Raw genomic sequence first — 182163 nt, 5'->3', positions numbered from 1 at the left:
GCAGCTTCGCCCGCTCGCCCCCAGCATCAACACCAACGGGCACGCCGGTCCAGCGTGACACGACGGAGGCGATGCGCCTTCGGTCACGGCCTCGCTGACCAAGCCGGCCCCGCGGGCCGCGCTTTCGTTTTCATCTTGCGCCTGGGCGATCTTCTCCTGCAGGTTCGGGATGACGCCGTACATCAGTTCCGACGCCCGCCCCAGATCGCCGCGCCGCTGCGCCACCTCGACGTCCGAGCGCGCCTGGTCGAGCTGTTCCTTCAGCTTCTGGACTGCGTTCACCCGGTCCTTCTCGGCGTGCCACGCCGCAGACATGGCGTTCGATTTTTCCTCGATGTCCGCCAGTTCGGCTTCCAGCTTCACCAGCCGTTCCCGACTGGCGGAGTCGTCTTCCTTGCGAATCGCCTCGCGCTCGATCTTGAGCTGGATCAGGCGGCGGTCGAGTTCGTCCAGTTCCTCGGGCTTGCTGTCGATCTGCATGCGCAGGCGGCTGGCAGCTTCGTCCACCAGGTCGATCGCCTTGTCCGGCAGGAAGCGGTCGGTGATGTAGCGGTTGGACAGCGTCGCCGCCGCCACCAGCGCGTTGTCGGTGATGCGCACGCCGTGATGGAGCTCGTACTTCTCCTTGATGCCGCGCAGGATCGAAATCGTGTCGGGCACCGAGGGCTCGCCGACATAGACCGGCTGGAAGCGCCGGGCGAGGGCCGCGTCCTTTTCGATATATTTGCGGTATTCGTCCAACGTCGTGGCGCCGATGCAGTGCAGGGTGCCGCGCGCCAGTTCCGGCTTGATCAGGTTGGAGGCATCCATCGCGCCGTCCGTGCGGCCGGCGCCGACGAGGGTGTGCATCTCGTCGATGAACAGGATGACCTGCCCCTCGGCGCTTTCGATCTCCTTCAGCACGGCTTTCAGCCGTTCCTCGAACTCGCCGCGGAACTTCGCGCCGGCCACCAGCGCCCCGAGATCAAGCGACAGCAGCTTCTTGTTCTTCAGCGCCTCGGGTACGTCGCCGTTGACGATGCGCAGGGCCAGCCCTTCGACGATCGCGGTCTTGCCCACGCCGGGCTCGCCGATCAGCACCGGGTTGTTCTTGCTGCGCCGGGCCAGGACCTGGATCGCGCGACGGATTTCCTCGTCGCGGCCGATGACCGGGTCCAGCTTGCCCTGCTGGGCGATTTCCGTTACGTCGCGGGCGTATTTCTTCAGCGCGTCGAAGCTGGCCTCGGCGTTCTCGCTGGTCACGGTGCGGCCCTTGCGGATGGCGGCCACCGCCTTGTCCAGCGCCTGCGCCGTGGCACCGCCGTCGCGCAGGGCGCGGCCGGCCGGCGTGTCCGACGCGGCGATGGCGACCAGCAGCCGGTCCTGCGCCACATATTCGTCACCGGCCTTCTGCGCCGCGGTCTGCGCGGCATCCAACAGGCGGACGAGGTCGGGCGTGGCCTGCGGCTGCCCGGCCCCGCCACCCTGTACGCGCGGCACCTTGGCCAGCGCGGCCTCGACCGCCGCCTGGACCGCCGGTGCCTGCCCACCGGCGGCACGGATCAGCGAGGACGCCGCCCCTTCCGGGTCGTCCAGCAGCGCCTTCAGCAGATGTTCCGGCGTCAGTTGCTGATGATAGTCACGCACCGCGATCGTCTGGGCGGCCTGAAGAAAGCCGCGCGACCGTTCGGTGAATTTTTCGATATTCATAATCCCATGTCCCTTTCACTCAGGCGACCTGAAGGCCGGGAAACGCCATCCCTGAAGAGGCAATGGCAGACCCGGCGACAGATCCGAGATGGGGATAATGGGACGTTATGACAAGGGCCTGCCCCCGGAGGCGTCCGGCCCGGCAGGGGCATGGCTGCCCCCCGGAACGGACAGCCCTGGTCGGCCGCCCGGTCAGTGGAACCGGGGCGAGACCTCTTTCACCGCCGCGACGGCGCAGGCTTCGTCCAGGTCGCCGCCGGGGGCGCCCGAGACTCCCAGCCCCCCGAGGACGGAGCGGTCCGCCCGGCGCAGCAGCACGCCGCCCGGCACGAACAGGACCTGCGGGATCGTGTTCAGCGCGCCGTTGGGCGGACCCGTGACCTTGGCCGCGATCAGCGCGCTGATCGTATCCTTGTCGAAGGTCATGCCGTAGGCGTAGGCGGTATAGGCCTTGCGATAGGACACCGACAGCGATTGCAGGGGCACGGTGTCCCCCTTGATGATCACCTGTTCATGCCCCGACGGGTCGACCACCGCCGCCGTCACCGACCAGCCGCGCGCGGCGCAGATCCGCACCGCCGCCGCGGCCAGCCGGTCCGCCAGGTCCCAGGACAGTTTCTGGGTGGTGATAATACCGGTTTCCCCGGCCCGGGCCGGGGAAACGGCCAGCAGGACGGCGCATGCCGCCACCGCGACCTGGCGCCGCGCCACGCGCGATCAGCCCTTCTTCCTGTCGATCGCGGGGCCGAGCAGCAGCAGGTCGGCCGGCGACAGGCGGTCCGACGCCGTGCTGGCCTGATGCCAGTACGGATAGAGCAGCGGCGGCGCGCTGGCCTCGTCCAGCCGGGCCATTTCCTCGGCCGACAGGCTGAGTTCCGCCGCCTTGAGGTTATCGGCCAGTTGCGCGTCGGTCCGCGCCCCGATCACCACCGAGGTGATCGCAGGACGATGCGCGACCCAGGCCAGCGCGACCTGGGCGGCGGACACGCCGCGTTCCGCGCCGATCGCCACCAGGACTTCGACGACATCGTAGAGCTTTTCCACGTCATAGACCGGCGGTTCGTTCCATTGCGCGAGCTGGCGCGTGCCCTCGGGTTCGGGCTTGCCGCGCCGGTGCTTGCCGGACAGCAGGCCTCCGGCCATCGGGCTCCAGACCTGCACGCCGATCCCCTGGTCGAGCGCGAGCGGCAGGAGTTCGTATTCGGCCTCGCGCGCCTGCAGCGAATAATAGATCTGCTGCGACACCGGGGCGATCAGGCGATGGCGTTCCGCCGTGCTGAGCGCCTTCATGATGTGCCAGGCGGAGAAATTGGACACGCCGGCATAGCGGATCTTGCCCGCGCGGGTCAGGGTGTCCAGCGCCTCCAGCGTTTCGTCCAGCGGGGTCTGGCCGTCCCATTCATGCAGGTAGAACAGGTCGATATGGTCGCGGCCGAGGCGGCGCAGGCTGGCTTCCGCCGCCGATATCAGGTGATAGCGGGACGAGCCGGCGTCGTTCTGTCCCTTGCCCATGGGAAAGCGCGCCTTGGTGCCCACCAGGATTTCCCCCGCCCGGCCCTTCAGCGCCTCGCCCAGGATTTCCTCGGACACGCCGGAGGAATAGACGTCGGCGGTATCGAACATGTTGATGCCGGCTTCGATGCACATGTCGATCTGCCGCTTCGCGCCGGCGACATCGGTGCTGCCCGTCTTGGCGAAGGCACCCTTGCCGCCGAACGTCATCGTGCCGAGAGTGAAGACGGATACGCGCAAGCCGGAACGGCCGAGCTGGCGATAGTGCATGGACTGTCTCCCGTCAGATTGATTGCGCGGAACTATGGGCGCCCGCACCGGGGAATGATAACCGTCGAATCCGGAAAACAGTTTCCGGAAAGGGCGAAGGAACGATGCGCGACGCGGACGAAATGCGGATTGTCGTCGAAATCGTCCGCCAGGGGGGCCTGTCGGCGGCGGCGCGCCATCTGGGGCTGGCGCCGTCGGTGGTCAGCGACCGGCTGGCCCGGCTGGAGCAGCGCCTGGGCACCCGCCTGCTGGTGCGCACCACGCGGCGCCAGACCCTGACCGAAGCCGGGCGGATCTACCTGGACGAGGCCACCGCCATCCTGGCCGCCACCGACGCCATGGAAACCCGGGTGCGCGAGACGGTGAACGCGCCCGGCGGCATGTTGCGCATCACCGCCCCCATGCCCTTCGGCCGGGTCCGGCTGGCGCCCTTCGTCGCGGGCTTCATCAGCCGCCATCCCGACATCCGCATCCATCTGACGCTGGAGGACCGGATGGTGGATATTGTCGGCGAAGGATACGACATCGCCATTCGTGCCGCGCCCGTGGTGGACACCGCCCTGACCGGCCGGCGGCTGATGGAAAGCCGGCGCGTGCTGGTGGCCAGTCCCGCCTATCTGTCGCGTCACGGCCGGCCGGAGACCCCCGCCGACCTGGCCCGCCATGCCTGCCTGGTGGCCAACATGACCGGCCAGTGCCGGGGAACCTGGCGCTTCGGCCGGGGCGAGAAGGCCCGCATTCACCGGGTGGAAGGACGGCTGGCCTCCAGCCATTCCGAACTGCCGGTGGTGTGGGCGCTGGCCGGGCTGGGCCTGGCGCAGAAATCATTATGGGAGGTCGAGGCGCATCTGCGGGCTGGGCAACTGGTGACGGTGATGGAGGACTGGGAGCCTGACCCGGCTACCTTCTATGCCATCCATACCGTCAGTACCGTGCATTCGCACAAGATCGCGCTGTTCATGGGCGAACTGTTGCAGCCGGGGAATGGGGTGGTGGGTTAAGAGCCTGTTTGGAAAGTCGCTGAAGTGTGATTCAAGCTCTGGATGTGGACGCCAGAGCAGAGAGGCCGCATGGCCAGGATTACCCGCAAGACGAAGCGTTACTTCCGTCTGATATGACGGAGGAGGAATGGGCGCGCATCGCGCCACTGATGCCCGAGCCGGGACGCACGGGGCGTCCGCGCGAGATCGAATTCCGCGAGGTGATCAACGCGGTTCGTTACCTGGTTCGATCCGGCTGCGACTGGCGAATGCTGCCGATCCATTTCGGGCATTGGCGTACGGTCTATGGTTGGTTCAGGGAATTGGCCCGGCGGTTCCTGTTCCAGACCATTCATGATGTGGAACTGATGCTTGACCGGGAGCGCTCGGGCCGTGAAGCCAGCCCTTCGGCCGGAGTGATCGACAGCCAGAGCATCAAGGCGCCGCACGCGAAAACAAGAGGTTACGACGCTGGAAAGAAGATTGTCGGGCGCAAGCGGCATATCGCCGTGGATACGGACGGACGCCTGCTGATGGTCAACCTGACGCCGGGGGACATCTCCGACAGCGCCGGAGCGCAGATGATCCTGGACGCGATCCGCAAGCGCTGGCCGTGCTGTTTCAGCGAGACGATCTTTTGAGTCACACGGTCATCCATCGCTGCGGCGTCCAGTGTCTTGGCCCGTTCAGTTTCCAGTTCTCGGATCAGTTCCAACGCCAGGAGAAGCCGACGACGCAGGCGGTCGAGTTCAGCACGAAGGAACGGCGGCAGTTCCCGCCCGTCGCCCGTGCGCAACGCGGCGACGTCGCGTTCCCAGGACCGTAACGACGGTCTACCCCGGATGCCCTGGGTAAACAGCAGCGCCTCTATTCTGTTTTCGATACGCAGCCTTTCCTGAACAAGGTGTTCGCGTTCGCGGTGTGTACGTTTGGCATCCTCCTCGTCGGGCGTCGGCACACGCACCATGCTGCATATCTGGCGATCACCATTAAGCCATGCCGCAAGAACACGCAGCATGCCTTCCGCGTCGAGACGGTCCGTCTTGGCCCGACGTGCGCGACGATTGACCAGAATGCTCGTGGGCTCAAGCACATACGCGGCGATGCCGTGCGCTGTCAGCAAACGATACAGCCAGAAGCCATCGCGGCCGGCCTCGAAACAGCATGACACCTCCGCGACATCACCCGGCTGGGTCGACGCGCGCGTTTGAAGCTCCGCGATCAATTTCAGCAGCCCTGAGGCGTCTCCACCTTCGAGGCGATGCAATCGGGATTTCGTGGCTCCCGAGATAGTCTTTACCGCGACAAGCCAGGAGGAAACGCTGAGTTCGATGGCAATGTGAATGGCGTTCTCGGATGACATGGCAGGAACTCCCTCGTCATTGGTGCTGACACGCTTGAGATTGAGCCTTTCTTGCCGGCGGTGTCTGCCCTCATAGCATCTGGAACCAGATCTCGATCGGCTTGCCCTTGGGCAGATGGCCGGTATGGGCATTCAGGATGCGGGGGAAGTTTTTTTGAATGCCTCCATGACGCCAGCGTCCTGACCCGGGTGACGTGGCCGGGCGCTGACATAGGAAAAACCAAGCCGTTTCAGTAGAGTGGACACATGACGCTCATGATAGACGACGCCGAAGCGCTCTTCGATCACGCGTTGCAGATCGACCCGGCGCCAGCGCACCACGCCATCACGCTGCCGATCCGGCCCCGCCTCGACCAGGGCCTTCAATTCGGCCTGCTGTGCCCCGCTCAGGCGGCAGGCCGGCCCTGCGTGCAGATGATCGCGCAGGCCATCCGGCCCTTCAGCATTGAAGCGGTGAACCCAGTCCCGCAGCGTCTGGCGGTCCATGCCGCCTACGCGGGCCGCATCGGTGCGGCTGGCCCCGTCACGGATCGCCGCCAGGGCCAGAAGCCGGCGCGCAGCGTTCGCCTGCCGGCTGCGCGCCGCAAGTCGCCTCAGATCAGAGGCCGAATAGTCATCCCGTAGCTTCACCGCTCTCGTCATCTGCCAGATCCTCCCAAAATCAAGAGAATCAGAGCCGGCGCCGTTCGTCACTTCACACACGAGTCAGTGGCTACGGCCTTTGGTATAACTTCTGAATGAAGCAGCGCACATGGCTAACTACCATTCGGCTGGTTTTCGGCCCGCTCGAACTGGCTGACAAACTTCACATTGTAGGCATAGAATTCGCCTTCCGGCGTAATGACCATCTCTGTAATATTGGTACGATGAAAGGTATCGTCGTTCTCTTGATCATTTATTTTTAAGCTAGCAGGCTGTCGGGTTGGGGTACCTGGCTCTGGCGATCTGCGGTAAGCTTTCAGGATGAGCAGCTTCATTCCGTTTGATCGATCGCAGCCGTATCTTCTGCCGCCGGATCTGAAGTCATGGCTGCCGTCGGACGATGTGGCGCATTTCATCGTGGCGGCGGTAGAGCGGGTGCCGTTGAGGGCATTTTCCGTTCCTGTGCGGACTGGCGGCAAGGCGCAGTATCATCCGCGCCTGATGCTGGCGCTGCTGATTTACGCCTATGCGAACGGCGTGTTCTCATCGCGTCGGATCGAACGGGCGACATATCGTGATATCGGTATGCGCTTTGTGGCGGCGAACCTGCATCCTGACCATGACACGATCGCGACGTTCCGGCGCGGCAACCGCACGGCGATCGAGGCAGCGTTCATGCATGTACTCCTGCTGGCACGCGAGACGGGACTGGTGCGGCTTGGCACGGTGTCGATCGACGGCACGAAGATCGATGCCAATGCCTCGAAATACCGTTCCATTCGTTATGATCGCGCGAAAGAGCTGCGCGAGAAACTGGCCACCGATATCTCCACCCTGATGGAACGGGCAGAGGCGGCGGATACAACCGATGTGGATCATCAGGCGTTGCCGGAGGAACTGGCCCGGCGGGAGGCTCTGAAGGCAAAGCTGGATGAAGCCTGTGCGCGACTGGAGGCGGAAGCCCGCGAGCAGGCCAAGACCGCCCGACCAGAATATGAGCGCAAGAAGGCAGCTTTTGATGCGAAGCGGGGACGGCGCGGTCGGGCGCCGAAAGAACCGGACGATGAACCGCCACCAGACCGGCAGATCAACCTGACCGATCCGGACAGACAAGCTGATGCGCCGCTCCGACGCGCATGAATACCGGCAAGCCTACAATGCCCAGGCCGTGGTTTGTGCCCGAGGGCGCCAGTTGATCTTGGAAAATGGCGTCGTTCGACGACGGCGGACGCGCCCAGCTTCGCCGCCACCATCCTGGGTATGGAGGAGAGGATCGGCCTGCCACGAACCGTCCTCGCCGACACGGGTTTCGCCAGCGGCAAAGCCGTCGAAACGTTGCAGGCCAGCGGCGTGGACCCGCTGGTCGCCATCGGACGCCCTGTGAATCGGCGCCCTTATGACTTCCGGCCAGAACCGCCACCCAGGGAGCCGCGCCGGATCACCGAGCCCTGGCGCCTGGAAATGAAGGCCAGGCTGCAACAGAACCCGGCAAAAGCCCTTTACGCCTTACGCAAGCAGACCGTCGAACCGGTCTTCGGTATCATCAAGAGCGCCATGGGCTTCACCCGTTTCCATCTCCGTGGCCTCCCCAACGTCGCAACAGAATGGACGCTCGTCGCCCTCGCATATAATTGCCGTAGGATCACGCGACTGACGGCCGCATAAACGCCGTCGTCGCCATCACTCATCACTACGGCAGCGCCCAATCCGACAGCCTGCTAGAGCATTCAGAATGCTGGAAAAGTCCTGGTCGGCGTGTATTGTTTCACTTCGTGTACGCTCGCGGCGCGGCGATAAAAAAGATCGCGCGGGGGGTGCTTGTCTTCACCCTTTCGCGACGATCGAGTGGCATGTTCAAGACGTTCACGTGGATACTGTCCTGTCCCATCTGGGCGCTTCAGCTTTTTACCGGCGCGAAATCATTCCGTGACAATCCGCTGATCGGCAGCCGGGCGCTGAATGAACGGGGGCTGCATGTCCTGCGCCAGGCCATGGCGCATCGGGCCACCGCCTGGCGGCGGCGGCGGCTGGGGCGCGGCGTTCCCGCTCCTCTGGCGGCCGCGTTCGCGCGGGATGGTTTCGTCGTCGTCCCGGATTTCCTGCCGGCCGAAGCATTCAGCCAGCTTCTTGATGACGTCACGCGCTATCGCGGGCCGGCGCGCGAGACCATACAGGGCGACACGGTCACCCGCCGCATCGCGCTCGATCCCAGGGTGCTGGCCGGGATGCCCGGCATGCGGCGCCTGCTGGACAGGCGGCTGCTGGGCAAGCTGACACGGCTGGCCGGTGGCCGCGATTGCGAACCGCTTTATTATATCCAGACCATTCTTCCGCATGCCGTCACGGGCGACCCCGACCCGCAGCTTCAGCTTCATGCCGATACCTTCCATCCGACGGTCAAGGCGTGGTTCACCCTGACCGACGTCGCGGAAGACAGCAGCCCGTTCATCTATGTCCCTGGTTCGCACATCATCACCCCAGCGCGCCGGGCCTGGGAAAAACGAATGAGCATCGAGGCATCCGGATCGGAAAACCGTCTGACCGGCCGGGGATCTTTCCGTGTCGATGAAGACACCATTTCCGCCATGGGCTACCCGCCGCCGCGCTCCTTTCCGCTGCCGGCGAATACGCTGATCGTCGCGGATACGGGTGGCTTTCATGCGCGCGGGGCCGCCCGGGACGCCGGTATGCGGGTCGAGGTCTGGGCGTACGAACGCGGGAATCCGTTTTGTGCCCCGCCGGTCGATCTGTGGCGCATTCCGGCCCTGGGCCGGTGGCGCGTGCCTGTGATGTGGGCTTTTGGCGACTGGCTGGAGGAAAGCGGCCTGGGGCGGCAGGTCTGGCGCAGGCGCGGCACTGTCGGCGCGTTCGACCGCGACGTTGCCGGTCATGCGGCGGCCAAGGTTCGGCAGGACATGTCGGGGTGGCCTGGGCGGGTCAGCGCTGGTTTGGTGCGGAAGGGTCTTCTTTTTCTGAAGAAAAAGAAGCAAAAAGACTTTTGATCTGTTTCGGGACATCGTACGCGCCCGGCACAATGCCCCTGAACAGATCAAAAGTTTTTTGGTTCTTTTTTTCAAAAAAGAACTTAAAAACTGGCCTTCAGATCCGCAACATACGTCCGCATCGGAAACGGATGATATTCGTAATACCGGGCATTGTTGATATTATCGATGCCGGCATCGAACGTCAGCGGTCCCGTGACGTGCCAGTGAACATGCACGTCCGCAACAAGGAATTTATCGAACGCGCCGAAGACGTGGCCGACACGGTCGGTATTGTCCAGCGTGGAATACATCCGGCCCTGGTAGCGAAGCGCCGCCGACAGATCGAGGCGCTTCGTCGCGTGCCACGTGGCCTGTACCGTGTCGCGCCAGTCCGGCACATAGGGCACATGCTTGCCGGCGGCGGTGGTGCCGGTCGAACTCTGGAAGCCGGGGTCGGAGAGAATGCGGGAATCGACATAGGTCAAGCTGTTTGACAGGTCGAAGCCCTTGATCAGAAGGTCGCGCCGTTCCGCCACGAATTCCACGCCGCGATTGCGCACCTCGGTCACGTTCTGGAACGTCGTCGTATAGATGTTGTTCAGCAACGTGCTTTGCGAGATCAGTGCGTTGTGCGTGTTTTCCTGGAACAGCGACAGGCGCAGGCTGCCGCTGTGCGTGCGGCGTTCGATCATGGCCTCGCTGGAGAACACCTGTTCGGGCCGCAGGGTGGCGTTGGGGACGGCATATGTTCCGCCGGTCGAGACGATCTGGTACAGCTCGGACACCGTCGGGTAGCGCCAGGCCTCGCCGAAGGACAGTTTGGCGGTCCAGTCCGGGTTGATCCGCCACGCCAGCGTCGCCTTGGGCGAAAAATTGGTCGAATGTTCCGGCGGCTGGCTGGCGGCGACGGCGCCGGCCTGGTTGAAGCCGTTGGAGGCCCGCCAGAATTCCAGCCTTCCGCCGACCGTCAGCGTAAAGCCCGGCGCGAACTTCCATGCCTCCTGCGCCCAGAGGGCATAGGTCGTCGTCGTTCCACGCCCGCTGGAATGGAGCGTGCCGTTTCCTGCCGCGGGCGAGGACGCCCAGTTGCCGGTGTTGTAGGTCGGGTTTTCCAGGTCGTACTGGTCCCGATGGCCGCCGAAGCTGAGTTCATGCGCGCCGCCGACGCCGCTGGGGCGCCAGATTCCCTTGACGTCCGCCGTCATCCAGCCGGACCCGTCCATGCGCGCGATATAGCCGTTCGGCGTGAAGTTCGTGCCGCCCAGCACGCCGGCCGGATTGCGCTGGATGTCCTTCAGGTAGTCATAGTCCGTGAAGATGGCTTCCCCGTCCCAATGGCCCTGCGTCCTGGTCTTCAGCGAGACCGCGTTCATCAGGTGCTGTTCGTCATACGTGTAGGTGTCGTTGGCGAAGCCCGCGACACCGCCGAAGGTGGCGGCACCGGCGGCATTGGTCAGGTAGGATTGCGACCGGGCGCGGGTCTGGTTGTCCCAGTATCCGACCGTATAGTTCAGGCGCAGCCATGGCGTGAAATCATAGGCAAGGCGCAGCGTCACGTTATCGGTCGTGCTGTGCTGCAGCCCGCCCGCTCCCATGACGTTTGCGACCGACCCCGTCTTGCTCAGCGCCGCGATCCCGCCCGTCGTGCCGGCCGGCATGCCGGAACTGGTGACGAAGAACAGCGGCTGGCCCAGGCTTTCCTCCCGGTTGGCGCTGAACAGCCAGGACAGGCGGCCGATCCGGTCGCCGATCGTCACCGCACTGTTCGCGGTGCCGTAGTTCCCCCTGGTCCGGTAGGCATCATAGGTCTGCACGCTGCCGGTCTGCTTGACCGTGGCCGTGAAACGGTCGGGCATCCGCGTGGTGACCAGCACGACGCCGCCCATGGAATTGCCGGGATATTCCGCCGCGAACGGGCCGTAGAGCATGTCGATCCGTTCGATCTGCTCGGGTGTCACCATGCCCCAGCGCGGCGCGCCGTTCGTGTTGTTGTTGGAAATCAGGGCCGAGATCGGGGCATCGTCGACATAGACCAGGCTGCGGGCACTGGAATTGACGCCCCAGGTCCGGGTTTCGAGCGTGGCCTGCGTGTCGCCGTTGTTGCGTTTGCGCAGCAGCAGGCTGGGCAGGTATTTCAGCGCGTCTTCGGTATCGACGATGTTGACGGTCGCCTCGATCGTCCGCCGGTCGATGCCCGCGCTGGTCTGCGGCAGCGCGAAGCGCCTGGCGTCCGGCGCCGTGGCCTGCCGGGTCACGACCAGCGTCTCGGCCTTGGGCGCGGGCGCGGGCGGCGCGGCGGCGTGCGTTCGCGGATCGATCTTCTGTGCCGGCGCGACCGGTGTCCTGCTGGAGGTGCGGTTGGAGGGGAGGGGCGTGGCCGCCGATTGGGCGGGTACGGCCGCGCCATGCATGGAAAGCACGAAAACGGCTAGCGCTACGCGGCGCGGACCGGCCCTGTGCGTTGGGCGCGCGGGCCGTGGATGACCTGACATGATGTCTGTCCTGGGCTGACCTGGAAAAAGCCGGCAGGGGGGCGGTCATCGGGCCTCGTGGATTGTCCGCACGGCGCCCTGGTCGTCATCCAGGGGCATGCGGGAAATCCATGGGGGAATCGGGGCGGCCTGCCGGCGTCGGAGCGGCGTCATCCGCGCGGATGGTTCATCCGGGCGGGACGCCGTTCAGGCCGTGGCAGGCGGTGCGCGCGAGGGGGGAAGAAGACGGCTGCCGGATGCCGGGGGCGCCCGGGGTTGCGCGGGCCGGCACTGGGGCCGCATCCACCCCGTGGGCGGAAGCGGTAGAAAGGCCAGGCCGGTGAGGATGATGGCCGGAATATGCAGCAGCGGGCAGAGCGGGCACGACCCGTCATGATGGTGCCGGGGCGCATGTGACGGAAGGGGCGCCGCCTGCGTCATACCCGCCTGCATCATGCCCGGCATGGCCATGTGCATGGCCGGCATGGCGCAGGTGCCGGCGCAGTCTTCGGGGGCGATGTCGATGCCGGTCAGCCGCTCGATCGTGGCGCGCGGCGCCTCGTCGGGCCGTGCCTGGTTCTGGACCAGCAACTGGCCCAGAAAACCCAGCAGCGTGAACGCGACGATCAGCCACGCGCCCAGGGCAGGGTGTGTCCCAGGGCGTATCGCGGGTCGTTTCGCAGGATGCAGGACGCGGGCCATGGTGGCAGCGGGGTGCCTTGTTCTCGACTCTCGCGTTGGTAAATGCCGAGGACTGGATTGTCAAAATTTTGATCGTCTATGCGGCGTCCTCCGCCATGTCGCGCAGCAGGCGGCCCAGATCGGTCTTGCGGATCGCGCCCGCGACGTCGCGCAGTTGCGCGGCGTCGATGAAGCCCATGCGGAAGGCGACCTCGGCGGGCGATCCGACCAGCATGCCCTGGCGGGACTGGATGGTCTGCACGAACATCCCGGCCTGCATCAGCGCGTCGGGTACCCCGGCATCCAGCCAGGCGCAGCCCCGGCCCAGCTTTTCCACCTGCAGCGAGCCTTCTTCCAGATAGATCCGGTTCAGGTCCGTGATCTCCAGCTCGCCCCGGGCCGAGGGGCGGATCGCGCGGGCGAAGGCGCTGACGCGGGAGTCGTAGAAATACAGCCCCGTCACCGCCCAGCGCGACGTCGGCTGGGCGGGCTTTTCCACCAGGTCCCGGGCGCGGCCGTCGGCGTCGAAGCTCACCACGCCATAGCGTTCGGGGTCCTGCACCTGGTAGGCGAACACCGTGGCGCCGACATCGCGCCGCGCCGCCGCCTGCAGCAGCACGCTCAGATGGTCGGCGAAGATCAGGTTGTCGCCCAGCGCCAGCGCGCAGGCCGCGCCCTGCAGCCAGTCCTCCGCGATCAGGAAGGCCTGGGCGATGCCGTCCGGCGAAGGCTGGACGCGATAGGTGAAGCGCACCCCATACTGCGTCCCGTCGCCCAGCAGGCGGCGGAACTGCGGCAGGTCGTCGGGCGTCGAGATGATCATGATGTCCCGGATGCCCGCCAGCATCAGCGTCGAAAGCGGGTAGTAGATCATCGGCTTGTCATAGACCGGCAGCAACTGCTTGCTGGTCGCCAGCGTCATCGGGTGCAGCCGCGTGCCCGACCCGCCGGCCAGCAGGATGCCCTTCATCGCGGGCGGGGCGGCGGTGCCGGATAGGGCGGTTCGGGATACAGGCGCGTTCATCGACTTCCACATGCTGCGTTCCGTTGCTGCTGGCTCGCGCCGTCGCGGGGGGACCCATGCGGGGCGGTGTGATTGATGGCCCTGCCGCGTTCGCGCATACTGATGATGGAAATAGGGATTTTTATGTGCTCGCCGATCATCTGACCCAGGACCTGGCGTCCGTCCTCGACCGTCCCGACCTGCGCGTGATCGCGGGGGAGCGGCGTATCGGCCTGGACCCGGCGCTGCCATTGCCGTTTCGCGTCGGCGCCGACGGCATGATCGTGCTGGGCGCGCCGTGCCTGGCCATGCCGGCGGCGGCGCCGGTCCTGCTGCGGCACGCGCTGGAACTGGTCCGGCTGCTGGAGGTCGCGCCCGGCGAACCGGTCCTGGCCGGGTTGTGCGCCGCGCGTACCGCCGCGCTGTTCGCCGGGCTGGACGGTCCCGCCGCCGGGCGCAGCCGCCCCGCCTGGCATGCCGACATGGCGGCGGATGTGCCGCCCGAACCGGCCCGGCTGGCGGATGTGTGGTCCACCCTGTCCCCGTTGCAGCCGCCCGTCACGCCCCCGGCGGACGGGGCTGTCGGGTTCGGCGGCCTGCGCGCGCGCCTGACCCTGCTGTGGTCCCTGCTGGGTCCGGCCGAATCCCTGATGGCCGAGGGCGGCGATGCCCGCCTGGCGATCGATCCGGCGACCGGGCTCAACCATTACGGCTGTTCGCACCGGCCCCGGCCGTGGGCGGTCACGTTCGCGTCCTCGACCGCCTCGTCGCTGTCCGAACGCGGCTTCGCCGGGGCCGAGGCCGCGCGCCTGCGCCTGATCCGGGGCGAACTGTCCGGTGACGGCGCCCGGGTGCGGGCCGAGATGGTCGAGGACGTGCGCCGGCAGATCGCGTGCCATTACCGGATGACGGACGCGGAATGCGTCGTCCTGGCGCCCTCGGGCACCGATTGCGAATTGCAGGCCCTGGCCATGGCGACGCTGGGTTCCGCTGGGCATCCCGTCAGCAACATCCTTCTGGCCCCCGAGGAAACCGGGAGTGGCGTACCGCTAGCGGCAAAAGGTTGCCATTTCGCCAACGACACCGCCCTGGGGGCGCAGGTGACGAAAGGCCAGCGGATCGCGGGCTTTCCCGACGACACGCAATTGCTGTCCGTTCCCCTGCGCCTGCCGGACGGCGCGCTGCGCGCGCCCGCCGACATCGACCGGGCCTGCGACGACCTGGCACGGCGGGCGCGGGCGGCGGGTCGGCATGTGCTGATGCACCGGCTGGACCTGTCCAAGACCGGGCTGCTGGCCCCGGGGCTGGAGATGCTGGACGGGCTGGCGGAGGATGGTTCGTCGCCGGATGTGCCCCCGCCGGATGTGCCCTTGCCCGATGTGGTCGTCGATGCCTGCCAGGCGCGGCTGGACCCGGCGCGGGTGCGGGCCTATCTGGACCGGGGCTGGATGGTGATGATCACCGGGTCCAAATTCTTCACCGGCCCGCCCTTCTGCGGCGCGCTGCTGCTGCCGGCCGGCGTGGCGGCGCGGCTGGACCATGGCAGCCTGCCCGTGGGGCTGGCGGATTACAGCCATCGCGGGGCGTGGCCGCCCTGCGCGGCCGCCGGCATCCTGCTGCCGGGCGAGAATCTGGGCCTGGTGCTGCGCTGGTATGCGGCGCTGGCGGAAATGACCGCGCTGCAGGACATTCCGCGGGCCGTGGTGCGCGACCGGCTGGACCGGTTCCTCGACGCGCTGGAAGGCGCCATCGACGCCGATCCCGACCTGTGCCGCCTGGTGGTGCCGGCACCGGCACGGCCGCCATTGGCCGATGCCTGGGACGACCGCACGACCATTATGTCCTTCTTCGTGCGCGATCCGCACGCGGCGAAGGGAGTGGAATCCTTCGTCCCGCTGGGGCTGGATGCGGCGCGCGCGCTCTATCGCTGGCTGAATACCGACCTGTCGCGCCTTCTGCCCGGCCCGGCGCTGGATGGTGGGGCGGATGGGGGGCTGGGGGGCCTGCTGTGCCATGTGGGCCAGCCGGTGCCGCTGCCGCACCCCGCGCGCGCGGACGGGCCGGCCGGGGCGCTGCGCCTGTCGGCCGGCGCGCGGCTGATCTCGGGCGAGCCGTCGCATGGTGGGCTGGTGCCCGATCGGCGCATGGATTGCGAAATCCGCGATGGATTGCGGGTCCTGGCCAAGATCGGACTGATCCTGCGGCACTGGGCGGTGCTGGCGGCGGCCGACCCGGTACAGACCTACGCTCCACTTCCGGCTATGGATACAGGGGTGTCTCGGTCCCGTCCCTGACACGTTGCCCCCTGACCCTGACCGGATCGGCGTACATGAACCAGAATCACGGCCATTTCCTCGACACTCCGAAGCTGCAGGACGGCGTCACCCGCTTCTGGATGATCCGCCACGCACTGGTCGAGGAAAATGCCCGCATGAAGCTCTACGGCGCGCTGGACGTGCCGCTATGCCCCGAAAGCCTGATCGCCCAGCGGGGCATGTACCAGGCCCTGGCCGCCCGGCTGCCGCGGAACGCACTGTGGTTCACCTCGCCGCTCAGCCGCACCCAGCACACCGCGCGCGCGATCCAGGAGGCCGGATACGGCCCGGCGGACTGGACGGTGGAACCCGGCTTCACCGAGCAGTCGATGGGCGACTGGCACGGGCTGCGCCATCATGAACTGCCCGACCAGTTGACGCTTGCGCCGCATCTGTTCTGGTCGGTGGCCGCCACCGAATGCCCGCCCGGGGGCGAAAGCATGCTTGCGGTCTGCGCCCGCGTGGGCGAAACCATGGATCGCATGGTCCGTGCCCATCCGGGCCGGGACATGGTCGTCGTCAGCCATGGCGGCGCGATCCGGGCGGGGCTGGCCCATGCGCTGCGCGTGCATGCGGAGACAGCCCTGCATTTCTCGATCCAGAACCTGTCCCTGACGATCGTCGAGCGCTTCCCCGAGGCATGGCGCATCGTCGCCGTCAACGAACTGCCGGGGATCTGACGCCCGCTTTTTATGGAGTAAAGCGACCATGAACCGACCCGCCCGACATACCCTGCGGGGCACGGCACTGCTGAACGACCCGGCCTTCAACCGGGGAACCGCCTTTACGGCCGCGGAACGGCAGACCTACGGGCTGGAAGGCCTGCTGCCGCCGCAGATCGAAACGCTGGAACGGCAGGCCGAGCGGGCTCTGCGTCACCTGGACGCCAAGCCGACGGATCTGGAACGCTATATCTACCTCGCGGCCCTGGTCGACCGGAACGAGACCCTGTTCTACAAGGTGCTGATGTCCGACCCGGCGCGCTTCGTGCCGATCGTCTACGCCCCCACGCTGGGCGAGGCCTGCAAGGCATTCAGCCACATCTATCGCCGCCCCCGGGGCATGTATATCAGCCTGGAGATGAAGGGCCGCATCGCGGACATCCTGCGCAACTGGCCGGTGTCCGACGTGCGCTTCATCTGCGTCACCACCGGCGGGCGCATCCTGGGCCTGGGCGATATCGGCGCCAACGGCATGGGCATTCCCATCGGCAAGCTGCAGCTCTACACCGCCTGTGGCGCCGTGCCGCCGCAGGTCACGCTGCCGATCCAGCTGGATATCGGCACCACCAACGCGGCGCTGCGGGCCGATCCGCTCTATCTGGGCCTGCGGCACGAACCCCCGCCGCAGGCCGAACTCGACGCCTTCGTCGAGGAATTCGTGACGGCGGTGCAGGAGGTCTTTCCCGCCTGCTGCATCCATTTCGAGGACTGGAAGGGCACGGACGCGATCCGCTACCTGGAGCGCTACCGGGAGCGGGTGCTGTGCTACAACGACGACATCCAGGGCACGGCGTCGGTGACGCTGGCCGGGCTGGTCACGGCGCTGCGGATCAAGGGCGAAAAACTGTCCGACCAGACGGTGCTGTTCCTGGGTGCCGGGTCGTCCGCGCTGGGCACGTCGGACCTTCTGGTCAAGGCGATGCAGGCCGAAGGCCTGTCGCAGGCCGACGCCCGCGCCCGCATCACCATGATGGACGTCAAGGGGCTGGTCGAACCCTCGCGCACCGACCTGTCCGAGGAACAGCGGCGTTACGCCCATGCGGCGGAGCCCACGCGCGACCTGATGGCCACCATCCGCCGCGTGCGGCCCAGCGTGCTGATCGGCGTGTCCACCGTGGGCGGCGCCTTCACGCAGCCGGTCGTCGAACTGATGGCCGCGATCAATGCGCGGCCGATCATCTTTCCGCTGTCGATCCCGCATTCGGAATGCTCGGCCGAACAGGCCTATGCCTGGTCCGACGGCCGGGCGCTGTACGCGGCCGGGGTCCAGTTCCCGCAGGTCATGCGCGACGACCATGTCTTCCGCCCCGGGCAGGCCAATAATTTCTACATCTTCCCCGGGCTGGGGCTGGCGGTCTATGCGACGCGTCCGCGCCTGATCCCCGACGCGCTGATCATCGAGGCCGCACACGCCCTGGCCGACCAGGTCGACGTGACGGCGCAGGCGCGCGGCATGCTGTATCCGCCGCAGAACCAGATTCTCGAGGTCCAGGTCACGTCGGCCTGCCGCCTTGCGGAATATCTCTTCGATGCCGGGCTGGCCACCGTGCCGCGTCCGGACGATATCCGGTCTTGGATCGAGGGCATGACCTACAGCCCGACCTACGCGCCGGACGCCTGAGGGGGGAGGAAGGTCGGGCTCTGCCCGAACCCGCAAGGGGTCGCGGACCCCTTGACCCCTGTTCGTTTCAGGCCTGGCGGTTTTCCAGCAGGCTGCGCCGGATGTGGCGGCCGCGTTCGATCCGGTCCACGATGAACGCCTCGTCGCCCCATCGGATCGCCCGGGCCATGGCCTGGGCGTCCTCCATGAAGCGGGCCAGCATTTCCAGCAGCGCCTCGCGGTTGTTCAGGAAGATGTCGCGCCACATCACCGGGTCGGACGCGGCGATGCGGGTAAAGTCGCGAAAGCCCGACGCCGCGAAATCCAGGACCTCGGACCGCGTTTCGTCGGCCAGGTCGTCGGCGGTGCCGCAGATGGTGAAGGCCAGCAGGTGCGGCAGGTGGCTGACGATGGCGCAGACCCGGTCGTGATGGGCCGGGTCAATGATCCGAGTGCGCGCGCCCATGCGGTGCCACAGCGTCTCGATGGTCGCGATCGCGGCCGGGTCCGTGTCCTCCAGCGGCGTCAGCAGGCACCACCGGTCGTCGAACAGGGTGGCGAATCCCGCGTCGGGGCCCGAATATTCCGTGCCCGCCATCGGATGGGTCGGCACGAACGCGATGTCGGCGCGCAGTGCGGGGGCGATGGCGCCGATGATCGACTGCTTGGTCGATCCGACCTCGCTGAGGATCGCGCCGGGCTTCATGGCCGGCAGCACCATGGCGCCCACGGTGGCGATCGCGCCCACCGGCACGCACAGGATGACGCAGTCGGCATCCGCCACCGCACGCAGCGCGTCCTGCTCCACCCGGTCGGCCAGGTCCAGGTCGCGCACCCGGCGGCAGACGTCGGGCTCGACGTCGCACGCCACCAGTTCGGCCGCGATCGTGCCGTCCTGCCGCGCGCGGCGCAGGATGGACGATCCGATCAGGCCCGGCCCGATGACGGCAAGCGTGCGGAACAGGGGCTGCGGCGCGGCGGGCGAGGGATCGGTCATGGCGTATCCGGTCAGCGCGACCGTTCGGACGCGGCATAGGCACCGCCGTCCGGGTCCTGGGCCAATGCCTTGGTCTGGGCCAGCGCCGTGGCCGGTCCCAGCGCCTTGCGCTGCCGGCGCAGCACCCGCATTTCCGATGCCTGCCACAGCAGCAGCACGGGAATGCCGATCGCCAGGTCGCGCCCCCGGCGCAGCAGCGACAGGCCCAGCGAGATCGACGGGTCGATGCCGAAGGCCGACCCCAGGGCTATATAGGCCGCTTCCTGCACCCCCAGCCCCGCCGGCACCAGGAAGGAGGCCGACATGATGCCGCAGGCCACGCCCTCGATCGCGATGGCGTCGCCCAGGCTGAGGTGCGCGCCGAGGAAATAATAGGCGACCCAGACCGCGCCCGCGCTGCCGATCCAGGCGATCAGGTGCGTCGCCGCGGCTTCGGCGATGCGGCCGGGATGGGACCAGACCGCGTCCAGGTTCTGCTGCAGGGTGTCGGCGCTGCTCAGCATCGCGCTGTGCCATTGCGTGGCGATGTTGCGGCTCAGCCCGCTGGCCAGGCGCTTCAGGATGGTGCCGCCATGCTGCTGGGTCCAGATGAACCCGCCGATTCCCATGGCCAGCAGCACGGTCCCGATGATGACGGGCTTGGCGAACGGGCTGGATTGCTGGTGCGCGACCAGGAACACCACCGCGATCAGCACGAACACGACCTGGCCGATGACCTCGGTCGTCAGGTCGACGATATTGGCGCTGGCGGCTTCCGGCCATTCGATGGCGCGGCCGCCGGTCCGGGGCGACGGCGGGGCGCCGGTCGCGCGGATGCCGACCAGGATGCCCCCCAGTTGCGAGAACGGCAGGCACGTCGCCGCCGCGTCGCGCACCATGCGCGCGGCCGTCAGGTGGACCAGCCCGATCTCGCGGCAAGCCGCGTGCCAGGCAAGACCCAGTACTGCGTCCACCGCAAGCTGCGCCAGTACGGTGGCGCCGAATCCGACGATGCCGATCGACAGGATCGCCTTCAGGACCGAACCCGCGCCCAGCCAGGCGGTGCAACCGGTGATCAGGGCAAGTCCCAGGAAGGCCAGCAGGATCGTAAGTTTTTTCAAGGATGGACCGCACTTCGTCTGCCGCGCCGTGGGACGTCCTGGGCAGGGCGTTCCAGCGCATGGGTTGGGCCTGACTTACACCAGAGGAGGGTCTGGCGCCACCATGAGGTGTCGGGATAAATGGTGCCGCATCGTTTCGCCGCCAACCGGCCGCCCCATGGGGGTTTCCCCCGGGACGTCCGCCTGCTGACATATACCGGAGCATCCGATCGGATCATGACTGCCCCCACGCTTGTTACCGGCGCGACCGGTTTTGTCGGTTCGGCCGTTGCCCGTACGCTTCTCCAGCGGGGGCATTCGCTGCGCCTGATGGCGCGCAAGGGGGCGGACCTGACCAATATCCGCGACCTGCCGGCGGAACTGGTCGAAGGCGACCTGTCCGCGCCCGCCACCTTCGCCGACGCGGTGCGGGGGTGTCGCTACGTCTTCCATGTCGCCGCCGACTATCGGCTGTGGGTGCCCGACCCCGCGCCCATGATGACCGCGAATGTCGAGGGAACGCGCCGCCTGATGCTGGCGGCGCAGGACGCGGGGGTGGAACGGATCGTCTATTGCTCGTCGGTCGCGGCGCTGGGGCTGATCGGCGACGGCACCGTGTCGGACGAGGACACGCCGGTTCACGAGCACGCGGTGATCGGGATCTACAAGCGGTCCAAATACCGGGCGGAGCAGGAGGTCCTGCGCCTGGTCCGCGAACGCGGCCTGCCGGCGGTGATCGTCAACCCGTCCACCCCCGTGGGCCCGCGCGACATCAAGCCGACGCCGACGGGCCAGATGATCCTGGATTGCGCGGCGGGGCGCATGCCGGCCTATGTCGATACCGGGGTGAACATCGTCCATGTCGACGACGTGGCCGAGGGCCACGTCCTGGCGCTGGAACGCGGCCGGGCGGGTGAGAAATACATCCTGGGCGGCCAGAATTTCCTGCTGCGCGACCTGTTCGCCATGACGGCGGACATCGCGGGCGTGCGGCCGCCGCGCGTCAGCCTGCCGCAATCGGTGATCTGGCCGGTGGCGGTGGTGTCGGAATGGCTGTCGCGCGGCTTCGGCATCGCCCCGCGCGTCACGCGCGAGATGCTGGCCATGTCGCACAAGAAGATGTTCTTTTCCTCGGCCAAGGCCGAACGGGAGCTGGGCTATGCCCCGCGCCCGGCGCGCGACGCGGTGGCGGATGCCGTGGCCTGGTTCCGCCAGAACGGCATGCTGGGCTAGGAGCGCGATGGCAATGCTCCTGCTGGCCGTCTCGCTGCTGTGTGCCGCGATCTGGATCGTGCTGATCGGTTTCCATGGACGCTTCTGGCAGGGCGGGCCGATCCTGGCCCCGGCCCGGCCCTCCGCCGGCATGGCGGGGCAGGGGGAATGGCCGGCGGTCTGCATCGTCGTTCCCGCCCGGGACGAGGCCGAATCGGTGCAGGCCTGCGTCGCCTCGCTGATCGGCCAGGATTATCCGGGGGCGCTGCACCTGATCCTGGTGGACGACAACAGCACCGACGGCACCGGCGCGCTGGCGCGTGCGGTGCCCGACCCCCTGGCGCGGCTGACGGTGATCACCGGCCGGGAGCGCCCCCCGGGATGGAGCGGCAAGCTCTGGGCCGTGTCCCAGGGCGTGGCCGAGGCCCGGCGCCAGGTGCCGGAGGATGTCGGGTACGTATTCCTGACCGATGCCGACATCACCCATGACCCGGCCCATGTCGCCACCCTGGTGGCCAAGGCCGAGGGGGACGGGCTGGACATGGTGTCGGAAATGGTGGAACTGAACGTCGCCAGCGTGGCCGAACACATGCTGGTGCCGGCCTTCGTCTTCTTCTTCGCGCTGCTGTATCCGTTCGCGCGGGTCAACGATCCGCGCAGCCGCGTCGCCGGGGCCGCGGGCGGGTCGATCCTGATCCGCCGCACCGCGCTGACCCGGATCGGCGGGATCGAATCCCTGCGGGGCGCGCTGATCGACGATTGCACCCTGGCCGCGCATGTCAAGCGCAGCGGCGGCGGCCTGTATCTGGGCCACAGCCGACTGGCCCGCTCGATCCGCCCCTATCCGCATCCGGCCGACGTGTGGCGCATGGTGGCGCGCACCGCCTATGTGCAATTGCGCTATTCGCCGCTGGTCCTGCTGGGCACGGTGCTGGGCATGGTCCTGGTCTGGATCGCGCCGATGCTGCTGGCCCTGTTCGGGCACGGGGCGCCCCGCCTGCTGGGGGTGGCGGCCTGGGTCGCGTCGATGGCGTGCTTCGTGCCGACCCTGCGGCGCTTCCGCCTGTCGCCGGGCTGGGCGATGCTGTTGCCGCTGGTCGCGGTCTTCTATACCGCCGCGACCCTTGGCTCGGCCATCGACCACCATCGCGGCCGTGGCGTGGTGTGGAAGAGCCGTGCCTATCTCGAACCGACCGGGGCCGGCGGGCCCGTGCCAGATGACAGGACATGACGTGAACGCCATCCAGGGCCAGAAAGAAGCTTCCTCCCCCTCGACCGACGGGGGCGTGTGGGGGACCGAGGACGTCTCGTCCGGCAAGGGGGCGGAGGACGAGAATTTTCCCGTGGGCTCGCTGCTGATCAGCCGCCGGCTGCGTCCGCATGTCCATGCCTATTACGATTTCGCCCGGGTGATCGACGATATCGTCGATACCGACCGGCTGGCGCCCGACGCCAAGATCGCACGGCTGAATGCGATGGAGGACGTGGTGCTGGGCCGCCGGGCCGCGCCCCCGCGCCGCGACGCGCAGACGGCGGCGCGCGTGGCCCACGCGCTGGCCGTGACCGGCGTGCCGGTGACGACGGCGACCGACCTGATCGTGGCCTTTCGCCAGGACGCCGTGAAGAACCGGTACGAATCGTGGGACGAACTGGTCGAATATTGCCGCTATTCCGCCAATCCGGTCGGCCGCTTCCTGCTGTGCCTGCATGGCGAGGACCCGGCCACCTTCGCGCCTTCGGACGCGCTGTGCACGTCGTTGCAGGTGCTGAACCATCTGCAGGACTGTGCTGCCGACCTGCGGGCGCTGGACCGGTGCTACCTGCCCCTGCCGTGGCTGGCGCGCGAGGGCGCGTCGCTGGACGATCTGGGGGCCTGCCGGGCGTCGCCGGGGCTGCGCCGGGTGATCGACGCCCTGCTGGACCGGGTGGACGACCTGAACGACGAAGCCGCCCGCCTGCCGGGCCTGGTCCGCGACCGGCGCATGCGGCTGGAGGCGGCGGTGATCGTGGGGCTGGCCCGGCGCCTGACCGCGCGCCTGCGGCGCGAGGACCCGCTGGCCGGGCGCGTGAAACTGTCGCGCGGCGACGTGCTCCGGGCGGGGCTGGGGGCGCTGCGCGTACTGCCATGAGGGGCCAGGCTTTGTCACGAACGCGATTCCGCCCTACACAGCCTGCGTCGGCGGATGCATGACGGGAACAGGAAGGCGGGAATGGGATTGACACGGATACGCACGGCGCGGGCACGGACGGCGGAGCCAGCCCCCCTTGGGTGTGATCCGGCCGATCTGGCGCAGGTCGAATCCGTGGTCGTCGCGTCGGGCACGTCGTTCGGCAAGGGCATGCGCATCCTGGCGCCCGACCGGCGCTACGGGATGTATGCCGTCTACGCCTTCTGCCGCCTAGTCGACGACGTGGCGGACGATGACGGCACGCCCGAGGACAAGAGCGCGCTGCTGCGTGCGTGGCACGAACGGATCGCCGGCCTGTATGCCGGGCGCGCGACGGACGCGCTGGACCGCGTGCTGTCGGTGGTCATCGCCCGGTTCGACCTGCGGCAGGCCGATTTCGACGCGGTGATCGACGGCATGATGATGGACGCCCAGGGCCCCATCGTCGCCCCCGACGAAGCGACCTTCGACCTGTATTGCGACCGCGTGGCCTCGGCGGTGGGGCGCCTGTCGGTGCGGGTGTTCGGCGATGCGTCGGCCGAGGCCGACCGCGTGGCCTTCCATCTGGGCCGCGCCCTGCAGATCACGAACATCCTGCGCGACGTGGCCGAGGACGCCCAGCGCGGCCGGCTGTACCTGCCGCGCGAATTGCTGACCCGCTTCGACGTGCCGCTGGACGCCGCCCGCGCGGTCCGCGCGCGGGGGCTGGAGGGCGTGGGCCGCGTGCTGGCCGGCCGGGCGCGCGATCATTTCCGTGCCGCCCACCGGGCGATGGCCCGCTGCGACCGCCACGCGATGCGGCCGGCGCGGCTGATGGGCGCCACCTATTCCGCCATCCTGACCGCGCAGGAAAAGCAGGGCTGGCGCCACCCGGAACGGCGGGTTTCGCTGTCGCGGCCGCGCAAACTGCTGATCGCCGCCCGCGCCCTGGTGGGCTAGGCGCATGGCGGGACATGTCCATATCGTCGGCGGCGGCCTGGCCGGCCTGTCGGCGGCGGTCGAACTGGCCGGCAGCGGCGTGCGGGTGTCGGTGTACGAGGCCGGTCCGGCCTGCGGCGGGCGGGCGCGGTCCTATTACGACCGGCAGCTCGACTGCCGGATCGACAATGGCAACCATCTGCTGCTGTCGGCGAACGACGCCGTGTTCCGCTATCTGGGCCTGATCGGCGCGGAACGCAGCCTGGTCGGTCCCGGCCGGCCGATTTTCCCGTTCGTGGACCTGGGCGACCGGTCGCGCTGGACCCTGGACCTGTCGCGGGGCCGCCTGCCGTTCTGGCTGCTGTCCAGGCGGCGGCGGGTGCCGGGCATGCGGCTGGGCGAAATCCGGTCGCTGACGCGGCTGATGCAGGCGGGGGCGGACCAGACCGTGTCCGACTGCCTGCTGCCGGGCATGCTGTCGGCGCGGCTGCTGGCACCGTTCGCGGTCTCGGCGCTGAATACGCCGTGCGAAACCGGCAGCGCGGCCCTGCTGGGCGCGGTGATCCGCGACAGCCTGGCCAAGGGCGGGCAGGCCTGCATTCCGTGCTTCCCGGCCGTCGGCCTGTCCGAAAGCTTCGTCGATCCCGCGCTGGACCATCTGGCGCTGCTGAAGGCCGAAATCCGCACCGGGTGCCGGGTGTCCGGTATCGAAGTGACGGGTGGCCGCATCGCATCGCTGCGCCTGCCCGAGGGCGCGGTTCCGGTCGGGCCGGACGATGCGGTGATCATGGCGGCTCCCGCCCCGGTGGCCGCCGACCTGCTGTCCGATGCCGTGCCGGGCCTGCCGGTGCCCGATGCGTTCGAAAGCATCCTGAACGTCCATTTCCGCCTGCCCCAGGCGCCCGTGGCGCTGGGCACGCTGGCGCAGGCGCGCTTCATCGGCGTCGTCGGCGGGATCAGCGAATGGGTATTCGTCAAGGGCGACATCCTGTCGGTCACGGTCAGCGCCGCCAACCGCTATGCCGATCGCGGCAATGACGACCTGGCGGCGCGGATCTGGGACGAGGTCCGGGCCGCAATCGATCCGGCCCTGGCCCATCCCCTGCCGGCGGACATGCCCCCCATGCGCGTGGTGCGGGAGCGGCGGGCGACCTTCGCCGCGACACCGGCGCAGGAACGGCTGCGCCCGGGCACGCGCACGGTGCTGGACAACCTGTTCCTGGCCGGGGACTGGACGGCGACGGGATTGCCCGCGACAATCGAAGGTGCCATCAGGTCGGGCGCCGCTGCCGTGCGTGCCTTTCGCGCGCGCGACATGGCGGGGATGCCGGCGGGGTGATCGCGCCGGGTGCGAAACATCCGTATACAGGAATTTTTGGACAGGTCCCGCCCGGCGGGGAACAGGAAATGATGGCGAACGCGACCGATACAATCGAACTCCCCCCGTCCCGCGCGGCGGACCGGATCGTGCCGATGACCGACATCGACCAGGCGGTCGATGCGGCGCATGCGGCACTCGGCCGCCGGCAGCAGGATGACGGGCACTGGGTGTTCGAGCTGGAGGCCGATGCCACCATCCCGGCGGAATATGTCTTGCTGGAACATTACCTGGACCGGATCGACCCGGCGCTGGAGGAGCGGATCGGCGTCTATCTGCGCCGCATCCAGGGCGACCATGGCGGCTGGCCGCTCTATCACGGCGGCAAGTTCGACGTCTCGGCCACGGTCAAGGCCTATTTCGCGCTGAAGGCGATCGGCGACGATATCGACGCCCCGCACATGGCGCGCGCCCGCGCGGCGATCCTGGATCATGGCGGGGCCGAGCGCAGCAACGTCTTCACCCGCTTCCAGCTTGCCCTGTTCGGCGAGGTCCCGTGGCATGCGACGCCGGTGATGCCGGTGGAACTGATGCTGCTGCCGCGCAAGGCGCTGTTTTCGGTCTGGAACATGTCCTACTGGTCGCGGACGGTCATCGCGCCGCTGCTGGTGCTGGCCGCGCTGCGCCCGCGCGCGATCAATCCGCGCGACGTGCATGTGCCCGAACTGTTCGTCACCCCGCCGGACCAGGTGCGGGACTGGATTCGCGGCCCCTACCGGTCGCAGCTTGGGCGCCTGTTCAAATATGTGGACATCGCCCTGCGCCCGGCCGAACGGCTGATCCCCGACGCCACGCGGCAGCGCGCGATCAAGGCGGCGGTCGATTTCATCGAACCCCGCCTGAATGGCGAGGACGGGCTGGGCGCGATCTATCCCGCCATGGCCAACACGGTGATGATGTATCGCGCCCTGGGCGTGCCCGACAGCGACCCGCGCGCCGCCACGGCGTGGGAGGCCGTGCGCAGGCTGCTGGTCGAACTGGACGGCGAGGCCTATTGCCAGCCCTGCGTCTCGCCGATCTGGGACACCGGCCTGGCCGGCCATGCGATGATCGAGGCCGCGTCCGGCCCCAAGGGCATCCGCCCCGAGGACACGAAGAAGAAGCTGGCCGCCGCCGCCGAATGGCTGCGCGAGCGCCAGATCCTGAACGGGGAAGGGCGACTGGGCGATCAACTGCCCCGACGTGCCCCCCGGCGGCTGGGCCTTCCAGTACAACAACGATTACTACCCCGACGTGGACGACACGGCAGTGGTCGGCATGTGCTGCACCGCGAGGGCGACCCCGCGAATGACGAGGCGCTGGAGCGCGCGCGCCAGTGGATCATCGGGATGCAGAGCAGCAATGGCGGCTGGGGCGCGTTCGATATCGACAACAACCTCGATTTCCTGAACCATATTCCCTTCGCCGACCACGGTGCGCTGCTGGACCCGCCGACGGCCGACGTGACGGCGCGCTGCATCTCGTTCCTGGCGCAGCTCGGCCATCCCGAGGACCGGCCGGTGATCGAACGCGGCATCGCCTACCTGCGCACGGACCAGGAACGGGAAGGGTGCTGGTTCGGCCGCTGGGGCACCAATTACATCTACGGCACCTGGTCGGTGCTGTGCGCCTATAACGCCGCCGGCGTGGCGCATGACGACCCGTCGGTCGTGCGCGCGGTGGACTGGCTGCGTTCGGTCCAGCGCGAGGATGGCGGCTGGGGCGAGGATTGCGCGTCGTACGAAGGCGCCACGCCGGGCATCTATACCGAAAGCCTGCCGTCGCAGACCGCCTGGGCGGTGCTGGGCCTGATGGCGGTGGGCCTGCGCGACGACCCGGCGGTGATGCGCGGCATGGCCTACCTGACCCGCACGCAGAAGGATGACGGCGAATGGGACGAAGAACCCTATAACGCCGTCGGTTTCCCCAAGGTCTTCTACCTGCGCTATCACGGATACCGTCAGTTCTTTCCGCTGCTGGCCCTGTCGCGCTACCGCAACCTGGCGTCCAGCAACAGCCGCCACGTCGCGTTCGGCTTCTGAAGGACAGGCGGATGGCACCCGACGGTTCGGCACCCGCGCAGGCGCGCCTCTCCCCCTCCGGCGCGCCCTTGGCGGGCACGCTGGGCGTCGTGGTCGGGATGGAGGCCGAGGCCGCGCTGATCCGCGCGGCGGCCCCGCAGGCGCACGTCGGCATCAGCGGTGCCACGGCGCCGGGCGCGCGTGCCGCCGTGGCCGACCTGCTGCGCCAGGGGGTGGGCGCGCTGCTGTCCTTCGGGCTGGCGGCGGGGCTGGACCCCGCCCTGCGCCCCGGGGCGGTGCTGGTGCCGGGCCATGTCCTGCTGCCCGACGGGCAGCGGCTGGCCGCCGATCCCGCATTGCTGGACTGGCTGGGCCATGGCCGGCCGGATGTCGTCCCCGCCGACCTGCTGCACAGCGATGACGTGATTGTGACGGCGGGGCGCAAGGGGGCGTGTTTCCGCCGTACCGGCTGTGCCGGGCTGGACATGGAAAGCGGTTTCGTGGCCGACGGCGCGGCGCGGGCCGGGGTGCCGTTCGCGGTCCTGCGCGTGGTCTGCGATCCGGCGGAACGCAGCCTGCCACCCGCGGCGGTGCTGGCCCTGGGGCCGGATGGCGGAATCGGAATGGGCCGCATCCTGGCCAGTGTCCTGCGCCGCCCGACGCAGATTCCGGCCCTGATCGCGCTGGGCCGCGATGCGGCGCGCGCGCGCGCGAAAGCGACCGAAATCCTGCGGGACCGGTTCGCGGCGGGTCTCGACCCCCGGCCCCGATAACCGTAAAGAACTGGTGGCCAAGGCCCCGGCCTTACAGTCTGCTCATCCGGCATTGACACGCGTCAATGCCGTCCCGCGTCCCAGGCGGTAACAGGATAAACGAGTACCGCGGATCAACAGGGGAGGTTCTTCCATGGCGACGGCGATTCTCGCGCTCAATGCCGGCTCCTCCAGCATCAAGTTCGCCCTGTTCCACCAGCAGGATGCATCCGGCGCGCAGCGCATCGCGCATGGCGAGCTGGAAGGCATCACCACCCATCCGCATTTTTGCGCCACCGCCGCCGACGGTACGGTGCTGGTCGACCGGACATGGCCCAGGCCCGACACAGGGGCCGATCCCCATCAGGGCCCGGTCGGCAGCCTGATTGACTGGGTGGCCTCGCACCTGGGGGACGTTCCGCTGGTCGGGGTAGGGCACCGGGTGGTGCATGGCGGTCCCGACTTCATCGCCCCGGTGCGGATCACGCCCGATGTCCTGGCGCGGCTGGACGCGCTGACACCGTTCGCGCCGTTGCACCAGCCGGCCAGCCTGGGGCCGATCCGCGCCCTGACGGCCCTGCATCCCGACCTGCCGCAGGTCGCCTGCTTCGATACCGCCTTCCACCACACCATGCCCGCCACGGCCACGCGGCTGGCGCTGCCGGACGCCTATGGGCGCAAGGGGGTGCGGCGGTATGGGTTCCACGGCCTGTCCTACGAATATATCGCCTCCTGCCTGCCCGGCCTGTCGCCCCGGCTGGCGGCCGGGCGCACGCTGGTGGCGCATCTGGGCAATGGGGCCAGCCTGTGCGCGATGCAGGCGGGGCGCAGCATCGAGACCACGATGGGGTTCTCGGTACTGGACGGGCTGGTGATGGGCACGCGCTGCGGCCAGCTCGATCCCGGCGTCATCCTGTACATGCTGCGCGCGGAAAAACTGGACGTGGCGGGGATCGAGGACGTGCTGTACCGCCAGTCGGGCCTGCTGGGCCTGTCGGGCGTTTCCAGCGACATGCGCGACCTGCAGGAACGCGCGGCCGGGAATGACGGCGCCCGCCAGGCGCTGGAGATGTTCACATACCGCCTGGTCCAGCAGGCGGGTTCGATGGTCGCGGTGCTGGGTGGACTGGACGGACTGGTCTTTACCGCCGGCATCGGCGAGCATGACGCCCCGATCCGGGCGGCGGCGTGCGCGCGCCTGTCCTGGCTGGGGCTCCGCCTGGACGCTGCCGCCAACGCGGCCCACGCCCCGGTGATCAGCACGCCGGACAGCGCGGTGGAGGTCCGCGTCATTCCCACGGACGAGGAAAGCATGATCCGCCGCCACGTCGCGGATTGCCTGGCGGGGGAATGACGTCCGCCCCCCGCATGTCAGTTTCGGAAGGAACGAAGATGAACGAGATGTCCCCCCTGTCCACCGCGCCCCTGACGGCCACGCCGCTGTCGGCGGCGGAACTCGGCCTGTTCAACCGGTGGTGGCATGCGGCGAACTATCTGTCGGTGGGCCAGATCTACCTGCTGGCCAACCCGCTGCTGCGTGAACCGCTGAAGCTGGAACATACCAAGCCGCGCCTGCTGGGCCACTGGGGCACGACCCCGGGGCTGAACTTCCTCTACCTGCACCTCAACCGCATCATCCGCGCGCGGGACGCCAACATCCTCTTCATCGCCGGTCCCGGGCATGGCGCGCCGGGCGTCGTGGCCAATACGTACCTCGAAGGCACGTACAGCGAATATTTCCCCGAGGTGTCGCAGGACGAAAACGGGCTGGGCCGACTGCTGAAGCAGTTTTCCTTCCCCGGCGGCATTCCCAGCCACGCGGCGGCGACGACCCCGGGCTCGATTCATGAGGGTGGCGAGCTGGGCTACTCGCTCTCGCACGCCTATGGCGCGGTGTTCGACAATCCCGACCTGATCGTGGCCTGCGTCATCGGCGATGGCGAGGCCGAGACCGGTCCGCTGGCCACGTCGTGGCACAGCAACAAGTTCCTCGACCCGCAGACCGACGGCGCCGTGCTGCCGATCCTGCACCTGAACGGCTACAAGATCGCGAACCCCACCATCCTGGCCCGCATTCCGCAGCCCGAACTGGAAGCGCTGCTGCGGGGCTACGGGTACGATCCGATCTTCGTCGAAGGCCACGACCCCGACCCAATGCACCAGAAGATGGCGACGGCCATGGACCTGGCCTTCGACCGGATCGCCGCGATCCAGAAGGCGGCGCGCGAGGGCGGGCAGACCGAACGCCCCACCTGGCCGATGATCGTCATGCGCAGCCCCAAGGGCTGGACCGGGCCGAAGGAAATCGACGGCCTGCGGACCGAAGGCTACTGGCGGTCGCATCAGGTGCCGTTCTCGGACCTGACCAAGCCCGGGCACCTGCAGGCGCTGGAAACCTGGCTGCGCAGCTACAAGCCCGAGGACCTGTTCGACGAATCCGGCCGCCTGTTCGCCGACATCGCGGCCCTGGCCCCGTCCGGCGCACGGCGCATGAGCGACAACCCCCATGCCAATGGCGGACAGTTGCGCCACCCGCTGAAACTGCCGGACATCGCGAACTACGCCGTGCCGGTCACCACGCCGGGCAGCGTGACGGGCGAGGGCACGCGCGTGCTGGGCACGTGGCTGCGCGACGTGATGAAGGAAAACCTGCCCTCGCGCAATTTCCGTGTCCTGGCCCCGGACGAAAACAATTCCAACCGCCTGAACGCGGTGCTGGACGTCACCAACCGCGCGTGGAACGCGGAAACGGTGGATTATGACGACCACTTGGCGCGCGACGGCCATGTGATGGAAATCCTCAGCGAGCACACCTGCCAGGGCTGGCTGGAAGGCTACCTGCTGACCGGCCGCCATGGCTTCATGTCGTGCTACGAGGCGTTCATCCACATTGTCGATTCGATGGTGAATCAGCATGCGAAATGGCTGAAGACCTCGGCCGAAGTGCCGTGGCGGCGGTCGATTTCCTCGCTGAACTACCTGCTGACGTCGCATGTCTGGCGCCAGGACCATAACGGCTTCAGCCACCAGGACCCCGGCTTCATCGATCATGTGATCAACAAGAAGGCCGATATCGTCCGCGTGTACCTGCCGCCCGATGCCAACACCCTGCTCTGCACCGCCGCGCACTGCCTGCATAGCTGGGACCGCATCAACGTCATCGTGGCCGGCAAGCAGCCGGAACCGCAATGGCTGAGCATGGAAGACGCCATCCGCCATTGCAGCGCCGGCATCGGTATCTGGGAATGGGCCAGCAACGACAAGGGCAGCGAACCAGACGTGGTGATGGCCTGCGCCGGCGACGTACCCACCATCGAAACGCTGGCGGCGGTCAAGCTGTTGCGTGAGCACGCGCCGGACCTGAAGATCCGCGTCATCAACGTTGTGGACCTGATGACGCTGGAATCGGCCAGCCAGCACCCGCACGGCCTGACGGATTCCGCCTTCGACGCGCTGTTCACGCTGGACAAGCCGGTCATCTTCGCCTTCCATGGCTATCCGCAGCTGATCCACAAGCTGATCTACCGCCGCGCCAACGCCCGGAACTTCCACGTCCACGGCTTCCGCGAGGAAGGATCGACCACCACCCCGTTCGACATGGTGGTGCGCAACCACCTCGACCGGTTCCACATCGTCTCGAACGTCATCGACCGCGTGCCCGGCCTGGCCACCCGCGCCGCCTACGCCAAACAGGCCATCCGCGACAAGCTGGTGGACCACACCCGCTACATCGCCGAATACGGACGCGACATGCCGGAAATCGAAGACTGGCGCTGGTCGTAAGACCACGCCGGCCCCGGACGAAGAATGGTGCGTGACGGGTCCATCCCGTCACGCATTTTTTTTATCCTGCCGACCAATCAGTGGAAATACTGATGCCTGCGGGAAGAAGAGCCGGGCTCTGCCCGGGCCCGCAAGGGGTCGCGGACCCCTTAACCCCGATTACTTGGGAATACGTTTTTCTGAAAGCTTTTCGGATTGGCGCTTATACCCGTCATTGAGATGGGGTGATCGGAGTCTGGAAGTGGACATCGATTCGGGCGGGACGTAGGTTCGAAAGGGGGGAATACCTGACATGAGGGCGTCAGCGGTAATAGGTGATACCCTGGCTGATGGCCGCTTTTCGTATATTCGACCCATAATACGTCGGCTTGTTTCCCGCCGCTTACTTCGCAATGGGAACGCGCTTACTGTGGACGTTCGGCAGGCTCCATGCGTTGCTTTTTAACGTATCGGAGGTCGGCACGGGAAAGCCGGACCTCCAGTCGGGCGGTGACGCTTTTGATTGCCCTCCGGAGGGATGGGACGGTGATCGGGAACGGGCGCGGTTTCAGAAGTTGGTCGTGAACTGGCCGCCCACGACTGCCGCGCCGCCGAAGGTGGTGGTAGCGCCGGGGTGCTGGAGGTACTGGAAGTCGAACTGGAGCGAGGTCGCGCGCAGCAGGTGGACGCTGTAGAAGGCTTCGTAGACCCGTTCCCAGTTCTGCACGCCGTAGACTGTGCCCCACTGATTCGAGAGGAAGGGCACGCCGAGGGCGGCGGAGGATTGCTGTTGCAGGCGCAGCGTGTGGCTCATGTCGATGTTCTGGAACATGATGCCGGCCTGGTCCATCGGGCGGTTCCATGGGGTGCCGCTTTCCAGCAGGCCGATCCATTCGTGGTCGCGCATGGCGACGATATTGCCCTGCGCGTAGCCGAGGCCGCCGATCGCGATCAGGCCGTTGGCCACCCCCTTGCCGTTCCGCACCAGCATCTGGTCGAACATCAGCCATGACGACCATTGGCCGGATTCGTACCGCCGCGGCAGTCCGGTGGCCTGGAACGAATTTCCGTTGATGTCCTCATACAGGTTCGGATAGCGGGAATTGTCGTAATAGGCGCCGATCTTGTAATGGCCCAGCAGGTCGTCGCGACCGAACGAAGGGGACCAGCCGAGTTCCGCCTGCGTCGAGACCCCGCTCATTTTCTGTCCCCAGGACCAGCCGGATATGCCGCCATTATAGCCGGCCTGCGTCACGCCGAAGGCGCCGGCCATGATATAGGTCCGCTCCGTCGGCCGGAAACGCACGATGCCGCCCAGGTTGCCCGACGGCCAGTCGCGCCCGCCGGGCACATATTTGCCCGGTGCGAAATTTCCGCAGATCGCAACATTCATGAACGAACAGGCCAGATAGTCGAAATTGAAGAAGCTGCCGGTCGGCATCCACCCGAACGAGAGAATGATCCTGTCATGAAGGAACGATTTGTCGGCGTAGAGGGAGACAAGGTGCGCGACCACGTTGCCGCGCGCGCCATAGATCTGTTCCGGATTGGCGACGTAATCACCCAGCGTGTGGCTGAAATTGTTGCCATGCCCGTTGACGACCAGCATGTGGGTCCAGAAATCGGGGATGCCTGCCAGCTTCCGCCAGTCGATATCCACTTCGCCCGCGACCTGTCCGGCCAGGACGTGGTCGCGCGTCCGGCCGCCGGTTATGTTGCCCATGAATTCCTCGTTCACCCCGACATTGACGAAGATGCCGCGCTTCATCAGCCAGGGCTGTATGCCGCCCCAGTCGCCCAACAGATGCGGGTTGCCATAGAGCGACGTGACCAGTGGACCGATCGGGATCTGTCCCGCGCCGCCCAGGGGAAAACTCACCGCTTCATCGGTAGGGGTAAAGGCGCTCTTGGATGTCTCCGACTGGGCGAGCGCGGATGGCAGGCCGGTCCCCCAGAAAGCGATGGCGGTCAGGACGGCAAGGACATACGCGCGGCAGCGAGGCGAAAGAGGTAACGTAATGACAGGCATAGTCCGAAAATGGTTCCTTGATTATTGTTTGTTGTTAGTTCTTATGAAAACGAGGAATATAGATAGAAATAATAAAAATACATATCGGCGGAACGATGGCAATTTGTGTACGATTTTGCGGGAAATCGTGCCGCGTGGTCCGGATATTCGAGGTTGGACGCGGACGAACTGTGATCCAGAATGGAATTAACGGCAAAAGCCCATTTTATATTCATGAGATGCATCTAAAATTTTTGTTATGCCGCACGTGACGCATCTGAGGTTGAAGCGGAGCCTCCCGATCTTTCATAGTCGGCGCATGATGTCTCTTGCCCCCTCAGGCGCGCCTCGGTGACCAGTGGGCAGCGTTCCCTGTTCGGGCTGGCGGGCATCATCGCCCTTGCGTTTGCCACCGAAATGAACGAGCAGGTTTCGGCACAGGCGCTGCCGGATATCGCGGGGGCCCTGGGCCTTAGCCGCGACCCGCAGCGCTGGTTTTCCTGCCTGTATATCACGGCTGAGATCGTGGGGATGTCGGTTTCACCCTGGCTGGCCGTCACCCTGACGTTGCGCCGTTTTTCCCTGGCGGTCCCCTGGCTGGCCGTGCTGTCCTCCAGCCTGATTCCGCTGACCGGCAATCTGACGCTCCTTTACATCCTGCGTATCTTCCAGGGGCTGTCCGGTGGGTTTACCGTTCCGCTGCTGATGACGACGGCCCTGCGGGTGCTGCCGCCGCCCATCCGGCTTTACGGCCTGGCGGCCTATGCCCTGACCGCCACCTTTTTTCCCAGCCTGAGCACGGCCTTTGCGGGCCTGTGGACCGATCTGGTCGATTGGCGCTTCGTGTTCTGGCAGTCCATTCCGCTCTGCACGATCGCCTTCGTCCTGCTCTGGTATGGAATGCCCGTCGAACAACCCCGGCACGAGCGCTTCTGGCGTTTCGACTGGCAGGGGTTCCTGCTTGTCCTGATCGGAATGGGCGCGTTTTCGACCATGCTGCAAATCGGCGACTGGATGGACTGGTTCAACAGTCCGGCCATCTGCGTCATGGCGTTGCTCAGTGGGGTCTGCATTCCGCTTTTCGTGCTGAACGAATGGTTCCATCCGTTGCCCCTGTTCAAGTTCCAGCTTCTGGAACGACGGAATTTCGCCTACGGCGCCAGTACCCTGCTGACATTCATGATCATCTCGCTGTCATCTTCCGCCCTGCCGGCGGATTTCCTGCGTGAAGCCGCCGGATACAGGCCGGAGCAGACCTATCCCATCACCCTGGAAATCGCGGCGATCCAGATCGTCATGCTGCCGCTGATGGCGGTGCTGCTGAACCGGAAAGGGGTGGATTCCCGTATCGTCAGCCTTATCGGCATGGCCTGCATCCTGACGGCCTGCATCGGGGACTTCTTCGTGACGTCCAACTGGAACCGGGACCAGTTCTATCTGTGGCAGGCGTTTCAGGGCGTCGGCAACGCCATGATCGTCATGCCGTTGCTGATGATGTCCACCAATGCCCTTGTCCCCGAGGAAGGGCCCTTTGCCTCCGCCATGGTCAACACGCCCCGCGCCGTGGCCGAGGCTGTGGGGATCTGGCTGATCCAGCTTGTCCATCGCGAGCGCGGCGCGCTGCATTCCGACCGTATCACCGACCGGCTCGGCCAGGATCGGTTCCAGCTTGTCCAGAGCATGAATCCGGTGCTCCAGCGACCCGCCGCGCTGACGCCGGACGGGCTGCCGGCCTTTCCCGGCAGCATGACCGCCCTGCACGCGCAGGTCACGCGACAGACCGCGACCCTGACCTACAGCGACGACTGGCTCATCATTGCCGGGATCGTGGTGTGCCTGATGGTGTGGGTTTGTGTCCTTCCGGTCCGAACCTATCCCCCCCGTATCGTGTTCCAGTCGAAATAGTCCGCGGACGCCCGCCTGTCCCCGTCGGAAGCAGAAAGGAAACATCGCCGCATGGCGGATGAAGACCGGAACGGAAACCGTGGTCACACGGACAGCAAGCAGAAGCATGGCAGTCCCGTCATGCGCGGGCTCTTCATTGGCGGAGGTGCGGTCGTCGTCGTTTTCATCGCTGTCGTCCTCGCCATTATTTTCGTGCCCACACGCCGCGTCTGGACCGATGACGCCTACGTCACCGCCCATTACACCGTCGTGGCCCCCCGCGTGTCCGGGCAGGTCGTCGCGGTGAATGTGACGGACAACCAGTCTGTCAAGGCGGGCCAGGTCCTGGTGGAACTGGATCCGCGCGATTACCGGACCGCGCTGGACCAGGCCCGGGCCACCCTTGAACGGGACCGCTCGCTGGTGCAGGACGCCGCCAGTGCCGTGACGCGCCAGCCGTCGATCATCGACGAAAGCGTCGGGGCCGCCGCCCGTGTCCGGGCCCAGCTTATCTTTGCCCGCCAGAACGCCCAGCGTTACGCCAACCTGGCGCGGACCGGCGCCGGTTCGACGCAGGAAAACCAGCAATCCACCGCAACGCTGCGGGACATGGAGGCGAACCTCCAGTCGCTCGAGGCCCGCGTCGCCGCCGCCCGGGCGCAGCTTCCCATCCTGCAGGCCCGCCACAAGGCCGCGCAGGCGACGGTGGACCTCGATAATGCCAGGGTCCGCCAGGCCGAGCTCAACCTGTCCTACACCCGTATCCGCGCCCTGGAAGACGGCATGATCGGCGAGCGCAGCGTCCAGATCGGCAACTACGTGTCCCCCGGCGCGGCGCTGATGGCGCTTGTCCCGCTCGACCAGATCTGGATCCGCGCCAACTACCGTGAACTGGCCCTGCGCCATATGCGCCCCGGGCAGCCCGTCCGGATCCACGTCGATGCCTATGACGTCACCCTGAACGGGATCGTGGACAGCATTCCCCCGGCCTCCGGCGCGGTTTTCGCCCCCATCGCGCCGGAAAACGCCACCGGCAACTTCACCAAGATCGTGCAGCGCCTGCCGGTCAAAATCATCCTCGCTCCGAACCAGCCCCTGGCGAAGCTGCTTCGTCTCGGCTTCTCGGTCGAAACGACGGTCGATACCGGCTTTGCCGATGTCGTGGGCGCGCAGGGGCACGATGCGGCCGCGACCGTCACCGGCCGCGAGGGTGCCGGCCCATGAAACGGGCCGTCCCGCGTGTGGCCGCGTTCGCCCTGCCGCTGGCCATCGCCCTGGCAGGCTGTACCGTCGGCCCGGCCTTCCACCGCCCCCGGATCGACGCCCCGCCGGCCTGGGGCGCCGAACCGAAGGCCGGAAGCCAGACCTATGCCGGCGCCATCGACACCCGGTGGTGGCGCAGCTTCGACGACGCGGAACTGACCGGCCTGGTGGACCGGCTCGGCCGGCAGAACCTCGACCTCCAGATCGCGGCCCAGCGAATCCGTGAAGCGCGCGCGCAGATGAAGGCCGTCGCCGCCGCCGGACTGCCGCAGGCCAACTGGTCGGGTTCCTACGCCTATCGCCAACTCAGCACGCACGGCATTTTCTCGCTGGCCGAACCAAGCCCCGGCGCCAGCCTGAACTTCAACCTGTACAGCAATGTCCTCAGCACCAGCTGGGACCTGGACCTGTTCGGCGCCATTCGTCGCGGGGTCGAGGCCCAGCGTGCCGATCAGTCCGCCGCCCTTGCCGCCCGCCGTGCGGCCGCCCTGGCCGCCGTCAGCGACCTTGCCGCCAGCTACATGCAGCTTCGCGGTGTGCAGGCGCAGCAGGTCATCCTGCAGTCCAACATCGCTCTCGCCCGGACCAATCTGCAACTGGTGCGGGACCGCTTCGCCAACGGGGTCGCGGCGAACCTCGATGTCTCGCAGGCGGCTGCCCAGCTTGCCAGCATGGAATCCGGCCTGCCCGAACTGGAAAATGCCGAGGCCGCCCTGATCAACGCCATCGGCCTGCTTCTGTCCGAGCCACCCCGCGCGCTGGAAGGCGAACTGAAAAACCGGTCGCCCCAGCCACGCCTTCCCGTCAGTGTTCCCGTCGGCCTGCCTCTGGACCTGACGCGTCGCCGGCCGGATATTCTGGAAGCCGAGGCACGCCTTCATGCCGCCACGGCGGAAGTGGGCGCTGCCATCGCCGCCTTCTATCCGGACATCACGCTTGCCGGAAACATGGGCACGGAATCCTTCGCGGCCTCGGATTTCTTTTCTCTTCCCGCCAAGCAGTTCAGTGTCGGCCCCACCCTGAACGTTCCGGTCTTCCAGGGCGGGCGGCTGATCGCCAGGCTGGCGTTCCGCAAGGCGGCCCAGCAGGAAGCCGTCCTGACCTGGCGCAATACCGTCCTGAACGCCTGGCGTGAGGCCGATGATGCCCTGACCGCCTATGCCAAGTCCCAATCCACCCATGCCCTGACCGAGCAGGCCCTGCTGCAGGACCGCGCCGCCTACACGGCCGCACGGCAACGCTACGGCGAGGGGGCGACGGATTACCTGAACGTCGTCGCGACGCAGGCCGCCCTGCTGTCCACCCAGTCCGCCCTTGCCGACAGCCAGACACGCTCGGAAACCACGCTCGTGGCCCTGTATCGTGCGCTTGGCGGGGGATGGGAGTATGCCGAGCCGGGGCGATAGGGTTTGTTCTACGGATCGCTTCGCTCGGCCGCGCTCGCCGCGCGAATGCCGGCGAATTCCGATCCGGGTTTCCACTGGGGCCAGGTGTGCGAGAACGCGACGGTCCGGCCGACCTGATAGACCAGGGCGGCATCTTCCGCCGCGCCGCGCAGGTCCCAGTGCAGGTCCCAGGTGTCGCAGGGCTGGTGATAACAGGCGGCGTAGGCCTTCAGCCATGCCGCGCCGGCCGGGATGCCGCCGGACAGCAGGTCGTAGGGGCCGGCCATGCCCATGATGGCCACGACGGGCACGCCGGCATGGGCGAAGGGCAGGTGGTCGGCGCGGTAGAAGGCACCGCGTTCGGGCCTGGCCTCGGGCTGCGTGACGCGTCCCTGCGCGCGGGCGGCTTCCGTCAGGTCGTCCTGCAACGTGTCCTGTCCCGCGCCGATGATGAAGGCATTATGGGCCGGGCCGGCGGTCTGCAGGACGTCGATGGTGAAGTTCGCCGCTGTCCTGGCCAGTGGTGCCAGCGGGTGGGCGGCATACCACGTCGAACCCAGCAGCCCGCGTTCCTCGGCGGTCCAGGCGGCGAACAGGACCGTCCGGTCCGGCCGATGCCCGGCCTTGAACGCGCGGGCAATTTCCAGGATCGCGGCAATTCCCGATCCGTCATCCACGGCGCCGTGCCGGATCACCTGCCGGCCCTGTGCGTCCGTGCCGACGCCGAATGCGTCCCAGTGGGCCCCGTACATGACCGTCTCGTCGGGATGGCGGGCGCCGGTCAGCTTGCCGATCACGTTGCGGCTCTGCAATGTCGCGGTTTCGACCGGCAGGTCTGCCGTCAGGGTCGTACCGGGCAGCGTGACCGGATGGAAATCCGGGTCGCGCGCCTTCACGCGCAGCGCCGCAAGGTCCAGCCCCGCGCGGGCGAACAGGCGGTGCGCGGCGTCGCCCTCCAGCCAGCCTTGCAGCGGCACCGGCTTGTTCGCATCGCCCTGCCGCACGATGTCGAAGGCCTCGCCGCCCGGCGCGATGACCGTGGTCCATGGATAGGACGCGCCCGGCGTGTCATGCACGATCAGGGCGGCGATGGCACCGCGTCGGGCCGCTTCCTCGTATTTGTAGGTCCAGCGGCCGTAATAGGTCATCGTCCGGCCGCCGAACCGTCCGGCCACCGCCTCGCCCGGTCTGGCGTCGAAATCCGGATCGTTGATGAGGAAGACGGCAACTTTTCCCTTCAGGTCCACGCCCTTGTAATCGTCCCAATGGCGTTCGGGCGCGTTCACGCCGTACCCCACGAAGACCATCGGCGCCGCGTCCACCCTGATGCGTGTGACCGGCGACAGGGTGGTCAGGTAGATGTCCTTCTTCAGCTCCAGCGCCATCGGCGCCCCGTTGATGGTGGCGTCCAGCCGGGCCGGGGTGCCGATCCGGGTCCGCAGCAGCGGTACGCTCTGCGTCCAGCCGCCATTCTCGCCACCGGGTTCCAGCCCGATGTCGCGATACTGGGCGATCAGCCAGTCCACGGTCTTCGCCTCACCGGCCGTGGCGGGCGCGCGCCCGGCGAACGCGTCGGACGCCAGCGTGCGGATGGTGGCCGACATGCGGCCGGGGTCGATCGGCGCCCACGGGGACGCGGCATGCGCGGGGGACGCCGCCGCCAGAAGCATGGCGGATACAAGGGCGGCGCGCGGACGATGGGGGGGCATGGAACGCATTTCCGATCAGGCTGCGGGGCAGGATACCGGGCAGACTATCCGCATTGACGCGGGCGGCAAGCCTGGCCGCCACCCGTTTCAGGCGGCGCCGAACAGGTCGGCCAGCCGGCGCTGGGGGGTGTCGGGCGCAAGGTCCGCCGCACCGTGGCGCATCCGTGCGCGAAGCTGCTCGCTCAGCGCCGCGTAGCGCAGCCGGACGTCGCGCATCGCCGCGCCGACCCCGGGGGCCGCATGAAGACGGTCGAGCTCGCGGTCCATGTCGGGCATCCAGGCCTGGATGCGGGTATCGTGCACCATGGTGTCCGACCCGTGCTGCTTGAGGAACATGGTGGCGAATTCGGGATCGATTCGCTCCGGGTCCATGTCCTGTCGCATCTGGTGGTCGCCCCGGTTGCGCGAGAATTTCCAGACGAATTCCTCGGCCGATTTCAAAAAGTAATGATTGATCCAGGCCAGGTCGGTCTCCGGGGCTTCGGAAAACGACGCGCCGTCGGGGCTGCGATGCAGGCCGCCCGACGCGGTGCGCGTCACGACATGGTCGCGCGGGTCGAAGGCGGGATGGTGGGGGTGGGCGTGGATCGGCAGGTGGCTGCGGACCATCGTCTTGATATGCGGGTCCTGCCAGGGCAACCGGTGTACGATCCGCTGGATCAGCTTCTCGTCGGTGCGGAACACGGCGCCGCTGGAACCGAAGACCAGCCAGTTCAGGGCGATGGCATCGACCGGGCGGGCATCCTGCCAGGCGACGAAATCGCCGATGGAGGCGAAGCGCCGCGTGTCGAAGGCGAAGAATTCGTCCAGGTCGATCACCAGCGTCCAGCGATTGTCCAGGACCTGCGGCAGCATGCCGAATGCGTGGCCATAGGCCTTGGGCTGCGCGGCATGGCCCTGGCCGAGTTCGCTGCGAATCCAGCCGATCAGCCCGGCTTCGGACAGGGCGGCCAGCAGCGCGTCGGACCCGTCGTCGTTGTTGTTGCTGTAGATGAAGATATCGCCCACGCCGATGGCGCGGTGATAGGCGATCCATTCCAGCAGGTACAGCCCCTCGTTCCGCGCCGTGGCCACGATGGCGACGTCCCGCCGGGGCCGGACGATCCGCCGGGCAGCAGCCCCGCACAGATGCGCGAACGAGGTGCAGGTCCCGTCCAGCCCTGCGGTGGCCAGGGAATCATAGGCGGCGGGAATGTCGGTCCGCGTCAGCTTCGGCCGGGCCTCCAGCCATGCCGCCAGGTCGGGCAGGGCGTGGCAGGCGAACAGGTCCGTGGGAAAGAACCGCTGCATCGTCCGCCGCAGGGCCGGGTCGTCCAGGATGCGCCGTGCCATCCAGTCGATTTCCGCGCGGGGCAGGAAGCGCGCGACGACATCGAACGCCATGACCCTGTCGGTCCCGATTCCGGCCCGCAGGACCTCCAGCCACGTCGCCCCGTCGGGCGGCAGGGCCGCGTAGTGCTGCACGGCTTCCAGGATCGGCAGCAGGGCCGGCATGTCGGGCAGCAGACTCAGTTCCTCCAGCCGGAACGCATAGGGCTCCGCGCCCTCGTCGCGGCTGAAGCACGGCACGGCCACCTCGCCGTCCGCCGCGTCGTCGAGGAACAGGGACAGGCCGCTGAACGGGTGGTACAGCACGATCGATCCCGCCTCCGCGCCGTCCTGGTAGCGCACGGGCAGCAGCGGATGCGGCGTGGTATCGCCGGCCACGAACAGGGGCGGGAACGTGCCGGTCGCGGAAACCAGGACGCCGATGCGCGCGGCGCAGTGCGGCAGATAGAGCAGCACCGCCCCACGGTCGGACGACGCGCGGCCGGCGACGATCTGCCCGGTCGTCGTGTCATGGCACATGATGCGGCCTGCCTGCGTCAGAATCCGGAACAACCCGACCATAAGACTGTCACGCCCCCATTTCATTGTTGTGCGCCATGGTGTGGCACAGGGGTTTACGCAAATTTAAGACCGCTCCGGAACCTGGCTGACCTGGAAAGCAAGTATTAATCAAATTCCCGTACACACCCCCTGCGATGCTGTGCGGGAGGAGTCGGTTGGAATTTTCGGTTCATGCCGAGGCCGGGATACCGGGAATGATCCTCGGACTGTCGGACGACCTGTTTCGGACCGGCGCCGAGGGGGATGTGGGCGTACTGCTCGATGGCGTGTATCGGGGGCAGGCGTCCGTCCGGCGCGAGGCCGGCCGGGTCCTTGTCGGCCTGCCGACCCATCTGCTGGCGCGCGAGGTCGATCTGCTGGATCTGCGGGACGGGCGAAGCCTTCTGAAGACGGCGTGCTTCATCCTGCCCTGTTACGAACTGACGACGGGTGCGATCACGGTATCCGGCGGCGCCATCGTGGGCGATTTCTCGGTGCGCGGACTGGACGACCATGTCCTGGTCGAATGTATCGAGAACGGCCAGGTCCTGGCGCGGGGCTTCGCTACCCGTGCCGGGGGGACGGATTACCGGTTTCATCTTCCTTTCCCCACCCTGCTGACTCCGCAGCAGCAGGTAGCCTGCCTGTTCAGGATCGCCGGCCTGTTCCTGGACGGGCCGCCCTTCCTGCTGACGATGCAGACGTTGGGCTATCTGGGTTATGTCGACCGGCCGGAACCGGGGTGCGTCACCGGCTGGGTGTGCGACATGACCATGCCGGACCGGCGGGTGGCCGTCGATCTGGTGCGCGACGGCGTGGTGCTGCAGACCGTCCTGGCGGACCGGTTCCGCGAGGATCTGCTGGCCCTCGGCATCGGGGACGGTCACGCCGGGTTTTCCTTCACGCTGCCGCATGACGGATCGTTCCGCAATCCGGCCGATGTCTCGGTCGTCGTATCCGGCGGCAGCCTGAACCTGGTCAATTCCCCCCTCATGGTCTTCGCGCCGCCGCCGTTCCGGGGCGCGTTCGACCGGCTGCACGGCATGTCCGCCCATGGCTGGGCCCTGAACATGGCGGACCCGAAAACGCCCGTGCAGGTCGAGGCCGTCTGCAACGGCCAGGTCCTGGCCACGGCCACCGCGCGGCTGTTTCGCGGCGACCTGCTGGATGCGGGTCTGAACGAAGGTTTCTGCGCCTACAAGATCGACATCGGCAAGCAGATCCTGGATCTGCTGGGGCAGGAGATCCAGGTCCGCATCGCCGGCCATCCCGACCTGGTCCTGACGGGTTCGCCGCAGGTGGCGACGCAGAACCCCAACCTGCTGCGCTACCTGAAGCCCGCGCGCGGGATGAATCCGGCCTTGCTGCCGCGCCTGCGCCGGACACTGGATCACCGCGTGGGGCCTTTGCGATTATCCATCGTCATGCCGGTGTACAATACGCCGCGCGACTGGCTGGTCCAGGCGATCGAAAGCGTCCTGGCCCAATGGTGCGGACGGTGGGAACTGATCTGCATCGACGATTGTTCGACCGCGCCGCATGTGGGCGCGGTGCTGCGCGCGTACGCGGACAGGGACCCGCGCATCCGCGTGCTGACGCCGCAGGTCAATGGCGGCATCGCGGTTGCGACCAATCTGGGCCTGCGCGCCGCGCGCGGCGATTATGTCACATTCCTGGACCATGACGATGTCCTGGAACCCGATGCGATCTACCACCTTCTGAAGACGGCGCGGGAGACGGATGCCGATTTCATCTATTCCGACGAGGCGACGACCGACGAGAACATCGACAGCATCGCGGACGTCAAGGCGCGGCCCGCCTTTTCCTATGATTACTATCTGTCGCACCCGTATTTCGTGCATATGCTCTGCGTCCGGCGTCGCCTCGCCCATGAAATCGGCGGATGGGACGAACGGATGGCGATTTCCGCCGACGTGGATTTCGTGCTGCGCGTCCTGGCCCGGGCCGCCAGCATCGCCCATGTTCCCCGAATCCTGTATCGCTGGCGGACCCATGGCGGCAGCACAGGCCATGCGAAGAAGAAAGCGGTGATGGAGGCGACATGCGCCGCCATCCAGCGGCACCTGGACCAGGCCCACCCGGGGGCGATGGTGTCCGCCGGGTTGGGGTTCAACCAGTTCCGTGTCGACTGGCCGGCGACGGAAGGGAAAATCCTGATCGTCATCCCGACGAAGAACAAGGCCGACCTGGTGCGTGTCGCCATCGACTCCATCGCGCGGACATCCGCCGGCGCGGACTACCGGATCGTCGTCGTCGATCATGATTCCACCGAGCCCGAATCGGTCGCCTATTTCAAGTCGATCCGCGATCGCTGCACGGTCATGAAATATACCGGCGAATTCAACTATTCCCGCATGAACAACCTGGCCGTCCGGAAACATGGCAGGGACGCCGATTTCATCCTGTTCCTGAACAACGATATCGAGGCGATCACCGACGGGTGGCTGGACAGGATGCGGCGGCTGGCCCATCGGCCGGAGGTCGGGATCGTCGGTGCCCTGCTGCTCTATCCGGACCGGCGCGTACAACATGCGGGCGTCATCATGGGATTCAATGGATCGGCCGATCATGCCTTCAAGTTCGAGGATGTCTATCTGAACGACGGAAACCAGAGGAGTTTCGGCTATAATTGCAGCCTGACATCGGTGCGCGATTTTTCCGCCGTCACCGCGGCCTGCATGATGATGCGCAGATCCGTCTTCGATCAGGTGGGGGGATTCGACGAAACCCTGAAGGTCGGGTTCAACGATACCGATTTCTGCCTGCGTGTTCGCGAGGCGGGGCTGAAGGTCCTGTATGACGGCTATACCGTCCTGTTCCATCATGAAAGCGCCACGCGCAGCCAGACCAGACAGGTCATGCACCCCGAGGATACCGAGCGGATGCTGCACCGGCATGGCCGGATACTGGAAGGCGGCGACCCGTTCTATAATCCCAATCTGAGCGTGACGGCACAGGATCATGTCGTGCGCGACGATAACGGATGCGGGCGGGGCCGCGTGCGCGTCACGCGCCTTTGTGCCTCGATGTAAAGCATGACGATCCTGTCGGCACCGTCTCCGGAAGATCGGCGTACGCTGCATCAGGCGCTGGAGATGTGGGACGGCTTCGTGCTGTTGCGGGAAGGCGAGGCGACACTGCCCCCCGACCTGCACGTCGCGCCGCTGGCGCGGCCGATGTGGGCGGATATGTTCGACGAACATGTCCTGACCGGGCAGGCACCGGATATCGGCTGCCATTTCCTGCGCGACGTGACCTATTGCGGATTTCTCTATCCTTTTCATCGGAACGCGCTGGTCGAGGACCCATCCCACCTTTCGCTGGTCGCGCGGCACTGGCTGTCCAGCTTTCCGTCGCATCATCCCGGAAAAAGCGGCATATCCCCGCGGTTCATCGCAGATCCGGTCCTGGCGGTCGCGGGGCCGGGCCATCGGACCTACGGGCACTGGATCATCGATTTCATTCCCCGCATCGGAATCGCCAGGCAGGTCCTGGGGCCGCATTTCAGGGACCTGAAATTTCTTGTCCTGTCCGACACCCCGGACTGGGCCCTGACGCTGCTGGAGATATTTTTCGGGATCAGGCGGAAGGATTGCATAAAATTCGTGTTCGGCGAGGACGAGTTCGTCTGCGCGCGCGCCTGCATGCCGACATTTCCGAATGCCTATCCCTTCCTGCTGCATGGGTTCATCAGGATGTTCTATCGCAGCTTCTTCCGCCCGCAGCCCGGCGGGCGCAGGATATGCGTTCTGCGCCGCACGGACAGGGAGGACGGGCGTCCCTTTCTGGACAGGGACGCCTTCGAGACGATGGCGTGGAACAACGGGTTCGAACTGATCGACCCGCTGGACCTGTCCTTCCTCGAACAGGTCCGGACATTCAGCGAGGCCTCGGTCGTCGTCGGGGAATACGGATCGGCGCTGCATAATTCCGTCTTCAGCGCCGCGCAGACGGTGTTCGGGGTCGTGAATGCGCCGGGCGTGGAACAGACTCGGCTCTGTGCGGCATTCGGCCAGCCCATCATCTACATGCCTGGGCAGCGCGAGGAAAACGGCTGGTCCCTCGACGCCGCGCAGATGCGCAGTTTCTTCGTCGAGGTGCAGCGTGTCGCCGCCGCCCGGTGAACCAGCATCCGATCCGTTTACCGGTACGGGATCTTTTCTTCTGCGTTTCGCCGCGATGGTGGCCACCGGTCTGGCGGCGTTGGTCCGCCCGGGCTTCGCGGAAGATCGTGTGATCGCCCACGCGGCCTATGGTTACGGAAATCAGGCGCAATCGCTGGGTATTTACACGAACCAATCGCCCTCCTCGGTCGAGGAGGGATGCGCCCTGGGTGGATTCGGCCGGCATATGGAAAGCCGGAGCTATGTGGCATCGACCGATCAGGTGGGACTCTGCCAGAAATTCACCATGGCCCTTCCGGTCGCCGTCCTGCGCTATGCATCGAACGGCCCGAGCGATATCTCCTTCGCGAATGACGAAAATACGAAAGTTTCACAGGAAAAATTCTCATCATTCGGTTCGGTGCCCGTCGCGGGACTCATGCCCGGTAGGGCCGTGGCCACCGTCATCACGATGGCAAATCCCCTGTCGGGGGAGCAGGTGGCCCGGCTGAGGCGCAACATGTTCGTGCAGACCTCCACGGGGTGGAGCGCGTTCGTGACGTCATGGGACCCGGACGGGCGCTGGGTCGCGGTCGATGCCTGGTGCAATATCGTCGTGGCGCCCTTGACGGTTTCCTATGTCGGATACGACCCCCGGGCGCTCAATATCGACCCGGACGGCAGGCGCGTCGGCAGCCTGACCCTGACCATCGGGGCGAATAATAGCGGGTATGGCGCGAACAGCATCGTGGAGATGCCGAGGAGCGTCTATTGTCTGTTCGGCGTCAGTTGTCAGGTCGAAGGCAGCGAGATGACGCTGATCAATAACGGCCGTCCGTTTTCACGCGACGAATTCAAGTGGTTTTCCGATAGCCCGCGGAATGTCGGCATGCTGGTCGGGGCGCAGGGACCTTATGGAAACAGTGTGGGTTATGCGGTGGCGGGCGGACGGTGGGACAAGGGGTTTATCGCAAGCGAGGGCCAATATGCCGGCTTTCTCGTCGCCCCATTCGGGGATTACGGCATGGGCGACGGCTTCATGTCCCAGCAGATACAGGGGAACGCCTTTTCGGTCAGGCACAGGGGCGGGTATGTCTACAGGGTCGACAGCGACGGGAATATCGTTACGAAAGCATCGGTACAAGCCTCAGGGTATCGGGAAATATTGACGACGCCCGCTTCATCTTCCGCACCCTGTATCCCCGGCCAGTTTACGGACGATGCGAATTATCATTATGTTTGCGTGGCACGGAATGTCTGGAAAAGGGTGATGCTTCACACCTGGTAGGAAGACGACGGGATATCGGCATTCCCAAGCCCCCATCGCAGGAATGCGGGATCGACCTCATAGGATTCGTGGCCAAGGTCGGGGCGCATGGTCCCGAAAACATATCCGATCCTCTGGTGGCAGGCGGCTGCAAGCCCGGTCTGTAAAAACCCGGGTGATGTCAGCGTTCCTCTCAGGCATGTTATGGTCGCGTGTGGGGGCGAGAAGATGCTCGTATGGAGCCCCGATCCGTATTCTCCGGCAATGTGGGTCGCGGTGGCGAACAGGCGGATCTGTTCCTCGACCGGCATATGTTCGGGAGCGATGAGATCATATCCGAAATCGACGGCGATCGATTCCACCTCGGGCCTGTTCAGGAGGGCCCTGTGGGACGATACCCTGGTCCTGGAAATGAAGATCTTTCGCCGGTCCGGTTTTTCCTGTGGTCCAGAAGTGGAAAATCGGGATTTGATCCAGTCGCAATAACCGGAAAACATCGGATGCACCAGCGGCGCGGCCGTCAGGTTGACCGGGCAGAGCAGGGCGCCGATGGACAGTATCTCCTCGCGGTGGTCGAATGGCGCAAGATGCGCGTCGTCCAGGCCGCACTGCCGGATCAGGCGCAGGGCATAGTCCGGCAGGTCGCGGGGGACGATCCATTTGAGGCGGGATGGATCGATGCCGCAGCAGAGAATGGAAAAGATGCGCGGCAGGAAATCGCTCAGCCAGTGGCCCCATGTTCGCCATCCCGGTCCGTAGAGCAGGACGCAGGGGCCGTCGAGATGCCTGACCGGGATGGGACCCTCCTCGGGCAGGGCCCATGCCAGGACATCCTGGCAGTGGGGCGGCATGACGTTCATTTCCTGGCACATGACCTTGCGGCCGTCGCGCAGGATAATGCCATCATAGGTCAGGTGGCAGCGTTCGATGCTGTAGTAGCCGATCCTGTGTACGGATGTTTTGTGGAACATCTCGCGGCACAGATGGGCAGGAATGTCGCCGAACAGGAAGTTCGGGGCGAGGGGGAGCACGTCTCGTACCCCTGATAGTTCGAAGAACGAGATTCCGGGCGGCAGGCTTTCCGCATGGGTCAGGTCGAGAAATCCGGATGACAGGATGTCGTTTTTGTAGAAACCGGATCGTGTCATGAATGGCCCGCTCCACCGTGGCGGGGTCAGGGTGGGGCAGGGGGGCTTAATAAAGGTTGAAGGACCTTCTCTTCTTTTTCTGAAGAAAAAGAAGCAAAAAGACTTTTATCCGTTTTGGGGCGTCGTATGTCTCCGGCACATGGTCCCCAGACGAATCAAAGTTTTTTGGTTCTTTTTTTCAAAAAAGAACGCCCCTCCTCAATCCTGGAACGCCCGCGCCAGGACGTTCTGCTTCTCCAGCGACACCGGCAGGGCGGAGGCGGTCACCCCCACGCCCTGCCAGCCGGCACCCATGGCGGTATAGAGGTCGATGGCATCCTGCAGGCGTTCCAGCCGCGCCACGGCCTCGGCGTTCTCGGCGGCCAGGGCGGTGCGCTCGGTGGTCAGCACCTCCAGGAAGCCCACCAGCCCGGCGGCATACAGCTTGCGCGCCCGGTCGCTGGCCAGCCGGCTGTCCTCGGCGGCGCGGTGCAGCAGTTCGGTGTGCTCCACGTCGTCATGCCACGCCGCCATCGCGTCCTCGACCTCGCGGAACGCGCCCAGCACCGTCTGGCGGTAGGTCAGGCGGCTGGCTTCCGCCGCCGCCTGGGCGGCGCGGATCTGCCCGGTCAGCTTGCCGCCATGCATCAGCGGCAGCGACGCCAGCATGAAGAACTGCCAGCTCAGCGCCCCGGCCTCGAACACCTGGTACATCGCCGACGCGTTGGGGTTGAAGTTCAGCGGAATGGCGAAATTCGGATACATCTGCGCCACCGCCACCCCGATCCGCGCCGTCGCCTCGGCATAGGCGCGCTCGGCGCGGCGGATGTCGGGCCGGTTGCCCAGCACGATCGAGGGCACCGTCGCCGGGAATTCCGGCACCTGGGGCAGCGGCCGCGCCACCTTCAGTTCGGCCTCGGTGGTGCCGGGCACCTGGCCCATCAGCACGTCGATGGCGTGGGTGATCTGCGCGATATGGGTGCGCAGCGGCTCGCGCGCCGCCTGCTGGGCGTCCAGCTCGGCCTTCGCCTGGGCGATCTGCAGCGTGTTGCCCACGCCCTCCAGATACAGCCGCCGCGTCAGGTCGTAGGCTTCCTGCGCCACCCCGATGTTGCGGTTCGAGATCTCCAGCCGCAGCTGGGTGTCGCGCAGCACCATGTAGTCGCTGACCAGCGACGACAGCATGGTCATCAGCACCGCGCGCCGTTCCTCGACATTCTCCTCGACCGCGTGTTCCGAGGCCTCGACCGCGCGGCGGATGCGGCCGAACACGTCGATCTGCCAGCTGGCGCTGACGCCGTAGGACAGGTACGACGCCCCCGGCCGGTTGGCCGGATTGCCCGGGCGCAGCGGCCAGTTGTCCACGTTGATGGAATAGCGGCTGTCACCGTCGGTGGTGTTGGCATCGACCTGCGGATACCAGGCGGAGGCCTGGACGTCGCGCAGCGCGCGCTCGGCCAGGATGCGCTGGCCGGCGATCTGCAGGTCGTAATTGCCCGCGATCGCCCGGTCGACCAGCCGGTCCAGCTCGGCGTCGCCGAAGCGGTGCCACCAGTCCTTCAGCTCGGCATTGGTGCGGGCGATTTCCGCCGGCGTCGCGGCATGCTCGTCCTCGGCAAAGCCCGGCGGCAGCTTCATCCGGTCCGGCTGGTAGCGCGGCCCCACCGTGCACCCCGCCAGCATCGTGGCGGCCAGCAGCATCAGCCCGGCCCGGTGGAATGTGCGTCTCGTCTTCATGCTCATGATCGCGCGGGGGGCCTTATAGATGGTCTTGCAGCCAGGTGGTCAGGCGCCCCCGCTGGCCGCGCGACTGCGGGCCGACGGTGACGGTGCAGGTCATGCCGGCCGCCAGCGTGATGCTGTCGGGCACATGGTCCAGATGGACGCGCACGGGAATGCGCTGCGCCAGCCGCACCCAGGTGAAGATCGGGTTGACGTCCTGCAGGCCCAGCCGGTCGGGGGTGCCGTTCTGGTCGTTGATGCCGCGCGCGATGGACACGACATGGCCGGGGATGATCTGCTTGTAGCCCATCAGCTTGACGCGGGCGACGTCACCGACATGCACGCCCCACATCTTGGTTTCCTCGAAATACCCGTTCACCCAGTAGGAATCGGCGTCGATCACCGCCAGGCGCGGCTGCCCCGCCGTCAGGTAGTCGCCCACCCGCAGGTTCAGGTTGGTGATGTAGCCGTTGACCGGCGAATACAGCACCGAGCGCTGCAGGTTCAGCTTCGCCAGGTCCAGCGCCGCCCGCGCCGCATCCACCGCCGCGATCTGCGTCGCCACGTTCGAGTTGAACACCTCCTGCTCTTCCGCCGAGACGATGCCGCCCAGCCCCATGCGGCGCTTCGCGTCGTTCTGCTTCAGCTTCAGGTCCTCCAGCGCCCCGTCCAGCCGGGCCTGCGCCTCGCGGATCGCCAGCCGGAAGCGCACCGGGTCCAGCACGAACAGCGGGTCCCCCTTGTGCACGAACTGGTTGTCCACCACCGGAACCTGCACCACCGTGCCCGGCACTTCCGGCGCCACGTCCACCACATACACCCGCACGCGACCGTCGCGCGTCCAGGGGGCAATCATATACGTGTCCCACAGGGTCACGCCCATGACGATCGCCAGCGCAACAACGCTCAGGGTCAGGACCACGCGGATCAGGGTGCGCAGAAGGGGCATTGCAGGATCTCGAACCTTCCAGGGGATAGTCGTTCAGACGTACAGGATCAGCAGGCAGAGCACGCAGGTGTACAAGGCGACCTCGAACAGCGCGAGGTGCCAGAACCATTTCATGATGCCGCTCCACCACAGCAGGAAGCGGATCAGCATGGTCACCGGCAGGGCGGCGATCGCGTAGACGACGATCGGCGCCATGAACACGCCGAAGAAATTGAACTCGGTCAGCATCACGCGGCTTTCATTCCGAACGGAGTCGTTGCGGGTTGGATGGCTATGTTCAGCCTGTTATTGGCCCCGGGCATGTCGCTCGACAATTGCAGGGGGCCCCGTTTGTGGAAGAAGCCGGGCGTCGCGTCCAGCAGAAGCGACGCCTGTTCCAGGCAGGCGGCAATCCGTCGGGTGGGGACGTGCGACGCGGCCTCGCGTCCTTCGACATGGGCCATGATGTCCAGCGCGGCGGCGCGCAGGGCCAGGGCGGTCCGGTGCGGATGGCTGCTCAGATGCCGGAATGCCGCCAGCGCGGCGCGGGTGCGCGCGCGATCCTGTTCATGCACCGCGGGGTGCAGCGCCAGCCGGCGCAGGCGGGTGATCAGCCGGCCGACCGAGACGCAGACGAACGCCGCGTCGGTGGTTTCGTAAACCCGAATCGGGGGGGCGACCAGGGAAAAGCGCTGGATCATCCGCAGGATTTTCTGCATCTGCAGGTTTTCCCATACCGTCCAGTCCACGGGACGGTGAAGCGGCTGGCGGGCCAGCCGTTCGGTCGCGCGGTTGATCGACATGACCAGGCGTCCGGTATCCAGCCGGTGATCGGCCGGAAGGATCACCCGGAACACCAGCGCCAGGCCGATCAGCGCGATCAGGTAGGACAGCCACAGATTCATCAGCGACAGGTCGTCATAGGCAATCGGGTTGCGGATCTGCACCATGGCGTTGAAGAACACCGCATAGCCGAAGCCGCGCATGGCATGGCGGGGATGGAACTGGATCCAGATTCCCGGCAGCAGGCAGACCGACAGCGACAGCCACAGCAGCGGATACCCGTCGATGCGGGGCAGCATGTAGGTCTGGCAGATGAAGGCGGCCGGGATCGCGGCCAGGGTGCCGCTGGCGAACATGACGCTGGCCCGCGACGCCAGGGGACTGGTCGCCAGCAGGCACGATGCCGGGATCAGGTAGGTCAGCATGTTCGCGCCGCTCGACCAGCGGCAGACATACCACATCAGGCAGCCCAGCAGCGTCACGCACGCCCCGCGCGCGCCGTTGCGCAGCGCCGCCGGCCAGTCGAAATAGACCTTCAGCCGGATGCGGCGGATATGCCGCTGCGGCCCGACGAAATCCTCCAGCGCGGCGCGCATCTGGTCCAGGATGTCGCGTTCGTTGTCGATGAACGCGATCGTCGGCAGGTCCTCGGTTTCCTCGGCCAGTTCATCCAGCGTGGCGATGGCGGCCCGCGATGCGGCGCGCATCTGGCCGGGGTCGTCCAGATGCAGGTTTTCCGCCGGGGTGGCGGCGAAGGCCGCCATGACGTCCTGCACGATCTGCCGCGCCCGGACCGCCTGGGGGGTGCGGGACGGCTGTTCGCGCCAGACCGGGTGATGGGTGCTCAGCAGGCCCAGCAGGCGGGCCACGCCGGCGCGCAGGCCCCGGGCCCGCCGCCCGATGGCGAAATTGTCGGCGGCGGCATATTCGATCGCCTCGACCAGGGCGTTGGCCTGCGACAGCAGGCGCGCCCGCGCGTCGTAGCTGGTCATCGTCATGGCGCGGAACGACAGCGGCTGGCCGCTGTCGTCGGGCATCGGGGTGTGGTCGACCGCGGCCCCGTCATGGTCGGCGGAATGCGAAAGCTGCAGGGCGATGTTGCGCAGGGTCTGGTCCACCTGGCGCAGCACGGTCTCGGGCCGGCTGATGGTGGTGACCAGGAACACGACGGCCGTGCTGAGGATTCCGACCGTGACCGCCGACAGGCGCGACATGGCCGCCATGAAGATATGGTCGGGGGCGGCAAAGGCCGATACCGAGATCAGTACGATCGTATAGCCCGTCAGCACCGCGGCATACGCCTTGTAGAACCGCAGCAGCGTGGACACGCAGCACGCGATGCCGATGATGGTCGACAATCCCATGAAATACAGCAGGGGCGACTGCGGAAAGGCCGCCATCAGGACGATGGCCGCCGTCGCGCCGATCACGGTGCCGAAGATGCGCCAGAAGCTCTTGGACACCATCGCGCCCACGACCGGGTTGGCGACGATCAGGACCGTCGTGACCGACGACATCGGGGTCTGGAGCTGGAAATAGAAGGCCAGGAACAGCGCAAGGCCCACGGCCAGCAGCGCGCGGGCCGAATAGCCCAGCGTGGGCGCGACCGACGTCCATTCCGGAAAGGCGAAGGTGCCGAAACGCAGCAGGGACCGTGACAGGGACAACGAGCCGCCGGGCGGGATCAGCCTCATGCGACGGCGCCCATCTTCGTGGGCCTGCGGGACGAGGGGTCGCGCCGCGCGCCCAGCGCGGAGTCGATCCGGTCGAACACCGCGTAGCAGGTCTGCAGTTCATCGTCGGTGACGGTGGCCAGCAACCGTGCGGAGACGCTGTCGGCCGCCTGGCGCACCTGCTGTTCGATCGCGTGGCCCTGCCGGGTCAGGCGCACCAGATTGGACCGCCGGTCTTCCTCGTCGCGGATGCGGACGATCAGGCCCTGCCGTTCCAGCACGTCCAGCAGCCGCGCCAGGGACGGGGCCTCGATGTCCAGCACCCGCGCCAGGGCGGTCTGGCGCACCGGGGCAGGAAGCTGGCCCAGATAGAGGATGGGGCGCCACGTGGCTTCGGTCAGGCCGAAATCCCGCAGATCGTGATCGATCTGGCGGCGCCAGGCTGCTCCCAGATGGGCCAGACGACGTCCAAAGGACCGTTCCCGCACGCTACGCTCGGAGTCGTCCATCCGTGATGCTACCTGATTTCCCTGACACTGATGAGCATCCGAATGGTTCGTATGCTCACGATGATATGGATCAAGTGCACGTTTCCAGAAATGCCGGGCTGGGGCCAATGCAATTTCGGCATGGTCCCCAATCGGCAATGTCGTCTCTCGCCTTACCGGGGACTAACGATATGCTGGCGATATGCCGGGGGGGAATGCGGGCGCGCGGCGGATTGCCCGGGCGCGCGCCCGTGGACAGGCTGCCGGTGGGCAGGCTGTCAGACGCGTCCCTTGCCGCCGAAGACGGAGCGGACGATGTGCCAGATTGCCCGCCCGGCCTGGCGGCCGACAGGCCCGGCGACGGCGGTGGTGACCGCCGTCAGGGCCATGGCCTGGCGCAGTTCGTTGATCGCATGGTCGCGCTCGAAGCGCGCGCGGATTTCCGCGGGCGTCATGATCGAGCGGCGGCCCAGCAGAAGGAACAGAAGGGCCATCACCGCATCGACGGCGAAGACCAGCACCGCCGCCCACAGCACGCTGAACTTCAGCACCTGGACGGCGAAGGCCCATAGCAGGGCATGGCCGGACAGCACGGCCAGAAGGCCAAACACCCCCGCGATGACCAGGAAAGCCGCCTGCCGGCCTATGCGGACGGCCATCTGGCGGCGTACGGTCAGTTCCGCCTGGACAGTGGCCTTTCCAAGTTCGGCTATTCTCATGGTCCTCGCTTCGTCCCTCTGCTGCGTTTGGCCGGGCGCGCCTTACCGGGACGCGCGTCCGGCCAGATAGCCGATCGCGGCGACAATGGCGATGGCGACCAGAGGCTTCGCGCGCACGCGGTTCGTGACGTCCTTCATCTGATGATCCGTCAGTTCGCGCGCATTGGCAACGACATGCTCCGCCCGATCGGCGGCGTCCGCCAGCACCGGGGTCACGTGCGCGTTCATCAGGCGCTCGACCTGTTCCTTCAGCGATGTCAGTTCGTCATGGGTCGCCTTCAGGGCTTCCTGGGTGGGTTTTTTGGCCTTGCTTCGGAACACAGGTCGTATCCTTCATCCGGGTTGTCTACACTCTACCCAACGCGTCGCTCGTTCGTCAGGTTTCGGTTTTTGCATGTCTCCCTTCTCTCCACGTCTTGACGTTCGCGGACTTGTGTGTGCCCCGCTGGGGCAATCGACGCCGGCACTGACCTTCCAGATCGATCCCGGCACCTGCCTGGCGCTGCTGGGCCATCGCGCGGCCGACCTGTCCCGCGTGCTGGACACGCTGGCCGGCCACCTGCCGTGTCCGGCCGGCGATATCCTGGTCGACGGGCGGGAGGTGTCGGCGCTGGTGCCCGGCGGGCGGGGCATGGGGCTGTTCAGCGCGCGCGACCCGCTGTTCGCGCACCTGACGGTGCGGCAGAACCTGGCCTTCCCGCTGCGCGCACGCGGTCTTTCGCGCGCCGCCGCCGCCGCCCGGGTCGATGAAATCCTGGCCCTGACCGGGCTGGACGGCCAGGCGGCCCGTCATCCCCGCGATCTGGACCCCGAGGACTCGTGGCGTGCGCGCCTGGGCCGGCTTCTGGTCTTCGCGCCCCCGATGCTGCTGCTGGACGACCCGTTCGCAAGCCTGGAGCCCGAAGGCAGGCGGGCGATGCGCCAGCTTCTGGGGCGCCTGATGCGGGCGCGGGGGCTGACGATGCTTCTGGCCACCCGCGACCGCGAGGACGCGCTGCTGCTGGGCGGGCGGATCGGCATCCTGTCCGGCCGCGCGCTATTGCAGGTGGGGCAGGCGGCCGACCTGTTCGACCGCCCCGCCTGCGACCGGGTGGCCACCGCGTTCGGGGACGCCAATGCCCTGACCGGCCGCGTCGCGTGGGTGGAGGACGACCTGGCCCGTGTCCGCCTGGCCAGCGGCGCGGTGGTCGAGGCCGCGGCCGCCGGGGGGCTGGCGGCCGATGCACTCTGCACGCTGTGCATCCGCCCCGATCGCATCGCCACCCTGTTTCCCACGGGCCGCCCGTCCGAGGGCGAGGAGGGCGACCTGCCCGCGACCCTGATCGCGCTGCATCACATGGGCGACCACGTCCGCCTGCGGTTCCGCCTGGGGGACGGGCAGGAGGTCCTGGTCCGGCGCCCGCCGGCACAGACCCTGGCGGGCCTGGTGCCCGGCCGGCCCGCACTGCTGGCGTGGCAGCCGGCACATGCCGTAGCCTTTCCGTTTCGTGCTGAAATAGGGTAGCGTTCCGCCCTCGTTCTGCCCTTCGAAAGTTCAGCCCCCTGTCCGGTTCGTCCCGTCCGTCCCTCCGTCCGTTCCCGCGTCCGTCCCGGCGCCTGTTCGGGACCTTCGTGCTGTTCTGTCTCACGGTACTGGTCGGGAACGATGCCCGGGCCGGATGGCGGGCGCACGCCCTGGTTGTCGAAGGCTGGGGCGGCGCCCTGGGCAAGGCGCAGGACCAGGCCTTCTTTCGTCCCTTCGCCGCCAGTACGGGGACCGGAATCCTCCGCTATGTGTGGGATGGCGGCAGCCTGCCCGCTCCGGCGGGCCGGCATGCCTGGGCCCTGGCCCTGGTGGAGGACAGCACGGCCCGCATCGCCTGCATGCAGGGCCGCCTGCAGCGCCTGGGCGGCAGCCCCGGCAGCGCGGATGCGTGCGGCGTGCCCGCGCTGCATGACGGCATTGCCCTGGCATGGGACCGTGGCCGCATTCCGGCCGCCCCGCACTGGAGCGATTTCTGGAACATCGTCCGCTATCCCGGCAAGCGCGGCCTGCGCAAGGACCCGCGCTCGACGCTGGAAATCGCCCTGATGGCCGACGGCGTGGCGCCGTCGGACGTCTATACCGTGCTGGCGACGCCCGAGGGGGTCGACCGCGCGTTCCACAAGCTCAGCCAGTTGCGTCCCTATATCGTCTGGTGGACCAGCGCCGCGGAATCCGCGCGGATCATAGGTGACGGCAGCGTGCTGATGACCAGCGCCGCGGGGGGCGAGGTCGCGGCGTCGGCCAGTTCCGGCCACCGCGATGTCGGCCTCCAGTGGGCGCAGAGCCTGGATGACGGCCTGTCCTGGGGTGTCGCACCGGGGCTGGACAGCACGGTTCGCGACCGGGCCCGCGCCCTGCTGCATTATATGTCCCAGCCCGAGCAGATCGCGCGCTTCGCCGGCCTGTACCACGCCCGCCCCGACGATCCGTCGCTGCAGCCGATGCCGATGGACGCCGCGTTCTGGCAGGCCCATCTGCCCGGGTTGGCCAAGCGGTTCGCGGACTGGCTGGCGACGCCGTGACCGGCCTGTCGCTGGCCGGCCTGTCCTGGCCGGCCGTGGTCATCCGCCTTGTCGCAGCGGCAGGGGGCGGGGGCGTGGTGTGCGGGGCCTGCCTGCTGCTGCGTGCCGGCGGGTGGGGGCGCGTGCTGTCCGCCGGCCGGGCGGCGGCCCTGGCGCTGGCCATTCCCGGCGTGGTGGCGGCGGCACTTCCCGGCCTCGTGTCCGGTGACCCGGCGGTCCGGGCGATGCTGCAGGGATTCTGCCTGGTGCCGCTGGTCCTGCTTGCGCCGTTGCGCGCGCTGGATCGCCTGCCGCCGGGGCTGACCCGCACGGCAGCGGGGCTGGGCGCCGGGCCGGGCGCGCGGGCGCGCGGGCTGTGGCTGCCGCTGCTGGGGCCGGCCGGCCTGGTGGCGCTGGGCCTGGCGGCCGGCGGGGCGGTGCTGGCCGGTGTGTCTGGCGGGCGATAGGGCCGGCGGTCGTTTTCCTTCTCAGTCCGTGCCGGATTCAGTATGAGGTTCGGCCATGACCGATACGCCCCCTTTCTGGCAAGTCCGCAGCCTGGACGAGATGACGACCGAGGAGTGGGAATCGCTCTGCGACGGGTGCGGGCGCTGCTGCCTGCATAAACTGCGCGAGGATGTCACGGATCAGGTCCTGTACACCGACGTCGCCTGCCGCCTGCTGGACCTGGAAAGCTGCCGCTGTTCCGATTACGCGCAGCGCCGGCGCAAGGTGCCCGACTGCGTGCAGCTGACCCCGGCGGCCCTGGCCGATATCGACTGGCTGCCGCCCTCCTGCGCCTATCGCCTGCTGGCCGAGGGGCAGACGCTGGCCTGGTGGCACCCGCTGGTCTCCGGCTCGCCCGATACGGTGCACGAGGCCGGGATTTCGGTGCGCGGCCGCGCGGTCAGCGAACGCCGGGCCGGCCCGCTGGAACATCACATCGCCGACTGGCCCGGCACGATGCCGCGTCCGCGCCGCCCGCGTATCCGCCGCCCGGCATGATGGCCGGCCTCTCCAGCCCGGAGCAGGTGGGGGAGGAGAATATCCGGCTGGCGGGGCGCGACATTCCCGTCCGCTGGCGCCGGTCCGCCCGCGCGCGGCGCGTTTCGCTGCGGATCGATCCGCGCAGCCCGGCCGTCGTCGTCACCCTGCCGCCCCGCGTGGGGCGCGAGGCCGGACTGGCCCTGCTGCGGACCCATGCCATCTGGATAACGACGCGGCTGGACCGCCTGCCGGCGGAATCGCCGTGGCATGACGGCGGCCAGGTGCTGCTGGACGGACATCCGCATACGATCCGCCATTGCCCCGACGGACGGCGCGGCGTGTGGATCGAGGGGGATACCGTCATGGTCAGCGGCGAGGCCCCGTTCCTCCGTCGCCGCCTGGCCGCCTTCCTGCGGCAGGAGGCCGGGCGCCGGCTGGGCGCGCGCATGGCGCTGCTGGCCGACCAGTCCGGCCTGCGTCCCCGGCGGCTGACGGTCAAGGATACCAGCAGCCGCTGGGGCAGTTGCACATCCGACGGCTCGGTGATGCTGAGCTGGCGCCTGCTGATGGCCCCGGCAGAAATCCAGCACTACGTCATCGCCCATGAACTGGCGCATCTGCGGCACCTGAATCACGGGCCCGATTTCTGGATGCTGGTTACCAGCCTGACCCCCCATCGCCACACGGCCGAAGCCTGGCTGCGCCGTCACGGCCCCGCCCTGCTGCGCGCGTCGTGACCCGGCAGAAAACATGCGCCAAACATGCGCCGCCGGATTTTACCGGCCCCGCGAGTATGCTAGATGACGGGCCGGGCGAGCTTGGCGGAATGGTAGACGCACGAGACTTAAAATCTTGCGCCCGCAAGGGCGTGCGGGTTCGAGTCCCGCAGTTCGCACCATAAACTGTTGAAAAACAGAGGCATTTTGTCCGAGAGGAAATTTTCCCATAATGGGAAAACTTCATGCTCCGCGCCATCCCGTCCCGACGCACAGGACAGCCCCGTTATCACTTCCGCCGTATCGTCCCGGCAATGCTCCGCCCCCTGCTGGGCAAGACCGAGATTTCCCTCGTCCTCCATACCTCTGATAAACTGGTCGCCCGTGAACGTGCAGCCGCCCTGTATGCCAGGACGGGACAGCTTTTCAGAGCAGGCAAGATGCAAAACCCCTCCAGAGAGGACCTTCTGGTCCTCTACAGCGAATTGATTGAAAACTACGAAATCGCTCTGAAGGCTCAGGAGGAGAGTGCCAGAAAAGTGCTGGAAGCCGAACGGGCCCAGCATCTCATTGAAAAAGCCGATCTGGTCTCACGACAGTCGACCTTCCTCAACAAGGTCCAGCCCCACATGGACAGCCTTCTTCAGGCACTGGGGCAACTGAAGCACACGCTCGACAGACGGGATGTCTGGAACGTCGCTGAAAAACAGGGACTGCAGAACCAGATCACCACCCTCAGCACCCTGATCCAGACCAGCCTGCATAGAGGTTCAGAGAACCCGGAAGAACAAACACCTTCCCCCAAACAGCCACGCAGCATGAAACTGTCGGCGGCGGCTGAGAAATTTGTCTTCTCGGTTTCCTCCAAAAGTGCCGGGACCATCAAGGGAACGGGCAAGACCGTAGCCCTCTTCACCGAAGCCTTCGGCGATATGCCAGTTCATCAGGTAACCGGGGAAGTCGTGGGAGAATTTTACGACCTACTGTCAGGCCTCCCGGCAACACATGGCAAAGGCAAGACCACTCTTCCCCTTCGGGACGCGGTCCGAGAGGCCCAAAAAAGCGAGGGAGAAACCGTATCGGGCAAAACCGTCAAAAACCATTTCTCGCGCATGTCCGCGATCTGGAGTGAACTGGTCCGGCGTGACCACGCCCCCAAAAATCCATGGGCCAACTGGTCTTTCGATCTGACGCAGAAAACCAACCGCCGGGCCTGGTTGGAAGAGGAACTGAGAACACTCCTGAACTCGAAATGGCTGGGCCGGGTTTTCCCCGAACGCACCTATCGGGGCATTGTGCGCATAGCCCTCTATACCGGCATGCGTCTGGGTGAGATCTGCAATCTGAGAAATCAGGATATCGAAACCCTGAACGGCATTCCCTGTTTCCATATCCGGCCCCATACAGTCGAGATCGACGGCAAAACCCGGGAATGGTCTCCCAAGACATCAGCCGGCACCCGTATCATTCCCATCCACAGCAAACTGCTGGAAAAAGGGATCATTGAGGAATTCAGAAATTCCGGCCCCTATCTCTTCAGCGAACTGCCCATCTCCGCTTCCGGGGTCCGAGGCGCAAACTTCGAAATGGTCTTTTCCAAACATAAACGGCGTCTGAACCTGCCAGCGGACGTCACCTTTCACTCCTTCCGCCATCTGGTTTCGACAGTGCTCAGAAACCAGGACAGTCACATCCGGGAACTCTGGATTGATGATCTGCTGGGTCATGAAGCCACCCACAAAAGTCAGGGCACAACCCAATACACGTCAGCTATTGATCTGCAGAACCTCCAGCGGGTTGTGGAGGCCATTACCTATCCCGACGACATCGCAAACTGGTGAATTCCTAAGATGCCTGACTCGGTTTCATGACCCTGAATGAGGAACAAAAGGGATCGGCACCATGCGACCAATGGTCGCATCACAGCGACCGATGGTCGCACGGCCAGCCCTCCCCGAGCGAGACCAATTGCCGCACAGAGCTATGTCATGAAATCCGCAGGGTCTGGAACGATAATTTCTGCGTCTACGGAGTGCGCAAGGTCTGGCATCAGCTCAGACGTGATGGTCTGGATGTCGCCCGCTGCACGGTAGAGCGGCTGATGCGCCGGATGGGACTGAAAGGCGTCATTCGTGGTAAGAGCCTGTTTGGAAAGTCATGGATGAGCGTTTCTTCGGGTGAGATTGGCGCCCATGGCGACGAAGATCATGGCCTGTGAGACATCGATGCGACGCTCGTAATCGCGCACGAGGCGTCGCCATCGGGTCATCCATCCGAAGGTTCGCTCCACGACCCAGCGCCGGGGGAGAACCTCAAAGCCTTTCGCTCCGTCCCTGCGACGGATCACCTCGACGACGAAGTCCAGGTAGGCAGCCTTGTCCATCAACTGGAGCCGGTCATAGGCACCGTCCGCGAATAGATGCTTGACCCACGGCCAGCGCTTGCGGATCGCGTCCAGGATCATCTGCGCTCCGGCGCTGTCGGAGATGTCCGCCGGCGTCAGGTTGACCATCAGCAGGCGTCCGTCCGTATCCACGGCGATATGCCGCTTGCGCCCGACAATCTTCTTTCCAGCGTCGTAACCTCTTGTTTTCGCGTGCGGCGCCTTGATGCTCTGGCTGTCGATCACTCCGGCCGAAGGGCTGGCTTCACGGCCCGAGCGCTCCCGGTCAAGCATCAGTTCCACATCATGAATGGTCTGGAACAGGAACCGCCGGGCCAATTCCCTGAACCAACCATAGACCGTACGCCAATGCCCGAAATGGATCGGCAGCATTCGCCAGCCGCAGCCGGATCGAACCAGGTAACGAACCGCGTTGATCACCTCGCGGAATTCGATCTCGCGCGGACGCCCCGTGCGTCCCGGCTCGGGCATCAGTGGCGCGATGCGCGCCCATTCCTCCTCCGTCATATCAGACGGATAACGCTTCGTCTTGCGGGTAATCCTGGCCATGCGGCCTCTCTGCTCTGGCGTCCACATCCAGAGCTTGAATCACACTTCAGCGACTTTCCAAACAGGCTCTAAGGGTGTCAGAACCACACGGCCCGATCCGGCGCGGCCCTGTCCACAGGATCTGGTGCAGCGACAGTTTCATGCACCAGCCCCCAACAGACTGTGGGTTTCGGATTTCACGTATGTTTCCACCTGGCAGGGCTTTGTTTATGTGGCCTTCATCATTGACGCCTTTGCACGGGTGTTAATTTCTGCTGAGATTTGACCCTGGGTTTTCATCGAGAACTGACCCGGCCTTTGGTTATCTCTGCTATGTTTTATGGGCTGGTCAAGCGGTTGCCTTTTCCTTCCGGTTCCTGGGGGCGGCGGAGCTTGCGCGGAACCGGTAGCTGTCATTTCCGGTTTCGAGGATATGACAGTGGTGGGTAAGGCGATCGAGCAGGGCTGTCGTCATTTTGGGATCACCGAAGACTTCGCCCCATTCGCTGAAGCTCAGATTGGTGGTGATGATGACGCTGGTGCGCTCGTAGAGACGGCTGAGGAGATGGAACAGCAGGGCACCGCCTGATGCGCTGAACGGCAAATAGCCAAGTTCGTCCAGGATCACGAGATCGAGGCGCAGGAGACGTTCCGCGATCTGTCCTGCGCGATTGGCGGTTTTTTCCTGTTCGAGGGCGTTGACGAGGTCGACCGTGGACCAGAACCGTATCTTCTTGCGGTGATGTTCGATCGCCTGCACGGCAAGTGCGGTGGCCAGATGGGTCTTGCCGGTTCCTGGTCCACCAATGAGGACGACGTTGTCGGCACGGTCGATGAAATCCCCGGCATGGAGTTGACGGACCATGGCCTCGTTGACCTCGGCGGCCGAGAAATCGAACCCTGCCAAATCTTTGTAGGCCGGGAACCTGGCAGTCTTGGTTTGATAGGCGATGGAGCGCACCTCTCGCTCGGCGAGTTCCGCCTTCAAAAGCTGGGAGAGGACGGGGATGGCGGCCTCGAATGCCGGCGCACCCTGTTCGGTCAGTTCGGCCGTGGCCTGGGCCATGCCATACATCCGCAGGCCGCGCAGCATGACGACGAGGGCACCGGCCGCGGGATCATGACGCATGACGGGCCTCCCCGCGCAGGGCGTCATACCGTCCGGTATCGGCCTGAGGCTCGCGTTCGAGCACCAATGCCTGCGGCGCGTCGAGCCTGGGTGCTCCTGTTTTCTTGGCGTCCGTCAGACGATGCAACGTATTGAGGACGTGTGTCTTGGTGGCTACTCCCTCCTCGAGCGCGAGTTCAACCGCGCAAAGCACGGCCTGCTCATCATGCTGCAGCACCAGGGCGAGGATCTCGACCATTTCCCGGTCGCCGCCCGTGCGCCGGAGGAGGTGCGTCTGCAGCGTCCGGAACGCCTCGGGCAATTCAGAGAAGGGTGCGCCATTGCGCAAGGCCCCGGGTTTGCGCTGGAGCACCGCCAAGTAATGCCGCCAGTCATAGATCGTGCGACCGGGCACGCCGTGGGACCGCTCGACGATCCGGGGATGTTCGCATAGGATCCGCCCCTCGGCCGCGATCACCAACCGGTCGGGATAGACGCGCAGGCTGACCGGCCGATTGGCAAAAGAGGCGGGCACACTGTAGCGGTTGCTTTCGAACTGCACGAGGCAAGTCGGCGAAACCCGTTTGGTATGTTCGACGAACCCGTCGAACGGGCGCCCTGGAACCATCAGGTGAGGCACTTCCGCCGCATGGGCCTCGGCGAGGCTGCCGGGCAATTCGACATGCCTCAAGATAGTCCAACGTTCCCGGCAACGCGCCTCGAGCCAGACGTTCAGGGAGGCCAGATCAGGAAAATGCGGCATCTCCTGCCAGATCTGCCGCCGGGCGTCCTGGACGGTCTTCTCGATTTGACCTTTCTCCCAACCCGCTGCCGGATTGCAGAACTCCGCCTCGAACAGATAATGGCTCACCAGGGCCGAAAAACGCAGATTGACCTGGCGGACCTTGCCGGGCCCAACCCGGTCCACGGCGGTTTTCATATTGTCAAAAATACCTCGACGCGGCACCCCGCCCAAAACGCGAAAGGCTTCCGTCAGCGCGTCGAACAGCATCTCGTGAGTCTGGAGCGGATACGCCCGCAGAATGAAGGCCCGGCTGTAGGACAGCTTGGTGTGGGCGACCTGCAGCTTGACGCGCCGCCCCCCGATCACCGCCCAGTCCTCTCCCCAGTCGAACTGGAAGGCCTCTCCGGGTTGAAAGCGCAACGGAACGAACACGCCGCGTCCCGTCGTCTGCCGCGCCCTTTGCTGTTCCGCCTTCCAGTTCCGGATAAAGGCCGCAACCCGTCCATACGATCCGTCATAACCCAGCGCTACAAGATCCACATGCAGGCGCCGCCCCGTGCGGCGCTGCTTGCGCGACTTTGACGTCTCCAGAGCAAGCCAGGTCGCCAGTTTCTCCGCAAACGGGTCCAGCCGGCTCGGACGCTCGGCAACCTTGAACTGCGGCTCAACCGTCTCCGCCCGGAGATACTTGCGGATCGTGTTGCGCGACAATCGCGTCCGACGCTCAATCTCGCGGATCGGTACATGATCCCGGTAATGCCACCGCCGGATCACACTCAACAATTCCATGCTGATCACTCCTTTAACCCCCGGACAGTTGCTCCGGGGAAGTGTCAGACACGGGTCAATTCTCAATGAAAATTTCCGCCCCTACAGGGTCAGTTCTCGCTGGAAATCAACACTCCTGTTCCCACCGTGCCCGCAAAACGGCCCGTGACGGGAGGTCTGACTTGGCTGCGCGCGTATTCCTGGAAATATGTTCGGCCGCTTCCCTATGGTGGGCTGTCTGTATCCCCCTTTTACGCGCTTCCTGTTCAATGGCCGCCCGCCTTTTTGAGAAGCGCTCTTCCACACTGGGCGCCACACCGGCCACCCGGAAATTCCGACCATCCTTGAGTGTTGTCAGACCAATGTCTCGTTCCAGCGCCTCACTCAATGCCAGACGATAGACGGCACCCATTTCCTGTTGATGTAAAAGAAGTTCCCGATTATCCACTGTGCCAGTTGAGCCATCCTTACGGCGACACACATTCATCAACACGGCATGCGTATGGATCTGGGGATCCCCCGCACGACTGGTGGTGTGCAGAAATGTGCCGGCCATTAACTCAGCGGGCGTTTCTCTTTGACCGCCATTGTGACCTCGACGGGTGACGATCAGACCTGTTCTGAGGGCGTAATCAAGTGCCGCAAAAACGGCTTTCGCCTGGGCCGATTCAATTCTGGCACGCTGAATGTCTGTTCCCATGGCCCACAAAACCGATACCGATTTGGGGGCTGCAAATTGCAGATCATACCCAACACGACGTTGCCCTTTGCTCTGAACCAGAGCCTGACCCGTCAGCGGATCGCATCCCCTCGCCAACGCCCTGAAATCAGATGGACTGACCTCGGCACTCTGACAGACAAACGGAAGAGGCTGTACCGGAGCCTTCAGGACATTCGTCCACCAGATGCCGGGTTTTTCACCTGTGCCATTGTCCACATAATAGGCAGCCCGATCCCGCCCTGACCAATCCCCCCGCTTGCGATGTCCTCGTGCGGGACGTTCCCGCTCTCCCGTCAAAGCAGTTTGCGCCGCGAGCCCCTCATCGATAGACTCAATATAATATTCGACATCCGACAAAGGCGTGCAAGTAAACATGCTTTTGTATCCTGACCTGACTGAACTGTCTGATCAGGATAGCCCCGTCTGAACGGGATCCTCTGTTCCGGTCAGGCCTCATCCGGTGAACTGTCGGAGAACCCGGACAAATTCCCCATAACGATAGGAATCATCCTGAAAGATATCTGGAATAGCCGACAATTCTTCACAATGGATTCCGGGATACAAACGGCGTTTTCCTGCCAGAAAATATGCCTTACCACTCCCCGGAAGCATCGAAGATGCGTGGTGTGTTGCCAATTTCTAAAGGGAACAGGGGAAAGACCTCATTCTACAAAGAGACGGATGAAACCATGCCGTATCTCTGACGATGTGAGGACGATCTGCTGAGAGGATACACTCTGCGTATCATGACCTGACATGGTCCTGACACTCTGTCGTATAACAGGAGGGACGATCATGCCCCGTAAAGACAAGATTTCTTCGGTCACGATGCCCGGCACGATTGAAGATCTGATTGCCGATCTGGAAAATGAACGCAAGGAGCGTGCCGCCAGAAAACCGGCCACGGCTTGGTGTCATCACACAGATTTATCCAACCCTTCTCAGTATGAAGGCCGATGGCTGGTCAGATATGGAAATCTGCACCACGCTCAAAACACGGGGTATCACCCTCAGCCCCGGAACACTCTCCACATACATGAAGAAAATTGGTCGGGAAAAACGGACCATAAAGCCCAAACCACCGCGCACACCCAAGGTCGATTCCGCCACACCGCCTCCTCCGCCACCGTCGATGCGTAGCTTTACTTCCCAGCCACCGCCACTTCTGGACGCATGAGGTCGTCCCGGTCTCCCAGTGTCGTCTCTTCAGCCCTGTCACGATCTGAGTTTTTCATCAGGCGACCCTACACTCTTCACAGGAATGGCACTGAGGCCTTCCCTGTGAAGAGGACGATGGATTATGAAACAGCCCGTCAAACGCCTTGTAATGATCGTTTCTGGCAAGGGCGGGGTTGGCAAAACAACCTTTGCCCGGCTTCTGGTCGATACCTACCACTCCCGGAGCATACAGGCCTCCTTCTTTGACGCCGATGGTCAGGTGGGTGGCCTCGCACGGGTCTACCACGATGTGGGTGTCCAGTTTTACGACCTCAGACAGGATGGAGAGCGTGACACCCTTCTGAACTCCATCGATACCGACAAGGCCATCGTCCTGCATGATCTGCCGGGTGGATCACGGTTTGAAATTTCGAGGATCATTGACACTGGTGATGGCAAAACCGTCGAGGGGTTTCTGACTGCCCTGACAGAGAACCATGTCCGACTGACCCTTGTGCATCTGCTCGACAATGAAATCGAGAGTGCCCAATCCGTCGGCCATCACCTGGAAACCTTCGGCACAGATCTGGTCGACCATGTCGCAGTCCTCAACCTCCGGGAAAGCCGACATCTGCGCGACGACTTTCCATACTGGTATGGCCATGAAGTCGCAGGTCAGCGCCGTTACGGCAAAGCCCGTGATCTTCTCATCTCTAAAGGGGGTGTTGAAATCACCATGCCCGGCCTTCAGCCCGGCATCCGTGCCAAGGTCAATGCGCTGAACCTGCGATATGCCCAATGCCTGACACACCCGGACCTGACCATTACAGAACGGAGTGCCGTGTCTCACTTCGTGCGGGATTTCCACAAAGGCCTCGCCCCGGCGGCAGGCCTTCTCGGTCTGGCATGAGAAAGGGGAATATCATGACGATCTTTCACGATACTGCCAAAGCCCTGAAGATGGCTCCCGAAGACCGACAGCGTGTCTGGGCCGCTCTGGAAACCATGGCCCTCAGTCCCGATGACCCTGAGGTCGTGCGCCTTCTGGTGACGGAATTCACCAGAACGACCCTGAACGCGCTTTCCGCCAATCTGGAACAGGCGACGACCCGAGCGCTCAATGCATTTGAAACCGCCCAGTCACAGGCAGAGGCAACCGCTCAGGCCCGCCTTGCAGCCCGACAGGCTGAACTGGCCCAGACCCTGACACGAAGCATCGCAGACTCTCTCGAACAGACCCTGGAGCGGCAGACACGCGCGAAAGAGAAGAACGTCGCCATCACACAATGGATCATAGGCCCAGTGCTTGTCCTGTTCGGCGTCTGGCTGGCAAAAACATGGGAGGGGTGGTCTGTCGGCTCTGATGGCAATTTCTCAGAGGGACTTTGCTCCTACAGTCCCTGGGCCCTTCTGGGTGCAGGCACAATGCTTTTTGTGACCCTTCGCCTCATCATAGGCTGGACGATTGGAAGCCGCCTGTTCAGAGCCCTTCTGGTCCTTCCTCCCCTTGAAGATGTAAGAGCCCGATCCGAAAGTTCTTCAACCGTGACAATGCCTTGCTGTCCGTCGTGTGAGCATTCGGATCGAGGCGATCAATGTCCATGCGGTTGAGGAAGCAATGGATTGTTCCCAGTCTTTGGCGAGCCGCCTGCACCGTCCCAGCCATGCGAATGTCCGTTCAACCACCCAGCGGCGCGGCAGGATCTGAAAGCCCTTCGCCGTATCGGACCGCCTGATGATTTCAAGGGTCCATTTTCCCATGGAGGCGAGCGCGGATCGCAATTTGTCGCCAGCATAGCCGCCATCAGCGAAGATGTGGCGCAGCCAGGGAAAGCGCCTGCGTATCGCTGCCAGGACATCAACAGCCCCATCACGGTCCTGGATGTCGGCGGCATGAACGAGGAGAAAGATCAGGAAGCCGCAGGTATCCGTCACAATATGGCGCTTGCGGCCCTTGACCTTCTTCCCCGCGTCATAGCCCGAAAGCCCGCCACTTTCCGTGGTTTTCACCGACTGGCTGTCAATCACGCCCGCGCTCGGAGAGGCTTCACGCCCCTCGATCTCGCGCAGGCTCATGACCAGCACCGTATTCATGACTTCGAACACTCCGGCACCACGCCAGGCGTAAAAATAGCGCCTGACGGTCGAGACCGGCGGAAAGCATTTCGGCAGCAGGCGCCACGCACACCCGGCCGAGGCTATGTAGAGCATCGCGTTGACCACCTCGCGCATATCCGTAGTGCGGGGGCGACCGCCCCGTTTCGCCGGGGGTACAAATGGCATGATCAAAGCCCACTCCCCGTCCGTCATATCCGATGGATATCGCAACCCTTCCCGGCTATGTTCACGTCGGGCAATACCAGTCCATGTCACCATTCACTCCATCTCTTCGCAAAGACGGATGAATCACAACAGGCTGGTATTGTTCAAAAACTTTCGGATCGGGCTCTAAGAGGCTGGAGAAAATACCGCGATTGAGAGCCTCAATAAACCAAAGCCCAGAGGGGAGCACTTTATGCCTCCCCTTTTTTATTTCCCCGCCCAGAGGAGGCCTACACACGCTCATTCTGGCAAGGCAAAGCGCTCCTGAGTCCAAGACCCTCCCTGAGGTGTTCAAGACGAAGCCAGACGTCCTCCCAAAGGCTGATACCCCTCTGGAGGGTCATCAGATGGTGTAGACGCTGAAATGATAGCGATGAAACAGGGGGAATTTCAGATCCGATGCCCCATCCCTCCCTGTTGGGCGCGCATAGCCACCTCTGCCGCCATGATTTCCCGCCAGAACGCATCCTCTACGCCCCCCTCATCAGCACAATCTGCCACCAGTCTGGGAGAGTTAGCATACATAAACCCTCTCTCATCGTCAGGATTATGCTGCGGGGCGAAAAGGCGCGCCAGAGCGCCCGAGGGGCGGCCAGACCACCCGTTCTTCTGCGCCCACCCAAGAGCCTGCAGGTGATGCCGTCGGAGAAGACCAAGGTTACGCTTCCCCTGTTCGGTCACAGGCGTCAGCGTGAAATTCCTGACCAGCGTATGGGGCTGCCAGATACCAGCCGCAGTCGGTGACGGGCGCTCCCGCGCCACAATCATATTCTCCACCGGCGCTTTTTTCGCTCCCGGTCTTACGCTTCCCTTTGGAAAAGGAGAACTGTCCGCGCCGGACAGGATCCGCGAGCTCAGTTTCCTGGTTCTGACCAGTTTGTGACCAGGGGTCGGGTTTTTCGGCGTTGGAACGGCTTTCTTCCGGACCACCTTCTCACCGCTTGCTTTCAGCTTTCTCCGAAACGCGGCAAAGTCCCCTCGCGGGGTTACATTGCGCATCCCGTTCAGTTCTTCGAGAAACCAGATTGCCGCCTCATCGGACAGATCGGAAAAAAGAAGTTCGTCCTTCTTTGTTCGCTCTGCCTTATACAGCTTGACCATGTAATCCATAGTGTCGCTATGGGAGCGAACAGGACCATCAATATAAAATCCGAGCTTAAATTTCTCTCTTACGGTCTGACAAAAACCTGCCCAAATCTCCTTGGGCATGCGCTTGCTGAGCGTATAGAAGAAATTGACATGCCCGTTGACCTTAACCTCTCGTTTGGAACAGTGCGCGAAAGCAAAGTCATTCATGAGCAAATGAATTTGAAAGCCAAACTGCGCATAAAAACTGGTGTTATACCAATAGAGCATTCGACTGATACGAGCCCGCAGTTGCTTCATCTCTTTTTTAAGATCACCATAAACGCCAACATGTTCTTTTGAGGTAAATGTTCCAACACATAGGGGGATGACAGGAACAAGTTTTCCCGCACAGTTCCTGGTATCCCGGCTGTTTGAAACACAGCGTTTTTTCGGGAAGGTCAGCGTATGAAAATACAAAAGATCGTCTGCTAACTGCCGCCGGATGCCATAGGCCTGCGAAGGAATGAGCAACGTGCGGCGCAGGCGCATGCCGGGCAGGTGCTCAACCCCTAAGGTCACATCGCCCACACGATCCATCGCCTCGGTTCTGGTATAGATCGCAAGACCTGCCTCTTTCATAAGGCGGAGAGGACGGGCATCCATATTCTGAAGGCGTTCACGCAAGTCGTAATCGATACCGGTTTTGCGTCCCGTCCACGGGGCTGCCAATTCCGTAAATGTCGCGCATCGCTTCCGAGAAGAGACCATGATCCACCTCCTGAGAGAGTTCCATTACCTCGACCTGATATATCCAAGGCCTTGTGGAAGGATCATAGCGTAGGAAATTGGTGATTTCATGTTTTGTTCTGGTTGGATATCAAGGCGACAGGCTCGGTTCTTAAGACATAATACCAACTCCGGTCCGCCCTGACTCATATGTGATTGCCTGACGGTATCGTTCTGGAACGAGCTGTGATTCACAGGATGCCGAACCGGGCGGGAGGCATCCGAATGGGCGGGGCGTTAGCGTTGCGTGAGGATTATGATGCGGCGGGACTGCGTGCTCTGGCGCGGACAACGAGGCATGCGGGCCAGGCGCGTCGGCTTCTGGCGCTGGCGGCGATCTACGATGGTGCGTCACGCGGAGACGCGGCACGACTGGCTGGGACGGATCGGCAGATTGTGCGGGACTGGGTGGTGCGTTTCAACGCCGAGGGCCCGGATGGCGTGCGGGATCATCATGGGGGCGGTGTCGTTCCCCGCCTGACACCAGCCATGTTGGAAGCGCTGATGCGCCGGATCGAGGACGGCCCGATCGCTGCCGTGCATGGGGTGGTGCGCTGGCGGCAGGCTGATCTGGGGCAATGGCTTTATGAGGAATTCGGCGTCTCTCTTTCGCGCAGCCGGCTGAGCGCCGTTATCCGGGGCCTCGACTTCCGCCTTCTGACGGGACGCCCCCGGCACCATGCCCAGGATCCCGAGGCCCAGGACGTTTTTAAAAAAGCTTCCCCGACGTCATGTGTCAGTGCTGGATGTAATCTCCTCAAAACGGCTGGCTGAAATTTCCCCAGTTTGACCGAGGACCGTCCTGGCGGGGGCATGCCCCCGCCAGGACGGTCGTTCCCCAAATAACCTGCCTATGCCGACGGAAGGGCGAGCAGGTGATTGGAGTCAGGGAGACTGTGTTGATCCACGAATTGAAACGACAGGGACTGGGTGTCAGCGCGATCGCGCGACAGACGGGCCTGGACCGCAAGACGGTGCGCAGATATCTGGCCCGGGGCCTTGAAGCCCCACGCTACAGCCCCCGCGAGGAGAGCGAGCGCATTGCCGAACGCTTTCGCACCTATTTGCTGGAAAGGCTGGAGACATATCCGGGTCTTTCCGCCCGCCGACTGCACCGCGAGATCAGGCCGATGGGATATGATGGGGCCTACTCGACGCTGACGGAATATCTGCGTCTCGTCAGACCGCCGGTGCTCAAGGTGTTCGAACGGCGCTTCGAGACCGCTCCCGGCGCGCAGGCTCAGGTGGATTTCGCCGAATTTTCCGTGACCTTCGCGAGCGAACCGGAGGCGCCCCGCAAGGTCTGGCTTTTCAGCATGGTACTGGGACACAGCCGCTGGCTCTGGGGCCGGTTCTGCCCGAACCAGACCCTGGAAACCGTCCTGCGCTGCCATATCGCCGCCTTCGAGGCGATGGGCGGAAGTTGCGCCGAGATCCTCTACGACCGCATGAAAACCGCGGTTCTCGGCGAAGACCCCGCGGGCATCGTGACCTACAATCCCTCGCTGGTCGCTCTGCTCGACCATTACGGCAGCGCACCGCGCGCGTGCCAGCCGTATCGTGCCAAGACAAAGGGCAAGGTCGAGCGGCCGTTCCGCTATATCCGGCAGGATTTCTTCCTCGGGCAGAGTTTTCGTGACCTCGATGAACTTAACGCCCGCTTCGACGACTGGCTGCGCACCATCGCCAATGCCAGGTGTCATGCCACGACCGGCCGCATCGTCGCGGAACACTTCGCCGACGAGCGGCCTCATTTGCGAGCTCTGCCGGCCCATCCGTATGACGCTGTCCTGACGGTCGAGCGCCGCGTCAGCCATGAAGGCATGGTCTCGGTCGGCGGCAATCTCTACAGCGTGCCGGACACCGCCCGGCGCCGCATTCTCGAGATCCAGCACCATCCGACGGAAGTCCGGATCTTCGAGGAGGGTGTCATGATCGCCCGCCATCCGGTGCTGGACGGGCGCAACCAGCGCCGTGTCGATCCTGCGCACCGCAAGGCCGTGCCGGCGACGCGCCAGATCAGGCCCCCGCCTGACCGGGCCGATGTGGCACGCCGGCCGCTCGCTTTCTATGAGGCGGTCGGTCGCAGGCTGGCCACCACGGGCGCGGGGGATCGGCCATGACCCCGGTGACCGAACGCATCCGCCAGAGCCTGGTCCACCTGCATATGGCGCGGGCCCTGGAAACCCTCGACCAGACCCTCGGCCGCCTGGAGCGCGGCGACATCAGCGCGATCGAGGCCATCGACGAACTGCTGGCCGAGGAACTGAGCCTGCGAGAGGGGCGTCGCATCGGCGTCGCCCTGCGAACCGCGCGCCTCATGCCGATCAAGACACTCGAAAGCTTCGACTTCTCTTTCCAGCCCTCTCTCGAGCGAAACCGGATCATGGCGATCGCCCAACTCGAATTCATCGGTCGCGCGGAGGTCGTCCATTTCCTTGGCCCGCCCGGGACAGGCAAGAGCCACCTCGCCACAGCCATCGGTGTCGCGGCGGTCAAGGCGGGACGCAGCGTCTATCGCTGCACCCTCGCCGAACTGATCGAGGCGCTCGCTCGCGCCGAGCGCGAAGGCCGCCTCGCGGAGAAGATCCGTTTCTACGCCCGTGCCGCGCTGCTGATCGTCGACGAGATCGGATACCTGCCGATCACCAGCGGGGGCGCCAATCTGTTTTTCCAGTTGGTCAACGCCCGATACGAGAAGGGATCGATGATCCTGACCTCCAACAGGGGCTTTGCCGAATGGGGCGACGTGTTCGGCGATCCGGTGGTGGCAACCGCGCTCCTCGATCGTCTCCTCCACCATGCCATCGTCGTGCAGATCGAAGGGGCCAGTTACCGGTTGCGTCAACACGCGGACCTGGTGCCGGAACACACCCGGGCCCATGCCAATCTCACCCCGCCGCCGCTACCAAAACGCCGTGGACGGCCACCCAGGAGAGAAACCGACGATCAAGGCCCTGGCTGATCCCCAGAAACCAGAAACTGGGGATTTTTCATCCAGCACTTCTGCGGACTTTTCATCCAGCATTTACAGTCATGGCCGGGATCCGGGCCCGGCATCCCGGCAAGGCCATCGAACTCTGGTGGGGCGACGAGGCGAGGGTCGGCCAGAAAACGAAGCTGACGCGCCGCTGGGCCAGACGCGGCACCCGTCCACGCGCGCCTGCCGATCAGCGCACACGTTCGGCCTGGATCTTCGGAGCGATCTGTCCGGCGCTAGGCAAGGGAGCGGCCCTCGTCCTGCCCTGGTGCAACCTCCACGCCATGAACCGGCATCTCGACGAGATCTCGCAGGCCGTAGCGCCGGGCGCTCACGCTATCCTCATCGTCGATCAGGCAGCGTGGCATACCAGCCCGAAACTCGATATCCCCGCCAACATCACCATCCTGCCGCTCCCGCCACGCTCGCCCGAACTCAATCCGGTGGAAAACGTCTGGCAGTTCATGCGCAATACCTGGCTGTCGAACCGGATCTTCCGCACCTACGACGACATCGTCGATATCTGCTGCCACGCCTGGAACCAGCTCGTCGACCAGCCCTGGCGCATCATGTCCCTCGGGCTACGACAATGGGCACATGGGTTTTAACAAACAGGAGTTGGTATAACGGTGCCCGAAGAAGTCAAAAAAGCACTTCGTTAAATCGAGAATGGTCGGCAGCCAGTCAGTAGCATATGATCAGACGCAACATCACATAATCGTGAGATAAATTACGCTTCACGGATTCCTCTTAAACCGGCTTCCAACCTTGTCCAGCTACCGAAGCCCCTCTAAAAAAGGTGTAATGTTTCTAAACGGCGGATTATTTTTTATGACTATGATTTCAGATAAAGAGAGCCATCCTGACATCGAAGATATTCTCGATTTCTGGCATAAATGTGAATTCTTTCTTCCATTTGACCTACAACGCGCCGTCCTTGACGTTAAAAAAGAAGACAAATGGTCAATCAAAAGTCTTGAGCTATCGGAGTTATCCCCGAACAACACCTCTATATGGAATTTTTCACCACCTCCTGAAAAGGAAATCGTTGGCTTCGACATCTATATCGGTGTCTTCGATAAATCCGCGATAGCCGATCGTGTTCAGAAAGTTCTTGGTGCATCGGAAGATCTCGAAGCCATCGAAGAAGACGAACTCAGAAAGCTTGAAGGTCCGACCTGTATGGCCCGGATCGGCGTGAATAACAATGGAGAGCCTACTTTTAGCTCAGTGGCTATCTCGACAGTCTCATGGGCGCTTGGGAGCTGTCGTGAAAATCTGAGTCTGGACAAACTGGATATTGATAATTTTGAAGACGATGTGCGCTGGCTAAAACAGTCTCTTCTGGAATTTAACCATGACACGCCTTCCGATAGTGAAAGTGGTCAGCCCAACCCTCTCAGGGGCTCAGATCTACTCAGGATCCTTGAAATTTTTGTTACCTGGTCTAAAGAATGGCCAGGCCCTGTTAGCCAGGCTTTCTCCAAGGGACCTGTGCTCGTCATCAAAGCAAAAGCAGCCAAACCACGAAAACAGGCACAGGTTGGGAACAAAGAGAGTTCCGCCAAAACAGTTCTCGAGAACAGTGATGAAACGGATGAGGAGGAAGTTGATATCCACCCTCAGTCAGATGCTGATATCGACATTCTGAACAGTTTCTATGCACGGGATATCGCCCGGGTCATCAGGTCCGTCAGACAAGGATCAAAGGCTGGACTGGTCAGCACCTATCTCTCAAAACCGGACATACAAAAGCGGGTAGATCTCTATACCCCTGAGGGATTACAGAAAATCATGGAAGGGCTTGAACCTTCCAGACTTCCCTCAGCACACTGGCCATCAGACCCCTTGCATGCCATGAGTCTGATGCAGCAGTTTGCACTCAATACACTGCTTGGCACCCTGCATGATGGGGATATTTTTTCCATCAACGGCCCCCCCGGAACAGGCAAGACAACCCTGTTGCGCGATGTTTTTTCGGAACTGATGACAAGACGGGCAAGAGTTTTATCGCGTCTTGCTCAAGCCAAGGATGCTTTTCTTAGAAAAATAAAAATCGAATTTGATAATGGACAGGAAACAAGCTCTCTTAATCTTCTCAATGACGATCTAACCGGTTACGAGATGGTTGTTGTATCTTCCAACAATGCAGCGGTCGAAAATCTTTCTAAAGATATCCCAAAAGCATCAGCTATAGGAGAATTCTGGAGAGCACAGGATAACGATACTTCCGTCAGTTATCTTCAGCAGGTAGCACATAATATTGCTTCACGTCGATCCAACGGAAAATATGAAAAGCTGAAACCTGATAATGTGCCGTGGGGGCTATTTGCCGCAGCACTGGGTCGGTCCCAGAACAGGCGCCACTTTCAGTCGGGACTGCAATTTGACGGCACCCCCTCTGGCAAATCCCAGGAACGCAAACTCCTACCGAATTACGATCCGGATCTTCAGCAATCCATATGGAACTGGCGGAAAAGACACAAGAGCATATCGTTTGAATCAGCAAAGAAAGCCTTTATCAAAGCAGATAAAGCAGTAGCTGAACGCATTGCCAATCTGGAAAATTATAAAAAACTCCATACTTCCGAAAGTAATCTATCTGAAAAAGACTTCTGTCTTTCCTTGCAACAGGCATTTGATATGGCCACTCTGACATATGAAAATGCCTTGATGGAATTCAGTTCCATAGAATACAAACTTAATCAAGCTGAATCCCAACTCAATACTCTTTCACAAAGAGAAGAGTTAATTATAGCCACCTCTCCACGAGGATTTTTTGAAAAACTCTTAAAGAAGGAGGAGAAGAAAAAGTGTGACAAAGCACTTTCGGATATTCGCAACCTAAAAGAAGGAGAGCTCAAAAAAATTTATGACCTCCGAAACAGTCTGGAAGAAGCAAAATCAAAACTCGCAACCACCAAGTCTTCTGTAACGACAACCCGTGATAACCTGGCTGCAGGACAGATCTCATGGAGAGAAAAACAAGACGAAATTTGCAAACTCCGAGCACTATTCCCTTCTATTCGTTTCCCTTCAGATGAAGTAGACCTTGAGCAGGATAACTGGCAAACTGACGGTTTGTGGTACGACGCAAATCTGAACAGACTTCGCTCCGAGCTTTTTGCTGCAGCCATGACCTTGCACGAAGAATGGCTCTATGAGGTAACACAAAATAATGGTGGATTTGGCGGCAATCTCGTGGCCATTACCAAGCTGCTTGGAGGAGGAAGACTCAACAACCCGAAGGAAGATGCTCTTCCTATATGGCAAAGCCTCTTTATGGTTGTGCCTGTCATTTCCAGTACATTTGCATCGATTGCAACCCAGTTCAGGGATCTTGGCGAAAGCTCTCTAGGTGTTTTGTCCCGGGATTTGGTGGTGCGGATTATGTATGAACCGTGATGGTTCTTTTTCCCACTGCTGACAAATGAATTCATATGGAGTGAGGCCGCGCAGGGTCTTGAGCCTGCGGGCGAAATTGTAGGCGGTAACGAAGTCGGCGAGGTGTTGACGCAACTGGTCATGTGTTTCGTAGTAGAAGCGCTTGACGGTGGCGTCCTTGATCGTGCGGTTCATCCTCTCGACCTGGCCATTCGTCCAGGGATGTCGCGGCTTTGTCAGTCGATGCTCGATATCGAGATCAGCACAGGCCAGTTCAAAAGAGTGGCACCGGAACAGGACACCATCCGCCCGCATGGCCTTGATGTCTTCGGGTGTCCATCCATTGCCGGCCGGATCGGTAAAATGCGTGCCGTTATCGGTCAGCACGGTATGGATGCGGTAGGGAACCGCAGCGGCCAGAGCACGCAGGAAGTCACCGGCAACGCGACGTGTCGCTTTCTCGTGCAATTGGACAAAAGCGAATTTCGAGGTCCGGTCGATCGCCACCAGAAGATAAAGGCGCCCCATTTCAGTGCGGACTTCAGCAATGTCGATGTGAAAATAGCCGATCGGATAACTCTTGAACTTCGACCGTTTTGGTTTGTCGCCTTCGGTCTCGGGCAGGCGGCTGATCCCATGGCGCTGAAAACAACGGTGCAGGGAAGATCGCGTCAGATGCGGGATCGTCGCCTGAAGCGCATAAAGGCAATCATCAAGAGGCAGCAGGGTATGGCGACGGAAGGCCACAACGATCGCTTCTTCTTCGGTCGACAGGATGGTTGAGGATGCGACCTTCGGACCGGTGCGTCGATCCGACGTATCGGTCCGCCCCTTCCATTTGGCGACCGTCTTCGGGTTGATCCCGTAGCGTTTCGCCAGAACCCTCAGGCTCTCTTGACTATGTTGTATCGCTCGACGGACTGCCGCTGTCGTCGTGGCGCTTCCGTGGTGAACCTGGCCCATAGCGCATCCTTCCACTCATGTGAAAATAATGCACCACCAAATCCCGGGACCAAACATCTAGGATGGCTTTTTGTCGATGAAGCGGGGCAGGCTATCCCGCAGGCTGCTGTTGGCGCTCTCTGGAGAGCAAAACACGCCGTTGTGGTTGGCGACCCGATGCAGATCGAACCTGTATTTACCGTCCCTCCCAGACTGGTCAGTCTGCTTGCGCAACATAGTGGCCTTGGTTCTTCAGATCCTGAAGTTCCTGTTTTTTCACCATCCCACACATCCGTACAGGTGCTGGCTGATCGCATCAATGCAACCGGCGCCTATATAGAAAACAATGGCACAGAGCAGTGGGTCGGTTGCCCTTTGCGTGTTCATAGACGATGTGCTGACCCGATGTTCTCTATTGCAAATACGATCGCTTATAGTGAAAAAATGGTTTTTCACGGATACAATAAACCTGAAAGTCGGCTTCCTCCTGAAAATAGCTTCGACCTTGGCCAGAGCTCATGGATCACCCTTGGTGGTTCAGCATCAGACCATCAGGTCGTGACAGAGCAGATCCACTTCACGCTGAGAGCAGTAAGAGAGGTTCTACACCTTACCGGTGGTCTACCAGATTTTTATATCATCTCACCCTTCCGTCGTATCAAGGCCGCTCTTATCGAAACCCTCGGCAATCTTGACAATTGGGAAATGGGGAACAGCGACTATCTACCTAAAACTGCCCTGACGAAGTGGTGTCGAGAGAGAATTGGTACCGTTCACACCTTTCAAGGGAAGGAAGAAAGCACGGTTCTTATGGTGCTTGGATGTGACGGAGAAACTGCGGGAGCTGCTCAATGGGCCGCCAGCAAGCCCAATCTTTTGAATGTTGCATTAACTAGAGCAAAGCACCGATTTTTCATGATTGGTGACCCTGTAATCTGGGGTGGTCTGCCTCATTTTTCCGTGGCATCCGAACAGGATCTGCCACGCATCACACCTGAAGAATTTATGCGCAGGATCGAAATAGCCTGTGAAAAGGAAAATGAAGGTTAAACCAGTCTGGCGTTTATAATGTGTTTTTCTGCCCCGGCTTTCAGGAAGCCGGGGCCGTATTCTTATTTCTACGTGAACGGTTTTCAACATAAACGCTCTCAATATCTGGTTCGATATCAAGAATCACTAGTCGTGAAGCGACGCTGGGCACTGTTCGTCCTATTTCGGCGCCAGTCTGCTCAAGGGTTGAGCCTTTGAACCACAGAGCTGCCAAATCCTTATCATGGGCTTCTGTCCAACGAGTACCCATGTTGGCCGGCTTGGTCGTCGTGGTCGCCGAAGCACTGGGATGAGCTACGCCTGATGGCACGTGGTGCGTTATATCCGCCTGTGCTGCTTTAACCTGGCCAAAAACACCAATAACCCCGGAGAGAATTTTCCATTCAGCTAAAGTCATAGCGAGAAGATGCGACCTGCCAGCATAAAGAGCCAGCCTCTCTCCTTCGTGCCTCAATTCATACACTGTCTCATCAACAGTCCATGACATGGATTGAAACTGAGTTGATTTGCTACACATAATGTTTCGTCCAGATAGAAGTAGAATTTCAAAATATTTTATCCGATATCGAAGATACACCCTGAATAGTATTGAATGAAACAGGCTCTACCCACCCATCCTGAATACGAACATGGCAACCAGCATAGGAGCGTTGGTTTCCGTCGAAACCAACGCGATTTACTGCGCCGTGTAAAAATCAAAAAACAGGACACGCTCAGTTTATTTTTATCTTTTTTAACGTACCATATATAATACTCAATATGAAATTTGGGTATTATATATGATGCGAATTTGAAAATGCTGTCACCCTTACGCTGAATATGATAGCGTCTGAGAGCCTGTTTGGAAAGTCGCTGAAGTGTGATTCAAGCTCTGGATGTGGACGCCAGAGCAGAGAGGCCGCATGGCCAGGATTACCCGCAAGACGAAGCGTTATCCGTCTGATATGACGGAGGAGGAATGGGCGCGCATCGCGCCACTGATGCCCGAGCCGGGACGCACGGGGCGTCCGCGCGAGATCGAATTCCGCGAGGTGATCAACGCGGTTCGTTACCTGGTTCGATCCGGCTGCGGCTGGCGAATGCTGCCGATCCATTTCGGGCATTGGCGTACGGTCTATGGTTGGTTCAGGGAATTGGCCCGGCGGTTCCTGTTCCAGACCATTCATGATGTGGAACTGATGCTTGACCGGGAGCGCTCGGGCCGTGAAGCCAGCCCTTCGGCCGGAGTGATCGACAGCCAGAGCATCAAGGCGCCGCACGCGAAAACAAGAGGTTACGACGCTGGAAAGAAGATTGTCGGGCGCAAGCGGCATATCGCCGTGGATACGGACGGACGCCTGCTGATGGTCAACCTGACGCCGGCGGACATCTCCGACAGCGCCGGAGCGCAGATGATCCTGGACGCGATCCGCAAGCGCTGGCCGTGGGTCAAGCATCTATTCGCGGACGGTGCCTATGACCGGCTCCAGTTGATGGACAAGGCTGCCTACCTGGACTTCGTCGTCGAGGTGATCCGTCGCAGGGACGGAGCGAAAGGCTTTGAGGTTCTCCCCCGGCGCTGGGTCGTGGAGCGAACCTTCGGATGGATGACCCGATGGCGACGCCTCGTGCGCGATTACGAGCGTCGCATCGATGTCTCACAGGCCATGATCTTCGTCGCCATGGGCGCCAATCTCACCCGAAGAAACGCTCATCCATGACTTTCCAAACAGGCTCTAACAGGCTGTCGGATTGGGCGCTGCCGTAGTGATGAGTGATGGCGACGACGGCGTTTATGCGGCCGTCAGTCGCGTGATCCTACGGCAATTATATGCGAGGGCGACGAGCGTCCATTCTGTTGCGACGTTGGGGAGGCCACGGAGATGGAAACGGGTGAAGCCCATGGCGCTCTTGATGATACCGAAGACCGGTTCGACGGTCTGCTTGCGTAAGGCGTAATACCAACTCCTGTTTGTTAAAACCCATGTGCCCATTGTCGTAGCCCGAGGGACATGATGCGCCAGGGCTGGTCGACGAGCTGGTTCCAGGCGTGGCAGCAGATATCGACGATGTCGTCGTAGGTGCGGAAGATCCGGTTCGACAGCCAGGTATTGCGCATGAACTGCCAGACGTTTTCCACCGGATTGAGTTCGGGCGAGCGTGGCGGGAGCGGCAGGATGGTGATGTTGGCGGGGATATCGAGTTTCGGGCTGGTATGCCACGCTGCCTGATCGACGATGAGGATAGCGTGAGCCCGATCCGAAAGTTCTTCAACCGTGACAATGCCTTGCTGTCCGTCGTGTGAGCATTCGGATCGAGGCGATCAATGTCCATGCGGTTGAGGAAGCAATGGATTGTTCCCAGTCTTTGGCGAGCCGCCTGCACCGTCCCAGCCATGCGAATGTCCGTTCAACCACCCAGCGGCGCGGCAGGATCTGAAAGCCCTTCGCCGTATCGGACCGCCTGATGATTTCAAGGGTCCATTTTCCCATGGAGGCGAGCGCGGATCGCAATTTGTCGCCAGCATAGCCGCCATCAGCGAAGATGTGGCGCAGCCAGGGAAAGCGCCTGCGTATCGCTGCCAGGACATCAACAGCCCCATCACGGTCCTGGATGTCGGCGGCATGAACGAGGAGAAAGATCAGGAAGCCGCAGGTATCCGTCACAATATGGCGCTTGCGGCCCTTGACCTTCTTCCCCGCGTCATAGCCCGAAAGCCCGCCACTTTCCGTGGTTTTCACCGACTGGCTGTCAATCACGCCCGCGCTCGGAGAGGCTTCACGCCCCTCGATCTCGCGCAGGCTCATGACCAGCACCGTATTCATGACTTCGAACACTCCGGCACCACGCCAGGCGTAAAAATAGCGCCTGACGGTCGAGACCGGCGGAAAGCATTTCGGCAGCAGGCGCCACGCACACCCGGCCGAGGCTATGTAGAGCATCGCGTTGACCACCTCGCGCATATCCGTAGTTGTAGAAGTCTCGACTAAATCTGACGGATGGTGTCTGCTGAAGCTCAACCAGGGCTGCGGCGGGGGCGGAGTGGCCGGGCGACGCAGCCCCCGCCGCAGCCATCGGAGGATATCCTCATGACCCGTGACCAGAAGATCATCCGCGCCAAAGTTGGCCTGCTGGAACTATCGAAGCAACTGGGCAACGTCTCCCAGGCCTGCAAGATGATGGGGTATTCGCGCGACAGCTTCTACCGCTTCAAGGAGCTCTACGACAAAGGCGGCGAAATCGCGCTCCAGGAACTCTCCCGCCGCAAACCCTTGCTGAAAAACCGCGTCGAGCCGGCGGTTGAGGAAGCAGTGGTCGCGATCGCCATCGAACAACCGGCCTGGGGCCAGGCCCGCGTGGCCAACGAACTGCTCAAGCGCGGCGTCACCGTCTCTCCTTTCGGGGTGCGCAGCATCTGGCTGCGCCACGACCTCGCTACCATGAAGCTCCGCCTCAAGGCGCTCGAAGCCAAGATGGCCCAGGAACGGCTGATCCTCACCGAAAGCCAGCTTGCGGCCCTGGAGAAGGCCAAGGCCGACAAGGAGGCCTGGGGCGAGTTCGAGACCGAATGTCCCGGCTATTGCGGCGCTCAGGATACCTTCTATGTCGGCACCCTGAAGGGCGTCGGTCGCGTCTACCAGCAGACCTTCGTCGATACCTACAGCAAGGTCGGCTTCGCCAAGCTCTATGACCGCAAGACCCCGGTTACCGCTGCCGACCTGCTCAACGACCGCGTCATCCCCTTCTTCGAGCTGCACGATCTCCCGCTCCAGCGCGTGCTGACCGACCGGGGCACCGAATTCTGCGGCTCTCATGACCGCCATGAATACGAACTCTATCTGGCGGTGGAGAACATCGACCATACCCGCACCAAGGCGCGCAGCCCGCAGACCAACGGCATCGTCGAGCGCTTCCACAAGACCATGCTCGACGAGTTCTATCGTGTCACTTTTCGCCGCAAGATCTACGACAGCATCCACGAACTCCAGGCAGACCTCGACGAATGGATGGATGACTTCAACCGCAATCGCACCCACCAGGGACGATACTGCTTCGGCAAAACCCCGATGCAAACCTTCCTTGACGCAGCCCACCACGCCCGCGAAAAAGATATCGGGCGCCACGTCGAACACCACATGAACGCGTAGCATCCACGCCGGCCACTTCAAGCCGTCCGTCAGATTAAGTGCAAACTTCTACACCGTAGTGCGGGGGCGACCGCCCCGTTTCGCCGGGGGTACAAATGGCATGATCAAAGCCCACTCCCCGTCCGTCATATCCGATGGATATCGCAACCCTTCCCGGCTATGTTCACGTCGGGCAATACCAGTCCATGTCACCATTCACTCCATCTCTTCGCAAAGACGGATGAATCACAACAGGCTGGTATTGTTCAAAAACTTTCGGATCGGGCTCTTAGACAGCGATCCAGCGTTGGAGTGACGTCACTCCACAAGGGTCAGGCGGTATCCAATCCCAGTCTCGGTAATAATATGCCTTGGCCTCTCAGGGTTAATTTCCAGCTTCTGGCGAAGCTGACGAATATACACCCTTAACTGCTGGACATCTCCGTTCGCACCCCAGAGCTGCCCTAATATATGCTTATGAGTCAGGACACGTCCCGCATGGCGGATCAGAAGCCGTAGAATATCCCATTCTCGCGGCGAAAGATGCACTTCCTCACCGCTGCGGGTCACGATACGGCGCACGAGATCCACACTGAGGTCACCCGAGACATACAGCGGAATCGTGCCTTCTTTCTGAAGGGCATGCCTGAGTGCTGCGCGCAGCCTGGCGACCAGTTCGGCCATGCCGAAAGGTTTGGTGACATAATCATCCGCACCCAGGTCCAGGGCCGCGACCTTGCCCCGTTCATCGTCGCGCACCGAAAGTACGACAATCGGCAAGGTGGGCAACACCAGGCGTATCTGGCGAATAACTTCGATGCCGTCCATGTCTGGCAGCCCCAGATCAAGCAGCACGACGTCGATCTCTTCAGCTTTCACTGCAGCCAGTGCGCTTATGCCGTTTCCGGCCTCGATCACGCGCCAGTCCTGGGTCGCAAGACTGGTTCTCAGAAGACGCCGGATGGCAGGTTCGTCATCGACAACGAGGACACGCGGAGCGCTCATCCTGATACCTCCGCTACAATCGGAAAACTTAGCGTAAATACGGCTCCTGTGCGATCGGGACGATTTTCCGCTGTGATCGAACCACCCGCAGTTTCGACAAATCCTTTGGCGATCGCCAGACCAAGCCCCGTTCCTGGTCGCTGCCGATCCGCAAACTGGATGCGCGTGAACTTGTCGAATATCTGGTTTGGATTATCGGCAGGCAGACCAGGCCCTTCGTCGGTCAGACGCAGGCGGAGACTTCCCCCTTTTTGTGCGATCTCGATCATCACCATGCTGCCCTCGGGCGTATATTTCGCGGCATTATCGAGAATATTGAATAATGCCTGTTCGACAAGAACGTCATCCAGCGGGACCAGTGGCAGATCGGGTGCAACCTTGAGCGACACGCGATGATGCCGGAGAATTACGGAAGCGCGCGCCAGCGCGCTACCGGCAACCTCACCCAGATCGCATGGTTGCCGGGCCGGGGTCAGGGCTCCGGCTTCCAGCCTCGTCATGTCGAGCAGATTGGCGACGAAGCGTGAGAGGCGTTCAGCTTCCTCGCGAATGGTGGTCAGAAGCTCTTTCCGGTCCTTCTTATCAAGCAGGGCGTCATAACTGTCCAGGCTGGACGCGGCCCCGAGTATCGAGGAAAGCGGTGTACGCAGATCGTGCGAGATCGATGAAAGGAGCGCCCCGCGCAAACGTTCGGTTTCCGCATGCAGACGCGCCTGATCGAGATCGTGCGACAAGATGATGCGCTCGATCGCGAGTGCAGCCTGATCGCCCAGCGCATCGACGAGACGCTGCTGCTCCTGCCCGAGCAGGAGTCCGGGGCCGTCAGAATCCAGGCCGATCACCCCGATAGGTCCTCGCGCCGTCCGCAACGGAACAAACAATCGGCGTGCGCCCGGAAGATTATCCGAGCCCCGTCCCGCTGAACGATCATGTCGCCACGCCCATGTCGCCGCAGCGAGGTCAGCGGAATCCAGGCTCTTTTCCGGCGGATCGCTGGCGCGGATAATGAGTTTGTCGTCCTGCGGCAGAAGAATGACGACCTGTCGGTCGAGCATGGTGGCGATTTGCTGACAGGTCGTCCACAAAAGCTCGTCCATGGACGTGACGCCTGTGAGCTTGCGACTGAACTCATATAATGATTCGGTAATCTCCGCCCGATGCCGCGCGACGATCGCCTGCGCGCGGACACGGTTGCCGAGGTGACTGGCGGTGACGGCGGTAATAGAGAAGAATGCAAGAGCGGCAATGTTATCTGGAGCCGCAATAACGAACGTATAAAGCGGTGGAAGAAAGAAAAAATTGAACGACAGGACGGCCATGACCGAGGCGTAAAGTGAGGGCCACAAGCCAAAGCCGAGAGCAACACCGAGCACGGCTGTCAGGAATGTCAGCGAGACATTCTGGACTTCCATCCCATGGCGAAGCACCAGAGACAGAACAAGCGCCCCCGCCACAATGCCGGTCGCCGCGATATAGGGGCCGAAGGCGAGCGGGCGCTTCTCCGGCTTTTCTTCCGCTCCCTCATGACCATTGGTCGCGCCCACGACATGGACCGGAATATCACCGGCCCGGTCGGCCAGTATCCGCGTCACCGATGTCCACGTCCATGGCGTCATCCAGCTCGTCCAGGGCCTGCGCGCGGGACGCCCCGCCACGATCTGCGTGACGTTATGGCTCCGCGCCCAGGCCAGCGTCTCGGTTGCCACATCCTGACCCGGTATCGTGATCGTCTCCGCACCCATCGACTGCGCGAGATGCATCTGGCTTGCCGTGCGTTGACGAATTGTCTCGCCGGCTTCCCGGCTGGTCTCCACATGCAGCACTGTCCAGGGTGCGTGAAACCGCTCGGCTAGCCGCCGTCCGTAGCGCAGCAGGCTTCCGTCGACATCCTGGAGCGTGAGGCAGACAAGAATCCGCTCTCCCGCCGCCCATGGACCGCTGATCGCATTCGAGCGCATATGGTCGATCAACTGAGCATCGACCTGCCGAGCGGTCTGTCGCAGCGCGAGTTCGCGCAACGCCGTCAGATTTCCCGGCGAGAAATAATTCCGCATCGCCCGTGATGCTGCCGGCGCCGTATAGACCTTGCCCTCGCGCAGCCGTTGCAGCAGGTCGGCCGGCGTCAGGTCGATCAGCTCGATCTCGTCGGCCCGGTCGATCACCGTATCGGGCACGGTTTCGCGGACGCGAATCCTGGTAATACCGGCGACGATGTCGTTCAGGCTCTCCAGATGCTGGATATTGACCGTGGTGAAGACGTCCATTCCGGCCGCGAGCAGCTCCTCGACATCCATCCAGCGTTTCGGATGACGGCTGCCCGGCGCGTTCGTGTGTGCCAGTTCATCGACCAGCACCAGCCGGGGCTGACGGGCGAGGATCGCGTCCAGATCCATCTCAGTCAGCGTCTGGCCCCGATAAGCCACGACACGGCGGGGCACGACCTCCAGACCGTCGAGCAGCGCCGCAGTCTCGGATCTCCCGTGCGTCTCAACGACGCCCACCACGACGTCGACGCCATCCCTTATAAGCCGGTGCGCCGTCGTGAGCATCTCGAAGGTTTTGCCCACGCCGGGGGCCGCGCCGACAAAGATCTTCAGCCGGCCGCGCGTCCCACCCATGTCATGGGCAGCCTGACGCAGAAGCGCATCCGGATCGGGTCTGTCGGTACGGTCCTCCATCACCTATTTCATAGCATCGAGCGCCAGGTTCAGCCGCAGCACATTTATGCGCGCCTCTCCCAGTATCCCTGCGACCGGTGCCTGCGTCATGCGCAGGATCAGATCATGTATCCTTTCCTCGGGAATGCTCCGTGCTGCCGCGATGCGAGGAACCTGAAATCGGGCGCCCTCCGGCGAGATATCCGGGTCAAGACCGCTGCCCGACGTCGTCACCAGATCGACTGGAATGGCAAGTCCTTTCCTGACGGCCTCCGGATTTTCAGCCCGCAGCGCCGCGACGCTTGCCGTGACCCTGTCCACGAGAGATTTCGAGGTCGGGCCGAGGTTGGAGCCCACGGATGCGGCGGCATTGTAGGGCAGCGGCCCCGATTTCGACGCATCGACCGGATCGGGGCCGCTGGTGGCGGACGGCCGGGGATGGAAATAGCGCGGCGAGGTGAAATTCTGCCCGATCAGTTCCGAGCCGACCGGCTTGCCATCGACAAGGACGAGGCTGCCCCCCGCCTGTCGCGGGAACAGCACGCCAGCGACCCCCGTGACGGCCAGCGGATAGATCACGCCGGTGAGAACGGAAAAGAAGAGAAACAGGACGAGGGCGGGCCTCAATTCGCGAAGCATGGAGCTTGTTCCTTCAGGCTATGCCGAGCGCGTTGACGAGCAGGTCGATCAGCTTGATACCGACGAACGGCGCCACGACACCGCCAACGCCGAAAACGAGAAGATTGCGCCGCAGGAGCGCGGCCGCGCCGACGGGACGATAGCGCACACCCCTGAGCGAAAGAGGAATAAGGCATATAATGATGAGGGCGTTGAAGATGATCGCCGACAGGATGGCGCTCTGCGGCGTGCCCAGATGCATGACGTTCAGCGCCGAGAGCTGGGGATAAAAGCCGATGAACATGGCAGGGATAATGGCGAAATATTTCGCCACGTCGTTGGCGATCGAGAACGTGGTGAGCGCTCCGCGTGTCATCAGAAGCTGCTTTCCGATTCCCACGATCTCGATAAGCTTGGTCGGATCACTATCGAGATCGACCATGTTTCCGGCTTCGCGGGCCGCCATTGTACCGGTGTTCATGGCGACGCCCACATCCGCCTGCGCCAGAGCGGGGGCATCGTTAGTACCATCGCCGCACATGGCCACCAGCTTGCCCTCGGCCTGTTCCTTGCGGATCAATGCGAGCTTGGCCTCGGGCGTGGCTTGAGCAAGAAAATCGTCCACGCCACTTTCGGCGGCGATCGCGGCTGCCGTCAGGGGATTGTCGCCCGTTATCATGACCGTGCGGATCCCCATACGGCGTAATTCGGCAAAACGCTCACGGATACCACCCTTGACGACATCCTTGAGCGCCACGATCCCGAGCAACCTGTCGCCATCCACCACAGCCAGCGGTGTGCCCCCGGCGCGCCCTACGGTGTCGGCGTTCGCAATCGCCGCCTGGGCGGAGGCGTCCGCCGGATTGCCGAGATAGGCCAGCACACTGTCCACGGCTCCCTTGCGGATGCAGCGCTCCCCGATGTCGACACCACTCATGCGCGTCTGGGCGGTAAACGGGACAAACTGCATCCCGGCCTGCGCCATTTCCCTGGCGCGGATGTTGAAACGCTCCTTCGCCAGCACGACGATCGAGCGCCCCTCCGGCGTCTCATCGGCCAGCGAGGCAAGCTGGGCCGCGTCCGCGAGTTCCTGTTCCGTCACACCCGGAACCGGAAGAAAATCCGATGCCTGACGATTGCCGATGGTGATGGTACCGGTCTTGTCCAGCAGCAGCGTATCGACATCTCCCGCCGCCTCCACAGCGCGACCGGACATGGCGAGCACATTGAAACGGATCAGCCGATCCATACCTGCAATACCAATGGACGAGAGCAGCGCGCCGATGGTGGTCGGAATGAGCGTCACGAACAGAGCGACCAGCACAAGAACGGAAATCTGTCCCCCTGCATAGGCAGCGAACGAGGGAATGGTCGCGACGGCAAAAATGAAAACGAGCGTCAACCCTGCGAGAAGGATGTTGAGGGCGATTTCGTTGGGCGTCTTCTGCCGCTGGGCGCCCTCGACGAGTCCGATCATCCGGTCCAGAAACGTAGAGCCCTGGGCAGCGGTGATCTTCACGATAATCCAGTCCGACAGAACGCGCGTGCCGCCCGTAACGGCGGAACGGTCACCACCGCTCTCACGCACCACGGGCGCGGACTCGCCAGTGATCGCAGACTCGTCGATTGAGGCGACACCGTCGATCACCTCGCCGTCGCTCGGCACGAAATCGCCCGCCTCGACAAGCACCACGTCGCCGGGCTGAAGCTCGGGCGCGGGTACTTCTTCATAGACACCCGCATAGGACCATTTGCTGGTATCGGTGGGCAACAGCCGCTTCCCCGTCGCGTCCGTTCGCGCCCGGCGAAGACTTGCCGCCTGCGCCTTGCCCCGACCCTCCGCGACGGCTTCAGCGAAATTCGCGAACAGCACCGTGAACCAGAGCCAGAGATTGATCTGGATGGCGAAGCCAGAATGCGGCGCTCCCGTCGCGAGGTCGCGGATCAGGAGGATCGTGGTCAGCGTGGAAACAATCTCCACGACGAACATGACCGGATTATGCCACATGATGCGCGGATCGAGCTTGCGGAAGCTCTCGCCGATCGCGGGCATCAGCAGATCGGCGCGCAGGAGGCTTGAACGGTCTGGATCGCGGCCGCCCTCTTGTCCGCCCGACCCATGCGCCGGGATTGCGGATTGAACAGTCATGATGATGTTTATCCCGTCAGTAGAGCTTACCGGCGCCCATCGCGAGATGCTCGACGATGGGACCGAGGGCGAGGGCAGGCAAAAAGGTCAGGCCACCGACGATCAGGATAACGCCGATCACGAGGCCAATGAACAATCCGCCATGCGTGGGGAACGTGCCGGCGGAAGGGGCGACAGTCTTCTTGCCGGCAAGCGAGCCGGCCAGAGCCAGCGACGGAATGATGACGAAGAACCGGCCGATCATCATGGCGATCCCGAGCGTGACGTTCCAGAAGCTGTTCGCCGTGAGACCGGAAAAGGCGCTGCCGTTATTGGCGGCAGCCGAGGTGTATTCGTACAGGACTTCCGTAAACCCGTGCGGCCCGCTGGCCGACATCGCCGAGGTGCCGGAAGAGACCACGATTGCGATCGCCGTCAGCGTGAGAACCAGCATGGGCGGCACCAGGATGCCCAGCATGGTCATCTTGATCTCGCGCGCCTCGATTTTCTTGCCGAGATATTCCGGCGTGCGCCCGACCATCAGGCCCGCGATGAAGACGGCGACGATCGCGAAAAGCAGGAAGCCATACATTCCCGAGCCGACCCCTCCAAAGATCACCTCGCCGAGCATCATATTGACCAGCGGAACCATCCCGCCCAGCGGCAGGAAGCTCTCGTGCATGGCGTTGACCGCGCCACAGGAAGCATCAGTCGTCACAGTGGCGAAAAGCGAGGACGCCACGATCCCGAACCGCGTTTCCTTGCCTTCCATGTTGCCCAGACCCGGATCGACGCCGAGCGCCGCGAATGCGGGGTTGGCGTGCGCCTCGGACCAGTAGGTCACGGCTACCCCCACGACAAACAGCACCGCCATCGCGGAAAATACCGCCCATCCTTGCCGCCGGTCGTTCACCATGCGCCCGAAAGCGGACGTCAGGCCGGCGCCGATCACGAAAATTGCCAGCATCTCGACAAGATTCGTAAGAGGCGTTGGATTCTCGAACGGATGCGCCGAGTTCGTGTTGAAGAACCCGCCACCGTTGGTTCCCAGCATCTTGATCGCTTCCTGCGAGGCAACCGGCCCGACGGCGATGGTCTGGCGCGCGCCTTCGAGCGTCGTGACCGCAATGCTGTTCGAGAAGGTCTGCGGCACGCCCTGCCAGACGAGGAACAAGGCCAGGATCACGCTTCCGGGGACCAGCACGTAAAGCGTGATCCGCGTCAGATCGACCCAGAAATTGCCGATCGTCTTCGCGCTCTCCCGTGAGAACCCCCGGAATACCGCGAACGCTATCGCGATACCCGCGGCGGCCGAGGTGAAATTCTGCACCGTCAACGCCAGCATCTGGCTGAGATAACTCATCGTCGTCTCGCCGGCGTAACTCTGCCAGTTGGTGTTCGTCATGAAACTGATGGCGGTATTGTAGGCAAGGTCCGGTGTAATCGTGCCCATTCCTACCGGATTTAGGGGAAGATGCACCTGAAAGCGCAGTAATGCGTAAACAGTCAGGAAACAGAGCAGCTTGAAGACCAGCATGGCGACGGCGTAGCCCCACCAGCTTTGCTCGCGAGCCGCATCTATACCGGCGAGCCGATAGAGGCCTGCCTCAAACGGTCCAAAGAAGCGTCCGATGGCTCCCCTGGCTCCGCCCATCACACGCGTCATGGCATTGCCAGCGACGGGAGCAAGTAAAACCGTCGCGAACAGGAATGCGGCTATGAGCGTCCAGCCAGCGATCGTCATTTTTTCAGAACCTTTCCGGCCGTACCAGCGCGAGAAGGACATAGGCCAGAAGGCCAACGGTCACCGCGCCGCCAAGAATGAGATCCAGGGTCATGACGCTAGATCCGTTCACAAAAGGACAGGAAGCCGAGAGAAATCAAAAATCCCACGATCCCAAGTCCACAATAAAGAATATCAAGCATAGAAGTCCCTTCCTTCTGCCAGGACATGTTATCGCAGCATCCGCATAGGAAAGAGAGAGGGTGTTCGCGGCCTCAGTATATGAATCTCATAGGAATTCAGGTGAAAATGCAGGGCAGAAAGGCCCTTGCTCTTGTCAGACTCATGACCCGATGCCTACTCGGCTAAGAAAAATCTCAAGCCGGGAATGATCGCTGGTATGAAATATGTGGCCTACATTCTGCAGCGTCTCCGACGATTGCGCGGCACGTTCTGCCTGGTGGGCGGAGTGGAAATCATGACGCTTCCGTGCCCGTCTGAAACCAGGGCAAACCCCGCCATAGTGCGCCGGCTCGGCTTCGCCGCGATGACGTTCCTGGCAACCTCTCACTGGACCATACCTCGCGCCTTTGCGGACGATCTCGGAAGCTGGGCGAAGACCATCACCTACGGCGCGCAGATCGAAGGGGGAATCAACGCCAATCCCGCCCGGCCCGATAACGGCGTCAATTTCGGCCAGTTCTTCGGCGACCGTGCCAATCAACCGCAGCTCGACCAGATTCTTCTGACCGTCAACCGCACTGTCGATACGACCGCGCATGACTATCAGATCGGCTTCTTCCTTCAGGGCATGTACGGCTCGGATGCGCGCTATTTCCAGATCGCCGGGATTACTTCGAGCGCGATTTCCAGCCGCTACCAGTTCATCCTCCCCCAGGCGCATCTCGACCTGCACCTGCCCTGGCTGACCCGGCACGGGCTGGATATGCAAGCGGGTATCCTCACCTCTCCGATGGGTGTGGAGTCCTATGACCCCTCCCTGAGGCCCTTCTACACGCTGTCCTACACAACCCAGTATTCCACCACCTTCGAGCATGTCGGCGCGATGTTCCAATGGCATGTGGATGACCATTTCAGCGCGCTTTTCGGTGTGGATACTGGCAATCAGGTCTCGTTTGGCGGCGGCGACAACAATCACGCGGCAGCCGGCTATTTCGGCGTCAACGGCAGCGGCCTGCTGGGCGGGAAATTCTCCTTCACCTATCTCGGTCGCGTCGGCCCGGAAGACGCCATCCGGGCGCTAGGCAAGCAGGCCAATTCCGCCCAGCGGTTCTGGAATGACCTGAACGGAACTTATAAGATCAACGACAAGCTCTCCGTAACGGCCGAGTTCAACTACATGCATGACGACGGCCTGCGCGCGGATGCCTACAGTTTCGTCAGCTATGTCAGCTATCAGGTCACACCAAGCCTGACACTGAACTATCGCGGCGAAATCTATCGCGACAATACGGGTCTGTTCGTCACCTCGTTCTTGGGCGACACCTCCTATGTCCGGGCCACATTGGGCAAGAGTGCCTATACCCAGTCCGCCCCGCCCACCACCTATGGCGCGCTCACGCTCGGCGCGAACTGGCATCCCACCCTCGGACATCACGTCAAGCTGTTCGAGATTCGCCCGGAAATACGCTTCGATCGCTCCCTCAATGGCACGACGCCCTTCAACGACCTGCGCAACACAGGGCAGTTCACCTTCGGCGCGGACGCAGTGCTCGGCTTTTGAGGACAGGCAATTCTTAACGCAACAACTCACATCTCGAAAGAATGTGCAGAACACGCGGCTTGATCAATCAACATCACCGGAGATGAGATAGTGTCTTTAACAGCACCGGCCGCCGTTCAGGTCGGAAAGGGGTCAGCGGGACATGATGCTCGTCCTGCCGGCTTTGCCGCAATATTAGGCGCGCTCGGGGTCGTGTTTGGCGATATCGGCACCAGTCCGCTTTATGCGTTGCGCACGACTGCCCAGGTCGTATCGGATCATGGAACCATCGCCGCGAGCGAGGTGCTGGGGGTCGAAAGCCTCCTGTTCTGGACGCTGATGCTGATTGTGACGGTAAAATATGTCATTCTCGTCATGCGCGCAGACTATAATGGCGAGGGTGGCATTATCGCCCTGATGTCTCTGGCGCAGCAGACCGCGAAGCGTAAATCCGTCAAGCTTCTTCTCGGCATGACCGGTGTCATAGGAGCCTGCCTGTTCTTTGGCGATGGCATCATTACACCAGCAGTTTCGGTCATCTCGGCAATCGAGGGCATCGAGGTTTCCTTTCCGGCCGCGAGCCATCTTGTGGTTCCGTTATCAATTGCCGTTCTGATCGGACTGTTCTCGATCCAGTTTCATGGCACGGGAAGGATTGGCATCATCTTTGGTCCGGTGATGGTGGTCTGGTTTCTGATGATCGGGATTTTGGGTATTCTGGCGATCATTCATCATCCTAGCATTTTGCTCGCACTTTCTCCCATCTATGCAATCATGTTCATCGCCCAACATGGTTATCTGTCGTTCCTGGCCCTTGGTTCCGTAGTCCTGGCCGTGACCGGTGCCGAAGCCCTTTATGCCGATATGAGCCATTTTGGGCGCAGGCCAATTCGTGAAGCATGGTTATTTTTTGTCCTTCCCTGTCTGGCACTCAATTATTTCGGTCAGGGGGCATTGCTGATCTCTGATCCGGCAACGATCTCCAATCCGTTCTTTCTGCTGGGACCGCAATGGCTCCAGGTCCCCATGATCATCATATCGACAATTGCAACTGTCATCGCCAGCCAGGCGTGCATATCCGGGGGGTTCTCCTTGTGCCGGCAATTGATCCAACTCGGTTATGTGCCACGCATGCGAATCATGCATACAAACCCAACGGAAGAGAGCCAGATATACCTGCCCGGTCTCAACCATTCGCTCATGGTGGGCGCGTTGCTTCTGGTCATCGCGTTCCGTAGTTCCGAAGCTCTGGCGTCTGCCTATGGCATCGCCGTGACCGGCACATTCCTTTGCACCTGCATTCTGGCGGCAGTTGTTTATCGGGATCGGTACAAATGGTCTCCCTGGGCGACCATCGCCGTGTTTGGCGGTTTTTTTATCATAGACGGAATTTTCTTCGCCTCGAACACATTGAAAATCATTGAGGGCGGATGGGTACCAGTCCTGCTTGCAGCGGTGCTTATCCTGATGATGTTCACGTGGAAAAAAGGACGAAGTCTCGTTCTTGCGCGGCAACAGCATGACGCTATGCCCGTAGCGGCATTCATGGCACGCCTCCCTCATTCCCGAAGCATCATCCGCGTGCCAGGGACAGGCGTGTTCATGACCGCAAATCCTGAATTTATTCCTACATCTCTTCTTCATAATCTCAAGCACAACAAGGTACTGCATGAGCATGTCATTCTTCTGACGGTAAAAAATCTCGATCTTCCGCAGGTGATGACTGATCAGCGCGCGGAAGTCGCGGAGGTCGCGCCTAATATTTATCGCGTCACTCTTCGTTACGGCTTCATGGAAATGCCCAACCTGCCGTCCGCGCTGGCGCAACTACAATTTGAGAGTACCGGTTTCGACGTTTCGCAGGCTTCCTACTTCGTCTCTCGCGAATTGCTTGTTCGTTCGCAGCCGTCCCATATCTCGCGTTGGCGCATGGCGCTCTTTCTTCTTATGACAAAAAACGCAACGCCTATTACCGACTTCCTGCGCATTCCACTCGATCGAGTTGTCGAACTTGGCGTCCGTATCGGGATCTGATGATCCATCGCGCCGTACGAAGCGGCGTGGTATACCGACAAAAATAAGGTGCATGGAAAAATGGTATAAAATTAAAGCGAAGTTTGACCTGTCTCAATCTGAATAAATCCAGGCATTCCTGTCGAAAACCAGAGGAATTTCTTACAATATGTTCAAAGAACGTATTTTTGACCTGTTCGAACAATGTGTGATGACGATACTAAGCGCGATCATCATGCTGATCGCGAGCGTTTCCCTTCTTCATCTCACGGTGTCGGTCGTAGTAATACCAACGGTTATAGGTACTGACCCGTGTGTGCCCATTTCCTGAGTCCGATGGATCGGATGGTGTCAGGCAGGGCGGCAAGCTTGTTCCAAGCGGAACAGGCGGCGTCGATGATATGATCGATGCCGTCGAAGACGGTGTTGGACAGCCAGTTGGCGCGCAGGAACTGCCAGACATTTTCGACCGGGTTCAGTTCGGGCGCGCGGGACGGCAGGAAGATCAGGCTGATATTGCGGGGCAGCTTCAGCTTGTCGGTGGTATGCCATCCTGCGCGATCGAGCAGCACGACGGCGTGGGCACCGCGGACGACGCAGCGCGAGATTTCCTCGATGTGCAGTTGCATGCTGGCGGTGCCGATGAACGGGAGCGCCAGGCCGGCGGCTTTGCCACGCGCCGGACAGATCGCGCCGAACAGCCAGGCATTCTCGTAGCGCTGATCAGCCGGCTGGCGTGGCCGCGTGCCACGCCGGGCCCATTGTCGGACGATGCCGTTCTTCTGGCCGATCCGGGCCTCGTCCTTACATGAGGGTTCAGGTGTCAACGTATTTTCGCGATGGCGTGTCTCCTGTCCCTATGGTCTTAAGTCAGGTGCTTTTATGGGCTCGGGGCCCTTCCGTATCGCAGCAGCGGCTGCATCACCTTACATGCGGTCGGATCGCGCGAGCGACCCGCACCATAATGCCTCTTGCACGAGGCTCTGCCCCGACGACGCGCGACCCACCTGAAACGCGGTAGCGTGGCGCTACCAAAGAAGAAGACGGTCGCGTTCCCCGTATCGCCGCCGACGACTGATCGGCCCGCGGCACTTCTGTCTATCTATTCTGCGGTCGTTCCGGTGCCGAATGCGAGACCGTCCGGTATCGATCCTGTCTCCACATAGCGCCAAAGCGCAATCAGAAGCTTTCTCGCCATGGCCACGATCGCAATGCGGCGTGTCCGCCCTTTCAAGGTGCCGACGCGCTCACGAAACCATGAGGCGAGCCCGCTTGCGGGCTGATAGCGTAGCCAAAGCCAGGCGAGTTGGATCATCGCCGTCCGCGCTCGCGGGTTTCCGGCCCGGCTGATGCTTCGATCACGATCCATGCTGCCACTTTGATAAGGCATAGGCGTAATGCCGACGTAACTGGCCAGTTGGCGACGGTTGTCGAAGCGGCGATAGAACACCTCCCGAACGAGAACGGCAGCGAAATTCTCGCCGATGCCGCGGATCTGTTTCAGCGAGACGATCTTTTGAGTCACACGGTCATCCATCGCTGCGGCGTCCAGTGTCTTGGCCCGTTCAGTTTCCAGTTCTCGGATCAGTTCCAACGCCAGGAGAAGCCGACGACGCAGGCGGTCGAGTTCAGCACGAAGGAACGGCGGCAGTTCCCGCCCGTCGCCCGTGCGCAACGCGGCGACGTCGCGTTCCCAGGACCGTAACGACGGTCTACCCCGGATGCCCTGGGTAAACAGCAGCGCCTCTATTCTGTTTTCGATACGCAGCCTTTCCTGAACAAGGTGTTCGCGTTCGCGGTGTGTACGTTTGGCATCCTCCTCGTCGGGCGTCGGCACACGCACCATGCTGCATATCTGGCGATCACCATTGAGCCATGCCGCAAGAACACGCAGCATGCCTTCCGCGTCGAGACGGTCCGTCTTGGCCCGACGTGCGCGACGATTGACCAGAATGCTCGTGGGCTCAAGCACATACGCGGCGATGCCGTGCGCTGTCAGCAAACGATACAGGCAGAAGCCATCGCGGCCGGCCTCGAAACAGCATGACACCTCCGCGACATCACCCGGCTGGGTCGACGCGCGCGTTTGAAGCTCCGCGATCAATTTCAGCAGCCCTGAGAGCCCGATCCGAAAGTTCTTCAACCGTGACAATGCCTTGCTGTCCGTCGTGTGAGCATTCGGATCGAGGCGATCAATGTCCATGCGGTTGAGGAAGCAATGGATTGTTCCCAGTCTTTGGCGAGCCGCCTGCACCGTCCCAGCCATGCGAATGTCCGTTCAACCACCCAGCGGCGCGGCAGGATCTGAAAGCCCTTCGCCGTATCGGACCGCCTGATGATTTCAAGGGTCCATTTTCCCATGGAGGCGAGCGCGGATCGCAATTTGTCGCCAGCATAGCCGCCATCAGCGAAGATGTGGCGCAGCCAGGGAAAGCGCCTGCGTATCGCTGCCAGGACATCAACAGCCCCATCACGGTCCTGGATGTCGGCGGCATGAACGAGGAGAAAGATCAGGAAGCCGCAGGTATCCGTCACAATATGGCGCTTGCGGCCCTTGACCTTCTTCCCCGCGTCATAGCCCGAAAGCCCGCCACTTTCCGTGGTTTTCACCGACTGGCTGTCAATCACGCCCGCGCTCGGAGAGGCTTCACGCCCCTCGATCTCGCGCAGGCTCATGACCAGCACCGTATTCATGACTTCGAACACTCCGGCACCACGCCAGGCGTAAAAATAGCGCCTGACGGTCGAGACCGGCGGAAAGCATTTCGGCAGCAGGCGCCACGCACACCCGGCCGAGGCTATGTAGAGCATCGCGTTGACCACCTCGCGCATATCCGTAGTGCGGGGGCGACCGCCCCGTTTCGCCGGGGGTACAAATGGCATGATCAAAGCCCACTCCCCGTCCGTCATATCCGATGGATATCGCAACCCTTTCCGGTATGTTCACGTTGGGCAATACCAGTCCATGTCACCATTCACTCCATCTCTTCGCAAAGACGGATGAATCACAACAGGCTGGTATTGTTCAAAAACTTTCGGATCGGGCTCTGAGGCGTCTCCACCTTCGAGGCGATGCAATCGGGATTTCGTGGCTCCCGAGATAGTCTTTACCGCGACAAGCCAGGAGGAAACGCTGAGTTCGATGGCAATGTGAATGGCGTTCTCGGATGACATGGCAGGAACTCCCTCGTCATTGGTGCTGACACGCTTGAGATTGAGCCTTTCTTGCCGGCGGTGTCTGCCCTCATAGCATCTGGAACCAGATCTCGATCGGCTTGCCCTTGGGCAGATGGCCGGTATGGGCATTCAGGATGCGGGGGAAGTTTTTTTGAATGCCTCCATGACGCCAGCGTCCTGACCCGGGTGACGTGGCCGGGCGCTGACATAGGAAAAACCAAGCCGTTTCAGCAGAGTGGACACATGACGCTCATGATAGACGACGCCGAAGCGCTCTTCGATCACGCGTTGCAGATCGACCCGGCGCCAGCGCACCACGCCATCGCGCTGCCGATCCGGGCCTGCCTCGACCAGGGCCTTCAATTCGGTCTGCTGTGCGACACTCAGACGGCAGGCCGGCCCTGCGTGCAGATGATCGCGCAGGCCATCCGGCCCTTCAGCATTGAAGCGGTGAACCCAGTCCCGCAGCGTCTGGCGGTCCATGCCGCCTACGCGGGCCGCATCGGTGCGGCTGGCCCCGTCACGGATCGCCGCCAGGGCCAGAAGCCGGCGCGCAGCGTTCGCCTGCCGGCTGCGCGCCGCAAGTCGCCTCAGCTCAGAGGCCGAATAGTCATCCCGTAGCTTCACCGCTCTCGTCATCAGCCAGATCCTCCCAAAATCAAGAGAATCAGAGCCGGCGCCGTTCGTCACTTCACACACGAGTCAGTGGCTACGGCCTTTGGTATAATGCTTGCCGAACGCGGAATAAGTTCGACCACACCTGAGAATCTTCAAGCAATTTTTGGAATGTTTTTTACAATTTTAATTGCACTTGAATTCAAGAGATCATTTATTATGCCGTCCACAGGAAAACAGCATGGTATTATTCGTATCGAGCCAATTCTTCTTATCGGTATGTTGGCAACCGTCAGAGCCCGATCCGAAAGTTTTTGAACAATACCAGCCTGTTGTGATTCATCCGTCTTTGCGAAGAGATGGAGTGAATGGTGACATGGACTGGTATTGCCCGACGTGAACATAGCCGGGAAGGGTTGCGATATCCATCGGATATGACGGACGGGGAGTGGGCTTTGATCATGCCATTTGTACCCCCGGCGAAACGGGGCGGTCGCCCCCGCACTACGGATATGCGCGAGGTGGTCAACGCGATGCTCTACATAGCCTCGGCCGGGTGTGCGTGGCGCCTGCTGCCGAAATGCTTTCCGCCGGTCTCGACCGTCAGGCGCTATTTTTACGCCTGGCGTGGTGCCGGAGTGTTCGAAGTCATGAATACGGTGCTGGTCATGAGCCTGCGCGAGATCGAGGGGCGTGAAGCCTCTCCGAGCGCGGGCGTGATTGACAGCCAGTCGGTGAAAACCACGGAAAGTGGCGGGCTTTCGGGCTATGACGCGGGGAAGAAGGTCAAGGGCCGCAAGCGCCATATTGTGACGGATACCTGCGGCTTCCTGATCTTTCTCCTCGTTCATGCCGCCGACATCCAGGACCGTGATGGGGCTGTTGATGTCCTGACCTTGCCCCCTGAAATGCCCTCGCATTGAAGTAAGGTCTGTCCACTGGAGACAGACGATGAAGAAAGCGCGATTTACGCAGGACCAGATTATCGGGGTCCTGAAAGAGCATCAGGCGGGCGCTACGGCTGCGGATCTGTGCCGCAAGCACGGGATCAGTGACGCGACCTTCTACACCTGGCGGTCGAAATACGGCGGGATGGAGGTGTCGGAAGCGCGGCGCCTCAAGGCTCTTGAAGAAGAGAACGCGAAGCTGAAGCGGCTTCTGGCGGAGAGCGTGATGGACGTCTCGACGCTGAAGGAACTACTGGCAAAAAACTCGTGACGCCCGGTTTGCGGCGGGAAGCCGTGACCTGGGCGATCCGGGAGAAAGAGTATTCGCAGCGACGGGCCTGCCGGCTGATCGGCATGGACCCGAAGACCTGGCGCTATGCGTCACGCCGCCCGGATGATGCCGCAGCGCGCGGGCGGCTGCGCGAACTGGCTGGGGAGCGACGGCGATTTGGCTACCGGCGACTGCATATCCTGCTCGGCCGGGAAGGAATGACGATGAACCACAAGAAGCTGTTCCGGCTGTATCGCGAAGAGGGGCTGTCGGTCCGCAAGCGTGGCGGCCGGAAACGGGCGCTGGGCACGCGCTCGCCGATGATGCTGCCCGACGGGCCGAACCAGCGCTGGAGCCTGGATTTCGTCTCGGATGCATTGAACAACGGACGGCGCTTCCGGGTGCTGACGGTGGTCGACGACTACACGCGCGAATGTCTGGCGCTGGTGGCGGACACCTCGTTATCAGGCGAACGCCTCGGTCGTGAACTCGACCGGATCGGCGAGCATCGCGGCTGGCCGCTGATGATCGTTAGCGACAATGGCACCGAGATGACATCGAACGCGATCCTGGCCTGGCAGCAGAAGCGATCGGTGCTGTGGCACTATATCGCACCGGGCAAGCCGCAGCAGAACGGGTTCGTCGAGAGCTTCAACGGCCGGTTCCGCGACGAATGCCTCAATGAGCATCTGTTCCGTAACATCGCCCACGCTCGGACGGTCATCGAGGACTGGCGGGCCGACTACAACGCCGTCAGGCCTCACACCAGCCTCAATGGCATGACGCCAGAGGCTTTCGCTCAACACGCCACCAAGGCATACAACAATACACAGACCCTAACTCAAAACTGAGGGCACGTTCGGGGCAGGGTCAGACCATCTGTGCGGCATGTTTGAGCATGTATCCGACGAATGCGATGACGTGGAAGCCTGCGAGCGTGGTCGCGTATCTTTCGTAGTCCTTGACCAGCCTGCGACAGCGCGTGGCCCAGGCAAAGGATCGCTCCACGACCCAGCGACGCGGCAACAGGACAAAGCCGCGCTTGGCTTCTGGCAGTTTGACCACATGCAGGGCAATGCCTTCGGCGGCAGCGGCGTCGGCCGCGACTTCGCCGGTATAGCCCTGATCGACATAGGCGAGTGTGACGTTGTCGCCGGTCGCGTCCTGGATGTCGGCGGCGAGACGTGCCACGGCGGCGCGATCGCCGACATCGGCCGGCGTCACATGAAGAGCGAGCAAGTGCCCGAGCGTGTCCACCGCCATATGCACCTTCGAGCCGCGCTTGCGCTTGGCGCCGTCATAACCGGCACGGGTGCCGCTTTCCGGCGTGGAGCGCAGCGTACGGCTATCAATGATCGCGGCCGTGGGTTCTTCCGCCCGTCCGGAGGCGAGGCGCAGCAAAGCTCGCAGATCCTGTGCCAGGGCCTCGAAACAGCCCGACGCCAGCCAGCGCTGCGATTGTTGATACACCGCCGACCACGGCGGGAAGTCGTTCGGCATGGCGCGCCAGGCAATGCCATAACGGATCACGTAACGCAGGGCATTGAACAACTCGCGCAGGGAATGCTCTCGCTGCGGCGCAGCCTCAGTCATCAGAGTGAGATAAGGAACCACCAGCGACCACTCCTCGTCGCTGACATCAGACGGATACGGCTTGCGAGGCAGAACAGGGCTCATCCAGTTCCATTAGACCCAAGCGCCGCAAAAGTACATAACACCCTCTAAACGCTTTCGTTCCGGTCTCTGATCTTGGTGGCTCAAAATGGAGAACGGATTATTATCGAACATATCCGCATGCTGCAGCATGGATCACAGAAACTAAAGAATATCTATCACGCCGGATAACATCAATCAGGGCTTGCACGCTCCTGATCTGGGGCGATAATGACCCCATTAGTCCTGTTGCCGTTAGAGAACGGTTATTGTCTCTTTCACCGAAGGCTCACTTTCACGTCGTTCGCGACGGTGATCACGATCTCCCCTAAACTCACGCTGAAATTGTAGCGAAACTCACCTGAGATCATTTTGCAGACGAGTCCTGATTACATATATCAATTTACATATCGTTCTCTCTTTTCTGTCCTGCGACATCCCGCACCCGCTCGTTAAGGAACCGCTGTCCCCTCGCCAACCGCCGGACGAGCACGTCATTGAACCGGGCATACATCTCCGCGCCCCGACCCTTGGCAGCCTCGTTCTCGTTCGCCGGGATGGGAAGCTGGTGCCTCATCCAGGCACGGGTATAGAGCGCGAATGCCTCGCCCAGCACGGCGACGGCCTCGTCCACATCGTCGATCCGCCGCCCAAGCCGGTCCAGCCGCTTGGACAGCGCCGCGTCCCGGCGTCCATCGTCCTCACCGGACACGAGGGACAGCACCGCCGCCTCGATCACCGCCGATTTCGACACCTTCCGACGCTCGGCCAGCGCCTCGACCTGCTTCAGCAGGCCCGGCTCGCAATACACGTTCATCCGCTGCCGTCTGGTCATCGCCATATTCCCGGTTTTCTGAGGGTATGGTGATAGAGTGAACTGAAATTTTTCCTGCGCAAGCCCTTGTTGGATCGGCATCGTACCGGGGCGTAGCCTGGCGTAAAATTGGCGGCTTTTGTCGGTGTTTGTCTGCATTCCGCAACGACTCGTGGTGTGGTCTTGCTATAGGCCAAGCCCCCTGCCCCGGCCCAGTTCCCAGGAGATGCCACCATGCTCGTCCATGGAGATCGCCATCTCCTTCTGGCGCTGTTTCCCGATCTCCGGCCGCCAGGGCACCAGCGAGAATTCATGCCCGCTCTCCAGCACCGCGAAGCGCCCGCTGGCCAGATCGACCGGGCCTTTCATCGTGCCCTGGATGGTCTCGAAGCGGTCGAGGGGTCGCCATAATTTCCCCCGCTTCTCGGCCATAGCCTGCCCGACCCGTTCCACTTCCCGCCCTTCCAGCGTCGCCAGCAGGTTCTTCCGATAACGGACCATGCCCTCCGGGGTAAGGCTGGCATCGCCACGGTCGAGCAGCGCCTTTTGCCGTCTCGCCAGCGCGTCACCGACTTCGCCTCCGAACCCGGCCTCCACCCGGTCGCCCTCACGGCTTATCCCGGCCACCAGACGCCGGTCGTGCCAGGACGCCCCATCTGAGCCGATCTGCGCTTCCAGATCGAAGGCCGACAGCAGCCGCACCGTCGCCTTCGGCGCACGGGCGGCGTCATAGGCGATGGAGCGTTGCTGGAAGTCTTCCGGGATGCGCCAGCGGTCGGCCTCCAGCCGCTCCACGATCCCCGCCCGACGTAGAGCCTCCAGACGGCGGATATGCCCCTTGATCAGGTCTTCCGGGTTACCCTTGATGCTCCAGCGGTCGAGCTGCATCCGCTCCAGATGGGCGGAAGGGCGATAGATCCCATCCTCGGTATGGGTGAGGATCGCCCGGTCGGATGGGCGCGGCTTGTCGGGGACCGGGGCCGCCGCGATTTCCACGATCGCGCCACCGGGGATGTCCTCCATCTGGGCAGGATCAAAGCCGCGCAGATGATGCACCCGCCCGTCGATCCCATCGACCACCAGCGACAGCTTCTCCCCCAGTTCTTCCGTCAGGTGCCTGTCCACCAGCCGTCCCGTCACCGGCCTCTCTGGTACCTCGCCATGAAGGCGGAAATGCGCCGGGTCGCGCGTCGGCGCTGTTCCCTTGTCGCGCGCCTTCAGGGCGCGGTGCATCTGCCGCGTGATGTCGTCGCGCTCACCGAGATTGCGCAGACGCTCTTCCAGCCGGTCATCGAGCGTCCATCGGCCCGGTTCCATCTGGCTGGCCAGTCCCATGCGTTCCAGCTTCGCGAGGCGCGACAGGCGCAGCCGCCGGTCCACCAGATCGGACGATGCGATGTCGCTATCAGGGCGCATGTCGAGATGGTTTTCTCGTGCCTGATCCAGCAGGACACGGTCGATACGGGTGAAGCGGTCACGGTCGATCTCGGCTTCCAGCGTCTGCCGCTGCTCGATCTCGGACACGGGACCGAGTTCCAGCGTCGCGAATTCGGAGGCGCGTTCGCGAATGCCGTGGGTGATGTAGCCGCCATCGATGACGAGGTCTTTGCCCTGGTCGTCGCGGCCATTGACCACGACATGGACATGGGGATGGGCGGTGTTGAAATGATTCACCGCCACCCAGTCCAGCCGTGTGCCGAGATCGGCTTCCATCCGCGTCATCAGGTCGCGCGTGAAGTCCGTCAGATCGTCCAACCGGTCGGCGTCTTCCGGTGAGACGATGAAACGGAACTGATGCCGGTCGTCCGCACCGCGTTCGAGGAAGGCTTTCGCATCGACGCGGTCGGTCTCCGCACCATAGAGGACGCCACGCTCGCCGTCGCGGGACGTGCCATCGCGCTGGATGTAGCGCAGATGGGCGGCGGCCCCACCTCCCTTCCCGGCCTGACGCACCACACGCGCCTTCACGGCCACACGCCGGGAACCAGGAACCTGATGCCGCCAGCCGGCGATCCCGCGCGCGCGGACGAAGGACGCGCCCCGCCCGCGTCCCACGCCACGGTAGGATGCGGAGCGCGACGCGCTCCCCGCACGCGAGGTCGCACCCAACCCGGAAGATGAGCGGCGGCCCTGGCCGTCGCCTGACCCGCCGCCTCCCCTCTTTCCGGGGAACAGGGATTGCCGGCGGACCTGTGTGCGGATGCCCGCCAGGAAGTCCGTGCGACCACGCGCCGCACCGCCCTTCGAGCGGATGCGTCCCGGTCGGGGACGGAACGCGGTGTCGTCATCCTGCGCCATGGCCAGACCTCGCCAAAACCGGGCTTTTTCCGGGGACAGTGCCGTCAGAAACGGCGGGAAACCATCACTCCTAAAAAATGACGGCTCAGACGCCTGAAATCCAGAGTGCTACTCAAACTTTCCCTAACCCCATGTGCAGACAGAGAAAACCGCAGGTCCGGACCGGCAGGAGTGCCGGTTCCTTTAATCTTGCCCTCTTAATCGGGCGGGTTTTTTGGTCAAGTTTTTCATTCTTCGTTTTCCTTTAGCTTCCTTTCACGATCACAGTTCTGCTCCTGGACTGGCATCTCGGCCCTGACTGAGGGTTCGTGGCACGCCGTGCACTCTTCCGCGCTCAGCGACGACTGATATGCCGCCCCATCCGTGGATGGGCGGCCGGCCTTTCGTCGTGGCGCACTCTTAATCGGGCGGGTTTTTTGGTCAAGTTTTTCATTCTTCGTTTTCCTTTAGCTTCCTTTCACGATCACAGTTCTGCTCCTGGACTGGCATCTCGGCCCTGACTGAGGGTTCGTGGCACGCCGTGCACTCTTCCGCGCTCAGCGACGACTGATATGCCGCCCCATCCGTGGATGGGCGGCCGGCCTTTCGTCGTGGCGCATTTTGCCATCGGATTCACGGGGCAGCATCACAGGCACTCGAGCGGAGTCCCACGAGGCGTTCACCTGCGCGTGCTCCAGGCAAGATATCGTGCTTCCCGTCGTCCTCGACTGCACCCTTCCCCATCCGCCTTGGCGGATCTCCCTGTTCAGAACGCCGCGGTCATCCCGACACGCGGCGGAACATTCCTTTGCAGCTGGACACTCACGCGAGCGCCCGCGGCAATTTGCGGTTCTTGCAAGCGATATGACGGGCCCGCTCTTCGGGATCGACGGCCGGACCGCCGTCATAGACCGTTCCGTCGAGCCACATGGCATGCATGATCACGGCCATCTTGCGCGCCACGGCGACCGCCGCCTTGCGATGGCAGGACCGTTTCGCCAGTTCCAGGCCCCAGGTCCGCAGCTTGTCGCGCCCCTTGAAACGCGTCAGCAGGACCGACGCCGCTTCATAGAGGGACCGCCGCACCTCCGGATCGCCGGCCTTGCTGATGCGTCCCTGCACATCGATGCTGGTACCCGACTGCCAGCGCCGCGACGTCAGGCCGAAATACGCCGCGACGTCGCGCGAGCGCCGGAAGCGCGACGGATCGTCGATCGCCGTCATCACGCCAAGCGCGGTCACCGGCCCCACCCCCGGAATGGCCATGAACCGCCGGCACACCTCGTCACCCGCGACGATCCGCACCACCAGCTTGTGCAGCCGGGTATATTCTTCCCAGAGCACGGTCTTCGCCCGCAGCATCGCCTCCATGAGATCGCGGGTCAGCGCGGTCTGCGCCACGGCCTCGCGAACGGCGGTGTCGAAGCGCGCCCGCGAGACCGTGCCCAGGCGGATACCGAACGCCTTGAGCGAATGGCGGATCGTATTCTCGAGATCCATGAATTTGCGCTTGAGCGTGCTGCGCTGGGTCAGGATCAGACGCAGCCGATAGCTTGCTTCGCTCTTGATATGGGCCGTCCGGAACCAGCCGGTGCGCACGATATGCGCGATCCCCAGCGCGTCCGCCTTGTCGGTCTTGTTGCGCTGCGCCGACATCGCCGCCCGCACGTGTTTCGTCTCCAGGCAGACCGCCGGCAGGCCCAGCGCCAGCATCTCCGGATGCAGCCAGGGCGACAGGGAACCTGCCTCGTGACCCATACGGCGCAGGCGCGGCAGGAACGGCTTCACGGCATCCCTGAGCGCAGCCGGGTCCGTGGCCACCGTCGTTTCCAGATGCACGGTGCCCTGCTCGTCCACCACACAGACCGCCGTTTCGTCGATCGACACATCGAGACCGCAAAAGAATTCCATCGCACGCCTCCCGCGCTGCTGTTTCACCGCGGCAACTCTACCTTCTTTCCGGCCCGGGAGACCGCCAATCGACGACGACCGCTCAGGCCCGATTACGGCTGGCACTCTCACGTTTTTTCCTCTTTCCGTCCTCTGAATTCGGCTTTTCCGAATCTGATGCCCACTCCCAGCCTGACCGGGGGGACTGGTAAAGCCTGCCACAGATTGCCTCTCGACACCACGCGAACGGAACGTCGAAAGGCTGCGCCGCGACCTGTCTTCCGTGTGTCTTATGACGTGCCGTGAACACGTCAAAATCATGCGCCGGACGCGATCGGAATCGACATCCGCGCATGACTGGGGACCGTCAAACTGGCGACACTTCCGGCGACGATGACCAATCGGTCAGCCTGCGTTCGTCGCGCATCCGGGCCGCCCGTTCAGCGCATGCGGATGGTGTTCAGGACGCGGGAAAACTCGTGTCACTGAACGCCGGGGTCGTTCATCGGAATGGCATCTGAAACACGCCCGAAGTTGACAAAAATGCACGCGGCGGCGCACCCGACGCCTTCCGCTCGCGGCGCGAAGCGCCGCGTTGTCCCGGCACAAAACGAACGCGACAGGAGGATGGAAAAGCTGGCCGGAAAGAGAAGAAGGAGCACGGCGAAAACCTCAGTCGGCCAGACGCGGGCAGAACGGTCACTGCAACGCGCGACGACGCAGCCATGCCCGATGCCGTGCTTTGGTATAGGCGTCGGGCTGTTGCCGTGCCTCCAGCCGATGATGCACATGCCGCCAGTAGTCGGGACTGACCTCTGTCGGGTCGATGTCCTGCGCCTCGACCGCGTCGATCGCTTCCAGCACACGCTGGACGCGCGGCCATGAACTCTGGTGCAGCAATACCTCGCCACCCGGCTGCACGTACGGGACGGTCTGGTAGTCTTCGCCGGAGCCGACCGTGCGCACGATGTCAATGTGCGATTCAACCGTGCCATACTCGTTGGCGGCCCAGCGAACGAAGGCGAACACGCTGCCGGGGGCGAAACTGAGCACGCGCCGCTGACGGTCGAGGATCGTGTCCGCGACCGGTCGCCCGAAGCGCAGCCAGCGTTCCACCTGCATCTCGATCCACGTCAGTTCGACCGTCGTGAGCAGCACCGGAAGGTCTCTAGATATCACCATTTAACTCCTTGCGGGCTAATTCTTGGCGCTCCATATTTTCCGCGTCGTCCGACACTGCTTAACAGACACGGAGGATTCCAAAATGCATTTTTCTCGTATGATTCAGGCCGGCACCTTTGTTGCTACACTGGCCTGCGGCGCGGCTGCCCTGCCTGCGCAGGCTCAGGATACGTTGCGCGTCGTTGATGCACGGGGACACCAGGTCGGTATCCTGGTCCCGGTCCCGGGCATCGCAACGACAGCGGAAATGCCTGATATCGACATGTTCGAGGCCGTTGATCGCATGATGGCACGCAATATGGCTCTCATGGAGGCGGTCGATCGGACATTGGGCTCGCGGCTGGACGGCGTCCTGCGCGCCGTTCCGGCTGTTGGTCATGACCTCCCGAAACAGAGCATGTCCTGGCAGCGTTTCGAGGCGGTCAGCACCGGTGGACCCAGCGCCTGTACGCAGACGATCACGATCACATCAAACGGTCAGGCGGCGCCAATCGTTCATGTGTCACGCACCGGAAGCAAGTCCTGTGCGACGCTCCCCGCGCCGATGGCAGTTGACGATCCCGGAGGTCAAAAGACTGGTTCCACGGCTCTGACGCCCGCCGTCGAGACGCGGACGGAAGTCCCGACAAACGGACGCGCTGGAAGCGCTCTCTAAAACAGGTGGTGGCCGGAAAACCCCGGGCCACCATCATAGAAGGAAAATATATTGATTTTCCGCGATCATCGCCATGATGGTTAACGAATATCAACAAAACCCCTGTAATTTCCGTCCGCAACACCGCCACAAAAATAAATACAAATATAAATAATAAAATTATTCATGAAAAAGAATCTGCATTTCGTGCCCCCTTGACGAGGCAAGCATCTCTTCCAATCTTGCTTTCGCCGGACGCCATCGGGTCCGGCATAGGCTCTGTGAGCCAGACAACTGGAGTCCATGTTGCTTTAATCGGAGGATGTGGATGTCGACACTGAAAGGACTTTATTCCCGCTATCGCCGCTCCCTGCGCACAGCCGCCCGGAGATGGCGCAACCGACTGGAGGGAGGCGTATCATGGTAACGCGCCCCCTTTTCGGAGACGATCCGCTCGCTCCGCGTGTCCTCTCCGTGCTCCGCCGCCTCGGTCATGACGGACGTGGCGTGACGCTGACGTCTCTGGTGGCCCATACCGGTATACCGGGGATCAGACTTCGCTCCACGCTGGAACGCCTGGTCCAGGCGGGCGCGGTCGCCCCTGCCGGGTGTGATCCCCTGGCTTCTGATCTCGCGTTCCGTCTCTCCGTGCGGGCGAGAGCCGCACCGCCAGTTCCGGTCGCGGCGTAAGGCACTGACAGCGCCGGGTAGATCAGAAACGCCTTCTCCGAGCGGAAACGCCGTCTTTTCTGGAACGACCGCAGGAATGAGAGGGTGGAGCGGGGCCTTCCATCGGAGGCCCCGCGTCTCTGAAGGTGAGGTCGAAAGCAGAGAGAACAGGGAGATGTCGAGTTTTATCCATTTTCTCAACCTGAAGGCGCTTCAGGACTATTGGAATAACCATTCCCCCGTGCCCCGTTCACGGGGGACAATGCGGCCAGTTTGGTCGCATTCCGCGGGAAAGACGGAGCGAGCGGAACAGACGGCCAAGCAACCTCGGCGCCTTCGGCATAGGGAGAGACCACACGTCGCTGTCGGTCTCGTCCTCATGCTGCTGGTCGGAATGGCCTCGCCGGCATCGGCTCATGCGCCGCATGATGTGCTGTCGTGCGAGACAGAAAAGCAGCCGGTAAACATCCCATCCATGCCACTGGCCCGCGCCATCGAGATATTAGGCCGCCAGTCAGGGTGCCCGATCCTTGTCGACCCGATCCTTATGGACGGCCGGACCTCCGCAGCCGTCAAGGGCGCCTATATACCTCAGGCCGCCCTCCTGCATCTGTTCGGGTCCGTGCATGTCGACGTCACCGCCACTGTTTCGGGCTTGAGCGTCAGCCCTCTGGATGCGACGGCTCTGACATCGGGCGACACGCGCGCCGGCCTGAGGACTGCATCATGACTCTTCACACGGACAGGCCGAACAGAATTATGTCGCTTCCGACCGTTCAGATCGGTACAGAGCTGGCGGTCCTGCTGGCCGACTATCTCGACGACCAGGAAAAAACCAGGGATATGACGGCCTCATGCGTCGGGCGGCCGACCACCGGATTTACGATCGGGTTTCTCGCTGGAGAACCGCGTCAGACCCGGAAGCGACGACCGTCGCCGTGGTCCGAAAATTCCTGCCTGTCGCCGACCGCACGCACATGGCCAAGGCCTTGGGCTGGTCGTTGGGAGACCACGAAAACCAGCTGACATCGGCCTTGCCAAAGGCCGTGCGAGATCATGCCAAAATATTGTCCTGTCGTCTGCCACGCTGGCACCGGCTCTGACCCGGATGTGCGCCGGAAGGGCCACGAGCCCTTCCGGAGACTGATTCAATCCGCATGGGGGTTCGCATCCACATCCGAAGGATCAAGCGGTTCGACCAGTCCTTCCTTGTCCGGATCAATTGGAGGGTTCGAAAAACCCTCTGGTTCTGGTCCTATCTGTGTGATTCCATCTGTCCTGCGTTGATTGAGGATGATGGAAGATGAAGCAGCCGGGATTTTTTGACGTTGAAGAGCGGCTTGCCCGGTTAAGCGGGCTTGGCGATCAGCTCGAAGCATTTTCCCGGACTGTAGATTTTGAAGCGTTCCGTCCTGATCTGGAGAAGGCTCTGGCCTATTCAGATGGAAGCAAAGGCGGGCGACCGCCATTTGATCCGTTGCTAATGTTCAAGATCCTGGTCATCCAGACGCTCAACAATTTGTCTGATGAGCGCACGGAGTATCTGATCAACGACCGCCTGTCCTTCATGCGCTTCCTTGAGCTGGGGCTTTCAGATCGAGTTCCGGATGCCAAAACAATCTGGCTGTTCCGTGAACGCCTGACCCAGGCGGGAGCGATCGAGGGTCTGTTCAATCGCTTTGATACAATGCTGCGGCACGCAGGCTATCTGCCGATGTCGGGCCAGATCCTGGATGCCACACTGGTGGCTGCTCCAAAGCAGCGCAATACCAACGCCGAGAAAGCCGACCTCCGGGCAGGCCGTATTCCCGAAAACTGGCAGTACAAGCCGTCAAAGCTGTCGCACAAGGATCGTCATGCGCGCTGGACACTGAAGTTTACGAAGGCGAAGCGTCAGGATGACGGAACAACCCCCACAACGGATCTCGCTATCCCGTTCTTTGGCTATAAATCGCATGTTTCCATCGATCGGAAATACCGGTTCATCCGGAAATGGAAAACAACGCATGCCGCCGCCAATGATGGCGCGCGATTGAGAGAGGGGCTGCTGGATAAAACCAATACGGCCTCAAACGTCTGGGCTGACACAGCCTATCGCTCAAAAGCCAACGAAGACTTCATGGAAAAGCAGGTCTTTGTCTCAAAGGTTCACAGGAAGAAGCCGCATCTCAAACCCATGCCCCGCCATATCCAGCGGTCCAATGCAGGAAAGTCCGTGATCCGGTCCCGTGTCGAGCATGTCTTTGCCGATCAGAAGTCGCAGACGGGACTGTTCATCCGAACTGTCGGTATCACCCGGTCCACCATGAGGATCGGGCTGGCCAATATCGTCTACAATATGCGCCGCTTTCTCTTCCTGCAGAAGATCAGCGCGAGCGCGTAGTCATCCAGAGGGGTACAGCCCCGATCTGCTCAAAACGCAGAGCAGAGAGCATCGCAAAAACCGTCAATCAAATCGACAAAACCCAGAAATCACGGGACACGTACATCAATCAACGGTTCTTCGATCCCTCCATGTCCATGCGGTTGAGGAAGCAATGGATTGTTCCCAGTCTTTGGCGAGCCGCCTGCACCGTCCCAGCCATGCGAATGTCCGTTCAACCACCCAGCGGCGCGGCAGGATCTGAGAGCCTGTTTGGAAAGTCGCTGAAGTGTGATTCAAGCTCTGGATGTGGACGCCAGAGCAGAGAGGCCGCATGGCCAGGATTACCCGCAAGACGAAGCGTTATCCGTCTGATATGACGGAGGAGGAATGGGCGCGCATCGCGCCACTGATGCCCGAGCCGGGACGCACGGGGCGTCCGCGCGAGATCGAATTCCGCGAGGTGATCAACGCGGTTCGTTACCTGGTTCGATCCGGCTGCGACTGGCGAATGCTGCCGATCCATTTCGGGCATTGGCGTACGGTCTATGGTTGGTTCAGGGAATTGGCCCGGCGGTTCCTGTTCCAGACCATTCATGATGTGGAACTGATGCTTGACCGGGAGCGCTCGGGCCGTGAAGCCAGCCCTTCGGCCGGAGTGATCGACAGCCAGAGCATCAAGGCGCCGCACGCGAAAACAAGAGGTTACGACGCTGGAAAGAAGATTGTCGGGCGCAAGCGGCATATCGCCGTGGATACGGACGGACGCCTGCTGATGGTCAACCTGACGCCGGCGGACATCTCCGACAGCGCCGGAGCGCAGATGATCCTGGACGCGATCCGCAAGCGCTGCCCGTGGGTCAAGCATCTATTCGCGGACGGTGCCTATGACCGGCTCCAGTTGATGGACAAGGCTGCCTACCTGGACTTCGTCGTCGAGGTGATCCGTCGCAGGGACGGAGCGAAAGGCTTTGAGGTTCTCCCCCGGCGCTGGGGCGTGGAGCGAACCTTCGGATGGATGACCCGATGGCGACGCCTCGTGCGCGATTACGAGCGTCGCATCGATGTCTCACAGGCCATGATCTTCGTCGCCATGGGCGCCAATCTCACCCGAAGAAACGCTCATCCATGACTTTCCAAACAGGCTCTGAAAGCCCTTCGCCGTATCGGACCGCCTGATGATCTTCAAGGGTCCATTTTCCCATGGAGGCGAGCGCGGATCGCAATTTGTCGCCAGCATAGCCGCCATCAGCGAAGATGTGGCGCAGCCAGGGAAAGCGCCTGCGTATCGCTGCCAGGACATCAACAGCCCCATCACGGTCCTGGATGTCGGCGGCATGAACGAGGAGAAAGATCAGGAAGCCGCAGGTATCCGTCACATGTAGAAGTCTCGACTAGAGCGTGATGATTTCGGTCTGAATCGGAATATGGGTACCCAGATTGCCGAAAATCTGATTCAACATGCTGTCTGGATTGGAGGCCAGCATGGATGGCGCGTCCTTATTCGATGGATCTTCGCGACCGGGTTGTGGCAGCCGTGGAGACAGACGGCCTCTCCTGCCACGAGGCCGCGAAGCGCTACGGTGTAGCACCCAGCACCGCGATCCGGTGGATGCAGAGCTTTCGGCGGACCGGCAGCGTTTCCCCTGGCCAGATGGGCGGCCACAAGCCGAAACGGCTGACGGGTGCGCATCGGGAATGGCTGATCGAGCGTTGCAAGGCGGGGGGCTTTACCCTGCGGGGCTTGGTCGCAGAACTTGCCGGGCGCGGGCTCAGGGTCGATATCGCTCTGTGTGGTCTTCGTCCACAGACAGGGGCATGCTCGATATCGAGATCAGCACATGCCAGTTCAAAAGAGTGGCACCGGAACAGGACACCATCCGCCCGCATGGCCTTGATGTCTTCGGGTGTCCATCCATTGCCGGCCGGATCGGTAAAATGCGTGCCGTTATCGGTCAGCACGGTATGGATGCGGTAGGGAACCGCAGCGGCCAGAGCACGCATGAAGTCACCGGCAACGCGACGTGTCGCTTTCTCGTGCAATTGGACAAAAGCGAATTTCGAGGTCCGGTCGATCGCCACCAGAAGATAAAGGCGCCCCATTTCAGTGCGGACTTCAGCAATGTCGATGTGAAAATAGCCGATCGGATAACTCTTGAACTTCGACCGTTTTGGTTTGTCGCCTTCGGTCTCGGGCAGGCGGCTGATCCCATGGCGCTGAAAACAACGGTGCAGGGAAGATCGCGTCAGATGCGGGATCGTCGCCTGAAGCGCATAAAGGCAATCATCAAGAGGCAGCAGGGTATGGCGACGGAAGGCCACAACGATCGCTTCTTCTTCGGTCGACAGGATGGTTGAGGATGCGACCTTCGGACCGGTGCGTCGATCCGACGTATCGGTCCGCCCCTTCCATTTGGCGACCGTCTTCGGGTTGATCCCGTAGCGTTTCGCCAGAACCCTCAGGCTCTCTTGACTATGTTGTATCGCTCGACGGACTGCCGCTGTCGTCGTGGCGCTTCCGTGGTGAACCTGGCCCATAGCGCATCCTTCCACTCATGTGAAAATAATGCACCACCAAATCCCGGGACCAAACATGTAGGCAAGCACGTCCACTTCCGTCCGCTTCATAAATTCGGCCAGCTTCGGAAAGCCTTCGCGCAGCTTGTCGGTGACGTGCCGCCATTGGCGTGACGCATCCTCGGCGGTTTCCTGCGTGAAGATCGTGCGCAACAGGGCCGAGATGGCAGGACGCTGCTTCGCATGGGCATGGGCGAGCGCATTGCGCAGCCAGTGCACCCGGCAGCGTTGCAGGGTCGCATTGAACACGCGACCGGCCGCGGCCCGCAGTCCGGCATGCGCGTCGGCCACCACCAACTTCACGCCGCGCAGGCCGCGATCGGCCAGGGAGCGCAGGAAATCCGTCCAGAACGCTTCCGCTTCGGACGGTCCCGTCGCCACGCCGAGCACCTCACGACGGCCGTCCGTATTTACGCCCACGGCGATTATCACGGCAATCGAGACAATCCGGCCACCCTGGCGCAGTTTCAGATAGGTGGCGTCGATCCAGAGATACGGCCATTCGCCCTCGATCGGCCGAGACAGGAAGCTGTTGACCCGTTCGTCGATCTCGCCCACCAGACGACTGACCTGGCTTTTGGAGATGCCCCCGGCGCCCATCGCGCGGACGAGATCATCGACCGATCGCGTGGAAATACCCTGGACGTAGGCTTCCTGGATGACCGCCAGCAGTGCCTTTTCCGCCGTTTTCCGCGGCTCCAGGAAGGTCGGGAAATAGCTGCCCTTGCGTAGCTTCGGGATCGCAAGCTCCACCGTGCCCGCCCGGGTGTCCCAGTTCCGAGCGCGGTAGCCGTTGCGTTGGGTCGAGCGGGAGGCCGAACGCGCGCCAAGCGGCGCACCGGTCCCGGCCTCAACCTCCATCTCCATCATCCGATCGGCAGCGAACGCCAGCATCTCACGAACAAAATCGCCATCCGACGCTTGCTCCACAAGCTCCAGCAGCGCCATCTTCTCGTCGGTCATCGTCAGGTCCTTCAGGTTCAGTTCGCACCCGAACCCTATCAAAGACCGGCGATGGCCGCCTCAGCAGCCAGACTCGCTCCTACACCACACCTCGGGACACAGCCTTCCATCAGCACCATGCATTCCTTTCGGGAGCAAAAAATTCCGCCCACAGTATCGCGGGTTGTCCGACCCTGGATGCATAAGACCTATCATTTTTCATGAAGTAACAGGATATTTATATAGCTCCGCGCCAGATGCCCCGGCCGGGCATCCGGCGGGGGCGGTCCTCGGGTTCAGGCGGCGGCCTGCTTGGCGGGTTCGGACACCGGCGCCTTGCCGTCGGGCCGGAACAGCGCCGCGTCCATCACGCGCAGGTCGGGCGCGACCAGCAGCGGGATTTCCGCCTGGTCGAGGATCTGCGTCTGCAGATCGATGCCGGGCGCGATTTCCGTGACCATCAGCCCGTCCGGCGTCAGCTTCATCACGCAGCGTTCGGTGACGTACATCACCTCCTGCCCCTGCGCGATGGCGCGTTTTCCGGAGAAGGAGACCTGCTCCAGCTTTTCGACGATCTTCGCGATCTTTCCCTCGCGGTCGATGGAGACCTTGCCGTCGGCGATACTCAGTCTGGCCCCGGCGTTGAAATAGCCGGTGAAGATGATGCGGCGTGCGCGCGAGGTGATGTCGACGAAGCCGCCCGACCCCGCCGTCACGTGCGGCCGGGCCGAGAGTTTCGAGACATTGACCGAGCCATGGCGATCGATCTGCAGGAAGGACAGCAGCGAGACATCGAACCCCCCGGCCTGGAAATAGGTGAACTGGTGCGGCGAGGCGACGAAGGCCTCGGCATTGGACGAGCATCCGAACTTGAAGTCCAGCAGGGGCACGCCGCCCACGGCGCCCTGTTCGATGACCCATGTCACGTCGCCGTGGCGGCCCTGTTCCAGCAGCACGCGCGGAACGACGGCGCAGATGCCGAAGCCGATATTCACCGCCCACCCGGTTTGCAGTTCGCAGGCGACGCGGCGCGCCATGACCTTCGCGACGTCGAAGGGCGGCAGTTCGAAACTGTCGAGCGGGCGGAAGATTTCGCCGGAAATCGCCGGATCGTACGGGGTGGCCGTGGTCTGCAACTGGTCCGGCGCCTCGATCACGTAATCGACCAGGATGCCGGGCACACGCACGTCGTGCGGCTTGAGCGTGCCGGACTGGGCCACGCGCTTGACCTGCGCGATCACCATGCCGCCATTGTTGTGCGCCGCAAGGGCCAGTTCCATCGCACCCAGATAGGCGCCCTCGTTTTCAAAGGTCAGGTTGCCGCGTTCGTCGGCGGTGCTGGCACGGATCACCGCGACGTCGGGATGGATGGCCTGGAAATACAGCCAGTCCTCGCCTTCGAAGGCAATACGGCGCACGATCGGCTTCTCGCGCGCCGCGTCGTTCATCGCGCAGCCCTCCTGGTCCGGATCGACGAACGTATCCATGCCGACCTGCGTCATCACGCCGGGACGCCTGGCCGCGCCCTCGCGCAGCAGGTCGAAGATGATGCCGCTGGGCACGTTATAGGCCGCGACCTCGTTGCGGGCGATCATCTGGCGGATCACCGGCGGTTCCGCGCTGGACGGACCGGACGGATAGGACCCGCCGATGATGGTCGCGATCAGGCCGGGCTGGGCCAGGTGATCGACGCCCTTGGTGCCGAACATGTCGCCCGCCGCGATGGGATGGATCATGGTGACGTTCCGGGGCGTGCCATGATCGCGGTACTGCGCGCCGATCGCGGCCAGCACCGCATCCGGGCAGCAGAGCCCGCTGGACGAATTGACCGCGATCACGGCGCCGTCCCTGATCAGCGTTGCGACGTCCGCGGCCTGCTTGACTTTCGACATGGTGCGTCTCTCTTGAAAACTATCTGGTTAGATACTTTACCGGACCCGACCGAGCCTAGGCATTGCCCCGGATCAGGTCGGCGGCGCGCTCGGCGATCATGATCGTCGGCGCGTTGGTATTCGATCCGATCAGCGACGGCATGACCGAGCTGTCGCAGATGCGGATGCCGTCCAGCCCGTGGATGCGAAGCTGCGAATCGACCACCGCCATCGGGTCCTTGCCCATCTTGCAGGTGCAGGTGGGGTGATAGGATGTCCGGCCGTTCTGCCGGGTGTAGTCCTCGTAGGTGCGGGCCGTCGGCCGGATCTCGTCGAACAGGTTGATCGACTTGATGTATTTCTGCAGCGACGGTTGGCGGAACATCTCCACGCTGATCTTCACGCCTTCGGCCGAGATGCGCAGGTCGTCGGGGTCGGCCAGGAAGTTCGGATCGACGATCGGGTTGTCCCGGGGGTCGGACGACCGCAGCGTGACCGTGCCACGCGATTTCGGGCGCAGCGTGTAGCTGTTGAGGGTAATGCCGGACGCGCCCTTCGGCACCGAGACCACCCCGGCTTCCGCCCCCGCGCCGGCCAGGAAGTGGAATTGCAGGTCGGGCGTGCGCGCGTTGCGGTCCGCATACCAGAACGCGCCGCCTTCCACGACGTTGGACGCCAGCGGACCCGAGCGGAACAGCGCGTATTGCAGGCCGGCCCACGCCGCCCAGTGATATTTGTTGTACCGGTTGTAGCTTTCGTGATCTTTCAGTTCGGCGACGATATCCACGCCGAAATGGTCCTGCAGGTTCTGGCCGACGCCCGGCAGGTCATGCACCACCGGAACGTCATGGGCCTGCAGGTGCGCGGCCGGCCCGATGCCCGACAGCATCAGCAGTTTCGGCGTGCCGATGGCGCCGGAGGTGACGATGACTTCCTGTTCCGCCCGCACTTCCCGGACCTGGCCATCCACCGCATAGACGACGCCCTTCGCGCGCTTGCCCTCGAAGGCGATGCGCAGGACCTGCGCCCTGGTGATGACATGCAGGTTGGCGCGCTTGCGCGCCGGACGCAGATAGCCGACCGCCGCCGAGCAGCGCCGGCTGTTGCGGACCGTCAACTGGTAGAATCCGGCCCCTTCCTGCCTGGGGCCGTTGAAGTCGGGATTGTACGGAATGCCGTATTCCTGGCAGCTCTGCACGAAGGCGAGGCTGAGCGGATTGGGCGAGGTCGGGTTGGACACGCCCAGCGGGCCGTTCGTGCCATGCCATTCGCCCGACAGCGCCGTATTGCCCTCGGACCGGATCAGGTATTTCTGGATGTCCTTGAAGGCCCAGCCCTCGGCGCCTTCCTCCACCCAGCGGTCATAATCCGACGGAACGCCGCGCGTGAAGACTTCGGCATTGATCGAGGACCCACCGCCCAGGACCTTGGCCTGCACATAAGGGATTTCACGATTGTTGGCGTGCTTCTGCGGCGCAGTGGCCAGCCCCCAGGTCAGCGGTCCCGTCGTCATCTTGGCGAAGCCGATCGGGATGTGGATCAGGGGATTGGTATCGGGGCCGCCGGCCTCGATCATGCATACGCGCGCCGCCGGATTTTCCGACAGCAGCGCCGCCATGACGCAGCCCGCCGACCCCCCGCCGATGACGAGATAGTCACAGCTTTCGGTCATGATTCGATCCAGTGCGCGCGCGGGCCGATATCCACGTGGACGGCCTTGACCTGCGTATATTCCTCGACCCCCAGGACGCCGGTCTCGCGCCCCCAGCCCGACTGCTTGAAGCCGCCGGCCGGCGTTTCCGGGCCGCCCGCCATGATGGTGTTGACCCAGAACCGGCCGGCCCGCACGCGGCGCGTGACCGTCAGGGCCTTGTTCAGGTTGCTGGTCCAGACCGAGGCGGCCAGCCCGTAGACCGTGTCGTTGGCCAGCGTGATAGCTTCCTCGATGGTGTCGAAATGGAAGGATGACAGGACGGGCCCGAAAATTTCATCGCGGGCGATCGACATGGACGGCGCGACGCCCGAGAACAGCGTCGGCTGGATGAACTGCCCGCGTCCCAGATCGAGCGGCCCCCCGCCGTACACGATCTTCGCCCCTTCCTGCTTGCCTTTTTCGATATAGCCCAGGATGGTATCGTTCTGCGCGGCGGTCGTGATGGCACCGACCTGCGTGCGCGGATCGAGCGGGTCGCCGACCCGGATCTGCGCCATCTTCCGGGCCAGGATGCGTTCGAATTCCGGGGCGACCGACCGTTCGACGATCAGGCGACTGGAGGAGACGCAGCACTGCCCGGTGTTGAAGCTGATGCCGAAGGCCGCGCCGCCCGCCGCATCGTCCAGGTTGGAATCGGCAAAGACGACGATGGGGTTCTTGCCCCCCAGTTCCAGCCCCAGCTTCTTCAGGTTGCTGGCCGCCGACGCCTGCACGCAGGTACGTCCGACGGCGGTCGAGCCCGTGAAGGACAGCATGTCCACATCCGGATGTTCGGCCAGCGCCTGGCCGATCACGCGGCCCGCGCCGGTCACGACGTTATAGACCCCGGCCGGCAGGCCCGCCTGCTGCAGGATATCCGCCAGAATCAGCGTCGTGGCGCTGGTGCCGTCCTTCATTTCGACACTGGCGGTGGGCGGCATCGCCCTGTCGGTGGCCCAGTTCGCCTCGGGCCAGCGGGCGCTGCACATGGATGCCGAAATGCGCCGCCATGCCTTCGGCTGGATGGTGGGGCGCAGCGCGGGCGTGCCGCACGAATTGCTGGTCGCCCTCGTCCCTGGCGCCATCGCCTGGTTCGTCCAGACGCGGATGACGGCGGGGCGTATCTTCAAGGCGATCGGCACGGCCGAACCGGTGGCGGTCGCGTCGGGCATCCGCGTCGGCCGCTACAAGATCCTGGCCTTCGCGCTGTCCGGCATGTTCGCCGCCATCGCCGGGGTGATGTTCTCGGTCCGGCTGTCGGGCGGATCGCCGACCCTGGCGGAGGGGTTTCTGCTGCCGGCGATCGTGGCCGTGCTGGTGGGCGGCACGCCACTGACCGAGGGCGTGGGCGGCGTGCTGAACACGCTGATCGGCGCGCTGATCGTGGCGGTGGTACGCGCCAGCATGCTCTATCTGAACATTCCCGCGACGGGACAGCAGATTTTCTTCGGTCTTGTGCTGATCACCGCCATCGCGACCACCATCGACCGGTCGAAGATGCGCGTCGTCAAATAGGTGACGAAGGATATCATGGATACGATGCGCGCGGCCGTCCTGGTCGCCCCCCACAGGTTCGAAGTCAGGGCCGTGCTGCTTCCCCCGGTCGGCCCCGACGACGTGCTGGTCAAGGTCGATCGCTGCGGTATATGCGGCACCGACCTGCATATTTTCGCAGGCCACTACGCGGCCGACCGGCTGCCGCTGGTCCCCGGTCACGAATTCACGGGGACGATCGCGCGGATGGGCGAGCGCGTCACCGGCCTGGAGCCGGGACAACGGGTCGTGGCCGACATCAATGTGGGATGCGGCCACTGCTTCTACTGCCGGCGCAACGAGGTGCTCAATTGCCGGGCGGCGTGGCAGGTCGGCATCCATCGTGACGGCGCCTTCGCCGAATATGTCGCGATTCCGGCGCGGCAGATCGTCCCGGCGCCGGCCGGCGTGGCGGCTGAAATCCTGGCCCTGACCGAACCCGTTTCCTGTGTCGTGCGCGCCGCGCGCAAGGCGGGCGCGACCTTCGGGCAGTCGGTCGTGATCCTGGGGGCCGGGCCGATCGGCAACCTGCACGTCCAGATGATGCGGCTGGCCGGGGCCGCGCCGATCATCGTCGTCGAACTGTCGCCCGAGCGCGCGCGGCTGGCGGCGGAGGCCGGGGCCGACGTGGTGGTGACCGATCCCGACCGGATGCAGGACATCGTGCGCGCCCATACCGGCGGCCGCGGCGCCGATATCGTGATCGAAAGCGTGGGCGTGCCGGCACTGTATGCGCGTGCGTTCGACCTGATCCGCCCGGGCGGCCATGTGGCGGCGTTCGGCCTGACCGGGCCGGACGCCACCGTGCCCGTGGGCATCGTCGACATGATCCTGAAGGAAACGTCGATGGCCGGATCTGTGGCCGGCATGGGGCAGGATGTCCATGACGCGCTGACGCTTCTGGTACATGACCGGTTCCGCGTGGCGCCCTTCATCGGCACCGTCGTGCCGCTGGCCGATATCCAGCAGACCTTCGACACGATCAGGGACCGGCCGGAGGTGCTCAAGATTCAGATCGCGCCGACATAAGGGGACGGCGGGGACTGGCCCTTGCCGGGTTCGGGCAGAACCCGGCCCCTGGGCGGATCACGGGTCAGGACCTGGATGATGCACCAGGCCGTCAGATACGCACCGCCGCAGACGACGAACAGGATGTCATAGCCTTCCTCGATCCTGTGCAGGTGCCGGTAATGATCGAGCAGGACACCGACCCCCAGCGGGAACAGCATCCCGCCGATCGACCCCGCCATGCCGCCGATGCCCTGGACCGAGGCAATGATCTCCTTGGGGAAATGGTCCGCCGGCAGGGAATAGATATTCGCCGACCATCCCTGATGCGCCGCCGCGGCCAGGCTCAGGAGCCCGATCATCAGCCACATCGCCCCGACCTGCGCGGAAAATGCCAGCGGCACGACCAGCAGGGCCGTCAGCAGCATGACCGCCCGCCGGGCGTGGGCCACCGACCAGCCCTTGTGGACCAGAAAGGACGACAGCCATCCCCCCCCGACGCTGCCCACCGAGGTCGACAGGTAAACGGCCATCAGCGGCAGCCCCAGATGCTGCAGGTTGAGGTGATACCGGTCGGAAAAATAGGACGGCAGCCAGAACAGGATGAAGAACCAGATCGGGTCCGTCATGAACTTTCCGATTGCGAACGCCCACGTCACCTTCATCCGGAGCAGGTCGATCCACCGCCCCGCGAATACCGGCATTGCGTCCGGTTTCGTATCCTGGCGGATATAACGCAGTTCCTCCGGCGAGAGGGACGCCTTCTCCTCGGGAATGCGATAGAGACAAAGCCAGACCGCCAGCCAGACGAACCCGGACAGGCCGGTGATAATGAACGTCGCCTTCCAGCCCCACGTCACCGCCAGCCAGGGCACCGTCGCCGGCGCCATGATCGCCCCGATGCTGGTCCCCGCCGTCACGATACCCACCGCCAGGGTCCGCTCGCGTGCGGGAAACCATTCCGAAATCGCCTTCAGCGCCGAGGGAAAATTTCCGGATTCACCAAATCCCAGAAGCCCGCGTACCGCCGCGAAGCTGACCGTTCCGCCGACCAGGGCATGCCCGATCGAGGCCACGCTCCACACCACCATGCAGACCGCATAGCCCAGACGTGTCCCGATCCTGTCGACCAGTTTGCCGAAAGACAGGAACCCGAGCATGTAGCAGGCCTGGAAGGCAATCACCAGATAACTGTAATCCTTCTCGGTCCAGTCGAATGTTTTCTCCAGAAGCGGCTTCAGCAGGCTCAGGACCTGACGATCCACATAGTTGATGGTCGTGGCGGCAAAAAGAAGACTGCAGATCAGCCAGCGTTGCCTTGCGAGCATGACGTCCTCCGGTATTTTCTTGTTTTTTCGGAGACGAGCGACAGGAAGAGAAGGACCTTGTCCGGCTTTGATCGCATCATTACAGACGGCGCAGCCAGGGGAACGGTCCCGAGGGGGATCCGCGGCCTACGGAACGGCCAGGCCAGGATGATCGGCACTATCCCGGAATGTGCGGGGTACTCTTCGGAACGGTGCGGGCCCTCGCCTCTTCATCGGTGCCGCTCTCACACCGATGTGAGGGAACATGGCCCCCGAGAGAGGCGCTGACACCAGTCAGGCCGGGCGGGGCGTGAAAGTCCCACCGAACCGATCAAGGAAGGACCACGACAATGGGAATGTTGGATGGCAGAACGATTGCCGTACTGGCCACGGACGGCGTCGAAGAAGTCGAACTGACGCAACCGGTCGAGGCGCTGCGCGATGCGGGGGCGCGTACCGTCCTGGTGTCGCCGAAGACCGGACGGATCCAGGCCATGAAGGAGGATGTCAATCCGGCTGGCCACTATGACGTCGATCGCCCGGTCGCCCAGGCGGCGGCGTCGGAATTCGACGGGCTGGTCCTGCCGGGGGGCACCACGAATCCGGATCATCTGCGCATCGATGCGGAATCCGTGCGCTTCGTGCGGGAATTCGTGGAGTCCGGCAAGCCCATGGCCGCCATATGCCACGGACCATGGACGCTGATCGACGCAGGCGGCGTGGCGGGCCACCGCATGACGTCATGGCCGTCCCTGCGGACCGACCTGACCAATGCGGGCGCCCAATGGGTGAACGAGACGGTCGTCACGGACGGAACGCTGGTCACGTCACGCAATCCCGGTGACCTGAAGGCGTTCTGTTCGGCCATGATCACGCTGTTCGCGGACACGCCGGCGGCGCACGCGCTGTAACCGGCGCCGCCGGCGCATCCAATCCGAACCATAAAGTGTTAACGGGATTCCCTCCTGCGGAGTTGTCCGATGCTGACCCTTCTCGTGATCATCCTCATCATCTTCGCCATCGGGGGCGGCGGCTACGGTATTCGCTCGGGCTGGTATGGTGGCGGGCAGGGCGGGCGCTTCAACGGGCTGGGCCTGTTGCCGATCATCCTGATCATCGTTGCGCTGTTCCTGCTGTTCCGCGGCACGGGTCAGATGTGACACCGCCGCGCGCAACTCCGGCGAGGATATTATTTGAGAATATCCTGTCCATATCGCGCAGTTTTCGCACGATGGACGCATGAAATCACGAAAATGTTGTCGGAAACGTGAACCCATCGCGCCGCGGGGAGTTAACATCGGCTGACCCTCTGTTCGAACACAGGTAAAGAGAACAGCCATGCGTGCGTTTCTGTTCGTCCCCCTTTCAGTTGCCCTGGTCGCGGGTAGCGGTGCGGCGTGGGGTCAGCCCGCCCCGACCTCCCCGTCCAGCACGAATAACCAAAGCCCATCCTCCCAGCCTTCCAGGACCCACACGCACAAACCCGGCACGCCGCCCGCTGGCTCGAAGCAGGGGGACAACCTTCCACACACGAAAACACCCCCGTCGCCTTCATCCCTGAACGTGTCCCGGGGCGAGCATGAGGCGGATCGGATGCTGACACCCCCGATCCTGAAACCCGATAACAGCCCGCAATAACGGCCGGGTCAAAAACCCTCGAAACCAGACCGCGCCCGGCCCGGATGTGCCCGCCTCTGTGGTGGGCGCACCGCCGGTGCGAAAGGATATGTCGATGACGACCAATACAGGGAAGACGGTTTCGGTGCTGGCCCTGGCCGGCATGCTTCTGCTGGCGGCCTGCGGGCCCAATTACGGTGATCGCGGCACGCAGAAATTCCGTGGCCACGGGTACGGCGATGTCGGCCCCAGTGCCAAGGGCAACTATGGCTTCGACGGCCCCCCATGACGCATCGGCGTCCGGCGGAGGCCTTTTCATGAATGGCAGGATTTTTCACTGAACTTCGAAGAAGATGGCACGTTGGCACAATCCTCACAGAAGGATCATACCATGCCAATTCTGCTCTGGCTGCTGGGCGTTCCCATTCCGCTCATCATTCTTCTTCTTCTCTTTTATCATTGAAAGAATCCGCCATGCCCATCGCAAGGGATGATGTGGCTGCAGTATCACCGCGTGCGGGGATATCGTGGGCAGCCGTTCTCGCGGGGGCCATCGTCGCAACGGCAGTGGCCATCATGCTTCTATCACTTGGCTCGGGTCTGGGCCTGGCGTGGGTTTCGCCTGTTTCCGGAAACAACCCGTCCGGCATGACGTTTACCGTGGTGACCGCCATCTGGCTGATCGTCGTGCAGTGGGTGTCCTCGTTCTTCGGGGGATATCTTGCCGGTCGGCTGCGCCCCGCCCTGGGCGACGTTCATCGTCACGAGGTCACCTTTCGCGACACGGCGGCCGGTTTCGTCGCCTGGGCGGTCGCCGCCGTGCTGATCGTCGGACTGGTGGGTTCCAGCGCATGGTCCGTGGGAAAGACCGCCACGCAGACGGCGGGCAGCCTGGGCGCCGGTGCGATCGCCCATGCGGCCTCGAATCCGAGCGACTACATGCTTGATACCCTGTTTCGCACGTCCCAGCCGAATACGTCCTCTTCCAGCCAGGACGTGAAATCCGAGGCGGGACGGATCCTGGCCACCGCCGCCACCGGCGACGTCACGCCGGCAGATCACGATTATCTGGTTCAGATGATCGCCGCCCGCACGGGCATTTCGCCCGAGGACGCGGGAAAACGGCTGGACCAGGCGATTGCCAGCGAAAAGGACGCCGTCGCAAAGGCCAGGCATATTGCCGATGTCACCCGGAAGGCCGTCTCGTCCTTCGCGCTCTATACGTTCTTTTCCATGCTTGTCGGGGCCCTCATTTCCTGCGTGTCCGGCGCGATCGGCAGTCGGCAGCGGGACGCTTTCTAGATCCCGGCCGACGATCGAAACGGGACCGGCCGGGTGAAGAAACCTGAGGGTCGCACCCGGCAGGCCGCCGAGGACCTGAAATGGCACTGCACGACCGGGTGAAGACGGCGCTGGATGAGGCGCGCACCTTGATCCTGGGCGCACAGATTCTTCTCGGCTTTCAATACCAAGCGGCCTTTCAGGAGCGGTTCGATACGTTGCCCCCGCCCGCGCGTATCATGGCGACCGGGGCGCTGGGCCTGATGCTGGTCACCGTGGGCCTGCTGATCGCCCCTTCCGCGTTTCACCGCATCGCGGAGCACGGCCGCAGCACCGGGCGCATCCATATGCTGATCGGCCGCCTGGCCGCCGCGGCGCTGCTGCCCTTCGCCGCCGCCTTCGGTCTGGATGTCGCGATCGCGACCGACCCTATAACGGGCGGCGGCCTCCGGACAGGGATCATGGCCGGCACGGGCCTGACCGCCGCGGCCCTGGCCGGCTGGTACGGAGCAGGCATGCTGATGAGACAACGGACCGGTGTCCCGGAACGGCAGACGGCACGCGCGGAGCAGAACCTGTGCGACGTCGCCCCGCTGCATGCACGGGTCGAACAGATGCTGACCGAGGCACGGGTCATTCTGCCGGGCGCGCAGGCGCTTCTGGGGTTCCAGCTCACGATGGTCCTGACCACCGCGTTCGAGAAACTTCCTGCCCCGTCGCGCCTGGTGCACGGCGGGGCACTGCTGTGCGTGGCGATGGCCGTTATCCTGCTGATCATGCCGGCCGCGCTTCACCGCATCGTCTGGGCGGGCGAGAACACCGAACGGCTTCTGCGCATCGGCGGGGGCCTGACCGCAACCGCGCTGGTGCCGCTGGCCCTCGGCCTGTCCGGGGAAAGCTACGTAGTGGCCACGCGCATCATCGGTTCCCGCACTATCGGCCTGACCGTGGCGGTGGCCTCGATATTCGTCCTGATCGGCCTGTGGTTCATATGGCCGATGGCCGCGCGGCGGTCAGCCGCCTGACGGAAGGTATATCTATCCGATATTGCGGCTAAGAGCCTTGTATGGCGTGGCGGAGAGGGACTGTCAGGAATTTCGTGTGCGAGGCGTTGTTTACGTTGTTGATCAGACGGTGGCGCGGGCGAAGCGGTCACCGAAGAGAATGGCGAACTGTGCTTTTGCCATGGACCATTCCCTTGGCGGCATAGTCCATTCTTTCTCGGCCCGGTTCAAGGCCAGGAAGAGAAGCTTGAGGGCCGCGTCGTCATTGGGGAAATGCCCCCTGGCCCGGACGGCCCGCCTCAGTTTGGCGTTCAGCGCCTCTATGGCATTGGTGGTGTAGATCAATTTCCGGACTTCGGCGGGAAAGGCATAGAAGGGTATGACCTCTTCCCAGGCCCGCTCCCAGGACTGGACGATCGCCGCGTATTTCCGGCCCCAGGCGCTTTCGGCAAAGGCGGCGAGGGCCGCTTTTCCGGCTTCGGCATCCACCGCCCGGTAGATATCCTTCAATGCCGTGGCCACGGATCTGCGGTCTTTCCAGGCGACGAAATCCAGCGAATGACGCAGCAGATGCACGATGCAGGTCTGCACCAGGGCTTCGGGGAAGACGGCACGGATGGCGTCGGGAAAGCCCTTGAGCCCGTCGACCACGGCCAGCAGGATGTCCTCGACGCCACGATGGCGTAGCTCGTTCATGACACGGAGCCAGAATTTGGCGCCTTCGTTCTGCTCGATCCACAGGCCGAGGACCTCCTTCGTGCCGTCGGCGCGCACGCCCAGGGCGGGGGATCAGCGGCCGCGCTATGCTCGTAAGCGACGGCCAACTTGCCCGCGACCGCATACGACCGGCCGAGGGTCATGACCGCCTGCTGGCGCTGGACCAGCGCCGTCCGCCCCCCAGCCGCCACAGGCGAGAGCCATTCGGTTGAATCAAAAGGAAAAGGCCGCCAGAATCGGACAGCTTATAGGTCTTGTCCTGCGGCTTGGCCCGCCGTATCGCGGCATCGCTTAACAACGATACCCCCGCCAAGCACGTGCTACCCCCAGAACTACCCCCACCATATGCGTCATTCCCCGTATCTCGCTGTCATTCCGTGTCGCAACACGTGACAGAAAAACCGCAGATCTCCGGGGGGTGTGTCAATGCTTGACGCTGGCGGTCATCAGTAAATGGCGGAGAGAGTGGGATTCGAACCCACGGTACGCTATTAACGCACACACGCTTTCCAAGCGTGCGCCTTAAGCCGCTCGGCCATCTCTCCGGCGCAGGGACGAGTGGCCCCTGTTGGGCAGGGGCGTCGTCTGGGCGCGGAACATACCAGCATTTCCGGGTGGCGCAAGGGGGAATGCGGGTGGCGCCGAGTCCTGGTTCCGGGACGGGTGGGGCGGGTCAGTGGTCCATCTTCAGCGCAGCCAGGAAGGCGCTCTGCGGGATTTCGACCTTGCCGAACTGGCGCATGCGCTTCTTGCCTTCCTTCTGCTTTTCCAGAAGCTTGCGCTTGCGCGAGATGTCGCCGCCATAGCATTTGGCGGTGACATCCTTGGACAGTGCGCCGATCGTCTCGCGCGCGATCACGCGGCTGCCGATGGCGGCCTGGATCGCGATCTTGAACAACTGGCGGGGGATCAGTTCCTTCAGCTTGGCGCAGATCGACCGGCCCCGGCTTTCGGCCGCCGAGCGGTGGGCGATGAAGGCCAGCGCGTCCACCGGTTCCTGGTTCACCAGGATCGAGATCCGGACCAGGTCGCTCTCCTCGTACCCGTCCATCTGGTAGTCGAAGCTGGCATAACCGCGCGAGACCGATTTCAGCCGGTCGTAGAAATCGAACACCACCTCGTTCAGCGGCAGGCGATAGACCGCCATCGCCCGGGTCCCGACATAGGTCAGGTCCTTCTGGATGCCGCGCCGTTCGGAGCACAGGGTCAGCACCGCGCCCAGATAGTCGTCCGGCACCATGATCGTCGCCGTGATCCACGGTTCCTCGATCTTTTCCACCACCGAGCCGTCGGGCATGTCGGCGGGGTTGTGCAGTTCCTCCATCCCGCCATTGGTGCGGTAGAGACGATAGACCACCGACGGCGCGGTCGCGATCAGGTCCAGGTTGAATTCGCGGCTGAGCCGTTCCTGGATGATTTCCAGGTGCAGCAGCCCCAGGAAGCCGCAGCGGAAGCCGAAGCCCAGCGCGGCCGAGGTCTCGGCCTCGTAATGGAACGAGGCGTCGTTCAGCCGCAGCTTCGACAGGCTGTCGCGCAGCTTTTCGAAATCGTCGGCGTCGATCGGGTACAGGCCGCACCACACCACCGGGATCGACGGCTTGAAGCCGGCCAGCGCGCGTTCGGCCGGGTGGCGGTCGTCGGTGATCGTGTCGCCGACATTGCAGTCGGCCACCGTCTTGATCGCCGCGTTGATATAGCCCATCTCGCCCGGGCCCAGATCGTCCACCGGGACCATGCGCGGCGCGAACACGCCCACCTGATCGACGTGATAGACCGCCCCGTTGGACATCATGCGGATGCGCGAGCCCTTGCGCAGGCGCCCTTCCTTGATGCGCACCAGGATGATCACGCCCAGGTACGGGTCGTACCAGCTATCGACCAGCAGCGCCTGCAGCGGCTTGCTCTCGTCACCGACCGGCGGCGGCAGGCGCGTCACCAGGGCTTCCAGCACGCCTTCGATGTTCAGGCCGGTCTTGGCCGAGATTTCGACCGCGTCGTCGGCCGGAATGCCGATCACTTCCTCGATCTGCGCCTTGACCCGCTCGGGCTCGGCGGCGGGCAGGTCCACCTTGTTCAGCACCGGCACGATCTCGTGGTTCGCGTCGATGGCCTGGTAGACGTTGGCCAGCGTCTGCGCCTCGACCCCCTGGGAGGCATCGACGACCAGCAGCGATCCCTCGCACGCCGCCAGCGACCGGCTGACCTCGTACGCGAAATCGACGTGGCCCGGCGTGTCCATCAGGTTCAGGACATAGGTCTTGCCGTCCTTGGCCGGGTAGGACAGGCGCACCGTCTGCGCCTTGATGGTGATGCCGCGCTCGCGCTCCAGCTCCATGTTGTCCAGGACCTGGTTCGTCATCTCGCGCGCCGTCAGCGCGCCGCAGGCCTGGATCAGCCGGTCGGCCAGCGTCGACTTGCCGTGGTCGATATGGGCGATGATCGAGAAATTGCGGATCAGCGAGAGCGGTGTGTCGGTCATGGGCGGAGACATAGGCCAAAAACCCGCGAAAGTCAGCGGGCATGATGCGAATTTCTACCCCCTGCCCTGCCCCCGTCCGGGGGTCGTTCAGGGTCCTGTCAGCTTCGTGTGCTAGATCGCCTGTCCGGCAGGGATGGCATCGGGCCGTCCGGATCGTGCGGACGGATGCATGGACAGCGCTTGCCAAGGCCACGACCACCCGGGACGCGGTGCCGCGCGCCGCGCCGCCGGCAGGCGGACCGTCATCGTGGCCGCCGCCCTGGCCGCCGCCATCGGGACGGCGCCGGCCGCGCGGGCGGGCGGGCTGTCCTTTCATGACGCGGTCACCGCCGCCTGGACGGCCGATCCGGTCCGGGTGGAACTGAGCACGAACCGCGAGTCCGCCGATGCGCGGGCCGATGCCGCGAAATCCTGGTTTCCCGGTGGCCCCGTCGTGTCGGCGCAGTATTTCGACGATCATTTCATCGGCAGCAATATCGGCTACACGACCTATCAGGGCACCGTGTCGGTCCCGCTGTGGCTGCCCGGGCAGGGCACCGCGACCACGCGGGTGGCGCAGGCCGAATCCGCCACCATCCAGGAGCGGCTGAATGTCGAGCACATGGCGGTGGCGGTGCGGGTGCTGGAGGCGACCGGCACGCTGGTGATCGCCCAGCGGCGCCATGCCCTGGCGCTGTCCATGCTGGGCATCATGCAGCGGATCGACGCCGCCGTGGGCCGGGCGGCGCGGGGCGGGGAATCCCCCCGGGCCGACCAGCAGGCCGCCGACGCCGAACTGGCCGCGTCCCGGACCGAAATCGGGCTGGCGCAGGAACAGGTCGATGCCGCCGAAGCGGCGCTGACAACCTTGCTGGGCCGCCCCGGCCTGCCCGATATCCTGTCCTATGACGCACGCTTCCTGGCCCGCACGCGCCTGGATACCCCCCAGTTGATCGAGGACAACGATCCGCGCGTGCGCGCCGCCCGCCGGGGCGTGATGGCGGCCGAGGAAGGGGTGCGGCTGGCCCGGGCGTCCTTCATGCCCAATCCCGAGATCGGCGTCGGCGCGATCCATGAAGGCCAGTACGGCAGCCCGTGGGACAACCGGGTGGGCGTCAACATTACCGTTCCGCTGCCCAGCGAGGCCCGCAGCGTGCCGATGATGGCCGACGCCCGGAACAAGCTGGCGGCGGCCAACAGCCAGGACGTGCAGGCGCGGCGCATGGTGCGGGTGGAACTGGCGCAGGTGCGCGCCCGGCTGGACGCCGCCGGCACGACCCTGAACAGCGCCCGGGCATCGGCCGGCGCGCTGAACCGGCGCGCCGATGAGATGGAACGGTCCTGGCAGGTAGGAGAAACGACCCTGATCGAGGCATTGCGCGCGCGGCAGGCCGCCTATAACGCCATCCTGTCCCTGAACGCGGCCGATGTCGGGTGGCACGCCGCCATCGTGCGGGCCGCGATTGCATCGGGCATGACACCATGAAATGGGCCTGCCCGCTGTTCCTGCTGCTGGCCGTCCTGTGTGGCCCGGCCCATGCGGACGCGCCCGGCGGCCTGTCCCCGGTGACGATGGGGGCGGAAGCCCAGCGTAACGAGGGGCTGGTGGTGGTGGCCGCCCGGGCCGGGACCCTGTCGCGCGTGCTGCCGGCGCTGGCCCGGGTGGTGCCGGACGAAAGCCGGGTGGTGCCGATCCAGCCCGTGGGATCGGGCAAGGTGCTGCGGGTCCATGTGATGGCGGGCCAGCATGTCGCCCGCGATGCCGTGCTGGTCGACTACCTGGATCATTCGCTGCATGTCGCGCGCCTGCAGGCGGTGCAGATGCGCGCGGCGCTGGATGCCGCCCTGGCCGCGCGCGACGAGGCCTATGTCGCCTGGCGCCGCGCGCGGGACCTGTCCGGCAGCACCGTATCGGAAGGCGAGACCCGCCGGCGCCTGGCGGTGTTGCAGGAGGCCCGGAACACCGTCCTGGCGCGGCAGGCCGATGTCGGCACCATGACCCATCGCTTCCACGAGGAATTCAACTCCGTCACCGAGCGCAGCGGCCAGGGCGAGGACGAGACATCGTCCCTGCTGGCGCCGGTCGAGGGCACGGTGCAATCGGTCGGCGTCGCGGTCGGGGGCGACATCAATGCGGGCCAGACCGCGGCCATGCTGGTCGATCTGTCCCGGGTCTGGATCGTGTCCGACGTGCCGCCGCAGGACGCGGCGCGGCTGGTGCAGGGTGGCGCGCAGACCACCATCCTGGGCACGCGGCGCCTGGCGTCGCGGATCGGCACGATCGACGGCATGGCGTCACCCGCGACCGGACTGGTGCGCGTGATCAGCGCCGTGCCCAACCCGGACGGCGCGCTGCGCCCCGGCATGATGCTGGAGGCCGAACTGGAAACCGACGACCGCGCCACGGGCATCGTCGTCCCGTCCGAGGCCGTGCAGCAGGTCGAGGGCCGCGACGTGGTGTTCGTCCGCGCCGGGACCGACAGCGCCGGGGCCACGATCTTCCGCCCCGTTCCGGTCACGGTGGGGCTGGAGAGCGGCGGCGGCACGGTCATCCTGTCGGGCCTGTCGGCGGGCCAGCCGGTCGCGGCCCAGGGCAGTTTCGCGCTGAAATCCATCCTGCTGCTGGCCGGCCTGGGCGGGGACTGACATGCACGCCGTCCTGACGTTTCTGCAGGCGAACCGCTTCGTCGTCCTGGAGGGTGCGCTGGCGATCATGCTGGCGGCCATCGCCGCGGTCATCGGCCTGCCGGTGGAATCGGTGCCCGACATTTCGCCCCGGCAGGTCCTGGTGTCGGTCACCGCCCCGGGCCTGGCAACCGAGGAAGTGGAGCGGCTGATCACCTTTCCCATCGAGACCAGCATGGCCGGCATTCCGGGCATGAACGACCTGCGTTCGGTTTCGCGTTCCGGCGTGTCGGTGGTCTACGTCCAGTTCGACGACGACACCGACATCGACCTGGACCGCACCCGCGTCAACGAACGCATCCAGCAGGCCCGGTCGCTGATCGCCGTGCCCGGCCTGTCGGTCAACATGGGGCCGCTGGCCACCGGCATGGGCGAGATCATGCAGATCGAAATCAGGGGGCAGGTCCGCAACGGGGGGGCGCGCCCGTCCCTGATGGACCTGAACCGGCTGATGACCTGGACCGTGGTGCCGCAACTGAAGCTGGTCCCCGGCGTGGTGGACGTGAACGTCAATGGCGGGGCCGAGGAGACCTATCAGGTCGCGCTGGACCAGGCGCGGCTGGTCGCCTACGGCGTGTCGGTCAGCGACGTCTATCGCGCCGTGGACGGCAACAACGCGGCATCGGGCGGCGGCTGGATCGAACACCACGCGGAACAGCAGATCGTCGTCGGGCGGGGGCTGGTGCGCGGCCTGGACGATTTCGCCGCCCTGCCGGTGCGGCTGAACCCGGACGGCACGGCCATCCGCCTGCGTGACGTGGGCGCGGTATCGATGGGCCCGCGCACCCGCCTGGGGGCGGTCACGCGCGACGGGGATGGCGAGATCGTCAACGGCGTGGTGCTGATGCGCATGGGCGCCAGTTCGGATGCGACCCTGGCCGCGATCCGCGCGGCGCTGCCGGGCATCCGGCGCACCCTGCCCGCCGGGGTCACGCTGGACCCGTATTACAGCCGGTCCGACCTGACCAACCGCACCATCGCCACGGTGCGCGAGAACCTGCTGATCGGCGCGGCGCTGGTGGTCCTGGTCCTGGTCGTGGTGATCGGGGACTGGCGGGCGTCGCTGGTCATTGCCTCGGTCATTCCCTTCGCGCTGGTCTGCGCCATGGCGGGCATGCGGCAGTTCGGCATATCGGCCAACCTGCTGAGCCTGGGCGCGATCGATTTCGGGATGATCGTGGACAGTTCGCTGGTGGTGGTCGAAAACCTGATGGCCCACCGCCAGAGGGGCGAGACGGAGGACCTGCGGACGTTGGTCGTGTCCTCGGTCATGCAGGTAATCCGGCCCGTGACCTTCGCCATCCTGGTCATCGTCATGGTCTATCTGCCGATCCTGACGTTGCAGGGAATCGAGGGCAAGATGTTCCGGCCGATGGCCCAGACCGTCATCATGGCGCTTCTGGCCTCGCTGGCGTACTGCGTGGTCTGCGTGCCGGTGATCGCGGCGCTGGCGCTGCGCCGGGCCCCCGCGCACGGCGACACGCGCCTGGTCGCGGCCCTGCGCCGCGGCTACGGCCCGATGGTGCTGTGGGGCGAGACCCATCCCGGCCGGCTGTTCGGCGCGACGGCCGCGATCTTCCTTGTCTCGGTCTTCCTGGCCACGCGGCTGGGCGGGGAGTTCATCCCCCAGCTTGGCGAAGGTGCGCTGGTCGTCACCAGCACGCGCCTGCCCAGTGCGTCGCTACCCACCGTGCTGCAGTCGGTGCGGAAGGAGGAGCAGATCCTGATGGGCTTCCCCGAGGTCGCCACCGTCGTCAGCAATACCGGCACCTCGGCGATTCCCACCGACCCGATGGGGGTGAACGAGACCGACAGCTTCGTGTTCCTGAAGGACCCGTCGCACTGGCGCACCGCCCACACGCAGGAGGGGCTGGTCACCGCCATCGACGCCACCCTGCGCGCGCAACTGCCCGACGCGCAGTTTTCCTGGAGCCAGCCGGTGCAGATGCGCATGGACGACCTGCTGTCCGGCGTGCGCAGCGAAATCGCGGTGTCGATCTACGGTCCCGACCTGGACATGCTGTCCCGTCTGGGCGACCAGGTGGCGGCGGTGCTGAAGGGCGTGCCCGGCGCCGCCGACGTGGCCCCGCAGGGCGACGGCACGCTGCCCTTCATCCATGTCGATGTCGACCGCGACCGCGCGGCGCGGCTGGGCGTGCCGATGGCCGACATCCTGGACACGGTCGAGGCCGTGGGCGGGCATATCGGCCGCCCCGTCATCGTCGAGAACGCGGTGATGAACACCCAGGTCCGCTTCGACCCCGCCCAGGCGGCGTCACGCGGGCAGATCGCGCGCCTGCGCGTGCGCCGCGCCGACGGCAGGGGAACGGTACTGCTGTCGCAGGTGGCGACGATTTCCGTCGTGGACGGACCGCCGCGCATCAGCCGCGACCGGATCCAGCGCCGGCTGATCGTGCAGGCCAACGTGCGCGGGCGGGACCTGAGTTCCTACGTCGCGGCGGCGCAGGCGGCGGTGGCGGCGAAGATCCACCTGCCCCCCGGTTATCGCCTGACGTGGGAAGGGCAGTTCCGCAACCTGCAATCCGCCATGGCGCGGCTGGATATCGTGGTGCCGATCGCGCTGGCGCTGATCTTCGCGCTGCTGGTGGTGGCCCTGGGGTCGGTGCGGGCGGCAATGCTGGTGTTCGTCAACCTGCCGATGGCGGCCACGGGGGGAATCATCGCCTTGACGGTGCGCGGCCTGCCGTTCAGCATTTCGGCCGGGATCGGCTTCATCGCCCTGTTCGGCGTCGCGATCCTGAACGGCGTGGTGCTGGTCAGCGCCATCCAGCATCTGCGCCGCACGGGAATGGACGTGGCCCGCGCGGCGTTCGAAGCGGCGGAAGAGCGGTTCCGGCCGGTGATCGCCACCGCGCTGGTGGCCAGCCTGGGCTTCTTTCCCATGGCGTTTTCCACCAGTGCCGGGGCCGAGGTCGAACGGCCGCTGGCCACCGTGGTGATCGGGGGACTGGTATCGTCCACGTTGCTGACTTTGCTGGTGCTGCCGTCGCTTTATGCGCGCGTCATGCGGGAGCGGAATGACCGGTGCGAATCCTGATCATCGAGGACGAAGCCCCGCTGGGATCGGCCGTGCAGGAACGGCTGCGCCGGGCCGGGCATGCCGCCGACTGGTTCACCACGCTGGGCGATGCCCGTGCCGCCCTGGCCGCCGCATCCTATGACGTCCTGCTGCTGGATCTGGGCCTGCCCGACGGCAGCGGCCGCGACCTGCTACGCGAGATCCGCCGAAATGGTCATGGGGGAAACGGCCTGGGGGGGAACGGGTCCGCGATGGCGATCCTGATCACCACCGCGCAGGACCAGATCAGCGACCGCATCGCCGGCCTGTCGGACGGGGCGGACGATTATATCGTCAAACCCTACGATTTCGACGAATTGCTGGCGCGGCTGGATGCCGTGTCGCGCCGCTATGTCGCGCTGGTCGATAATCGCCTGGCGCTGGGCGAGGTCGAGATCGACCTGTCCCGCCGCCGCCTGTCCCGCCTGGGCGCGGAAGTGGACCTGACGGCGCGCGAATGGGCGGTGATCGAACTGCTGGCCCGCCGCGCCGGCGCGATCTGCTCGCGCGAGCAGATCGAGGACGCGCTCTACGGCCTGGGCGAGGAAATCGAGAGCAACGCGATCGAGGTCTTCATCAGCCGCGTGCGCAAGAAGGTCGGGGCCGGGCTGATCCGGACGGTGCGCGGACGTGGCTATCGCCTGGCGCGCGAGGACGGCGCGTGACGCGCCCCGCCGGGGGACGCCCCACCGGAGGACGATGGAGCCTGGCCACCCGCATCATGGCCGGGGTGCTGGTGGTCGTTCTGGGCTGCCTGATGCTGCTGAGCGTGCTGGTCGCCGGCTTCACGCGCTACGAGGTCACGGAACGGCTGGACAATTCCCTTCAGGAAGTGGCCGAGCGGCTGGAATTCGTCATTGCCGCCGTGGCCCCCCGCCCGCATGGCGGCACAGCCGGCGACGTGGCCCTGCTGCCCCAGGTCGGGCCGCGCACCCTGGCCTACCAGATCGCGGCCGCGGACGGGCATCTGGTGCTGCGGTCGCAGAACGCGCCGGCTTCGGTGTTCGTGCCGTCGCTGCGGCCCGGTTTCTATGACCGGCCGCGCTTTCGCGTCTATGTCGTGAAATCGTCGGATGGCGGGCATACCATCCTGGTGGGCGAGCCGACCTTCCACCGGCGCGAGGCCGTGCGGCGGGCGACGCTGATTTCGGTCCTGCCGATGGTGGTGTTCCTGCCCTGCGTGTGGCTGCTGGTGCGCTGGGTGGTGCGTCGCGCCCTGCGCCCGCTGACCGACCTGCAGGCCGAAATCCGCGTGCGCGGCGGCGGCAACCTGGCGCCCATTCCAGCGCTTGACCTGCCCGGCGAACTGTCGGCCATCCATGCGGCGGTCAATTCGCTGCTGGACCGGCTGAAGAAGGCGCTGTCGTCGGAACGCGCGTTCGCGGCCAACGCGGCGCACGAACTGCGCAACCCGATCGGCGCCCTGCTGGGGCAGGCGCAGATGCTGCGCGAGCAGTTGCACGAACCCGAGGCCCCCGCCCGCGCCGCCGCCATGATCGCGCAGATCCGCCGGCTGGGCCGGATGACGGAAAAGCTGCTGCAGCTCTCGCGCGCCTCGTCGGGCGCGGCGATGGCCGACGACCGGTTCGACCTTGTCGCGGTGTTGCAGATCCTGGCCGAGGAATTCCAGGACATGCCCCCCGCCTTTCGCGAGGTCATCGTGACCTGCGACGGGATAGAGGCGCTGTTCGTGCGCGGCGACATGGACGCGGCGGGCATCCTGTTCCGCAACCTGATCGAAAACGCCGCCCATCACGGCACGCCCGGCACCCCCATCACCGTCATGCTGACCCGTGGGGGCGTGGTCGAGATTATCAACGACTGCGCGCCCCTGCCGCCCGATATCCTGGGGCACCTGACGGAACCGTTCGTGCGCGGCGGCAGCGGGGCGGACGGCAGCGGGCTGGGCCTGGCCATCGTGGCCAGCATCGCGGGCCAGATGGGCGCGCGGCTGGACATTGCATCACCCGTTCCGGGGGAATTTCGGGTGCGTGTGGCGGTGAAGGACGTGGCCTCTTTTTCTGAAGAAGAAGAAGCCACTTGCTGACCTCCGGACGCCTTATCCGGCCTGCGGCGACAGACGCCCCGCACGGGACAGCAGAACCAGCACCACACCAAGCAGGCTGATTCCCAGTCCCGCAGCCGAAACCATCGGATATCCGAACCCCAGGGACAGAACCGTTCCGCCCAAGGCCGCCCCCAGGGCATTGCCCAGATTGAACGCGCCGATATTGACCGACGACGCCAGGCCCGGCGCATCGTGCGCCGCCTGCATGGTCCGCATCTGCAAGGCCGGCATCAGGGAAAAACTGGCGGTCCCCCATAGCAGCACCCCGATCAGCGCACCGGCTGGCGTCTGGGCCGCGAAGGGAAAGACCAGCATGATCACGCCGAGGATCGGGAAGCACGTCAGCAATGTCCCGGCCAGCGACCGGTCCGCCGCACGGCCGCCGATGACGTTTCCGATGCTGAAGCCGACGCCGATCAGCATCAGCGCCAGGGTCGTCAGGACCGGCCCCGCCCGGGTGATATGCTCCAGCATCGGCACGATATAGGTGTAGAGTTCGAACATCGCCCCGGCGCCAATCACCGTGACGCCCAGTGCCATCAACACATTCGGGCGCATGATGGCCTTCATCTCGGCCGCTGCGTCCGGCCTGGGGCCGGCCTCGGCCAATGGAAGGGCGAGGGACAGGGCCGCCACCGCGATCGCCCCCAGCACCGAAATGGCGGCGAACGCGCTGCGCCAGCCCAACGTATCGCCCAGCCACGTCGCCGCCGGCACGCCGAAGATATTGGCGACGGTCAGCCCCATGAACATGCTGGCCACCGCACTGGCCCGGCGATTGGCCGCGACCAGGCTTGCCGCCTCCACGGCCCCCAACCCGAAGAACGCCCCGTGCGCCATGCTGGTCAGGATCCGCGACAACAGCAACTGCGCATAGTCGGCACTGGCCGCCGACGTCAGATTTCCGATTACATACAGGATCATCAGCCCGATCAGCGCATATTTGCGCGGATAGCGCGCCAGCAGCAGGGTGACGAAAGGCGCGCCCCCCATCACGCCGAAGGCATAGGCACTGATCAGGCTGCCTGCCTTGGGCACGCTGACATGGACCCCGTCAGCCAGGACGGGCAGCAACCCCATGGGTGTAAACTCGGTCACCCCGATCGCGAATGCCCCGCACGCCAGGGACAACAGTGCAGGACCGGACGAATATTCGGCTTTCGACAAAACGACCTCTTCTCCTTGTTCGGATTCATTTGGAGGCCAGGCAGTCCGCGGGCCCTGTGCCGGGCAGTGATCGCTGACTGAACCGCCCCGGGATTGGCGGAGACCTGTCTGATCAATTACGCGGCCCTGGGGATCTGGTCCATGGACTCGCAACATCGCTACTCTGCCTCGGCTGGCGTGATGGCCGCCCATCGTGGCGGATGATCGGCCGCGTGGTTCAGAACCAGGCCCTGATTCCGAAGACAAAAGTCAGGTCATGCACGCGCTGCCCCCGCGTGCGGGCCATGCTGGCGGCCTGGTCGAACGTGCTGTGGTACGTCACGCCCAGATAGGGCGCGAATTTGCGGTGCCATTCGTAGCGCAACCGCAGCCCGGTATCGATGTCGGACAGGCCGCGCCCGGCGCCGCGGGCCCGGTCGTTGGTGGAATAGACATTCATTTCGACCTGCGGCTGCAGGATCAGGCGGTTGGTCAGCAGCAGGTCGTACGACCCTTGCAGGCGGCCCGCCGCACCCCGGTCGCTGAAATAGGACGTGGCTTCCAGATTGAAGAAATAGAGGGCGAGCCCTTCCACGCCCACCGCGCCCCAGGCACGCGTCGGGCCGTTGTCGATATCCAGGCGCACCCCGGTCTGGACGTCGAAATAGCGCGAGATGGCGCGATCGTACAGGGCCTCGTGGTCGCCATCGCCGAATTGTCCGTTCGTGCCGACCGTGCCTTCGGATTTCAGCCACAGCTTGTCGTAGTCGGTGCCGTACCAGGCCTGCCCGTCGTATCGGAACTGGCCGCCATCGGCGCCGTACCGGGCTTCGAACTGATCCAGCAGCGCGTGCATGTAGGTCATGTGGTCCATGACCGGGGGGATGCCGTTGACATAGGCGACCGGCGCCCCCTGCCCCGTGCCGGCCGCCGGCGCCATCGGCATGGCCTGCGCCCGGACCTGGCCGGGCAGCGCGCCCGCCGCCAGCAGGGCGACGGCGATACCGAGGATGGGCCGCCGGGTCACGACACCACCACCGTGCGGAACATGCCGACTGCCATATGGTAGAGCAGATGGCAGTGATAGGCCCATAATCCGGGTTCGTCGGCCGTGACCAGATAGCTCAGCCGCTCGCCCGGCTTGACGGTAATCGTGTGCTTGTAGGGGCGGCGGTCCCCCTGCCCGTTTTCCAGCTCGCTCCACAACCCGTGCAGGTGGATCGGGTGTTCCATCATCGTGTCGTTGATCAGGACGAAGCGGACCCGCTCCCCCCGCGCGAGCCGGATCGGCGCGGCTTCCGAGAACTTCCTGCCGTCGAAGCCCCAGATGAAGCGTTCCATGTTGCCGGTCAGGTGCAGGGTGATCTCGCGCGACGGCGGGCGGGGATCGATGCCGGGGACGGTCGCCCGCAGATCGGCATAGGTCAGGACGCGGCGGCCGTTATGGTCCAGCCCGTCCCCCGGTTCCGCCAGCCGGTCCATGGGCATGGCGGCGACATTCTGCACCTCGACCCCCGGCTTCAGCTTCGGCGCGGGCGGCGCCTGATGTGGCGCGGCCGGGGGTTCCATCTCCTTGGGGTCCATGTCCATTCCGGACATTCCGGACATGTCCATACCGTCCATGGCGGGCGCGTTGCCGGTTTTCGCGGGCGGGGCCATGCCGCCCATGCCCATGTCCGCCATGGTGCGCAGCGGGCGGGGGTCCATGGGCGGCACGGGGCCGGCGAGGCCCGGGGCGGTGGCCAGCGTGCCGCGCGCGTAGCCCGTGCGATCCTCGGCCTGCGCGAAGATCGTATAGGGGCCGGCGGCGGCGGGGGTCACGATCACGTCGTAGGTTTCGGCGGGCCCGATGCGGAATTCGTCCACCGTCACCGGTTCCACGTCGTTCCCGTCGGCCTGCACGACGGTCATCGCCAGTCCGGGAATCCGCACGTCGAACAGGGTCATCGACGCGGCATTGATGATGCGCAGACGGATGCGTTCGCCGGGGCGGAACAGGCCGGTCCAGTTGGCGCGGGGGGACTGCCCGTTGACCAGGTAGGTGTAGACGATGCCCGACACGTCCAGGATGTCGGTCGGCGCCATGTTCATGCCCCCCCAGGCCAGGCGGTCCCGCACCGCGGCGCCCAGCCCCTGGCGGTGCGCGTCGCGGAAGAAGGTGCCGACCGTGCGCTGGCGGAAATTGTAATAGTCGCTCTGGAATTTCAGGTTGGAGACGATGTCCGCCGGGTCCACGTCGGTCCAGTCCGACAGCACCAGCACATAATCGCGGTCGCACCGCCGGGTGTCGCCGCTGCCCGGGTCGATGACGATGGCGCCGTACAGGCCGGTCTGCTCCTGGAAGCCGGAATGGCTGTGGTACCAGTAGGTGCCGCTCTGCCGTACGGGGAAACGGTAGGTGAAGCTTTCGCCCGGCGCGATGCCACCGAAGCTGAGGCCCGGGACACCGTCCATGCCGGCCGGCAGCCGAATACCGTGCCAGTGGATCGAACTGGGTTCGTGCAGCCGGTTGGTGACGGTCAGTTCGACCGTATCGCCCTGTCGCCAGCGCAGGATCGGCGCCGGGGTCGATCCGTTGACGCCGACCGCGCGGACGCGCGCGCCCGTGACGTTGACCGGGACGTGACCGATCGCAAGGTCGAAACGGGTGCCGGGCCGGGGGGCGGGGATGCCGGAAGGCGGCGCGAACGCCCGCGCACCGGCGCCGGTCGCGGCCGCCGCACCCCACACGCCGGCCCCGACCACGAAGCGGCGGCGCGTCATCGCGCCCCGCCCCGTCGAGGATGGAAAAATCATGGCTCTGTCATCCGCCAAAGAAGAAAGACGGGCCCGGCCGCACGCATACGGCCGAATCCCGAAACGGTCAGACCTGGGGTCAGGCCATCCGTCTGGGCGGGGGCAAGGCGGGGGCGGACAGGACGCCCGAAACGCGTTCGGCGGGCGGAACGGCGAACGCCGCCGCCACCCGGCGCGGCACCGACGCCCCCACCGCCGGGGGCACCAGCCATGTGGCGACACAATCCCCCTGAAGACAGCATGCACCACCCGGATGGTGACGGGAGGCATGGCCGGGATGGACGCCATGACAGCAGTGCGATGCCATGACGGCCATGTCCGGCATGGCGTGCGCGCCCGTCTCGGCACGCCCGGGCGCGGTGAATGACAGCATCAGCCCGACCTGCAGCAGCAGGCAGGCCAGCAACCGTCCCCATTGCGTCATGCTGATCCTGTACACGCCGATCCCGTTGGTCCTGCGACACCTGTTTCCGATCGCGACCATCCACGGAATGACCCCGATCGTCCACCCTTTTATGGCGCCCGCCCCGTCATCACGAATCCCGGAGTGCGATTGCCCGGACGTCGCCGCGCACGCATCTACGAGGCCTGCCCCGCGAGGGATTCACCGAAGAGATTCACCGAAGAGATTCAGGGGCGCCTATTCAACGGGGGTTGTCATGCACGTCAGGGATATCATGACCTCGCCGGCCGTCTGCGTCGAATCGACGCGCTCCCTCGCCGACGCCATCGGGCTGATGCTGACGAACAGGGTCAACGCCCTGCCGGTCGTGACCGAGAACGGGCTTCTGGTCGGCGTCGTGACCGAGCGACCTGATCCGCGGAACGAGCTGGAGACGCGGTCCGGCCATGGGCGGCTGGCGGACCTGTTCCGGTCGTCCGGACGACAGGCGTCGGAATACGTGCACAGTCACGGCCGCAAGGTGTTCGACATCATGTCGGACCAGCCGGTGTCGGTGGAGCCGGGGACCGTATTGCGTGACGCGGTCGAGGTCCTGCTGCTGCGCAATATCAGGCACCTGCCGGTGGTGGAAAACAACAGGGTCGTGGGCATGGTGTCGCGCACCGATGTGCTGCGGGCGCTGCTGCCCCTGATCGCGGACAAGACGGCGCCGTCCGACGACCAGACCATCAGGGCATCCATCCTGAAGGAATACCAGGATGAACTGCGTCTGGGGGTGCGGAACATCATCAGCGTGGAGGTCCATGACGGAAAGGTGGAACTGAACGGCACCGTCACGGACGAACGGATGCACGCCGCGGCCCGCGTGGCGGCGGAAAACGTTCGCGGTGTCGTGTCGGTGGCCGATCATATCACCTGCGTGGAGCCGTTCGAAGGGGTGACGATTCCTCCGCCTCCGTTATAGGCCTTCTTCTTTTTCCTTCCCGAAGAACAGGGAAACCCGTCCCCGATGAGGCGTATGAAAAGATGACCCGAAATATCCTGATCGTCATCGCCGACGGCGAACATGCCCGCTTCGTACGGCCGGCCGAAAATCATGCGCTGCACACCGTGGACGCATTCGATTCCACCATGGCGCACCTGCAGAATTCGGATCTGGGCGACGATGCCCCGGGGGCGAGCTTCCATAGCGGGTCCAGCGTGCATCACGCCCTGAATCCGCGCCATGACCGGCACCATGTGGAAATGGAAAAATTCTCGCGCCTGGTGGCGAACCATATCAACGAACAGTACCGGGGGTGCGACGGCATGGTGGTCTTCGCGCCGTCGCATACCCTCGCGTCCATTCTCGGCCACCTGGCGCCGGGAATCCGGGACCGCGTCGTCGGCACGGACCACAAGGACCTGGTCAAGGTTCCCGACAGCGCGCTGATGCCGCATATGGCGCCTTTCCGGCTGAAGCTGGGACTGTAGCCGTCAGGGACGACCGGTTTCGAATTCCGGGACCGCCACGCAGACGGGCGCGGGCATGATCCATCGATAAGAAAGCCAGTCAGAATCTGTGGAAAGACAGTCACGTTCCCGCGCCGGCGATTGAAGCGCCGTCCCGCATCCCCAGATCCAGGCGGGGTCTGCCGAAGGAGAGGGATCATGCAAGCGAATCTGCAACCGGTTCCGGCGGCGGCGATGGACCTGGTCGCCCGTCACGGGGACGACGCCCTGGTTATCGCCCGCCGCTACCGGGACGACGCGCAGGACGACGACGACGAGGTTCTGGTGGCCTATTGGAACGCGATTCTGGAAACGTCCCAATATCTGCTGGAGGAAAGCCCCGACCGGCATTCCTGAACCGGCATTCCCGATCGGGGGCGCTTCGTCAGCCGGTGCCGGAGGTCGGATGACGAAGCGGGTTGCTGGGGTGGTCGGACCATGTCAGCGTGCCCTCCGCCGGCTGCGGCACCATGGTGATGCAGTCGTCGACGGGGCAGACATGGGCGCAGAGATTGCACCCGACGCAGGCCTCGTCGATCACCGCGTAATGACGCCGGCCCTCCACGCGCGTCCTGGCGATGGCCTGATGCGACGTGTCCTCGCACGCGATATGGCACAGGCCGCACTGGATGCAGGATTCCTGGTCGATCTTCGCGATCGTCCGGAAATTCAGGTTCAACTGGTTCCAGTTGACGAAATTCGGCACCGCGCGCCCGATGACGTCGGACAGCGCGGCGAAGCCCTTCTGGTCCATCCAGTTCGACAGGCCGTCGATCATGTCTTCGACAATGCGAAATCCGTGATGCATCGCCGCCGTGCAGACCTGCACGTTGGTTGCCCCCATCACCAGGAATTCGGCGGCGTCGCGCCACGTTGAAATGCCGCCGATGCCCGAGATGGGCAGGCCCGACATGTCCGGGCTGCGCGCGATTTCCCCCACCATGCGCAGCGCGATCGGCTTGACCGCCGGCCCGCAATAGCCGCCATGCGTCCCCAGCCCGTCCACCACGGGCATCGGCGCCATGGCGTCCAGGTCGACGGCGACGACCGACTGGATGGTGTTGATCAGCGACACCGCGTCCGCCCCGCCGCGCAGGGCCGCGCGCGCGGGCACCAGGATGTTGGTGATATTGGGCGTCAGTTTCACGATGGTCGGCATGCGAGTGTTCTGCTTCACCCAGCGCGTGACCATTTCGACATAGTCGGGCACCTGCCCCACGGCGGACCCCATGTTGCGTTCCGACATGCCGTGCGGGCAGCCGAAATTCAGTTCGATCCCGTCGGCACCGGTGTCCTCGACCAGCGGCAGGATGCGCCGCCAGCTTTCCTCGACGCACGGCACCATCAGGCTGACGACGATGGCGCGGTCGGGATAATCGCGCTTCACCGACTTGATCTCGGCCAGGTTGACGGCCAGCGGACGGTCGCTGATCAGTTCGATATTGTTCAGCCCGACCAGACGGTTACCGTTATAATTGAAGGCGCCGTAGCGGCTGCTGACATTGACCACCGGCGGGTCCTCGCCCAACGTCTTCCACACCACGCCGCCCCAGCCGGCCTCCAGCCCCCGGCGGACATTGTATTCCTTGTCGGTCGGAGGCGCCGAGGCCAGCCAGAACGGGTTGGGCGAGCGGATGCCCGCCAGCGTGCTGCGCAGGTCGGCCATGTCTCAGATCCCCGTCGCGCTGGCCAGGTCGGCATGAATGGTTTCGGCGGCGTCCCGCCCGTCACGGACGGCGGCGACCGTCAGATCCTCGCCCTTCGTGCAGTCGCCCCCGGCATAGACCCCCGCGCGCGAGGTGCGGCCGTGGGCGTCCACCCGGATCCGCCCGTCCTCGACCGCCAGCGCGCCGTCCAGCGGGTCCGGCGGGAAAAGCTGGCCCACGGCCTTCAGGACCATGTCGGCGGCCAGGGTGAATTCGCCCCGGTCGTGGTCCGGCGTGTCCTGGACGAACGTGATCGCGGTGACGGCGCCGTCCACGCCGTGAAACCGCGCGGGCGCGGCCCGGCAGCGGATGGAAACGCCGTTCGTCTGCGCCCATTCCCGTTCGACATCTGTCGCCGACATCTGCGCGACACCGCGACGATAGACCAGCGTGACCTCTTCCGCGCCCAGGCGCCTGGCCTGCACGGCGGCATCGACGGCGGTATTCCCGCCACCGATCACCACCACCCGGCGCCCGACCGGCACGTCGTCCTTGCCGGAAGACGCGCGCAGGGTTTCGATGAAATCCACCGCGTTCAGCACGCCGCCGAGCTGTTCGCCCGCGATTCCCAGCGCACGCACCCCCGCCAGCCCGATGCCGAGGAAGATGGCGTCATACGCCGCCCCCAGCGACGCCAGGGTAAAATCGCGCCCCAGCGCGCGGCCTGTCTCGATGGTGATTCCGCCGATGGCGATCAGGAAGTCGATTTCCCGCTGCGCGAAATCGTCGGGCAGCTTGTAGGCCGCGATGCCGTATTCGTTCAGGCCGCCCGCCCGGGGCCGGGCATCGAACACCGTGACGTCGTTTCCATGCAGGGCCAGGCGGTGCGCGCAGGCCAGTCCGGCCGGCCCCGCCCCCACCACGGCGATGCGCCGGCCTGTCGCGGCCGCGCGGACGAAGGGCTGCCTTCCCTGGCGCATCTGCCAGTCGGTCGCGTGGCGCTGCAAGGCACCGATGGAAAGGGGCTTCTGGTCCAGCGTATTGCGCACGCATGCCTGTTCGCACAGGATTTCGGTGGGGCAGACCCGCGCGCAGGACCCGCCGAGAATGTTCGATTCCAGGATGGTGCGGGCCGACCCGGCGAGGTTGCCCGTCGCGATCTTCCTGATGAAGCCGGGAATGTCGATGCCGGTCGGGCAGGCCTCGATACAGGGCGCGTCATAGCACGCGTAGCACCGCTCCGCCTCGATGACCGCCTGCCGGTCGCCCAGCGGCGGGTGCGCGTCGGCGAAATTGCGGGCCAGCACGTCCGGTGAAAGGCGGTTTGCGGCGATGTCCGGGGCCATGACGAGAACTCTCCACCATACGGGACGACAGTCTTGGGTCTTTTTCGAAAAAAAGAACCAAAAAACTTCGATCCGGTCCGCCCCGTGGCGGTCAGCAGGTCGATTGCAGCACCGCGCGGAACCGCTCCGCCATCAGGCTGGACTGGGCGTTGCGTTTCGTAAGGAAGTGGAACCGCGTGGCCAGCGCCAGGCCGCCGAACGGCAGGTGCCGGAACTGGCCGCGTGCGACGAACGGGTCCGCGAAGAGTTCCGGCAGGAAGCCGATGAACTGGCCCGTCAGGATCAGCAGGGCGCGCGCGTCGATATTTTCCGCCGACGCGGAAAAGGACAGGTGCGCGCGCAGGTCCGCCCAGCCGGGCCCGGTGGCGGAATCGGACACCGCGATCAGCCGCTGGGCGGCCAGCAGGTCCGGGGTCAGGTCCGCGTCCGCGCAGGCGAACAGCGCATGCTTGCGGCTGCAATAGAGGCGCAGCCGTTCCTCGAACAGCGGGGTCGCCATGAGGGCGGACTGAGCGTGCGGGCGCAGCGTAATTCCGGCGGTCGCCCGCCCGTCGAGCACGGCGTATTCGATTTCATCCGACGATGCGGACCGCAGGTCGATGACGACGTCGGGATGCTGGGCCGTGAAGAGTTCCAGCGCGCGGACGATCCCGGTTTCGCCATAGACGAACATGGCGTCGGTCACATACAGCGTCATGCGGCCCGACAGGATGCCGCTGGCGGAATTGACCCGGTCGCGGAACCGTTCGATATCGCGCAGCAGGTCCTCGGTCGCATCCAGCACCTGCTCGCCTTCCGGCGTCAGGGAAAACCCGCCCCGCCCGCGTGTGCACAGGGTGGTCCTGAGACGGCTTTCCAGCGCCGCGATATCGATGCTGATGGATGATTTGCTCTTGCCCAGCGCCAGTTCCGCGGCCGCGAAGCCGCCCTTGCGCGCCACGGTGCGAAAGACGCGCAGCAGGCGCAGGTCCACTTCGGCAAGCTGGCCGTTGAAGCCCGGCGGGCGACGGTTCCTGTTCATCGGTGGTCATTATGGGGCAAAATGGGCGCCAAGCCCATCCAGCAGGGGCCGCAACGTCGCATCGTCGGGCCGCCAGCGGCCGACGGCGCTGCGATAGATCGGTTTCCTGACCTGTTCCATGCTCGACGTCTTCACCGGCCGCCGGGTCTCGTGGAACCGCAGGCAGGCATCGTCCCAGGGCAGGCCGCAATAGGCGACGATCCGGCGCGCGCTGCCTTCAAGGTCGGCGACCACGTCCTCGTAGCGCACATCCAGCATCGCCCCGGCCGGCAGGACCTGCCGCCAGTGGTCCATCATGTCCCGATAGCACCGATAGCGGCGGCCAAGCTCCCCCAGGTCGAAGGAAAAATCCTGTGCCGCGAACGGAATCGAAAAGCACGACAGGCAGGTATCGATCGGGTCGCGGACTGTGTGGATGATCGACGCATGGGGCCAGAGCTGGCGAATCAGTCCGATAAAGAAATAATTGCCCAATGTCTTGTTCGTAACACGCGCCGTCGCCCCCGCCCCGTCCGGGACCAGCGCGTCCAGCCGCCGCAGATAGTCCTCGGCGACCGACAGGCGCTCGGCCTCCGTCAGGGCGGCCAGCGGCGCGATCGTCCGCCATGCGGGGAAGCGTTCCATGGCGTCCTTGAACGTATCGGCCAGCGTGGTGACTTCGCCCGCGCCGTGGACATCGGGATGGCTGGCCAGGATCTGTTCGACCAGCGTCGATCCCGATCGCGGCATGCCGACGATGAAGATGGGGCGGGCCGAAGGGTGCCCCGTCCGGGCCAGGTCCGCGATCGCCCCGGCCGAGAATTCCTCGCGCGTCCGGCGCAGCGCCGCGACCATCCTGTTCTCGTCATAGACGATCTCGCGTCGCCGCAGGGCGTTTCCCTTCAGGAAATGATCGAACGATTCCCGATGCCGGCCGATATCGGACAGCGCCTTGCCGAGGGCGAAATGAATGTCGATCCTTTCGCCGTCGGTCAGCGCGGCCTCGTTTCCGGCACGCTCCTGCAGGGCGGTCAGGATGGGATCGTCGGCGGTCAGTTTCTCGATCCGGGTCAGGGCCAGGTAAACCGCCAGGCGGTCGGGCGCCAGGGCGATCGCGCGGCGAAAACACGCGGCGGCGGCGGCGATCTGTCCGATGACCTGCAACGACACGCCCAGGCCGGCATGGACCGACGCCGCATCGGGCTGCAATGCGCGGGCCTGCTCCAGATACCGGATCGCTTCGGGATAGCGTTCGTTTTTCTGGAGCACTCCCCCATCACGAGCAGGACGGTATAATTGGTCGGGTCCCGGTCACGACCGACTGGTATGCAGGCATCGCGTTATCGATGCGGCCGACTCCGGCCATGGCGCCGGCGCGGTGCAGCCGGGCCGCGACGCGGTCGGGGGCATGGGTCGATGCCGCCTGGAAGTGCGCGGCCGCCTCCTCGCACCGTCCGATGGTCCGAAGTGCCCCGCCCAGCCTGATGAGGGTTTCGACGTCCGCCGGATCGGCCGCCAGGGCCGTGCGATAGTCCGCGATGGCGGCCAGTTGGGTGTCGAGCGTCAGGAGCGCGCGAAACTGCGCGATGGCGCCCGCGCGGTCGCCGCCGGCCACCAGGGCATTGCCCAGGTTGGTGCGCGCGCCCTGATGGTCCGGCCGGATGGCGACCGCCCTGCGAAAGCAGGCGATCGCGTCTTCGGCCTGTCCGGCATCGCGCAACGCCATGCCGAGAACGTTGTATCCTTCGGCATTCGCCGGCATCCGCGCCAGGGCGCGCCGCAACAGCGGTATGGCGCTTTCGAATTTTCCCTGCCGGGCGTGGATCGTTCCCAGAAGACAGGACGCGCCGGGGTGATCGGGCTCCTGATCCAGGATGTCTTCGCATTGGCGGACGATGGCGTCGATCTGCCCGCCTTCTTCCACCGCCGGAGGGAAAGGCGGCGCCACGGCCGAGCGTGGGTCTGTATGGGGCATCCTGGGCACCTGGCCGATCTGGACATTGCGTTACCGACAACAAACGAATGTACGCCGCCTGGGGGCGCGGGCGCACACGCCTTCCTTATAAAGATACGTACTGTAACCGAAGATTTCCAAGAGTGGCACATTGCCACAATCGTCCGGAATCGAGTCGCGGGAAATAGGGTTTCAGCCTTGCTGCATTGACATAAATTAAAAACATTATTAATAAAAAATTCATATACCTCAATCGACAAAAAATTTTGTCCAGGAAAGTGAAGAAAATGTTCGGATTTCGGCACCGCGACCGGACGGACGCACGGGCGACGCTGGCGGCGCTCGACCGTTCCCTCGCGATCATCGAGTTCGACCCCACGGGAAAGATCCTGACGGCCAACGCGAATTTCTGCACGGCAATGGGCTACCGGCTGGACGAGATCCAGGGCCGGTCCCACAGCATGTTCGTCGATCCCGACGAGGCCCGAAGCCCCGAATACACGGCATTCTGGGCCAGGCTGGCCCGTGGCGAGTTCGAGGCACGGGACTATATGCGTATCGGCAAGGGCGGCGAGGAGATCTGGGTTCAGGCGTCCTACAACCCGGTGCGCAACTGGCGCGGCGCGGTGACCAGGATCGTGAAGGTGGCGACGGTCATCACCGACGAAACGCTTCGGAATGCCGATTTCGCGGGCAAGATCGAAGCGATTTCCCGCTCCCAGGCCGTGATCGAATTCACGCCGGACGGGCACGTCCTGACCGCCAACGACAATTTCCTCAACGCCCTGGACTACCGGCTGGACGAAATCCAGGGCCGTCATCACCGCATGTTGGTCGAGCCGGAATTCGCACGTTCCGGTGCCTATGACGCATTCTGGAAAAAGCTGCGGAACGGCGAATTCGTCGCCGCCGAATTCAGGCGGATCGGCAAGCATGGCAAGGTGGTCTGGATCCAGGCCTCGTACAATCCGATTTTCGACCGGAAGGGACGGGTCATCAAGGTCGTGAAGTTCGCGACCGACGTCACCAGCCGCGTGAACGCCGTGGACGGGATCGTCGGCGCGCTGGAGGAACTGGCCTGCAACAACCTCGCCTACCGGCTCGAAGGCCCGATCGATTCCGCTTACGAGAAGGTGCGGGACGATTTCAACGCGGCCCTGGACATGCTGGAAGAGACGATGGTGGCCATTGCCGCCTCGGCCGGCGGCGTGGGCAACGGCGCGCACGAAATCGCCTCGGCCTCGGGCGACCTGTCGCGCCGGACTGAAACGCAGGCCGCCAGCCTGGAAGAAACCGCCGCCGCCCTGAACGAGATCACGGCCACGGTGACCCGTAGCGCCCAGGGCGCGCAAGAGGCGTCAACGGCCGCCTCGGCGGCGCGCGGCGATGCCGGGAAGTCCGGCAAGGTCGTGCGGGAAACGGTTTCCGCCATGGGCGAAATCCGGGATTCGTCGCGCGAGATCACGCAGATCGTCAGCGTGATCGACCAGATCGCCTTCCAGACCAACCTGCTGGCGCTCAATGCCGGGGTCGAGGCCGCACGTGCCGGGGACGCCGGCCGCGGTTTCGCCGTGGTGGCGTCCGAGGTCCGCGCCCTGGCCCAGCAATCGGCGCAGGCGGCGCGCGAGATCAGGGCCCTGATCGACAGGTCCGGCGCCCATGTCGAGCGCGGCGTGAAACTGGTGGGCGAAACCGGGGACGCCCTGGCCGCGATCGTGGCCAGGGTGGCCCAGATCGACACGCTGGTATCGGACATCGCGGCGTCGTCCCAGCAGCAGGCCATGGGGCTGGCCCAGGTCAATGTCGCGGTCACCCAACTGGACCAGATGACCCAGCAGAACGCCGCCATGGTCGAGGAAACGACCGCCGCCACGGCCAGCCTGAACCAGGAATCCCGGGAACTGACGCGGCTGATCGGCCGGTTCCAGACCCGGGGTGGAGAACCGCGCCCGCGGGCCCTGCCGCAATCCGCCCGGCCGCAGGCGCCCACACAGGTCGCCTATCGGCGGCTGTCCGCGTAAACTCTCACGGATGATCAGCCTTTTCGACCTTTTCAGGATCGGCATCGGCCCGTCCTCGTCCCACACGGTCGGGCCGATGCGCGCGGCCCGGCGCTTCGCCACGCACCTGCCCCCCGCGATGCCCGTCGCGCGGCTGCGCGTCACGCTCTATGGCTCGCTGGCCTGGACCGCCAGCGGTCACGCCACCGACAAGGCCGTCATCCTGGGCCTGGCGGGCGAGACGCCCGAGGGCATTGACCCCGACGCCGCCGGAGACATCGTCCGCCGGATCGGCGCCGCGCGCACGGTCCTGCTGCATGGGCGCGCCGTCGCCTTCGATCCCGCCCGCGACATCGTGCTGGACCGCGACACGATCCCGCCCGTCCACCCCAACACGCTGCAGTTCCAGGCCCTGGCCGCCGACGGCACGCCGCTGGAAACCGGGCGATTCTGTTCGGTCGGCGGCGGCTTCATCGTGCCGGAAGACGCCACGAAGCATGCGGGCTATGCCCAGCCGGCCATGCCGCTGGACTTCGCCAGCGGCGTGGAACTGCTGGACCGCACGCGCCAGAGCGGCCTGGGCATCGCGGGCGTCGTCCTGGCCAACGAGACCGCGCTGCGCCCGCCCGCCGAAATCACGGCGTACCTGGACCGGATCATCGACACCATGATGACCTGCGTCGAACGCGGTCTGGTCCAGCGCGGCACGCTGCCCGGGCGGATCAAGGTCCCGCGCCGCGCGGCGGCGCTGCACGAACGGCTGCTGGAGCGCACGCGCCTCAACCAGCGGCCACCGCACGAGGCGATGGACTGGATCAGCCTGTTCGCCATCGCGGTGAACGAGGAAAACGCTGCCGGCGGCCGCGTCGTGACCGCGCCCACCAACGGCGCGGCCGGGGTCATCCCCGCCGTGCTGCGCTATTACCGCGATTTCTGCCCCGGGGCCTCACGCGCCGGGATGCACGATTTCCTGCTGACGGCGGCGGCGGTCGGCGGCCTGTTCAAGCTCAACGCCTCGATCTCGGGGGCCGAGGTCGGGTGCCAGGGCGAGGTCGGGGTGGCGTCCTCGATGGCGGCGGCGGGCCTGGCGGCGGCACTGGGCGCGACCCCGCTGCAGATCGAGAACGCCGCCGAGATCGGCATGGAACACCATCTGGGCATGACGTGCGACCCGGTCGCCGGCCTGGTTCAGATCCCGTGCATCGAGCGCAACGCCTTCGGCGCGGTGAAGGCGGTCAATGCCGCCTCGCTGGCCATGCATGGCGACGGGGCGCACCAGGTCTCGCTGGACCAGGTGATCCGCACCATGGCGGAAACGGGGCGGGACATGAACCATCGCTACAAGGAAACCGCGCTGGGCGGCCTGGCGGTCAATTTCCCGGAATGCTGACCGCGCGGATAGGTCGCGGCCCGCTTCACGACCCCTTCACGACATGGTGATATAGGTCAGCAGGATCGATGCGATCGCGACGAAGGCGACGGACGCGCTGATGGCATTCATCATGCCCAACGTCTCGATATACGATTTCTTCCAGCCCGGGTCCTTTGACGGATCGGGTCCAAGCTTGGCCCACATGGTCGCCGGGTCGCCCTTGTGCTTGAACACGGACATGATGACCCTGGATTTTTCTTCCTGATATGTCTCCAAATGTTTGTTCATCGCACGATAGCGTGTCCTGTAATGCCACATATACAGGCCGAACAGGACGAAGACATACGCGACCAGGACAAAATACCACTCACTGCGCAGAACGATGATCCCGGCGATGATGAAGACGAAAGCGGGAATAAGGGTGGCCGAGACGACCTCCCGATGCGCGCAGATCGTCGCCGAGGGGCGGATCGTAAAGGTAAAGATCCAGATCAGGTAGAACATCGAAGCGATCGTAAAGGCGAGAATATAGTTGGTCATGAAGCGTCGGTTCTTTCCGCGCCGGCTCACCGTCGGAGTGTCGGTGAATGGGTTAAGGCCGTGATGTATTGATCGATGCAGTTCTTACAGGGTGTTCCACGGAATGGGAACGCCGTGAAAATTGCAAATATAGTGCCGGAGCGCAATGACATCGGGGCGACGTCTGGCACGATATCTTCACCTTTTTAGTGAAGGCACCTTTCTGATCTGATTCGATCACATTATGGCGCATTTGCTCCATAATGTGATCGATGATGATTGACTATGATCATAAATCCTCGTTAGCGTCCGTCATCGGCGCCCTTCCGGCCGGCGGGCGCCGTCTCAACGCTGTGGGAACCATGCGCAGACATGGGCCACGAGGAGACAACATCGTGAAGAAGCATTCGGCGGTGATCGCGGCGCTGGTGGCGGCAGGCCTGTCCTGCATGGCCCCGGCACAAGGCCGCGCGGAAACATTCCAGATCGGCTTCGTGCCCAAGGTTATCGGCATTCCCTATTTCAGCGCCATGCAGCAGGGCTTCCTGAAGGGGGGCCGGGCGTTCGACGCCAGGATCGTCTACCAGGGACCGACGACATCCTCGGTCGCGGCGCAGGCGCAGATCGTCCAGAGCCTGATCAACCGCAAGCTGGATGCCGTCGCCGTCGCCGCCAACAGCCCCACCGCCCTCGAAGCCCAGGCCGTGCATGCGCGCGAACGCGGCGTCATCTTCGCCTCGACCGACAGCCAGGTGGATGGCGACGCGGTGGACCTGCGGGTCATGCAGGCCACGGACGAGGCCCTGGCCCACACGCTGGTCGACCAGCTTGCCACGCAGATCCCCGACGGGGGGCAGATCGCCTTCGTCTCCGGCGGGCCGACCGCGACGAACCTGAACATGTGGATTTCCCTGATGAAATCCTATCTGGCCGCCAAATTTCCCAAGTTCCAGCTGGTCAGCGTCCAGTATGCCGGCGAGGATATCAGCAAGGCGACCGAGATCACGTCGCAGATCCTGTCGGCCTATCCCGGCCTGAAGGGGATCATCGGCGTCAACACCACCGCGACGCCGGGCGCGGCCCAGGCGGTGCTGCAGGCCGGTCTGGCCGGAAAGATCGCCATTACCGGCATCGACGACCCGAACACCATCCGCCCCTACGTGCTGAACGGCACCGTCAAGAGCGCGGTGCTGTGGAACCCGGTCGACCTGGGATACCTGACGGTCTGGGGCCTGACGCAGCTTCTGCAGCACAAGCCGCTGCAGGTGCAGAACCCCGTGCCCGGCCTGGGCACCATCACGTACGACCCGAAGACGAAGACGCTGCTGCTGGGCCAGCCGATGGTCTTCACCAAAGAGAACATTTCCCTGGATTTCTGAGGTGCGTCATGAACCGTCTCGAACTGAGGGGGATCGTGAAGTCGTTCGGCGGCGTCAGGGCGCTGAAGGGTGTGGACGCGGTGATCGAAGCCGGCCGGACCCTGGTGCTGCTGGGCGAGAACGGGGCCGGCAAATCGACGCTGATCCGGACGCTGACCGGCGCGGTGCGCCCCGACGAGGGCGAGATCCTGATCGACGGCGTGCCGGTCGTGCTGCGCGACCCGATGCATGCGCGCGCACTCGGCATCACCGCCGTCTATCAGGAGCCGATGATCTTCCCGCACCTGAGCGTGCTGGAAAACATCTTCGCGGGCTTCGAGATCACCGACCGCTTCGGACGCGTCCAGACCGAGGCGATGCTGCGGGCGGTGCGGCCCTGGCTGTCGTCGCTGGACCTGGCGGAATCGCTGCTGCGCCGGCCGATGGCGGATCTGGGGCTGGGGCACCAGCAACTGGTCCTGATCGCGCAGGCGCTGGTGCAGGACGCCCGCATCATCGTCTTCGACGAACCGACGGCGATCCTGTCGCGCGCCGAGACGGACAGGCTGGTCGGCATCATCCACCGCCTGCGCGATGACGGGCGCGCGATCGTGTACATCACCCACCGGCTGGAGGAAGTGCCGCGCGTGGGCGACCATGTCACGGTGCTGACGGACGGGCGCGTGACCGGCGACTATGCGGCGTCCGACGTGACCGAGGACCTGCTGCTGCGCCTGATGATGGGCCAGCATCATGATGACGGCCGCCCGGACGATGCGGCGGCCGCGCCGCCGCCCGACGCGGCGAAGGCCCCGCCGGTCCTGTCCATCCGGGGCCTGAGCCATCCGCGCCATTTCCAGGACGTGGACTGGGACGTGTCCGCCGGACGCGTCACGGGCATCTACGGGCTGGTGGGGGCCGGGCGGTCGGAAGTGGCGATGACGGTGTTCGGCGCCCTGCGCGCCGCGCGCGGCCGGATCATGCTGGACGGGCGCGAGATCAGCCCCCGTTCCCCGGCCGAGGCGATGGCGCTGGGCATCGGATACCTGCCCGAGGACCGCAAGAAGCAGGGCATCTTCGCCCCCATGGGGCTGGAGAGCAACCTGACCTGCACCGCCCTGGTGCGCCTGTCGCACGGCGGCTGGCTGCTGGATTTCCCCGCCCTGCTGGACGAGACGCGGGCCATCATGCGGCGTTTCGCGATCAAGGCCGACACGCCGGACACCGCGATCGGCACGCTGTCGGGCGGCAACCAGCAGAAGGGGCTGTTCGCCCGCTGGGCGGGGCAGGACCTGCGCGTGCTGATCCTGGACGAGCCCACGCGCGGCATCGACCTGGCGACCAAGGCGGAAATCCACGGCTTCATCCGCCAGCTTGCACAGGCGGGCATGGCGGTCGTGGTGATTACGTCCGACCTCGCGGAACTGATGGCCGTCAGCCAGGACGTGATCGTGATGCGGCAGGGGCTGGTGGTGGATCGTTTCCAGCGGGATCGCGAGCAGGGGGCCGCGCCGGCGGCCGAACGGGTGCTGGCCGCCGCCATCGGCGCGGCGACGACCGGCCAGGAGCATGCGGCATGAAGAGTTCCACCCTGAACATGGGGCGTGCCGCGCCGGCCCCCACCTCAACCCTGGGCGGCCCGCAACGCGCGCCCGTCGCGTGGCGCGCGCTGCTGGCGCGGCGCGAAACCGCGCTGCTGGCCGTGATCGCGCTGGTGGTGGCGGTGGTCAGCCTGGGTGCGCATGGCGGGTTCTGGACCCGCGTCAACCTGGACGGGCTGATGGTCACCAGCGCCATCACCGCCGTGCCGGCGGCGGGCATGACGCTGGTCATCCTGACCGGCGGGATCGACGCCTCGATCGGTTCGATGCTGGGGCTGGTCTCGGCCATCGGGGGATTGCTGTTCGTCGCGGGGTGGCCGGTCGCGGTGGTGGTGCCGGTGTTCCTGCTGGCCGGGGCCGCGCTGGGCTGGATCAACGGCCTGGTCATCCTGTGCGGCCGCGTGCCGCCGATCGTCTGTACGCTGGGCACGCTCAGCATCTTTCGCATGGGCGTGTTCCTGATGATGGGCAGCGACTGGATCACCGCCCTGCCGCCGGGGCTGACGCGGTTTTTCGTGGCCGACCATCTGGGCCCCCTGCCGGGCGCCGCCGTCATCGCGCTGGCCGTCATGGCGGTGCTGGCGGTCTTCCTGCGGGTCCACCGCACCGGCCGCCGCCTGTTCGCGATCGGCAATAACGAGGAAGCGGCCCGCCTGGTCGGCATTCCGGTGCGACGGCTGCGCTGGATGACCTACGTGCTGCTGGGCGCCTGCGTGGGGCTGGGCGCGCTGATGCGGCTGGGCCAGTCCCCCATCGTCCAGACCACGACCGGCAGCGGCTTCGAACTGGGCGTGATCGCGGCGGTGGTGCTGGGCGGCACCGAACTGTCGGGCGGGCGCGGCGGCATGTTCGGCACGTTCCTGGGCACGCTGGTCGTGGGCCTGGTCGGCGACGCCATCGTGCTGATGCATATCCAGCCGTTCTGGAGCGGCGTCGTGCTCGGCTTCATCATCCTCGCATCCGTGGGACTGAACGAGGGCCGCCGGGCCCGGCAGGTGGTATCATGAGCGGCTTCCGGTCCGGACGGATCGTCATCCTGGGGCTGTTCGCCCTGCTGGTCCTGGGCGGATTCGCCTTCGGCAACCCGACCATCCTGTCGGCCGACAACGTATCCAGCATGGCGGTGTTCGCCGTGGAACTGGGCATCATCGCCTTCGGCCAGGGGCTGGTGATCCAGGGCGGCGACGGGGCCATCGACCTGAGCGTCGGCGCGATGTCCGGGCTGGCACAGGTCCTGACCGCCCTGTTCATCTCGCGCGGCCTGCCCTGGCCCGTGGGGGTCGGCATCGGCATCGCCTCCGGCGCCGCCATGGGGGGCTGCAACGCCGCCGCGATCGCGCGCTTCAGGATTCCGCCCATCATCGCGACGCTGGGCACGATGTTCGCCTTTTCCGGCCTGGCGCTGATCGCGTCGGACGGCAACACCATCGACCTGACCGCCGCCCCCGCGCCCTTCCTGGCCATGGGGCAGGGCACCGTCCTGGGGGTGCCGTTCCAGATCCTGTGCCTCTACCTGCCGCTGCTGGCCGTCCTGGTGGTGGTGCAGCACCGCAGCCGGTTCGGCCGCGCCCTGTACCTGGTGGGCACGAACGCCACCGCCGCCTGGCTGGCGGGCATACCGGTCAAGCGGCTGCGGGCGGCGACCTATGTGCTGTCGGGCGCGCTGTCCGGGCTGGCCGGGGTGATCGCGGCGGCGCGGCTGGGCACGGCCACACCCGACGGGGTGCCGGAAGCGAACCTGATCAGCATCGCGATCGTCGTGCTGGGGGGCGCCAGCATCTTCGGCGGGGACGGATCGCCCATCGGCACCGCGATCGCCACCATCGCCATCGCGGTGGTCAATTACGGGCTGAACTACAACGATTTCAACCCGACCCTGCAGGCCGGCATGATGGGCCTGATCCTGGTGCTGATCGTGCTGGTGGAAAACGTCGTGGTCGCGGCGGTGCGCGGTTACCAGACCAGCCCCGGCAGAACGTAATCCGGCCACACCCCATGCCGCACGAACGCGGCCCGCAGCGCGGCGGGGGCGGCATCGGCCAGGATGCCCGTCCGAACCAGCGCGCTGTCGGCGCCGAACCCGCGTGCGCCGGCGATGTCATGTTCCACGCTGTCGCCGATGCACAGCACACGTTCGGCCCGCACGCGGCACAGCCGCGCGGCATGGGCGTAGATGGCTGGATGGGGCTTGCCGATCCAGTCCACCGTGCCGCCTTCCTCCTCGTACAGTTCGGCGATGCGCCCGGCGCCGAAGGCGGTCCCACCGGGCACCAGCATCCGCCGGTCGGGGTTGGTGCAGACCGCGCGCGCGCCACGCCGGGCCAGCGGTGCCAGCATGGCGCGGTATTCGGCCTCGGTCACCACGTCGCCCCGGCTGCCCGCGATCAGCACCAGGTCCGCCCGCGCCGGTTCGGCCTCGACCACCAGGCCCAGCGCGTCGCAGAACGCCGTGTCCTGCCCGCCGCTATCGATCAGCAGGCAGCGCATGCCCGGCCGCACCGGGATTTCACCCGACCGTGCCAGCGCCAGGGCCGTGTCGCCCGAGGTCACGATCGTCTCGTACAGTTCGGGCCCCAGCCCCAGCCGCGCCAGCCGGCCCGCGTTATAGGGGCCGGGCCGCCCCGAATTGCTGAGCAGCACCACGCGCTGCCCCGCATCGCGCAGGCGGGCCAGCGCATCGCGCACCCCCGGATAAGGCGCCGTGCCATCATGCAGGACGCCGAACTGATCCACGAACAGGACATCGTAGTGCCCCACCAGCGCCGCGATGCCGGCCAGCGCGCGCGGGTTCATGCCGCCTTCCCCTCGGACAGGCCCCCGAACAGACCCAGACGCGCCGCGCCCACGCATGCGTCCTCGGACACGCTGGGCAAGAACGGCACCCCGATCCTGGCCTGGCGCAGGGCGGTCCAGCCCGCGTTCGCCGCACCGCCGCCGACCGTGCGGACCGAGCGCAGCGTCGTCGCGCCCAACTGTTCCAGCCGGGCGTACCCCGTGGCCTCGATCATCGCCATGCCTTCCAGCACGCCCTGGAAGAACACCCCGTCATCGGCCGGGCGCGGTTCCAGCCGGGGCGGGAACGCCGGGTCGCTGACCGGGAAGCGTTCGCCCGGGCGCAGCAGCGGATAATACTCCAGCCCCGTCGGCCTGTCGGGCCGCAGCGCCGCCGTCAGGGCGGCCAGCCGGTCGGCGCCGAACAGCGCCAGCAGGACCGCCCCCCCGGTGTTGGACGCCCCGCCCACCAGATACCGGCCGCCGATCCGGTGGCTGTAGATGCCGTAGGCGGCCGCGTCGACCTTCACGTCCGACAGCAGCTTGACCACCAGGGTGGACCCCAGCGCCGTCACCGCGTCCCCGGCCCGGTCGGCCCCCGTGGCCAGGAACGAGGCGCACCCGTCCGTCGTGCCCGCATGGACGACGGCACCGGGCGGCAGGCCCAGCGCCGCGGCCTCGGCCCCCACCGGCCCCAGCGGCGTGCCCGGCAGGTGGATGGCGGGCAGCAGCCCCGGCGCCAGCCCGGCCCCGCCCACCCAGTCCGGCCAGGCCAGCGCGTCCGGGTCCGCGCCGGTCTTGAGCGCGTTGTTGGCGTCGGTCGCGCCGAAGCGCCCGCGCAGGCGGCCGGCAATCCAGTCGGCCTGGTGCAGGATGGCGCGTACGCCGGGACGACGCGCCATGTCCACCGCCCGCGCCAGCGGCGAGCCCGCGCCCCGCGCCGGGCTGTCGGGGGGCGCCAGGTCGTCGATCCGCGCCAGCACGGCGGCATCGGCGGCCCGCGCGTGATACATGGAGGCCGGGCCGATCACGGACCCGGCCTGGTCGATGGCGACCAGCGTGCCGGAGGTACCGTCCACGGTGACCGACCGCACGCCGTCCAGCGGCAGCCGTGCCCGCAGCGTGCCGAGCGTATCGGCCAGCGCCTGCCACCAGACGGCCGGCGCATCGGCCGCCCCCAGGGCCGCGAACCGCGCGCCCTCCACGGCCAGCACGTTCCCCCGCGCATCCAGCACCGCCGCGCGCACGCCCGACGTGCCCAGGTCGATCCCCAGCGCCGCGGCCTCAACCATTGCGGGTGGTCCTGTTCTGGGTCTCTTTGTTCAGGGCCTGGCGGTAGGTCTCCGCCTCCCAATGGGTCAGGGCGTGGATATCCGTGGCGGTCAGGCGGCGGATCGGGTCGGTGGGGGACAGGCGGGCCGCCACGTCGGCCAGGCAGCGCGCCATGGCGTCCATCCCTACCGTCCAGCCGTCGCGCCGCAGCAGCACGCCCCGGCCCGGCATGACCCGCATCGGCGGCGCGTCGGGCGCGGCGATCCGGGGCGGGCGGTCCCCGGGGACGCCATCGGGGTCGGCCCCGCGATCGGCCACGTCGATCCGGTCGCCCAGGAAGATGACGTGATCCGGGTAGAGCGGCGCCCCCCGCGCCACGGCCAGGGTGGCGGGGTCCATGGCGATGGCATGGGCGGCCGGGTCGTCCGGCAGGCGATAGGCCGACCCTTTGGCCAGGGCGGCCAGGTCCGCGAGGTCCGCCTGCGGCGGGGCGCGCGGCGTCACGGCCAGGGGGGCGATCACCCGTTCCAGCAGCGTTTTCCGCCTTGGGCCACCGTGTCGGGCCGAGACGATCAGCCCGTGATTGGCCAGGATATGGACATTCGCCCGTTCCCCGAACGGGCGCGCCGCCATGATCGCGCGCGCCAGCGGCAATCCCGGCCGGATATAGGGCACCAGCGTCCAGTGCACGCCCCGCAACCCGTCCAGCCGCTCCGCCAGCCGGGCGCGCGCATCGGTGCGCACGGCATGCGCGAGCGTTTCCACGCAATGCAGGTGGATGACCACGCGCCAGGGGATCACCGCATGGACCGTCGTTTCGATCGACGGCCGCAAGGCGGCCGCCGGCGTGCCGGGCTGGGCCACCACGAAGCCGGCGGCCTTCTCGGCCTCCGGCTTGCCCTGCCGGCAGGCGTCCAGCAGGGGGGCCAGCGCCACCGGCACCATGATCGGCCGGTCCAGCGCATGGGCCAGCCATGTGCCGGACGCCTTGATCCACAGCGTGCCGCCGTCCTTGATCGAGGTATTGCCCCCCGCCCCCTGGGTGCGCCGGGGGTCCGCGCCCAGACGCGCCGACAGCCTGCGCAACGCGTCGAGCCCGTCCGCGACGGGAACGGGGGCGAGCGCTGGGTCCGGCCGAACATGCGACACCATGCGGGGTTCCTTTACGACGGGCTTTGCGACGGTATGACGTATTTCAATCACAAAAGATGGAATGCCATCATCATTTGGCGCAGGTCAATCAAATTTCGCTTGACCACGGCTGGGGATACGGAGAATCGTGAGGCCCGGACACCATGAAGGAAGATACGGACCCGTGACCGAGACCGAACGCCAGCGCCAGATCATCACCATGCTCGAAACACGTCCCTTCGCGACCGTGCGGGAACTGATCGACATGCTGAGCGTGTCGCCGGCCACGGTGCGCCGCGATATCGAAAAGCTCCACGAGGCCGGCGAGGCGCGCAAGGTCTTTGGCGGCGTCGCGTCCCTGACCGCCGCGTCGCGGACCCACGCCCTGCCCTTCGCCCAGAGCAGCGACCTGGCCGTCGATGCCAAGCGGGCGATCGCGGCGATGGCGGCGGACCTGTGCCGCGACGGGGACATGGTCATGGTCGCGGGCGGATCGACCTGCCACCAGCTGGGCCTGCGCCTGGCCGGGCGGTCGATCGGGCTTTACACCAATTCGATGCCGCTGGCGGCGGCCCTGGGCACCCACGGCGCCTGTCAGCTTTCGGTGGCCGGCGGCGCCCTGCATCGCGAACCGGGCATCCTGTACGACCCGCAGGCTGCGGCGCCGGATTTCTTCGCGTCGCGCCTGTTCCTGGGCGCGCAGGGGCTGGGGCTGGAGGGGGTGATGGAATCGCACCCGCTGCTGCCGGTGGCCACGCGCCCGATGCTGGAACGCGCCGACGACGTGATCGTGCTGGCCGACAGCCGCAAACTGTCGGTGCGGGCACGCTTTGTTTCATGTCCGATCGACCGGGTGTCCACCCTGATCACCGATGACGGCGTGCAGGAGGATGATGTGCGTATTCTTGAAGATGCGGGCGTGACGGTCCTGGTCGCCCCCGTGGCCGCCTGGCGCGCGGACGACAAGACGTGACCCCGGAAATCGCGCGCCCGACGCTGGCGGTATTCGATTTCGGCAAGACGAACGCCAAGCTGCTGGTGTTCGGCGCGGACGGATCGATCCTGGCCGAGCGGCGCACGCGCGCCGCCTGGCCGGTGGTGGACGGGGTGCATGTGCTGGACGACGCAGCCCTGCTGGACTGGATGCGGGAGGTGCTGCGCGAGGCCGTCGCGTCGTTCGATGTGAACGGTATCATGATCACCACCCATGGCTGCACCTTCGCCCTGCTGGGCGAGGACGCGCTGGCGACGCCGATCCTGGATTACGAGGAAATCGTGCCGGCGGAGGTCGAGGCCGCGTTCGCGCGCATCCGCCCGCCCTTCTCCGAAACCGCGACCCCGGCGATGGAGCGCGGCTTCGCGTTCGGCAAGCACATCGTCTGGCAGGAAATGCGCGACCCCACGCTGGCCGCGCGCACGCGCCATATCCTGACCCTGCCGCAATTCTGGGTGTGGCGGCTGTGCGGCGCGCGCGTGTCGGAAATCTCGTCCCTGGGCTGCCATACCCATCTGTGGTCGCCGTACAGGGACGATTTCTCGTCCCTGGTGGACCGGCGCGGATGGCGCGGCAAGATGCCGCCCTTCCGCGAGGCCGGCGCCATCGTCGGCACGATGACGCTGGACGTGCCCGGGCGCGGGGCGGTGACGCTGGACGTGCATAACGGGGTGCATGACAGCAACGCGTCGCTCAGCCACTACCGGCGCGTGGTGCCGGGCGGCATGACGATGGTGTCCACCGGGACGTGGGTCATCGTCATGAACCCCGACTGCCCGCTGGACGCGCTGGTACCGGAACGCGACATGCTGGCCAATGTCTCGGTACGGCATGAACCGGTTCCCACCGCGCGCTTCATGGGCGGCCGCGAATTCGACCTGATTCGCGGTGACGGCCCCGCCGACGTGACGGAGGCGCGCATCGCGTCCCTGGTGGCGCGCGGCATCTTCGCGCTGCCGTCCTTCGCCGATGGCGGCCCCTATCCCGGGCAGGCCGGCGCCTTCGTCGACGATGCGGGGCGCAGCGTCGTTCCCGCGCCCGACGAGCGCGCGGCGCTGGCGGCGCTGTATGTCGCCGCGATGACGGACCTGACGCTCGACCTGCTGCGCAGCACGGATGCCGTCGTCTTCGATGGCGGGCTGGCGAAGGTGGGCGCCATTCCGCGCCTGGTCGCCGCCTTGCGCCCGGCGCAGGCCGTGCTGGTCGGGCGCAACCCCGAGGGCACGGCCTGCGGCGCGGCGGGCCTGGCCTATGCCGCGCTGGGGCTGGACCCCTTCCGCGACGAACGGGCGGCCCGCGTGGCACCGTTCGACCCGCCCGGATGGCGGGAGTACGTCACCCGCTGGCGGCACCTGGCCGACCAGCGCACCAGGAGCCGGACCGAACCGGCCGCACCGGCGCCAGACGCGCCCAATAAAGGATAATCATGATGCGCCCAGCGCACGTCCCGCCGACCTGCCATGGATCGGCACGCCCGTCCCGCCGGAAGATCCTGCTGCTGGCGGGGCTGCTCGCCCTTGGTAGCACCGCCGCCGCGCGCGCGGAGGATTCGGTTCACAAGATCGGGGTCACCGTCGGCTCGCTCGGCAATCCGTTCTTCATCGCCGCCATCAGGGGTATTACGCAACAGGCCAAGGCCCTGGGTCCCACCGCGCCGGTGCAGAGCGTCTCGGCCGATTACGATATCGGCAAGCAGGCGTCGCAGGTCGATTCCTTCATCGCCGCCGGCAACGACCTGGTGATGTTCAACGCGGTGGACTACCAGGCCGCCGCCCCGCTGGTCCGTCGCCTGCATGACAGCGGCGCGACCGTGGTCGCCTTCGATGTCGGCGCGCCCGGCGCGGATGCGACGATCACCACCAACAACGTCAAGGCCGGCGAAATCTCGTGCCAGTATATCGTCGATCGCCTGCATGGGCACGGTGACGTGGTGATCGTCAACGGGCCGCCCGTCACCGCGCTGAGCGACCGCGTGAAGGGCTGCCAGTCGGTGTTCGCCAAGGCGCCGGGGATCAGGCTGCTGTCCTCCACGCTCGACGCCAAGGGCTCGCGCGACGGCGGACTGGCGGTGGGGCAGAGCGTGATGGTGCGCTTCGACAAGGTGGACGCGATCTTCGCGGTCAACGACCCGACCGCGCTGGGCGTCGAACTGGCGGCACGCCAGGCGGGACGGCACGATTTCTTCCTGGCCTCGGTCGACGGCTCGCCCGACGTGGAACAGGAAATGCGCGGCGGCAACACGCTGATCGCGGCCACGGCGTCGCAGGACCCGTTCGCCATCGCGACCACCGCCACCCGCATCGGGTTCGATATCCGGGCCGGACGGATCAAGCCGGGCATCGTCCGGCTGCTGGCCCCCAGCCTGATCACCCATGACACGATCGGCGGCTACAAGGGCTGGAACGCGCCGCACAATAGCTGACCGGCCGTGTCTTTTTTCCAGAACATCAACAAGAACAAGGAAAACAACCATGACCGCTCCAGGCTGCACCCTGACCGCGACCCTGCGCGCCCGGCCCGAGAGGCGCGAGGAGCTTCTGGCCCTGCTCAGCACCTTCATCGACAAGTCCCGCAGCGAGCCCGGGTGCCTGGAATACCAGCTCCAGGTCAGCAAGGATGACCCGCTGGTCTTCATGTTCTATGAAAACTGGGTCGAGCGGGCGGACCTCGACCGCCACATGGCGCTGCCCTACCAGCAGGACTGGTTCAAGCGCCAGCCCGAGCTGCTGGCCCAGCCGGCGGAGATGAAATTCTTCGACATGGTCAGCGATTACGACCGGTAAGCGAGGGCCGGGCGGGGCGTCGGGCCCCGCTCCGGCCTGGGGCCGGCCCCGTGTCGGTAAAATTATGGAAACGAACAGTTTCGTTCATTTTCATTCTTTCGTCACCCTGATCGGTCTAACACTTCTGCATCGGCACGTGTCGTCGGCGAACCACCCGACGCCATCCGGGCAGGAGAGAAGCAATGACCAAGGTTCTCGTTCTTTACTATTCCACCTACGGCCACATCGAAACGATGGCCGAAGCGGTGGCCGAGGGCGTGCGCGCCGCCGGGGCGCAGGCCGACATCAAGCGCGTGCCGGAAACGGTGCCGGAAGACGTTGCCCGCACCCACCATTTCAAGCTGGACCAGGCCGCGCCGATCGCGACACCGGCCGACCTGGAAGCCTATGACGCGATCATCGTCGGCACGCCGACGCGCTTCGGCCGCATGGCGTCGCAGATGGCCAGCTTCTGGGACCAGACCGGCGGCCTGTGGATGAAGGGCGCGCTGATCGGCAAGGTGGGCGCGGCCTTCACCTCCACCGCGACGCAGCATGGCGGTCAGGAAACCACCCTGTTCTCCGTCATCACCAACCTGCTGCACCAGGGCATGGTCATCAGCGGCCTGCCCTATAATTTCCAGGGCCAGATGCGCCTGGACGAGATCACCGGCGGCGCGCCCTACGGCGCCACGACGATCGCGGCCGGCGACGGATCGCGCGCGGTCAGCGACAACGAACGCGATGGCGCCCGCTTCCTCGGCCAGCATGTGGCGCAGATCGCCGCCAAGCTTTCCGCTTAATTCCCCGACACATTCAGGATCATACGATGTTTCGTTCCCTTCTTTCGGCGTCCGCCGCCGCAACCGTCCTGCTCGCCGTCACGGCCGGCGCCGTCTCGGCCCAGACCCCGGCCAAGCCCGCCGACGTGCAGGGCGGCACCTACCAGGTCGAACCCAGCCACACGCAGGTCGGCTTCTCGCTGCTGCATTTCGGCTTCACCTATTATTCGGGCCTGTTCTCGAACGTATCGGGCACCCTGACGCTCGATCCCAAGGCGCCGTCCGGCTCGGCCCTGAACGTCACCATTCCCGTCGCGTCCGTGCAGACGACCAGCGGGAAGCTGGACGAGGAACTGAAGGGCGCGGAATGGTTCGATGCCGCCCAATTCCCCAACGCCACCTTCACCTCGACGAAGGTCATCCCCACCGGCAAGGATCGCGCGACCGTCACGGGCAACCTGACGATCCACGGCATCACGAAGCCTGAAACGCTGAAGGTGCGCTTCATCGGCGCGGGCGTGAACCCGATGGACAAGAAATACACCGTCGGCTTCGAGGCGACCGGCACGGTCAACCGCAGCGATTTCGGCGTGAAGAAGTATGTCCCCTATGTCGGCGACGCGGTGGACCTGCATATCGCCGGCGCGTTCGAACGCCAGGGCTGATCGGGTCATGCCGGCCGCCTCCGACACGGCCGGCGCCCCCGGCCGCTACAGCCTGGTCGCGATCATCCTCCATTGGGTGATCGCGGCGGGCATCCTGGCCCTGATCGGCATGGGCCTGGCCATGGACCATCTGTCCCTGCCGCCCATGCAGGTCTTCAAGCTTTACCAACTGCATAAATCGATCGGCGTCACCGTCATGCTGGCGGTCGTACTGCGCATCCTCTGGCGGCTGTTCCACACGCCGCCCGCCCTGCCGGCCACGCTGCCCGAAATCGAACGCAAGGCCGCGCATGGCACGCACGGGCTGCTGTACGGGCTGCAGATCCTGCTTCCGCTCAGCGGCTGGGCGCTGGTCTCGGCTTCGGTCTTCAATATCCCGACCGTGCTGTATGGCGTCGTGCCGTGGCCGCACCTGCCGGTCCTGGCCAGCCTGCACGACAAGGCCCCGGTCGAAGCCGCGCTGAAGACCCTGCATCACTGGAGCGCATGGATCCTGACGGCGGTCATCGCCCTGCATGTCGCCGCCGCGCTGCGCCATCATGTCATCCTGAAGGACGGCGTCCTGCGGCAGATGCTGCCCACCCGCCACGACGCCGCCAGACCGTCGCAACCTGCCTGACAGGAACCCGCTCCATGCGTCTTTCCCCCCTGGGAGCCGTGCTTCTCGGCACGGCCCTGCTCGCCCCCACCGCGCCGGCCCTGGCCGCCGAGTGGACGATCGATCCGGCCCACAGCACGATCACCTTTACCGGCACGCAGACCGGCGCCGCGTTCACCGGCCATTTCAAACGCTTCGGCGGCACGATCATCTTCGATCCCGCCCACCCGGACGCCGGGCACGCCCTGGTCACGATCGACGTCGCCAGCGCCGTGACCGGCGACCGGCAGCGCGACGAGGCCCTGCCGGGCGCCGACTGGTTCAATGTCGCGGCGTTCCCCAAGGCGACGTTCGAGGCCACGCATTTCCAGTCCAGGGGCGGGAATGCCTACACGGCCCAGGGCGAGTTGAGCATACGCGGCGTCGGCCAGCCGGAAACGCTGCCGTTCACGCTGGATATCACCGGCACGACCGCACACGCCAAGGGCCATCTCACCCTGATCCGCTCGCCGTTCGGCATCGGCCAGGGCCCATGGGCAAGCGGCCAGTGGGTGGCGCTGGACGTCGGTGTCGACATCGACGTGACCGCGCAGTCCTCATAGAAGACAGCGCAGGGGCCGACACCGGAACGTCAGGCCAGGCCGGTGAACAGCGACGTGGACAGGTAGCGTTCGGCGAACGAGGGCGCGATGACCACGATCGTCTTGCCCGCGTTTTCCGGCCGTTCGGCCAGCTTCAGGGCAGCATGCAGCGCGGCGCCCGAGGAAATGCCGATCGGCACCCCGTCCAGCCGCGCGCAGCGGCGGGCGGCGGCGATGGCCTCGCGCTCGGACACCGTCAGCACGCCGTCCAGCGCCGGCAGGTCCAGCGTGCGGGGGCAGAAGCCGGGGCCGATGCCCTGGATGCCGTGGGGCCCGGCCTCGTCCCCGTTCAGGATCGCGCTTTCGACCGGTTCCACCCCATAGACCGCCAGGCCAGGCTTGCGCGGCTTCAGCGCATGGGCGATGCCGCTGGCGGTGCCGCCGGTGCCCACGCCCGCCACCACGATATCCACCGCGCCGTCCGTGTCGGTCCAGATTTCCTCGGCCGTGGTGGCGGCGTGGACGGCCGGGTTGTCGGGATTGTCGAACTGGCGCGGCATCCAGGCGTCGGGCGTATTGTTCAGGATGTCCTCGGCCCGGGCGATGGCCCCGGCCATGCCCAGTCGGGCCGGCGTCAGTTCCAGTTCCGCATCCAGCAGGCGCAGCATCTTGCGCCGCTCCAGCGACGCGCCCTCGGGCATGGTCACGATCAGGCGATAGCCGCGCGCGGCGGCGACGAAGGCCAGCGAAATGCCGGTATTGCCCGATGTCGGCTCGACCAGCACCGTCCGGCCGGGCGTGATGTCGCCCCGCTGTTCGGCGGCCAGCACCATGGCCGCGCCGATGCGGTCCTTGACCGATCCCAGCGGGTTGAAGAATTCCAGCTTCAGCAGGATGCGGCTGGCAATCTCGTCCTCGCGCGTCAGGTGCGGCAGGGCCACCAGCGGCGTGCCGCCGACCGTATCGACGATCGAATCGTACACCCGCCCCCGCGGGCGCGCCAGGCCCAGCCGGTCGTCCACCGCCGTGTTGTCCATGGGTCGGTCCTTCCTTCAATCCGTATGCGCAGTCCCTGGCACGGATTTAATCGTAATCTTCGACATAATCCACCTTCATACCAAACAGAAGCGTGGATCATCGTCCCCATTCCTGTTAGCTTCGCGCCATCACACGGGCCATGCCCCCCGATGGGCGCGGCGAATCCAGCACAGGAGAGACCCAGGATGCTTCTTCGGCGTGACAGGGCCATGATCGCGGTGCTCATCATGCTCGACGTCGCATTCCATGCCGGGCGAAGCGGTACCGTCAGCGCCGCCGACATCGCCGAACGCGCCGGCCTGGCCCGGCGCGGGATCGAGCCGCTGCTGCAGACATTGTCGCGGTCCAGCCTGCTGGAAAGCGTGCGCGGGCCGCGCGGCGGCTACCGCCTGGGCCGGCCCCGGCGGGATATCACCCTGGCCGACATCGTCGAAATCGCGACCGCCGATGATTCGTCGTCCGATGACGGGCCGGTGGGCGCGCTGTTCACCAAGGTGATCGAACCCTGCTGGCAGAAGCTGGACGACACGCTGTCCACCCAGTGCCGCAAGCTGACCCTGGACGACCTGGTCCGCCGCGCGGAATCCAGCGGCATGCGCCGGCCCATGGCGGAACCCATCACCTTCTCGATCTGACGGGCCGCGCCCGGCCCGGGCTCGGGCCGGACAATGGGCTCCCGAAGGCTCGTTAATGAGCCGCCGGCGTCGTCTTCTGGCTCTTCGCCGGGGTCCTGGTCGTGCGATGCCGGGTCGATGTCCGGGCCGGCGTCGCGGGCGCGGGGGGCGCCACGATCGGGGTGGGCACCACGACGCCGGTCGCATCGACGCTGGCCGTGACCGTCAGGTACTGGCGCGGCTGGCCGACCCCGCGAATCAGGGTCACGGTGAAATGATCGTTCCCGGCATAGGCGGTGTTGGGCGTATACATCACATAGGTGTGATCATCGTAATTATAGAGGAAGACCTTGCCGTGTTCCGGCGCGGGCGACACCCCGAACGAGGCATAGGACCCGCCGCCCGTCTGCTGGATCACGACGCCGCAGTTACCGTCGTCGCTGCGGACGGCCATCGTCGCCTCCATCTGGCCGGAGGGCGAGGATTTGACCGGCCCGACCTGGCACACCGCCGACCGCTTCATGTAGCCGAACGGGTTCGGGGTCTTGGCCACCTGCAGCACAGGCTTGGTTTGGCATCCGGCCAGCAGGGCGGACGCCGCCACCAGGATTGCAGAAGACAGTCGCACTCGCACTCGTCAGCTCCGCTTTGCTCATGGAACCCCGTGCACGCGCGCGGGGTCGATAGTCCAAGACACCAGATAAAACAATGCCTTGACGGCATGCCGCTCTCCGAAACCCATCTGCGAATTTCGGAGGCAGGACACTAGAACAATGGCGATCCCTACGAAAGGCCCGACCCGATCCTTGCGAGTCGGCGATCCGGGGGATAGAAGCCGATTCCAGCAGGCGGCGGCATCAAAATGTGATTGCCAACACCGTGGCGAGGGTTATGCTGCTATTATAGAGTTCTAGCAAGCCTAGTTCACATGCCGGTTCATGTTGCCGACCCCAATCCGGCGCAGCATCCTGGTCGGTCTTGGAGAAACCACACCATGTCCTTTCCGATTTGGCGCGCCACGGTTGCCGCCCTGGCCCTTGCCGGCATCGTGACCAACGCGCAGGCCGCCTTCGCCGTCAGCCAGTGCACGTCCTCGCCGGCGCACGAGGCCTTCGACGTCCAGGGGCTGAAGAGCGAACTGATGGTCACGGCGCTGTCGTGCAACATGCAGGACCGGTACAACAGCTTCGTCGCCAAGTTCCGCACCAAGCTGCTGGACGAGGAAGGGACGCTGAACGCCTATTTCCACACCACCTACGGCCGCAGCGCGCAGCGCGAGCATGACGACTACATCACCCAGTTGGCCAACGTGCAGTCCGAGCGGGGGCTGAAATCCGGCACCGCCTTCTGCGACCAGCGCGCCGCGATGTTCGACGAGGTCGCGGTCCTGGAATCCGCCGCCGACCTGTCCAGCTACGCCCAGGCCAAGGACATCATCCAGCCCGCGTCCTACGAGACCTGCGCCGCGCCGGAACGCACCCTGCGCAACGAGGTGCGGACCCGCTATCGCGGCCACAAGCCGTCCGCCGCCCACACGTCGGCGCGGAGCTGACGCCGCCCCGGACCGAGTCCGCTTGACAGCGGACCGGCCGGCGGAACAAAGAACACTCCATGAACGATGATCTCTTTTCCGCGGCGCGACCGAAGCGGGAGCCCCGGGGCCGCGGGGCCGCGTCCGCCCCGCCGGCCCCGGTGCGGAACGATGCCGGCGGGGAGTACGACGCCAGCGCCATCGAGGTGCTGGAGGGGCTGGAACCCGTCCGGCGCCGGCCGGGCATGTATATCGGTGGCACCGACGAGGGCGCATACCACCACCTGGCGTCCGAGATCCTGGACAATGCGATGGACGAGGCCGTGGCCGGCCACGCCACCACCATCGACGTCACGCTGGAAGCAGGGGACTGGCTGACGATCCGCGACAACGGGCGCGGCATTCCGGTCGACCCGCATCCGAAATTCAAGGATCGCTCGGCGCTGGAGGTCATCCTGACCACGCTGCACGCGGGCGGCAAGTTCTCGGGCAAGGCCTATGCCACCTCGGGCGGCCTGCACGGGGTGGGATCGTCGGTGGTCAACGCCCTGGCGGCACGGATGGAGGTCGAGGTCGCCCGCGACCGCGCCGTCTGGCGTCAGGTGTACGAGCGCGGCCATCCCGTCACGATGCTGGAGAAGGTCGGCGCGACCCAGAACCGGCGCGGCACGCAGATCCGCTTCACCCCCGATCCGCAGATCTTCGGCCGGATCCATTTCTCGCCCGCGCGGCTGTACCGGCTGTGCCGGTCCAAGGCGTACCTGTTCCGCGGCGTCACCATCCGCTGGTCGTGCGACCCGGCGCTGGTCCGCGACGCGGACATCCCGGCCGAGGCGGTGCTGCACTTCCCCGGCGGCCTGGCCGACAGCCTGCGCGACGAACTGGGCAACGCCGCCCTGCTGACCGAGATGTGGTCCGGCGAGGCCGACCTGCCGGTGGGGCCCGACGGCGCCGATACCGGCCGGATGGAATGGGCGGTGGCGTTCCTGGAATCGGGGTCGGCCAGCCTGTCCTCGTACTGCAACACCATCCCGACGCCGCAGGGCGGCACGCACGAAGCCGGGTTTCGCGCCGCGCTGCTGAAGGGCTTCCGCGCCTGGGGCGAACAGCGGTCGAACAAGCGCGCGGCGGCGGTCAACGCCGATGACGTGCTGGGCGCCATCGCCGCCAAGCTGTCGGTGTTCATCCGCGACCCGCAATTCCAGGGCCAGACCAAGGAAAAGCTGACCTCGTCCGAGGCCAGCCGCCTGATCGAGACCGCGCTGCGCGACCGGTTCGAGCAATGGCTGGCCGGCCATCCGGCACAGGCCGACAACCTGCTGGCCTTCATCATCGAGCGGGCCGAGGAACGGCTGCGCCGCAAGGACCTGAAAGACACGCCGCGCAAGAGCGCGACCCGGCGGCTGCGCCTGCCCGGCAAGCTGACCGACTGCACGCGCGAGAACGCGGCCGAGACCGAGATCTTCCTGGTCGAGGGCGATTCGGCCGGCGGGTCGGCCAAGCAGGCCCGAAACCGCGAAACCCAGGCCGTGCTGCCGCTGCGCGGCAAGATCCTGAACGTCGCCAGCGCCTCGACCGAGAAGCTGCGCGCCAACCAGGAACTGCGCGACCTGGTCGAGGCCCTGGGCTGCGGCATCGGCGAACGGTTCGACGCGACCCGCCTGCGCTACGGCCGCATCGTCATCATGACCGACGCCGACGTGGACGGCGCGCATATCGCGTCGCTGCTGATGACGTTCTTCTATCGCGAACTGCCCGACCTGATCCGCCAGGGGCATCTGTACCTGGCGCAGCCGCCGCTGTACCGGCTGACGCAGGGCGGCAAGACGATCTATGCGATGGACGACACCGACCGCGAGCGGAAGCTGAAGTCGAACTTCAAGCCGAATGCCAAGGTCGAGGTCTCGCGCTTCAAGGGCCTGGGCGAGATGCCGCCGGGCGATCTGAAGCAGACGACGATGGACCCACGGCACCGCACGCTGCTGAAAGTCGTCACCCGTCCCGAGGACCGCGCCCTGACCAGCGACCGGGTCGAACATCTGATGGGACGGCGGCCGGAACTGCGCTTCCAGTTCATTCAGGAACACGCGCAGACCGTCGAAGACCTGGACGTTTGAATGTCTGTCCGGGCTGCGCCCCGGGCCGCAGGAGTTCCATGACCGCCAGTACATCCCAGGCCGCTCTTGCACCCGGCGCGCCCGCCGACGGGCAATCGGACGGCGGGCCGGTGGGCGGCGCGCTGCTGATGCTGTGCGGGATCGCCTCGTTCCAGATGGGCGCGTCGATCGCAAAAGACCTGTTCCCGCTGTTCGGACCGCTGGGCATGGTCGGGCTGCGGCTGTGGATCGCCGCGATCGTGCTGTGCGCGCTGGCGCGCCCATGGCGCATGGTGCCGGACCGCGCCACCCTGTGGCTGATCGTGCAATACGGCACGGTGGTCTGCCTGATGAACATGACGTTCTACCTGTCCCTGGCGCGGCTGCCGCTGGGGATCGCGGTGGCGATCGAATTCCTGGGCCCGCTGGCGCTGGCCCTGCTGGGATCGCGCCGGCCCGTCGACCTGCTGCTGGTCGCGCTGGCGGCGGCGGGTCTGGACCTGCTGCTGCAACCGGGCGCGGTGCTGCGCGGGCGGGGGCTGGACCCGCTGGGCGTGGGCTTCGGCCTGCTGGCCGCCGCGTCATGGGCGGCCTATATCGTGATCGGCGCACGGGTCAGCCGGCGGATCGACGCCACGCGGGCCACCGCGATCGGGCTGGGGGTGGGGGCGCTGCTGCTGACGCCGCTGGCGGCGGCGACCCTGCCGCGCATCGCGTCCCATCCCCACGCCGGTCTCCTGGCCGGCCTGGTGGCGATCCTGTCCTCCGCCGTGCCCTATACGCTGGAAATGCTGGCCATGAAGCGGCTGCACCCGCGCCAGTACGGCATCCTCAGCAGCCTGGACCCGGCCATGGCGGTGGTCATCGGCCTGGTGCTGCTGGGCGAGCATCCGGACCCGTCGCAATGGACGGGAATCCTGTGCATCGTCCTGTCGTCGATCATCGGCATCGTGATCCGGCAGTCGGGCGGCCAGGCCGCTCCGCCGCCCGCCCCCGACCTCTGAATCCGCCCTTCCCAATCCAAACCCCACGGACCGCCTCATGCTCCAGATCGATTCGCTTGTCTTCAACGCCTGGGGGCGGCGGTTCTTCGACCGGGCCAGCGTCACGCTGCCCAACCCGTCCAAGGTCAGCCTGGTCGGCCGCAACGGGGTGGGCAAATCCACGCTGTTCAAGCTGATCAAGGGCGAGCTGCAACCCGATTCGGGCGAGATTTCCATCCCCCGCGCGGCCCGGATCGCCGCCGTGGACCAGGAACATCCCGCGACGCCGGTCAGCCTGATCGAGACGATCCTGGCGGCGGATACCGAACGCGCCGCCCTGATGGCCGAACTGGACACCGCCGAGCCCGAGCGCATGGGCGACATCTGGGCGCGTCTGATCGAGATCGACGCCGACAGCGCCCCCGCCCGCGCCGCCGAAATCCTGAACGGGCTGGGGTTCTCCACCGCCGACCTCGACCGGCCCATGGCCGAGTTTTCCGGCGGCTGGCGCATGCGCGTGGCCCTGGCGGCCGCCCTGTTTTCCCAGCCCGACCTGCTGCTGCTGGACGAACCGACCAACTACCTGGACCTGGAAGGTGCGCTGTGGCTGGAGGCCCGTCTGGCGCGCTATCCGCATTCGGCGCTGATCATCAGCCATGACCGGGAATTGCTGAACAATTCGGTCGATTTCACGCTGCACGTCACCGAGGGCAAGCTGGAACTCTATTCCGGCGGCTACGATTCGTTCGAGCACCAGCGCGCCGAGAAGATCCGCCTGCAAAGCGCCACCCGCGCCAAGCAGGAGGCCGAGCGCGCGCATCTGCAATCCTTCGTCGACCGGTTCAAGGCCAAGGCCAGCAAGGCCGCCCAGGCGCAAAGCCGCATGAAGCGGCTGGCCAAGCTGGAGCCGGTGGCCACCACGATCGAGGCCCGGGTGTCGCCCTTCATCCTGCCCTCGCCGCCGCGCCCGCTGGCACCGCCGCTGATGCGGCTGGAAGATGTCGAGATCGGCTATGGCGACGACGCGCCGGTGCTGCGCGGCCTGGACCTGCGGCTGGATATCGACGACCGGATCGGGCTGCTGGGCGTCAACGGCGCGGGCAAGTCGACCTTCGCCAAGATGGCGGCCGGGGCGCTGGCCGCGCGGTCGGGCCGGGTGACGCGGTCGGCGCGGATGGAGGTCGGCTGGTTCCACCAGCATCAGATCGAGGCCCTGAACCCCACCGACACGCCGCTGGACATCATGCGCGCGGCGCGGCCGCAGGACAGCGACCAGTCGCACCGCTCGCGCCTGGCGCAGTTCGGCATCCATTTCGAAAAGCAGGGCACGACGGTCGAGGCCCTGTCGGGCGGCGAGCGGGCGCGGCTGCTGCTGAACCTGGTGGCGATGGCGGCCCCGCACCTGCTGATCCTGGACGAACCGACCAACCATCTGGACATCGACAGCCGGCGCGCGCTGCTGGACGCGCTGAACGAATACGAGGGCGCGGTGATCCTGATCACCCATGACCGCTCGCTGATGGAACTGGTGGCCGACCGGCTGTGGCTGGCGGCGGACAATACGGTGGCGCCGTTCGACGGCGACATGGACGATTACGCCCGCTTCGTCCTGGACCGCGCCCGGGGCGGCAGCACCGCGCCGTCCCAGGCGGCGTCGCGCGAAAAGCGGCGCAAGGCGAAGCGCTAAACCACGGGGCGCGGTGACAAGGCCCCCTTCCCAGCCGCCTTGCGATGCCGATAGGATCGGACCCGAACTGATCGGACGGGAGCGGGACATGAAGGATGCGGCGGTCTTCTACAGCCAGGTGGACAACCCCGAACCGTGGCGGGCCGCATTGGCCGGCCTGCTGCCGGACCTGGATTTCGTCCTGGCCGACGACGTGACCGACCCCGCCGCCGTCCGCTATGCCCTGGTCTGGAGCCCGCCGCGCGGCTTCTTCGCGCGCTTTCCCAACCTGCGGATGATCGTCGCCCTGGGGGCCGGGGTGGACGCGCTGGTCACACGCGACGACCTGCCGCCGGGGGTTGCGATCACCCGGCTGCACGACCCGCTGATGTCGCGGATGATGGCCAGCTACGTGCTGTTCGCGACCCTGCGCCTGGCGCGCGACATGCCGGCGTTCGAGGCCGCGCAGCGCCGGGGACAATGGCACTTCATCGAACCCCGGCCGCTGAACCTGACGCGGGTGGGCGTGATGGGCCTGGGCGAACTGGGCCTGCTGGCGGCACGTGAGTGCGCGCGGCAGGGCTTTACCGTGCGCGGCTGGTCGCGCAGCCCGAAATCCGACCCCGCCATCACCTGCTATTCCGGCATGGACAGCCTGCCGGACTTCCTGGGCGGCTGCGACATCCTGGTCTGCCTGCTGCCCAAGACACCGCAGACCATCGGGCTGCTGGACGCCGAACGGCTGGCGATGCTTCCGCGCGGGGCGGCATTCGTCAATGTCGCGCGCGGCGCCATCGTCGATCAGGACGCGCTGGTCGCGGCCCTGGAATCGGGGCAGATCGGCCAGGCGACGCTGGACGTGTTCGCGCAGGAACCGCTGCCCGGGGACCATCCGCTCTGGCGGATGGAGAACGTCCTGATCACCCCGCACGTGGCCTCGGCCGCGCTGCCGGACTCGGCCGCGCCGCAGGTGGCGGAAAACATCCGCCGCCTGCGCGCGGACCTGCCGGTCACGGACGCGGTGGACGTCGCACGCGGCTATTAGAGGTCCCGCGCGCCCTCCCGGCATGCTGTGTCTTTCCGGATACAGCCCACGCGCCTTCCCGTCGTGACGGTGCAAAATCGCAATGAATCGCCGGTCCGCACCGGCGGTTCAGGATTTTTATAAATGAGTCCTTGAGCGTCATTTCTTCTACGACGCGGAATAAAACGGATTCCATTCGTGCGCCCGTGAAATAAACTACACAAAAAATCCAACCTTTGCGCATTTTCTGAAAATTCCGGATCACAGACGATTCGATTCGCCCCCGGTCACATCATTGCGTGCAATTTCAGCGATCTGGCCCCCGGATTTTGGTCGACCCGCTGGCCGTCCCCCTTATCCACGCGGTCATGCCGTTCATTACGAAAGCTGGATAAACAAAAAGCGACAGGAACTTGTGTTCGGAATTATTCCGGCTTTATCGTGACATTTGTGAACATCCGACATGCCTGATCCGTTCCTGTTGCATAGATGCCACGGAAGGATAGTTTCACCACATATCGGTCCCAGCCATGTTGCAAACAAGTTACGATTTGATGGCATATTGTACCGGAGCACCGCTCGATGGTTTTTCGAATCAACTTGAATGCAGGTATTTCATGGTAACAAACGGTGAGACGCAGGTCCGCGCCCCGGGTGCGGAACGGAAGCGACGACGCCCTTCACCCTTCCTCGTAATCCAGCCCGTCCTGCGCGCCTATGGCCGCGGCCGCATGCTGCTGTGCGCCACGGCCATGATCGCCGCGACGCCGGCCCTTGCCTCCGCCCAGACGGCCGCGCCGGCCACGACGACGACGCCGACCCATCACCACAAGACCACGGCCCGTCACACGACGGCCAAGGCGAAGACGTCCACCCCGACCCGTGCGGCCCCCGCCGCTGCGGTTCCGGCGGCGGCGATCCCGCCGGCAGCCGCTCCCGCGACCACGTCGTCCACCCGCAACGCTTCGATCATCGCCGGTGCCGGAGCTGCGGCCGCCGCCGAGCCGGCACCGCCGGCGGAGACCGAAAACGTCGTCGTCACGGGCACGCTGTTCCATGATCCGAATGCCGCCAGCGCGGCCCCGATCGAGGAACTGACGTCGCGCGACATGCAGCGCCGCGGCATCAAGACCGTGACCGACGCCCTGCAGCAGCTGTCCTCGAACGGTTCGGGCAACCTGACCAACGCGTTCGGCGCCAACGGCGCGTTCGCCGCCGGTGCCTCGGCGCCGTCGCTGCACGGCCTGACGACCGATTCGACGCTGATCCTGATGGACGGGCAGCGCCTGTCCTACTACCCGCTGGCCGATGACGGCGAGCGCGACTTCGTCGACACCAACTGGATGCCGCAGTCGATCATGGAACGGATCGACGTGAAGGAAGACGGCGGTTCCGCGACCTATGGCGCGGATGCGGTCGGCGGCGTGATCAACTTCATCACCCGCAAGGAAATCCAGGGCTTCGAAGGCAATGCCGAAGGCGGCCTGAGCCAGCTCGGCATCGCCGGGCACCAGCGTCTGTACGCGACCTACGGTCATGGCGACCTGGCGCGTGACGGGTACAATTTCTACATCAACTCGGAATACCAGCAGGACGACGCCGTCTATAACCGCGACGTCGGCTATCCGTACAACACCGCCAACCTGACCGGGATCGGCGGCACCAACTGGATCAACAACAGCTCCAATCCCAGCGCGACGAAAGGCAGCCCGGAGGCAATGGTCGCCCCCGTGGTCAACGGCCAGGCCGTGGGTGCTTACCAGTTGCTGAACCCGTCAGCCTCGTGCGGCAAATATGGTTCCAAGTCCAGCGGAACCCTGGGGGCCTCGAACAACTACTATGGCCAGGGTAACGCCTTCTCGGGCTGCAGCCAGGACACGACCGCAGCGTATGGTGTGATCAGCCCGTCGATCCAGCGCATCAACGCCACGGCCCATTTCACGGCCAATGTCACGCCGCGGTCGCAGTTCACGGCGATGTTCACCTATTCGCAGACCGAGACAGACTTCCTCAGCTACACGCCCGCCTATTTGCAGTCTCTCAGCCAGTCCAAGCAGGCCAGTTCCTATAACCTGCTGATCCCGGCGCGCCTTCCCAACGGGCAGCTCAACCCGAACGACCCGTTCGCGGCTCAGGGCGAGCCCGCCAGCATGATCTACCAGTTTGGTGACATCGTCCCGTATACATCGGAATACAACCAGAATTTCCGTGGGTCGATGCGCTATAACGGCACGGCGGCCTCGAACTGGGGATCGGACTGGAACTACGACTTCAACTTCGTCGGCATGAATTCGGTGCTGACGCAGACCTACACGGGTTACCCGACGATCAACGGGATCACGAACGCGGTCAATAACGGGACGTACAATTTCGTCAATCCGTCCCAGAATTCGCAGTCCGTCCTGAATTCGATCGCGCCCAAGGACGTGGTCCAGGATCGGACGCAGGAATATTCCTACGAAATGACGGGCAGCAAGGGCCTGTTCCGCCTTCCGGGCGGCATGGTGAACCTGGCGATCGGCGGCAACATCCGTTGGGAAGCCCTGAACGCGCCCAACGGGAATCCGTACAACCCGGCCGACCCCGGCGCCCAGTACTGGCAGATCAACCCCGTCAACGCCCAGGGCAGCCGCTGGGTGGAATCCGGGTTCTGGGAACTCGGCCTTCCCTTCCATAAGATGCTGAATGTGGATCTGGCCGGCCGCTACGACAACTATTCGACCAGCACCGGCGTCGGATACGGCCATTACACGCCGCAGGCCACCGCCATCTTCAAGCCGGTCGATCAGTTCGCGCTGCGCGGCTCGTTCTCTCGTGGCTTCCGCGTGCCCAGCTTCTCGGAAACGGGTGGGGACACTGTCGGCTACATAGGCAACATCATCTCGAACCCCGCCTGGCTGGCGGCGCATAACAACGATGCCTACACCAAGTCCTACTATGTCGGCCTGAACTCGATCGGCAATCCCAACCTGAAGCCTGAAATCGCGACGAACTTCAGCGGCGGCGCGGTCATCAAGCCGCTGCCGTGGATCAGCTTGAGCGCCGATTATTACTACATCAAGAAATCCAACTACATCATGGGCAACCCGCTTGGCCAAGATGCGGGCGACATCAGCGAAGCCTATGTTTCGGGTCAGCCGCTTCCGTCCGGCATCACGGTCACGCCGGACGTGGCCGATCCGGCGGCGCCGGGTGCACCTGCCCGGCCTGGTCTGATCAACTACAGCTACATCAACGCGCCGTGGATGCGCACGGATGGCGTCCAGCTCGGGTTCACCGCCTCGCATCGCCTGCCCGGCGTGCTGCACGAGGTGAACTGGTACAGCAAGGGCGAAATGACCTATGTCCGTCGCCTCTCGGTCGGACTGCCCGGTGGCGGAGTCGAAGAATACGCGGGGACGATCGGTCCGTACAATACCGTCTCCGCTTCCGGCACCCCGCGTTGGAAGGCCAACTGGGCCAACACGTTCACGTGGCGCAAGCTCGCAGTGACGCCGACGGTGTACTACACCAGCGGTTACAAGCTGGTCGCCGAAGACGTGAACGGACCCGGCGCCAGCTCCTGCGCGACGAGCAGCGTCGCCGGCTTCGGTTGGAATCAGGAGCCTTCCACCCAGTGCCATGTCCGGAACTACTGGGACGTCGATCTGACCGTCAACTACCAGATCGATCGCCGGTGGTCCGTCTACGCGAACGTCTACAACCTGCTTGGTTTCCGCTCGCCGTACGACTACGCGACCTATGGTTCCTATCTCTACAACTCCTCCTGGTCGCAGAAGGGAATTGTCTATCGTTCGTTCCAGTTCGGCGTTAACGTCAAACTGTGATCGAATGAAGCATCGGGGGTGGTCTTTCAGGCCATCCCTTTTGTGCGGGCTGACTTTCCTAACAGGGGTCAGCCCTTTTTTTGTCGTTTTACGGGACGCACAGAACCGGACCGTCCATCGCCAGGGTAATTTTGCCATGCCCGTCATACCGGTGGACAATGACGGCCGCACGTTCCACTCCTTGGTCCACCAAAAGTCGATGGCACGGCGACCAAAATCACAACGCGCAAACGACCACGCTGCCCCCGAAGCGGCCGCTGGCTATCGACCACCATACGCTGGCCATCACGTATCGCGGCCCATCACGCCCCCGGACGGAATCTATTACGATGATTATCGCACCGCCGATCGCAAGCAACAGTGCATGCTAGTGACGTAGTTCGAAGTCGCGAACGTGCCGCATATCCCACGGCTGGGACGAGTCCGCCTTCAAGGGGACGCCTGTGCCGGCGAGAAATTGTGGACTGCACTCGGAGAATTCTGCAGGTCGGCCATCGAAACCATCAATCGATCCGATCGAACAACGGACTTTATCGTTTTGCTAAAATTCTGACCCGTCAAATACGACTCCATATGGGTGAATGTGATTACCCGTTCGTAAAAATAACCGATCATTCATTTCTCCTTTGCACGCGCTGCTGATTTCCGATTCACGTTCTTGTAGGGAAAGCCGAGATGAGCATGAATTTTCTTGACAGAATATTGCATCAGAGGTGACAGTGATATGTCTGCTTTTGTATCTTAATAAAAGTAGATAACTGGCGTACATGAAACCATATGAGGGGTTATGCTATGTCTTCTTCAGAGCCCGATCCGAAAGTTTTTGAACAATACCAGCCTGTTGTGATTCATCCGTCTTTGCGAAGAGATGGAGTGAATGGTGACATGGACTGGTATTGCCCGACGTGAACATAGCCGGGAAGGGTTGCGATATCCATCGGATATGACGGACGGGGAGTGGGCTTTGATCATGCCATTTGTACCCCCGGCGAAACGGGGCGGTCGCCCCCGCACTACGGATATGCGCGAGGTGGTCAACGCGATGCTCTACATAGCCTCGGCCGGGTGTGCGTGGCGCCTGCTGCCGAAATGCTTTCCGCCGGTCTCGACCGTCAGGCGCTATTTTTACGCCTGGCGTGGTGCCGGAGTGTTCGAAGTCATGAATACGGTGCTGGTCATGAGCCTGCGCGAGATCGAGGGGCGTGAAGCCTCTCCGAGCGCGGGCGTGATTGACAGCCAGTCGGTGAAAAC

Annotated in this window: 142 protein-coding genes, 2 tRNA genes and 22 pseudogenes (2 of these 166 cut by a window edge); 89 read left to right on the top strand and 77 right to left on the bottom strand. The window is 64.6% G+C overall.

The features are described from left to right. From GDI_RS07745 to GDI_RS07735, 3 genes are all read right to left on the bottom strand, one after another. On the bottom strand, positions 1-1689 hold the 5' portion of the coding sequence (locus tag GDI_RS07745; RefSeq protein ID WP_012225065.1) for an AAA family ATPase. 855 nt of this gene lie to the left of the window's left edge; 1689 of the gene's 2544 nt are visible here — the first part of the coding sequence; its start codon is at positions 1687-1689; its stop codon lies beyond the left edge, outside the window. Between the two features lie 192 nt (positions 1690-1881). Continuing rightward, complete coding sequence (locus tag GDI_RS07740; protein WP_012225064.1) at positions 1882-2400, bottom strand: GlcG/HbpS family heme-binding protein; 519 nt, start codon at positions 2398-2400, stop codon at positions 1882-1884. Positions 2401-2406: 6 nt separating this feature from the next. Then, positions 2407-3471 carry an aldo/keto reductase gene (locus GDI_RS07735; protein WP_012225063.1) on the bottom strand — a complete coding sequence of 355 codons (1065 nt, stop codon included), beginning with the start codon at positions 3469-3471 and terminating at the stop codon, positions 2407-2409. A 104-nt stretch (positions 3472-3575) separates the two neighbouring features. On the opposite strand from GDI_RS07735, the gene GDI_RS07730 reads away from it, so the two are divergent. Together GDI_RS07730 and GDI_RS07725 are read left to right on the top strand one after the other, a co-directional pair. Continuing rightward, positions 3576-4472, top strand: coding sequence for a LysR family transcriptional regulator (locus tag GDI_RS07730; RefSeq protein ID WP_012225062.1), 897 nt, complete (start codon positions 3576-3578; stop codon positions 4470-4472). A 42-nt stretch (positions 4473-4514) separates the two neighbouring features. Next, a pseudogene (locus tag GDI_RS07725) lies at positions 4515-5065 on the top strand (IS5-like element ISGdi2 family transposase); the annotation flags it as partial. A gap of 2 nt (positions 5066-5067) precedes the next feature. Here GDI_RS07725 and GDI_RS19080 read toward each other — a convergent pair. The 3 genes and pseudogenes from GDI_RS19080 to GDI_RS19765 all read right to left on the bottom strand — a co-directional run. Continuing rightward, positions 5068-5814: pseudogene (locus GDI_RS19080) on the bottom strand (IS110-like element ISGdi7 family transposase); the annotation flags it as partial. A gap of 79 nt (positions 5815-5893) precedes the next feature. Next, a pseudogene (locus GDI_RS19075) lies at positions 5894-6456 on the bottom strand (IS630 family transposase); the annotation flags it as partial. Positions 6457-6569: 113 nt separating this feature from the next. After that, positions 6570-6791, bottom strand: coding sequence for a hypothetical protein (locus tag GDI_RS19765; protein WP_041249353.1), 222 nt, complete (start codon positions 6789-6791; stop codon positions 6570-6572). Here GDI_RS19765 and GDI_RS18595 point away from each other — a divergent pair. Continuing rightward, positions 6778-8121 (top strand): annotated as a pseudogene (locus GDI_RS18595) (IS1182-like element ISGdi13 family transposase). The gene GDI_RS19765 and the pseudogene GDI_RS18595 sit on opposite strands and share 14 nt — an antisense overlap. Before the next feature lie 185 nt (positions 8122-8306). Continuing rightward, a complete protein-coding gene (locus tag GDI_RS07690) occupies positions 8307-9458 on the top strand; it encodes a phytanoyl-CoA dioxygenase family protein (RefSeq protein ID WP_012554000.1) in 1152 nt (383 codons plus the stop codon). Positions 9459-9541: 83 nt separating this feature from the next. On the opposite strand, the gene GDI_RS07685 is transcribed toward GDI_RS07690, so the two are convergent. From GDI_RS07685 to rfbA, 3 genes are all read right to left on the bottom strand, one after another. After that, entirely contained in the window at positions 9542-11851 is a 2310-nt protein-coding gene (locus GDI_RS07685; protein WP_231854307.1) for a TonB-dependent receptor, read from the bottom strand. Between the two features lie 267 nt (positions 11852-12118). Continuing rightward, positions 12119-12613 (bottom strand): hypothetical protein, encoded by a 495-nt coding sequence (locus GDI_RS07680; protein ID WP_012225057.1) that lies wholly within the window; start codon positions 12611-12613, stop codon positions 12119-12121. Between the two features lie 76 nt (positions 12614-12689). After that, positions 12690-13562: a glucose-1-phosphate thymidylyltransferase RfbA gene (rfbA, locus tag GDI_RS07675; RefSeq protein WP_012225056.1), complete on the bottom strand. Its 873-nt coding sequence runs from the start codon at positions 13560-13562 to the stop codon at positions 12690-12692. 110 nt (positions 13563-13672) lie between these two features. Between rfbA and GDI_RS07670 the strand changes: the two genes are divergently transcribed. The 3 genes from GDI_RS07670 to GDI_RS07660 are packed head-to-tail and all read left to right on the top strand — an operon-like array spanning position 13673 to position 18253. Further along, on the top strand, positions 13673-15889 hold the full coding sequence (locus GDI_RS07670) for a hypothetical protein (RefSeq protein ID WP_012225055.1): 2217 nt from the start codon (positions 13673-13675) through the stop codon (positions 15887-15889). A gap of 35 nt (positions 15890-15924) precedes the next feature. Next, positions 15925-16590: a histidine phosphatase family protein gene (locus GDI_RS07665; protein ID WP_012225054.1), complete on the top strand. Its 666-nt coding sequence runs from the start codon at positions 15925-15927 to the stop codon at positions 16588-16590. A 28-nt stretch (positions 16591-16618) separates the two neighbouring features. Beyond that, positions 16619-18253, top strand: coding sequence for an NAD-dependent malic enzyme (locus tag GDI_RS07660; RefSeq protein WP_012225053.1), 1635 nt, complete (start codon positions 16619-16621; stop codon positions 18251-18253). A gap of 67 nt (positions 18254-18320) precedes the next feature. On the opposite strand, the gene GDI_RS07655 is transcribed toward GDI_RS07660, so the two are convergent. Together GDI_RS07655 and GDI_RS07650 are read right to left on the bottom strand one after the other, a co-directional pair. Then, positions 18321-19229: a prephenate dehydrogenase/arogenate dehydrogenase family protein gene (locus GDI_RS07655; protein WP_012225052.1), complete on the bottom strand. Its 909-nt coding sequence runs from the start codon at positions 19227-19229 to the stop codon at positions 18321-18323. Positions 19230-19240: 11 nt separating this feature from the next. After that, the gene (locus GDI_RS07650) at positions 19241-20329 is read right to left on the bottom strand and encodes a lysylphosphatidylglycerol synthase domain-containing protein (protein WP_012225051.1); all 1089 of its coding nucleotides are present in this window, start codon (positions 20327-20329) and stop codon (positions 19241-19243) included. A gap of 216 nt (positions 20330-20545) precedes the next feature. Here GDI_RS07650 and hpnA point away from each other — a divergent pair, with 216 nt between their 5' ends. The 9 genes from hpnA (at position 20546) to GDI_RS07605 (ending at position 32519) form a co-directional block, all read left to right on the top strand. Further along, positions 20546-21541 (top strand): hopanoid-associated sugar epimerase, encoded by a 996-nt coding sequence (gene hpnA / locus GDI_RS07645; RefSeq protein ID WP_041249738.1) that lies wholly within the window; start codon positions 20546-20548, stop codon positions 21539-21541. Positions 21542-21554: 13 nt separating this feature from the next. Then, entirely contained in the window at positions 21555-22751 is a 1197-nt protein-coding gene (locus GDI_RS07640) for a glycosyltransferase (protein WP_012553997.1), read from the top strand. Position 22752: 1 nt separating this feature from the next. Continuing rightward, on the top strand, positions 22753-23649 hold the full coding sequence (gene hpnC / locus GDI_RS07635) for a squalene synthase HpnC (RefSeq protein WP_012225048.1): 897 nt from the start codon (positions 22753-22755) through the stop codon (positions 23647-23649). A gap of 81 nt (positions 23650-23730) precedes the next feature. Continuing rightward, positions 23731-24627, top strand: coding sequence for a presqualene diphosphate synthase HpnD (gene hpnD / locus GDI_RS07630; protein ID WP_012553996.1), 897 nt, complete (start codon positions 23731-23733; stop codon positions 24625-24627). A gap of 4 nt (positions 24628-24631) precedes the next feature. After that, positions 24632-25945: a hydroxysqualene dehydroxylase HpnE gene (hpnE, locus tag GDI_RS07625; RefSeq protein ID WP_012225046.1), complete on the top strand. Its 1314-nt coding sequence runs from the start codon at positions 24632-24634 to the stop codon at positions 25943-25945. Between the two features lie 68 nt (positions 25946-26013). After that, positions 26014-28005: a squalene--hopene cyclase gene (gene shc, locus GDI_RS07620; protein ID WP_012225045.1), complete on the top strand. Its 1992-nt coding sequence runs from the start codon at positions 26014-26016 to the stop codon at positions 28003-28005. 11 nt (positions 28006-28016) lie between these two features. Then, positions 28017-28757, top strand: a complete 741-nt coding sequence (locus GDI_RS07615; RefSeq protein WP_012225044.1) for a phosphorylase family protein — start codon at positions 28017-28019, stop codon at positions 28755-28757. A 133-nt stretch (positions 28758-28890) separates the two neighbouring features. Further along, positions 28891-30090 (top strand): acetate/propionate family kinase, encoded by a 1200-nt coding sequence (locus GDI_RS07610; RefSeq protein ID WP_012553994.1) that lies wholly within the window; start codon positions 28891-28893, stop codon positions 30088-30090. Between the two features lie 38 nt (positions 30091-30128). Next, entirely contained in the window at positions 30129-32519 is a 2391-nt protein-coding gene (locus GDI_RS07605; RefSeq protein ID WP_012553993.1) for a phosphoketolase family protein, read from the top strand. 547 nt (positions 32520-33066) lie between these two features. Here GDI_RS07605 and GDI_RS07600 read toward each other — a convergent pair. Beyond that, a complete protein-coding gene (locus GDI_RS07600; protein ID WP_012225040.1) occupies positions 33067-34527 on the bottom strand; it encodes a carbohydrate porin in 1461 nt (486 codons plus the stop codon). A 330-nt stretch (positions 34528-34857) separates the two neighbouring features. On the opposite strand from GDI_RS07600, the gene GDI_RS07595 reads away from it, so the two are divergent. Genes GDI_RS07595 through GDI_RS07585 form a run of 3 tightly spaced genes read left to right on the top strand, consistent with a single transcriptional unit; the run spans position 34858 to position 39059 of the window. Continuing rightward, on the top strand, positions 34858-36411 hold the full coding sequence (locus GDI_RS07595; protein ID WP_012225036.1) for an MFS transporter: 1554 nt from the start codon (positions 34858-34860) through the stop codon (positions 36409-36411). A gap of 51 nt (positions 36412-36462) precedes the next feature. Continuing rightward, complete coding sequence (locus tag GDI_RS07590) at positions 36463-37614, top strand: HlyD family secretion protein (RefSeq protein ID WP_012225034.1); 1152 nt, start codon at positions 36463-36465, stop codon at positions 37612-37614. Continuing rightward, positions 37611-39059 carry an efflux transporter outer membrane subunit gene (locus tag GDI_RS07585; RefSeq protein WP_012225032.1) on the top strand — a complete coding sequence of 483 codons (1449 nt, stop codon included), beginning with the start codon at positions 37611-37613 and terminating at the stop codon, positions 39057-39059. The genes GDI_RS07590 and GDI_RS07585 overlap by 4 nt, the downstream gene beginning before the upstream one ends. Before the next feature lie 8 nt (positions 39060-39067). On the opposite strand, the gene GDI_RS07580 is transcribed toward GDI_RS07585, so the two are convergent. Together GDI_RS07580 and GDI_RS07575 are read right to left on the bottom strand one after the other, a co-directional pair. Next, positions 39068-40747 carry a M28 family metallopeptidase gene (locus GDI_RS07580; RefSeq protein WP_041249351.1) on the bottom strand — a complete coding sequence of 560 codons (1680 nt, stop codon included), beginning with the start codon at positions 40745-40747 and terminating at the stop codon, positions 39068-39070. Positions 40748-40834: 87 nt separating this feature from the next. Next, positions 40835-42595, bottom strand: coding sequence for a glycosyltransferase family 2 protein (locus GDI_RS07575; protein WP_157871011.1), 1761 nt, complete (start codon positions 42593-42595; stop codon positions 40835-40837). A gap of 236 nt (positions 42596-42831) precedes the next feature. Here GDI_RS07575 and GDI_RS07570 point away from each other — a divergent pair, with 236 nt between their 5' ends. The 3 genes from GDI_RS07570 to GDI_RS07560 are packed head-to-tail and all read left to right on the top strand — an operon-like array spanning position 42832 to position 48028. Then, complete coding sequence (locus tag GDI_RS07570) at positions 42832-45669, top strand: glycosyltransferase family 2 protein (protein ID WP_157864178.1); 2838 nt, start codon at positions 42832-42834, stop codon at positions 45667-45669. Between the two features lie 3 nt (positions 45670-45672). Next, positions 45673-46761: a glycosyltransferase family 61 protein gene (locus tag GDI_RS07565; RefSeq protein WP_012225019.1), complete on the top strand. Its 1089-nt coding sequence runs from the start codon at positions 45673-45675 to the stop codon at positions 46759-46761. Continuing rightward, positions 46742-48028, top strand: a complete 1287-nt coding sequence (locus GDI_RS07560; RefSeq protein WP_012553985.1) for a hypothetical protein — start codon at positions 46742-46744, stop codon at positions 48026-48028. The genes GDI_RS07565 and GDI_RS07560 overlap by 20 nt, the downstream gene beginning before the upstream one ends. On the opposite strand, the gene GDI_RS07555 is transcribed toward GDI_RS07560, so the two are convergent. The 8 genes from GDI_RS07555 to GDI_RS07520 form a co-directional block, all read right to left on the bottom strand. Then, positions 48016-49155 (bottom strand): glycosyltransferase family 61 protein, encoded by a 1140-nt coding sequence (locus GDI_RS07555; RefSeq protein WP_012225017.1) that lies wholly within the window; start codon positions 49153-49155, stop codon positions 48016-48018. The genes GDI_RS07560 and GDI_RS07555 overlap by 13 nt on opposite strands. A gap of 198 nt (positions 49156-49353) precedes the next feature. Then, positions 49354-50877, bottom strand: a complete 1524-nt coding sequence (locus tag GDI_RS07550) for an efflux transporter outer membrane subunit (protein WP_012225016.1) — start codon at positions 50875-50877, stop codon at positions 49354-49356. Between the two features lie 16 nt (positions 50878-50893). Further along, positions 50894-51805: an HlyD family efflux transporter periplasmic adaptor subunit gene (locus tag GDI_RS07545; RefSeq protein ID WP_012225014.1), complete on the bottom strand. Its 912-nt coding sequence runs from the start codon at positions 51803-51805 to the stop codon at positions 50894-50896. A gap of 33 nt (positions 51806-51838) precedes the next feature. Continuing rightward, on the bottom strand, positions 51839-52033 hold the full coding sequence (locus tag GDI_RS07540) for a DUF1656 domain-containing protein (RefSeq protein WP_012225012.1): 195 nt from the start codon (positions 52031-52033) through the stop codon (positions 51839-51841). After that, the gene (locus tag GDI_RS07535) at positions 52033-54261 is read right to left on the bottom strand and encodes an FUSC family protein (protein WP_012225010.1); all 2229 of its coding nucleotides are present in this window, start codon (positions 54259-54261) and stop codon (positions 52033-52035) included. Before GDI_RS07535 ends, GDI_RS07540 begins: the two co-directional genes overlap by 1 nt. Beyond that, on the bottom strand, positions 54258-54749 hold the full coding sequence (locus tag GDI_RS07530; RefSeq protein WP_012553982.1) for a MarR family winged helix-turn-helix transcriptional regulator: 492 nt from the start codon (positions 54747-54749) through the stop codon (positions 54258-54260). Before GDI_RS07530 ends, GDI_RS07535 begins: the two co-directional genes overlap by 4 nt. Before the next feature lie 257 nt (positions 54750-55006). Beyond that, entirely contained in the window at positions 55007-55447 is a 441-nt protein-coding gene (locus tag GDI_RS07525; protein ID WP_012225001.1) for a hypothetical protein, read from the bottom strand. A gap of 42 nt (positions 55448-55489) precedes the next feature. Beyond that, positions 55490-55768, bottom strand: a complete 279-nt coding sequence (locus GDI_RS07520) for a hypothetical protein (protein WP_012225000.1) — start codon at positions 55766-55768, stop codon at positions 55490-55492. Between the two features lie 112 nt (positions 55769-55880). Between GDI_RS07520 and GDI_RS07515 the strand changes: the two genes are divergently transcribed. The 8 genes and pseudogenes from GDI_RS07515 to GDI_RS19760 all read left to right on the top strand — a co-directional run. Further along, positions 55881-56951 carry an ABC transporter ATP-binding protein gene (locus GDI_RS07515; protein WP_231854254.1) on the top strand — a complete coding sequence of 357 codons (1071 nt, stop codon included), beginning with the start codon at positions 55881-55883 and terminating at the stop codon, positions 56949-56951. Positions 56952-57058: 107 nt separating this feature from the next. Beyond that, positions 57059-57994, top strand: a complete 936-nt coding sequence (locus tag GDI_RS07510) for an extracellular solute-binding protein (RefSeq protein WP_012224994.1) — start codon at positions 57059-57061, stop codon at positions 57992-57994. Beyond that, complete coding sequence (locus GDI_RS07505; RefSeq protein WP_012224992.1) at positions 57991-58440, top strand: hypothetical protein; 450 nt, start codon at positions 57991-57993, stop codon at positions 58438-58440. Before GDI_RS07510 ends, GDI_RS07505 begins: the two co-directional genes overlap by 4 nt. A gap of 55 nt (positions 58441-58495) precedes the next feature. After that, a complete protein-coding gene (locus GDI_RS07500; RefSeq protein WP_012224991.1) occupies positions 58496-58978 on the top strand; it encodes a YcgN family cysteine cluster protein in 483 nt (160 codons plus the stop codon). Continuing rightward, positions 58975-59697, top strand: a complete 723-nt coding sequence (locus tag GDI_RS07495; protein ID WP_012224989.1) for a M48 family metallopeptidase — start codon at positions 58975-58977, stop codon at positions 59695-59697. Before GDI_RS07500 ends, GDI_RS07495 begins: the two co-directional genes overlap by 4 nt. A gap of 75 nt (positions 59698-59772) precedes the next feature. Next, positions 59773-59858 (top strand) — tRNA-Leu (locus GDI_RS07490). 63 nt (positions 59859-59921) lie between these two features. After that, on the top strand, positions 59922-61517 hold the full coding sequence (locus GDI_RS07485) for a tyrosine-type recombinase/integrase (protein WP_012224988.1): 1596 nt from the start codon (positions 59922-59924) through the stop codon (positions 61515-61517). Between the two features lie 146 nt (positions 61518-61663). Beyond that, positions 61664-61816, top strand: a pseudogene (locus GDI_RS19760) (IS3 family transposase); the annotation flags it as partial. 15 nt (positions 61817-61831) lie between these two features. On the opposite strand, the gene GDI_RS07480 reads toward GDI_RS19760, so the two are convergent. Further along, a complete protein-coding gene (locus GDI_RS07480) occupies positions 61832-62656 on the bottom strand; it encodes an IS5-like element ISGdi2 family transposase (RefSeq protein ID WP_012553437.1) in 825 nt (274 codons plus the stop codon). Positions 62657-62699: 43 nt separating this feature from the next. Here GDI_RS07480 and GDI_RS19755 point away from each other — a divergent pair. Further along, positions 62700-62879: pseudogene (locus GDI_RS19755) on the top strand (DDE-type integrase/transposase/recombinase); the annotation flags it as partial. A 78-nt stretch (positions 62880-62957) separates the two neighbouring features. On the opposite strand, the gene istB (GDI_RS07475) reads toward GDI_RS19755, so the two are convergent. The 3 genes from istB (GDI_RS07475) to mobF all read right to left on the bottom strand — a co-directional run bounded on the left by istB (GDI_RS07475) (position 62958) and on the right by mobF (position 66325). Beyond that, positions 62958-63737 carry an IS21-like element ISGdi17 family helper ATPase IstB gene (gene istB / locus GDI_RS07475; protein ID WP_012224987.1) on the bottom strand — a complete coding sequence of 260 codons (780 nt, stop codon included), beginning with the start codon at positions 63735-63737 and terminating at the stop codon, positions 62958-62960. Beyond that, positions 63727-65250 carry an IS21-like element ISGdi17 family transposase gene (gene istA / locus GDI_RS07470; RefSeq protein WP_012226833.1) on the bottom strand — a complete coding sequence of 508 codons (1524 nt, stop codon included), beginning with the start codon at positions 65248-65250 and terminating at the stop codon, positions 63727-63729. The genes istB (GDI_RS07475) and istA (GDI_RS07470) overlap by 11 nt, the downstream gene beginning before the upstream one ends. Before the next feature lie 106 nt (positions 65251-65356). Further along, positions 65357-66325, bottom strand: a complete 969-nt coding sequence (mobF, locus tag GDI_RS19065; protein ID WP_012553977.1) for a MobF family relaxase — start codon at positions 66323-66325, stop codon at positions 65357-65359. 420 nt (positions 66326-66745) lie between these two features. On the opposite strand from mobF, the gene GDI_RS19750 reads away from it, so the two are divergent. The 3 genes from GDI_RS19750 to GDI_RS19745 all read left to right on the top strand — a co-directional run bounded on the left by GDI_RS19750 (position 66746) and on the right by GDI_RS19745 (position 68719). Beyond that, the gene (locus tag GDI_RS19750) at positions 66746-67090 is read left to right on the top strand and encodes a hypothetical protein (RefSeq protein ID WP_012224980.1); all 345 of its coding nucleotides are present in this window, start codon (positions 66746-66748) and stop codon (positions 67088-67090) included. Positions 67091-67250: 160 nt separating this feature from the next. Beyond that, complete coding sequence (locus tag GDI_RS07465; RefSeq protein ID WP_012553975.1) at positions 67251-68018, top strand: hypothetical protein; 768 nt, start codon at positions 67251-67253, stop codon at positions 68016-68018. Positions 68019-68032: 14 nt separating this feature from the next. Beyond that, a complete protein-coding gene (locus GDI_RS19745) occupies positions 68033-68719 on the top strand; it encodes a hypothetical protein (RefSeq protein ID WP_144880578.1) in 687 nt (228 codons plus the stop codon). Here GDI_RS19745 and GDI_RS07460 read toward each other — a convergent pair. After that, positions 68648-69484: an IS5-like element ISGdi1 family transposase gene (locus GDI_RS07460; RefSeq protein ID WP_012222260.1), complete on the bottom strand. Its 837-nt coding sequence runs from the start codon at positions 69482-69484 to the stop codon at positions 68648-68650. The two genes, GDI_RS19745 and GDI_RS07460, sit on opposite strands and share 72 nt — an antisense overlap. Before the next feature lie 336 nt (positions 69485-69820). Then, a complete protein-coding gene (locus GDI_RS07455; RefSeq protein WP_041249350.1) occupies positions 69821-71266 on the bottom strand; it encodes a hypothetical protein in 1446 nt (481 codons plus the stop codon). A gap of 243 nt (positions 71267-71509) precedes the next feature. On the opposite strand from GDI_RS07455, the pseudogene GDI_RS19060 reads away from it, so the two are divergent. The 5 genes and pseudogenes from GDI_RS19060 to GDI_RS19055 form a co-directional block, all read left to right on the top strand. Further along, positions 71510-72010 (top strand): annotated as a pseudogene (locus GDI_RS19060) (IS630-like element ISGdi4 family transposase); the annotation flags it as partial. A 149-nt stretch (positions 72011-72159) separates the two neighbouring features. Further along, on the top strand, positions 72160-73407 hold the full coding sequence (gene istA, locus GDI_RS07445; protein ID WP_041249349.1) for an IS21 family transposase: 1248 nt from the start codon (positions 72160-72162) through the stop codon (positions 73405-73407). Further along, a complete protein-coding gene (gene istB / locus GDI_RS07440) occupies positions 73404-74249 on the top strand; it encodes an IS21-like element helper ATPase IstB (RefSeq protein ID WP_012224962.1) in 846 nt (281 codons plus the stop codon). Before istA (GDI_RS07445) ends, istB (GDI_RS07440) begins: the two co-directional genes overlap by 4 nt. Before the next feature lie 68 nt (positions 74250-74317). Beyond that, a pseudogene (locus GDI_RS07435) lies at positions 74318-74872 on the top strand (IS630-like element ISGdi4 family transposase); the annotation flags it as partial. Between the two features lie 223 nt (positions 74873-75095). After that, positions 75096-77669: a DEAD/DEAH box helicase family protein gene (locus GDI_RS19055; protein WP_231854252.1), complete on the top strand. Its 2574-nt coding sequence runs from the start codon at positions 75096-75098 to the stop codon at positions 77667-77669. Here the strand turns inward: GDI_RS19055 and GDI_RS07425 are convergent. Further along, entirely contained in the window at positions 77619-78611 is a 993-nt protein-coding gene (locus tag GDI_RS07425; RefSeq protein WP_012224956.1) for an IS481-like element ISGdi9 family transposase, read from the bottom strand. The genes GDI_RS19055 and GDI_RS07425 overlap by 51 nt on opposite strands. Between GDI_RS07425 and GDI_RS19050 the strand changes: the two genes are divergently transcribed. Further along, on the top strand, positions 78594-79640 hold the full coding sequence (locus GDI_RS19050) for a DEAD/DEAH box helicase (protein WP_231854250.1): 1047 nt from the start codon (positions 78594-78596) through the stop codon (positions 79638-79640). The genes GDI_RS07425 and GDI_RS19050 overlap by 18 nt on opposite strands. 40 nt (positions 79641-79680) lie before the next feature. Here the strand turns inward: GDI_RS19050 and GDI_RS20240 are convergent, their stop codons facing one another. Beyond that, positions 79681-80037: a hypothetical protein gene (locus GDI_RS20240; protein ID WP_231854249.1), complete on the bottom strand. Its 357-nt coding sequence runs from the start codon at positions 80035-80037 to the stop codon at positions 79681-79683. A gap of 478 nt (positions 80038-80515) precedes the next feature. Between GDI_RS20240 and GDI_RS07420 the strand changes: the two genes are divergently transcribed. Next, positions 80516-81340, top strand: a complete 825-nt coding sequence (locus GDI_RS07420) for an IS5-like element ISGdi2 family transposase (RefSeq protein ID WP_012553437.1) — start codon at positions 80516-80518, stop codon at positions 81338-81340. Between the two features lie 72 nt (positions 81341-81412). On the opposite strand, the pseudogene GDI_RS19040 reads toward GDI_RS07420, so the two are convergent. The 3 genes and pseudogenes from GDI_RS19040 to GDI_RS07410 form a co-directional block, all read right to left on the bottom strand. Further along, a pseudogene (locus GDI_RS19040) lies at positions 81413-81577 on the bottom strand (transposase); the annotation flags it as partial. A 17-nt stretch (positions 81578-81594) separates the two neighbouring features. After that, a pseudogene (locus GDI_RS07415) lies at positions 81595-81873 on the bottom strand (transposase); the annotation flags it as partial. A gap of 16 nt (positions 81874-81889) precedes the next feature. Beyond that, positions 81890-82723, bottom strand: coding sequence for an IS5 family transposase (locus tag GDI_RS07410; RefSeq protein WP_081482867.1), 834 nt, complete (start codon positions 82721-82723; stop codon positions 81890-81892). Between GDI_RS07410 and GDI_RS07405 the strand changes: the two genes are divergently transcribed. Further along, positions 82709-83767, top strand: coding sequence for an IS481-like element ISGdi10 family transposase (locus tag GDI_RS07405; RefSeq protein ID WP_012222646.1), 1059 nt, complete (start codon positions 82709-82711; stop codon positions 83765-83767). The genes GDI_RS07410 and GDI_RS07405 overlap by 15 nt on opposite strands. A gap of 54 nt (positions 83768-83821) precedes the next feature. On the opposite strand, the pseudogene GDI_RS19740 reads toward GDI_RS07405, so the two are convergent. The 7 genes and pseudogenes from GDI_RS19740 to kdpF all read right to left on the bottom strand — a co-directional run. Beyond that, a pseudogene (locus tag GDI_RS19740) lies at positions 83822-83962 on the bottom strand (transposase); the annotation flags it as partial. A gap of 102 nt (positions 83963-84064) precedes the next feature. Continuing rightward, positions 84065-84751 carry a response regulator gene (locus tag GDI_RS07400; protein ID WP_012224950.1) on the bottom strand — a complete coding sequence of 229 codons (687 nt, stop codon included), beginning with the start codon at positions 84749-84751 and terminating at the stop codon, positions 84065-84067. Further along, positions 84748-87429, bottom strand: coding sequence for a sensor histidine kinase (locus GDI_RS07395; RefSeq protein WP_041249346.1), 2682 nt, complete (start codon positions 87427-87429; stop codon positions 84748-84750). The genes GDI_RS07400 and GDI_RS07395 overlap by 4 nt, the downstream gene beginning before the upstream one ends. A gap of 3 nt (positions 87430-87432) precedes the next feature. Continuing rightward, a complete protein-coding gene (gene kdpC, locus GDI_RS07390; protein WP_041249345.1) occupies positions 87433-88047 on the bottom strand; it encodes a potassium-transporting ATPase subunit KdpC in 615 nt (204 codons plus the stop codon). 13 nt (positions 88048-88060) lie between these two features. Next, the gene (gene kdpB, locus GDI_RS07385) at positions 88061-90175 is read right to left on the bottom strand and encodes a potassium-transporting ATPase subunit KdpB (protein ID WP_012224947.1); all 2115 of its coding nucleotides are present in this window, start codon (positions 90173-90175) and stop codon (positions 88061-88063) included. Between the two features lie 16 nt (positions 90176-90191). After that, positions 90192-91898 carry a potassium-transporting ATPase subunit KdpA gene (kdpA, locus tag GDI_RS07380; RefSeq protein ID WP_041249344.1) on the bottom strand — a complete coding sequence of 569 codons (1707 nt, stop codon included), beginning with the start codon at positions 91896-91898 and terminating at the stop codon, positions 90192-90194. Positions 91899-91902: 4 nt separating this feature from the next. Then, on the bottom strand, positions 91903-91992 hold the full coding sequence (gene kdpF / locus GDI_RS19030) for a K(+)-transporting ATPase subunit F (RefSeq protein ID WP_081482865.1): 90 nt from the start codon (positions 91990-91992) through the stop codon (positions 91903-91905). Between the two features lie 363 nt (positions 91993-92355). On the opposite strand from kdpF, the gene GDI_RS07375 reads away from it, so the two are divergent. Both GDI_RS07375 and GDI_RS07370 read left to right on the top strand, forming a co-directional pair. Beyond that, positions 92356-93621 (top strand): outer membrane beta-barrel protein, encoded by a 1266-nt coding sequence (locus GDI_RS07375; protein ID WP_012224944.1) that lies wholly within the window; start codon positions 92356-92358, stop codon positions 93619-93621. Positions 93622-93711: 90 nt separating this feature from the next. Continuing rightward, positions 93712-95634, top strand: coding sequence for a potassium transporter Kup (locus GDI_RS07370; RefSeq protein WP_012224943.1), 1923 nt, complete (start codon positions 93712-93714; stop codon positions 95632-95634). 275 nt (positions 95635-95909) lie between these two features. Here GDI_RS07370 and GDI_RS07365 read toward each other — a convergent pair. The 5 genes and pseudogenes from GDI_RS07365 to GDI_RS19025 all read right to left on the bottom strand — a co-directional run. After that, positions 95910-96419, bottom strand: a pseudogene (locus tag GDI_RS07365) (IS630-like element ISGdi5 family transposase); the annotation flags it as partial. A gap of 296 nt (positions 96420-96715) precedes the next feature. Continuing rightward, positions 96716-97738, bottom strand: a pseudogene (locus GDI_RS07360) (IS110-like element ISGdi7 family transposase); the annotation flags it as partial. Between the two features lie 14 nt (positions 97739-97752). Next, positions 97753-98588, bottom strand: a protein-coding gene (locus GDI_RS07355) for an IS5-like element ISGdi1 family transposase (RefSeq protein WP_231854247.1) whose coding sequence is annotated in 2 segments (ribosomal slippage) — positions 97753-98552 and positions 98552-98588 — 837 coding nt in all. Because the reading frame shifts where the segments join, the coding sequence is not laid out codon by codon here. A 73-nt stretch (positions 98589-98661) separates the two neighbouring features. Further along, a pseudogene (locus GDI_RS19735) lies at positions 98662-98787 on the bottom strand (IS110 family transposase); the annotation flags it as partial. Between the two features lie 79 nt (positions 98788-98866). After that, positions 98867-99429: pseudogene (locus GDI_RS19025) on the bottom strand (IS630-like element ISGdi5 family transposase); the annotation flags it as partial. A 66-nt stretch (positions 99430-99495) separates the two neighbouring features. On the opposite strand from GDI_RS19025, the gene GDI_RS19730 reads away from it, so the two are divergent. From GDI_RS19730 to GDI_RS07335, 3 genes and pseudogenes are all read left to right on the top strand, one after another. Further along, the gene (locus GDI_RS19730) at positions 99496-99723 is read left to right on the top strand and encodes a phosphate-starvation-inducible PsiE family protein (protein WP_157871009.1); all 228 of its coding nucleotides are present in this window, start codon (positions 99496-99498) and stop codon (positions 99721-99723) included. 50 nt (positions 99724-99773) lie between these two features. Next, positions 99774-100298: pseudogene (locus tag GDI_RS07345) on the top strand (IS5-like element ISGdi1 family transposase); the annotation flags it as partial. A 58-nt stretch (positions 100299-100356) separates the two neighbouring features. Continuing rightward, a protein-coding gene (locus tag GDI_RS07335) for an IS3-like element ISGdi11 family transposase (RefSeq protein WP_157864127.1) occupies positions 100357-101474 on the top strand; the annotation gives its coding sequence in 2 pieces (ribosomal slippage) (positions 100357-100609 and positions 100609-101474; 1119 coding nt in all). Between the two features lie 19 nt (positions 101475-101493). Here the strand turns inward: GDI_RS07335 and GDI_RS07330 are convergent. From GDI_RS07330 to GDI_RS07310, 5 genes are all read right to left on the bottom strand, one after another. Next, positions 101494-102300: an IS5 family transposase gene (locus tag GDI_RS07330; RefSeq protein ID WP_041249341.1), complete on the bottom strand. Its 807-nt coding sequence runs from the start codon at positions 102298-102300 to the stop codon at positions 101494-101496. A gap of 379 nt (positions 102301-102679) precedes the next feature. Continuing rightward, entirely contained in the window at positions 102680-103111 is a 432-nt protein-coding gene (locus GDI_RS07325; RefSeq protein ID WP_012224927.1) for a ribbon-helix-helix domain-containing protein, read from the bottom strand. A 165-nt stretch (positions 103112-103276) separates the two neighbouring features. Then, positions 103277-105388 carry a relaxase/mobilization nuclease domain-containing protein gene (locus GDI_RS07320; protein WP_012224926.1) on the bottom strand — a complete coding sequence of 704 codons (2112 nt, stop codon included), beginning with the start codon at positions 105386-105388 and terminating at the stop codon, positions 103277-103279. Between the two features lie 801 nt (positions 105389-106189). Beyond that, entirely contained in the window at positions 106190-107278 is a 1089-nt protein-coding gene (locus GDI_RS07315) for an IS110-like element ISGdi15 family transposase (RefSeq protein ID WP_012224922.1), read from the bottom strand. A gap of 678 nt (positions 107279-107956) precedes the next feature. After that, positions 107957-108439: a DUF2840 domain-containing protein gene (locus tag GDI_RS07310; protein ID WP_012224920.1), complete on the bottom strand. Its 483-nt coding sequence runs from the start codon at positions 108437-108439 to the stop codon at positions 107957-107959. 82 nt (positions 108440-108521) lie between these two features. Between GDI_RS07310 and GDI_RS07305 the strand changes: the two genes are divergently transcribed. The 3 genes from GDI_RS07305 to GDI_RS07295 all read left to right on the top strand — a co-directional run bounded on the left by GDI_RS07305 (position 108522) and on the right by GDI_RS07295 (position 112125). Next, positions 108522-109094: a hypothetical protein gene (locus GDI_RS07305; RefSeq protein ID WP_041249340.1), complete on the top strand. Its 573-nt coding sequence runs from the start codon at positions 108522-108524 to the stop codon at positions 109092-109094. Positions 109095-110121: 1027 nt separating this feature from the next. Further along, positions 110122-110472, top strand: coding sequence for a hypothetical protein (locus GDI_RS20235; RefSeq protein ID WP_231854246.1), 351 nt, complete (start codon positions 110122-110124; stop codon positions 110470-110472). A gap of 573 nt (positions 110473-111045) precedes the next feature. Then, entirely contained in the window at positions 111046-112125 is a 1080-nt protein-coding gene (locus GDI_RS07295) for an IS5 family transposase (protein ID WP_012224911.1), read from the top strand. Positions 112126-112230: 105 nt separating this feature from the next. Here GDI_RS07295 and GDI_RS19000 read toward each other — a convergent pair. Then, a pseudogene (locus GDI_RS19000) lies at positions 112231-112374 on the bottom strand (transposase); the annotation flags it as partial. Between the two features lie 37 nt (positions 112375-112411). On the opposite strand from GDI_RS19000, the gene GDI_RS07290 reads away from it, so the two are divergent. Continuing rightward, positions 112412-113236, top strand: a complete 825-nt coding sequence (locus tag GDI_RS07290) for an IS5-like element ISGdi2 family transposase (protein WP_081482862.1) — start codon at positions 112412-112414, stop codon at positions 113234-113236. A gap of 9 nt (positions 113237-113245) precedes the next feature. Here the strand turns inward: GDI_RS07290 and GDI_RS18995 are convergent. Beyond that, positions 113246-113483 (bottom strand): annotated as a pseudogene (locus GDI_RS18995) (transposase); the annotation flags it as partial. Positions 113484-113593: 110 nt separating this feature from the next. Here GDI_RS18995 and GDI_RS20150 point away from each other — a divergent pair. Then, a pseudogene (locus tag GDI_RS20150) lies at positions 113594-113979 on the top strand (helix-turn-helix domain-containing protein); the annotation flags it as partial. On the opposite strand, the pseudogene GDI_RS18985 reads toward GDI_RS20150, so the two are convergent. The 5 genes and pseudogenes from GDI_RS18985 to GDI_RS07260 all read right to left on the bottom strand — a co-directional run. Further along, a pseudogene (locus GDI_RS18985) lies at positions 113923-114642 on the bottom strand (IS481-like element ISGdi9 family transposase); the annotation flags it as partial. The pseudogenes GDI_RS20150 and GDI_RS18985 overlap by 57 nt on opposite strands. Before the next feature lie 33 nt (positions 114643-114675). Beyond that, positions 114676-115644, bottom strand: a pseudogene (locus GDI_RS07275) (IS256-like element ISGdi8 family transposase); the annotation flags it as partial. Between the two features lie 275 nt (positions 115645-115919). Beyond that, on the bottom strand, positions 115920-117515 hold the full coding sequence (locus GDI_RS07270; protein ID WP_012224907.1) for an acyl CoA:acetate/3-ketoacid CoA transferase: 1596 nt from the start codon (positions 117513-117515) through the stop codon (positions 115920-115922). Between the two features lie 55 nt (positions 117516-117570). After that, complete coding sequence (locus tag GDI_RS07265; protein WP_012224905.1) at positions 117571-119166, bottom strand: GMC family oxidoreductase; 1596 nt, start codon at positions 119164-119166, stop codon at positions 117571-117573. After that, positions 119163-120128, bottom strand: a complete 966-nt coding sequence (locus GDI_RS07260; protein WP_231854245.1) for an aldehyde dehydrogenase family protein — start codon at positions 120126-120128, stop codon at positions 119163-119165. The genes GDI_RS07265 and GDI_RS07260 overlap by 4 nt, the downstream gene beginning before the upstream one ends. Between GDI_RS07260 and GDI_RS20145 the strand changes: the two genes are divergently transcribed. Continuing rightward, positions 120082-120702: an ABC transporter permease gene (locus GDI_RS20145; RefSeq protein ID WP_012224902.1), complete on the top strand. Its 621-nt coding sequence runs from the start codon at positions 120082-120084 to the stop codon at positions 120700-120702. The genes GDI_RS07260 and GDI_RS20145 overlap by 47 nt on opposite strands. 15 nt (positions 120703-120717) lie before the next feature. Further along, positions 120718-121749: a zinc-dependent alcohol dehydrogenase gene (locus tag GDI_RS07250; protein WP_012554202.1), complete on the top strand. Its 1032-nt coding sequence runs from the start codon at positions 120718-120720 to the stop codon at positions 121747-121749. Here GDI_RS07250 and GDI_RS07245 read toward each other — a convergent pair. After that, positions 121731-123056: an MFS transporter gene (locus GDI_RS07245; protein ID WP_012224900.1), complete on the bottom strand. Its 1326-nt coding sequence runs from the start codon at positions 123054-123056 to the stop codon at positions 121731-121733. The two genes, GDI_RS07250 and GDI_RS07245, sit on opposite strands and share 19 nt — an antisense overlap. Before the next feature lie 329 nt (positions 123057-123385). On the opposite strand from GDI_RS07245, the gene GDI_RS07240 reads away from it, so the two are divergent. The 5 genes from GDI_RS07240 (at position 123386) to GDI_RS07220 (ending at position 126958) form a co-directional block, all read left to right on the top strand. Next, on the top strand, positions 123386-123946 hold the full coding sequence (locus GDI_RS07240; protein WP_012224898.1) for a type 1 glutamine amidotransferase domain-containing protein: 561 nt from the start codon (positions 123386-123388) through the stop codon (positions 123944-123946). Between the two features lie 69 nt (positions 123947-124015). Next, the gene (locus GDI_RS07235; protein ID WP_012224897.1) at positions 124016-124195 is read left to right on the top strand and encodes a hypothetical protein; all 180 of its coding nucleotides are present in this window, start codon (positions 124016-124018) and stop codon (positions 124193-124195) included. Positions 124196-124767: 572 nt separating this feature from the next. Next, on the top strand, positions 124768-124941 hold the full coding sequence (locus GDI_RS07230) for a hypothetical protein (protein ID WP_012554201.1): 174 nt from the start codon (positions 124768-124770) through the stop codon (positions 124939-124941). Between the two features lie 359 nt (positions 124942-125300). Beyond that, on the top strand, positions 125301-125954 hold the full coding sequence (locus tag GDI_RS07225; RefSeq protein ID WP_012554200.1) for a hypothetical protein: 654 nt from the start codon (positions 125301-125303) through the stop codon (positions 125952-125954). 80 nt (positions 125955-126034) lie between these two features. Further along, the gene (locus GDI_RS07220; protein ID WP_012224891.1) at positions 126035-126958 is read left to right on the top strand and encodes a DUF6328 family protein; all 924 of its coding nucleotides are present in this window, start codon (positions 126035-126037) and stop codon (positions 126956-126958) included. 102 nt (positions 126959-127060) lie between these two features. On the opposite strand, the pseudogene GDI_RS07215 reads toward GDI_RS07220, so the two are convergent. The 4 genes and pseudogenes from GDI_RS07215 to lepA form a co-directional block, all read right to left on the bottom strand. Continuing rightward, positions 127061-127720, bottom strand: a pseudogene (locus GDI_RS07215) (IS256 family transposase); the annotation flags it as partial. Positions 127721-127793: 73 nt separating this feature from the next. Continuing rightward, entirely contained in the window at positions 127794-127952 is a 159-nt protein-coding gene (locus GDI_RS20615) for an Arm DNA-binding domain-containing protein (protein WP_407635490.1), read from the bottom strand. A 156-nt stretch (positions 127953-128108) separates the two neighbouring features. After that, positions 128109-128199 (bottom strand) — tRNA-Ser (locus tag GDI_RS07210). Positions 128200-128327: 128 nt separating this feature from the next. Then, positions 128328-130133, bottom strand: coding sequence for a translation elongation factor 4 (gene lepA / locus GDI_RS07205; RefSeq protein WP_012224887.1), 1806 nt, complete (start codon positions 130131-130133; stop codon positions 128328-128330). A gap of 169 nt (positions 130134-130302) precedes the next feature. Between lepA and GDI_RS07200 the strand changes: the two genes are divergently transcribed. The 5 genes from GDI_RS07200 to GDI_RS07180 are packed head-to-tail and all read left to right on the top strand — an operon-like array spanning position 130303 to position 137923. Beyond that, positions 130303-131598 (top strand): TolC family protein, encoded by a 1296-nt coding sequence (locus tag GDI_RS07200; RefSeq protein ID WP_012554199.1) that lies wholly within the window; start codon positions 130303-130305, stop codon positions 131596-131598. Beyond that, positions 131595-132758, top strand: a complete 1164-nt coding sequence (locus GDI_RS07195; protein WP_012224885.1) for an efflux RND transporter periplasmic adaptor subunit — start codon at positions 131595-131597, stop codon at positions 132756-132758. The genes GDI_RS07200 and GDI_RS07195 overlap by 4 nt, the downstream gene beginning before the upstream one ends. A 1-nt stretch (position 132759) precedes the next feature. Beyond that, the gene (locus GDI_RS07190) at positions 132760-135855 is read left to right on the top strand and encodes an efflux RND transporter permease subunit (protein WP_012224882.1); all 3096 of its coding nucleotides are present in this window, start codon (positions 132760-132762) and stop codon (positions 135853-135855) included. Then, positions 135843-136541 carry a winged helix-turn-helix domain-containing protein gene (locus GDI_RS07185; protein ID WP_012224879.1) on the top strand — a complete coding sequence of 233 codons (699 nt, stop codon included), beginning with the start codon at positions 135843-135845 and terminating at the stop codon, positions 136539-136541. Before GDI_RS07190 ends, GDI_RS07185 begins: the two co-directional genes overlap by 13 nt. After that, positions 136538-137923 carry a sensor histidine kinase gene (locus GDI_RS07180; protein ID WP_012224875.1) on the top strand — a complete coding sequence of 462 codons (1386 nt, stop codon included), beginning with the start codon at positions 136538-136540 and terminating at the stop codon, positions 137921-137923. The genes GDI_RS07185 and GDI_RS07180 overlap by 4 nt, the downstream gene beginning before the upstream one ends. 12 nt (positions 137924-137935) lie before the next feature. On the opposite strand, the gene GDI_RS07175 is transcribed toward GDI_RS07180, so the two are convergent. The 4 genes from GDI_RS07175 to GDI_RS07160 form a co-directional block, all read right to left on the bottom strand. Beyond that, on the bottom strand, positions 137936-139111 hold the full coding sequence (locus GDI_RS07175) for an MFS transporter (protein WP_012224872.1): 1176 nt from the start codon (positions 139109-139111) through the stop codon (positions 137936-137938). A 217-nt stretch (positions 139112-139328) separates the two neighbouring features. Further along, on the bottom strand, positions 139329-140117 hold the full coding sequence (locus tag GDI_RS07170; RefSeq protein ID WP_012224870.1) for a copper resistance protein B: 789 nt from the start codon (positions 140115-140117) through the stop codon (positions 139329-139331). Continuing rightward, positions 140114-141886, bottom strand: coding sequence for a copper resistance system multicopper oxidase (locus tag GDI_RS07165; protein ID WP_012224868.1), 1773 nt, complete (start codon positions 141884-141886; stop codon positions 140114-140116). The genes GDI_RS07170 and GDI_RS07165 overlap by 4 nt, the downstream gene beginning before the upstream one ends. Before the next feature lie 79 nt (positions 141887-141965). Next, on the bottom strand, positions 141966-142325 hold the full coding sequence (locus GDI_RS07160) for a hypothetical protein (RefSeq protein WP_231854243.1): 360 nt from the start codon (positions 142323-142325) through the stop codon (positions 141966-141968). Between the two features lie 238 nt (positions 142326-142563). Between GDI_RS07160 and GDI_RS07155 the strand changes: the two genes are divergently transcribed. The 3 genes from GDI_RS07155 to GDI_RS07145 all read left to right on the top strand — a co-directional run bounded on the left by GDI_RS07155 (position 142564) and on the right by GDI_RS07145 (position 144137). Continuing rightward, the gene (locus GDI_RS07155) at positions 142564-143253 is read left to right on the top strand and encodes a CBS domain-containing protein (protein ID WP_231854242.1); all 690 of its coding nucleotides are present in this window, start codon (positions 142564-142566) and stop codon (positions 143251-143253) included. Between the two features lie 62 nt (positions 143254-143315). Further along, positions 143316-143762 (top strand): host attachment protein, encoded by a 447-nt coding sequence (locus GDI_RS07150; protein WP_012224863.1) that lies wholly within the window; start codon positions 143316-143318, stop codon positions 143760-143762. Between the two features lie 177 nt (positions 143763-143939). Then, on the top strand, positions 143940-144137 hold the full coding sequence (locus GDI_RS07145) for a hypothetical protein (protein WP_012554194.1): 198 nt from the start codon (positions 143940-143942) through the stop codon (positions 144135-144137). Between the two features lie 28 nt (positions 144138-144165). Here GDI_RS07145 and preA read toward each other — a convergent pair whose 3' ends face one another. The 5 genes from preA to GDI_RS07120 form a co-directional block, all read right to left on the bottom strand. Further along, positions 144166-145446 (bottom strand): NAD-dependent dihydropyrimidine dehydrogenase subunit PreA, encoded by a 1281-nt coding sequence (preA, locus tag GDI_RS07140; protein ID WP_012224859.1) that lies wholly within the window; start codon positions 145444-145446, stop codon positions 144166-144168. Between the two features lie 3 nt (positions 145447-145449). Beyond that, entirely contained in the window at positions 145450-146772 is a 1323-nt protein-coding gene (locus GDI_RS07135) for an NAD(P)-dependent oxidoreductase (protein ID WP_012224857.1), read from the bottom strand. Positions 146773-146863: 91 nt separating this feature from the next. Further along, entirely contained in the window at positions 146864-147793 is a 930-nt protein-coding gene (locus GDI_RS07130; protein WP_012224853.1) for a LysR family transcriptional regulator, read from the bottom strand. Positions 147794-147802: 9 nt separating this feature from the next. Further along, positions 147803-149041 carry a sulfotransferase family protein gene (locus GDI_RS07125; RefSeq protein WP_012224852.1) on the bottom strand — a complete coding sequence of 413 codons (1239 nt, stop codon included), beginning with the start codon at positions 149039-149041 and terminating at the stop codon, positions 147803-147805. Positions 149042-149048: 7 nt separating this feature from the next. Continuing rightward, the gene (locus GDI_RS07120; protein WP_012224848.1) at positions 149049-149747 is read right to left on the bottom strand and encodes a tetratricopeptide repeat protein; all 699 of its coding nucleotides are present in this window, start codon (positions 149745-149747) and stop codon (positions 149049-149051) included. Between the two features lie 266 nt (positions 149748-150013). Here GDI_RS07120 and GDI_RS07115 point away from each other — a divergent pair, with 266 nt between their 5' ends. Next, a complete protein-coding gene (locus GDI_RS07115) occupies positions 150014-151747 on the top strand; it encodes a methyl-accepting chemotaxis protein (protein ID WP_012554190.1) in 1734 nt (577 codons plus the stop codon). A gap of 10 nt (positions 151748-151757) precedes the next feature. Continuing rightward, on the top strand, positions 151758-153116 hold the full coding sequence (locus GDI_RS07110) for an L-serine ammonia-lyase (protein ID WP_012224846.1): 1359 nt from the start codon (positions 151758-151760) through the stop codon (positions 153114-153116). Between the two features lie 36 nt (positions 153117-153152). On the opposite strand, the gene GDI_RS07105 is transcribed toward GDI_RS07110, so the two are convergent. Then, a complete protein-coding gene (locus GDI_RS07105; protein WP_012554189.1) occupies positions 153153-153638 on the bottom strand; it encodes a hypothetical protein in 486 nt (161 codons plus the stop codon). 374 nt (positions 153639-154012) lie between these two features. Here GDI_RS07105 and GDI_RS07100 point away from each other — a divergent pair, with 374 nt between their 5' ends. From GDI_RS07100 to GDI_RS07085, 4 genes are read left to right on the top strand one after another with little or no spacing between them, the layout of a single operon-like run. Then, the gene (locus tag GDI_RS07100) at positions 154013-154996 is read left to right on the top strand and encodes an autoinducer 2 ABC transporter substrate-binding protein (protein ID WP_041249334.1); all 984 of its coding nucleotides are present in this window, start codon (positions 154013-154015) and stop codon (positions 154994-154996) included. Between the two features lie 8 nt (positions 154997-155004). Next, positions 155005-156555 carry a sugar ABC transporter ATP-binding protein gene (locus GDI_RS07095; RefSeq protein ID WP_012224840.1) on the top strand — a complete coding sequence of 517 codons (1551 nt, stop codon included), beginning with the start codon at positions 155005-155007 and terminating at the stop codon, positions 156553-156555. Next, positions 156552-157583, top strand: a complete 1032-nt coding sequence (locus tag GDI_RS07090) for an ABC transporter permease (protein WP_012224838.1) — start codon at positions 156552-156554, stop codon at positions 157581-157583. Before GDI_RS07095 ends, GDI_RS07090 begins: the two co-directional genes overlap by 4 nt. Further along, complete coding sequence (locus tag GDI_RS07085) at positions 157580-158557, top strand: ABC transporter permease (RefSeq protein WP_012224837.1); 978 nt, start codon at positions 157580-157582, stop codon at positions 158555-158557. Before GDI_RS07090 ends, GDI_RS07085 begins: the two co-directional genes overlap by 4 nt. Here the strand turns inward: GDI_RS07085 and GDI_RS07080 are convergent. From GDI_RS07080 to GDI_RS07070, 3 genes are read right to left on the bottom strand one after another with little or no spacing between them, the layout of a single operon-like run. Then, complete coding sequence (locus tag GDI_RS07080) at positions 158530-159369, bottom strand: TIGR01459 family HAD-type hydrolase (RefSeq protein ID WP_012224836.1); 840 nt, start codon at positions 159367-159369, stop codon at positions 158530-158532. The genes GDI_RS07085 and GDI_RS07080 overlap by 28 nt on opposite strands. After that, on the bottom strand, positions 159366-160640 hold the full coding sequence (locus GDI_RS07075; protein WP_012224834.1) for an FGGY-family carbohydrate kinase: 1275 nt from the start codon (positions 160638-160640) through the stop codon (positions 159366-159368). The genes GDI_RS07080 and GDI_RS07075 overlap by 4 nt, the downstream gene beginning before the upstream one ends. Next, complete coding sequence (locus tag GDI_RS07070) at positions 160633-161772, bottom strand: class II aldolase/adducin family protein (protein ID WP_050935000.1); 1140 nt, start codon at positions 161770-161772, stop codon at positions 160633-160635. The genes GDI_RS07075 and GDI_RS07070 overlap by 8 nt, the downstream gene beginning before the upstream one ends. Before the next feature lie 163 nt (positions 161773-161935). On the opposite strand from GDI_RS07070, the gene GDI_RS07065 reads away from it, so the two are divergent. From GDI_RS07065 to GDI_RS07030, 8 genes are all read left to right on the top strand, one after another. Continuing rightward, complete coding sequence (locus GDI_RS07065; RefSeq protein ID WP_041249333.1) at positions 161936-162724, top strand: DeoR/GlpR family DNA-binding transcription regulator; 789 nt, start codon at positions 161936-161938, stop codon at positions 162722-162724. After that, positions 162721-164169, top strand: coding sequence for an acetate and sugar kinases/Hsc70/actin family protein (locus GDI_RS07060; protein WP_157871008.1), 1449 nt, complete (start codon positions 162721-162723; stop codon positions 164167-164169). The genes GDI_RS07065 and GDI_RS07060 overlap by 4 nt, the downstream gene beginning before the upstream one ends. A gap of 2 nt (positions 164170-164171) precedes the next feature. Further along, positions 164172-165167, top strand: coding sequence for an ABC transporter substrate-binding protein (locus GDI_RS07055; protein WP_231854241.1), 996 nt, complete (start codon positions 164172-164174; stop codon positions 165165-165167). A gap of 49 nt (positions 165168-165216) precedes the next feature. Continuing rightward, positions 165217-165528, top strand: a complete 312-nt coding sequence (locus GDI_RS07050) for a putative quinol monooxygenase (protein WP_012224819.1) — start codon at positions 165217-165219, stop codon at positions 165526-165528. Positions 165529-165710: 182 nt separating this feature from the next. Next, a complete protein-coding gene (wrbA, locus tag GDI_RS07045; RefSeq protein ID WP_012224814.1) occupies positions 165711-166310 on the top strand; it encodes an NAD(P)H:quinone oxidoreductase in 600 nt (199 codons plus the stop codon). Positions 166311-166336: 26 nt separating this feature from the next. Beyond that, positions 166337-166954, top strand: a complete 618-nt coding sequence (locus GDI_RS07040; RefSeq protein ID WP_012224813.1) for a YceI family protein — start codon at positions 166337-166339, stop codon at positions 166952-166954. Positions 166955-166961: 7 nt separating this feature from the next. After that, positions 166962-167573, top strand: coding sequence for a cytochrome b (locus GDI_RS07035; protein ID WP_012224810.1), 612 nt, complete (start codon positions 166962-166964; stop codon positions 167571-167573). A gap of 14 nt (positions 167574-167587) precedes the next feature. Continuing rightward, a complete protein-coding gene (locus tag GDI_RS07030; RefSeq protein WP_012224808.1) occupies positions 167588-168154 on the top strand; it encodes a YceI family protein in 567 nt (188 codons plus the stop codon). 29 nt (positions 168155-168183) lie between these two features. Here the strand turns inward: GDI_RS07030 and cysK are convergent, their stop codons facing one another. Continuing rightward, positions 168184-169170, bottom strand: coding sequence for a cysteine synthase A (cysK, locus tag GDI_RS07025; protein WP_012224806.1), 987 nt, complete (start codon positions 169168-169170; stop codon positions 168184-168186). Positions 169171-169356: 186 nt separating this feature from the next. Between cysK and GDI_RS07020 the strand changes: the two genes are divergently transcribed. Beyond that, positions 169357-169806, top strand: coding sequence for an RrF2 family transcriptional regulator (locus tag GDI_RS07020; RefSeq protein WP_012224804.1), 450 nt, complete (start codon positions 169357-169359; stop codon positions 169804-169806). A gap of 52 nt (positions 169807-169858) precedes the next feature. Here the strand turns inward: GDI_RS07020 and GDI_RS07015 are convergent, their stop codons facing one another. Next, positions 169859-170419 carry a hypothetical protein gene (locus tag GDI_RS07015; RefSeq protein ID WP_012554180.1) on the bottom strand — a complete coding sequence of 187 codons (561 nt, stop codon included), beginning with the start codon at positions 170417-170419 and terminating at the stop codon, positions 169859-169861. A gap of 360 nt (positions 170420-170779) precedes the next feature. Here GDI_RS07015 and GDI_RS07010 point away from each other — a divergent pair, with 360 nt between their 5' ends. From GDI_RS07010 to GDI_RS06980, 7 genes are all read left to right on the top strand, one after another. After that, positions 170780-171337 (top strand): hypothetical protein, encoded by a 558-nt coding sequence (locus GDI_RS07010; protein WP_012224793.1) that lies wholly within the window; start codon positions 170780-170782, stop codon positions 171335-171337. A 59-nt stretch (positions 171338-171396) separates the two neighbouring features. Beyond that, positions 171397-173433: a DNA topoisomerase IV subunit B gene (gene parE, locus GDI_RS07005; RefSeq protein WP_012224791.1), complete on the top strand. Its 2037-nt coding sequence runs from the start codon at positions 171397-171399 to the stop codon at positions 173431-173433. Between the two features lie 38 nt (positions 173434-173471). After that, a complete protein-coding gene (locus GDI_RS07000) occupies positions 173472-174416 on the top strand; it encodes an EamA family transporter (protein ID WP_012224789.1) in 945 nt (314 codons plus the stop codon). 37 nt (positions 174417-174453) lie between these two features. After that, positions 174454-176082 (top strand): ABC-F family ATP-binding cassette domain-containing protein, encoded by a 1629-nt coding sequence (locus GDI_RS06995; RefSeq protein WP_012224787.1) that lies wholly within the window; start codon positions 174454-174456, stop codon positions 176080-176082. Positions 176083-176170: 88 nt separating this feature from the next. Then, complete coding sequence (locus GDI_RS20480) at positions 176171-177106, top strand: 2-hydroxyacid dehydrogenase (protein WP_041249332.1); 936 nt, start codon at positions 176171-176173, stop codon at positions 177104-177106. 596 nt (positions 177107-177702) lie between these two features. After that, entirely contained in the window at positions 177703-180912 is a 3210-nt protein-coding gene (locus GDI_RS06985; protein WP_157871007.1) for a TonB-dependent receptor plug domain-containing protein, read from the top strand. An 877-nt stretch (positions 180913-181789) separates the two neighbouring features. After that, positions 181790-182163, top strand: partial view of an IS5-like element ISGdi1 family transposase gene (locus tag GDI_RS06980; protein ID WP_012222260.1) — the beginning only. 463 nt of this gene lie beyond the right edge of the window; only the first 374 of its 837 coding nucleotides appear in the window; its start codon is at positions 181790-181792; its stop codon lies off the right edge, out of view.

The sequence above is a fragment of the Gluconacetobacter diazotrophicus PA1 5 genome, from assembly GCF_000067045.1.
Classification (GTDB): Bacteria; Pseudomonadota; Alphaproteobacteria; order Acetobacterales; family Acetobacteraceae; genus Gluconacetobacter; species Gluconacetobacter diazotrophicus.
The sequence above is the reverse complement of the archived record's forward strand: the minus strand, read 5'-3'. Positions and strand labels throughout refer to the sequence as shown.

Bases quoted from the DNA above. Each gene is read 5' to 3' on its own strand.
- GDI_RS07735 (WP_012225063.1), bottom strand. From the start codon at position 3,471: ATGCACTATCGCCAGCTCGGCCGTTCCGGCTTGCGCGTATCCGTCTTC.
- GDI_RS07730 (WP_012225062.1), top strand. From the start codon at position 3,576: ATGCGCGACGCGGACGAAATGCGGATTGTCGTCGAAATCGTCCGCCAG.
- GDI_RS19765 (WP_041249353.1), bottom strand. From the start codon at position 6,791: ATGAAGCTGCTCATCCTGAAAGCTTACCGCAGATCGCCAGAGCCAGGT.
- GDI_RS07690 (WP_012554000.1), top strand. From the start codon at position 8,307: ATGTTCAAGACGTTCACGTGGATACTGTCCTGTCCCATCTGGGCGCTT.
- GDI_RS07685 (WP_231854307.1), bottom strand. From the start codon at position 11,851: ATGCATGGCGCGGCCGTACCCGCCCAATCGGCGGCCACGCCCCTCCCC.
- GDI_RS07680 (WP_012225057.1), bottom strand. From the start codon at position 12,613: ATGGCCCGCGTCCTGCATCCTGCGAAACGACCCGCGATACGCCCTGGG.
- rfbA (WP_012225056.1), bottom strand. From the start codon at position 13,562: ATGAAGGGCATCCTGCTGGCCGGCGGGTCGGGCACGCGGCTGCACCCG.
- GDI_RS07670 (WP_012225055.1), top strand. From the start codon at position 13,673: ATGCGGGGCGGTGTGATTGATGGCCCTGCCGCGTTCGCGCATACTGAT.
- GDI_RS07665 (WP_012225054.1), top strand. From the start codon at position 15,925: ATGAACCAGAATCACGGCCATTTCCTCGACACTCCGAAGCTGCAGGAC.
- GDI_RS07660 (WP_012225053.1), top strand. From the start codon at position 16,619: ATGAACCGACCCGCCCGACATACCCTGCGGGGCACGGCACTGCTGAAC.
- GDI_RS07655 (WP_012225052.1), bottom strand. From the start codon at position 19,229: ATGACCGATCCCTCGCCCGCCGCGCCGCAGCCCCTGTTCCGCACGCTT.
- hpnA (WP_041249738.1), top strand. From the start codon at position 20,546: ATGACTGCCCCCACGCTTGTTACCGGCGCGACCGGTTTTGTCGGTTCG.
- GDI_RS07640 (WP_012553997.1), top strand. From the start codon at position 21,555: ATGCTCCTGCTGGCCGTCTCGCTGCTGTGTGCCGCGATCTGGATCGTG.
- hpnD (WP_012553996.1), top strand. From the start codon at position 23,731: ATGGGATTGACACGGATACGCACGGCGCGGGCACGGACGGCGGAGCCA.
- hpnE (WP_012225046.1), top strand. From the start codon at position 24,632: ATGGCGGGACATGTCCATATCGTCGGCGGCGGCCTGGCCGGCCTGTCG.
- shc (WP_012225045.1), top strand. From the start codon at position 26,014: ATGATGGCGAACGCGACCGATACAATCGAACTCCCCCCGTCCCGCGCG.
- GDI_RS07615 (WP_012225044.1), top strand. From the start codon at position 28,017: ATGGCACCCGACGGTTCGGCACCCGCGCAGGCGCGCCTCTCCCCCTCC.
- GDI_RS07610 (WP_012553994.1), top strand. From the start codon at position 28,891: ATGGCGACGGCGATTCTCGCGCTCAATGCCGGCTCCTCCAGCATCAAG.
- GDI_RS07605 (WP_012553993.1), top strand. From the start codon at position 30,129: ATGAACGAGATGTCCCCCCTGTCCACCGCGCCCCTGACGGCCACGCCG.
- GDI_RS07600 (WP_012225040.1), bottom strand. From the start codon at position 34,527: ATGCCTGTCATTACGTTACCTCTTTCGCCTCGCTGCCGCGCGTATGTC.
- GDI_RS07590 (WP_012225034.1), top strand. From the start codon at position 36,463: ATGGCGGATGAAGACCGGAACGGAAACCGTGGTCACACGGACAGCAAG.
- GDI_RS07585 (WP_012225032.1), top strand. From the start codon at position 37,611: ATGAAACGGGCCGTCCCGCGTGTGGCCGCGTTCGCCCTGCCGCTGGCC.
- GDI_RS07580 (WP_041249351.1), bottom strand. From the start codon at position 40,747: ATGCCCCCCCATCGTCCGCGCGCCGCCCTTGTATCCGCCATGCTTCTG.
- GDI_RS07575 (WP_157871011.1), bottom strand. From the start codon at position 42,595: ATGTGCCATGACACGACGACCGGGCAGATCGTCGCCGGCCGCGCGTCG.
- GDI_RS07570 (WP_157864178.1), top strand. From the start codon at position 42,832: ATGATCCTCGGACTGTCGGACGACCTGTTTCGGACCGGCGCCGAGGGG.
- GDI_RS07565 (WP_012225019.1), top strand. From the start codon at position 45,673: ATGACGATCCTGTCGGCACCGTCTCCGGAAGATCGGCGTACGCTGCAT.
- GDI_RS07555 (WP_012225017.1), bottom strand. From the start codon at position 49,155: ATGACACGATCCGGTTTCTACAAAAACGACATCCTGTCATCCGGATTT.
- GDI_RS07550 (WP_012225016.1), bottom strand. From the start codon at position 50,877: ATGAGCATGAAGACGAGACGCACATTCCACCGGGCCGGGCTGATGCTG.
- GDI_RS07545 (WP_012225014.1), bottom strand. From the start codon at position 51,805: ATGCCCCTTCTGCGCACCCTGATCCGCGTGGTCCTGACCCTGAGCGTT.
- GDI_RS07540 (WP_012225012.1), bottom strand. From the start codon at position 52,033: ATGCTGACCGAGTTCAATTTCTTCGGCGTGTTCATGGCGCCGATCGTC.
- GDI_RS07535 (WP_012225010.1), bottom strand. From the start codon at position 54,261: ATGAGGCTGATCCCGCCCGGCGGCTCGTTGTCCCTGTCACGGTCCCTG.
- GDI_RS07530 (WP_012553982.1), bottom strand. From the start codon at position 54,749: ATGGACGACTCCGAGCGTAGCGTGCGGGAACGGTCCTTTGGACGTCGT.
- GDI_RS07525 (WP_012225001.1), bottom strand. From the start codon at position 55,447: ATGAGAATAGCCGAACTTGGAAAGGCCACTGTCCAGGCGGAACTGACC.
- GDI_RS07500 (WP_012224991.1), top strand. From the start codon at position 58,496: ATGACCGATACGCCCCCTTTCTGGCAAGTCCGCAGCCTGGACGAGATG.
- GDI_RS07495 (WP_012224989.1), top strand. From the start codon at position 58,975: ATGATGGCCGGCCTCTCCAGCCCGGAGCAGGTGGGGGAGGAGAATATC.
- GDI_RS07485 (WP_012224988.1), top strand. From the start codon at position 59,922: ATGCTCCGCGCCATCCCGTCCCGACGCACAGGACAGCCCCGTTATCAC.
- GDI_RS07480 (WP_012553437.1), bottom strand. From the start codon at position 62,656: ATGTGGACGCCAGAGCAGAGAGGCCGCATGGCCAGGATTACCCGCAAG.
- istB (WP_012224987.1), bottom strand. From the start codon at position 63,737: ATGCGTCATGATCCCGCGGCCGGTGCCCTCGTCGTCATGCTGCGCGGC.
- istA (WP_012226833.1), bottom strand. From the start codon at position 65,250: ATGGAATTGTTGAGTGTGATCCGGCGGTGGCATTACCGGGATCATGTA.
- mobF (WP_012553977.1), bottom strand. From the start codon at position 66,325: ATGTTTACTTGCACGCCTTTGTCGGATGTCGAATATTATATTGAGTCT.
- GDI_RS19750 (WP_012224980.1), top strand. From the start codon at position 66,746: ATGCCCCGTAAAGACAAGATTTCTTCGGTCACGATGCCCGGCACGATT.
- GDI_RS07465 (WP_012553975.1), top strand. From the start codon at position 67,251: ATGAAACAGCCCGTCAAACGCCTTGTAATGATCGTTTCTGGCAAGGGC.
- GDI_RS19745 (WP_144880578.1), top strand. From the start codon at position 68,033: ATGACGATCTTTCACGATACTGCCAAAGCCCTGAAGATGGCTCCCGAA.
- GDI_RS07460 (WP_012222260.1), bottom strand. From the start codon at position 69,484: ATGGTGACATGGACTGGTATTGCCCGACGTGAACATAGCCGGGAAGGG.
- GDI_RS07455 (WP_041249350.1), bottom strand. From the start codon at position 71,266: ATGGTCTCTTCTCGGAAGCGATGCGCGACATTTACGGAATTGGCAGCC.
- istB (WP_012224962.1), top strand. From the start codon at position 73,404: ATGACCCCGGTGACCGAACGCATCCGCCAGAGCCTGGTCCACCTGCAT.
- GDI_RS19055 (WP_231854252.1), top strand. From the start codon at position 75,096: ATGACTATGATTTCAGATAAAGAGAGCCATCCTGACATCGAAGATATT.
- GDI_RS07425 (WP_012224956.1), bottom strand. From the start codon at position 78,611: ATGGGCCAGGTTCACCACGGAAGCGCCACGACGACAGCGGCAGTCCGT.
- GDI_RS20240 (WP_231854249.1), bottom strand. From the start codon at position 80,037: ATGACTTTAGCTGAATGGAAAATTCTCTCCGGGGTTATTGGTGTTTTT.
- GDI_RS07420 (WP_012553437.1), top strand. From the start codon at position 80,516: ATGTGGACGCCAGAGCAGAGAGGCCGCATGGCCAGGATTACCCGCAAG.
- GDI_RS07405 (WP_012222646.1), top strand. From the start codon at position 82,709: ATGACCCGTGACCAGAAGATCATCCGCGCCAAAGTTGGCCTGCTGGAA.
- GDI_RS07400 (WP_012224950.1), bottom strand. From the start codon at position 84,751: ATGAGCGCTCCGCGTGTCCTCGTTGTCGATGACGAACCTGCCATCCGG.
- GDI_RS07395 (WP_041249346.1), bottom strand. From the start codon at position 87,429: ATGGAGGACCGTACCGACAGACCCGATCCGGATGCGCTTCTGCGTCAG.
- kdpC (WP_041249345.1), bottom strand. From the start codon at position 88,047: ATGCTTCGCGAATTGAGGCCCGCCCTCGTCCTGTTTCTCTTCTTTTCC.
- kdpB (WP_012224947.1), bottom strand. From the start codon at position 90,175: ATGACTGTTCAATCCGCAATCCCGGCGCATGGGTCGGGCGGACAAGAG.
- kdpA (WP_041249344.1), bottom strand. From the start codon at position 91,898: ATGACGATCGCTGGCTGGACGCTCATAGCCGCATTCCTGTTCGCGACG.
- kdpF (WP_081482865.1), bottom strand. From the start codon at position 91,992: ATGACCCTGGATCTCATTCTTGGCGGCGCGGTGACCGTTGGCCTTCTG.
- GDI_RS07375 (WP_012224944.1), top strand. From the start codon at position 92,356: ATGACGCTTCCGTGCCCGTCTGAAACCAGGGCAAACCCCGCCATAGTG.
- GDI_RS07330 (WP_041249341.1), bottom strand. From the start codon at position 102,300: ATGAGCCCTGTTCTGCCTCGCAAGCCGTATCCGTCTGATGTCAGCGAC.
- GDI_RS07325 (WP_012224927.1), bottom strand. From the start codon at position 103,111: ATGACCAGACGGCAGCGGATGAACGTGTATTGCGAGCCGGGCCTGCTG.
- GDI_RS07320 (WP_012224926.1), bottom strand. From the start codon at position 105,388: ATGGCGCAGGATGACGACACCGCGTTCCGTCCCCGACCGGGACGCATC.
- GDI_RS07315 (WP_012224922.1), bottom strand. From the start codon at position 107,278: ATGGAATTCTTTTGCGGTCTCGATGTGTCGATCGACGAAACGGCGGTC.
- GDI_RS07310 (WP_012224920.1), bottom strand. From the start codon at position 108,439: ATGGTGATATCTAGAGACCTTCCGGTGCTGCTCACGACGGTCGAACTG.
- GDI_RS07305 (WP_041249340.1), top strand. From the start codon at position 108,522: ATGCATTTTTCTCGTATGATTCAGGCCGGCACCTTTGTTGCTACACTG.
- GDI_RS20235 (WP_231854246.1), top strand. From the start codon at position 110,122: ATGCTGCTGGTCGGAATGGCCTCGCCGGCATCGGCTCATGCGCCGCAT.
- GDI_RS07295 (WP_012224911.1), top strand. From the start codon at position 111,046: ATGAAGCAGCCGGGATTTTTTGACGTTGAAGAGCGGCTTGCCCGGTTA.
- GDI_RS07290 (WP_081482862.1), top strand. From the start codon at position 112,412: ATGTGGACGCCAGAGCAGAGAGGCCGCATGGCCAGGATTACCCGCAAG.
- GDI_RS07270 (WP_012224907.1), bottom strand. From the start codon at position 117,515: ATGTCGAAAGTCAAGCAGGCCGCGGACGTCGCAACGCTGATCAGGGAC.
- GDI_RS07265 (WP_012224905.1), bottom strand. From the start codon at position 119,166: ATGACCGAAAGCTGTGACTATCTCGTCATCGGCGGGGGGTCGGCGGGC.
- GDI_RS07260 (WP_231854245.1), bottom strand. From the start codon at position 120,128: ATGCCGCCCACCGCCAGTGTCGAAATGAAGGACGGCACCAGCGCCACG.
- GDI_RS07250 (WP_012554202.1), top strand. From the start codon at position 120,718: ATGGATACGATGCGCGCGGCCGTCCTGGTCGCCCCCCACAGGTTCGAA.
- GDI_RS07245 (WP_012224900.1), bottom strand. From the start codon at position 123,056: ATGCTCGCAAGGCAACGCTGGCTGATCTGCAGTCTTCTTTTTGCCGCC.
- GDI_RS07240 (WP_012224898.1), top strand. From the start codon at position 123,386: ATGGGAATGTTGGATGGCAGAACGATTGCCGTACTGGCCACGGACGGC.
- GDI_RS07235 (WP_012224897.1), top strand. From the start codon at position 124,016: ATGCTGACCCTTCTCGTGATCATCCTCATCATCTTCGCCATCGGGGGC.
- GDI_RS07230 (WP_012554201.1), top strand. From the start codon at position 124,768: ATGACGACCAATACAGGGAAGACGGTTTCGGTGCTGGCCCTGGCCGGC.
- GDI_RS07225 (WP_012554200.1), top strand. From the start codon at position 125,301: ATGACGTTTACCGTGGTGACCGCCATCTGGCTGATCGTCGTGCAGTGG.
- GDI_RS07220 (WP_012224891.1), top strand. From the start codon at position 126,035: ATGGCACTGCACGACCGGGTGAAGACGGCGCTGGATGAGGCGCGCACC.
- lepA (WP_012224887.1), bottom strand. From the start codon at position 130,133: ATGACCGACACACCGCTCTCGCTGATCCGCAATTTCTCGATCATCGCC.
- GDI_RS07200 (WP_012554199.1), top strand. From the start codon at position 130,303: ATGGACAGCGCTTGCCAAGGCCACGACCACCCGGGACGCGGTGCCGCG.
- GDI_RS07195 (WP_012224885.1), top strand. From the start codon at position 131,595: ATGAAATGGGCCTGCCCGCTGTTCCTGCTGCTGGCCGTCCTGTGTGGC.
- GDI_RS07190 (WP_012224882.1), top strand. From the start codon at position 132,760: ATGCACGCCGTCCTGACGTTTCTGCAGGCGAACCGCTTCGTCGTCCTG.
- GDI_RS07165 (WP_012224868.1), bottom strand. From the start codon at position 141,886: ATGATTTTTCCATCCTCGACGGGGCGGGGCGCGATGACGCGCCGCCGC.
- GDI_RS07155 (WP_231854242.1), top strand. From the start codon at position 142,564: ATGACCTCGCCGGCCGTCTGCGTCGAATCGACGCGCTCCCTCGCCGAC.
- GDI_RS07150 (WP_012224863.1), top strand. From the start codon at position 143,316: ATGACCCGAAATATCCTGATCGTCATCGCCGACGGCGAACATGCCCGC.
- GDI_RS07145 (WP_012554194.1), top strand. From the start codon at position 143,940: ATGCAAGCGAATCTGCAACCGGTTCCGGCGGCGGCGATGGACCTGGTC.
- preA (WP_012224859.1), bottom strand. From the start codon at position 145,446: ATGGCCGACCTGCGCAGCACGCTGGCGGGCATCCGCTCGCCCAACCCG.
- GDI_RS07135 (WP_012224857.1), bottom strand. From the start codon at position 146,772: ATGGCCCCGGACATCGCCGCAAACCGCCTTTCACCGGACGTGCTGGCC.
- GDI_RS07130 (WP_012224853.1), bottom strand. From the start codon at position 147,793: ATGAACAGGAACCGTCGCCCGCCGGGCTTCAACGGCCAGCTTGCCGAA.
- GDI_RS07120 (WP_012224848.1), bottom strand. From the start codon at position 149,747: ATGCCCCATACAGACCCACGCTCGGCCGTGGCGCCGCCTTTCCCTCCG.
- GDI_RS07115 (WP_012554190.1), top strand. From the start codon at position 150,014: ATGTTCGGATTTCGGCACCGCGACCGGACGGACGCACGGGCGACGCTG.
- GDI_RS07110 (WP_012224846.1), top strand. From the start codon at position 151,758: ATGATCAGCCTTTTCGACCTTTTCAGGATCGGCATCGGCCCGTCCTCG.
- GDI_RS07105 (WP_012554189.1), bottom strand. From the start codon at position 153,638: ATGACCAACTATATTCTCGCCTTTACGATCGCTTCGATGTTCTACCTG.
- GDI_RS07095 (WP_012224840.1), top strand. From the start codon at position 155,005: ATGAACCGTCTCGAACTGAGGGGGATCGTGAAGTCGTTCGGCGGCGTC.
- GDI_RS07090 (WP_012224838.1), top strand. From the start codon at position 156,552: ATGAAGAGTTCCACCCTGAACATGGGGCGTGCCGCGCCGGCCCCCACC.
- GDI_RS07085 (WP_012224837.1), top strand. From the start codon at position 157,580: ATGAGCGGCTTCCGGTCCGGACGGATCGTCATCCTGGGGCTGTTCGCC.
- GDI_RS07080 (WP_012224836.1), bottom strand. From the start codon at position 159,369: ATGAACCCGCGCGCGCTGGCCGGCATCGCGGCGCTGGTGGGGCACTAC.
- GDI_RS07075 (WP_012224834.1), bottom strand. From the start codon at position 160,640: ATGGTTGAGGCCGCGGCGCTGGGGATCGACCTGGGCACGTCGGGCGTG.
- GDI_RS07070 (WP_050935000.1), bottom strand. From the start codon at position 161,772: ATGGTGTCGCATGTTCGGCCGGACCCAGCGCTCGCCCCCGTTCCCGTC.
- GDI_RS07055 (WP_231854241.1), top strand. From the start codon at position 164,172: ATGATGCGCCCAGCGCACGTCCCGCCGACCTGCCATGGATCGGCACGC.
- GDI_RS07050 (WP_012224819.1), top strand. From the start codon at position 165,217: ATGACCGCTCCAGGCTGCACCCTGACCGCGACCCTGCGCGCCCGGCCC.
- wrbA (WP_012224814.1), top strand. From the start codon at position 165,711: ATGACCAAGGTTCTCGTTCTTTACTATTCCACCTACGGCCACATCGAA.
- GDI_RS07040 (WP_012224813.1), top strand. From the start codon at position 166,337: ATGTTTCGTTCCCTTCTTTCGGCGTCCGCCGCCGCAACCGTCCTGCTC.
- GDI_RS07035 (WP_012224810.1), top strand. From the start codon at position 166,962: ATGCCGGCCGCCTCCGACACGGCCGGCGCCCCCGGCCGCTACAGCCTG.
- GDI_RS07030 (WP_012224808.1), top strand. From the start codon at position 167,588: ATGCGTCTTTCCCCCCTGGGAGCCGTGCTTCTCGGCACGGCCCTGCTC.
- cysK (WP_012224806.1), bottom strand. From the start codon at position 169,170: ATGGACAACACGGCGGTGGACGACCGGCTGGGCCTGGCGCGCCCGCGG.
- GDI_RS07020 (WP_012224804.1), top strand. From the start codon at position 169,357: ATGCTTCTTCGGCGTGACAGGGCCATGATCGCGGTGCTCATCATGCTC.
- GDI_RS07010 (WP_012224793.1), top strand. From the start codon at position 170,780: ATGTCCTTTCCGATTTGGCGCGCCACGGTTGCCGCCCTGGCCCTTGCC.
- parE (WP_012224791.1), top strand. From the start codon at position 171,397: ATGAACGATGATCTCTTTTCCGCGGCGCGACCGAAGCGGGAGCCCCGG.
- GDI_RS07000 (WP_012224789.1), top strand. From the start codon at position 173,472: ATGACCGCCAGTACATCCCAGGCCGCTCTTGCACCCGGCGCGCCCGCC.
- GDI_RS06995 (WP_012224787.1), top strand. From the start codon at position 174,454: ATGCTCCAGATCGATTCGCTTGTCTTCAACGCCTGGGGGCGGCGGTTC.
- GDI_RS20480 (WP_041249332.1), top strand. From the start codon at position 176,171: ATGAAGGATGCGGCGGTCTTCTACAGCCAGGTGGACAACCCCGAACCG.
- GDI_RS06985 (WP_157871007.1), top strand. From the start codon at position 177,703: ATGGTAACAAACGGTGAGACGCAGGTCCGCGCCCCGGGTGCGGAACGG.